This is a genomic window from Clostridium thermarum (genome assembly GCF_006351925.1).
In the GTDB taxonomy this organism is placed as follows: Bacteria; Bacillota; Clostridia; order Clostridiales; family Clostridiaceae; genus Clostridium_AU; species Clostridium_AU thermarum.
The window spans coordinates 3,025,686-3,256,371 of the sequence record NZ_CP040924.1 but is presented as its reverse complement, the minus strand read 5'-3'; the positions used below and the strand labels follow the sequence as shown (position 1 = coordinate 3,256,371).

General features: G+C 36.5%; 237 protein-coding genes, 6 tRNA genes, 5 pseudogenes, 2 riboswitches and 2 other annotated features (2 of these 252 only partly in view). Of the genes and pseudogenes, 211 read left to right on the top strand and 37 right to left on the bottom strand.

The annotated features are described in order from the left end of the window. Positions 1 to 875, top strand: the 3' portion of a protein-coding gene (locus tag FHY60_RS14875; RefSeq protein WP_139905771.1) for a glycerate kinase family protein. 259 nt of this gene lie to the left of the window's left edge; 875 of the gene's 1,134 nt are visible here — the last part of the coding sequence; the start codon falls outside the window, past its left edge; its stop codon occupies positions 873 to 875. A 78-nt stretch (positions 876 to 953) separates the two neighbouring features. Here FHY60_RS14875 and FHY60_RS14870 read toward each other — a convergent pair whose 3' ends face one another. Beyond that, positions 954 to 2,078: a radical SAM protein gene (locus FHY60_RS14870; protein WP_139905770.1), complete on the bottom strand. Its 1,125-nt coding sequence runs from the start codon at positions 2,076 to 2,078 to the stop codon at positions 954 to 956. Positions 2,079 to 2,344: 266 nt separating this feature from the next. Here FHY60_RS14870 and murC point away from each other — a divergent pair, with 266 nt between their 5' ends. From murC to trxB, 6 genes are all read left to right on the top strand, one after another. Next, positions 2,345 to 3,763 (top strand): UDP-N-acetylmuramate--L-alanine ligase, encoded by a 1,419-nt coding sequence (murC, locus tag FHY60_RS14865; protein WP_139905769.1) that lies wholly within the window; start codon positions 2,345 to 2,347, stop codon positions 3,761 to 3,763. A 332-nt stretch (positions 3,764 to 4,095) separates the two neighbouring features. Next, entirely contained in the window at positions 4,096 to 5,562 is a 1,467-nt protein-coding gene (locus FHY60_RS14860; protein WP_139905768.1) for a UDP-N-acetylmuramoyl-L-alanyl-D-glutamate--2,6-diaminopimelate ligase, read from the top strand. A 164-nt stretch (positions 5,563 to 5,726) separates the two neighbouring features. Next, positions 5,727 to 7,742, top strand: coding sequence for an amylo-alpha-1,6-glucosidase (locus FHY60_RS14855; protein WP_139905767.1), 2,016 nt, complete (start codon positions 5,727 to 5,729; stop codon positions 7,740 to 7,742). A 217-nt stretch (positions 7,743 to 7,959) separates the two neighbouring features. After that, complete coding sequence (locus tag FHY60_RS14850) at positions 7,960 to 8,835, top strand: radical SAM/SPASM domain-containing protein (RefSeq protein ID WP_139905766.1); 876 nt, start codon at positions 7,960 to 7,962, stop codon at positions 8,833 to 8,835. Positions 8,836 to 9,104: 269 nt separating this feature from the next. Continuing rightward, positions 9,105 to 9,335 (top strand): glutaredoxin family protein, encoded by a 231-nt coding sequence (locus FHY60_RS14845; protein ID WP_139905765.1) that lies wholly within the window; start codon positions 9,105 to 9,107, stop codon positions 9,333 to 9,335. A 140-nt stretch (positions 9,336 to 9,475) separates the two neighbouring features. Beyond that, complete coding sequence (gene trxB, locus FHY60_RS14840) at positions 9,476 to 10,414, top strand: thioredoxin-disulfide reductase (RefSeq protein ID WP_139905764.1); 939 nt, start codon at positions 9,476 to 9,478, stop codon at positions 10,412 to 10,414. A 90-nt stretch (positions 10,415 to 10,504) separates the two neighbouring features. On the opposite strand, the gene FHY60_RS14835 is transcribed toward trxB, so the two are convergent. Continuing rightward, a complete protein-coding gene (locus tag FHY60_RS14835; protein ID WP_139905763.1) occupies positions 10,505 to 11,326 on the bottom strand; it encodes a ZIP family metal transporter in 822 nt (273 codons plus the stop codon). A 149-nt stretch (positions 11,327 to 11,475) separates the two neighbouring features. Here FHY60_RS14835 and FHY60_RS14830 point away from each other — a divergent pair, with 149 nt between their 5' ends. The 6 genes from FHY60_RS14830 (at position 11,476) to FHY60_RS14805 (ending at position 17,803) form a co-directional block, all read left to right on the top strand. After that, on the top strand, positions 11,476 to 12,432 hold the full coding sequence (locus tag FHY60_RS14830) for a D-2-hydroxyacid dehydrogenase (RefSeq protein ID WP_139905762.1): 957 nt from the start codon (positions 11,476 to 11,478) through the stop codon (positions 12,430 to 12,432). Positions 12,433 to 12,669: 237 nt separating this feature from the next. Continuing rightward, positions 12,670 to 13,350: a hypothetical protein gene (locus FHY60_RS14825; protein WP_139905761.1), complete on the top strand. Its 681-nt coding sequence runs from the start codon at positions 12,670 to 12,672 to the stop codon at positions 13,348 to 13,350. Between the two features lie 144 nt (positions 13,351 to 13,494). Next, the gene (locus FHY60_RS14820) at positions 13,495 to 13,761 is read left to right on the top strand and encodes a metal-sensing transcriptional repressor (protein WP_139905760.1); all 267 of its coding nucleotides are present in this window, start codon (positions 13,495 to 13,497) and stop codon (positions 13,759 to 13,761) included. A 27-nt stretch (positions 13,762 to 13,788) separates the two neighbouring features. Next, on the top strand, positions 13,789 to 16,233 hold the full coding sequence (locus FHY60_RS14815; RefSeq protein ID WP_139905759.1) for a heavy metal translocating P-type ATPase: 2,445 nt from the start codon (positions 13,789 to 13,791) through the stop codon (positions 16,231 to 16,233). A gap of 19 nt (positions 16,234 to 16,252) precedes the next feature. Continuing rightward, positions 16,253 to 16,456: a heavy-metal-associated domain-containing protein gene (locus FHY60_RS14810; RefSeq protein ID WP_139905758.1), complete on the top strand. Its 204-nt coding sequence runs from the start codon at positions 16,253 to 16,255 to the stop codon at positions 16,454 to 16,456. A gap of 243 nt (positions 16,457 to 16,699) precedes the next feature. Continuing rightward, positions 16,700 to 17,803 carry a C40 family peptidase gene (locus FHY60_RS14805; protein ID WP_139905757.1) on the top strand — a complete coding sequence of 368 codons (1,104 nt, stop codon included), beginning with the start codon at positions 16,700 to 16,702 and terminating at the stop codon, positions 17,801 to 17,803. A 139-nt stretch (positions 17,804 to 17,942) separates the two neighbouring features. Here the strand turns inward: FHY60_RS14805 and FHY60_RS14800 are convergent, their stop codons facing one another. Continuing rightward, positions 17,943 to 19,964 carry a methyl-accepting chemotaxis protein gene (locus tag FHY60_RS14800; protein ID WP_163215756.1) on the bottom strand — a complete coding sequence of 674 codons (2,022 nt, stop codon included), beginning with the start codon at positions 19,962 to 19,964 and terminating at the stop codon, positions 17,943 to 17,945. 206 nt (positions 19,965 to 20,170) lie between these two features. On the opposite strand from FHY60_RS14800, the gene FHY60_RS14795 reads away from it, so the two are divergent. Then, positions 20,171 to 20,551, top strand: coding sequence for a YkvA family protein (locus FHY60_RS14795; RefSeq protein ID WP_139905755.1), 381 nt, complete (start codon positions 20,171 to 20,173; stop codon positions 20,549 to 20,551). Here FHY60_RS14795 and FHY60_RS14790 read toward each other — a convergent pair. Then, positions 20,546 to 20,971, bottom strand: a complete 426-nt coding sequence (locus tag FHY60_RS14790) for a DUF3842 family protein (protein ID WP_139905754.1) — start codon at positions 20,969 to 20,971, stop codon at positions 20,546 to 20,548. The genes FHY60_RS14795 and FHY60_RS14790 overlap by 6 nt on opposite strands. Before the next feature lie 185 nt (positions 20,972 to 21,156). Beyond that, a complete protein-coding gene (locus FHY60_RS14785) occupies positions 21,157 to 21,678 on the bottom strand; it encodes a tryptophan transporter (RefSeq protein ID WP_139905753.1) in 522 nt (173 codons plus the stop codon). A 145-nt stretch (positions 21,679 to 21,823) separates the two neighbouring features. Continuing rightward, positions 21,824 to 22,095: a binding site (T-box leader), on the bottom strand. 145 nt (positions 22,096 to 22,240) lie between these two features. Between FHY60_RS14785 and FHY60_RS14780 the strand changes: the two genes are divergently transcribed. The 11 genes from FHY60_RS14780 (at position 22,241) to FHY60_RS14730 (ending at position 31,847) form a co-directional block, all read left to right on the top strand. After that, on the top strand, positions 22,241 to 24,163 hold the full coding sequence (locus FHY60_RS14780; RefSeq protein ID WP_139905752.1) for a PrkA family serine protein kinase: 1,923 nt from the start codon (positions 22,241 to 22,243) through the stop codon (positions 24,161 to 24,163). Positions 24,164 to 24,167: 4 nt separating this feature from the next. Beyond that, positions 24,168 to 25,340: a sporulation protein YhbH gene (gene yhbH / locus FHY60_RS14775; protein WP_139905751.1), complete on the top strand. Its 1,173-nt coding sequence runs from the start codon at positions 24,168 to 24,170 to the stop codon at positions 25,338 to 25,340. Positions 25,341 to 25,346: 6 nt separating this feature from the next. After that, entirely contained in the window at positions 25,347 to 26,687 is a 1,341-nt protein-coding gene (locus FHY60_RS14770) for a SpoVR family protein (protein WP_139905750.1), read from the top strand. Between the two features lie 177 nt (positions 26,688 to 26,864). Beyond that, positions 26,865 to 27,305, top strand: coding sequence for an HIT family protein (locus FHY60_RS14765; RefSeq protein WP_139905749.1), 441 nt, complete (start codon positions 26,865 to 26,867; stop codon positions 27,303 to 27,305). Between the two features lie 97 nt (positions 27,306 to 27,402). Further along, entirely contained in the window at positions 27,403 to 28,389 is a 987-nt protein-coding gene (locus FHY60_RS14760) for a sugar phosphate isomerase/epimerase (protein ID WP_139905748.1), read from the top strand. Positions 28,390 to 28,402: 13 nt separating this feature from the next. Next, on the top strand, positions 28,403 to 29,098 hold the full coding sequence (locus FHY60_RS14755) for a DinB family protein (protein ID WP_139905747.1): 696 nt from the start codon (positions 28,403 to 28,405) through the stop codon (positions 29,096 to 29,098). 27 nt (positions 29,099 to 29,125) lie between these two features. Further along, complete coding sequence (locus FHY60_RS14750; RefSeq protein WP_139905746.1) at positions 29,126 to 29,314, top strand: DUF4177 domain-containing protein; 189 nt, start codon at positions 29,126 to 29,128, stop codon at positions 29,312 to 29,314. A gap of 69 nt (positions 29,315 to 29,383) precedes the next feature. After that, positions 29,384 to 29,995: a histidine phosphatase family protein gene (locus FHY60_RS14745; protein ID WP_139905745.1), complete on the top strand. Its 612-nt coding sequence runs from the start codon at positions 29,384 to 29,386 to the stop codon at positions 29,993 to 29,995. An 8-nt stretch (positions 29,996 to 30,003) separates the two neighbouring features. Next, entirely contained in the window at positions 30,004 to 30,624 is a 621-nt protein-coding gene (locus FHY60_RS14740) for a cyclase family protein (RefSeq protein ID WP_139905744.1), read from the top strand. A 73-nt stretch (positions 30,625 to 30,697) separates the two neighbouring features. Then, positions 30,698 to 30,967, top strand: a complete 270-nt coding sequence (locus FHY60_RS14735; RefSeq protein WP_139905743.1) for a CPCC family cysteine-rich protein — start codon at positions 30,698 to 30,700, stop codon at positions 30,965 to 30,967. A 175-nt stretch (positions 30,968 to 31,142) separates the two neighbouring features. Then, entirely contained in the window at positions 31,143 to 31,847 is a 705-nt protein-coding gene (locus FHY60_RS14730) for a Crp/Fnr family transcriptional regulator (RefSeq protein WP_243122161.1), read from the top strand. Positions 31,848 to 31,928: 81 nt separating this feature from the next. On the opposite strand, the gene FHY60_RS14725 is transcribed toward FHY60_RS14730, so the two are convergent. Continuing rightward, positions 31,929 to 33,146: an FprA family A-type flavoprotein gene (locus tag FHY60_RS14725; RefSeq protein WP_139905741.1), complete on the bottom strand. Its 1,218-nt coding sequence runs from the start codon at positions 33,144 to 33,146 to the stop codon at positions 31,929 to 31,931. Between the two features lie 202 nt (positions 33,147 to 33,348). Between FHY60_RS14725 and ric the strand changes: the two genes are divergently transcribed. Further along, positions 33,349 to 34,068: an iron-sulfur cluster repair di-iron protein gene (ric, locus tag FHY60_RS14720; protein WP_139905740.1), complete on the top strand. Its 720-nt coding sequence runs from the start codon at positions 33,349 to 33,351 to the stop codon at positions 34,066 to 34,068. A 36-nt stretch (positions 34,069 to 34,104) separates the two neighbouring features. On the opposite strand, the gene FHY60_RS14715 is transcribed toward ric, so the two are convergent. Beyond that, positions 34,105 to 34,575, bottom strand: coding sequence for a DUF3189 family protein (locus FHY60_RS14715; RefSeq protein ID WP_139905739.1), 471 nt, complete (start codon positions 34,573 to 34,575; stop codon positions 34,105 to 34,107). 150 nt (positions 34,576 to 34,725) lie between these two features. On the opposite strand from FHY60_RS14715, the gene FHY60_RS14710 reads away from it, so the two are divergent. Continuing rightward, positions 34,726 to 35,154, top strand: a complete 429-nt coding sequence (locus FHY60_RS14710; RefSeq protein ID WP_139905738.1) for a DUF2935 domain-containing protein — start codon at positions 34,726 to 34,728, stop codon at positions 35,152 to 35,154. A gap of 73 nt (positions 35,155 to 35,227) precedes the next feature. Here FHY60_RS14710 and FHY60_RS14705 read toward each other — a convergent pair whose 3' ends face one another. Both FHY60_RS14705 and FHY60_RS14700 read right to left on the bottom strand, forming a co-directional pair. After that, positions 35,228 to 35,740: a ferritin gene (locus FHY60_RS14705; RefSeq protein ID WP_139905737.1), complete on the bottom strand. Its 513-nt coding sequence runs from the start codon at positions 35,738 to 35,740 to the stop codon at positions 35,228 to 35,230. 101 nt (positions 35,741 to 35,841) lie between these two features. Next, entirely contained in the window at positions 35,842 to 36,717 is an 876-nt protein-coding gene (locus FHY60_RS14700; RefSeq protein ID WP_163215760.1) for a phosphatase PAP2 family protein, read from the bottom strand. A 155-nt stretch (positions 36,718 to 36,872) separates the two neighbouring features. On the opposite strand from FHY60_RS14700, the gene FHY60_RS14695 reads away from it, so the two are divergent. The 4 genes from FHY60_RS14695 to FHY60_RS14685 all read left to right on the top strand — a co-directional run bounded on the left by FHY60_RS14695 (position 36,873) and on the right by FHY60_RS14685 (position 39,656). Then, a complete protein-coding gene (locus FHY60_RS14695) occupies positions 36,873 to 37,418 on the top strand; it encodes a hypothetical protein (RefSeq protein ID WP_139905735.1) in 546 nt (181 codons plus the stop codon). A gap of 194 nt (positions 37,419 to 37,612) precedes the next feature. After that, on the top strand, positions 37,613 to 37,744 hold the full coding sequence (locus FHY60_RS18545) for a hypothetical protein (RefSeq protein ID WP_279230413.1): 132 nt from the start codon (positions 37,613 to 37,615) through the stop codon (positions 37,742 to 37,744). 52 nt (positions 37,745 to 37,796) lie between these two features. Beyond that, the gene (locus FHY60_RS14690) at positions 37,797 to 39,068 is read left to right on the top strand and encodes a sensor histidine kinase (RefSeq protein ID WP_139905734.1); all 1,272 of its coding nucleotides are present in this window, start codon (positions 37,797 to 37,799) and stop codon (positions 39,066 to 39,068) included. Between the two features lie 39 nt (positions 39,069 to 39,107). Further along, positions 39,108 to 39,656: an accessory gene regulator ArgB-like protein gene (locus FHY60_RS14685; RefSeq protein WP_163215762.1), complete on the top strand. Its 549-nt coding sequence runs from the start codon at positions 39,108 to 39,110 to the stop codon at positions 39,654 to 39,656. Positions 39,657 to 39,703: 47 nt separating this feature from the next. Here the strand turns inward: FHY60_RS14685 and FHY60_RS14680 are convergent, their stop codons facing one another. After that, positions 39,704 to 40,825, bottom strand: coding sequence for a hypothetical protein (locus FHY60_RS14680; RefSeq protein ID WP_139905732.1), 1,122 nt, complete (start codon positions 40,823 to 40,825; stop codon positions 39,704 to 39,706). Between the two features lie 120 nt (positions 40,826 to 40,945). Here FHY60_RS14680 and larC2 point away from each other — a divergent pair, with 120 nt between their 5' ends. The 5 genes from larC2 to FHY60_RS14655 all read left to right on the top strand — a co-directional run bounded on the left by larC2 (position 40,946) and on the right by FHY60_RS14655 (position 47,229). Beyond that, a complete protein-coding gene (gene larC2, locus FHY60_RS14675; protein WP_163215764.1) occupies positions 40,946 to 41,851 on the top strand; it encodes a nickel pincer cofactor biosynthesis protein LarC2 in 906 nt (301 codons plus the stop codon). A 117-nt stretch (positions 41,852 to 41,968) separates the two neighbouring features. Next, complete coding sequence (locus tag FHY60_RS14670) at positions 41,969 to 42,982, top strand: LacI family DNA-binding transcriptional regulator (RefSeq protein ID WP_139905730.1); 1,014 nt, start codon at positions 41,969 to 41,971, stop codon at positions 42,980 to 42,982. A gap of 63 nt (positions 42,983 to 43,045) precedes the next feature. Next, positions 43,046 to 44,593 carry a UDP-glucose--hexose-1-phosphate uridylyltransferase gene (gene galT, locus FHY60_RS14665; RefSeq protein ID WP_139905729.1) on the top strand — a complete coding sequence of 516 codons (1,548 nt, stop codon included), beginning with the start codon at positions 43,046 to 43,048 and terminating at the stop codon, positions 44,591 to 44,593. Positions 44,594 to 44,618: 25 nt separating this feature from the next. Then, a complete protein-coding gene (locus tag FHY60_RS14660; protein ID WP_139905728.1) occupies positions 44,619 to 45,779 on the top strand; it encodes a galactokinase in 1,161 nt (386 codons plus the stop codon). A 151-nt stretch (positions 45,780 to 45,930) separates the two neighbouring features. After that, positions 45,931 to 47,229 carry an ABC transporter substrate-binding protein gene (locus FHY60_RS14655; protein WP_163215765.1) on the top strand — a complete coding sequence of 433 codons (1,299 nt, stop codon included), beginning with the start codon at positions 45,931 to 45,933 and terminating at the stop codon, positions 47,227 to 47,229. Between the two features lie 61 nt (positions 47,230 to 47,290). Here the strand turns inward: FHY60_RS14655 and FHY60_RS14650 are convergent, their stop codons facing one another. Beyond that, positions 47,291 to 48,415, bottom strand: coding sequence for a glycosyltransferase family 4 protein (locus tag FHY60_RS14650; protein WP_139905726.1), 1,125 nt, complete (start codon positions 48,413 to 48,415; stop codon positions 47,291 to 47,293). 224 nt (positions 48,416 to 48,639) lie between these two features. On the opposite strand from FHY60_RS14650, the gene FHY60_RS14645 reads away from it, so the two are divergent. Genes FHY60_RS14645 through FHY60_RS14635 form a run of 3 tightly spaced genes read left to right on the top strand, consistent with a single transcriptional unit; the run spans position 48,640 to position 51,479 of the window. Further along, positions 48,640 to 49,671 (top strand): CotS family spore coat protein, encoded by a 1,032-nt coding sequence (locus tag FHY60_RS14645; RefSeq protein ID WP_139905725.1) that lies wholly within the window; start codon positions 48,640 to 48,642, stop codon positions 49,669 to 49,671. Beyond that, a complete protein-coding gene (locus FHY60_RS14640; RefSeq protein ID WP_139905724.1) occupies positions 49,664 to 50,425 on the top strand; it encodes a spore coat protein in 762 nt (253 codons plus the stop codon). Before FHY60_RS14645 ends, FHY60_RS14640 begins: the two co-directional genes overlap by 8 nt. Then, positions 50,406 to 51,479 carry a CotS family spore coat protein gene (locus FHY60_RS14635; RefSeq protein WP_139905723.1) on the top strand — a complete coding sequence of 358 codons (1,074 nt, stop codon included), beginning with the start codon at positions 50,406 to 50,408 and terminating at the stop codon, positions 51,477 to 51,479. The genes FHY60_RS14640 and FHY60_RS14635 overlap by 20 nt, the downstream gene beginning before the upstream one ends. 40 nt (positions 51,480 to 51,519) lie before the next feature. Here FHY60_RS14635 and pulA read toward each other — a convergent pair whose 3' ends face one another. Further along, positions 51,520 to 53,433, bottom strand: coding sequence for a type I pullulanase (pulA, locus tag FHY60_RS14630; protein WP_163215767.1), 1,914 nt, complete (start codon positions 53,431 to 53,433; stop codon positions 51,520 to 51,522). 272 nt (positions 53,434 to 53,705) lie between these two features. Here pulA and FHY60_RS14625 point away from each other — a divergent pair, with 272 nt between their 5' ends. Further along, on the top strand, positions 53,706 to 55,445 hold the full coding sequence (locus tag FHY60_RS14625) for an amidase domain-containing protein (RefSeq protein WP_139905721.1): 1,740 nt from the start codon (positions 53,706 to 53,708) through the stop codon (positions 55,443 to 55,445). Positions 55,446 to 55,457: 12 nt separating this feature from the next. On the opposite strand, the gene FHY60_RS14620 is transcribed toward FHY60_RS14625, so the two are convergent. The 3 genes from FHY60_RS14620 to FHY60_RS14610 all read right to left on the bottom strand — a co-directional run bounded on the left by FHY60_RS14620 (position 55,458) and on the right by FHY60_RS14610 (position 58,808). After that, a complete protein-coding gene (locus FHY60_RS14620) occupies positions 55,458 to 56,201 on the bottom strand; it encodes a TIGR03915 family putative DNA repair protein (protein WP_139905720.1) in 744 nt (247 codons plus the stop codon). 8 nt (positions 56,202 to 56,209) lie between these two features. Further along, the gene (locus FHY60_RS14615; protein WP_139905719.1) at positions 56,210 to 57,526 is read right to left on the bottom strand and encodes a putative DNA modification/repair radical SAM protein; all 1,317 of its coding nucleotides are present in this window, start codon (positions 57,524 to 57,526) and stop codon (positions 56,210 to 56,212) included. A gap of 154 nt (positions 57,527 to 57,680) precedes the next feature. After that, the gene (locus FHY60_RS14610; RefSeq protein ID WP_139905718.1) at positions 57,681 to 58,808 is read right to left on the bottom strand and encodes a glycosyltransferase family 4 protein; all 1,128 of its coding nucleotides are present in this window, start codon (positions 58,806 to 58,808) and stop codon (positions 57,681 to 57,683) included. 128 nt (positions 58,809 to 58,936) lie between these two features. Between FHY60_RS14610 and FHY60_RS14605 the strand changes: the two genes are divergently transcribed. The 12 genes from FHY60_RS14605 to spoIIR all read left to right on the top strand — a co-directional run bounded on the left by FHY60_RS14605 (position 58,937) and on the right by spoIIR (position 73,010). Next, complete coding sequence (locus tag FHY60_RS14605; protein WP_139905717.1) at positions 58,937 to 59,941, top strand: CotS family spore coat protein; 1,005 nt, start codon at positions 58,937 to 58,939, stop codon at positions 59,939 to 59,941. A gap of 206 nt (positions 59,942 to 60,147) precedes the next feature. Then, positions 60,148 to 61,023 carry a sporulation peptidase YabG gene (gene yabG, locus FHY60_RS14600; protein ID WP_139905716.1) on the top strand — a complete coding sequence of 292 codons (876 nt, stop codon included), beginning with the start codon at positions 60,148 to 60,150 and terminating at the stop codon, positions 61,021 to 61,023. 222 nt (positions 61,024 to 61,245) lie between these two features. Then, the gene (locus tag FHY60_RS14595) at positions 61,246 to 61,482 is read left to right on the top strand and encodes a Veg family protein (RefSeq protein WP_139905715.1); all 237 of its coding nucleotides are present in this window, start codon (positions 61,246 to 61,248) and stop codon (positions 61,480 to 61,482) included. A 524-nt stretch (positions 61,483 to 62,006) separates the two neighbouring features. After that, positions 62,007 to 63,563 (top strand): DUF3794 and LysM peptidoglycan-binding domain-containing protein, encoded by a 1,557-nt coding sequence (locus tag FHY60_RS14590; RefSeq protein ID WP_139905714.1) that lies wholly within the window; start codon positions 62,007 to 62,009, stop codon positions 63,561 to 63,563. Between the two features lie 178 nt (positions 63,564 to 63,741). Then, a complete protein-coding gene (locus FHY60_RS14585) occupies positions 63,742 to 64,551 on the top strand; it encodes a cyanophycinase (RefSeq protein ID WP_139905713.1) in 810 nt (269 codons plus the stop codon). A gap of 51 nt (positions 64,552 to 64,602) precedes the next feature. Continuing rightward, a complete protein-coding gene (gene cphA / locus FHY60_RS14580) occupies positions 64,603 to 67,227 on the top strand; it encodes a cyanophycin synthetase (protein ID WP_139905712.1) in 2,625 nt (874 codons plus the stop codon). A gap of 107 nt (positions 67,228 to 67,334) precedes the next feature. Further along, the gene (ispE, locus tag FHY60_RS14575; protein WP_139905711.1) at positions 67,335 to 68,177 is read left to right on the top strand and encodes a 4-(cytidine 5'-diphospho)-2-C-methyl-D-erythritol kinase; all 843 of its coding nucleotides are present in this window, start codon (positions 67,335 to 67,337) and stop codon (positions 68,175 to 68,177) included. Positions 68,178 to 68,307: 130 nt separating this feature from the next. Continuing rightward, the gene (locus FHY60_RS14570) at positions 68,308 to 68,493 is read left to right on the top strand and encodes a CLC_0170 family protein (protein ID WP_139905710.1); all 186 of its coding nucleotides are present in this window, start codon (positions 68,308 to 68,310) and stop codon (positions 68,491 to 68,493) included. Between the two features lie 22 nt (positions 68,494 to 68,515). Continuing rightward, positions 68,516 to 69,976 (top strand): spore germination protein, encoded by a 1,461-nt coding sequence (locus tag FHY60_RS14565; protein WP_139905709.1) that lies wholly within the window; start codon positions 68,516 to 68,518, stop codon positions 69,974 to 69,976. A gap of 24 nt (positions 69,977 to 70,000) precedes the next feature. Further along, positions 70,001 to 71,104, top strand: coding sequence for a GerAB/ArcD/ProY family transporter (locus FHY60_RS14560; RefSeq protein ID WP_163215769.1), 1,104 nt, complete (start codon positions 70,001 to 70,003; stop codon positions 71,102 to 71,104). Continuing rightward, positions 71,101 to 72,276, top strand: coding sequence for a Ger(x)C family spore germination protein (locus tag FHY60_RS14555; RefSeq protein ID WP_139905707.1), 1,176 nt, complete (start codon positions 71,101 to 71,103; stop codon positions 72,274 to 72,276). The genes FHY60_RS14560 and FHY60_RS14555 overlap by 4 nt, the downstream gene beginning before the upstream one ends. Before the next feature lie 74 nt (positions 72,277 to 72,350). Then, on the top strand, positions 72,351 to 73,010 hold the full coding sequence (spoIIR, locus tag FHY60_RS14550) for a stage II sporulation protein R (RefSeq protein ID WP_139905706.1): 660 nt from the start codon (positions 72,351 to 72,353) through the stop codon (positions 73,008 to 73,010). A 38-nt stretch (positions 73,011 to 73,048) separates the two neighbouring features. On the opposite strand, the gene FHY60_RS14545 is transcribed toward spoIIR, so the two are convergent. Next, positions 73,049 to 74,167: an MGDG synthase family glycosyltransferase gene (locus FHY60_RS14545; protein WP_139905705.1), complete on the bottom strand. Its 1,119-nt coding sequence runs from the start codon at positions 74,165 to 74,167 to the stop codon at positions 73,049 to 73,051. A gap of 189 nt (positions 74,168 to 74,356) precedes the next feature. Between FHY60_RS14545 and ypeB the strand changes: the two genes are divergently transcribed. The 6 genes from ypeB to rho all read left to right on the top strand — a co-directional run bounded on the left by ypeB (position 74,357) and on the right by rho (position 80,740). Then, positions 74,357 to 75,724: a germination protein YpeB gene (gene ypeB, locus FHY60_RS14540; RefSeq protein WP_139905704.1), complete on the top strand. Its 1,368-nt coding sequence runs from the start codon at positions 74,357 to 74,359 to the stop codon at positions 75,722 to 75,724. 153 nt (positions 75,725 to 75,877) lie between these two features. Further along, positions 75,878 to 76,291 (top strand): YwiB family protein, encoded by a 414-nt coding sequence (locus FHY60_RS14535; RefSeq protein ID WP_139905703.1) that lies wholly within the window; start codon positions 75,878 to 75,880, stop codon positions 76,289 to 76,291. Positions 76,292 to 76,373: 82 nt separating this feature from the next. Then, on the top strand, positions 76,374 to 76,679 hold the full coding sequence (locus FHY60_RS14530; protein WP_139905702.1) for a ribose-5-phosphate isomerase: 306 nt from the start codon (positions 76,374 to 76,376) through the stop codon (positions 76,677 to 76,679). 155 nt (positions 76,680 to 76,834) lie between these two features. Next, complete coding sequence (locus FHY60_RS14525; RefSeq protein WP_139905701.1) at positions 76,835 to 78,445, top strand: CTP synthase; 1,611 nt, start codon at positions 76,835 to 76,837, stop codon at positions 78,443 to 78,445. A 124-nt stretch (positions 78,446 to 78,569) separates the two neighbouring features. Then, positions 78,570 to 78,914, top strand: coding sequence for a hypothetical protein (locus tag FHY60_RS14520; protein ID WP_139905700.1), 345 nt, complete (start codon positions 78,570 to 78,572; stop codon positions 78,912 to 78,914). 365 nt (positions 78,915 to 79,279) lie between these two features. Further along, positions 79,280 to 80,740: a transcription termination factor Rho gene (gene rho / locus FHY60_RS14515; RefSeq protein WP_243122160.1), complete on the top strand. Its 1,461-nt coding sequence runs from the start codon at positions 79,280 to 79,282 to the stop codon at positions 80,738 to 80,740. Positions 80,741 to 80,805: 65 nt separating this feature from the next. Here the strand turns inward: rho and rpmE are convergent, their stop codons facing one another. Then, on the bottom strand, positions 80,806 to 81,021 hold the full coding sequence (gene rpmE, locus FHY60_RS14510) for a 50S ribosomal protein L31 (protein WP_139905698.1): 216 nt from the start codon (positions 81,019 to 81,021) through the stop codon (positions 80,806 to 80,808). A 330-nt stretch (positions 81,022 to 81,351) separates the two neighbouring features. Between rpmE and FHY60_RS18050 the strand changes: the two genes are divergently transcribed. From FHY60_RS18050 to mreB, 29 genes are all read left to right on the top strand, one after another. Further along, the gene (locus FHY60_RS18050; protein WP_163215770.1) at positions 81,352 to 81,522 is read left to right on the top strand and encodes a hypothetical protein; all 171 of its coding nucleotides are present in this window, start codon (positions 81,352 to 81,354) and stop codon (positions 81,520 to 81,522) included. A gap of 178 nt (positions 81,523 to 81,700) precedes the next feature. Further along, positions 81,701 to 82,642 carry a ComEC/Rec2 family competence protein gene (locus FHY60_RS14505; RefSeq protein ID WP_243122159.1) on the top strand — a complete coding sequence of 314 codons (942 nt, stop codon included), beginning with the start codon at positions 81,701 to 81,703 and terminating at the stop codon, positions 82,640 to 82,642. Between the two features lie 337 nt (positions 82,643 to 82,979). After that, positions 82,980 to 84,797 carry a peptide chain release factor N(5)-glutamine methyltransferase gene (gene prmC, locus FHY60_RS14500; protein WP_243122158.1) on the top strand — a complete coding sequence of 606 codons (1,818 nt, stop codon included), beginning with the start codon at positions 82,980 to 82,982 and terminating at the stop codon, positions 84,795 to 84,797. A 250-nt stretch (positions 84,798 to 85,047) separates the two neighbouring features. Further along, positions 85,048 to 86,127 carry a peptide chain release factor 1 gene (gene prfA / locus FHY60_RS14495; RefSeq protein ID WP_139905697.1) on the top strand — a complete coding sequence of 360 codons (1,080 nt, stop codon included), beginning with the start codon at positions 85,048 to 85,050 and terminating at the stop codon, positions 86,125 to 86,127. 25 nt (positions 86,128 to 86,152) lie between these two features. Next, positions 86,153 to 86,734 (top strand): hypothetical protein, encoded by a 582-nt coding sequence (locus FHY60_RS14490; protein WP_139905696.1) that lies wholly within the window; start codon positions 86,153 to 86,155, stop codon positions 86,732 to 86,734. Positions 86,735 to 86,841: 107 nt separating this feature from the next. Next, the gene (locus FHY60_RS14485) at positions 86,842 to 87,555 is read left to right on the top strand and encodes a ZIP family metal transporter (RefSeq protein WP_139906470.1); all 714 of its coding nucleotides are present in this window, start codon (positions 86,842 to 86,844) and stop codon (positions 87,553 to 87,555) included. A 36-nt stretch (positions 87,556 to 87,591) separates the two neighbouring features. Beyond that, a complete protein-coding gene (locus tag FHY60_RS14480; protein WP_139905695.1) occupies positions 87,592 to 88,641 on the top strand; it encodes an L-threonylcarbamoyladenylate synthase in 1,050 nt (349 codons plus the stop codon). A 12-nt stretch (positions 88,642 to 88,653) separates the two neighbouring features. Continuing rightward, a complete protein-coding gene (locus FHY60_RS14475) occupies positions 88,654 to 89,106 on the top strand; it encodes a low molecular weight protein arginine phosphatase (protein WP_139905694.1) in 453 nt (150 codons plus the stop codon). Positions 89,107 to 89,210: 104 nt separating this feature from the next. After that, positions 89,211 to 89,681 carry a ribose 5-phosphate isomerase B gene (rpiB, locus tag FHY60_RS14470; protein ID WP_139905693.1) on the top strand — a complete coding sequence of 157 codons (471 nt, stop codon included), beginning with the start codon at positions 89,211 to 89,213 and terminating at the stop codon, positions 89,679 to 89,681. After that, positions 89,678 to 90,307: a uracil phosphoribosyltransferase gene (gene upp, locus FHY60_RS14465; RefSeq protein WP_139905692.1), complete on the top strand. Its 630-nt coding sequence runs from the start codon at positions 89,678 to 89,680 to the stop codon at positions 90,305 to 90,307. Before rpiB ends, upp begins: the two co-directional genes overlap by 4 nt. Positions 90,308 to 90,477: 170 nt before the next feature. Then, a complete protein-coding gene (locus tag FHY60_RS14460; protein WP_139905691.1) occupies positions 90,478 to 90,966 on the top strand; it encodes a dCMP deaminase family protein in 489 nt (162 codons plus the stop codon). Positions 90,967 to 90,986: 20 nt separating this feature from the next. Continuing rightward, positions 90,987 to 92,015, top strand: coding sequence for an MraY family glycosyltransferase (locus FHY60_RS14455; RefSeq protein ID WP_139905690.1), 1,029 nt, complete (start codon positions 90,987 to 90,989; stop codon positions 92,013 to 92,015). A gap of 19 nt (positions 92,016 to 92,034) precedes the next feature. Beyond that, complete coding sequence (gene wecB / locus FHY60_RS14450; RefSeq protein WP_139905689.1) at positions 92,035 to 93,183, top strand: non-hydrolyzing UDP-N-acetylglucosamine 2-epimerase; 1,149 nt, start codon at positions 92,035 to 92,037, stop codon at positions 93,181 to 93,183. A gap of 110 nt (positions 93,184 to 93,293) precedes the next feature. Further along, on the top strand, positions 93,294 to 94,472 hold the full coding sequence (locus FHY60_RS14445; protein WP_139905688.1) for an acetyl-CoA C-acetyltransferase: 1,179 nt from the start codon (positions 93,294 to 93,296) through the stop codon (positions 94,470 to 94,472). A gap of 559 nt (positions 94,473 to 95,031) precedes the next feature. Then, a complete protein-coding gene (locus FHY60_RS14440) occupies positions 95,032 to 95,403 on the top strand; it encodes a hypothetical protein (protein ID WP_139905687.1) in 372 nt (123 codons plus the stop codon). A 4-nt stretch (positions 95,404 to 95,407) separates the two neighbouring features. Next, positions 95,408 to 96,091 (top strand): F0F1 ATP synthase subunit A, encoded by a 684-nt coding sequence (locus FHY60_RS14435; RefSeq protein WP_139905686.1) that lies wholly within the window; start codon positions 95,408 to 95,410, stop codon positions 96,089 to 96,091. Positions 96,092 to 96,110: 19 nt separating this feature from the next. After that, positions 96,111 to 96,335 (top strand): ATP synthase F0 subunit C, encoded by a 225-nt coding sequence (gene atpE / locus FHY60_RS14430; protein ID WP_139905685.1) that lies wholly within the window; start codon positions 96,111 to 96,113, stop codon positions 96,333 to 96,335. A 46-nt stretch (positions 96,336 to 96,381) separates the two neighbouring features. Beyond that, positions 96,382 to 96,867, top strand: a complete 486-nt coding sequence (locus tag FHY60_RS14425) for a F0F1 ATP synthase subunit B (protein ID WP_139905684.1) — start codon at positions 96,382 to 96,384, stop codon at positions 96,865 to 96,867. 2 nt (positions 96,868 to 96,869) lie between these two features. Next, positions 96,870 to 97,403, top strand: coding sequence for a F0F1 ATP synthase subunit delta (locus tag FHY60_RS14420; protein ID WP_139905683.1), 534 nt, complete (start codon positions 96,870 to 96,872; stop codon positions 97,401 to 97,403). Positions 97,404 to 97,419: 16 nt separating this feature from the next. Beyond that, entirely contained in the window at positions 97,420 to 98,934 is a 1,515-nt protein-coding gene (gene atpA / locus FHY60_RS14415; protein WP_139905682.1) for a F0F1 ATP synthase subunit alpha, read from the top strand. A gap of 34 nt (positions 98,935 to 98,968) precedes the next feature. Beyond that, positions 98,969 to 99,817 carry an ATP synthase F1 subunit gamma gene (gene atpG / locus FHY60_RS14410; RefSeq protein WP_139905681.1) on the top strand — a complete coding sequence of 283 codons (849 nt, stop codon included), beginning with the start codon at positions 98,969 to 98,971 and terminating at the stop codon, positions 99,815 to 99,817. 18 nt (positions 99,818 to 99,835) lie between these two features. Then, entirely contained in the window at positions 99,836 to 101,233 is a 1,398-nt protein-coding gene (gene atpD / locus FHY60_RS14405) for a F0F1 ATP synthase subunit beta (protein ID WP_139905680.1), read from the top strand. A 14-nt stretch (positions 101,234 to 101,247) separates the two neighbouring features. After that, positions 101,248 to 101,649: a F0F1 ATP synthase subunit epsilon gene (locus FHY60_RS14400; protein ID WP_139905679.1), complete on the top strand. Its 402-nt coding sequence runs from the start codon at positions 101,248 to 101,250 to the stop codon at positions 101,647 to 101,649. Positions 101,650 to 101,981: 332 nt separating this feature from the next. After that, entirely contained in the window at positions 101,982 to 102,677 is a 696-nt protein-coding gene (locus FHY60_RS14395) for a YwmB family TATA-box binding protein (protein WP_163215772.1), read from the top strand. A gap of 20 nt (positions 102,678 to 102,697) precedes the next feature. Beyond that, positions 102,698 to 103,957 carry a UDP-N-acetylglucosamine 1-carboxyvinyltransferase gene (gene murA, locus FHY60_RS14390; protein WP_139905677.1) on the top strand — a complete coding sequence of 420 codons (1,260 nt, stop codon included), beginning with the start codon at positions 102,698 to 102,700 and terminating at the stop codon, positions 103,955 to 103,957. A 138-nt stretch (positions 103,958 to 104,095) separates the two neighbouring features. Further along, positions 104,096 to 105,154 carry a stage II sporulation protein D gene (gene spoIID / locus FHY60_RS14385; protein ID WP_139905676.1) on the top strand — a complete coding sequence of 353 codons (1,059 nt, stop codon included), beginning with the start codon at positions 104,096 to 104,098 and terminating at the stop codon, positions 105,152 to 105,154. Between the two features lie 291 nt (positions 105,155 to 105,445). Next, complete coding sequence (locus FHY60_RS14380; protein WP_163215774.1) at positions 105,446 to 106,171, top strand: M23 family metallopeptidase; 726 nt, start codon at positions 105,446 to 105,448, stop codon at positions 106,169 to 106,171. A 184-nt stretch (positions 106,172 to 106,355) separates the two neighbouring features. After that, entirely contained in the window at positions 106,356 to 106,610 is a 255-nt protein-coding gene (spoIIID, locus tag FHY60_RS14375) for a sporulation transcriptional regulator SpoIIID (RefSeq protein WP_139905674.1), read from the top strand. Between the two features lie 89 nt (positions 106,611 to 106,699). Continuing rightward, complete coding sequence (gene mreB / locus FHY60_RS14370; RefSeq protein ID WP_139905673.1) at positions 106,700 to 107,716, top strand: rod shape-determining protein; 1,017 nt, start codon at positions 106,700 to 106,702, stop codon at positions 107,714 to 107,716. Positions 107,717 to 107,858: 142 nt separating this feature from the next. On the opposite strand, the gene yyaC is transcribed toward mreB, so the two are convergent. Then, entirely contained in the window at positions 107,859 to 108,401 is a 543-nt protein-coding gene (yyaC, locus tag FHY60_RS14365; RefSeq protein WP_139905672.1) for a spore protease YyaC, read from the bottom strand. Positions 108,402 to 108,510: 109 nt separating this feature from the next. On the opposite strand from yyaC, the gene FHY60_RS14360 reads away from it, so the two are divergent. From FHY60_RS14360 to FHY60_RS14290, 15 genes are all read left to right on the top strand, one after another. Continuing rightward, entirely contained in the window at positions 108,511 to 109,125 is a 615-nt protein-coding gene (locus FHY60_RS14360; protein WP_139905671.1) for a hypothetical protein, read from the top strand. Positions 109,126 to 109,277: 152 nt separating this feature from the next. Next, positions 109,278 to 109,353, top strand: a tRNA-Thr gene (locus tag FHY60_RS14355). A gap of 4 nt (positions 109,354 to 109,357) precedes the next feature. After that, positions 109,358 to 109,442 (top strand) — tRNA-Tyr (locus FHY60_RS14350). 12 nt (positions 109,443 to 109,454) lie between these two features. Then, positions 109,455 to 109,530 (top strand) — tRNA-Val (locus FHY60_RS14345). 11 nt (positions 109,531 to 109,541) lie between these two features. Beyond that, positions 109,542 to 109,617 (top strand) — tRNA-Thr (locus tag FHY60_RS14340). Between the two features lie 4 nt (positions 109,618 to 109,621). Continuing rightward, positions 109,622 to 109,706, top strand: a tRNA-Tyr gene (locus tag FHY60_RS14335). A gap of 210 nt (positions 109,707 to 109,916) precedes the next feature. Next, positions 109,917 to 110,018, top strand: a riboswitch (SAM riboswitch). Between the two features lie 110 nt (positions 110,019 to 110,128). Then, positions 110,129 to 111,304, top strand: a complete 1,176-nt coding sequence (gene metK, locus FHY60_RS14330) for a methionine adenosyltransferase (RefSeq protein ID WP_139905670.1) — start codon at positions 110,129 to 110,131, stop codon at positions 111,302 to 111,304. A 159-nt stretch (positions 111,305 to 111,463) separates the two neighbouring features. Beyond that, a complete protein-coding gene (recD2, locus tag FHY60_RS14325) occupies positions 111,464 to 113,689 on the top strand; it encodes an SF1B family DNA helicase RecD2 (RefSeq protein ID WP_139905669.1) in 2,226 nt (741 codons plus the stop codon). Between the two features lie 29 nt (positions 113,690 to 113,718). Next, positions 113,719 to 114,738, top strand: a complete 1,020-nt coding sequence (locus FHY60_RS14320) for a hypothetical protein (protein WP_139905668.1) — start codon at positions 113,719 to 113,721, stop codon at positions 114,736 to 114,738. Beyond that, complete coding sequence (locus FHY60_RS14315) at positions 114,711 to 115,385, top strand: ComF family protein (protein ID WP_139905667.1); 675 nt, start codon at positions 114,711 to 114,713, stop codon at positions 115,383 to 115,385. Before FHY60_RS14320 ends, FHY60_RS14315 begins: the two co-directional genes overlap by 28 nt. 638 nt (positions 115,386 to 116,023) lie before the next feature. Then, positions 116,024 to 116,557: a ribosome hibernation-promoting factor, HPF/YfiA family gene (gene hpf / locus FHY60_RS14310; RefSeq protein ID WP_139905666.1), complete on the top strand. Its 534-nt coding sequence runs from the start codon at positions 116,024 to 116,026 to the stop codon at positions 116,555 to 116,557. A 132-nt stretch (positions 116,558 to 116,689) separates the two neighbouring features. Further along, entirely contained in the window at positions 116,690 to 119,194 is a 2,505-nt protein-coding gene (secA, locus tag FHY60_RS14305; RefSeq protein ID WP_139905665.1) for a preprotein translocase subunit SecA, read from the top strand. A 16-nt stretch (positions 119,195 to 119,210) separates the two neighbouring features. Next, a protein-coding gene (prfB, locus tag FHY60_RS14300; protein WP_139905664.1) for a peptide chain release factor 2 occupies positions 119,211 to 120,333 on the top strand; the annotation gives its coding sequence in 2 pieces (ribosomal slippage) (positions 119,211 to 119,288 and positions 119,290 to 120,333; 1,122 coding nt in all). 384 nt (positions 120,334 to 120,717) lie between these two features. After that, positions 120,718 to 122,877 (top strand): Tex family protein, encoded by a 2,160-nt coding sequence (locus FHY60_RS14295; protein WP_139905663.1) that lies wholly within the window; start codon positions 120,718 to 120,720, stop codon positions 122,875 to 122,877. Between the two features lie 58 nt (positions 122,878 to 122,935). Continuing rightward, a riboswitch (FMN riboswitch) is annotated at positions 122,936 to 123,050 on the top strand. A 139-nt stretch (positions 123,051 to 123,189) separates the two neighbouring features. Beyond that, on the top strand, positions 123,190 to 123,783 hold the full coding sequence (locus tag FHY60_RS14290; protein WP_139905662.1) for an ECF transporter S component: 594 nt from the start codon (positions 123,190 to 123,192) through the stop codon (positions 123,781 to 123,783). A 41-nt stretch (positions 123,784 to 123,824) separates the two neighbouring features. Here FHY60_RS14290 and rimI read toward each other — a convergent pair whose 3' ends face one another. Genes rimI through tsaE form a run of 3 tightly spaced genes read right to left on the bottom strand, consistent with a single transcriptional unit; the run spans position 123,825 to position 125,438 of the window. Continuing rightward, positions 123,825 to 124,277, bottom strand: a complete 453-nt coding sequence (gene rimI / locus FHY60_RS14285) for a ribosomal protein S18-alanine N-acetyltransferase (RefSeq protein ID WP_139905661.1) — start codon at positions 124,275 to 124,277, stop codon at positions 123,825 to 123,827. Beyond that, positions 124,270 to 124,980 (bottom strand): tRNA (adenosine(37)-N6)-threonylcarbamoyltransferase complex dimerization subunit type 1 TsaB, encoded by a 711-nt coding sequence (gene tsaB, locus FHY60_RS14280; protein ID WP_139905660.1) that lies wholly within the window; start codon positions 124,978 to 124,980, stop codon positions 124,270 to 124,272. Before tsaB ends, rimI begins: the two co-directional genes overlap by 8 nt. Next, positions 124,977 to 125,438 (bottom strand): tRNA (adenosine(37)-N6)-threonylcarbamoyltransferase complex ATPase subunit type 1 TsaE, encoded by a 462-nt coding sequence (gene tsaE / locus FHY60_RS14275; protein WP_139905659.1) that lies wholly within the window; start codon positions 125,436 to 125,438, stop codon positions 124,977 to 124,979. Before tsaE ends, tsaB begins: the two co-directional genes overlap by 4 nt. A gap of 255 nt (positions 125,439 to 125,693) precedes the next feature. Here tsaE and FHY60_RS14270 point away from each other — a divergent pair, with 255 nt between their 5' ends. Both FHY60_RS14270 and FHY60_RS14265 read left to right on the top strand, forming a co-directional pair. Further along, positions 125,694 to 126,638: a metal ABC transporter substrate-binding protein gene (locus tag FHY60_RS14270; RefSeq protein ID WP_139905658.1), complete on the top strand. Its 945-nt coding sequence runs from the start codon at positions 125,694 to 125,696 to the stop codon at positions 126,636 to 126,638. Positions 126,639 to 126,739: 101 nt separating this feature from the next. Further along, positions 126,740 to 126,815 (top strand) — tRNA-Trp (locus FHY60_RS14265). Between the two features lie 116 nt (positions 126,816 to 126,931). Here the strand turns inward: FHY60_RS14265 and FHY60_RS14260 are convergent. The 3 genes from FHY60_RS14260 to FHY60_RS14255 all read right to left on the bottom strand — a co-directional run bounded on the left by FHY60_RS14260 (position 126,932) and on the right by FHY60_RS14255 (position 128,796). Continuing rightward, positions 126,932 to 128,056 carry a tyrosine-type recombinase/integrase gene (locus FHY60_RS14260; protein WP_139905657.1) on the bottom strand — a complete coding sequence of 375 codons (1,125 nt, stop codon included), beginning with the start codon at positions 128,054 to 128,056 and terminating at the stop codon, positions 126,932 to 126,934. Beyond that, positions 128,028 to 128,183, bottom strand: coding sequence for a hypothetical protein (locus tag FHY60_RS18045; RefSeq protein ID WP_163215776.1), 156 nt, complete (start codon positions 128,181 to 128,183; stop codon positions 128,028 to 128,030). The genes FHY60_RS14260 and FHY60_RS18045 overlap by 29 nt, the downstream gene beginning before the upstream one ends. A 241-nt stretch (positions 128,184 to 128,424) precedes the next feature. Continuing rightward, a complete protein-coding gene (locus FHY60_RS14255) occupies positions 128,425 to 128,796 on the bottom strand; it encodes a helix-turn-helix domain-containing protein (protein ID WP_139905656.1) in 372 nt (123 codons plus the stop codon). Positions 128,797 to 128,966: 170 nt separating this feature from the next. Here FHY60_RS14255 and FHY60_RS14250 point away from each other — a divergent pair, with 170 nt between their 5' ends. The 68 genes and pseudogenes from FHY60_RS14250 (at position 128,967) to FHY60_RS13965 (ending at position 167,595) form a co-directional block, all read left to right on the top strand. After that, positions 128,967 to 129,182, top strand: a complete 216-nt coding sequence (locus FHY60_RS14250; protein WP_139905655.1) for a helix-turn-helix transcriptional regulator — start codon at positions 128,967 to 128,969, stop codon at positions 129,180 to 129,182. A 27-nt stretch (positions 129,183 to 129,209) separates the two neighbouring features. Further along, complete coding sequence (locus FHY60_RS14245) at positions 129,210 to 129,410, top strand: helix-turn-helix domain-containing protein (protein WP_163215777.1); 201 nt, start codon at positions 129,210 to 129,212, stop codon at positions 129,408 to 129,410. 17 nt (positions 129,411 to 129,427) lie between these two features. Then, the gene (locus tag FHY60_RS14240) at positions 129,428 to 129,640 is read left to right on the top strand and encodes a helix-turn-helix domain-containing protein (RefSeq protein WP_139905653.1); all 213 of its coding nucleotides are present in this window, start codon (positions 129,428 to 129,430) and stop codon (positions 129,638 to 129,640) included. Next, positions 129,609 to 129,800: a hypothetical protein gene (locus FHY60_RS14235; RefSeq protein ID WP_139905652.1), complete on the top strand. Its 192-nt coding sequence runs from the start codon at positions 129,609 to 129,611 to the stop codon at positions 129,798 to 129,800. The genes FHY60_RS14240 and FHY60_RS14235 overlap by 32 nt, the downstream gene beginning before the upstream one ends. 148 nt (positions 129,801 to 129,948) lie before the next feature. Beyond that, complete coding sequence (locus FHY60_RS14230; protein WP_139905651.1) at positions 129,949 to 130,683, top strand: ORF6C domain-containing protein; 735 nt, start codon at positions 129,949 to 129,951, stop codon at positions 130,681 to 130,683. Positions 130,684 to 130,697: 14 nt separating this feature from the next. Beyond that, positions 130,698 to 130,823 (top strand): hypothetical protein, encoded by a 126-nt coding sequence (locus FHY60_RS18540; protein WP_279230412.1) that lies wholly within the window; start codon positions 130,698 to 130,700, stop codon positions 130,821 to 130,823. Between the two features lie 95 nt (positions 130,824 to 130,918). Continuing rightward, entirely contained in the window at positions 130,919 to 131,284 is a 366-nt protein-coding gene (locus FHY60_RS14225) for a hypothetical protein (protein ID WP_139905650.1), read from the top strand. A gap of 86 nt (positions 131,285 to 131,370) precedes the next feature. Continuing rightward, entirely contained in the window at positions 131,371 to 131,523 is a 153-nt protein-coding gene (locus FHY60_RS18040) for a DUF6906 family protein (protein ID WP_163215778.1), read from the top strand. Between the two features lie 30 nt (positions 131,524 to 131,553). After that, positions 131,554 to 131,652: an aspartyl-phosphate phosphatase Spo0E family protein gene (locus FHY60_RS18765; protein ID WP_139905649.1), complete on the top strand. Its 99-nt coding sequence runs from the start codon at positions 131,554 to 131,556 to the stop codon at positions 131,650 to 131,652. A gap of 105 nt (positions 131,653 to 131,757) precedes the next feature. Beyond that, a complete protein-coding gene (locus tag FHY60_RS14215; protein ID WP_139905648.1) occupies positions 131,758 to 131,940 on the top strand; it encodes a hypothetical protein in 183 nt (60 codons plus the stop codon). Positions 131,941 to 132,014: 74 nt separating this feature from the next. Beyond that, positions 132,015 to 132,293, top strand: coding sequence for a hypothetical protein (locus tag FHY60_RS14210; RefSeq protein WP_139905647.1), 279 nt, complete (start codon positions 132,015 to 132,017; stop codon positions 132,291 to 132,293). A gap of 2 nt (positions 132,294 to 132,295) precedes the next feature. Further along, the gene (locus FHY60_RS14205; RefSeq protein WP_139905646.1) at positions 132,296 to 133,207 is read left to right on the top strand and encodes a YqaJ viral recombinase family nuclease; all 912 of its coding nucleotides are present in this window, start codon (positions 132,296 to 132,298) and stop codon (positions 133,205 to 133,207) included. A 2-nt stretch (positions 133,208 to 133,209) separates the two neighbouring features. Next, positions 133,210 to 134,007 carry a recombinase RecT gene (locus FHY60_RS14200; RefSeq protein ID WP_139905645.1) on the top strand — a complete coding sequence of 266 codons (798 nt, stop codon included), beginning with the start codon at positions 133,210 to 133,212 and terminating at the stop codon, positions 134,005 to 134,007. 10 nt (positions 134,008 to 134,017) lie between these two features. Next, positions 134,018 to 134,755: a DnaD domain protein gene (locus FHY60_RS14195; protein WP_139905644.1), complete on the top strand. Its 738-nt coding sequence runs from the start codon at positions 134,018 to 134,020 to the stop codon at positions 134,753 to 134,755. 12 nt (positions 134,756 to 134,767) lie between these two features. Continuing rightward, on the top strand, positions 134,768 to 136,099 hold the full coding sequence (dnaB, locus tag FHY60_RS14190) for a replicative DNA helicase (protein ID WP_139905643.1): 1,332 nt from the start codon (positions 134,768 to 134,770) through the stop codon (positions 136,097 to 136,099). Position 136,100: 1 nt separating this feature from the next. Next, positions 136,101 to 136,265, top strand: a complete 165-nt coding sequence (locus tag FHY60_RS18035) for a hypothetical protein (RefSeq protein WP_180375418.1) — start codon at positions 136,101 to 136,103, stop codon at positions 136,263 to 136,265. Then, positions 136,252 to 136,680, top strand: a complete 429-nt coding sequence (locus FHY60_RS14185) for a DUF1064 domain-containing protein (RefSeq protein WP_139905642.1) — start codon at positions 136,252 to 136,254, stop codon at positions 136,678 to 136,680. The genes FHY60_RS18035 and FHY60_RS14185 overlap by 14 nt, the downstream gene beginning before the upstream one ends. Then, positions 136,674 to 137,054 (top strand): hypothetical protein, encoded by a 381-nt coding sequence (locus tag FHY60_RS14180; protein ID WP_139905641.1) that lies wholly within the window; start codon positions 136,674 to 136,676, stop codon positions 137,052 to 137,054. The genes FHY60_RS14185 and FHY60_RS14180 overlap by 7 nt, the downstream gene beginning before the upstream one ends. 12 nt (positions 137,055 to 137,066) lie before the next feature. After that, entirely contained in the window at positions 137,067 to 137,900 is an 834-nt protein-coding gene (locus tag FHY60_RS14175) for a hypothetical protein (protein WP_139905640.1), read from the top strand. An 82-nt stretch (positions 137,901 to 137,982) separates the two neighbouring features. Beyond that, the gene (locus FHY60_RS18030) at positions 137,983 to 138,156 is read left to right on the top strand and encodes a hypothetical protein (RefSeq protein ID WP_163215779.1); all 174 of its coding nucleotides are present in this window, start codon (positions 137,983 to 137,985) and stop codon (positions 138,154 to 138,156) included. 54 nt (positions 138,157 to 138,210) lie between these two features. Beyond that, the gene (locus FHY60_RS14170) at positions 138,211 to 138,390 is read left to right on the top strand and encodes a hypothetical protein (protein WP_139905639.1); all 180 of its coding nucleotides are present in this window, start codon (positions 138,211 to 138,213) and stop codon (positions 138,388 to 138,390) included. 12 nt (positions 138,391 to 138,402) lie between these two features. After that, positions 138,403 to 138,639: pseudogene (locus FHY60_RS14165) on the top strand (YopX family protein); the annotation flags it as partial. A gap of 2 nt (positions 138,640 to 138,641) precedes the next feature. After that, on the top strand, positions 138,642 to 138,905 hold the full coding sequence (locus FHY60_RS14160) for a hypothetical protein (protein WP_139905637.1): 264 nt from the start codon (positions 138,642 to 138,644) through the stop codon (positions 138,903 to 138,905). A gap of 177 nt (positions 138,906 to 139,082) precedes the next feature. Beyond that, positions 139,083 to 139,316 carry a hypothetical protein gene (locus FHY60_RS14155; RefSeq protein WP_139905636.1) on the top strand — a complete coding sequence of 78 codons (234 nt, stop codon included), beginning with the start codon at positions 139,083 to 139,085 and terminating at the stop codon, positions 139,314 to 139,316. 40 nt (positions 139,317 to 139,356) lie between these two features. Next, positions 139,357 to 139,644, top strand: coding sequence for a hypothetical protein (locus tag FHY60_RS14150; RefSeq protein ID WP_139905635.1), 288 nt, complete (start codon positions 139,357 to 139,359; stop codon positions 139,642 to 139,644). Beyond that, positions 139,641 to 139,970, top strand: coding sequence for a hypothetical protein (locus FHY60_RS14145; protein ID WP_139905634.1), 330 nt, complete (start codon positions 139,641 to 139,643; stop codon positions 139,968 to 139,970). Before FHY60_RS14150 ends, FHY60_RS14145 begins: the two co-directional genes overlap by 4 nt. Before the next feature lie 11 nt (positions 139,971 to 139,981). Continuing rightward, a complete protein-coding gene (locus FHY60_RS14140; protein ID WP_139905633.1) occupies positions 139,982 to 141,430 on the top strand; it encodes a DNA cytosine methyltransferase in 1,449 nt (482 codons plus the stop codon). A 17-nt stretch (positions 141,431 to 141,447) separates the two neighbouring features. Beyond that, a complete protein-coding gene (locus FHY60_RS14135) occupies positions 141,448 to 141,630 on the top strand; it encodes a hypothetical protein (RefSeq protein WP_139905632.1) in 183 nt (60 codons plus the stop codon). 37 nt (positions 141,631 to 141,667) lie between these two features. Then, positions 141,668 to 141,922: a hypothetical protein gene (locus FHY60_RS14130; protein WP_139905631.1), complete on the top strand. Its 255-nt coding sequence runs from the start codon at positions 141,668 to 141,670 to the stop codon at positions 141,920 to 141,922. A gap of 43 nt (positions 141,923 to 141,965) precedes the next feature. Then, positions 141,966 to 142,313, top strand: coding sequence for a hypothetical protein (locus tag FHY60_RS14125; protein ID WP_139905630.1), 348 nt, complete (start codon positions 141,966 to 141,968; stop codon positions 142,311 to 142,313). Positions 142,314 to 142,416: 103 nt separating this feature from the next. Next, positions 142,417 to 142,566 (top strand): hypothetical protein, encoded by a 150-nt coding sequence (locus FHY60_RS18025; RefSeq protein WP_163215780.1) that lies wholly within the window; start codon positions 142,417 to 142,419, stop codon positions 142,564 to 142,566. Beyond that, complete coding sequence (locus FHY60_RS14120) at positions 142,563 to 142,880, top strand: hypothetical protein (RefSeq protein ID WP_139905629.1); 318 nt, start codon at positions 142,563 to 142,565, stop codon at positions 142,878 to 142,880. The genes FHY60_RS18025 and FHY60_RS14120 overlap by 4 nt, the downstream gene beginning before the upstream one ends. After that, entirely contained in the window at positions 142,880 to 143,035 is a 156-nt protein-coding gene (locus FHY60_RS18020) for a hypothetical protein (protein WP_163215781.1), read from the top strand. The genes FHY60_RS14120 and FHY60_RS18020 overlap by 1 nt, the downstream gene beginning before the upstream one ends. A 1-nt stretch (position 143,036) precedes the next feature. Next, on the top strand, positions 143,037 to 143,546 hold the full coding sequence (locus FHY60_RS14115; protein WP_139905628.1) for a helix-turn-helix domain-containing protein: 510 nt from the start codon (positions 143,037 to 143,039) through the stop codon (positions 143,544 to 143,546). 38 nt (positions 143,547 to 143,584) lie between these two features. Beyond that, positions 143,585 to 143,707 carry a hypothetical protein gene (locus FHY60_RS18535; RefSeq protein ID WP_279230409.1) on the top strand — a complete coding sequence of 41 codons (123 nt, stop codon included), beginning with the start codon at positions 143,585 to 143,587 and terminating at the stop codon, positions 143,705 to 143,707. A 304-nt stretch (positions 143,708 to 144,011) separates the two neighbouring features. Further along, positions 144,012 to 144,338 carry a hypothetical protein gene (locus FHY60_RS14110; RefSeq protein ID WP_139905627.1) on the top strand — a complete coding sequence of 109 codons (327 nt, stop codon included), beginning with the start codon at positions 144,012 to 144,014 and terminating at the stop codon, positions 144,336 to 144,338. Between the two features lie 49 nt (positions 144,339 to 144,387). After that, positions 144,388 to 144,606, top strand: a complete 219-nt coding sequence (locus tag FHY60_RS14105; RefSeq protein ID WP_139905626.1) for an Rpo12/RPC10 RNA polymerase subunit family protein — start codon at positions 144,388 to 144,390, stop codon at positions 144,604 to 144,606. Between the two features lie 2 nt (positions 144,607 to 144,608). Continuing rightward, a complete protein-coding gene (locus tag FHY60_RS14100; RefSeq protein WP_139905625.1) occupies positions 144,609 to 144,962 on the top strand; it encodes an HNH endonuclease in 354 nt (117 codons plus the stop codon). A gap of 2 nt (positions 144,963 to 144,964) precedes the next feature. Further along, positions 144,965 to 145,237: a hypothetical protein gene (locus FHY60_RS14095; RefSeq protein WP_139905624.1), complete on the top strand. Its 273-nt coding sequence runs from the start codon at positions 144,965 to 144,967 to the stop codon at positions 145,235 to 145,237. A gap of 107 nt (positions 145,238 to 145,344) precedes the next feature. Beyond that, entirely contained in the window at positions 145,345 to 145,665 is a 321-nt protein-coding gene (locus FHY60_RS14090; RefSeq protein WP_139905623.1) for a P27 family phage terminase small subunit, read from the top strand. Next, entirely contained in the window at positions 145,646 to 147,316 is a 1,671-nt protein-coding gene (locus FHY60_RS14085; protein WP_139905622.1) for a terminase large subunit domain-containing protein, read from the top strand. Before FHY60_RS14090 ends, FHY60_RS14085 begins: the two co-directional genes overlap by 20 nt. Positions 147,317 to 147,330: 14 nt before the next feature. Beyond that, entirely contained in the window at positions 147,331 to 148,494 is a 1,164-nt protein-coding gene (locus FHY60_RS14080; RefSeq protein ID WP_243122157.1) for a phage portal protein, read from the top strand. Beyond that, positions 148,491 to 149,216, top strand: a complete 726-nt coding sequence (locus FHY60_RS14075) for a head maturation protease, ClpP-related (protein WP_139905621.1) — start codon at positions 148,491 to 148,493, stop codon at positions 149,214 to 149,216. The genes FHY60_RS14080 and FHY60_RS14075 overlap by 4 nt, the downstream gene beginning before the upstream one ends. 26 nt (positions 149,217 to 149,242) lie before the next feature. After that, on the top strand, positions 149,243 to 150,424 hold the full coding sequence (locus FHY60_RS14070) for a phage major capsid protein (protein ID WP_139905620.1): 1,182 nt from the start codon (positions 149,243 to 149,245) through the stop codon (positions 150,422 to 150,424). Positions 150,425 to 150,434: 10 nt separating this feature from the next. Then, a complete protein-coding gene (locus tag FHY60_RS18015; protein WP_163215754.1) occupies positions 150,435 to 150,599 on the top strand; it encodes a hypothetical protein in 165 nt (54 codons plus the stop codon). Between the two features lie 8 nt (positions 150,600 to 150,607). Then, positions 150,608 to 150,919 (top strand): hypothetical protein, encoded by a 312-nt coding sequence (locus tag FHY60_RS14065; RefSeq protein ID WP_139905619.1) that lies wholly within the window; start codon positions 150,608 to 150,610, stop codon positions 150,917 to 150,919. Beyond that, positions 150,888 to 151,244 (top strand): hypothetical protein, encoded by a 357-nt coding sequence (locus tag FHY60_RS14060; protein WP_139905618.1) that lies wholly within the window; start codon positions 150,888 to 150,890, stop codon positions 151,242 to 151,244. Before FHY60_RS14065 ends, FHY60_RS14060 begins: the two co-directional genes overlap by 32 nt. Continuing rightward, positions 151,231 to 151,557 carry a hypothetical protein gene (locus tag FHY60_RS14055; protein WP_139905617.1) on the top strand — a complete coding sequence of 109 codons (327 nt, stop codon included), beginning with the start codon at positions 151,231 to 151,233 and terminating at the stop codon, positions 151,555 to 151,557. Before FHY60_RS14060 ends, FHY60_RS14055 begins: the two co-directional genes overlap by 14 nt. Position 151,558: 1 nt before the next feature. Beyond that, complete coding sequence (locus FHY60_RS14050; protein WP_243122292.1) at positions 151,559 to 152,014, top strand: HK97-gp10 family putative phage morphogenesis protein; 456 nt, start codon at positions 151,559 to 151,561, stop codon at positions 152,012 to 152,014. A 12-nt stretch (positions 152,015 to 152,026) separates the two neighbouring features. Beyond that, positions 152,027 to 152,602 (top strand): major tail protein, encoded by a 576-nt coding sequence (locus tag FHY60_RS14045; protein WP_139905615.1) that lies wholly within the window; start codon positions 152,027 to 152,029, stop codon positions 152,600 to 152,602. Between the two features lie 33 nt (positions 152,603 to 152,635). Beyond that, entirely contained in the window at positions 152,636 to 153,049 is a 414-nt protein-coding gene (locus FHY60_RS14040) for a hypothetical protein (protein ID WP_180375417.1), read from the top strand. 177 nt (positions 153,050 to 153,226) lie between these two features. Beyond that, positions 153,227 to 154,909: a phage tail tape measure protein gene (locus FHY60_RS14035; RefSeq protein ID WP_139905613.1), complete on the top strand. Its 1,683-nt coding sequence runs from the start codon at positions 153,227 to 153,229 to the stop codon at positions 154,907 to 154,909. After that, positions 154,909 to 156,609, top strand: a complete 1,701-nt coding sequence (locus FHY60_RS14030; protein ID WP_139905612.1) for a glycoside hydrolase family 78 protein — start codon at positions 154,909 to 154,911, stop codon at positions 156,607 to 156,609. Before FHY60_RS14035 ends, FHY60_RS14030 begins: the two co-directional genes overlap by 1 nt. Then, positions 156,610 to 157,728 (top strand): hypothetical protein, encoded by a 1,119-nt coding sequence (locus FHY60_RS14025; RefSeq protein ID WP_139905611.1) that lies wholly within the window; start codon positions 156,610 to 156,612, stop codon positions 157,726 to 157,728. Continuing rightward, positions 157,725 to 158,288, top strand: coding sequence for a hypothetical protein (locus tag FHY60_RS14020; protein ID WP_139905610.1), 564 nt, complete (start codon positions 157,725 to 157,727; stop codon positions 158,286 to 158,288). Before FHY60_RS14025 ends, FHY60_RS14020 begins: the two co-directional genes overlap by 4 nt. A gap of 17 nt (positions 158,289 to 158,305) precedes the next feature. Then, the gene (locus FHY60_RS14015) at positions 158,306 to 160,591 is read left to right on the top strand and encodes a BppU family phage baseplate upper protein (RefSeq protein WP_163215789.1); all 2,286 of its coding nucleotides are present in this window, start codon (positions 158,306 to 158,308) and stop codon (positions 160,589 to 160,591) included. A gap of 64 nt (positions 160,592 to 160,655) precedes the next feature. Further along, positions 160,656 to 161,324 carry an acyltransferase gene (locus FHY60_RS14010; RefSeq protein ID WP_139905608.1) on the top strand — a complete coding sequence of 223 codons (669 nt, stop codon included), beginning with the start codon at positions 160,656 to 160,658 and terminating at the stop codon, positions 161,322 to 161,324. Between the two features lie 186 nt (positions 161,325 to 161,510). Further along, complete coding sequence (locus FHY60_RS14005) at positions 161,511 to 161,921, top strand: phage holin family protein (RefSeq protein ID WP_139905607.1); 411 nt, start codon at positions 161,511 to 161,513, stop codon at positions 161,919 to 161,921. 2 nt (positions 161,922 to 161,923) lie between these two features. Continuing rightward, positions 161,924 to 162,628 (top strand): peptidoglycan recognition protein family protein, encoded by a 705-nt coding sequence (locus FHY60_RS14000; RefSeq protein ID WP_139905606.1) that lies wholly within the window; start codon positions 161,924 to 161,926, stop codon positions 162,626 to 162,628. A gap of 107 nt (positions 162,629 to 162,735) precedes the next feature. Beyond that, positions 162,736 to 163,161, top strand: a complete 426-nt coding sequence (locus FHY60_RS13995) for an FxLYD domain-containing protein (RefSeq protein ID WP_139905605.1) — start codon at positions 162,736 to 162,738, stop codon at positions 163,159 to 163,161. A gap of 428 nt (positions 163,162 to 163,589) precedes the next feature. After that, entirely contained in the window at positions 163,590 to 164,447 is an 858-nt protein-coding gene (locus tag FHY60_RS13990) for a ParM/StbA family protein (protein WP_139905604.1), read from the top strand. Beyond that, entirely contained in the window at positions 164,438 to 164,611 is a 174-nt protein-coding gene (locus tag FHY60_RS18005; RefSeq protein ID WP_180375415.1) for a hypothetical protein, read from the top strand. Before FHY60_RS13990 ends, FHY60_RS18005 begins: the two co-directional genes overlap by 10 nt. 10 nt (positions 164,612 to 164,621) lie before the next feature. Then, positions 164,622 to 164,792 (top strand): hypothetical protein, encoded by a 171-nt coding sequence (locus FHY60_RS18000; protein WP_163215791.1) that lies wholly within the window; start codon positions 164,622 to 164,624, stop codon positions 164,790 to 164,792. Continuing rightward, positions 164,789 to 165,346, top strand: a complete 558-nt coding sequence (locus tag FHY60_RS13985) for an FtsK/SpoIIIE domain-containing protein (RefSeq protein WP_139905603.1) — start codon at positions 164,789 to 164,791, stop codon at positions 165,344 to 165,346. Before FHY60_RS18000 ends, FHY60_RS13985 begins: the two co-directional genes overlap by 4 nt. Further along, complete coding sequence (locus FHY60_RS13980) at positions 165,336 to 166,130, top strand: hypothetical protein (RefSeq protein WP_139905602.1); 795 nt, start codon at positions 165,336 to 165,338, stop codon at positions 166,128 to 166,130. Before FHY60_RS13985 ends, FHY60_RS13980 begins: the two co-directional genes overlap by 11 nt. Then, positions 166,114 to 166,701 carry a hypothetical protein gene (locus tag FHY60_RS13975; protein ID WP_139905601.1) on the top strand — a complete coding sequence of 196 codons (588 nt, stop codon included), beginning with the start codon at positions 166,114 to 166,116 and terminating at the stop codon, positions 166,699 to 166,701. Before FHY60_RS13980 ends, FHY60_RS13975 begins: the two co-directional genes overlap by 17 nt. A 301-nt stretch (positions 166,702 to 167,002) precedes the next feature. Continuing rightward, complete coding sequence (locus FHY60_RS13970) at positions 167,003 to 167,377, top strand: hypothetical protein (RefSeq protein ID WP_139905600.1); 375 nt, start codon at positions 167,003 to 167,005, stop codon at positions 167,375 to 167,377. A 20-nt stretch (positions 167,378 to 167,397) separates the two neighbouring features. Then, positions 167,398 to 167,595 carry a hypothetical protein gene (locus FHY60_RS13965; RefSeq protein ID WP_139905599.1) on the top strand — a complete coding sequence of 66 codons (198 nt, stop codon included), beginning with the start codon at positions 167,398 to 167,400 and terminating at the stop codon, positions 167,593 to 167,595. Positions 167,596 to 168,012: 417 nt separating this feature from the next. Here the strand turns inward: FHY60_RS13965 and FHY60_RS13960 are convergent, their stop codons facing one another. Both FHY60_RS13960 and FHY60_RS18140 read right to left on the bottom strand, forming a co-directional pair. Then, positions 168,013 to 168,741 (bottom strand): site-specific integrase, encoded by a 729-nt coding sequence (locus tag FHY60_RS13960; RefSeq protein WP_207671430.1) that lies wholly within the window; start codon positions 168,739 to 168,741, stop codon positions 168,013 to 168,015. Next, positions 168,731 to 169,033 (bottom strand): Arm DNA-binding domain-containing protein, encoded by a 303-nt coding sequence (locus FHY60_RS18140; protein WP_207671429.1) that lies wholly within the window; start codon positions 169,031 to 169,033, stop codon positions 168,731 to 168,733. The genes FHY60_RS13960 and FHY60_RS18140 overlap by 11 nt, the downstream gene beginning before the upstream one ends. Before the next feature lie 458 nt (positions 169,034 to 169,491). On the opposite strand from FHY60_RS18140, the pseudogene istA reads away from it, so the two are divergent. Continuing rightward, positions 169,492 to 171,021 (top strand): annotated as a pseudogene (gene istA / locus FHY60_RS13955) (IS21 family transposase). Further along, positions 171,018 to 171,755 (top strand): IS21-like element helper ATPase IstB, encoded by a 738-nt coding sequence (gene istB, locus FHY60_RS13950; RefSeq protein WP_139905598.1) that lies wholly within the window; start codon positions 171,018 to 171,020, stop codon positions 171,753 to 171,755. The pseudogene istA and the gene istB overlap by 4 nt, the downstream one beginning before the upstream one ends. Positions 171,756 to 171,939: 184 nt before the next feature. Here istB and FHY60_RS13945 read toward each other — a convergent pair whose 3' ends face one another. Genes FHY60_RS13945 through FHY60_RS13935 form a run of 3 tightly spaced genes read right to left on the bottom strand, consistent with a single transcriptional unit; the run spans position 171,940 to position 175,583 of the window. After that, positions 171,940 to 173,406, bottom strand: a complete 1,467-nt coding sequence (locus FHY60_RS13945) for a spore germination protein (RefSeq protein WP_139905597.1) — start codon at positions 173,404 to 173,406, stop codon at positions 171,940 to 171,942. 12 nt (positions 173,407 to 173,418) lie between these two features. Beyond that, positions 173,419 to 174,510, bottom strand: coding sequence for a Ger(x)C family spore germination protein (locus tag FHY60_RS13940; protein WP_163215793.1), 1,092 nt, complete (start codon positions 174,508 to 174,510; stop codon positions 173,419 to 173,421). Beyond that, the gene (locus FHY60_RS13935; RefSeq protein WP_139905595.1) at positions 174,507 to 175,583 is read right to left on the bottom strand and encodes a GerAB/ArcD/ProY family transporter; all 1,077 of its coding nucleotides are present in this window, start codon (positions 175,581 to 175,583) and stop codon (positions 174,507 to 174,509) included. The genes FHY60_RS13940 and FHY60_RS13935 overlap by 4 nt, the downstream gene beginning before the upstream one ends. A 303-nt stretch (positions 175,584 to 175,886) precedes the next feature. Between FHY60_RS13935 and chrA the strand changes: the two genes are divergently transcribed. Further along, complete coding sequence (gene chrA, locus FHY60_RS13930; RefSeq protein ID WP_139905594.1) at positions 175,887 to 177,086, top strand: chromate efflux transporter; 1,200 nt, start codon at positions 175,887 to 175,889, stop codon at positions 177,084 to 177,086. Between the two features lie 89 nt (positions 177,087 to 177,175). Here chrA and FHY60_RS13925 read toward each other — a convergent pair whose 3' ends face one another. Continuing rightward, entirely contained in the window at positions 177,176 to 177,484 is a 309-nt protein-coding gene (locus FHY60_RS13925) for a PadR family transcriptional regulator (protein ID WP_139905593.1), read from the bottom strand. A 472-nt stretch (positions 177,485 to 177,956) separates the two neighbouring features. Here FHY60_RS13925 and ilvE point away from each other — a divergent pair, with 472 nt between their 5' ends. The 11 genes from ilvE (at position 177,957) to FHY60_RS13870 (ending at position 186,775) form a co-directional block, all read left to right on the top strand. Next, a complete protein-coding gene (gene ilvE / locus FHY60_RS13920) occupies positions 177,957 to 178,775 on the top strand; it encodes a branched-chain-amino-acid transaminase (protein ID WP_207671428.1) in 819 nt (272 codons plus the stop codon). Positions 178,776 to 178,924: 149 nt separating this feature from the next. After that, positions 178,925 to 179,171: a binding site (T-box leader), on the top strand. Between the two features lie 213 nt (positions 179,172 to 179,384). Beyond that, a complete protein-coding gene (locus FHY60_RS13915; RefSeq protein ID WP_139905592.1) occupies positions 179,385 to 180,203 on the top strand; it encodes an amino acid ABC transporter substrate-binding protein in 819 nt (272 codons plus the stop codon). 12 nt (positions 180,204 to 180,215) lie between these two features. Then, positions 180,216 to 180,899 (top strand): amino acid ABC transporter permease, encoded by a 684-nt coding sequence (locus FHY60_RS13910; RefSeq protein ID WP_139905591.1) that lies wholly within the window; start codon positions 180,216 to 180,218, stop codon positions 180,897 to 180,899. Positions 180,900 to 180,915: 16 nt separating this feature from the next. Next, positions 180,916 to 181,656, top strand: coding sequence for an amino acid ABC transporter ATP-binding protein (locus FHY60_RS13905; RefSeq protein ID WP_139905590.1), 741 nt, complete (start codon positions 180,916 to 180,918; stop codon positions 181,654 to 181,656). Positions 181,657 to 181,808: 152 nt separating this feature from the next. Continuing rightward, entirely contained in the window at positions 181,809 to 183,026 is a 1,218-nt protein-coding gene (locus tag FHY60_RS13900) for a penicillin-binding transpeptidase domain-containing protein (RefSeq protein ID WP_180375414.1), read from the top strand. A gap of 37 nt (positions 183,027 to 183,063) precedes the next feature. Further along, the gene (locus FHY60_RS13895; RefSeq protein WP_180375413.1) at positions 183,064 to 183,861 is read left to right on the top strand and encodes a penicillin-binding transpeptidase domain-containing protein; all 798 of its coding nucleotides are present in this window, start codon (positions 183,064 to 183,066) and stop codon (positions 183,859 to 183,861) included. Positions 183,862 to 184,200: 339 nt separating this feature from the next. Next, positions 184,201 to 184,464, top strand: coding sequence for a hypothetical protein (locus tag FHY60_RS13890; protein WP_139905587.1), 264 nt, complete (start codon positions 184,201 to 184,203; stop codon positions 184,462 to 184,464). Between the two features lie 94 nt (positions 184,465 to 184,558). Further along, positions 184,559 to 185,710, top strand: coding sequence for a flagellin lysine-N-methylase (fliB, locus tag FHY60_RS13885; RefSeq protein WP_139905586.1), 1,152 nt, complete (start codon positions 184,559 to 184,561; stop codon positions 185,708 to 185,710). Positions 185,711 to 185,823: 113 nt separating this feature from the next. Next, positions 185,824 to 186,138 carry an ATP-binding cassette domain-containing protein gene (locus FHY60_RS13880; RefSeq protein WP_139905585.1) on the top strand — a complete coding sequence of 105 codons (315 nt, stop codon included), beginning with the start codon at positions 185,824 to 185,826 and terminating at the stop codon, positions 186,136 to 186,138. Next, complete coding sequence (locus tag FHY60_RS18760; RefSeq protein ID WP_139906468.1) at positions 186,132 to 186,236, top strand: VanW family protein; 105 nt, start codon at positions 186,132 to 186,134, stop codon at positions 186,234 to 186,236. Before FHY60_RS13880 ends, FHY60_RS18760 begins: the two co-directional genes overlap by 7 nt. 188 nt (positions 186,237 to 186,424) lie before the next feature. Next, on the top strand, positions 186,425 to 186,775 hold the full coding sequence (locus tag FHY60_RS13870) for a DUF2200 domain-containing protein (protein WP_139905584.1): 351 nt from the start codon (positions 186,425 to 186,427) through the stop codon (positions 186,773 to 186,775). A 228-nt stretch (positions 186,776 to 187,003) separates the two neighbouring features. On the opposite strand, the gene FHY60_RS13865 is transcribed toward FHY60_RS13870, so the two are convergent. Beyond that, complete coding sequence (locus tag FHY60_RS13865) at positions 187,004 to 189,310, bottom strand: immune inhibitor A domain-containing protein (RefSeq protein WP_139905583.1); 2,307 nt, start codon at positions 189,308 to 189,310, stop codon at positions 187,004 to 187,006. A 223-nt stretch (positions 189,311 to 189,533) separates the two neighbouring features. Here FHY60_RS13865 and FHY60_RS13860 point away from each other — a divergent pair, with 223 nt between their 5' ends. The 10 genes from FHY60_RS13860 (at position 189,534) to FHY60_RS13815 (ending at position 201,176) form a co-directional block, all read left to right on the top strand. Then, positions 189,534 to 190,865, top strand: a complete 1,332-nt coding sequence (locus FHY60_RS13860; protein WP_139905582.1) for a hemolysin family protein — start codon at positions 189,534 to 189,536, stop codon at positions 190,863 to 190,865. A gap of 143 nt (positions 190,866 to 191,008) precedes the next feature. Beyond that, on the top strand, positions 191,009 to 192,304 hold the full coding sequence (locus FHY60_RS13855) for an ABC transporter substrate-binding protein (RefSeq protein WP_139905581.1): 1,296 nt from the start codon (positions 191,009 to 191,011) through the stop codon (positions 192,302 to 192,304). Continuing rightward, on the top strand, positions 192,301 to 194,112 hold the full coding sequence (locus FHY60_RS13850; protein ID WP_139905580.1) for a sensor histidine kinase: 1,812 nt from the start codon (positions 192,301 to 192,303) through the stop codon (positions 194,110 to 194,112). The genes FHY60_RS13855 and FHY60_RS13850 overlap by 4 nt, the downstream gene beginning before the upstream one ends. After that, positions 194,105 to 195,418 (top strand): response regulator transcription factor, encoded by a 1,314-nt coding sequence (locus FHY60_RS13845; RefSeq protein WP_139905579.1) that lies wholly within the window; start codon positions 194,105 to 194,107, stop codon positions 195,416 to 195,418. The genes FHY60_RS13850 and FHY60_RS13845 overlap by 8 nt, the downstream gene beginning before the upstream one ends. A 141-nt stretch (positions 195,419 to 195,559) precedes the next feature. Then, positions 195,560 to 196,927 carry an ABC transporter substrate-binding protein gene (locus FHY60_RS13840; protein ID WP_139905578.1) on the top strand — a complete coding sequence of 456 codons (1,368 nt, stop codon included), beginning with the start codon at positions 195,560 to 195,562 and terminating at the stop codon, positions 196,925 to 196,927. A 197-nt stretch (positions 196,928 to 197,124) separates the two neighbouring features. Further along, on the top strand, positions 197,125 to 198,024 hold the full coding sequence (locus FHY60_RS13835; RefSeq protein ID WP_139905577.1) for a carbohydrate ABC transporter permease: 900 nt from the start codon (positions 197,125 to 197,127) through the stop codon (positions 198,022 to 198,024). 11 nt (positions 198,025 to 198,035) lie between these two features. Continuing rightward, complete coding sequence (locus tag FHY60_RS13830) at positions 198,036 to 198,899, top strand: carbohydrate ABC transporter permease (RefSeq protein WP_139905576.1); 864 nt, start codon at positions 198,036 to 198,038, stop codon at positions 198,897 to 198,899. A gap of 122 nt (positions 198,900 to 199,021) precedes the next feature. After that, a complete protein-coding gene (locus FHY60_RS13825) occupies positions 199,022 to 199,216 on the top strand; it encodes an alpha/beta-type small acid-soluble spore protein (RefSeq protein ID WP_139905575.1) in 195 nt (64 codons plus the stop codon). A gap of 261 nt (positions 199,217 to 199,477) precedes the next feature. Further along, on the top strand, positions 199,478 to 199,669 hold the full coding sequence (locus FHY60_RS13820) for a hypothetical protein (RefSeq protein ID WP_139905574.1): 192 nt from the start codon (positions 199,478 to 199,480) through the stop codon (positions 199,667 to 199,669). Positions 199,670 to 199,916: 247 nt separating this feature from the next. Next, the gene (locus FHY60_RS13815) at positions 199,917 to 201,176 is read left to right on the top strand and encodes an NAD(P)/FAD-dependent oxidoreductase (protein ID WP_139905573.1); all 1,260 of its coding nucleotides are present in this window, start codon (positions 199,917 to 199,919) and stop codon (positions 201,174 to 201,176) included. On the opposite strand, the gene metF is transcribed toward FHY60_RS13815, so the two are convergent. The 3 genes and pseudogenes from metF to FHY60_RS18755 form a co-directional block, all read right to left on the bottom strand. Then, entirely contained in the window at positions 201,173 to 202,075 is a 903-nt protein-coding gene (metF, locus tag FHY60_RS13810) for a methylenetetrahydrofolate reductase [NAD(P)H] (protein ID WP_139905572.1), read from the bottom strand. The genes FHY60_RS13815 and metF overlap by 4 nt on opposite strands. 95 nt (positions 202,076 to 202,170) lie before the next feature. Next, entirely contained in the window at positions 202,171 to 202,803 is a 633-nt protein-coding gene (locus FHY60_RS13805; RefSeq protein ID WP_139905571.1) for a RusA family crossover junction endodeoxyribonuclease, read from the bottom strand. Between the two features lie 379 nt (positions 202,804 to 203,182). After that, positions 203,183 to 204,366, bottom strand: a pseudogene (locus tag FHY60_RS18755) (transposase). A gap of 530 nt (positions 204,367 to 204,896) precedes the next feature. Between FHY60_RS18755 and FHY60_RS13795 the strand changes: the two are divergent. Next, complete coding sequence (locus FHY60_RS13795; RefSeq protein WP_139905570.1) at positions 204,897 to 206,525, top strand: ABC transporter substrate-binding protein; 1,629 nt, start codon at positions 204,897 to 204,899, stop codon at positions 206,523 to 206,525. 385 nt (positions 206,526 to 206,910) lie between these two features. On the opposite strand, the gene FHY60_RS13790 is transcribed toward FHY60_RS13795, so the two are convergent. Continuing rightward, complete coding sequence (locus FHY60_RS13790) at positions 206,911 to 208,272, bottom strand: DDE-type integrase/transposase/recombinase (protein WP_207671427.1); 1,362 nt, start codon at positions 208,270 to 208,272, stop codon at positions 206,911 to 206,913. 229 nt (positions 208,273 to 208,501) lie between these two features. On the opposite strand from FHY60_RS13790, the gene FHY60_RS13785 reads away from it, so the two are divergent. The 11 genes and pseudogenes from FHY60_RS13785 to tnpA form a co-directional block, all read left to right on the top strand. Further along, on the top strand, positions 208,502 to 214,135 hold the full coding sequence (locus FHY60_RS13785) for a cell wall-binding repeat-containing protein (protein WP_139905568.1): 5,634 nt from the start codon (positions 208,502 to 208,504) through the stop codon (positions 214,133 to 214,135). 108 nt (positions 214,136 to 214,243) lie between these two features. After that, on the top strand, positions 214,244 to 214,567 hold the full coding sequence (locus FHY60_RS13780; RefSeq protein ID WP_139905567.1) for a glycoside hydrolase family protein: 324 nt from the start codon (positions 214,244 to 214,246) through the stop codon (positions 214,565 to 214,567). A gap of 33 nt (positions 214,568 to 214,600) precedes the next feature. Next, positions 214,601 to 215,557 (top strand): glycoside hydrolase family protein, encoded by a 957-nt coding sequence (locus tag FHY60_RS13775; RefSeq protein WP_180375410.1) that lies wholly within the window; start codon positions 214,601 to 214,603, stop codon positions 215,555 to 215,557. Positions 215,558 to 215,678: 121 nt separating this feature from the next. Then, on the top strand, positions 215,679 to 216,680 hold the full coding sequence (locus FHY60_RS13770; protein ID WP_139905565.1) for a LacI family DNA-binding transcriptional regulator: 1,002 nt from the start codon (positions 215,679 to 215,681) through the stop codon (positions 216,678 to 216,680). Between the two features lie 66 nt (positions 216,681 to 216,746). Next, positions 216,747 to 217,706 (top strand): ABC transporter permease, encoded by a 960-nt coding sequence (locus FHY60_RS13765; protein WP_243122156.1) that lies wholly within the window; start codon positions 216,747 to 216,749, stop codon positions 217,704 to 217,706. Between the two features lie 14 nt (positions 217,707 to 217,720). Beyond that, the gene (locus FHY60_RS13760) at positions 217,721 to 218,614 is read left to right on the top strand and encodes a carbohydrate ABC transporter permease (RefSeq protein ID WP_243122155.1); all 894 of its coding nucleotides are present in this window, start codon (positions 217,721 to 217,723) and stop codon (positions 218,612 to 218,614) included. 26 nt (positions 218,615 to 218,640) lie between these two features. Continuing rightward, on the top strand, positions 218,641 to 220,260 hold the full coding sequence (locus tag FHY60_RS13755; protein WP_139905563.1) for an ABC transporter substrate-binding protein: 1,620 nt from the start codon (positions 218,641 to 218,643) through the stop codon (positions 220,258 to 220,260). A 73-nt stretch (positions 220,261 to 220,333) separates the two neighbouring features. Beyond that, positions 220,334 to 222,619: a GH32 C-terminal domain-containing protein gene (locus FHY60_RS13750; RefSeq protein ID WP_139905562.1), complete on the top strand. Its 2,286-nt coding sequence runs from the start codon at positions 220,334 to 220,336 to the stop codon at positions 222,617 to 222,619. A gap of 26 nt (positions 222,620 to 222,645) precedes the next feature. After that, positions 222,646 to 224,136 carry a glycoside hydrolase family 32 protein gene (locus FHY60_RS13745; RefSeq protein ID WP_139905561.1) on the top strand — a complete coding sequence of 497 codons (1,491 nt, stop codon included), beginning with the start codon at positions 222,646 to 222,648 and terminating at the stop codon, positions 224,134 to 224,136. 9 nt (positions 224,137 to 224,145) lie between these two features. Then, positions 224,146 to 225,108, top strand: a complete 963-nt coding sequence (locus FHY60_RS13740; protein WP_139905560.1) for an aminoimidazole riboside kinase — start codon at positions 224,146 to 224,148, stop codon at positions 225,106 to 225,108. A gap of 174 nt (positions 225,109 to 225,282) precedes the next feature. After that, a pseudogene (gene tnpA / locus FHY60_RS13735) lies at positions 225,283 to 225,495 on the top strand (IS200/IS605 family transposase); the annotation flags it as partial. Positions 225,496 to 225,650: 155 nt separating this feature from the next. Here the strand turns inward: tnpA and FHY60_RS13730 are convergent. Next, positions 225,651 to 226,247, bottom strand: a pseudogene (locus FHY60_RS13730) (HAD-IIB family hydrolase); the annotation flags it as partial. Between the two features lie 175 nt (positions 226,248 to 226,422). Here FHY60_RS13730 and tsaD point away from each other — a divergent pair. Further along, complete coding sequence (tsaD, locus tag FHY60_RS13725) at positions 226,423 to 227,445, top strand: tRNA (adenosine(37)-N6)-threonylcarbamoyltransferase complex transferase subunit TsaD (RefSeq protein WP_139905558.1); 1,023 nt, start codon at positions 226,423 to 226,425, stop codon at positions 227,443 to 227,445. 100 nt (positions 227,446 to 227,545) lie between these two features. On the opposite strand, the gene uvsE is transcribed toward tsaD, so the two are convergent. After that, entirely contained in the window at positions 227,546 to 228,505 is a 960-nt protein-coding gene (gene uvsE, locus FHY60_RS13720; protein WP_139905557.1) for a UV DNA damage repair endonuclease UvsE, read from the bottom strand. A gap of 150 nt (positions 228,506 to 228,655) precedes the next feature. On the opposite strand from uvsE, the gene FHY60_RS13715 reads away from it, so the two are divergent. Both FHY60_RS13715 and FHY60_RS13710 read left to right on the top strand, forming a co-directional pair. Beyond that, positions 228,656 to 229,684 carry an alpha/beta fold hydrolase gene (locus tag FHY60_RS13715; RefSeq protein WP_163216118.1) on the top strand — a complete coding sequence of 343 codons (1,029 nt, stop codon included), beginning with the start codon at positions 228,656 to 228,658 and terminating at the stop codon, positions 229,682 to 229,684. Then, positions 229,681 to 230,686: the 5' portion of a MutS-related protein gene (locus tag FHY60_RS13710; protein ID WP_139905555.1), read on the top strand. It continues 728 nt past the right edge of the window; the window shows 1,006 of its 1,734 coding nt (coding positions 1–1,006); its start codon is at positions 229,681 to 229,683; the stop codon falls past the right edge of the window. The genes FHY60_RS13715 and FHY60_RS13710 overlap by 4 nt, the downstream gene beginning before the upstream one ends.

The window sequence follows — 230,686 nt, the reverse complement described above, 5'->3', positions numbered from 1 at the left end:
TAATAGAAATGGCCAGTGCCAGTGGAATTCATCTTGTAAAAAAGGAAGACAGAAATCCGCTTTATACAACAACTTACGGTACAGGAGAACTTATAAAAGCTGCTTTAGATAAGGGCGTTAAAAGAATTTTTATCGGAATCGGTGGAAGTGCAACCAATGATGGAGGATCAGGAATGCTTCAGGCACTAGGTGGCAAGCTACTGGATAAAAATGGACAAGAACTTTCTTTTGGGGGTGGGGCCTTAGGAAAGCTTCATAGGATAGATTTAACCAATCTGGATTCAAGACTTAAAGAGGTTATCATAGAAGTAGCCTGTGATGTCACAAATCCATTGACAGGAATAACAGGAGCTTCACATGTATTTGGCCCACAAAAGGGAGCAACACCTGAAATTGTAGAAATATTAGACAGAAATTTAGTTCATTATGCAGACATCATAAGGCAGCAGCTTGATAAGGATGTTGAGAATATTCCAGGTGCCGGAGCTGCCGGCGGACTTGGAGGAGGCCTTATGGCATTCTTAAATGCAGAGCTTAAAAGAGGTGTTGATCTTGTAATAAAGTACACCGCACTGGAAGAAAAGCTACAAGGTGCAAGCTATGTGTTTACCGGAGAAGGAAGTATAGACGCCCAAACGGTATTTGGGAAAACTCCTTTTGGCGTGGCTAAGACAGCAAAGAAATTTGGAATTCCGGTTATAGCCTTTGCAGGAAGGATAGGCGATGGCGTGGAAGTACTCTATGAAAATGGCATAGACTCCATAATCGGCATAGTGCCCGGTGCGGTATCACTGGAAGAGGCACTGCAAAAGGGAGAGATAAATCTAGAAAGAGCAGCAGAGAATATTGCAAGAATATTAAAAAAAGCCCATTAAAAGATAAAAAAGATGCCATATGAACCTAGTAGGTCCTTAGGGGCATCTTTTATTTTTGAGAAAAAGAAAAGTAACTGTCTAGAAAATCAGCTCTCCTGCTTTATAGCCCGCAGGCAATTCTTCCTCGCTTAAAAATTTGAAGTTTTCATCCCTTAGTATTGGCAGAAATACTTCATAGGGAATTCTGGGAAATTCACAGGCATAGTTACTGGCTCCGAACCACTTACCCTCTTTGTTGCTCAAATTTAAACCTCTTGCAAACTTTGTGTGGTTTGAACAATCATGAACAGCTAAATCCCAATTTTCTTCTACGGCTATTTTCATGAACTTTAGGGATAATTCTCTGCTCCAAATAGGAGATATGTAGCCATGTCTTGAAATGTACATGTTTTCGCCATAGTAATTATGTATGTTATTCTCATTTAGGTGTAATTCTGCACAATTGATAAAGTCCAGCTTTGTATCTAGGATAGCTTGTTTTTTCTTAAAGAATGCCTCGAAAAACTCCGGAGTCATTGGGGTTTCAATACCCACTTTTTTTATGTATTTTTTAGCTATTACAATATTTTTGATGACCTTGTCAGAACAATTGGAGGCACCCAGGTTGAAACGTAGTTCGTCAAGACCCGCTTCACCTAGAGCTTTTAAGCTCTCTTCTGTGGCTAAAGTACCATTTGTATATAGATGCTGATGGATTCCTGCAGCACTAAACTTTTTTATAACCGGATAGTATTTTTCAATTTCCATGAAGGGCTCTAAGTAAACGTAGGAAACTCCGGTGGGTTTTTGCTGTATGGAAAGGAGTAAATCAATATCCTTCTCATAGAACTTGGTACCACCAATTTCCCATATACCTTCCCCAATGGGAGGTTGACTATCTAACTCTCCATAATTGTAGCAGAACTTACACTCTATATTGCATTTGTTTGTTTTTCTTATGGCACTCAAACCGGTACCAAAGAGACAAGAAGTGCAGCCCTTTGGAAATTTGCTTTCATTTCCTACAAAATAGGTTCTATTCTTTAAGGTCTTTAAACCATTAATTTCTGACATTAATCTATCATTTCTGTGATCTATGGCTGCCTCTATCTGGGCAAAGGTAGAGTAAATAATTTCTAGCTGCTTTGGCATTGGCTCCTCATCCTCCGGTAACATTGCAAAAAATTCAAACCATGCCAAGGCATCCTTCTTTGAGATTTTCATAAGTTGACCTCCTTGTAAAAAGACATGAAATAACTCATTTAATTATATAGCAAATCTGTTATTTTGTATGCAGTAAAAGAGCCTGATTTTCAAGATTCTTCACCAAATTTACCTTAAAACCACCAATATAAAAGATAAATATAAAAAAAGAGGGGAATTCTCAGCTTAAAAGTGTTAGGTGAAGTCTATATTGATAACAACTGAACCTGCAATATGATATAATTATATAAGATTACTTAGTTAACAAGTTCTGAAGGAGTAAAGATATGGATAGAAAGTTACATGTACATTTTATGGGGATAGGCGGAAGCGGCATGGCACCTATTGCAGTAATTGCAAAAAAGTCAGGCTTTCAGGTGTCAGGATGTGATTATAGTGAGTCCAGTTATTACAGTGATGCCTTAAAAGAGAGCGGCATTGATATAAAAATAGGCCACAGCTCAGACCATTTAGAGGGGGTAGACATACTGGCAGTTACTCCTGCGGTTTTTGACATTAATCCAAACCATCCTGAAATTATAGAAGGAAGAAATAAGAACATATTGATGACCTGGCAGGAATTTATGGGCAAATATCTTCAAAAGGACAAGTTTGTAGTTGCTGTAGCAGGTACTCACGGTAAGTCAACCACTACTGTTTTGACAGGTTTAGCCCTAGAAGCAGGAGGATTGAATCCAATAGTGGAAGCCGGAACCATATACAGGCCTTGGGGAGGCGGTTTTAGAATATCTGAATCTAAGTACTTTGTATGCGAGGCAGATGAGTTTAACTGCAATTTTTTAAACTATTCTCCATCCTTGATAATTATCAATAACATTGAGATGGATCATCCGGAATTTTTCAAGGACTTCAATGATTTTAAGGGAGCCTTTAAGAAATTTATCAGTAACATGAAGCATCCGGGCACTCTTATAGTAAATGAAGAAAGCCAGGGAATCAGAGAAGTACTGGCAGAAATGAAGGACTGGCTTCAAGAGAATAGGGTAAAGGTCATAGGATATTACTTAAAGGATAAATTTGATTTTCCCTTCAACGCTGAATATAGGGCTGAAATCAACAGTTTTACTGAAGATGGCGCATATTTTGAAGTTTCTGGCCCCAACCTTAAGGAAAGCTTTAAGCTTGGTCTGCTGGGAGCCCACAATGTTTCAAACTCTCTAGGTGTACTTTGCGCCGCTATTGAATTGGGAGTAAGCTTAGAAAATCTAAAAGAGGTTTTTCAACAGTATAAGGGCATAGGAAGAAGAACTGAACTGGTGGGTGAAGTAAATAACATAAAGGTCTTCGATGACTATGGCCACCATCCTACTGCAATAGCAGCAGTTTTAGACACCTTTAAAACTACTTACCCTGACAAAAAAATATATGCGGTAGTTGAACCACATCAAATATCAAGACTAAAGTTATTTCCAAAGGAATTTATTGGTGCACTGAATAAGGCTGATGAAGCCATAGTAACCAAGACTTACGTTGGCAGAGAAATCAATAAAAATCTGGAGCCGGTGGATATGAATTCACTTATCAGTAAAGTTGATGACGGGAAGGCTGCTTATATTGAAGACTTCAGTGAAGTTGCGGACACAATAACACTAAAAGCCAAAGAAGGGGATATTATTATTGTATTTGGTGCAGGCAATTCTCATAAACTCACCAAGTTAATAGTTGAACGTTTAAAAAACAGATAGGGATTGAATCGGTAAAGTACAAGACAAACGCGGAGGGATATCCTTCCGCGTATTTTATATATAGGCTCTTTTTCGGAGAGCAGCCATACATTTTTTTATAGGCCCTTATAAAATTTGAATAATCCTCCATCTAAATTACTAGTGATTTAATCTAAAATTGCACTGATTCTCTCATCAAAACTTACTCCAACTTCCACTTTTAGATTTTCATCGTTAATACAGTATCTGTTAAGATAAACCAATAACTGAATAAATAATACATAGATTTCAATATTATCATATAAATTAAGAATATAATAATATAAAAGAAGTTTTGAGGGAGGTTTATGCTTATGAGAATTTGCGACTTACTACAGAAGGTTAAATATGAGGTGCTGCAGGGAAATGCTGAAACCGAGGTAAGCGGTATCTGTTGGGATTCAAGAAGAATGAAACCAGGTTCAGTATTCATATGTGTTAAGGGAAGGAATGTGGACAGACACATTTTTGCAAAGCAGGCTGTAGAGGATGGGGCATCGACCTTGGTAGTTGATCATAAGCTGTTTAAAATTCCTAAGGAGATCACAGTTATAAAGGTGGCCGATACAAGGATAGCATTATCAGAAGCAGCAGCAGTATTCTACGGAGACCCCTTTAAGAAGCTTAAGTCCATAGGAGTGACGGGTACCAACGGCAAAACTTCTGTTACATGGTTTATAGAAAAGATACTTCAGTCTGCAGGCAAAACTCCGGGTGTAATAGGAACCATAGAAAACCGCATTGGAGAACATATCCTTGAAACTGTAAAAGTGAATCCCACCACTCCGGATCCCTTGGAGCTGCATGCTTCTTTTGCTGAAATGGCCGAAAAGGGAGCTTCTCATGTAGTTATGGAAGTGACCTCCTCTGCCTTGGCACAAAATAGAGTACATGGCTGTGATTTCGATATAGGGATATTCACAAACCTGACCCAGGACCATCTTGAAGAACACGGCACCATGGAAAATTATAAGCAGGAAAAACTAAAACTGTTTAAGATGTGTAAACTGGGTATAGTAAATGTGGATGATCCCGCTTCTGAGGATTTTATAAGGGAAGCTAAATGTCCTGTAATCACTTACGGAATAAAGAGAGAGGCTGACTTTATGGCAGAAGATATCAAGTGTTCAATGAAAGGCAGTGAGTTCATTCTTAAACATCATGATCAAAGGCATAGTATCTACTTTAAGCTGCCTGGAAAGTTTAATGTGTATAACTTACTGGCTGCTATAAGTGCTTGTTATCAATGTGGACTTACCATAGAGGAAATATTAAGAGGAATCAATAGCATTGAGGCTGTAAAAGGCAGGTTTCAGTTTGTTCCAAACACCGGAAACTTTTCTGTCATTGTTGACTATGCCCATAGCCCGGATGGTCTGGAGAATGTGCTTAATACGGTAAGAGAATTGACCTCCAGGAGAGTTATTCTTGTCTTTGGCTGTGGAGGCAACCGGGATAAGGGGAAGAGACCAATAATGGGAAAGATAGGGGGAAGCCTTTCTGATTATTGCATTATTACCTCAGACAATCCGAGGAAGGAAGAACCTATGGCTATCATAGAAGATATTGAAAAAGGCATGATAGATACCGGTTGTAAATATGAAAAAATAATAGACAGAAGGAAGGCAATATTAAGGGCTTTAAGCCTTGCCGAAGCCGGGGACACAGTTGTAGTAGCAGGCAAGGGCCATGAGGACTATCAGATTATAGGTGATATGTATATGGACTTTGATGATGTTGAAGTGGTAAAGGAGTTTTTTGAGGAGAACATTGATAACTGACAGTATTATTACCAATAAAATCCATCACGGAAGACACGGAATTACGCGGAGTTTCTTTCTCCGCAGTACATAAGTATTAAAATTTTCAACATTCTTTTTAAGCTGAAGCAAAATTTTATATGATATAATAATTACAACACTATGAGATTTAGGAGTGACTTTATATGGAGCTTACCTATAAGTTTGGAAGAGGAAATTGGAGAACCATTGAAGAGGGAAATGAGAGAGAATGGATGATTGGTAACGGCATAGGAGGATATTCAGGACATACCATAATTGGCGGAGGTTTTAGGTCCTTCCATGCCTATCTGATTGCCTCAATGAATCCTCCAGTTGAAAGATATTCAGTATTTACAAGGACACAGGAGCAGGTTATTGTGGAAGGCAGAGAGTATGACCTCACTTCTCAGCAGTATGTGAACTTTTCAAAGAACGGTCAAGAATATTTGCAGAGATTTATTTTTGATTCAGTTCCGCAGTACATATATCAGGTGGAGGATATTAATATAAAGAAGACCATAGCTATGGAGTATGGGCATAATACGGTGACAGTGTGCTATGAAATAAGTAACAGCAGCAGGCCTGCGGTTTTAAATATAGTGCCTCTGTTTAATTTTAGACCTATAGGAGCTGCTACAGAAAGAAACCAGCTTAGTTTTGAAATGGAGTTAAATAGAAATCTATTAAAGTTAATACCAAAAGCCCAAAAGGATATAAACATCAGCTTTTATTCATCAGAAGGGACCTATGTCAGCAGAACACTGAGGCCTAGAAGCATGGCTACTCCAAATTACTTAATAGAGGAAAATCACTATTATGAGTTTGATAACAGAAATGGTTCCCTGGGTTTAGATAATCATTACACCCCCTATGATATACAAATAGAGTTAAAGCCTTATGAACGTAAGAAGTTCTATATAAAATGTACAGTGGAAGAGCTGGACGATAAAGATGGTTTTACTATTGCAGAGGAATACAGAAACAGGGCAGAAACCTTGATGAGGCAGTCTGGGTTTAACAATAATTTAGCCCTAAATCTGGTTAAGGCAGCAGACCACTTTATTGTTGACCGCAATAGTACCGGTCTGAAAACTGTGTTGGCAGGTTTTCCATGGTTTACGGACTGGGGAAGAGATACTATGATTGCCTTTGAAGGGTTGACATTATGTACAAAGAGATTTGATGATGCCAGAGAAATTCTGGAGTCCTTTGTGAAATATATAAAGAATGGACTGGTTCCAAATGTATTTCCTGATAAGGGCTCTGAGCCAGGATATAATACGGTGGATGCTTCACTCTGGTATATACATGCGGTGTATCAATATCTGCAGTACACAGGAGGTAAGGAAGACTATCGTTTTGTTGAAGAAAAGCTCTACGATAAAATGGTGGAGATTATAAAAGCCTACTCCACTGGTACAGATTTTTCAATCCGTATGGATGAAGATGGCCTAATCCATGCGGGAAACGGCTTGGATCAAGTAACCTGGATGGATGTTAGAGTGGGAGACTTCGTTGTAACGCCAAGACACGGCAAGCCTGTTGAAATCAATGCTCTTTGGTATAATGCCTTGTGCATTATGAAGGAACTGGCAAAGCACTTTAATAAAGACTACAGCTTCTATAAAGAATTGGCTGTGAAAGTGAAAAAGTCCTTTAATGAAAAGTTCTGGAATGAAGAAGAAGGTTGTTTATTTGATGTAGTTGATGAGAATGATGCAAGAATCAGACCCAATCAGATTTGGGCTGTATCCTTACCATTTACAATGCTGGATAAGGAAAAAGAAAAGAAGATTGTGGAAAAGGTGTATCAGGAGCTCTACTCTACCTATGGTTTAAGGTCCTTAAGCGTTAAAGACCCCGGTTTTAAAAAGCAGTATATAGGCAAACTCTTTGACAGAGACTGTGCTTACCACATGGGAACAACCTGGGCCTATCCTATAGGCGCCTTTATCTCTGCTTATTGTAAGGTAAATGAATATTCTGCTGAGGCAATAGCAAAGGCCAAGGAGATGTGTGAAGTCTTTGAAGATCATATGGCCGATGGCTGTATTAACGGTATAGCGGAAATCTTTGACGGAGAATTTTCTGCCACCAGCAGGGGCTGCTTTACTCAGGCCTGGAGCGTGGCAGAGGTATTAAGGGCTTACACTGTAGATGTGCTGCCTTATTGTGAATAAGTAATAATGCTTATTGCTTGAAAAATGCGAAGAAAAATTTAAATAGTAGATTTAAGAAAAGTCCTTCAGTGCTCTCTGTGTCCTCCGAAAAATTCAGTATTTAAATATAATTTCCATGGTAAAACAAGGAGATTTATATAGGTGGCTATTTTACAAATATAACTGGTATAATGGTATAGAATGGCTTAAAAATTAACAGTGTGAGGAGTCCCAAAAGATGAAGAGATTTAAAAAAGTTTATATAGAGATAACTAATGTATGTAATCTTGCCTGTACCTTTTGTCCAAAGACGAAACGGAAACCGCAATTTATAAAAATAGAAGAGTTTGAGCATATATTGGACGAAGCAAAGCCTTTTACAGACCATGTATATCTGCACCTGAAAGGTGAGCCTATGCTGCACCCGAATTTGCCAGACCTCTTAGACCTATGCCAGGAAAGAAAGCTAAAGGTAAATATAACTACTAACGGTACCCTTATAGGAAAGATAAGGGAGAAAATAATCATGAAGCCTGCCATAAGACAGATAAATATATCTCTACACAGCTTTGATGCCAATGAAGGTACCAGGTCTATGGAAGAATATTTAAAGGATATCTTGGATTTCACTAAGGAAGCAGTGGAGAAAACTAATATAATCATCGCCCTTAGACTATGGAATCTGGACCAATCTAATATAACTAATGCAGAGAGACAGAAAAATAGAGAACTGCTGAGTATTATTGAAGAATATCTCCAACTTCCCTATAAAATTGAGGAGAAGATTACTGATAGCCGTGGCATCAAATTAGCAGATAGGGTATTTTTGAATCAGGACTATGAGTTTAAGTGGCCGGGTTTAGAGGAAGAAGATTACGGAAACGAGGGCACCTGCTATGGACTTAGGGATCAAATCGGAATATTGGTAGACGGTACTGTAGTTCCCTGCTGCCTGGACGGAGAAGGTGCTATTAACCTTGGAAACATACATAGACAGCCCTTTGACGAGATAATAAAGAGCCACAGGGCAAGGAAAATGCTGGAGGGGTTTGCTAAGAGGCAGTTATGCGAGGAATTGTGCCGCAGGTGTGGTTATCGAAAAAGGTTTAACTGATAGGGGATATTTATAAAAATATTAGGGAAACTATAATTGTCATAAGGTGAAATCGGATCAGCATCAATAAGGATTAATGAAGATATGTATTTTTATTCAGTTTTAATTGAAATAAAAAGAAGTTGAAATTCCTAAATTATGCAATTGACAAATACCCGTGGAGGGTATATAATATAATCAGGAAATGACAATAAAAATTATTGAATAATGTTTATCCTAATAAAAGCATAATAAATAATATATTTAGATAATAGAGGAGGTATTTAACAATGAGCGTTAAGGTTTATAGCACTACAACATGTCCATGGTGTGTAAAGGCAAAGGATTATTTAAAGTCAAAGGGTATAGCATACGAGGATATAAATGTTTCTCTGGACCCAGCAGCTGCTAAGGAAATGATTGAAAAGTCAGGTCAGAGAGGTGTTCCTGTATTAGATATTAACGGAAACATCGTTGTTGGATTTGACAGACCACAAATAGATAAATTACTTGGACTTTAAGGTCAAAATAAAGTTAGGAGGGTGCATAACCTTTCTAACTTTATTTTGAATATTCTTTATGATAAGATAAAGTTCTATGATCCCTTAGCAAAAAACAGCATAGGATAATATGTAAATTCAAAGTTAAGGAGAGAAGTAACATGGGCAAGGACATAAAGGAATTAGATTTGATGATAATTGGTGGAGGCCCGGCTGGTTTGACCGCTGCTATTTATGCTGCTAGAGCCAAGCTTAATATGATATTACTGGAAAATGAGATTTTAGGTGGTCAGGTTAGGTCTACCTACACCGTAGAAAACTATCCAGGCTTCAAAACTATAGAAGGTGGAGCTTTAGCAGACTTAATGACTGAACAGGCTAAGGAGCTAGGCGCAGTTATTGATGATTTTGATCAGGTTGTGAGTGTTAAGCTCAGCGATGATGAGAAGATAGTAGAAACTGAAAGCTATATATATAAGCCAAAAGCATTAATTATTGCTACCGGAGCTACTCCAAAGAAGCTTCCTATTCAAAATGAAGCAAAGTTCTCCGGTAAGGGAGTCCATTATTGTGCTGTTTGTGATGGTGCAATGTACGAAGGCAGTGTTTTAGGAGTTGTAGGTGGTGGAAATTCTGCCTTAGAGGAAGCCTTATTTTTAACCAGATTTGCATCAAAGGTCATAATGATCAGACGTTATGATTACTTTAAAGGTGAAAAAGCTACATTACATGAAGTGGAGAATAATCCTAAGATAGAGATAATGTACAATTGGGATCTTGTAAATGTAGAAGGCGAAGACTTTGTAAATAGAGCTATTGTTAAAAATACTAAGACCGGAGAAGAAAAAGAGATAGCAATGGATGGAGTATTCGGCTATATAGGCACAGAACCCAAAACTGCATTGTTTAAGGATTATATTACACTTATTAATGGTGGATACATTCCTACCGATGAAAATATGCAGACAAATATTAAAGGTGTTTATGCTGCAGGGGATGTAAGGAATAAGGTCTTCAGACAGATAACTACTGCAGTAGCAGATGGAACTATAGCAGCTTTAGCAGCTGAGAAGTATATAGTTGAAAAGAATAGAATATAAGAAGTAAGTCAAATGACAAATAATGATAGAGGCTGTTGCTCAATACAAGGATTGTGCAACAGCCTTCTTACTTTTTGATACAAGCTAAAATTATCCCAAGGTATTATCCAAAAACATCATAATAACAAAGCCTACTAAAAGGGCATAAGTAGCTAGCTTGGAATGTCCTTCATGATTTTGGGTTTCCGGAATTATTTCATGACTTATAACAAAAAGCATGGCTCCGGCTGCAAAGGCCATGGCAAAAGGCAGCAAGGGTTTGGAAATCTGGACAAGAACAACGCCGATGATACCGCCAATAGGTTCTACCAGGCCGGTAAAGAGAGTAACTAACCAAACTTTAGTTTTAGAATATTTTTCCCTTAGCAAGGGAAGGGCTACTGCTAATCCCTCCGGAAGGTTTTGCAGGCCGATACCTATGGCTATGCTAAGTCCATTGGCGATATCCCCGTCACCGAAACCTACTCCTACCGCCAAGCCCTCAGGAAAGTTATGAACGGTTATTGCTATAACAAAGAGCCAGGTTTTTCTAAGTCTAGGATTGATACTGATGCTTCTGAACATACCTCTGGCGGGCTCACCATCATCCACAGCATTAGTCAACAGGTTTGTATCAGGAAAAAATTTATCTATGACATCTAAAAATATACCTCCTATTAAGATTCCTATAAGAGCTATTGTTGAGCCTTTTATACCACCGCCACCCTTTTCTATGGCGGGAACAATCAAGCTAAAAGATGTGGCAGCCAGCATAACGCCTGCTGCAGCCCCCAGCAAAATATCTAATAACTTTTTTGATATGTTCTTTGTAAAGAATATAGTAATAGCACCAATACTAGTTGCCAAGCCAGCTCCTAGGCTTGCAAGAATTCCTAAAGTAATTGGGCCCATCTGCTGTATATTTTGAAGCATAAAAAAACCTCCTTACTATGTGGCTAATTACATAATATGAAGATATTCCTAGTTAGTTACTGTTTTGGCTTATTCCTATTTTGTAACTAAGCCAAATGGCGTATAATATATTCATAAAACTATAAAGGTAAGCAGAGAGGAGATTATAAATGAAAATAGTTATTTTAGACGGACACGGACTTAATCCTGGGGATTTATCTTGGGAAGGATTTAATAAGCTTGGAGAACTAAAAATATATGACAGAACACCAAATGATAAGATTATTGAGAGAATAGGAGATGCGGAATATATAATAACAAATAAAACCCCAATAACCGCTGAAACTATGGACAAAACAAAGGTAAAATATATAGGAGTATTGGCTACCGGCTATAATGTAATTGATATTGAGGCAGCAAAGGAAAGAGGCATAGTGGTTACTAATGTACCCGCCTATAGCACTGCTTCTGTGGCACAAATGGTATTCGGTCATATCCTTGAAATATGCCAGCAGGTCGGTCTGCATGACAGTGCAGTTAAAGCTGGGGAGTGGGAAAATAGCGCAGACTTTTGCTTCTGGAAAAAGCCTTTAATTGAGCTGGATGGAAAGGTAATGGGTATCATTGGCTATGGAAGAATTGGTCAGGCGGTAAGTAAAGTTGCTCAAGCCTTTGGTATGAAGGTTATAGCATACAGCCCAAGGAGAAAATCAGAACTAGAGGATAAAAACATGAGATATGTTGAACTAGAGGAACTGTTACAAGCTTCAGACATAATAAGCCTTCATTGCCCACTGTTTGAGAGTACAAAGAATATCATAAATAAAGAAACTATAGCAAAGATGAAAAAAAGTGCAATAATTATCAACACCTCTAGGGGACCGTTGATTAATGAGCAAGATTTAGCAGAAGCACTAAACAGTGGAAGAATTTATGCTGCTGGAGTAGATGTAGTGTCAGTGGAACCAATAAGAGCAGATAATCCCCTGCTTAAGGCCAAGAACATATATATAACACCACATATTGCATGGGCACCCAGGGAAGCCAGAGTGAGACTAATGAATATTGCCGTTGAAAATCTAAAGAATTTTTTGGAAGGTAAGCCTACAAACGTTGTAAGCAAATAGGTCAGATTTTACAATGAATAATGAGCGATGAGTAATTATGTAGGATTTTTCCCTGCTTTTTAATCCTTAAAATACCAGTACCGACTATGCATTTAAAGCTTGTCCTGAGCTTTTGGTTCTTTGACACTGAATTATTGATACAAGTTGCTAAGGATACAGATATTATTTTACATAAAATCTTCACAAATATATATTATTATTAACATAGGAATAATAATTAAGAAAAGGAGAATAATTATGTTAAAGAAATCAAAAGCAGCAGCAATTACTCTAGCTCTTGTAATAGGTGTGTCTTTTACAGGTTGCAGCAAAGGTTCCACAGGAAGTGAACTGGGTGATAAGGCATATAAAGCTTTCACAGCCGTTGTAAAGGAAAATAAAGATAAGATAGGCTATCATGATGCACTTTCACACTGGGGAATAAAGATGCCATCCGGAGAAAAGTTTGAATGGACTAAGGATACAGCAGCTAACGTAGCAGATTTGGCCATAGTAGCTTTGGCAGATCCTTTTATTAATGCAGGACTAGATGTAACAAAACTTGATAAAAATCAATGGTTATTTGAACCTGCCGCAAAGGAAGGCACAGAACAGCTGCCTAATAGGCTAATAAAGCCTTATAACGTAAGCGATAAGAGATTTCAGACAGAAGGCTATGAAGATGCGATGAAAAACATAATAAAAACTGATAATAATCTGATTACTTATAATCCAGATGCAAAAAAATACGTAATATCTTTGGGTCAGGGCTTTGAGGTTCAATGGACAGAGTCATTGGGAGCAAATGAATCAGATATGGTATTTGTTTTTGACGCAAAGCCATTGGTAGAAGCAGGTTTAGATGTTAATAAGCTATCCGGCAGTGGTTGGGAAGTTAAAGAAGACGGTAAGTTAGTGAAAGCATATAAATTGAAATAGAAGCATAGGGGCTCTTGCAGCCCCTGCATGAATAAAAGGTGCAGAGCATGAAAAAAATATTATATAGCATTGATTTTTAGTTATTTTTATTTTATAATAAAGACACCCCCCAGGGGAGGGGAGCAAAAGGAAAAGGTGATAATAATGGTTGAAGATAAGAAGAAAGCTCTGCAGGCTCTAAAGACTTCCAAGGGCCAAATAGAAGGTATTATAAAAATGGTAGAAGAGGGAAGATACTGTGTAGATATATCAAATCAAATAATTGCAGCACAGTCTCTTCTTAAAAAAGCAAATATGCTCATTTTAAAGCAGCACCTGAATCACTGTGTAAAAAATGCCTTTATGCATGATAATGGTGAGGAAAAGATGGAAGAGGTCATGGGCATCCTAGAGAAGCTTATTGACAAATAGACTATTAATTAAAAAGGAGGTATAAAGATGGCAGAAAAAACTCTTAAGATAGAGGGAATGACCTGTGCAGCTTGTGCAAAGGCTGTAGAACGGGCTTCCAGAAAATTAGAGGGGGTATCTGAAGCTAATGTGAATTTTGCCACGGAAAAGCTCAATATCAAATTTGATGAGACTAAGCTCTCAGTTGCCGACATTCAGGCGGTAATAGAAAAGGCCGGATATAAGGCACTGACTGAAAGCATAAGTAAAACATTAAAAGTAGAGGGAATGACCTGTGCAGCTTGTGTAAGAGCAGTTGAGAGAGCAGTTTCAAAACTGGAAGGAGTTGAGAGCGCCAGTGTAAACTTTGCTACAGAAAAGCTCTTGGTTTCCTATGATTCATCAAAAGTAAGACTTTCGGACATAAAGGGAGCAATCACAAAGGCGGGATATAAGGCCTTGGATGAAGAAGTTACAGTTGATGTGGACAAAGAGAAAAAGGAAGCCGAGATTAAAGCCTTATGGAGACGTTTCGTAATATCGGCAATATTTACGGTTCCTCTACTGGTTATATCCATGGGCCATATGGTAGGATATATGTTACCTGAACAGATAGATCCAATGACAGCGCCACTTAATTTTGCCTTGATTCAATTGCTATTGGTTACTCCCGTAATGATAGTTGGTCATATATTTTTCAGGATTGGGTTTAAAACACTTATTAAGAGAAACCCCAATATGGATTCCCTAATCGCCATAGGTACTTCAGCTGCCTTCCTTTACGGAGTATTTGCGGTGTTTCAAATTTACAGGGGAAATCATGATTATGCCTATAAGCTATATTTTGAGTCTGCTGCGGTTATATTGACACTTATAACTTTAGGTAAGTACCTTGAATCCGTTACTAAAGGTAAAACCTCAGAGGCTATAAAGAAGCTCATGGGGCTGGCTCCTAAAACTGCTGTAATTGTAAGAGATGGAAAAGAAGTTGAGATACCCATAGATGAGGTTGAAGTTGGTGACATAGTAGTAGTAAAACCCGGTGAAAAGCTGCCGGTAGACGGGGAAGTGGTAGAAGGAATGACTTCCATAGATGAGTCCATGCTTACCGGTGAAAGTATACCCGTTGAAAAGTTACCGGGAAGTAAGGTTATCGGTGCAAGTATAAACAAAAGCGGCTATATCAAATACAAGGCCACAAAGGTAGGTAAAGATACTGCACTTTCACAGATAATTAAGCTTGTTGAGGAAGCCCAAGGCTCCAAGGCGCCAATAGCAAAGATGGCAGATATTATATCCGGATATTTTGTTCCAATAGTAATAAGCATTGCTGTGGTATCAGCTCTAGCATGGTATATATTTGGTGGGGTGACGACAACTTTTGCATTGACTATATTTATTTCTGTTTTAGTTATTGCATGTCCTTGTGCTCTTGGACTAGCAACCCCTACAGCAATAATGGTTGGAACAGGCAAGGGAGCAGAGTACGGCGTACTTATAAAAAGCGGGGAAGCCTTAGAAACCGCCCATAAAATTCAAACTATAGTCTTTGATAAAACCGGTACTATAACAGAAGGAAAGCCAAAGGTTACTGATATAATAAATGTGTCCGGGGTTGATGATAGTTATCTTCTTCAATTGGCAGCCAGTGCTGAGAAGGGGTCTGAGCATCCTTTAGGAGAGGCTATTGTTAAGAAAGCTGAAGAAATTGGCCTGGATTTTAAAAAGGTGGATAACTTTAAGGCAATACCCGGCCATGGAATACAGGTAGATATGGATGAAATGAATATTTTACTTGGGAATAAGAAGCTTATGATAGAGCACAACATTGACCTAAGAGAATTAGAAGATACTTCTCATAAGCTTGCAGGTGAAGGAAAGACACCGATGTATGTGGCCATAGAAGGAAAGCTTGGGGGAATTATCGCTGTGGCAGACACAGTGAAAAGCAGCAGTAAGAAGGCCATTGAAAAGCTTCATTCAATGGGCATAGAGGTTGCTATGCTTACAGGAGACAATAAGAAGACTGCAGAGGCAATAGCAAAGCAGGTTGGTATAGATGTGGTACTGGCAGAAGTACTACCCCAGGATAAGGCCAGTGAGGTTAAGAAGCTTCAAGCTCAAGGCAAGAAAGTTGCCATGGTAGGAGACGGAATTAATGATGCTCCGGCCTTGGCCCAGGCAGATATAGGTATGGCCATTGGGTCCGGTACAGACGTAGCAATGGAATCGGCAGACATTGTTTTAATGAGAAGTGATCTTATGGATGTGCCTACAGCTATAAAACTCAGCAGAAAGACTATACTAAATATAAAGGAGAATTTGTTCTGGGCCTTTGGATATAATACCTTGGGAATTCCTGTGGCCATGGGTATCCTATACCTGCTAAATATAGGACCGCTGCTTAATCCAATAATCGCTGCGGCAGCCATGAGCTTTAGTTCAGTTTCTGTTTTATTAAATGCATTAAGATTAAAAGGCTTTAAGCCATGATGAAAGGAGATACAAATATATGAAAAAAGTATTAATAGAAGGTATGAGCTGTGGACATTGTGTTAGACACGTTAAGGAGGCTTTGGAGGAATTAAAGGGAGTATCAAAGGTAGAAGTAGACTTAGCTACTAAGACTGCAACCTTTGAAGGTGATGTTACAGATGCAGAAATAAAAGCTGCTATCGAAGATGCTGGCTACGATGTTGTAAAAATAGAAGGCTAGAAAAATAGTTGAAAAGTTATAATTCCAAGGGGCTGTTGCACATAACAAATATGGCAACAGCCCCTTAAAATTATGGCAGTCTCTCCACACCTTAAAAATTCAGGTCAATACGTAACATATAAAGAAGAGTACGTTAAAGACAAGAGATTAGTTACATAGTAATTTGTGGTAATTTGCTAATCTTCATGTTTTTTTCACATTTATATTGTATAATAAACAAGATGAGAAAAGGAGAGTGGAGATATGCTAAAGAAGAAAAATGTTATTACTGCCTTAGTAGTGACATTATTAATGAGCACAACGGTTTCTTATGCAGAACCCCTTACTGAGAAACTAAACAAAGAAAAACAGCAGCTGCAGCAGGATAAGAGGGCTTTACAAGAGGTAGAGGACAAGAGAGAGGAAATAGAAATAGAGCTGGAAAATCTGGACGTAAAGATTGAAGAGACCATGGCTCTGATAGAGGAGTATAAAGAAAGAGCTGTAAAGATCCAAGAAGAAAAAAAGGTTACAGAAAACAACATAGTTCAAGCAGAGCTAGAGGTTCAAAAAGAACAGGATATGCTTGATAAGAGACTTAGTGGAATTTATAAGAGTGGACAAGCTAGTTACTTATCAATAATTCTTAAGGCTGAAAGCTTTAGGGATTTAATATCAAGAGTAGAAGCAGTTAGAACCATTGCAGAATATGATCAAAAGATGATAGCAAAGGTTCAGGAAAAGAGGAATGCTCTTGAAGAACATAAAAAGGAGCTTGCTGCTCAGGAGAATGAAGTATTAACACTACAAAAGGAAAGTGAACGAAAGCTTCAGGAAATTAAAGAAACTATAGCTGTTCAGAAGAAGCTTGTGGAAGAGCTAAAGGAACAAGAGAGGATTTTTGCAGCCAGGGTAAGAGAGTCTCAAGCTCTAGTAGATGCCACGACAGAAAGGATTAATGCAATCAGGGAACAAGCTCCTAAGTATGTGCCTTCAAGAGGAGCTGCCAATTTAACGTCAAATAATGTACTAGCCTATGCATCAAATTTCCTGGGCACTCCTTATGTATGGGGAGGTACTACTCCAGATCCGGGTTTTGACTGCTCCGGATTTACAAGGTATGTCTATGCTCATTTTGGTGTATATTTAGGGAGAACTACAAAGGATCAGATAAAAAATGGTGTAGAAGTTTCAAAGGCTGACCTGAAGCCTGGGGATTTGGTGTTCTTTGGTAAAAATGGTGTACCAAATCATGTGGGAATTTATGTTGGAGACAATGCATACATACATGCACCTAGAACCGGAGATGTAGTTAAAATATCAGCAATGACAAGAAAAGACTTTATTACAGGAAGAAGAGTTATGTAATTAAGATTTTCCCAATGACAAGGGAAAACTTTATCACAATAAGAAGAGTTAGGTAGAACCTAGCTCTTTTTGTTTGCTATCATCGGCAATTGTCAACTGTCAATTAAGAAAGGTGTGCACCAGGGTACACACCTTCAAGTTAGATATGGAATTTCTCCACTATTTTGTTTAAGTTTTCAGATAAGGAATTAAGTCTTTCACAGGCAAGAACAACTTCCTGAATACCTGCAGATTGTTCCTCAGCCGAAGCACTGACTTCTTCGGTTGTTGCAGCATTTTCCTGGGCTACAGAAGCAACATTGGTTATACGGCTGAGAACTTCATCTTTCTTCTTAGAAATTTGGTTAAGCGCATCTGTAACTTGTCCTACGTTGTTCTCAAGCAGCAGTATGGATTTTTTTATGTTATCAAAGCCTCTGCTTGTACTTTCTACATTTTCACCGGTCTTTTGATTTAAGTCGAAGGTAAAATTGATCTGTTGCTGTAAGCTTTGAATACTGGAGCTTACATCTTTTATTACGTCCGATATTTCTTGAGCTGATTTTGCAGACTGCTCTGCTAATTTTCGGACTTCCTCAGCTACGACCACAAAGCCTCTGCCGGCTTCTCCGGCTCTTGCAGCTTCTATGCTTGCATTTAAGGCTAACAGATTTGTTTGTTCTGTTATTGATCTAATTGTATTTGTAATTATACCTATTTCTTCAGACTTTTTAACCAGATGCTCAGACATCTTAAGTACCAGCATGCTAGCTTCATTATTTTTATTAAAGGTTTCTTTTAATTGAGAAATAGAGTTCATGCCTTCAGACGTAGAATTTTTCACTTCACTGGTAGCTTTAGTCATTTCTATAGAAATTGAAATGGAGTTCTCCACGTCCTTTCCAAGAGCTTCTGAAAGTGATACTCCTTCATTTAAGGAATCAGCTTGTTCATTAGAACCTGTGGCAATTTGCTGAATAGCTCTAGCAACCTCTTCACTGACTGCGCTTGAATTCTTTGTTATGATAAATAAGGCATCAGAAGCTTCTTTCAGAGAGGAGGAAGTACCCTTTATATTATCCAGCATAATCACCATATCATCTATCATGGAATTTACGGAAGCTGTTATCATTGCTATTTCGGCATTATTTCTTTTATGTTCCCTAGCTTTTTCCGAGAAATCACCCTGTTTAACTTTATTCAGTACACCTACAAGCTCTTTTATTGGTGTGGTTAATTTTTTGCTAAATAGTGCTCCCATTAATACAACTAAGGTTAAGGAAAAAATAACCACTAAAATAGGTAGTGCTATTGCTCGTAAAACCTTGCCGAGAACTTCTTTGGCAGGAATAAGTCCGATTACCGATATCCCGGTTTTAGTGTCAAGGTTCTTGAAGCCCATAAATTCTTCATTATCTATATCTACAATAAACTCAGTAGCTGGATTTTCAATTATATTATTTAGCCAACTTAGTTCTGCTCTGGTCTTACCTAGAAGAGCTTCATCTTTATGAGCTATAATAGTACCACTGCGGTCGATGGCCATGGCGAAACCATCTTGTCCTAACTTAACGGAGGCCAAGGATTCAGTAAGTTTTTTTAGACCTACATCAATACCAGCTACACCTACAAGGTTTCCTTCATCGTCCTTAACGGTTTTTGAGAAAGTGATTACTAAATCTGCATAGTTCCCCCCATCAGCGTATGGCGGTGTAATATAAATTTCCCCATCTTTTTCTAATGCACCTTTATACCAATCTCTTGTGGTTGGGTCAAAACCCTGAGGAAGCGTTTGAGCAGGAGAGAGAATCATTTCTTTTTTAGTTGTACCAACATATGCATTCGTAATATTCTTGTGGATTGATATAAAATTGTCCAAGCTGCTTTTTAACCATTTCGCACTGTCCGAATTTTTAAAAAGATTAATAGCATTAGGGTCCTTTGATATAAAGTTTACCAAATCAGAGTTCGCAGAAGATAAGTTACTTACTGCATCATGTACCCTTGCGATATTGCCACTGATGATGTTTTTGAAGTCTGATTTGACATATTTGGTCAAAGACCAAAAGCTGGCGGTAATTATTAAAACGAAAGGCAGTAGTGCAGCGGTAGCTAATAGCTTAGTAAGCTCTTTTTTTAATGACGGTAATTTTTTTGTTTTTTCAGAAATGGATTGTTTCAATATCTTCACCTCGTTGCGGAATTTGACAAAAAATCCGTTATATATAAGATTATATGACGTATTATACTGAATTTCAATGTAATTTTTAAACATATTAAATATAATCATTATTAATATTGGAATTATATTGCATAAACTGTAAGTTGCTAAGTCTGTAACACTGGTTGTATAATATAGAAAGTACGAATATTATCGAGGGAACAAAAATGAGTAAGATAAAAATAAAGGTTAAACAATTGATTACAAGATCCAAAAAAGAGTTAGCTGCCTTGTACATAGCATATAAAAGAAAAGATGTGCCCTGGTATGCTAAAGTATTTTCTATTATGGTCATAGGATATGCACTTAGCCCAATTGATTTTATACCGGATTTTATACCGGTTTTAGGATATTTGGATGATTTGATATTGATTCCTTTAGGAATATACATTGCTGTAAGCTTAATTCCCAAAGATATTTTAGGGCAATGCAGACAAGAAGCAGAAAATGCCTCCCAGGGAGAAGGCAAGCAAAATTGGGTGGCGGCAGCAGTAATATTAATTATTTGGCTTATAATTATTGCGCTGATACTGATGAGGTTTTTATAGAATAAATTGCTCTAAGCGCTTTAGGTCACAAATTATTTCTTCAATCATATCCTTTATTTGAAGACTTATTGTTCCGGGTATATAAAATTCATGCATTCTTAGTGGGAGTATATACTTTTTGCAATCCAGATTGAAAATAGCTGATGACATTTCGGCAGTTATTTCACCATCCAATGCTCCGCTGCAGAGAATGCCTATAGGACCTATGAGGGCCTCTACTTTTTTACTGTTACAAAAGGAGCATATGGCCTTGGCTCCGGTGATGCCAACATTGGCGCCGGCTCGTACCATATTTGAGGTAGCTATGGTGTTTGTTCCAAGTGCAACGATATAAATATTATTATCAAATTCTTTTCGCAGCCTTTTTATTATGCTTTTACCCAAGCCGGCACCTTGTCCATCCATAATTGCTATCCTCATTTTTGCTTCCTCCCTGGTATAGTAAAATAGATATCTTCAATATTATATTGTCACATAATTTGAGGCTTGTAAAGATTAGAACAACAGGAAGAGGTTATTAAAGAAAAGACAATAGAAAAGGGCAGGTATACCAAATTATAATTGACATTTGAATATACACCGCCTTTATTATTGGAATAATTCGGTTATCTATTAAGGTTATAAGAAGTTCTTCTTGTGGTAGCGTGTAAAATATTATAAACAAGTATGCATAGTGCAGTGTTAACTGCTGCAGCAGGAAGTACTACAGCTAGGAAAAGACCGATAAAATTAGTGCCGGCGGGTAGGCCAACAAGCACAAGGGCGGAAGATAAAAATATTGTTCCGCTTATTAAGGTTCCCATTATGGCCAGTACAAACATTCTGACTTGATGATGAAATCTTTTCGTAGCCCTAATCAGGAGAAATACCAATTGAGCAGTAATTATTTTATCTATAACGTTAGGAGCCTGTCCACCAGGAAAGGTGGTTGTTAATGCTGTTAATATACCGGCAGCCGCACCAATAGCTATAGAACTTCTATAGTCGTCGCAAATTAAAATAGCAATAAACATCATTGAAAGCAGGGTATCAGGTTTCATAGCTCCCAAGGTTCCGGGTATCATATAGTGTAGAGCAAGCCCTATGGCCAATAATATTGATGATAGAGTTAATTTTCTTGTATTCATTAAAAATCTCTCCTTTACAATTCAAAATAATATTATTGATGATTGCTGAGTTTCGCCAGTGATATTCAAGCGTTCAGGTCATAGGGATCACCTCCTTATATTTTTTCTTATATATTCATTGAAAAATAAAACTCCGCCCTATACTATATAGGGCGGAGACAATTCCGCGGTGCCACCTAAATTATACCATTATTTTATAAGCATATATAAAACAAAAGTACATCTCTATTCGGATACAAACATATCCTATCCATAAGATAACGGTTGGCTTCCGGTAACCACTACTCTCCTTGTAAATAAGGATTTCGATTTACTTCTAGGAGGGCCATTCACCAAGAGCTATCGTATCGGGATTACACCATCCCCGACTCTCTGAAACTAAACTTCAAGGCTACTCTTCCTCTTCACAGAATATAGTTATTAATTTATATAAATTTTACTATGATAAAGCGGAAAAGTCAATAGAAAATTCTGATTATTTTTTATATATAAAATTAGTTGTCATGATGATAGCTAGTCTCAACATATATTTTTATAAGCAAACAATTATTGGAGGTTTGTCATGAGATTTAAAGATATTATCCAGAGTGACAGAGAGTCCAAAAATAAATTCAAATTTGAAGGCACTTTTCTGGATTACCTGGAAATTGTGAAGGAAAATCCTGGTATTGCAAAGCTGGCGCATAAAAGGATGTACGATATTATAATAGAAAAAGGTTTTGAAATATTAAAGCCGGAAGAAAATCAAAGGATAAGAAAGATATACGGAAATGAAGTTATAAAAAGATACGAGTTCTTTAAAAAGGATTTTTATGGCATTGATAAAGTCCTTATGAAAATAGTAAATTATTTTTACTCTGCATCCATGAAGGGGGAAGAAGCCAGGCAGGTATTGTACCTTGTTGGTCCTGTAGGGGCAGGAAAGTCTTCCCTGGTGGAAGCCCTAAAGAAAGCCTTGGAGTCAGCAGATCCTATTTATACTCTAAAAGGGTGCCCAATGCATGAAGAACCACTTCATCTAGTACCTAAGCACCTGAGACCAAAATTTCAGGACCTGCTTGGAGTTGAAATTGAGGGAGACTTGTGCCCGGTTTGTAAGTATAGGCTTTTGAATGATTACAAAGGCGAATATGAGAACTTCCCCGTAACCACCACGTCCTTTTCCATAAGGTCAAGAAAGGGAATAGGGGTTGTGCCTCCCGTAGACCCAAACAATCAAGACACTTCTATCCTTACCGGTTCTGTGGATATTTCAAAGATGGATATGTACTCCGAGGATGATCCAAGAGTATTTTCCCTGAATGGGGCCTTTAATGTTGGTAATAGAGGAATGGTAGAGTTTATTGAAGTGTTCAAAAATGATGTTGAATACCTTCATACCATTATTACAGCTACACAGGAAAAATCTATTCCTTCTCCAGGTAAGGGATCTATGATTTATTTCGATGGAATAATTATTGCCCACTCAAATGAAGCTGAGTGGAACAGATTTAAGTCGGATCATACAAATGAGGCAATTCTGGACAGAATAGTAAAAATCGAAGTTCCTTACTGCTTAGAGCAGACTGAAGAAGTAAAAATCTATGAAAAGATACTGAGAAAGAGCAATTTCAAGGCTCACATTGCCCCCCATACCATTGAGATGGCAGCCATGTTTGCCATACTTACCAGACTAAAGCCTTCCAACAAGGTGGATCCCATTACCAAGCTTAGGATTTACAATGGGGAGGAAATCGTGGAAAAGGGCACTACTAAACGAATTGATATTATGGAACTTCGTGAAGAAGCAGGTCTAAATGAGGGGATGGATGGAATCTCTACAAGATTTATTGTTAAGGCAATAGATAACGCAATATCAAACTCAGAGCATGATTGTATAAATCCTTTGAGCATCATGGAAAGCATGATAAAATCAGTGAAAGATCTGGATGCAGCAGATGATGTAAAGAAAAGATATATGGGCTTTATCCAGGATACCATTAGGAAGGAATATAATAAGATACTTGAAAAGGAAATCACCAAGGCCTTTATACACAGCTTCAGAGAACAGGCAGAGAGCTTGTTTGATAACTATATTGATAATGCCGAGGCATTTGTGAATAAGTCAAAATTAAAGGATAAATCTACAGGAGAGGAACTGCAGCCTGATGAACAATTTATGCGGTCTATTGAGGAGCAGATTGGGGTTTCGGAAAGCTCCTGCAAGGGCTTTAGGAGTGATGTAACCTCTTATATGTTCTATGTGGTAAGAAATGGTGGAAAGATCAATTATGAATCCTATGAACCACTAAAGGAAGCTATTGAAAAGAAGCTTACAAGTTCCGTAAAGGAGCTGTCCAGGATAGTAACTAAGTCCAGAGTAAGGGATAAGGAACAGGATGAAAAGTATAATTCCATGGTAGAGCAAATGAAGGCCGAAGGATATTGTGACCACTGCTGTGATATAATCTTAAAATACGCTGCTAACAACTTGTGGAAGGATTGATCCCATGGCAATATTTAAGGATCATGATTTAAATCCCATAGAGCATGACAGGGCAGTGGAGGATAAAAGGAGACACAGACAGCTGGTAGAAAAGTCTATCAAGGAGAATCTGGGGGACCTATTATCGGAGGAAAGTATAATAGGACAGAGTAAGGATAAAAAGATAAAGATTCCCATAAGGGGACTGAAGGAGTATCAATTTATATTTGGTAAAAATAACCCTGCTGTTGGCAGCGGAGATGGCACAGAGAAGAGAGGACAAATCATTGGCCAAGACAAGGTGGCAGGAAAAGTCCAGGGAAACAATGGTGCCGGAAATGAAGAGGGAGAGGATATATACGAAACAGAAATTACAATCGAGGATGTACTGAATTATCTTATTCAAGACTTGGACCTTCCGGATATGAAAAAGAAAAAGCAGTCTGAGGTTTTGGTGGAAGACGGTGTGAAGAAGGCTGGCTATCAAAGACACGGCATAAATCCAAGGTTAGCTAAAAAGCGCACCGTTATGGAGAAAATAAAACGGCAGCAGGGAAGAAAGAGAGCTTTAAGAGAAGCAGGACTCAGTGAAAAGCTTGAAAGATTTCCATTTAAGAATGAGGATTTAAGATATTACAGGATAAAAAAGACCGTTAAAAGAGAGAGTAATGCCGCAATATTTTGCATCATGGACGTATCGGGCTCTATGGATATTACAAAGAAGTATTTAGCACGGTCCTTCTTCTTCATACTTTCTCAATTCATTAAGGCTAAGTATACAAATGTGGAGATAGCCTTTATATCTCATACTACTACCGCAAAGGAAGTAAATGAGTATGAGTTCTTTCACAAGGCAGAATCCGGCGGAACCTATATCTCCAGTGGTCTCAACAAGACTCTGGAGATCATTGAAAAGAGGTATAACCCAGCCCATTGGAACCTTTATGCCTTCTATGTCAGTGATGGAGACAACTGGTCAGAGGACAATGTTAGAGCAGTAGAGGCTGCCAACAAGCTGGCGGAGGTATGCAATATGTTTGGATATGCAGAAATAATGAACGGTTTCTTTACCAGCTCTATTAAGGATAAGCTTGTTAAGGGAGTAAAGAAAAATAACTTTATTGCGGTGACCATTAAACAGAAAAAGGATTTATGGAATGCCTTAAAATATATGCTTAAAAAGCAGATTGCGGGGTGAGGCAGCTTGGATTATACAATAAAAGACCTTGAAAAGTGGAATGAGCTAGTTGAAGACATGGCTGATGCTATGGGACTTAGCTACTACCGCCAGGAATTTGAACTAATAGGCTATAAGGATATGTTGGCCTATGAGGCCTACTTAGGTATGCCCTCCAGGTATCCTCATTGGAGCTTTGGAAAGGCCTATGAAAAAAATAGAACAATGTACAGATACAATCTTACAGGCCTTCCTTATGAAATGGTAATAAATTCTGATCCTTGCTTAGCTTATCTAATGAAGGAGAATACTCTTCTGCTCCAAATTCTAACTATGGCCCACGTATATGGACATAATGACTTTTTCAAAAATAACCGCCTCTTTACTGAAGGTACCAAAGCTGATTATACTGTAGAAATGTTTAAGAGCCATGCAGACAGGGTGAGAGACTATATCAATGATCCAAGCATTGGCTATGAAAATGTGGAGAAAATACTTGATGCCGCCCATGCAATAAAGCTCCAAACCAGCAGAGTCATAGGTGAAAAAAGACTAAAGGATGAAGAAATTAGACAGAGAATGTTGGAAGCCTGCAAGAGAAAGAAAGATGAATTCAGCATTCTGAAGCCCTATGTAAAGGAAGGACTTCCGGATATAAATAAAATTCCCCTTGAACCGGAGGAAGACCTATTATATTTCATCAGTAAATATGGAGCACTGGAGGAGTGGGAAAGAAATCTGATACAGATAGTGAGAACAGAAACTGCCTACTTTATTCCTCAAATTGAAACTAAAATCATGAATGAAGGCTGGGCAAGCTTCTGGCACTATAATATCTTAAAGCAGTTAAAGCTCCCCGACAGCCTCTATCTTGAATTTATTAAAAGACATAATGATGTAATTGCTCCGGGACTTGGATGGCTGAATCCTTATTATGTAGGCTTTAAGATATTTGAGTATCTGTACAATACCTATGGCAGAGATAAAATCTTTGAAGTAAGAAAGCTGGAAAGAGATGCTTCCTTCCTAAGAAGATATCTCACAGAGGAATTGTGTGAAGAGTTGAATCTCTTCCAGTATGTAAAGGACGGCAGCAACTATGTAATACAGGAAGTATCCGACGAAACAGGCTGGACTTTTATAAGGAACATGCTGTGCAGTAATTGTGGAATGGGAGTGGTACCGGTGATAAGAGTAGTTGATGTATCAAAGGAGGATAAAACGCTGGTACTGGAACATGTCTACGATGGCAGAGAGTTGAGTATGGACTATGCAAAGGCTACGTTAAAGTATGTGGCCCAGCTTTGGGGCCATAATGTAAAGTTGAAAACAAAACAGTATGACAGTGAAGTAGTGCTAGTGAGTTAAGGACAGCAGAATATTAGGTATAAGTAGAATATAAAAAAAGAGATGTTACAATTGTAACATCTCTTTTTTATGAAGAATGTTCAGTTAAATATTTTGGAAGATAATCTATTAAAAAGTCTTTGTGTTATAATATTATACATTATTGGTTAATTTAGTTAGTTAGTTAGGGGGTAAGCTATGGAAAATTGTTTTATATGCAAAAAGCACAAGGGAGAAAATAATGCCAGTGACTTTAAAATATATGAAGATCAGGCGGTTGCAATATATCACTTAGATCCGGGGGAGGGAGAAGTCTATCTTGGCTATGTTTTTATAGAAGTGAAGAGACATATACCGGGCTTAGCTGATATGAATGACGAAGAATCCTGTGCTGTAGGCAGGATGATGAAGAGAACTAGCGCTGTATATATGAAAGAGTTTCCGGTAGAGCATGTTTATTCATTTGTAATAGGACATAATATACCTCATCTTCATTTTCATATTGTACCTAGGTATAAGGGGTCGCCAAGGGAATATTGGGGAGTAAAAGTAGATGAATGGCCGGAAGCGCCTAGGGGTAATAGGGAAGCGGTACTAAAATTCTGTTCAAAACTATCTGCGCTTATAAACGCGGAATAGAATATTTTTGGCATGGAGGGAAATGGATAAGAAAAGCCAGATGGGATCCATTTGCTGAGTTATATAAAGATAATAGAGAGGACAAGGTTAGGAGATAATGGATATTTTATCAATAATTATTGCTGTAATCATTGGCAGCTTTCTTTCAGCTTATCTTTGCAGCAAGACAAATATAATAAGTTCCCTAAAAAATAAATTGAATATTAACTCAAAGTATTTAAAGATAGTTAAATTAATTAAATTTATGATATTCGTTTTAGTTTTTGTTGGTATCGAGGCTTGTTTACTTGAAACTAATGAAGACATTGAAAGTCTTATAAAGGAATCAAAGAATAACAGTTTTAAAATAGGAGTACATTATCCACTTCGTAGTGGAATATCTGAATTAAGGGACCCTCAGTTTCTATCTTTGAATGAGGAAAAACGGCAGGGGGCTTTTAAACTAATAGAAGATGAATTAAAGTTTTTAACTAGAATAAAACCGGAATATGTGCTATTTCACTATCCCAAGCCTGTGATTTTAGATGAAGTGGTAGATTGGAGCAACTGGCGTTTTGCCGACAGCAGTGAATATATATTTGAAGCACAATATTCCTTTGAGTTCTTTAGGGAGAAAAGTGAAGAATTGTTTAAATGGCTTACACAGAAGAGCTTGGAGTATGACTTTGTACCGGTTTTGGAGCTGGATGCATTAAACAAGTACATCTATAAGAGCGATTTTCTTGAATATCTGTTTGATAAGTATCCCAAGGTAAAGTTGTGCCTGGATACCGGAAGATTGCACTTACAAGATCAGCTGGACAAAAACTTTAATGCTGTTGACATTATTGAGAGATTTGCTACCTATGCAGAAGTAATACATCTTTGGAATGTCAGGGTAAGAGATAATCTTGAGAAAAGCCATCATCCGGTACTACCTCATTTAAGAACTGAAGAGGGGTGGGCCCCCATTGAGCAATACTTAAAGATAATTAAGCGAAAAAATTCAAATTTCAAAGTAATGTTTGAACATCGGTCAGACTGGATAAGTGATGAAGAACTAAACCAATGCTACAGATGGGTGAAGGAACTGCTGACTCTATAAAGGAAGTGATTATATGGATAGTAAAAGAGCGTTATGGAACTCACAACAAAACCTATTAAAAAGTATATTAACTAAGCAGGACAAATTTGATGAGGCTATAGAATTATGTCTGCAGCAACATGCCCTGGTCCATGCTTCTGAAATGTCAAAAATAGAAGGGATGACCTTTGAGGATGAGCTATGGGATGGTCTGGAGGATTTTGCTTTCAGGACAATGCCCACAGCAAAGGATGAAACTATCGCCTGGAGTTTGTGGCACTTGACTCGAATAGAGGACATAACCATGAACATATTAGTAGCGGACGAAGAGCAAGTAATAAATAGCGGTGATTGGCTTGAAAGAATGAAGGTAACCGTATGTGATACCGGTAATTCAATGAGCGATGAAGAAATCATTGAATTAAGTAATAGGCTTGATATGAATGAATTGCGTAATTATAGGATAGCTGTCGGTAGGAAAACTAGAGAAATAATACAAAGGCTCAAGCCTTCAGATGTAAAAAGAAAAATGGAACCTGTTAGATTACAAAGAATTTTGGACGAGGGGGCAGTTCTGGAGGCAGAGGAATCCAGATGGCTTATAGATTTCTGGGGGAGAAAAAATGTTGCAGGAATATTATTAATGCCTGTAACAAGACATCATATCGTGCATTTAAATGAGGCTATGAGACTTAAGGGAAAATGTAGAAAGTTAATGGATAAGAAGTAAAGTTATAAAAGTCAGGAGGAAGTTTAAATGTTTGAATACAAATATGTGGAATGTACCTTAGGTGGTTTCTTCACCGAAGCCAACCATCATGAAATTATTCAGGAACATGCAAAGGAAGGATGGAGACTGGTACAAGTGCTGCCCTTATATTATAATGGTCATGGAAAGCCGACAGATTATGAGATTATCTTTGAAAAGGAGATAAAGGAGCAATAGAACATATTATTCATTATTATTTTGATAGGTGTGTTGTATATAACATAGGCTGATGGAAGGAGAAATAAGATGACAAGATTGTACTTAACCAGGCATGGCGAAACAGAATGGAATATTCAGGGCCGTATGCAGGGAAGCAAGGATTCGCCGCTTACGGAGCTTGGAATAAAGCAGGCAATGCAATTGGGCAAAAGGCTGAAGGATACTAAGATAGATGTGGTATATTCCAGTCCCAGCGGCAGGGCCTATAACACTGCAAAGCTGATACTTGGAGACAGAAAAGTAAATATTATTCCAATGGAAGAACTTATGGAGATGAACTTTGGTATATGGGAAGGCATGACCTTTGATGTAATAAGGAAAGAATATAAGGAACAGTATGATACCTTTTGGAATACCCCACATCTGTTGAAGGACTTCCCGGGTGAAAGCTTCGAGCAGCTGAAATTAAGAGGTGTTTCTGCAGTAAATAAAATTATTTCAGAAAATGAAGGTAAAGACATTTTAATAGTAGGACATGCACTTATAGTAAAAGCTATAATGAGTCATTTTGAAAATCTGCCTATAGAAAAACTTCTTGACAATAGATTTATTCAGCCCACCAGTTTAAGCGTAGTTGAGGTAGAGCAGGACAGGTACGAAATAGTAAAATATGCGGATACAGCTCATTATGATATATAGGTGAGACTATGAGAAAAATAATTGATTTATCTATGGAAATTACTGATGGTATGGCTGTATACCCAGGCGATGATGAAGTAAAGCTGATACAGACAAAATTCTATGACTGTGATGGCTACAGCAATCACAGACTAGAATGTGGAATGCATGTTGGAACTCATATGGATGCCCCTATGCATATGACGGACAGTAAAATAACTGTCAAAGACATAGGACTTGACAGGCTAATGGGCAGAGGCGTATTAATTGATGCTGTGGGTAAGCATACCGTTGATAAGGTTGAGGAATACGAAAATCTAATAGAGGAAGAAAGTATAGTATTAATCCATACTGCCTATGACAGATATTTTGGCACAGAAGAATATTTTAAAGAGCATCCGGTAATAAGTAAAGATTTAGCAGACCTATTTATAAGAAAAAAAGTAAAGGCAGTATGTTTAGATACACCCTCACCGGATAAATATCCCTTTGAAATTCACAAAATTTTTTTGGAAAACCGCATAAGTATAGTTGAAAACTGCATAAATCTAGACAAGTTAATTCAAGAAGAGAACTATGAGGTTTTTATAATTCCATTAAAGATGAATACAGATGGAGCAATGGTAAGAATATTTGCACGAATATCTTAAAAACATGAATTATAAATACTCCCAAATTTGACAATAATAAATACTAGTTATAATAATGGAGGGGATTATAAGTATGGAAAAATATGCTTGTCCCTGCTGCGGCTATAAAACATTAACGGAGGAGCCACCGGGAACCTTTGATATTTGCAGGGTATGTTTTTGGGAAGATGATGATACTCAGTACTATGACCCTGACTTTGCGGGAGGAGTTAATGGCATATCCCTTCGAGAGGCTCAAAAAAATTTTGAAAAAATAGGTGCCTGTAAGAAAGATTCATTAAAGTACGTGAGAAAGCCAAAAGAAAATGAGGCAAGAGATGAAGAATGGGCACCACTTGAATAACACAAAACCACTAAATACCGTTCCGTAATTTTTGGAACGGTATTTTTCTATGGTATTAAGAATGTTTATCGATTAAAATTAATATATAGCTTGGATTAATGTTTACAACTTATATAGTATGATAATAAAAATATTAATATAAACATTATTTTTATAAAGAGGAGCTGATATAACAGTGGCACATTGTGAGAAGGAATGCCTAAAGTGCACCGGTAAGTATTGTGTATCAAAGGTCTATATATTTTCAACTATCCAGCCTGAAAATTTCAAAAAGATATCAGAGATCATAGTAACAAGGAAATATAAAAAGGGACAGGTTATATTCTTTGAGGGTGACGTGGAAGATAAGCTCTATATAGTAAATAAAGGGAAGATAAAGATTTACAAGTATAATAAAGAGGGCAGGGAACAGATTCTCTACATATTGTCGGAAGGTGAATTTATTGGGGATATGAGCTTGCTAAAGAAGGGCAACTTTCAATTTAATGCAGAAGCCTTGGAGGATACCTATATTTGTACAATAGCAAAGGATGACTTTGATGCCATTGTTACCAAATACCCAGAAATCACATTGAAAATATTAGAGGTTCTGCATGACCGATTAATGAATCTGGAGAATCTTATTCAAAACCTAAGTACCAAGGATGTAGAAGTAAGAATCGCATCCATGCTTAAGGCTTTTGCCAAGGATTTTGGCATCAAGACAGGAGAGGGCATTGTCATAGAGCTCCCGCTGAATCGTGAGGAAATGGCCAACTATATTGGGGTAACCAGAGAAACCATAAGCAGAAAGCTTACAGTCCTTCAGGATGATGACATAATTGAACTCATTGGTAATAAGAAAATTCTTATTAAAGATGAAAGTTATTTGGAACTATAAATATGGTATGTGACATGTGACATGTGAGGTGGCAGGCACCTAAAAAAGGGTGCCACCCTCCTCACATGTCACATCTTTTTATTATAAAGCTTCTGCAGCAACTCTTCCTGCATTTATTGCAGCCTCAGCTCTTTCGTCATCCCCATAGAAGTTGATTCTAAGTGGTAACTGAACGTCATTTGCTCCAGTGGCCTTGATTAGAGTGGATGAATCCAGAACCTTGATGTTACTCTTCTTTAAGTAGTCATTTATTATTTCTATGGCTTCTCCGCTCCAGCCGTAAGAACCAAAGGCAAAACCGCATTTTCCGGATAGGTCTAACTTTATAATTTCCTTGATATAGTCTTCTATATTTCCAATCATATCTCCATAACGTGTGGAGCTTCCAATTATAATAACATCGCTAGCTGCTGCCATTTCATTCACAGTTTCGATGGAAGAACTCTTTACATTCAGGATGTGTGTTTCCATACCTGCTTCAGTGAGTCCTTCATATATATTATTTGCAATTTTACCGGTGTTGCCTGTCATTGTGCTGTATATGATTAGGGCTTTTTTATCAGATACGGATTTCTGGCTCATTTCATCGTAAAGTGCAATGTATTTTGCAGCATTATCTCTTAGCACATAACCGTGAGAAGGAGCAATCATATCTATTTCAACAGTCTTTAACTTTTCAAGCATTTCTCTTACATAAGGTCTGTGAGGTCTCATAATTAACTGATAGTAAACCTTGAAGTCCTCTGTGATATCTTCCTTTGCCAAATCGTTGAATAATTCATGGTTGGCAATATGAGTGCTAAAAAGATCGCAGGGATATAAAATCTTATCCTCTACGCAGTAGGTTATCATAGTTTCCTCAGTATGAAGATATGGAGTTTCAAAGAACTTCAATGTCTTACCACCGATGTCCAGCGTATCTCCATCCTTTACTATGAGATATTCTCTATTATGAAGCTTGAACATACCATTTAAGAGCTCTTTTGCTTTTTCAGTTGTAACAATTACAGCATTCTTTGCCTTATTCATAAGGGCAGGAAGTGCTCCGGCATGGTCAGGCTCAATGTGATTTATTACTACATACTTCAATGTGTTTAGGTCTATAATGTTAGAAAGTTTTTTAACAAATTCTCCACCAAATGCTATATCAACAGTATCTATTAATGTAGGCTTTTCTGTTTCTAATAAATAAGAATTATAAGTTGTCCCTTTTTCTAATATAAGTCTGTGGAAAGGAACCGGTCTGTCATCAACCTTACCAACCCAAAATGATTTTTCTGCAATTTGTATTTTATCCATAACCTTTATCTCTCCTTCATATTGGTTTCATATTTTATACGACTTTGTTTTTTTAGTGCCGCCTTATGAGTCTATTATAGGTGACACTCCATTTTTAAACTATGACCTGAATCAATTTTAAATTTGATTGTAATCACAGAATTCAAATAGGCAATTAGGGTATATTAATCTCAAGAAAAATGAAAAGCGGAGGACTGTTATTATGAATAGCATGTTTAGTTTGAATAGCAAAATTGGAGAAGTAGTAGTAAAGTTTCCTAGAGCAATAGAAACCTTTAAAAAAAATAAGATAGATTTTTGCTGTGGTGGAGACAGACCACTGGAACAAGCTGTTAAAGAACAGGGGCTAGACGGAGCAGAAATCGTAGCTGAAATAAATGAGGCTTATAATGCTTATGTAGTAGAAGCAGTAAAAGATAGAGAATGGGCCGTAGAACCATATACTTCATTAATAGACTATGTAGTAAATACACATCACGCCTATTTAAATGAAAACTTGCCAAAATTATCAGAGTTGACAACAAAAATCTTAAGAGCTCATGGTGAGCATCATCCTGAACTAAAAAAGGTTCATAAGCTTTTCCATAGCTTAAAGATGGAACTTGAACAGCACTTGATAAAAGAAGAAGAAGCAGTTTTTCCATTGGTGATACAGTATGATAAAAGCGGAAGTGTAGAAGTCTTAGAAAGAGCTGTAAAGCAGATAGAGGAATTAGAAGATGAACACGAGAGCGCAGGAACTACTCTGAAGGAACTAAGAGAAATAACAAATGGCTATACAATGCCTGAAGATGGTTGTGCAAGTTACGGTCTCACCTATAGACTTTTTGAAGAATTAGAGGATGATCTATTCAGACATATTCATCTTGAAAATAATATCATGTTCCCAAGATTGGAAGAAGAATTAAAAAAGCAAGCTTAATAAGTAAAAGAGCAGTGGCAGATCCGCTGCTCTTTTCTATTGCTTAAGATGAGCTTTCATATATTCCTTTGTCTTACGTACAATTTCTACAATATCCGGATAGGCCTTTAAGGTTCCCTTTGCAACGATGGGGCGCCCAAATGAGACAAGCTTAAAAACCCGGGAACTTATCCCCCCGATTCTCATAATGTTGTTTACCGATGGAGAGGTATTAGATAGAAACAGGCCTTCAAGACTTCCGGTGTTAGCAAGGTACATATCGCTAATTGCCGGTATTACTATCCTTTGGCTACGCCTTCTGGCCATAGTATAAACTTTTGCACCAAATTCATCCTCACCTATATATATCATTTTTCCCTTATCACCCTTTTTAAGTTTATCAAAGGTAGGCAAAGCTATTAGTTCTGCTTTGCTGGGGACTCTATCCATAGGAAGCCTGTTGATATGTATGTTAGCGGCAGTTGCAGAAGAATGGCAGCCACCTACATCATGGTATATTACTATCATCTTGATCACCTCTCAGGAACTATTGAATAACCTTAGTATTTCTATTAATAAAGTATATATACAAAAGTGGTTCCTGTGTTTATGTAAGTTGTGTCAAAGTAAGGGCCTGGGGAATATATGTATATTGTGTAATTTGTATGGAGGGTTAGTATGTATTGTTTTACCTATGCCAGCAGCTATGACTGCATCTTTAACGAGCTTCTTTTATGGAGTGAAATATCCAGTGAACATCCTGTATTTATAAAAACTGTGGCAGACTTATCAGGAATAAATTTACCGCAGGATATGGAAAATCGTCTTATGAATGTGAATCGAGACTTTTCAGAATTAAAGGAGAAGGTGCTGCAGACGAGAGAAGTGCTTACTTTTAATTGCTATTACAGAAATGATGTAGGCTCAGAGACAAAGAAGTTAATCATTGAGTTTATTATTCTGGATGAGAATTTTATAAGCCTTTTAGCTAAGGTAAAAACCGTTGTACCGGAAAAAAAGGTTTGGCAGATGCTGTTAGAACATATAACAGAGGAACAGATTTTTATGAAGAACATATTTGAGAACTTAAAACTACAGGTGTTCTAATTTAGAAGACCTGATAATATAAAGGGCTGACTTTTTAATTGACAATTATCAATTAAGAAGTCAGCCCTTAATTTTAAGCCTCTGTTGCCGGTGGAGTGAAAGTTCTGGCGGCCAATTCTTCATCAAGCATATATAAAGCTGCGGGACTATTATCTATTCTCTTAAGCTTTTTTATAAGATTATTGAAGGTATCTTCTTCCTCAACCTGTTCATCTATAAACCATTTTAAAAAGCTTATGGTTGCGTGCTCTTTTTCTTCCATAGCTATATCAGACAGGGCATATATTCTTCTTGTAACTTCCTGCTCATGTTTCAGACCTTCAGTGAATACTGACAAGATATCTTTATAATCATTCTGGGGTGCCGGTATTCCTTTTAAAGTAACTCTGCCGCCCATCTGGAAAATGAAATCATAGAACTTTGTTGCGTGAAATCTCTCCTCCTGGGCCTGAACTTTAAAGAAGTTAGCAAAGCCCTGTAAGTCTTCGTTCTCACAGTAAGCCGCCATTGCAAGATATATATACTCAGATTCCAGTTCAAAATTAATTTGTTCATTTAGTGAATTAAGAAGTCTTTCGCTTAACATTTTATCAACAACCTTTCATCATAACGTTATTCTTGTAAAAATATTATGTAACTTATGAATATATTTATCTGTATAAGTATTTGTAAAAAGCAATAATATTATTATGATCCAATATTACTTTTTGTCTTTTTCGAGACCTCTGACTCTGATAATCCTAACTTCACAAAGAGATAAGGAGCTCCAGCTATAATCCATACACCTAAAAGAAAATAGTCTGTGAAGGCTTCAAAATTATTATCAGGAAGCAAGTACTTTACAGAAAGCTTTAGCACAGCAAGTCCTAAAAAACCCACAATGATTTTAAGTGCCTGCTTTGAAATTGGTGATTTTGTTTTGAAGGCTATATACTTATTCTCCAAAACATAACCAATATATAGGCCTGTTACGGTAGCAACAGCCTTTACATAGTCTTTGCTTGGGAACAATATTAATCCTAACAGGGCAGGAACTACTAGAATTAACATATATCTATGATTATCTTTCTTATAGGTCAAATCCATGATCTTATCTGCAATAAATACGCAAATAATACCTAGTATTATGCCTGCAGCCACATCCTTTGGCCAATGTACACCGAGGTATAGCCTGGATAAGGCTACCAAAAAGATAACAATAGGACCTAAAATATATAACCAAGATTTTTTGCATACCTTCATCAAAGTAACCCAAAAGGTAGCTGTTCCTTGAGTATGACCACTGGGAAAGGAGTATCCGGTGGCGGTTTCCACCCTAAGTGAGAATATACCTTCTGTGCCTATAGGACGTGGTGCCCTTACAGTATCTTTAATAGCTCCGTTGATGACCATAGAGAAAATTTGTATAAAAGCAAATCTGACAGCAGTTCTTTTATTGAAGCACCAATACAGAATTACTATAGCTCCAACGTAAATAGTTTCTTCACCTAGCATAGTGATTGCCTGAAAGAGGTAGTCCATAAACGGATGGGAAAAGCTTTGTAAAAATTTTATTATTTCCAAAGGAATACTCCTCCTATTATTTATGTATGCTAATAAATCTATTAGAAATATTGTAACAGACATATAAATAAAATAAAAGATAATTATATACACAATACTCAAAAGGTTCACATATTATAAATTGAATTAACAATTAAATAACATTGGAGGTCAGAATGTATTACAACGATTGGGATGGCGGCATGCAGTATAACCCTATGACGCAGGGAGGGATGTGCCGCGCCATGCAAAAAGGTCAATGTCCGGCTATGCAAAATTACTATAATCCTGCAATGATGCAAAGTAATATGCCCGGGATGCCTGGATGTACTATGCCAATTATGCAGCATAATATGTTAAGCCACAGTACAGAAATGCAATCAGAGAGGCAGCTGGAGATGATGTATCCCCACAGCTATTATGTTATATACCCCCATGTGAGACAGCATTGTGACATGCTGGAGCAAAAACATGGAAGGATGTATTGTCCTACAAAGGAAGAGTTAAAAGATATTATTGAAGATATATGTGACAAGGTAGAGAAGGAATTGGAAGAAGATGATGATAATAATGACAAAGATGACTACAGGGATGATGAAAGAAGGCCCAGGAGAAGGTATACCAGAAGGAGATTACTTAATGATTTGATAGGAGTTATTCTGATAGAAGATTTGCTTGGAAGAAGACGTCCATATTATTACGGTCCAGGCTATTGGTATTAACAAGTAAACGGTGTGTTTATACACGCCGTTTTTATTTTTGGTAATATAATCATATTTTGTTAATACAATCATATTTAGTAAGAATATTAATATAATATAAATCATTAGTTAAACATGAAAAAATATATCGAATTTTCAGAAAAAGTGCTATAATAAAAGTGGACAAGCTATAAATTATATGGAGGTGTCTCTTTATGAAAAAAATCTGTAAACTATTAGGTAATGTCTTGCTTGGTATGGCAGCAATAATTATCACTGTTGGACCGGCATCTATCAGTAGTATGGCAGTTGAAGAAATGCCTCAGTCCATGAAAAACGAAAGATAAAATAGAGGCGGTGTACCGCCTCTATTTTGAGGAATTTAGGGGGATATTATTAATGTTGTTGAAAATTTGCGACCTATTAAACACCTTTTGTCAGGCCTTTATATTTACTTGGGTAACACAAAATATTGTAGATAAGGAAAAGAGAATTTCAAAAAAAAGCTTTGTTACCCTTATAGGTCTTATATGTGCTGAGGTTATAGCCTTTACCTACAGTAATTTCCATAGTCCTTTCGCAAACTTTTTAATGATTGTGCTAGTTTTTCTTCTTGTAGCAGTATTTTTTAGAAAGTCAATAATAGAAGCCTTAATAGGCGTTGGTATTTCCTATTTCATCATTGCTATGCTGGCATATTTTCTGGTTACCTTCTATCAAACTGTATTAATAGGTTTAAACTTACCAATTCGTGTAGATGTACAAATGTTGTTATTTATTTTTGTTCCTGCCTGGATTATCTATGGAGTTTTGTATAAGGTAAGAAGAAGCATCTTTGGTGTTGCTATATTTTTTAGAAACCTTAGGCACTCCCTATTTTTTGTATTAATAATAGATATTTCATTAGTTATTTTAGATACCTTTAGGATAGAATGGACCATCGAAAGCATGAACATCTTCTTTAAATTTTTTATATATTTATTAGCTTTTATCAGCTTTGTGTCTGTTACAGTATTTTTTGCTAAAATAAACAGCAAGTCAAAGGAAGTGGAAATGTTAAACAAAGCTCTTAATGAAAAGATTGTGGAGCTCAAAAAACTGAAACATGACTATGGTAGTGAGATAAGCACTTTATACGGCCTCTATCAATTAAAAAGGTATGACAGGATGGGTGAAATATTAAAGGATATAGTTGATAGATATCAAATGTTATCCTTTGCAATAAATGTAAGTCATAAGATTAATCCAATAGTTTTCTCCGTATTGCATCACGCTGTCTGTGCCGGTATTAATGTAATTACAATAGATGAAGCAAATTACGATAATCTTGCCATTACACATAATGAACTATTAAAACTTTTATCCAACATTGTGAATAATGCTGTTGACGTGCTTAAATCTTCAAAAAATCCTACAATCAGGTATAAAAGCTATAACAGCTTTAATGGTGTAACTATAGTGATTTCAAATAATGGACCAGAAATTCCTGCAGAGCTAAAGAATAAAATTTTTGAGCCAGGTTTCTCCACAAAGTCTAAAGAAGCAGGAGATAGGGGCTATGGCCTTAGTATTGTTAAGGATATTATGAATCGATGCGGTGGAAAAATCTATTTGAAAAGCAATAGCGAATATACTCAATTTAAGTTTGAGATTCCCAATACGAATCTATAGATAATCAAAGTATTAATGATATATTTGGGAGTGATAAAGATGAGAACTTTAATAAATAAATTTGCAACCCACCTTTCAGAAGTAAATCATTATACTAAGGATGAAGAGGAGCAAATAGCTTACTCATTAAGAATAGTGGTATTTGAGCTTATAAAAGTTCTTGGAGTAATTTTATTTTTTAGTGTTGCAGGCTATACCGCTGAAGTATTGATAGCAATACTGGTGATGACAAGTTCAAAGCCTTTCATTGGAGGCTATCATGAGGACAATCAAGTAAAATGCTTTGTGTCTACCTTGCTTATAATCGGCAGTATAATTTACTTGGGAAATAACATACATATGGATATAGTACCAAAGCTGATTTTAAATTTGGTAGCCCTATTTTGTATATGGAACCAGGCTCCGGTAGTTAACCCTAAAATGCCGATAAACAGAGAGGAGCTCCTAAAAAGAAACAGGGCTGTTGGAATGGCTGTCCTATTAGTATGTGCAGTAATTTCTCTAATCTTCTACAGATACACCAAGGTATCCAATACAATGGTATGGATTATAGTTTTTCAAGCTTTGTTGATGTTTAATAAACCTTAAAAAATAGAGTGGCATGCGCCACTCTATTTTAATATCCATGAATTATCTTATGGTGTTTCTATTAGATTATCCCAATTTTCAATAGTGTCTATAAGGTCTTCTAAAGTTGGACTCTGGGCATTTCTTACATAATAACCGGAGGTTCCATTGGCTGCGTATAATGCGCCTGAAAGATCAAGTCCTAGCAGGAAACCCAGGCAAAGGCCTGCATTAAAGTTATCACCGCCGCCGGTAGATAACTTTGGTTTTTTAACAAATAAACTTGGTACTTCTGCAAACTCATCCTTGCTCCAAGCCAGGGAATCTGTCAAAGTATGAATAACCAGATAATCAACATTTAAGTTATCATACATATATTGACCTAAATCTCTTAATTCAGGAATCTCTCTTTCAGGGAATAGGGCTTTATAAAGAAGTATGGCTTCATTTTCATTTAAACCGAATACAACGGAGCTGTAAGTATTAAATCCATTGATAAGCCCCACAGCTTCTTTAATATCACTTTGACTGCGTTCGGAAAAATCGGCCATATCGAAGAATACTATTCTTTCCTTATTGGCTTCTCTGTTTTTATAAATCTCATCAAGTATTCCTCTGAAAATTTCATTAAAGTTGATCATTCCGTTCCAATTAACTAATCCTATAAGGCTGCTGCTTGTAAAGAACTCTGTCAATTTCTCTATTCCTATAATAACCTTTAAGGTTTTCCAATTGATTTGATGAAGATAATCCCTCTGAGACAGCATTATCTTACCGTCGTTAAATTCCAGTGCTGTGGTGTAACCGGGATTTCCGATGCTGTAAAGAGTACAATTTGGAGATAATTCCTTGAATATAGGATCGATATCTGGATAGCCAAGGGCACCTACACAATTTACCTTTGCACCTAAGGAGCCCAGTGCATGAGCCATGATTGGAGCATTTCCACCAAGCTTGGTAAATCTCTCGCAGACCTCAATTCCGCAGCTCATACCACTTTTAGTTATGAGGTGTTTACCGAACTGTGCGATATCATTAAAGAAAGTATAACCATTTTCATCGTCCTTGCTATGTACAACTCGGACAATTTTATCGATAAAGGCATCTATTCCTATGGTAGTGTCCTTTACCTCCAGCATATTTTTCCGATCTCTCAACATTTCCGCTGTTCTTTTTCGGATTTCTTTCATTGTAAAATCTCCTTTCAACCATATGTTCCCTGTAAAATAATTGTATCAACAAATGTTGACCTTTACAAGAACATTACTGATATAATATAGATATATTCTATGACAAAGAGGTGCACATTTATGAAGAGAATTTATGTAAATTGGAGCGGTGGTGTAAGTACTACGGCACTTATGGCTGCACTGAAGGATTTGTGGAAAGATAATGAAGAGATTCTAAACAAATTCAAAAAGCTCAGCGATTCTAACAATAGCTTATATGATACTATAACACCGCTTCTTAGGGACTTAGGTTGTGAAAAGGTGATATCCTCAGCCATTGAAATAGATTCATATATAGATATGGAAGTAATGAGCATTCTTAAGAATTGCAGGATAAAACTTGTACAAAACAGAAAATGCAAGTATGACCACTCTGCAGCGGTTTTTGCTTCGAATACCCAGGGGGATTTTGATATGGAAGAAGGTAAGCTTCTGGCTGTAGGAGAAGGAAGGGCTGAAGGAGTGCAAGTAAAACTTATGCTGGTGGAGGTCGAATCAGACTTTGAAAAAGACCGTCAGTATATAATAGAGTGCAATATAGATGACATGAATTCTGAAGGCTATGACTACATATTTAATAAATTACTGGACAATGGAGCGCTGGATGTTTATATAACACCCATTATTATGAAAAAGGGAAGACCGGCGGTTAAGCTAAGTGTGTTGTGCACAGAGAAGAATAAGGAGGAGATTGAACACATTATATTCAATGAGACTTCCACCTTTGGAGTAAGGAGCTTTGCAGTAGAAAAGAAAATGCTGAAGAGAAGCTTTGGAAAAGTTACGGTTTATGATGAAGAAGTAAGAGTAAAATACGGATATTTGGACGATAAAGTGGTCAAGGCCAAGCCGGAGTATGAGGACTGCAAGGCTATAGCAAGCAAACTGGGTATGGGGATTAATAGGGTCTATATGGAGGCTGTAAGGAAGATTGAGATAGAAAATATAAAAAAAACGGAAATCATGGAGAACACAGAAGATACGTAAGGGATTTATTTTTTTATGAAGGGTACTTCCCATTACTAATTCTAAAAAGAAAACTTGAAAAATATATTCACATCTGTTATTATATATTTAAGGAAAAGGTTTTCTAGGAGTGATATTATGCCGGTTACTATAAACGAAGTGGCTAAGGAAGCGGGAGTGTCCATTACTACCGTGTCCAGAGTGGTTAATAACAATTACCCTGTGAAGAAAGAGACCCGGGAAAAGATAGAAAGGGCTATAGAAAAATTAAATTATAAACCCAATGCCGCGGCGCGAAGTCTCATCACTAAAAAGACTTCTATGATTGGTGTAATAGTTCCGGGAATAACCAATTTATTCTTCCCTACTATAGTTGAATCTATTGAAGAGCACATAAAGGAAATGGGCTATAGCATTGCACTTTCCAACACTGAAGGGGATGCGGTCCATGAAAGAGAAGTAGCAGAACGTATTGTATCCAGGCAGGTGGATGGAATAATCGTCATAGACCCAAGATTTGAAAACTTAAAAAATGGATTTTATGATGAAATAAATAAGAATGTGCCTGTAATCATAATCAATGGAGCCCCTACTGCTTCAAAATGTAATTTGGTGATATACGATGAAGAGGTTGGTACAAGAGATGCCTTTGAATATCTTATAGGATTGGGACATAAGAAAATTGCCTTTGTTAGAGGACGTAAGAGCTTTTCCTATGATATAAAAGAAAAAATATATAATGAAATATTACAGGAGAAGCATTTTCAATACAATAAAGTTATAGATGTGGGTAAGGGAAACAGCATAGAAGTTGTAGATAACACACAAAATAAGATAGAAGAAGTATTTACTAAGGAAGAAAGGCCAACAGCAGTGTTTGCCTGCAATGATCTGATGGCGGTGGGGGTATTAAATGCCTGCAGCAAGCTCAGCATAAAGGTGCCTGAAGAGCTTTCGGTAATTGGTTGTGACAATACTTTGATTGCCCATATAAGCAGCCCTAAGCTCACTTCTGTAGATCTGGACATGAAGGAGATCGGAAGAAGGGCAGCCCAGGAGCTGATTAGTACAATAGAAAAAAGTAATAGGTCTAAAAGTAAAATAATTATGGATACAAAACTTATAATCAGAGATAGTTGTGCAAAGCCGTAAAATACGTGTAGTTCACGTATTTTTAAAAGAAAAAATAGAAAAGGTTTTCTAGGGGGTATAAATATGAATTGTGCAAAAGAGATTGAAAGACTGCTAAATTTTGCAGTGAGAAATAATCTAATAGAGAAGTATGACATTGTTCAGACAAGAAACTCATTACTTGAACTCTTTAAACTTACAGAGCCATATACGGGGAAGGTAGAGGAGGAAATCGGTGATTCTCCTGCAGATATACTGGAAAACCTGCTGGACTATGCAGCTGAGATTGGGCTGCTGGAGGTAAATACCACTACCTACAGGGACCTATTAGATGCAAAAATTATGGGGATGCTAATGCCCCGTCAGTCTGAAGTTATCAGAAGATTTGAGACTACAGCAAGGGAAAAGGGGATAAAAAGTGCCACAGACGACTTCTATGTGCTTTCAAAAGCGTCAAACTACATTAGAATGGACAGAATTGAGAAAAACTTATATTGGCAGTCACCAACTGACTATGGCAACATTGAAATTACCATAAATCTATCTAAGCCCGAAAAAGATCCTAGGGATATAGCTGCTGCCAAAGCACTTCCGCAATCCAATTATCCCAAGTGCCTGCTGTGCATAGAAAATGTTGGCTTTGCGGGAAATGTAAATCATCCGGCAAGACAAAATCATAGGGTGATTCCGGTAACAGTAGCAGAGGAACAATGGTATTTACAATACTCGCCCTATGTGTACTATAATGAGCACTGCATATTGTTTAAAGGTGAGCATGAACCTATGCAAATAACAGATAAGACCTTTAGAAGACTATTAGATTTTATAGAACAATTTCCACATTACTTTATAGGTTCTAATGCAGACTTACCAATAGTGGGCGGATCCATACTAAGTCACGAGCACTTCCAGGGAGGAAGACATGTATTTCCTATGGAAACTGCTCCTGAGGAAGTGTGGTTTACTCACAGTAAGTATAAAGACGTTAAGGTTTCTATTGTTAAGTGGCCTATGTCAGTTGTAAGAGCAGCCTCTAAGGACAAAAACAGACTGGTTGAATTCAGCGTTGAGCTATTGGAGGCTTGGAAGCAGTATAGTGATGAGAGTGCTGATATACTTGCCTTCACCGAAAAAGAAGGTATAAAAATACCACACAACACCATTACACCAATAGTAAGAAAAAATAAGCTGGGTGAATATGAGATTGATTTGGTTCTAAGAAATAACAGAACCAGTGATGAGCATCCGGACGGTATATTCCATCCCCATGTAGACTTGCATCATATAAAAAAGGAAAATATAGGACTGATAGAGGTAATGGGTCTCGCAGTACTTCCGGCACGACTGGAAACAGAGCTGAAGAAAATTGAAAGTATTTTGCTTGGAAATGTAGGAATAGAGGAGATTGGTGAACAATCAGACCTTTATAAGCATAAGGGCTGGATTGAGGAGATGTTAGCGAAATACGGAATGATGACGGATGGAGAAAAGGCTAAAGAGCTATTGAAGCAGGAAGTGGGAGAGAAGTTCTTAAAGGTTCTTATGGATGCAGGAGTTTATAAGAGAAATAGTGAGGGCATGGTAGCCTTTAAAAGATTTATGGCTACAGCTGGTTTTATAGAGGTTAAATAGATGTTTTATAAGGAGGATTTATATTATGGAATTGATGGATTTAAAGAAGGAATTTGTAAAACTCTATGGTGAGGGTGAAATAAGGACCTTTCATTCACCGGGAAGAGTAAATTTGATTGGTGAGCACATAGATTATAACGGAGGCTATGTGTTCCCATGTGCCTTAGATTTTGGGACCTATGCCTGTGTAAGAGAGAGAAAGGATAGAAAAGTAAACTTAGCTTCAACGAATTTTGATTTAAAAGTTCAGGTGGATATAGATAACATTGAATATGTGGAAGAGGACGATTGGGCTAACTATCCCAAGGGTGTTATGAAGGTAATGGCTGATATGGGCTACAAGCTAGGGGGTATGGACGTTTTAATCAGTGGAGATATACCAAACGGTGCTGGCCTATCTTCCTCTGCATCCTTAGAGCTTCTAATCGGTGTAATAGTAAACAATCTATTTAATAATGGGACCATTGATCAAGTTGAGTTGGTGAAGATAGGCCAAAAGGCAGAAAATGCTTTTGTAGGCGTTAACTGTGGAATAATGGACCAGTTTGCAGTAGGAATGGGTAAAAAGGACAAAGCGATTCTGCTTAACTGTGGTACCTTGGACTACAGCTATGCCAATGTAGAACTTGGGGATTATACCCTGGTAATAATGAACACTAACAAGAGAAGAGCCTTAAATGAATCTAAATATAACGAGAGAAGAGCAGAATGTGATGAGGCTTTAGAAGTAATAAACAAAGTTAAAAAAGTAGGAGCGCTTTGTGATTTAACTCCGGAAGAGTTTGAAGCTGCAGCAGTAAAAATTGAAAAAGAAAATGTTAGACACAGAGCAATGCATGCAGTATATGAAAATCACAGAGTAAAGAAAGCTTTTCAGTGCTTAAATGAAGGAAAGCTTGAGGAGTTTGGACAGTTGCTTACACAGTCCCATAACTCTCTGAGAGACTTGTATGAAGTTACAGGAAAAGAGTTGGACACTTTGGTGGAAGAATCTTTGAAGGCTGAGGGATGTATTGGTGCCAGAATGACTGGAGCAGGTTTCGGAGGCTGTGCTATTGCCTTGGTTAAGAAAGATAATCTTGAGGACTTTAAGAATACGGTAAGAGAAGGCTACAAGAAAAAAATCGGTTATGAGCCATCATTCTATGGCAGCGGTATTGGGGAAGGAACTCGTGAATTAAGATAGAATTATGGGAAATAAATGTTAAATTCATACCTTTTGAGGTATAATGGTATTACTGTCGGGCTATCATTTAGCTAAAGCTTCTGATTGCAGCATATAAGTGGTTTCTGCAGTAATACTGAAGTACTGCAGGTTGTGGGAAGGAATGAATTTGATGTTAAACAAAAGTGTTATATACAGATGTGCAGTAACGGCACTTATTTTAATTTTTGGTACAGGATGCACAGGAAACGAAGTAATCGATGAAGTAATTGGAACGGAGAAAACCCTAAAAGGAGATATTAGTATTTGGAGCCGGGAAGAAACAAAGGGAACAATAGAAAACGCAGCTAGATTATTCGTAAAAGAAAATCCTGAGGTAAAAATAAGCGTTACTGCAGTTCCTAAAGAGGAACTTAAAAATAGACTGAAGACAAGTGTAGCTTCCAAGGAAGGTGTACCGGATATTGTGGAAGTAAGTACCTATGCTATACCTGTACTTATTCATGAGCTGCCTGATTTTTTTAGACCGGTGGACAAAGACATGGAAAAGATAAAGAGCATGGTACTGCCTTGGAAACTGAAAGAGGTTACAATTGGAGAGCAGCTTTATGGATTTCCCTGGGATGTAAACCCAAGGGTACTCCTCTATAATAGAGAACTGGCAGATAAGTATAATTTAGATCCCTTTCAAGCAAAGACTTGGAATGAATTTATTCAAATGGGCAGGAAGCTAAAGGAAAGGTCTCAGGGAACCGTCAAATTAATTGCCCTAAATGAGGCTGAGAACGGGAACTTGTACATTGGTATGCTAAGGCAGCTAAAAAAGCCCTTATACAGCCAAGATAAGGGATTAGTACTGCCCTTGGAAGAAAATAAATTAGCTTTGTCTACTATAAATGAGTTGGTAAACCAACAGCTTGTATATAATTTACAAAGTAGCGAGGACCCCGTAAAATTATTACAAAGTGAAAAAGCCTTATGTATCATAGCGGATAATAGGAGTATAAATAAGTTATATAACAGTGAGGAGTTTAATAATACACAATGGCAGGCAGAACTGTTCCCAGCTTTTGAGTTTGGGGGTAAGAGAAGTGCTGGTGGGGAAGGAACTGCCTTTATAATGACAAAACAGAATGAAGGAAACCAGGTAGCTTCAGAGTTTTTACGCTTTATGCTTACAGATAACGAAAGTAACATTTTTGCCCTGAAACAGGCAGGAATAATCCCAGCTGTAACAGAACTGTACAGCCTCCCTATGTTTAATGGCAGCATTGATAACTTTATGGGCCTAAAGCTGTGGCGGTTAATGGCAGAACAGGGCAGGGAAGAGGTAGAAATTGTCTATGACAAAGACTATCCTATCCTTGTAAGTGAACTTATTAACCTGGAGCAGGAGGCTATAGCCGGCGGCGACATAGAGGATTTAATAATCGGGATTGAAGCTGAGTACAAGGACAATTCTTTCGATTAAAATTAATAATCAAGAATTAAAAATGATGGAAGGAATTCAGCAGAGCTGAATTCCTATTAATTTATGTGGGCATTCCAATTATCTTCTTATAAACCTCCAGGGTCTCAGCGGCTGTTCTCTTCCAGGAGTATTGAGCAGCTCTGTTTAGTCCTGCTTGAGACAGATGTTCCTTAAGCTTTTCGTCACTCAAGGTGTTTACAAGGGCTTCCATAAGATTGGTTGTATCATAAGGGTCAATTAATATTCCCGCATCACCAACAACCTCAGGAATGGAGGATACGTTGGAGGTGATTACCGGAGTACCGCAGCTCATGGCTTCCAGTGGAGGTAGCCCAAATCCTTCATAATAGGAGGGGTAAACGAAAAGCTCCGCACCGTTATAGAGAATTGGAAGCATATCCTCCTCAACAAAGCCGGTGAATACAACTTGGGAATAAATCTGTAAGTTGCTGCAAAGCTCTTTTAAGGAATTACCCTCATCTCTTAAAGAACCGGTGATAACCAGCACGTAGTCCTTATTTAAATTTGGATAAACCTTAGAAAAAGCCATAATGAGGGAGCGGACGTTTTTTCGAGGAGAGAAACCCCCTATATAGAGAATATATGGCTTTTTAATATTCATCTTCTTCTCTATCATGTAACGACACCATTCTTTGTCTAAAGGCTTATATTTCATATCTGTGGCTAAGGGAGTTACAAAGACTTTGTCCTCTTCAATAGGGAAAAATTTAAGAATATCTCTTTTTGACCAATTAGATACTGTAATTATTGCATCTGTATTTTCAATAATATTGGGCACCTCTTTGAGAAATTTAAGCAGGTAACCTCTGCCAACAGTCTCCGGCATTATATATGGTATCAAATCATGTACAGTTATAACTTTTTTACAAGTAATATTTTCACTAAGTCCTATACCGTTCTGGGGAACATGATAAACATCTATCTTTTCTTTTGAGAGATTACTGGGAATATAGTTTTGCTGGAAAAAACGGTGATGTTTTTTAGAAGTCATAATTATTTTTGAATTTGGTGCATTCAAACGTTCATAGTCATCGCCGGACCAATAAATATGATAGTAATTTTCTTGATCTATATTTAAAAGCTGGCTAAGGATATTGTCTGTATAGGTGCCGATACCTGTGCCCTTATACCAATTGACACCTCTAGCATCAATGGCAACTCTCATATAACCCTCTCCCTATAAATGATGGTCAAAGCAGAATTATTAATCACTCATTATTAAATAATTGAATTAGTATCTTATATATTAATATTAGATTAAATTGAAAAATGTGCCATGAATTCTTTTAAAACTGTAAATTTATCGCATCATTATATGGAAGTAAAAGGCGCACTTATTGGCAAGTAAACATATAATAAAAAAGGAATAATATTTTGGAGGGCTAATCATTGGATACAGCCTTTGTGAAAAGGATAGTGGAAGAGAAATACGGTATCAGTGCAGTCACTGTGGAAAAGATAAAGAATGTCTACCAGATATGTGATGAGCAGGGTAAATATTGTCTTAAAGTGATAAAGTATGAGCTTCCTCATTTTTTGTTTATATTGGGTACAATAAATCACCTCATAGATAAGGGTTTTACTTCAGTGCTACAAATTATTAATACTTTAGATAGGAAGCAATATATTGCGTTAGATAACAAATACGCCTATCTCACACCTTGGGTAGAGGCTAGGGAAAGCAATTACGACAATCCTTTGGATATTGAGAAGGCTACATTAACACTGGCAAAGCTTCATATAAAGAGTACAGGCTTTGAACTACAGGATTTTATGAAACCAAGGATGGGATGGTTTAAGTGGTTTGACAACTTTAGAACGCGAAAAAATGAAATCCTGGATTTTAAAAGTAGGATAGACGCAAAGGAAGAGAAAACCGAGTTCGATAGCATATATATTGCTCATATGGAGGAGGAACTCAAAAGATGCGATGTGGCTATCAAGAATTTGGGGGAAAGTGAATATTATATTAAAATGACAAAAGAAATAAGGTCTAGAGGCTTTTGCCATCATGATTTTGCTCATCACAACGTACTGATAGGTATCGATGAAAGGGTAAATATAATTGATTTTGACTATGTGATTTTGGACACGCATCTACATGATCTTTCAAGCCTTCTGATAAGAAGGATGAAGAATGGTAAGTGGGATATAGAGAATGCAAGGTCTATATTAGAAGCCTATGACTCTCTCTATCCGGTAGAAGAAGATGACATTCCTATAATGGCTGCATTTATGGAATTCCCCCAAGATTACTGGCAGGTCGGCATACAGTATTATTGGGAAGAACAGCCTTGGGGGGAAGATTTCTTCCTAAAGAAACTTGGAAGAATACTTGATGATAATGAGGAAAAGCAGGAGTTTATTGATGAGTTTAGAACCTTCCGCTTTAAAAGAAAGGGGGGAGTCCTTATTGAGTAAAAAATACTATAGGGATCTAAAAGAATATCTTATAAGTTGCGGCATAAATATAGTAGAAAGCTTTCCTGAGGAGGAAAATTATAAAGAATTCTTATCCTTTGACACTATTCTTAATCAACTGGAAGCCATAGCAGAGTTTCACAAAAAGACCATGGGTATTTCCGGACTTAATGTAGGACTTTTAGAAAATAATATGGGAAAAAAGATAGAGCGGTTTAAGGTATATATCAAGAAGCTGAAAAGAGATATAAAAAGATATGAAAGTGAAAAAGCAAAGAATAGGTTTGAAGAATTAATTTTAGAGAAGGCACCAGAATATTTAGACAGAGCAGAAAAGTGTATAAGAATAATTTATGAAAATGGCTACTATAAATTAATTGAGAGAAGTATGAAGAGGAATGAAGTCTGTCTGGGAAACACTTATATAGATAATATACGAAAGAATGAAATGGTGAACATAAGAGACATAAGAAAGTGTTGCTACAACATGGTTGAATTTGATGCAATCCACTTTTTAGGTAAGTTGAAAAAGAAGGGTAACAAACTGGATTTTAAGGCGGCCATAAGTGAATTTTGCAGGCTGGAGGAGTTGCCTCTAAGCAGTGAAATCTTTATCAGAGCCGTACTTTCCTATCCAGTAGAGTTTATGAAGTATTGTGAGGGATACCGTTACGGTAAAAAAGAATGGAATGAAGATGAATATGCAAAGAAGCTGTTAGGAGTCATAGAAAAAGATGACGACAGTCTTCTTTAGCAGAAGGGTGGTGTTCAAAATAACTGATAATTTAAGGTACAGGGAAAAGAAGTTACTTTCCAGATATGATTTGTATGTGGATTTATTTAAAAGATTCGGACTAAAGGTCACAGATGTAGTTCCCTTGAGAAACGTATATCTGTTATTTACCGACAGCGGAAGAAAGATTTTAAAGAAAGTGGAATATTCCCAGGAAAATCTGCAGTTTATAAATGATGCCCTGGAGTATATTAGGTCCGGGTTTAATAGGATCATATCCTTCACAAAGACCCATGAAGGAGAGATCTATACTACCTGGAATGGAGAATTATATTGTGTGATGGATGCCGTAGAAGGTCGTGAGTGCGAGTTCAGTAACCCATTAGATGTAAGTACAGCAATAACAGGGGTAGCTGAACTTCATAAGGCCTCAGAAGGATATAGATGTAGCTATCCGGATAAAATACTGGTGGGCCGAGCTATTGACAGTTTTCAACGCTGCAGTGATGAATTGAGCTTTTTTAAAAGGCTGGCATTACTGCATGAATATAAGAGTGACTTTGACAAGTTATTCCTGGAATATGTAGATTATTATTTGAAGGAAGTGGATCGCAGTATGGAAATGCTGAAAAACTCTCCTTATCTGAAGATTTGCAGCGAAGAGGACAAGATTGCAATCTGCCACCATGACTTAGCTCATCACAATATATTAATCAAAGATGATAAGGCTTATTTTATTGACTTTGATTTTGCGGTAGTAGACTTAAAGGTCCATGATATATGTAATTTCATAAATAAAGCAGTTAAAAACTTTGCCTTTGAATTGGAAAGGGCTCAAAGCATTATTGAGGATTACTGTACCGTGAATAGTCTGGACAGAAGGGAATTGGAAGTCTTAAAGGCCTTATTGACTTTCCCTGAAGACTTCTACAGCATATCAAAGGATTACTATGCCAGAAGAAAGGAATGGGAAGAAGAAACCTTTTTAGATAGACTTATAAGAAAGGTAGAATATAAGGAGGATAGGGAGGAATTTTTAAGTAATTTCCTCACTACCGTATATCAAGAAAGCTGATTCAATGGACAATTGACAATGGACAATTGTCCATTGTCAATTATTTTATTCCGGCGTACATAACCACGGGGCTCAAAGGAGGAATTTCATACCTATTGCCACTTAGCTGATTCAACACATTAACACCAGCAGTTTTGCTATCAACAACGATATTCCACTCAGTGTCCTTTGGTAAATTTACAGTTTGGGGGATTGTATCAGCATTGAAGGCCACAAAAATGTCACTCCAACTATCTCCATTGGCATTACCGGTTATGGTATAGGCGATAAGGCTTTCCGGAGCAAGCTCTATAAACTTTAAACATTCCCTTATCATTGCTGCTGTGGGCATTTTGAAAGCAGGATGAGCTTTTCTGAGCTCTATCAAGCCTTTATAAAAATTTACCACATCAGTATTTTTAGCTTTTTGAGCCCAATTTAACATATTCACTTTATCAGGAGACTTAAAGGAGTTTTCATCTCCACCCTTAGTTCTCAGAAATTCTTGTCCTGCTTGTATGAAGGGAATGCCCTGGGAGGTAAAAATTATAGAAGCGGCCAGATAATCCATTTTTAATCTCACCTCTTTGCTGGCATCAGGGTTAGTTAACTGCAGCTTATCCCATAAGGTATGATTGTCATGGGCTTCAACATAGTTTGTAGATTGATAGGGTTCAACCTGGGGACCCCAGGTATTTATTGACTCATTATAGTAAGTTGCTCCTACAATACCCTTTAAAACCTCTGATTTACACTTATAATTGCCGTTCACCCAGCCAGCCTCAGCTTTTTCAAAAACACTTCCCTTTATGCCATCACGAATTGTATCGTTAAAGAACCCGATACCTTTTAGCACACCGGCATTTCGCTGTATTGCTTTTTCATCTTCAGCTAAAGTATTTCCCATATTCCAGCCTTCACCATGAATAAATATGTTCTGATCTATGGCATCAAGGGCAGCTCTCACTTCCTTCATGGTGGTAACATCAATAAGCCCCATCAAGTCAAACCTAAAGCCATCAAGATTATATTCCTTAGCCCAATAAACTACAGAATCAACGATAAACTTTCTCACCATTGCATTCTCTGAGGCTATTGCATTGCCGCATAGGGATTCATCAGCCCAATTCCCGGTTTTGTCTTTTCTGAAGTAATATCCCGGCACAATTTTATTGAAGTTAGATTCATCTGCTGTGAACATATGGTTATAAACCACATCCATAATCACACCTAGGCCCTCATCATGCATAGCCTGAATGGCCTGCTTCAGCTCTCTTATTCTTGCCTTGGGATCAGCTGCACTTGTGGAATAACTACCCTCAACGGCATTGTAGTTTAGTGGGTCGTAACCCCAGTTGAAACCAGCCATTGGGTCTGCTTCATCCACAGTGGCATAGTCATATATGGGAAGCAATTGAACATGAGTAACTCCAAGCTCCTTTATATAACTTAAACCTGTAGAAGTACCATTAGGGCCTTTTGTGTTTTTTTCAGCTAGACCAAGGAACTTGCCCACATTTTTGATTCCGCTTTCCTTGAAGGAGGATAAGTCCCTCACATGTAATTCATAGATTATTGTATCAAGAAGGCTCTTCTGTGTTGGCTTTTTATGGGGATTCCAGCCTACTGGATTGGTAGAACTCAAGTCAACAACCACGCCTTTTTGGCCATTAATTGTAACAGCCCTTACATAAGGGTCTACGGCCTCCGCCCAAGCTCCATGGTTTTTTACTTTATAGGTATAGATTAAACCATCTTGATCATCCAAAATATGAGCTGTCCATGTGCCTTTTTCTGATTTTATCATCTCAATTTCCATGGCAGGAGTTGTATCTTCCGCCCTTGCATAGGTCAATAACTTAACCTCAGAAGCCAGTGGAGCCCAAACCCTAAAGGTAGTCATCTCTTTGGAGTAAGTGTTACCAAGATCATTTCCAGAATAATAATACATTTTATTCAATATGCTGTTATCCAAACTAACATCATCCTTTAAATAATATTTCTGAAGTTTCATGTATGCAAGCGATTGCACACCGTGGTAGTTTTATTATACCATAAGTTATTTAATGTGTAAGTACAAATTATGGCGGAAGGTCAGCGGAGCTGAATTTCTACTGAATATTTTTAAATATAGTTGGAGCTAGAGTTAAGGGGAATTAGCCACTTTCCTCAGTGGTTAGGGATACCAGTTTTCTAATAATTTACTTTGAAATTCGGAACACTATTAAAATAGGAGAGTGATTGATTATGTTCAGAAAGCTAGTTATCATGCTTTTTATTACCTTGGGCATATTACTCTTGGATTCAACGGTGGTGAAATCCCAACGGTCAGATAATACGGATATCAGAAACTGCATTGATTCTTTTTTAAAAAGGCATTTTAAGGCCTATGAGACTTTGGATAATAGCAATAATGAAAATATGGCTCAGACCAATGATGAACTCTATATATTTCAGAAGGCTCACAGCCTTGAGCTTAAGTTCCTTAAGGAATTAGAGTTAGGTTATAGGGATCTAACCTATAATGTTGAGTATACAAACTTTGTGTTGGATAAGGATAAGGCTTTGGTAGAGACTTTAGTGGATATGAACTTCAGGTATAAGAGAACACCGGAGGTTCAGTCCGGCATTTATAATGTAAGGTATGAATTTAACATGACAAAGGATAAGGGGATTTGGATCATTGATTCTATCAAATCTGATTATGAAAAGTATCAAATTTTTCTGGCAGACGTCAATGAAAAGCAGCTTAAGGCCTATCAAATGGGTTTTAGAAGCGGACTAAGCAAGAGAAAGGCAACGGACATCGTGGCTAATGAATACATAGAGGAGATTTATAGAAACAAGGCAGAAAAGGCAGGGAGGTTTGAGCAGTTTTTTAAGAAAAAGGCAGATAGAGTTGAGGATGAGGGAGAAAAGGGGATAAAGGGTACAGGATACATAAATTTTGATAACTCAAAGTCTGCTTCCTATGAAGTTGGCAGGGGGGGGTATTATGCCCTAAAATTTGCTGAGGCCCCGCTGTCTGAGAGATTATTCTATACTGCCAAGTCTGATTGTACAAATTTTGTATCACAATGCATTTGGGCTGCTTACGGCGGATATGTTATAGGTGATGATATACAGGTTGTAAAAAATATTAGGAATAGATATAGGATGACTCCGCAATGGCATGGAAATTCAGGGGGTGGAACTCCACCCTGGGAAAACGTTGAAAGATTACATGCATATTTATCTGGTATAAAGGAACTTATGGGTGTAAAAGTCTATATAAATAATGCCAATAAGCCCGCAATCAGCTTGGAACCGTCAACTATAAACCCAGGTGATGCTCTGCAATTCAGAAGAGGAAAATCCGGGTCCTATACCCATTCTGCCTATGTAACTTCAAATATCGGTATCGGAGAATTCAACGGTATATTTGTTTGCCAGCATTCCACAGACTGGAAAAACAGAAACCTGGAAGACTTGATATTAAGCCCAGGCTGGGGAGGATACGATAAGTGCTATGTAAGGCACATGAGCTTTGAAGGCACTAAAAGGACCACTGTACAGGAAGAAGCGATAACTGAAGATAGCTTATCTATAAAATATAGCTTGGATATTACAGAAGATGAAATTAACGAAGGTAAGGAGTTAGTGAAGAGGTATTTTCAATCCATTAACAAAAAAGACTATGATGCCTATAGGAGTACCTTAGGAAGCTACAGAAAAATGAGAGACAATAATGATATTGACGAATTTGTTAATAACCGGTTTCAATTTCAGTTGAAAGAGATTAGATATCCAGGCAGTTTTCATGATATGGCAGTGCCACCTCACAGCTATGAGAAGGTCTTTAATAAAAAGCCTTATGTTTGGATGTACTTGTATGTACTGGTAGAGAAAAAAGATCCAACAGGAAATTCGGTAGTTGAAGAACTAGATTTCATACTAGTCAGAGAAGAGAAAGAAGGGCCTTGGCTTGTTCATGATGTCGGAGTCTGATTTAATTGACAATTATTTTACCTCCAGAAGGTGTTTCCAGTACCTCTGTGGCATCATTCGGCGGCGTAGTCTGGGATTCTCTCGTTCCATAATTGTCACCGTAGAGTAATAAGTTTTCCAAAGCTCTTCATAAATACCATCAGGTACAGAGAGGAGCTGTTGTGCCGCAGTGCTATCCATAGGAGCTAGGACCCAACTCTCTCTGTTATACATGACAGCTAGACCTCTTTTTACATCATGGATAATCCATTTTTGACTGGAGAAACGTTCAGTAAAATGAGGTGCAATGAGGGTCAGGATATTGTGGTCCGGTTCTATGGAGGAATAGTAAAGCTCCGGACCCACACATTTAAAACGCACAAAGCCGCAAAATCTATGGCTCTCCAGGTTTACCCTGTGACAGCACTTTGCTACCTCTAATACAAGTTCATTATGTAAATGTTTATGAATGTCCCTTCCAACCTTGAAGCCAAGCTTCACAAATTCTAAGATTAGCTTCTCCATGCCGGGCTCTTCTGAGAGAAAAACAGTGAAGATATCCTTTAGGGCAGTAGAACCAATCTTGTCCTTGATAGCATTAAAAACCTTTGAACTTTTTTTCTCAGAGGTTTCGATAAAAACTTCCTCCTGAAGCAGGTCGGGGAAGAAATCATCTTTTACTTTTATATCCTCTGCTTTTTTCTTTGAGTAGTAATAATCATATATACAAGTTAATAGGCCATCAAAGCTGCCGTCATAGGTATAAACTATACTCATTTTGCACCTCACAGTTCACCGTGAATTTTTGAAAACATCTCCTCCCTGTCCAGTACAGCCGGGAGATTGGGAAAAAAAGACAGCTGTTCAAATTCTTCAGCATCCTTTAGCTTTTTTACTTCGGGAGACTTATCCAGGAGCCTTCCTCGTATTAAATCATCGTTGAAACTTACGTCACCATAGTATTTACCATTACAGGTAATAAAGTATTGAGCCCTTTTCATAACTACGCCTATCTTTTTCATATCGTCGAAGGTTATTCTGTGAACTTTCCTTATGGCAAGGATTCTTTGAACTGATCGAATACCTATGCCGGGAACCCGCAGTAAAGTATTGGAAGGAGCGGTGTTGATTTCAACCGGGAATTTATCCATATTGTTCAGGGCCCAAGAGGTTTTGGGATCAAAATTGGGGTCAAGATTAGGAGTTTTCTCATTTAACAGATCAAAGGCTTTGAAGCCGTAAAATCTTAGAAGCCAGTCTGCCTGATATAGCCTATGCTCCCTCAGCAGTGGTGGATGCTTTATCACAGGCAGCTTAGGGCCCTGTGCAACAGGTACGTAGGCAGAATAATACACTCTCTTGAGAGAAAACTTGTTGTAAAGTCCCTCGGAAAGGCTGAGGATTTTTAAATCGCTGTCGCCGGTGGCACCGACAATAAGCTGAGTGCTCTGGCCGCCGGGAACAAAATGAGGAGCTGATTTAATCTGCTTCTTCATGTCCCTGTTGTAGAGGATCTCCTTATTTATCAAGTCCATAGGCCTTAGGATACTGTCTTTTGTCTTTTGGGGGGCCAGAAGCTTTAGGCCTGTACTAGAGGGAAGCTCAATATTAACACTCATTCTGTCGGCATAAAGGCCCGCATCCTTAATTAATTTTTCATCTGCCCCAGGTATGGCTTTTACATGTATATAACCATTGAATTTATGATTTAAACGAAGCTTACGGATGGTGGCTGTTAAGAGCTCCATAGTATAATTTGCATTTTTGAAAACCGCTGAGCTCAAGAAAAGGCCTTCTATGTAGTTTCGCCTGTAAAAGTTCATAGTGAGGTCAGCCACTTCATCAGGGGTAAAGGCTGCTCTTGGTACGTCGTTAGAAATCCTATTAACGCAGTAGGCGCAATCATATATGCAGTAATTGGTCAAAAGTATTTTAAGCAGTGATATGCAACGTCCATCGGCAGAAAAGCTATGGCATATGCCTGCTTCCGCTGTATTGCCTAAGCCTCCGGTGATATTTTTGCGGTTACTTCCGCTGGAGGAACAAGATACATCGTATTTTGCACTGTCAGATAAAATTTTTAGCTTTTCCTGGATATCCAATTTAAATCACCACCCTTTATTTTCATAGTATATCCATAATTATATCAAACATACATTCGATAGTAAATATTTTGATGACATAAAAGTAAAATCAGCCCACTAATAACATTTAGTTGGGCTGATTGCTTAAGCTGTAGAACATACACGACCACGGTTACCAATTATTAATTATTTTATTGTATGCTTTTAAAGTCTGCAGTGCAGTACTCTTCCAACTGAGTTCAGATGATCGTACGAACCCTTTGGTTATCAGACTGTCTTTTAGAGCACTATCCTCCAGTACCTTCCACATAGCTTCATGGAGATCATCTATATCAAGGGGATTTATAAGTATTGCTGAATCCCCAAGAACTTCCGGTATAGAGGTAGTATTTGAAGCTATAACAGGAACGCCGCAAGCCATAGCTTCAACCGGAGGCAATCCAAAGCCTTCATAAAAAGAGGGATAGACAAAAAGCTCCGCTGCACTGTAAAGATAGGGTAGGTGGTCCATGACTATGAACCCTGGATAAATTACTCTATCAACTAGGCCTAATTCCTCCGTCTTTTTCTTATATATTTCATAAGAGATACCCTTTTTACCAGCTATTACAAGCTTTAAGTCCTTCCTATACTTTTGAACGAGCTTGCTGAAGGCCTCCAAAAGACCAATTATATTCTTCCTGGGGCTAAAGCCGCCTATATAAAGGACAAAATCTCCTTCTATGCCATAAATATTTTTTATTAAAAGCTTGCTTATTTTTTTATCATTGGGTTTGTATATTTCTTCCGGAGCCAGATGAGTTACAAAAATCTTTTCTGCAGGATAGTTAAACTCTCTCATTATATCTTCTTTTGAAAAGTTGGATACGGTTATAATTCCGTCACACAGGGGCACTATTTGGGGAACTTGCTGCAGAAAGATCTTTAAGTAGCTTGGTCCTACGGTCTCCGGCATTTTATATGGAATTATATCGTGGAGGGTAATGACCATCTTGCATGGCTTATCCATTGGAAGACCTATCCCGTTCTGCGGAACGTGATATATTTCAACTTCATTGTCATGAAGAATATTTGGAATGTTAACCTCATCCCAAAAACTATCAGATCTATTTTCTGTAATATTTCTGATTTTGAAGTTTTGATTAAAAGGTATATCTGTACTGCAGTTTTCCGGCATAAATAATAAATAGCTGTTACTGTTATCCAGCTGATTTAAAGTGTTAATTATTTGATAGGTGTAGTTGCCAATGCCTGTTCCCCTGTACCATTTTGCAGCTCTTCCGTCAATTCCTATTTTCATGATGGATAGTCCTTTCGTAATAGTCCTATTTTATTATATTAATGGTGGGTAAAATGTGCGACAAAAACTACAAATTTGTTAATAAATCTATTGGGTAACTCATATAAATTATAAGGGAGGTGATAGAGATGATGAGAGAATTTGAGATTGAAAGGCAGTTTGACATTAAGATAGAAAGCATAAAGCCTAATAAGGGAGTGTACTATTTAAAAACTGATAAAGGTGTCAGATGCTTAAAGAAAATCAATTATGGAATTCAAAAGCTATTATTTGTATATGGTGCAAAGGAACACTTAATCAAGAACGGTTATGATAATGTAGACAGGTATTTTCTTAACACTGATGGTCAGCCCTATGCCCTAGTTAACGAAGATATTTATACTCTTTCTAGGTGGATAGATGGAAGGGAATGTGATTTTCAGAATAAAGAAGACCTGGTAGTGGCAGCCAAAAATCTGGCAAGGCTCCATCTGGCTTCAAGAGGATACGAACCTCCTGAAAATAGCAAATTGAAGACTGACTTAGGACGGTGGCCACATTTAATGGAAAAGAGAATCAAGTCCTTTGACAAAATGAGAGATATGGCCCGTAAAAGGAGTATGAAAACAGCCTTTGATCTTTCCTACATAAAAGAGATGCAGTTTTATAAGGATCTGGGAAAGAGGGCATTGGCCATATTACAGGACTCTAAATATATGGACCTTTGCAGCATTGCAGAGGAAGAAAAAAGCTTCTGTCATCATGATTATACTTATCACAATATAATCATTGATTCAAATAATATGGTACACACTATTGACTTTGACTATTGTAAGAGAGAGATCAGGATTTATGACGTGGCTAATTTCTTAATTAAAGTGTTGAAGAGAGTTCAATGGAATATAGAGTACTGCAAGCTTGCTCTTGAAGGTTATGATTCTGAAAGCCCAATCAGAGAAGAAGAGTATAGGGTGCTTTTTGCATTCTTAGTTTTCCCTCAAAGATTTTGGAGATTATCAAATCGCTATTTTTATAATGAAGTCAATTGGGGACAGAATACCTTTAACAAGAAAATGGACGAACTTATGGCAGAGCAGCAGGATTACTTGAGATTCATTGAGGACTTTAAAAAGGTATATGAGCAGAAGGAATAGGGTAAACAAAGAGCTGCCGGACAAAAAAAGAGGGACAGCTCTTTTCATATTTAAGCTTTCCTCAGCTTTGCTGAGAAAAGGTATCCGAAACTTGTCGCTAAAGAAGTTGCTCCATGCTTTCTTTCAATTAGGGATAATTTTATTAGTCACACAACAACCCTTAGTTCATATTATATAAAAAGAGAATTAGTTGTGGAGATGAGTCGATGCAGATAGGCGATACTGTTGTTAGGAAATCCTATGGTAAGGACATTACATTTAGAATAATTGATATCACTGAAAATGAGAAGGGCAAGCAATATGTTATTAAGGGCCTTAATTTAAGGCTTATAGCGGACTCGCCGGAAGATGACCTGGAACCGGTACGGGAGAGCTATAACAGTGAGAAGGATGAAATTTTTAATAAGCGGGTAAATAAGGCAATTAAGAAAATAATTGCAACCAGAGATGACGGCTATAGGGGAGAAGCGGTCAGGATGTCTAAGTCCAGTAAGATAACACAATCTAAGGAGCTTACATTTGGCAGGCCGGGAAGAATACTTCATGTGGATGGTGATGCTGAGTACCTAGATACTTGTCTTAAGGTATATAAACAGTTAAATATGGATGCGGTGGGAAGAGTAGTATTAGAAAAGGACCAGCCTGCACAGATTGTCAGCATGGTAAAGGAAGTTAAACCTGATATTGTGGTATTAACAGGACATGATGCTATTTTAAAAAAAATAGAGGATTATTCTTCCCTGGATAGTTATAAAAATTCCAAGTATTATGTAGAGGCAGTAAAGGCCCTAAGAGAATATGAATCCAGTTATGATGAATTAGTAATATTTGCAGGAGCATGTCAATCCTGTTACGAAAAGATTCTGGATTCCGGAGCCAACTTCGCCAGTTCTCCCAACAGGGTATTAATACATTGCCTGGATCCGGTTTTTGTGTGTGAAAAAATTGCTTATACCAACATAGAGAAGATTGTACAGATACAAGATGTATTGGAAAATACAATAACAGGTATAAAAGGAATTGGTGGTCTTCAAACAAGAGGAAAGTACAGAGAAGGATATCCAAAATCACCCTATGCTTAAAAGCCGGCGCTGCCGGCTTTTTGTATAACAGATTTAAAAGTGTATAAAAAATGAATAAAATATTAGCAAATGAGGTATAATATTTTTGTTTACACTGTTAAAACAATTTGTTCATACAAAATTAACATTGACAAAAACGTTTACAAAGTGATAAAATAATTTGTTTATTTGACATTTTGTTTATCATGGGGTATAATGTATTTGTGGAAAGAGGGTGTTTCTATGGAAAAAATTAATAAGATAGCTGCCATTAAAAAGGATATAGAAAACCATGTTGGCGAAAAAGTTACATTGAAAGCTAATGGTGGCAGAAGAAAAATCCTAATAAACAAAGGGATTATCGAAAAGACCTACCCAAGCATATTTGTAATAAGGCTTGACAACGACACCCACAGGGCAGTGACCTATAGTTATTCAGACGTTTTAACAAAAACAGTACAATTAGTTTATGCAGGTTAATACATAAGCATAGCATAATCCTCGGAGGAGTTTCCACGAGGATTAAATTCTTTACTGGAAGGCTTATAAAACATTTTAATAAAACAAAAAGAATGAGTGAAGCTTAATGCTCAGCTCATTCTTTTGTCTTATGAATAAAGTGTAAAATATAGAATCTTACGTAAATATTTTTGGAAAAAGTATAAAATGAATTAAGAGTATGAAAATATTAATTACAGAAAATAGATGCTTGGACATAAAAAAGAAAGATGGTGGGTATCCATCTTTCAACTATGGTATAAAAGGGTATTGAGAATTTATGAGAGGTTATATGGTCAATAACCATATATAATATTACGTCAAATATTGTCGTTTGTCAATATTTTGTTCAAAAAATTCTTGTGAAACCAGCTAGGTAACTTTTAATAATACTTGAACTAATTATATATTTTGTTACTATAAACAAAATTTTTCTTTTAATTGTTGTCATATTTTATTCAAGCCCTTTGTATACATTATTAGTAGGTATTATAGGGAGGGATAATATGGCTTCTGTTGAGCTGATAAAAGAAAATATAGAATATGAGCAGTTACTGGAGGAAAATTTTGCCGATACCGTAGTTAAGGGTGAATATTTAATACCGGACACTCACCCAGATGTGGTTGAAATACTTATGGTTGATGTAAAACCCTCAATAACTGCTAAAGAAACAATGCAGGATAAGGTCTATGTTGAAGGACAGGTTGTTTATAATGTAATTTATCTGGCTAAAGAAGAAGATGGTATGGGAGTTTATAATGTAACCTACAGTGATAAATTCTCCAATTATGTTGACATACCCGCTGCTGAACATAAAATGCTCTGTGATGCTGAGTGTTATGTTGAACATATGGATTCAAACCTTATAAATGAAAGAAAGGTTGGAATCAGTGGAATAATTAAGATTAAATCCGCAGTTTTTAAAAACTATAGCTTTGAAGTTGTGAAGTCTATAGCCAGAGAAGATGATCTGCAGACTCTTAAGTACCCAGCAGTTATAGATAAAATACTGGGAGATACTGATACTGACCTCGTAATAAAAACTCAGATAAGGGTACCTATGGACAAGCCGCAAATCGGCAAGGTGCTGAAGTGTGATGTAAATCTTCATAAAAAAGAAGTAAAATTAATGGATGGAAGAGCTCAAATTACAGCTTATGCTAACGTTAAGATGCTTTACAGGGGTAACGGAGAAAGAACCCTTGTATGCCTCGAGGATGATGTATACTTAAGCAAAGATGTTGAAATCGATGGTGTGGACGCTTCCATGAGCGCCTTTGGAGATTTTAGAGTAGAGAATATTGATTATGATATTAAAGAGGATGACTTAGGAGAGAGCAGAATAGTTGATATTGAAGCTATTATCAATGCTACTGTAAGGATTCAATACAAAGAACATATAGATATGATAGAGGACGCATATTCACCAAGGGTAGTAATGGATATGGTTAAAAAGAGCTATAATCTGAATGTTCTTCAAGGAACCAATCACAGTGAGACAATAGTTAAGGATAACATTGAACCAGATGTAAAGCCATGGGAAATAATAATGTCCCATGGAGAAGTCATGGTTACTGACAAAAAAATAGTTGAAAACAAGGTTGTTGTTGAAGGTATTGTTAAGTTTAATGTTCTTTTTGCTACAGAAGCAGAAGAAAGTAAGCTGAAGGTAATTTCTGAGGAACTTCCATTCAGCAGTTCCGTAGATGTTGAAGGTGCAAAAATAGACATGCAGGCTGTAGTAAAGGCAACTATAGAAAACATTGAAGCTTCTGTTGAAGCAAGTACAATCGCTGTAAAAGCTGTGGTAGGCGTTGATGTAAGAGTAAACTATGTTACAGAGAAGGATTTCCTTATAGATGTCCTTATGTCAGAGGAAAATGTCCCGAAGAAAAAAGCCAGTGTTACCATATATGTAGTGCAGCCTGGAGACACTCTGTGGAAAATAGCAAAGAGATATTATACAACAATAGATGAAATAGCAAGAATAAATAATATTGATAATGTTAATTCTATCAATGTAAATGATAAGTTAATTATACCTGGTAGGGCCATTATATAATGAGAAAAGGTGTCTCGAGATATTTTGAGGCACCTTTTATATTTTCTGAGATATAGGTAAAGAATAATTCGGTAAGTGCTTTGTACAAGGGCTGCATATAGTGGGGATGAACATAATATTGAATAAGAATATTATCAATGGATAAAATAAAAGATACCAATGTAAGGTGGTGTTGCTATTGAGTGAAAAAGTAAAGGGAACTTTGATAATTATTGGAGGGGCTGAAGACAAAAAAGGTGAAAAAGAAATATTAAAGAATGTATGCTCTAAGCTCAATAAGGAAGAAGATGAATTAGTTGTGGTAACCGTTGCTACAGAATCACCCATTGAGGTAGGAGCACAATATAGAAAAGTGTTTGAAAATCTTGGTGTAAAAAGGGTAAGTATATTAAATGTAGTAAGCAGAGAAGATGCCTTATCAAATGAAAATATACAAATGATAAATAAGGCGGCTTTAGTATTCTTTACTGGAGGTGATCAACTGAGGATAACCAGCATGTTAGGGGGAACGCCGCTGTATAATTCCCTCTTAAGAATGTATGAAGAGGGATGTGTATTTGTGGGCACCTCTGCCGGAGCTTCTGCCATGAGTGACAATATGGTGGTACAGGGACCGGATGAGGAGTCTCCGAGGAAATGTACCTTGAAGATGGCACCTGGGCTGGGTTTGATTAGAGGCGTAATAATTGATCAGCATTTTGCACAAAGAGGCAGAATTGGCAGGTTGCTTGTAGGTGTAGCAGAGAACCCTCAAAGCTTGGGAATAGGCATAGATGAGGACACTGCTATTGAAGTAAACAGTGACGGTATATTTAGGGTACTGGGCAATAGTGCTGTATATGTATTAGATGGCAGCACCATAGAGAGAAGCAATGTGTCAGAACAGTGTCCCAATGAAGTGCTGTCAATATTCAATGTTAGGATGCACGTATTAAAGTCCGGTGATAGATTTGATATAAATTTAAGAAAACCTTTTGCAGAAGAATAGACTAAATTATAAGTTTTTTGCTTGAAAAAGCAGGGAGGAAAATGAAAACAAATGAAACTTTTAAACATTAAAGTGTTCGAAGGAAGAAATATCTATTCTCATAGAAAGTGTATACGGTTGGACGTAGACATAGAAGGCTATTGTGAAACTCCTAGTAAAGATATAGAAGGATTTAATGAAAGATTGCTTCTGCTATTGCCGGATCTAAAGAATCACAGGTGTGGAATAGACGAGGAAAATGGATTTTATACTCGCCTGATAGAAGGAACTTATCTGGCTCACATATGTGAGCATATGATTATAGCCCTACAAAACCTGGTAGGCATTGATGTGTCTTTTGGTAAGGCCAGAGAAATCAGTGAAGATTTGTACTATATTATATTTCAATATGAGTATGAGAAAACAGCGCTAAAGTGCGTTAATCTTGCTATAGATATAATAAATATGCTAACAGGTAAGATTAATGACATAGATTTTGAAAAGAGAGTAGCTGAGATTAAAGATACTTTGAATGATGAATGTATCGGGCCAAGTACCGGTGCAATATGTGAAGAAGCTAAAAAACGAGGTTTGCCCATATTTAAGCTTGGTGATACTGGCCTCTATCAAATAGGAAGCGGTAAGTATGGTAAGCTTATTGAAGCAACTATATGCAGTGATACAAGTGTTGTAGGAGTAGATATATCCTGCGATAAATTAATGACAAAGGCTATATTGGAAAAGCATTGTCTGCCGGTTACGACAGGATATAAGATCAATAACACTGTAGATTTATTGTACTACGCAGATAAAATTGGATATCCTGTAGTTCTCAAGCCTCAATTTGGAAATCAGGGAAAGGGTGTCATTGTAAATATTAAATCCAGAACTGAACTGATTGAAGCCTACAATAAATTAATTGTGAGTTACAAGGACATAATGTTGGAAGGCTATGTTACGGGGAGAGACTATAGGGTTTGTGTTATCGACGGTAAAGTGGTTGCCGTGGCACTAAGGATACCTCCTTTTATAGTTGGAGACGGAAAAAATACTATACGTAAGCTCATTGAAAATGTAAATAAGGATCCAAGGAGAGGCAGTGGACATGAAAAGGCACTGACTCAGATCAAGATAGATGATACGTTGATTGCAAAACTGAAGGAAGAGGGATATAATCTGGAAACAGTATTACCCAGCGGATTAGTTGTATATCTGAGAGGTAATGCCAACTTATCCACCGGCGGAGTTTCAGTGGATTGTACAGATCAAATATGTAAAGAAAATATTGAAATTTGTGTGAGGGCCGCTTCTGCTTTGGGGCTTAATATATGTGGTGTTGATATTTGTGTCAAAGATATTGGTGTTCCCCTTAAAGGTCAGGGAGCTATAGTAGAGATAAATTCCGCTCCCGGCATAAGGATGCATCACTATCCCTTTGAAGGGAAGAGCAGAAATGTTGCTAAGGCAATAGTAGATATGATGTTTAGGGATAGCAGGGGATCTGTGCCAATAATTGCTGTCACCGGTACAAACGGAAAGACGACAACAACAAGATTAATCGCCCATGTATTATCTTCTGCCGGATACAATGTTGGAATGACAACAACCGGTGGTATATATATAAATAACCGTTGTATAGAGAAAGGTGATACTACGGGATATGAAAGTGCTATGGCAGTATTGCTTAATAAAGAAGTTGAAATAGCGGTGCTTGAGACCGCTAGAGGAGGAATCATAAGAAGGGGCTTGGCCTATGATTTGGCTGATGTTGGAGTGTTGACCAATATAACCGATGACCATCTGGGCTTAGACGGAATAAAGACAATAGAAGACCTGGCTAATGTTAAGTCTTTGGTAATTGAAGCGGTTAAAGATGATGGATATGCAGTAATAAACGGGGATGATAAGGTTTCTGCAGGTTTAATTAATAGAGTAAAAAGTAAGTTGATCATATTTTCAAAATACCATGATAACAAGATTATGAGAGAAAATATTGACCGCGGAGGTATTGGCATATATCTTAAAGAAGGCTGCATTTATATTCAGCAGGGTGAAGATTGTATAAAGCTTGTAAGCGTTAAGAGTATACCAATAACCTTAAGAGGAAAGGCGAAGTTTAACATCGAAAACAGTCTTGCTGCAGTAGCTGCCTTAGTGGGCGTAGGTACATCACCTAAGGTTATAAGCAAAGGGTTATGCAGCTTTTATTGTGATGAAGAAAGCAACCCCGGACGATTTAATATTTTTGATATCAATGGCATAAGTGTAATACTGGACTATGGTCACAATAAAGATGGGTACAGGGCTGTGGCAGAGGTGCTTAAGGATATGAAGCATAAGAGGTTAGTTGGAATAATTGGAGTTCCCGGCGATAGACTGGACAGTGATATATTGGAGATAGGAAGAATTGCAGGAGAGAGTTTCGATTATATCTATATTAAAGAAGATGATGATAAACGGGGTAGAGCTAAATGGGAAGTAGCAGAGCTGCTAAAGAGAGGAGTCTTAGAAGCTGACCGTATAGACGAAGATAATATAAAAGTATTAGAGAATGAAAGAGAAGCCTTGGTTATGGCATTAGATAATGCAAAATGCGGTGATATAATAATGGTTTTCCTTGAGAAGTATGAAGCTCTTTTGGAAATTGTAAAGGATAGGATAGATTTATCAGCCGACTCAGAAGCCGTTATGGCATAAGGCTTTTTCATATAAGAGCAGATTAAATACTTTACTTTTTATGCAATATTACTCATAATGTACTTGATAGGGACAGTATAAGTAATATTTGCATGGAGGAAAAAAGTATGTATATAAAAGCTTATGCTAAGATTAACATATCTTTAGATGTTATTGGCAAAAGGGAAGATGGATATCACCTTCTTGAAATGATAATGCAAAACGTAGAATTATATGATGAGATCACACTGGAGAAAAAGACTAAGGACATTGAAATAAGCTGTAATAAACCATATATTCCAACAGATGAAAGAAATTTAGCCTATAAGGCTGCTAAGTTATTTATGGATACTTACGATATAAACAGTGGGGTTTACATAAATATATATAAGAATATACCGGCAGCAGCAGGCTTGGCGGGCGGAAGTTCAAACGCAGCGGCGGTACTGAAGGGCATGAGAGACCTTTTTGAAGTTGCTGCTACCGATGAAGAATTAATGAGCTTAGGGCTTAAAATAGGCGCAGACGTTCCTTATTGTATTGTGGGAGGCACCGCTCTGTGTAAGGGAATTGGGGAGATAGTAGAACCCTTGAAGCCTTTCAAAAATCACATTGTGGTCTTGGTAAAACCTTCTTTTGGCGTGTCTACCAAGGAGGTATATATGGCCCTAAATATAAATAAAATTAATGTACATCCTCAAACTAGGGAAATTATTGCTTCCATGGAGGATGATGATCTAAATAAAACAGCTAACTTAATGAGGAATGTATTAGAAAATGTCACCTTGAGAAAGCATTATATACTGAGAGAGATAAAAAGAGAAATGGTTAGGTTTGGTGCTTTAAACTCAATGATGAGCGGTAGTGGGCCGACTATATTTGGTTTTTTCGACGATATATTAAAGGCACAGAAATGTTATGAGGCACTGAAAACTAAATATAATGAAGTTTTTTTAACAAGAACTATATAGACAGCACTGACAAGGATTGTAGTAATCTTTGTCAGTGCTGTTTTTCTTTAATTGGGTTACTGATAGATGCATATTTTACTAAGCTATAGATAAAAATAAAGTGCAGTAGGATGTAAGGAGGAAAGGTTTTATGCTTGGACTATTTAATGAATACTTTCTTGCTCTCGTTATATTAACCTCCTTAGTTGTTATATTTAAGGACGGAAGACAATTCAACAAGGAAGACAGAAAGGGTGAGGCAAGAAAGGCAAAGTTCTTAGGAAGTGTGCTTATTGTCCTTGCTTTACTTCTATATATAGCCGGCAAGTTAAGATAGTGGAGAGGAGGTATTTTGTTTTATGAAAGAAGTAATTAGAAGTGAAATATCATCCGATTTGGAAGAGAACTATACATATATACAGGAATTATTAGCTGATAATACGGATGCTATATTCAGACAGTTTAAGGTTGGGCAGTGGCAGGCTGCGGTAATTTATATTGAGGGCCTTGCAGATAAAGCTCTGCTTAATGATTATGTGATGGAATCACTGATGATATTTGGAGATAGGATAAAGAATGTAAAGGAAATAAAGGATAGGCTTGTTACCGTAACAGACATTAAGCCTCAAAAGAGATTGGATAAGGCTATAAATGCACTGTTAACAGGAGAAACCATCTTGATGATAGATGGTTTAGAGGAAGTATATATAATTGCAACAAGACTATGGCCTGCAAGAGGAGTGTCTGATCCATCCGGAGAGACAGTTATCAGAGGCTCAAGAGAAGGTCTGGTTGAAACCATGAGGTTTAACACTGCTCTCATAAGAAGGAGAATAAGAGACACCAGGCTGAAAGTAGAGAGTGTAAGTGTGGGAACCAGATCCAAGACAGATGTAGTAATAATGTATATTGACGATATTGTTAATAGGGATGTGTTAACTAAAGTAAAGGATAGGTTGGAAAAAATAAAAATTGATGCAATACTTGACAGCGGTTATATAGAGCAGTTAGTTGAAGACAATAAGTGGTCTATATTTCCTCAGATTCAAAGTACGGAAAGGCCGGATGTAGTTGCTGCAGCCCTTTATGAAGGAAGGGTTGCCATAATAGTAGATAATTCTCCTTTCACTCTTTTGGCGCCCACAACTTTGGTAAACCTATTTCAGTCTCCTGACGATTATTACCAGAGATGGATTTATTCTTCTATAATAAGGTTAATAAGACTGATTGCAATTTTTCTATCCTTGGTTTTACCGGCACTTTATGTGGCAGTGACTTCCTTTCATACCATAATCATTCCTAGAAGACTGGCCTATTCTATGGCTTCTACAAGAGAGGGTATACCATTTCCTGCTTATGTAGAGGCTATCATAATGGAAGTTAGTATGGCCTTGCTAATAGAAGCGGTAATACGGCTTCCAAAGGGTATTGGGACTACCATAGGTATAGTAGGAGGTTTAATTATTGGTCAGGCGGCTGTAACCGCTGGTATTGTAAGTCCTTTTATGATCATTATTGTATCAGTGACCACCATAACCACCTTTATGACCCCTAATTATGAAGCTGTGGCTTCTTTGAGGATAATCCGCTTTACTCTTATCATAGCGGCTTCAGTTATTGGTTTATATGGCATAACAATAATGTTAATAGTGTATTTGATTCATATCATAAGACTAGAAAGCTTTGGCATACCATATATGTCACCTATAGTTAATACAAGAAGTGGGGATTTAAAAGATACCTTTATTAGGTCTCCTTTACAGTACTTTAAAAAGAGGCCGGAATATATGAATCCCCAAGATAGGGTAAGGCAGAAATAAACATTTGATATGGAGGGAAGAGCAATGGAAAAGAATAATTTTATAACCTCCTATGGTTTTTTTTCTACTATAGTTGTTACAGTTGTTGGAATAGGTATATTTTCCTATCCCAGAGAAATGGCGACTTTGGTTGGCGGAGATGTGTGGATAGTTACTATAGCCTCAGGCCTAATAAATCTGTTACTGCTTAAGCTTGTTATTAAGGCTATTAAATTAAATGGATACAGAAGAATTACAGAAATCATAAGGCGGAACTTTGGCACCGTATTTGGCGCCATTGTGATGACTTTGATGATTTTGCCTAATATTGCTTCTTTTTCCTTGGGAATGAGGGCCTTTGTAGAAGTTGTTAAGATGTACCTCTTAGAGAAAACTCCTACAGAATTTCTTATTCTCGTTACAATCCTTGTGGGAATGTACTTAGTCAGGGGAGGTATACGCAGTAATGTTAAATTTAATGAGATAGCACTTTGGATAATGTTTTTGCCGATGCTGGCTATTATCCTTTTTGCCGCAGGGGAATCAAATTTTACTAATATACTGCCGGTTCTGAGGAATGAACCCGGCAACTATTTGAAAGCAATAATTGGAGCAATGTTTTCTTTTGGTGGACTGGAAATAACCTATCTCATTTCTCCGCTGTTAAAGAATAAAGAAAGGGCTTTTAAGACCCTTACTGTAAGTATGAGCTTCATTATTGCCTTCTATGTTATTTTGTCTGTGCTATGTATAGCTATGTTTACCACTGCTGAGATAAAAAATCTTTTGTGGCCTACCATTGCAATGGTTAGGACTATAGAGATACCGGGATCCTTTGTGGAGAGATGGGATGGGGTAGTTATGGCCTTGTGGGTCATGTTCTACTTCACAACCTTTGCAAATAACTTTACTTTCTCTTCATATTTGCTAAGTGATGCAGTTGCCTTGAAGGATATAAAACTTTCCTCTTTGGTAATTGCCCCGGTAATATACCTAGTAGCCATGATTCCTACAAATATATCTGAGTTATACATGGCAATCAGCTATATAACACCAGTTAACTTAGGAATCAACCTATTGATACTTCCTTTTATCTTAATTATTACTTCGCGAAGAAGTATTTTGGTGAAAAAGGAGGGAGTAGAATGAAGAAGCTATTGGTCTTATTCCTGGCCTGTAGTACCATGATTCTAGGCGGCTGCTGGGATAAGGTGGAGATAGATAGAAATGCTTTTGCATCAACCATAGGCATTGATGTAGGGAAAGACATAAAAAATAAAAAAGCCTTGGAGGGTGTAAAACCTGATGAGCCATTTGGAGAGAGAAAGCTGGAAAGATTAAATGTTACCTTTGCCTTTCCCGATATAAGTAAGTACAATTCTCAAAACCCTCAAATATCTTCAGATAAATATGTAAAAACCCCGGCATATTCCATGGAAGATGCCTTATCTAACGCTGTAATGAAAAGCAGCAGGGCTATAAACCTTGGCCATGCTGAGTTATTACTGCTTAGTCAAGAAATATTACAGTATCCTGATCAAGTTGAAGAAGTCGTTGACTTTTTGTCTAGAAGCCCCCATACCAATAGAACTATGTATGTAATGATGACTGAAGGAGATGTGGAAGAGTTTTTTGATTTTAAACTTGAGATGGAAAATACAATAGGAGCATATATAACGGGGCTAATGGAGAATAGTAAAAAGAATGCTGCTATTTTGCCTATAACCTTAAATGATTTTCTGATATTGTTAAGTGACAACGGAAATGCTATTATACCGGCACTGAGAATCGATAAGGAAAAAAACGAAATGTTAATTGACGGGATAGCAATAATCAAGGGGTATAAGGTGATAGGAGTTTTGTCTCTGCAGGATACCACGGTCATTGAAATGTTGAGGGGGCAGCTTACAAGTGGGAAAAAGGTAATATATAAGGATAGGGTTCCTGTAGATTTTGAGATAGACGGACTAAAGAGAAGACTAAAATTTAGCGAAAGTGATGGGAAGCTATTCTTTAATATAGATATAGATATAGAAGGCAAAATAAAACAGTACAAGGTGGATAAGGAAATTTTCAATGACACCACCTTGGATGAATTTCAAGAATATTTCAGCCGTTCTCTTAGTGAGGAAGGAGAAAAGGTAGCAAGGAGAATTCAAAGGGAATATGGAGTAGATATATTTGGATTAAGGGAGTATGTGATTAAGTTTATGCCGGATACCTGGAAAAAGATACAAGGTGACTGGGAAAAGAGTTTTAAAGATGCGGTTATTAATGTGAATGTAGATGTTGATATAAGAAGAATAGGTACAAGAAAATAAATAAAAAGCATGTTTAAAAAGTAAATAAATGGTAAATAATTACTGGTATAAGCAATGGGTGGGAGGAATTCTAAATGAAACGAATTATACTGGTAATTAGTATCTTAGTATTAACTGCATTAGCGGCAAATGAAATTGTGTATGACGTAGTTTTAGGCGGTAAAAAAATAGATAAGGAATTATTAAATTCTGTAAGCAGTAAACTTATAAGATTTCATGTTATAGCTAATAGCGATAGTGCTGAAGACCAAAGCCTGAAGCTAAAGGTTAGGGATGAGGTACTCAAGCTAATAGCCCCGGAATTCAATGAATGCACGTCTATAGAACAAGCGCGGCAGGTGCTAAAAAAGAATGATGCAAAAATAAAAGCCACTGCTGAAAGGATTATTAAAGAGAATGGTTATGAATATGAAGTTAATACAGCTTTATCTAAAGAAAACTTTCCTGTAAAGAGTTATGGTATTGTTACTCTGCCTCAGGGAAATTATGAAGCCTATAGGATCTTAATTGGGGAGGCCGGAGGGCAAAATTGGTGGTGCGTAATGTTTCCGCCTCTATGCTTCATAGATATTACAAAGGGAGAAGTGGCAGAAGAAAAAACAGCAGAAGAAATGAAGAAAGTATTAAGTGATGAGGAATTTGATTTTATTAATAACAAGAGTAATAATATAGAACTAAAATTTAAAATAGTTGAGATTTTTAATGCTATAAAAAGTTATATATTAAGTGAATGAATAATAACATAAAAGAAAGTTAGAGGGGTTAATTACCGCTAACTTTCTTTTATTAATGAATATAAAAGTTTTTTTATAGCATAGCCGCTGTTTGGTTTTGCAAACTTTGAACAATTATTTTTCATTTCCATCAGTCTGTCTGAAGAAGATAACAAGCTATCTATAATATTTCTGCAGTATTTCCCATCACCTAAATCTACGGCTAGGTGGTTTTTGATAAGAAATTCAGCGTTTTTCTCTTCTTGCCCGGGTATAGCGGAAAACAATGCCAAGGGAACACCGCAAATGAGGGCCTCTGTTATGGTTAATCCGCCGGGTTTTGTAATCAGCAAATCACAAGCCTGCATATATCTGTTTACCTCTGTAGTATAACCGATGATCCGGGTGTGTTTAATACAAGTATTCTTTTCATCCGATAGTCGAGAGAAAAGTTTGTGGTTACTTCCCGTAATAACAATAATCTGAAGGTCCGTCTCTGTCTGCTGCAGTTCTTCATACAGTGCGGTTATTTTTCCCATACCCAGGCTTCCGCCCATTAATAGCACCGTTGGCTTTTGCGGGTTTAGTCCAAGGGATTCTAAGGTTTCCTCGCGTGGGAAGACTTTGGTGAAGCCAGGTATAACTGGTATGCCTAGGGGATGGAGAATAGCCCTTTCAACACCTCTTCGCACCATCTCATCTACCATTTCTTCCGTCGATACTATATATGCATCGATGTTGGGATGAATCCAAAAACTGTGCGGCGCATAATCCGTAAGTATTGCAGCCACGGGAATATGTATTTTCCCCTTACCTTTCAAAATGGAAATCATTTCCGTTGAAAAAGGATGAGTGGTTACTATAACATCGGGAGCATAGTCTTCTATAAGGGGAATTAACTTATGAATAATTATTTCGTTAACTTTATTGCTAAAGTTAGCTATGCTTTCACCGTTCTCAGCAAGATCATAGAGCTTGCCGAAGAGAAAAGGTGAAAACTTAAGGCTTTTTAAATAGCCTCCGATAACAACTTTGTCTAGAATTGGATTAATATATTTAATTGTATCAACTAACATAACTTCATTTTCAGGATTATCTAATTTAACATACAGTTCAATGGCCTCTGCAGCTTTCACATGGCCTCCGCCTGCAGAAACTGAAAGTATTAGAGTACGCATCAATTTCACCCTTTTGCTATTTGGTCAAGTACTTGCTTGTTATATAATTTTTCCACTATTGTGGATTTTATAAATGATACCACTCTATTATACATAAAAAGAGTTGACTAATAAACATAAAAAAGAATAACACTGTAATTTAATAGGGATAATAGAAGTAGTTAAATAACCATGTAGGAGGTTCTATATATGGAAATGACAAAGAAAAGAATGATTTATACCTTGTTGGTTACGTTGATAGTAGTGTTTTCTACTACCTATGCCATACTGATGACCTTAGAGAGAACTGATTACAGAAATTATCTTCAAGGTGAATACAGTAAGAACTTATATGAATTAATAAATAATCTTGAAAATATAGAAGATAGTTTAGGAAAGTCTGCCATTACCAACAGCAAAGAGCAAAGTATGATGATATTTGAAGACATATACAGGCATGCAACTTCTGCTAATGACAGGTTAAACTCACTGCCAATACCCATAGAGGTGTCTCAAGAAACAACTAGGTTTTTATCCCAGGTTGGAGATTATGGCTATACTCTGGTTAAGGCCACTTCTGATGGCAGAGAACTTACTGATGAAGAATATGAAACTATCAGTAGGCTTGAAGACCAATCTTATAAGTTAAAAGCACAATTAAATAATATACTTGCTGAGATAAATCAAGGAGATGTAAAATGGGGAGAGATTAGGAAAAAGGTCACCGGGGTACTGGCAATTGGCGAAGAAAATGAAGTTTCGGAAAAGTTCAAGAATGTAAGGAAACAGGTACTGGATTATCCGGCACTTATATATGATGGTCCTTTTTCCGATAATGTTTTGGAAATTAAGCCCAAGGTAAACGAGCTAAAAGAGGTTTCCAAAGAAGAAGCAGAAAAAACTGTAAGGAAGCTTTTTGAAAAGGAAAAGATAGAAAGTATAAAACTGAGAGACAGAGAGGCCAATACCAGAATAAGTTCTTACAGCTTTGATGTTACCTTAAGCGGTAGAGAAAAAAATGAAAGCGTAGTAGTTGAGGTAAGTAAGCATGGTGGTAAAATAGTATATTTACTTGACAATAAGGGTTATGACAGGCCAACCATAGACGAAAAAAAGGCTACAGAAATTGCTAATAAGTACCTTGAAAGTATAGGTTATAAGGAACTGAAACCTTCCTACACCTTAACCTATGAAGACAACATGATAATTAATTATGTACGAATTATGAAAGATGTAACTATATATCCGGAACAGATAAAATTAAAGGTGTCTCTTGACGATGGTACTATTAAGGGAATTGAAGCTGAAAAGTTTCTTATATCTCATGATCCGGATAGAAAGCAGCCTGAGCCAAAGATATCTAAAGAAGAAGCCCAAAAGGCTGTAAGCAAGAGACTGCAGGTAAAAAGCATAAAACTGGCCATAATACCGACTGAGGATAATAAAGAAGTTTTGTGCTATGAGTTTGCAGGAACAAATAATGATGATGAATTCTTAGTTTATATAAATGCTGAAACCAGAAAGACCCAAAGAATATTAAAAGTTATCAATACTCCAAATGGCAAACTCACTTTATAATAAGGCTTCAGCTTGTTGCTTAAATTATAGGTATATTGCATAAAACTCTTGATAAAACAAGAGAAAATAATTAAACTTATTTAAAGAAGGGACTAAAATACAAGTTCCTTCTTTAAATTTTATCTTTATGTATTTGGAAAGAAAGGTGACATTATGGATAAACGAGCCTTAATATCTATTAGCAGTAGCCAAGGTGGAAAAAAGGATGAGGTTATAGAAGTAAAAACTCCGGGAAAGTACTATAAACAATCGGATTATTACTTAGCACAATACAATGAAACTGAAGTATCCGGAATGGAAGGAACCACAACATCCTTGCAAATACAACCCAATAAGGTTTTACTAATAAGAGAAGGTACTACAACTGCTAAAATGGAATTTGCGAAAGATAGCAAGTATACTACCCTGTATAATACTCCTTATGGTGCTTTGGAGTTGGTAATATCCACCAAAGAACTTAAGGTAAATGTGGACGATAAGGGTGGAGAGATTTTTATTAAGTATGATATGAGTATAGCGGGACAGATTCCCCAGAAAACTGAATTGAATATTTCTATAAAGGCTTAAGTATAAAGGCACTTCTATGATTAGAATAATGATATTAGGATAATAATTCTAATAGATTATTCAAAAATTAGGAGTGTTTTTTATGGATATAGGAAAATATAAGCAATCAAGGTACGATGCGATCATTGAAATAATATGTAACTATAAGGGGATAAGTAAAGAACAATTAAGCTATATATTAAGAGATAGGGAATGTAAATACCTGTTGTTTCTTTTACTGGAGAAGTATAAGTGTACAGACGTGGATTATATAAGAAAGGATTTAAGAATATCAACAAAAAAATCAATCCGAAATAATGTGAAAAAAGCGGAGGAAAAGTTCTTTATAAATAGAGAGTTTCGAGAAAAATATTTTGAGTTAGAAAAAATAGCCCAAAAAATACTATAAAAAATACTAGCATAAGATAAAATTATGTGATATTATGTAGTCTATGTTGAGACAATAAGAAGGGCATTATAAATTGAGAGGGTAATTTTTATTATATAATGATCCCCTACCATTGTCAACAGTTTTTTAAAATAATTTTATGTGGGAGGGATTACATGAACACTAAATATGTATTTGTTACCGGAGGAGTTGTTTCTTCGCTTGGAAAGGGCATTACTGCCGCATCACTAGGACGCTTGTTAAAAAACAGGGGGCTCAGAGTTTCTATACAGAAATTTGATCCTTATTTAAATGTAGACCCAGGTACTATGAGTCCTTATCAGCATGGAGAAGTTTTTGTCACCGACGACGGAGCAGAAACTGATTTGGACTTAGGACATTATGAAAGATTTATTGATGAGAGCTTAAGCCAAAATAATAATGTTACTACCGGAAGAGTATATTGGTCTGTGATTTCAAAGGAAAGACGCGGTGACTACTTGGGAGGAACTGTTCAGGTTATCCCGCATATAACCAATGAAATAAAAGAGAGAGTGTATAAAGTTGCAGAGGAAAGAGAAGTAGATGTAGTCATAACTGAAATTGGAGGTACTGTTGGTGATATTGAATCCCTACCTTTCCTGGAAGCAATTCGTCAAATAAAGTATGAAGTCGGCAGAGAAAATGTATGCTTCATACATGTAACCTTAGTTCCTTTTTTGGGGAAGGCCGGGGAACTAAAAACAAAGCCTACTCAGCATTCTGTAAAAGAACTGAGAAGTATTGGTATACAACCTGATATAATAGTGTGCAGATCGGAAAAAGAGCTTTCACAAGACCTGAAAAATAAAATCGGTCTTTTCTGTAACATAGACGGAAGAGCTGTAATCCAGAACTTAGATGCGGAAAACCTATACGAGGTACCATTGATGCTTCATAAAGAAGGACTTGATACCCTTGTATGTGAGAAGTTGAACCTTCAATGTTCAACTATAGATAATAATGAATGGATATATATGGTAAATAATCTGAAAAATCTCAAGAAGAGTGTGCGAATTGCTCTTGTGGGAAAATATGTGGAGCTTCATGATGCCTATATTTCAGTGGTAGAGGCGTTGAGTCACGGCGGTCTACATAATGATGCAAAGGTTGAAATAAATTGGGTTGACGCTAGTACTGTCAATGAGGGAAATGTAGAAAAACTGATTGGGGAAAGTGATGGTATCCTTGTACCTGGTGGTTTTGGAGACCGTGGTGTAGAAGGAAAAATAGAGGCTATAAAATATGCCAGAGAAAATAAGATACCTTTCTTTGGTATTTGCCTTGGTATGCAGTGTGCAGTTATAGAGTTTGGAAGAAATGTGTTAGGCTATAAAGATGCGAATACATCGGAAATAAATCCTGAAACTTACCATCCTGTAATTGATTTGATGCTGGATCAAAAGAATATAGACGAAAAGGGAGGTACCATGAGGCTAGGGGCATACCCCTGTAAATTGGGCCAGGGAACCTTCTCAAAAATAGCCTATGCAGAGGACATGATTTATGAAAGACATAGGCATAGATATGAATTTAACAACCAATTCAGAAGGGCTATGGAAGAGGCAGGACTTGTTATAGCAGGTACCAGCCCGGATGAAAGACTTGTTGAGATAGTTGAAGTGAAGGATCATCCATGGTTTGTTGGAGTACAATTCCACCCGGAATTAAAATCAAGACCCAATAGGCCCCATCCTTTATTTGTAGACTTTATCAAGGCCTCGCTGGAAAATAAGCATAAGCAATAAAAAAATCTCAAGGTTTCCTTGAGATTTTTTCGTTATTGTGTTTTAATTATTTAGTTGTGATTTTGAAGGAATTTTTACTTGTATATAGAATTATATATACTAGAAGATGGTAGGAGGTGATTTAGTGCTGTATAATACAGAACTTAAAATTGCTGTTAAGGATACAGAAAGCAGATATAACATGATTGATACTTCGATTTTTGAAATAGAGAGCACCAGCAAGCATCTACCTAACTTTCAGTCAAAAATAACAAAAGCTAAAGATGTTTATGTAAAGGTTAAGTGTCCCATTTGCGGAGAATATCATGAAGCTAAGTACAAGGTTTCTGACTTATTGAAGAAGCAATTAGTTATCGGCGGCTGTGAATTAACCGGTTCTCCCATATTTTTCGTTGGCAAGCCCATGAGAATCAATAAATATATAAATAAATACAATGAAGTAAATAGTAAACTTTATGCGATGCTTTAGAAAAAAATTCAATTATATGGATTAAATTAAAAATACTGTGTATAATATAAGAAGTATTATGTGTAGGGTTCATTTAAGCAAGCTTAACTTATTATAAATTAATGTTTGAAGTTAGAACCCTATACAATATTTTTAATTTACATTTCTAAGTTTCTATTTTCAAGATTAAAGATATTCTTATTATCATTAAAGATTTCTTTTAAATTCCCATTAGTACTGATATTGTAAAAGATTATATCGTGAATGTAAATTTGTAGAAAGGTGGGTGAAGTCTGGTTGGCATAAGGTTAATCTTTGAAGAGAAGATTATTCTTTTCTAAGTGTGCAAATCAGGTGTCGCATTGAATAACAGTAATTATGAGAGTATGACATTAATAGAATTAAAATCCCTTGCTAAGGAGTTAGGGATAAAGAATGTAACAAAATATAAAAAGAATGAGCTCATTGAAGAGATTAAAAAAGTATCCCCTGCGGCCATAGAAAAAGATGGAGTGGTACTAAGGGAGAGAATTGCACAAAAGACCGCTGTTCCTTCAGAGACCAGGGACAGTGTTGAAAGTATAGAAAGAGAAGGTAAAGACATATTGAACGAAAGCATAATAACCCCTGTATTAGAAAATAGGGCTAATGAAGTTAAGACTAATGGTGAAGAAAAGAAAGAAAAGTTAAGAGATATGATAAATGATTCAGACTCTGCAAAGGGAGTTCTTGAAATCAATGAAAATAATAACTTTGGTTTTTTAAGGGGAAGAAATTATCTTTCAACACCCGATGATGTCTATGTTTCACCATCTCAGATACGCAGATTTAATCTTAGAACTGGAGATGAGATTGAGGGTAAGGTAAGAACGCCAAAAGAAGGAGAGAAGTTTAAAGCTCTTTTATATGTGGAAAAGGTTAATGGTGAATCGCCGGAAAAAGCTGTAGGCAGAAAGCCTTTCGAAGGTTTGACACCCATATATCCGAACCGCAGACTTAAGCTGGAGACTGCCAGTCAATTGGATTTATCATCAAGACTAATGGATATTATATGTCCTATAGGTATGGGCCAAAGAGGACTTATTGTAGCTCCTCCGAAAGCCGGTAAAACTACTCTTTTGAAAAAGATTGCCCAGAATTTATCCAAGAATTATCCTGAAATAAAGCTAATTGTGCTTCTAATAGATGAAAGGCCGGAAGAAGTTACCGATATGCAGAGGTCAATCAACGGGGAGGTAATCTTCTCTACCTTTGATGAGGAACCGGAGCACCATACCAAGGTAGCTCAAATGGTTCTGGAAAGAGCAAAGAGAATGGTAGAGCAGGGGCAGAATGTTGTTATACTCTTGGATAGCATAACAAGATTGTCCAGAGCCTATAATTTGACCATTACTCCAACAGGAAGGACTCTGTCCGGAGGTTTGGACCCAGGAGCCCTAATTATGCCTAAGAAGTTCTTTGGAGCAGCTAGAAATATTGAGGAAGGCGGTAGCTTGACTATATTGGCTACAGCTCTAATAGAAACCGGCAGCAGAATGGACGACATGATATTTGAAGAGTTTAAGGGAACAGGTAACATGGAAGTTCATTTGGATAGAAAGCTGCAGGAAAGAAGAATATTCCCCGCTATCGATATATACAAGTCAGGTACAAGAAGAGACGATCTTCTGCACTCTAATGCAGAAAAAGATGTGGCATATGCAATCAGAAAGGTTCTTTACAAGGATGGCAATACCGATGACGTTACAGAGAAACTTATAAACTTATTGGCAAAAACAAAGACTAACGAAGAGTTTATGAACATGTTTGCCAAAGGAGACATTTTTTCAAAAGATAATAATAAGTAACGAAAAAAAGCAGGAAATAAACTTCCTGCTTTTTTATAGCTCTGATATCTAACACAAATTGATGGTTATTTTTCGTCGCCTTTGATATTGAATCTCTTGTTGAACTTCTCAACTCTTCCACCAATATCCATGATCTTTTGTTTTCCAGTGAAGAATGGGTGGCATTTAGAGCATATATCTACTTTTAGTTCCTTTTTAACAGAACCAGTTGTAAAAGTATTTCCACATGCACACTTAACCACAGCATCATGGTGGTATTCTGGATGTATGCCTTCTCTCATCTTTTTCACCTCTTTCGGATTGCATCACAACTTTTTAACCACTAAATTATAGCATAAGGATTGAAGTAGGTCAACTAATATTTTTGGAGGTGGCCTCCTTGTGATGTGACTTGTGAAGTGGCAGGCACCTCACAAGTCAAGTGGCAGGCACCTCACAAGTCACATGTCGCATTCTAGGTCAAGGGATGAGAGCAATAATTGTTATAATTACTTTTATATTTATACTCAAATTGCTGGACAATGTAAACTTGATGTTTGGGGAATAGCAGAAAACCAAATATTTAATAATGGATTATGAAGAAGATACTACGAATTTAAGGAGAATTTTAGATGAAAAAATATATAGTATTGCCAATTATAACAACTATAGTTTTAGCATTAAGCGGATGTATGAGAATTAGGGGAACTAATGAAACTTCAAGCAATAAGTCCATGATTTCTGATGAGTCACTTACCGCAGCAAAGAAAACTGACAAGAAAGCAGCTGTGCTCCGCCAGTGATATGGCTGAATATAGAGTATTTTTCCTTTTACCTCATATAAATGAATATGTTATGATTATGTAGTATGTCTCTTGTTAATTTTCACCATTTGTCTTTGAGAGTACTACATAATATGCTTTTAAGTATTGGTTGAATGGCTGATCCTTTTGTTATAATTAATTTTTAGGGGGAAAAATATTGAAGAAGAATAAGAATAACAAACTATTTAGTGCAATTATCACAGTTATCTTGGCAATAGGTGCTATCTATGCTGCCTTAAATGACATAGATTTGAATGTAAATAATATCGATGTAGAGCAAGAAGTTCAAAATGAAAGTAGTAACACCAGCCCGGTTAGCGGTGAATTAAAGGTAAGCTTCATTGATGTAGGTCAGGCTGATTCAATCTTGCTTCAGCAAGGCGATAAATTTATGCTGGTTGATGCCGGGAATAACGGAGATGCCGATGTAATTAAGGATTATCTCACAAGTCAGGGGGTTAAAGAACTTAAATACTTTGTAGGAACCCATAAGGATGAAGATCATATAGGATCTGCGGATACCATAATCAATTCTTTTAAAGTGGGAAAGGTTTATTTTCCAAAGCAGACAGCAACTACTAAGACCTATAAGGACTTTGTTACGTCGGTAAAGGATAAGGGGTTGAGCTTAACAGTACCCAAAGTAGGAGAGCAGTTTAACTTGGGGGAAGCGTCAGTTACGGTTTTGGCACCTAACAGCAGTGAATATGAGGATTCCAATGATTATTCAATAGTTTTGAAGATTACATTTGGTAGCACAAGTTTTCTCTTAGCCGGGGATGCAGAGAAGATCTCGGAAAATGAGATGGTAAGCTCAGGAAGAGATTTATCTGCAACAGTCCTTAAGGTTGGACACCATGGAAGCCAAACTTCAACCAGTCAGGACTTTCTGGATAAGGTGAATCCTACATATGCAGTAATATCAGCAGGTGGGGACAATAAATATGGTCACCCTGCCCAGGAGACCATGGATAAGCTTAAGGCTAAAGAAATTAAGGTCTTTAGGACAGACGAACAAAAGACCATAGTTGCTATATCAAATGGAGAAGAAATTAGTTTTAATGTTGAACCCGGAAGTTATAAAGGGGTAAGCAAGTAAAGCTGAAGTTTCAGATATACAGAAGTTAAGGAGAATGTATATGGGAAGAATCAATATGTGGAAAAGTTGGCTAGTAAAAATATGTACAGTTTTATTTTTATTTAGCATATTAGGATGTCAGGCAATTAATTTAACTGCTCCATCAGAATCACCTAAAACAAATACAGCTGTTTCAAATCAGGAATCACCTGTGAAGCTGTTGTCCTTTTGATTTTTGTTTAAAGGATAATAATTTTCTGTTATAATGAAAGATAATAAATATATGTTAGTGGTTACGAATTACAAGATAGAAGTTAGAGATTTATAGTTTCTTAGTATAAGAGAGGATGATTAATGTATGTCAAAGAAGACATCGGTAGGTGGTCAAGCTGTTATTGAGGGGGTAATGATGAGGGGACAAAAGGGGATTGCCACTGCTGTTAGGTTAGCGGATGGGAGTATTGAGGTTGATATAAAAAAGGTAACACCCTATACTAAAAGAAATAAAATATTATCCCTGCCTGTGATAAGAGGTGCAGTATCTTTAATAGAGTCTTTGATAGTGGGGATAAAAACCTTGAACTATTCCGCTTCTTTCTTTGAAGAGGAGGGAGAAGAGTCCAAATTTGATGCCTGGTTTAATAAAGTCTTTGGAGAAAAGAGTAATGATATCTTAATAGGTATTTCGCTGGTGATTTCCTTAAGTTTTTCTGTTTTGCTTTTCTTTGTACTTCCGACTTTTTTATCTAATTTATTGTATAAATTATACATGAATAGATTGACAGTAAATATAATTGAAGGTCTACTACGAGTAGCCATATTCTTAGGCTATATTTTTCTTGTAGGGAAGATAGACGATATCAATAGGGTATTTCAATATCACGGAGCAGAGCATAAAACAATTTTCTGCTATGAAAATGAAAGGGAGCTTACACCAGAAAATGCAGCAACTTTTGAAAGATTTCATCCCAGGTGCGGAACTAACTTCCTGTTCCTAGTAATGATAGTAAGCATAGCTCTGTTTTCTGTCGTTGAGTTTGATTCAATGTGGCAGAAAATATCCTATAGGGTACTGCTTCTCCCTTTGGTATCCGGTATTTCCTATGAGCTTATAAGATGGATGGGAAATAGTGAAGGGAGTTTTTCTAAAGTCATGGCCTATCCGGGCTTAAAACTTCAGGAGTTGACTACAAGAGAGCCGGATCTTTCCCAATTAGAAGTGGCCATCGTAGCATTAAAGGCCGCTGAAAATTTGGACTATTCCAGAGAAGTAAAACTGTCAAGGGGAGGGTCTACCATTGGAGACCTGTTAAATAGAGGCAATGAAATACTAAAAAATGAGAATATAGACAGCTACGTGCTGGATGCGCAGCTACTTTTAGCCAAGGTTTTGCAAAAAGACAAATTGTATATAATAACTCACAGAAACGAAGTTGTAGATAAGGATAAAGCAGATAAATTTCTTGGATATATACAATTGAGAAAGGAAAGAATGCCTGTAAAGTATATTTTAGAAGAATGTGAATTCATGGGCATAAACTTATACATTAAGCCTGGAGTCCTAATTCCCAGACCGGATACAGAAGTTCTTGTGGAGACTGTGCTGGAGGAGATAAAAAACAGAGAATACACTACAGTCTGTGATATCTGCAGTGGAAGTGGTGCCATAGGTATAGCCATTGCCTCAATGGTCAATAATGTAAAGGTAGAATGTGTTGATATATCTGATATTGCTAAAGAAGTGAACACAAAAAATATTGTTAACAATTCCCTGCAGGATAGAGTGAGGTTTACCAGCAGTGACCTCTTGGATAAGGCTATCAGTGAAGGAAATCAATACGATGTCATAGTATCCAATCCTCCTTATATAAGAGAAGCGGTCATAGAAGAGCTTATGGAGGATGTAAAGAAATACGAGCCTCATCTGGCCCTATCAGGTGGTGAAGATGGCCTGGTCTTTTACAGAAAAATCACCGAACAAGCTTTGAAATGCTTAAAGGATGGCGGCTTATTGGCCTATGAAATTGGTTATGACCAAAGGGAAGAGGTAGAAGCCATAATGAAGGAACAGGGCTTTGAGGATGTGAAGTGCATTAAAGACCTGGCAGGGAACGACAGGGTTGTTATCGGTTTTTTCAAGTGTAAAGATATTTTAAATGACGCTGAAGTTTTATAAAGAATTGCGAAGCAATAAATTTATAAATAAGACAAGAAGTAAGTTTAAGGAAGGTACTCCTCTTAAAAAATCCTTCAATATCCTCTGTTTTTTAAGTGCATAATTTATTTTGTTTGGTCTTTTTTACTATTACAAATGTAAATATGAGGAAAGTAAGAAATGCTGGTTGCTTCCCAATAAGGTCTTATGTTATAATAGCTAATTGGTATAGTTTTGAAAACTAAATTATAAATACGGAGTTGAGCGCTGCATGTTAGAAAGACTGCATTTTATAGAAAATAAATATGAAGAATTGTCCATAAAAATCAGTGACCCATCAGTTATGGCAGATCAAAAGGAATGGCAGAGACTTTGTAAGGAGCATGCTGATTTGGAAGCTGTGGTTACAAAGTACAGGGAATATAAGAAGGTACTTGAGGACATTGAAACTGCAAAAGAAATGTTGAATGAAGAAGAAGATAAAGATATGAGAGAAATGCTTCAAGAAGAGATTAGAAAACTTAACGAGAAAGAAGAAGCAGTGAAAAACGAACTTAAAATAATGTTGCTTCCTAAGGACCCTAATGACGATAAGAACGTATTTGTGGAAATCAGAGGAGGTACCGGTGGAGAAGAAGCTGCTCTCTTTGCTGCGGACTTGTTTAGAATGTATACAAAATATGCAGAAGCTAGACGCTGGAAAGTTGAAATAATGAGCAGCAATGAAACTGACATTGGTGGCTTTAAAGAAATTGTATTCATGATAAGAGGAGCAGGTGCTTACAGCAGGTTGAAATATGAAAGTGGAGTACACAGAGTCCAAAGAGTACCAGATACTGAAGCCAGCGGAAGAATACACACTTCTGCTTCAACAGTAGCAGTGCTTCCGGAAGTTGATGATGTAGACATTGAAATAAATCCAAATGATTTAAGAATAGACGTTTATAGATCTTCAGGTCATGGTGGACAGAGCGTTAATACTACAGACTCTGCCGTTAGAATAACACACCTGCCTACAGGCATGGTAGTTACCTGTCAGGATGAAAAGTCTCAGCTTAAGAATAAGGAAAAGGCTTTAAAAATTCTGAGGGCAAGACTCTACGAAAAAGCAGAGGCTGAGAGAGCTGCAAGTATAGCTGCTGACAGAAAGAGTCAGGTTGGTTCCGGAGACAGAAGTGAAAGAATAAGAACCTATAACTTTCCACAAGGAAGAGTAACAGATCATAGAATAGGTTTAACCTTGTATAAGCTTGATTCCTTTATGAATGGTGACATGGATGAAATAATAGACGCACTCATTGCAACGGATCAAGCTGAGAAAATGCAGAATATGGGTAATAGTGATATTTAATTTTTAATTATTTGAGGTGAATCCCATGGATATTAATAAAGCCATAAGAAAGCAAAATCGAGCTTATAAGAGATTTATGCTTGCTATGTGCTTTATTTTTTTTACATTGCCTGTCATATTGAACACTACCGGAATATATAACTTGTTTTTTCTGGTATATCTGATTATTATCGAAGCGCTGATAATTTTGGCCATGTTCATTCGAAAGGATTCAGAAAGCTTAAGCTATCAGTGTGCTAACGGTAAAATAAAAATTAGTGAAGGCTTGAAAAAGAAGAAGTATAATATAAACTGTGAAAAGGTTGTATTTGTCCATGCTGAAAAGAGCGAGGGAAAAGGTGGAATTGATATAATTTTACTGACTACCTCTAAATTCAGAAACAAGAACATTTTTCTTATAGATGAGGAATTTCTTAAAAAATATGCCTATGTTTCTCATGAATATAAGAAATTAAAGATGGCTTATCCGGAAGAACAATACTATTATATATTAATTCATAAAGGCGGATGGATTAAATATAAACTGATAATGGACATATTTAAAAACTGTGTTAGGGCAAAATATTCTGAAGAATCTATAGAAGCTATAAAGTTATGGAAGGATTAAAGTGATATAATAGATTCAACTGTGGTTATAATTGCCGGTTTCCGTAAATACAATGTTATGATGTTGGATTTCTTTACGGAAATGGAGTGATTATTTTGAGTAATGTGATGACGATTGTGTTGTTATCCGCCATAATTTCCTTAATTGGAACTATGATTGGGGCCTCTATAGGAGTATTTTTGAAGCGGCCTTCCAAAAGTCTGCTTGGTGGTCTGCTTGGTTTTGCCGGAGGTCTTATGCTGGCTATAGTGGTTTTTGACTTAATACCGGAGTCTATAGAAAGCTGGAGCTTTCCTGGTACCATAATTTTTGCCATAGTAGGTATACTAATAGTTATGACTATAGATAATTTAATGCCGGTTTCAAAAGATGAAATGAGTTCTCACTATAAAGTGGCATTTTTGACTGCTCTTGGCCTTATGCTACATAATTTCCCGGAGGGCATAATAATGGGATGCGGCTTCGTGGCCGGTAAAACCTTAGGCTTAAAGATGAGTATCATTATTGCAGTACATGATATACCAGAAGGTATGGCGGTTTCAGCACCACTTATGGTCTCAAAGGTTAAAGTTTCAAAGATACTGCTTTATGTGTTTATCACGGCACTGCCAACAGCCCTAGGTGCATGGATCGGTATTTTTGCGGGAAGCGTCTCACCCAATGTGCTAGGTGCTTGTCTCGCCAGCGCATCCGGAATTATGCTCTATGTGGTTTGCGGAGAAATGCTACCGGAGTCTAACAAGGTCTGGGATGGAATTACCAGCACCATGGGAGTGCTGCTTGGTGTCTTAATAGGCCTAGTAATGATTAACGTAATATAAATTGATTTAATTACAAAAGGAGGGGAAGAGGAACAAATGGAAACAAAGATTACTATTATGCATGAAGATGGATTGGATATGGACGCTCTTGAAGAAGCAGGATATATAATAAGAAAAGGCGGGCTCGTGGCCTTTCCCACAGAAACGGTTTACGGACTTGGGGCCAATGCCTTGGACGAGGCTGCAGTTAAGAAGATATTTGAAGCCAAAGGCAGACCGCAGGATAATCCATTGATTGTACATATTGCCCGTTTTGATTTAAGCGCTTATGCAAAAGAAGTTCCGCCTATTGCAGAAAAATTAGCAAAGACCTTTTGGCCTGGGCCACTGACCATTCTTTTAAAAAAGGCGGATATAATACCAAGTACTACCACTGCAGGGTTGGATAGTGTAGGGCTTAGAATGCCAAGCAATAAAATAGCTCGCACTCTTATTGAGAAGGCAGGACTGCCTATAGCAGCACCTTCAGCTAATATTTCCGGAAGGCCCAGCCCAACGGAGGTATCCAGATGTATAGAAGACCTAAGCGGAAAGGTTGATTACATAATCGGTGGAGATAAAAGTGAGGTTGGATTGGAATCAACAGTGGTAGATTGCACAGTAACACCCCCCTGTGTGCTAAGACCAGGTGGAATTACCCTGGAGATGCTTAGAGACATTGATCCTGATATTTATATAGATCCGGCCATTATGATGAAGAGTGACAACAATTTAAAACCCAAAGCTCCGGGGATGAAATATAGGCATTATGCCCCTAAAGCACCTGTTAAGATTATTAAGGGAGATTTACAAAAAACTATTGAAAAAATCAACGAAATAGTGCAAAATTATATAGATAGAAATATGAAGGTTGGAATAATGGCAACAGAGGAGACTAAGAAATACTATCCTCTTGGAGAAGTAGTTTCCTTAGGCAGCAGAGATAATCTTCAGTCTATTGCCCAAAATCTTTTTGAAACCTTAAGAACTTTAGATGACAAAGGCGTTGATGTTATTATATCTGAAGCTTTTGAAGAAAAGGGAATAGGAATAGCTGTAATGAATCGTCTCAATAAGGCCGCTTCATTTGATATTACTACACTTTGATTGGAGGTTAACATGAATATATTATTCGTATGTGCAGGGAATACCTGCAGAAGCTGCATGGCAGAAGCAATATTCAATCACATAAATAATATAGAAAATGTAAAAGCCTTTTCTGCAGGCATATCAGCAGTAAAAGGAAGCCAAACATCAAAAAATTCTGCGGCAGTTGTACAATTCAATACTGGCTTAGATATTTCAAAGAGAGAAGCTGTTCAGCTGACTCCGGAGATAATGGAGTCTTCAGATTTAGTACTCACTATGACCTATAGCATAAAAAACTATTTGGTGGGCTTATTTCCGCATTATGAAAATAAGATTTTTGCATTAAATGAGTATGTCGGCGTTGAGGGCGAAATTTCAGACCCTTACGGCGGCGATATATCTGTTTATAATGATACATATAAGGACATAAGGAAAAATTTAGAATCATTGATTTTGAAGCTAAAAGAAGATACCAGTATTTAGACAGTACTGCTATCTTCTTTTTTGCAATATAAAAATAGTTTCATCAATTAATAATTTTCTGAATAATATTGGTGAAACTAATATATGATATGGAGGTGTAGAGGATGAAAATTGCCATAGCATCTGATCATGGAGGCTTTAGATTAAAGGCATATATCATTGAGTATCTGAAGAAAAGTGGGATAGAGTATAAGGATTTTGGAGCCTATGATGAATCTTCCTGTGATTATCCAGACTATGCTGAGCCGGTTGCAAAGGCTGTTGTTGCAAAAGAGTATGATTTTGGCATACTTATATGTGGTACAGGTATAGGCATAGGTATAGCAGCTAATAAGATTCCAGGTGTAAGAGCGGCTTTATGCCATGATACTTTCAGTGCACATGCTACCAGAGAGCATAATGATGCCAATATATTGACAATGGGAGAAAGAATTGTTGGTCCAGGATTAGCAATTGACATAGTAGATACCTTCTTAAGGACCAAATTCGAGGGAGACAGACATAAAAGAAGAATCGACAAAATCACTGAGCTGGAAAAAAATATAGTAAATAATGAATGGGGGAAAACAAAATGAGTAAAGTAACACAAATAGCACATCCGCTAATACAACATAAGCTTGCAATTATAAGAGATAAGAACACGGGCTCCAAGGATTTCAGAGAACTTGTAGAAGAGGTAGCAATGCTTATGGCTTATGAAGTTACCAGAGACATACAAATGGAGGAAGTAGAAATAGAGACTCCTATCTGTGTAACAAAGTGTAAAATGCTGTCAGGAAAGAAGCTTGCCATAGTACCAATACTAAGAGCAGGACTTGGAATGGTTGATGGTATGCTTAGATTGGTTCCCGCTGCAAAAGTTGGACATATAGGCCTGTATAGAGATGAAGAAACTCTGCAGCCTGTAGAATACTTCTGCAAGCTTCCTCAGGATATTCAGGAGAGAGATGTGATAGTGGTAGATCCAATGCTGGCAACAGGCGGTTCTGCAATTGATGCTATAACTCTTCTTAAAAAGAGAGGTGCGGTAAATATAAGACTTGTATGCTTAATAGCTGCTCCAGAAGGTATCAAGGCAGTAACAGAAGCACATCCTGACGTAGATGTATATACTGCAGCCATTGATGAAAAGTTAAATGAAAAGGGATATATAGTGCCAGGCTTGGGAGATGCTGGTGACAGATTATTTGGCACGAAATAGCTTTAAATAGATAAAATAGGCATCCTAGAGTAAATTATGCGACTTTTTCCTATCTTTTGCGTAATTTATATTGACAGGGTGCTTTTTTTGCGTGATTAAATGCTAAACATGTTTAAATTTCATAGGGTATGCATTATAATAATAACAGACTATAGGATGGGGTGGAAACAATGGATAGACGAGATAAGAACAACTACTATTTAGATATTGCAGAAACTGTATTGGAAAGAGGTACTTGTTTAAGGAGAAACTATGGTTCAATCATTGTTAAAAATGATGAAATAATATCAACGGGTTATACGGGAGCTCCACGTGGAAGAAAGAACTGCAACGATATTGGCTATTGCAGGAGAGAACAGATGAATGTCCCCAGAGGAAAACAGTATGAGTTATGCAGGTCGGTGCACTCTGAGGCAAATGCCATAATTAGTGCTGCAAGAAGAGATATGATTGGTGCTACACTATATCTTGTTGGTAAGGATGCTAAAACCGGTGACTTGGTAGAACATGCAAACTCATGCACCATGTGTAAAAGGTTGATTATAAATTCTGGTATTGAGAAGATTATTATAAGAGATACAAAGGATAGTTATAGGGAAATACAAATAGAAGAATGGATAATTAATGATGATTCACTTGAGGGTGACGGAACATACTAAGTAGAAAGTGATAGGTAGAAATGGATAATTTATTTTTATTAAGCTTTATAGCGGCAATCACATCATTTTTTATAACACCTTTGATAAGAAAAGCTGCATACAGATATGGCGTACTAGATATACCCAGAGGTAAAAGGAAGATTCATAAAAAACCAATTCCTCTTTTAGGCGGTTTAGCAATATACATACCCTTTATTATATTGGTGGTTGCTAAGGCTGGAGTTATTAACAGAGCTGAATGGGGAATTATTCTAGGGGGACTAATAATTGTTATAGGAGGAGTATTGGATGATAAATGGGAGCTCAGGCCCTGTCAAAAGTTACTCTTCCAGCTTATGGCCTCCATGGTATTGATAATAATGGGGCTGAGAATAGAAATGATTACAAATCCATTTGGAAGTTTAGTACCCTATATAGATATTGGATTTCTCTCCATACCTTTTACAGTAATATGGGTCATAGGTATAACCAATGCCCTTAATTTAATAGATGGATTAGATGGTTTGGCGGCGGGAATTGCCCTTATATCAACCTTGACAATACTTTTAATTGCTATTATGAAGGAAAGAATAGGAGCGGCATATCTTACGGCTATTTTATCCGGAGCTATAGCCGGGTTTTTACCCTATAACTTTAACCCTGCCAGCATATTTTTGGGGGATACAGGAGCCCAGCTTTTAGGATTTTTGCTTGCTGCTATATCCATTGAAGGAGCAATAAAATCTGCTACAATTTTTTCAATTATTGTTCCCATATTTATTATTGGGATACCTATTTTTGACACCTTGTTTGCAATTGTAAGAAGAAAGATTAACGGCAAGCCTATAATGCAGGCAGACAGAGGCCATTTGCATCATAGGCTGTTGGATATGGGGCTTACTCAAAAGCAGGCTGTACTGGTAATGTATGTAATCAGTATAGTACTGAGCATGCTCGCTATTGTTTCTATACAAATCGATTCTTCTGTAGCCTATTATTTATTAACATTTATAATATTCATAATAATATTGGTATGCTGGAAGCTTGGTTTCTTTAAACATAGGGAATAGATTAAAGGAGATGTTCACAATGGAAAAAATAAAGGTTCTGACTATATTCGGAACAAGGCCCGAAGCTATAAAAATGGCTCCCCTGGTAAAGGAGTTAAATAGTCGTGAAGAGATTCAGTCAAGGGTTTGTGTGACCGCACAACATAGAGAAATGTTAGACCAGGTCCTAAATTTATTCAATATTGTCCCTGACTTCGATTTGAATATTATGCAGACAAGGCAGAGTCTTACTGGAATAACCTCCAGGGTTCTTGAAGGGCTGGAAGATGTATTCGACCTTGAAAAGCCTGATATGATACTAGTACACGGTGATACTACTACAACTTTTGCTGGCGCCTTGGCTGCCTACTACAAGCAAATAAAGGTTGGTCATGTAGAGGCGGGCCTTAGAACCTTTGATAAATATTTTCCCTTCCCTGAAGAGATGAATAGAAAGCTCTGCGGAGCTCTGGCGGACCTTCATTTTGCACCCACAAAGGGATCAAAAGCTAATCTTCTGAGAGAAGGGGTGAATGAAGATAGTATTTATATAACCGGGAACACTGTGATAGATGCCTTGGCCTACACTGTTGAGGAGAACTATACCTTTGAGAATGAGATATTAAACAAGATCGATTACTCAAAAAAGGTTATTATGGTTACCGCTCACCGAAGAGAAAATTGGGGAGAAGGAATTGAAAATATTTGCACAGCTATTAATAAAATCGTTGAAAAAAACAGCGAAGCAGAAGTGGTATATTTAGTACATTTGAATCCGGTGGTGAAGGATGTAGTTTATAGAGAGCTGGGTAATAAAGAAAGAATTCATCTGCTTCCGCCTTTGGATACAAAAGAAACCCATAATCTAATGAATAAATGCTATTTAGTTATGACGGATTCCGGTGGACTTCAGGAAGAAGCTCCTCACCTAGGAAGACCTGTACTGGTTTTGAGAGATGTTACAGAGAGACCGGAAGCGGTTGAAGCCGGCACCGTAAAATTGGTTGGTACACAAATTGATGAAATATATACTGCTGCAATGGAACTCATTAATAATAGGGGTACCTATGATGCCATGAGTAGAGCAGTAAATCCCTATGGTGATGGAAAAGCGTCAATTAGAATATGTGATGCAATACTAAAATACTTCAATAGAGGAAAGGGTAAAGTGGAGGTGTTTGATTACTAAAAGATTGTTTAATTTTTAACAAAATTATATTGCTTAACCGAATTTTTATGGATATAATTAATCTATAGAATATAAAAAGATTAATTATTACATAAAATAGGAGGTTCACTATGAGAGAAGTAGTTATAGTTAGTGCGGTTAGAACTGCGATAGGTTCCTTTGGTGGAAGCTTAAAGGATATACCCGCTGTGGACTTAGGTGCCTTAGTAATAAAGGAAGCAGTTAATAGAGCGGGTATAAAACCTGAAATGGTCAATGAAGTAATAATGGGTAATGTTCTACAAGCTGGACTTGGCCAGAATCCTGCTAGACAAGCTATGATAAAGGCAGGCCTTCCTGTTGAAGTATCTGCTATGACAATTAACAAAGTATGCGGCTCAGGACTAAGAGCAGTAAGTCTTGCAGCTCAGCTCATCAAAGCAGGAGATGCAGATATAGTAGTTGCCGGTGGTATGGAGAACATGTCCAGAGCTCCTTATGTATTGGATTCCGCAAGATGGGGACAAAGAATGGGCAATGGTGCTATGACTGACGTAATGATTAATGACGGACTTTGGGATGCTTTTAACAATTATCATATGGGAATAACTGCTGAAAATATAGCTGAGAAGTGGAACTTGACAAGAGAAGAACAGGATGCATTTGCTGCAGCATCTCAGGCAAAGGCTGAAAAAGCAATAGCTGAAGGAAAATTCAAAGATGAAATAGTTCCTGTTGTAATACCACAGAAAAAAGGAGATCCAATAGTATTTGATACAGATGAATATGTGAAGCCGGGAACAACTGCTGAAAAATTAGCTAAACTAAGACCTGCCTTTAAGAAGGATGGAACAGTTACAGCAGGAAATGCTTCCGGAATTAACGATGGGGCTGCTGCTGTTGTGGTAATGAGTGCAGAAAAAGCAGCGCAGTTAGGAATTAAGCCAATGGCTAAAATAGTATCCTACGGTTCAAGAGGCTTAGATCCTGCAATAATGGGTTATGGACCGGTTGCAGCTACCCAAGCAGCTTTAGCAGCAGCAAATCTTACTGTAGAAGACCTTGATTTAATAGAAGCAAACGAAGCTTTTGCAGCTCAAAGTTTAGCAGTTGCTAAGGACTTGAAATTCGACATGGATAAGGTTAACGTAAATGGTGGTGCTATTGCACTTGGACATCCAATTGGAGCTTCCGGTGCAAGAATTCTGGTAACACTCCTTCATGAAATGGAGAAGAGAGAGGCCAAGAAGGGTCTTGCTACTCTATGCATAGGTGGAGGCCTTGGAACTGCTCTGGTGGTGGAAAGATAAATAATATAAAGTTTATGAGACCTAAATTAAAAGAACTTTCAATTTAGGTCTTTTTTTATTGTCTGAAAGAAAAATACATAAAGAGTCAGAGATTAAAAAATTTAGCTTTTTAAAAGTTAACAGAATCAGCTTAAATATTTTCTATTAAAAATATTTACTAAAAAGGTGAATAAATTGATTTTAAATCATGCATTTTATGAATTGAAATATAGTTTGAAACAAGGTATATGAATTACGCATTCGTCAGTAGGTAATCGTTTTGATTTTAAATTTAAATTTACTAAAATTAATAAAAATATTTTTGAAAAGGGTATCATCAAAAAATGTTCTATAACAAAGATGATTCATAATATTCAATTAAATGACGCTTTGAAATTACAAAGTTACAAATTAGAGTATTCTGTACTTATTAAAGGATAGTGTAAGCAATCATGGCAAAGTTGCAGTAAAATATCTAAATTCATAGAAATATGAAGATATTAGCAGAAAATTAGGCTTTTTAACTTTGATTTTCTAGATATATAATCATATCATTGTAACAGCGGAGGTAATCAAAAACGTGGATAAGCTCAACAACACCCTCTACAAAGTCCTTAAGTGGGATTTAATTATTGGAAGTTTTACAGGTGTTATAATACAACTGCTTACCGGTAAATACCTTTATATTATATTTGCAGGAATTGTCACAGCTTTCGTCAATTTTACATTGAACAACATCCAAACTAATAAGTTAATAAAAGATTGCGGTAGAACATTTATATTATACATATTGGGGTTTTTGCTGCGATCAATATTAACTGCACTAATAGCTTTTAAGCTTTTTACTAATAATATATATAGTGGACTTTTGTTTCTGCTTGGTTACTGTCTGCATTTTGCCAGTTTATTTATAATTTCGGTAAAAGTTCTTTTTGCCAGGGAAGGGAAGTGATAAGTTGGAACACGAAAAATTGCCATTATTCATTTTTCATATATTCGGCATAGAAATTCCCATCAATACCAGCATAATAATCCAGTGGGCTATTATTTTAGTATTAGCCGTTCTTTCAATAATATTAACAAGAAATTTGAAAAGAATACCGGATAAAAAGCAAAGTGCTCTGGAGTGGTTTTATGAGGTAGTAGAAGGTCTTGTTAAAGAAAATATGGGAGAAGAAAATATTGGGTTTGTTCCGTTTATTGGAACTCTTATTTTGTACTTACTTTGTATGAATGTTATACCTGTTCTTGGAATACCGGCACCTACCGAAGAGTTAAGTGTTACCTTAGGTATGGGGGCTGCTATTTTCTTTGTAGTACAAGGATATGCAATATATAAAGTGGGATTAGGGCACTACTTTAAAGGATACCTAAATCCGATTCCTGTTATTCTACCTATGAACATAATAGAAAGACTGATACTTCCGGTGTCCCTAGGACTTAGACTTTTCGGTAATATAGCCGCAGGAGCGGTTATAATGGGCATAGCCTATGAAGGTTTAGGAGGAATAAATCCACTACTTAGTATAGGATTGCCGGTTCCTTTCCATTTCTATTTTGATTTGTTTGATGGATTTATACAAATGCTTATATTTATCATGTTAACAATGATTAATATAAAATTAGCTGTAGAACATTAATTTAAAGGAGGAAAAAATAATGGATAGAGCATTAATAGCAATAGCAGCAGCTTTAGCTGCATTAGGTTGTATAGGAGGTGCTTTTGGAACTGCCAAAGTAGCATCAAAGGCTGTTGAAGGAGTAGCAAGGCAGCCGGAAGCAAGCGGAAAGATAACAAGTATGCTGGTAGTAGGTGCTGCATTCTCAGAACTTACAGCTATACTTTGTTTCCTAGTAGCGGTTATATTATCAGGCAAGATCTGATTATTCTTATCCAAGTTATATTATTTAAAGAGGAGGCTTGGATAATATGGATTTGAATATTGAGATTCCGATTAGTGTTATAACTATAATCAACTTTTTCATTTTATATTTTGTTTTAAGGCGTTTTTTATTCAAGCCTATAAACGAGACTCTTTCTGCAAGAAGAACTGAGATTGAGACTAAACTCAAGTCTGCAGAAGAAAATAAGATAAAAGCAGAACAATATATGGTTGAATCAGAGAGCAATCTCAAGGATTCAAAAGTTAAAGGAAAAGCTTTAGTTGAGGAATATAAAAACAAAGCTGAGAAACTCTACTCAGAAATTGTAAGTAATGCTCAAGTTGAGGCTCAACGTATTGTTGAAAGGGCAGTACGAGAGACTGAGAGGGAAAAGGAAAAGGCGCAAGGGGAAATAAAAACTCAGGTTATAGAACTGGCTGTAATGTTATCAGAAAAAGCCCTTGAAGAGACTATCAGCGAAGTTACACACAAAAGACTGATAGATGAATTTATTGCTAAGGCAGGTAGCTGACTATGTATGAATATCTTGATAGGAGATATGCTCTTGCGCTTTATAGAGTTGGTTTAGAGCAAGGAAAGACTGAAAGCTACCTTGCTCAGTTAAGAGAATTGGTAGAACTGATATATGGCAATGAAGATATGATGAGGCTTTTAAAACATCCTGAGATAAGCAAATCAAAGAAGAAGGAGACAATTAAAAAATGTTTTAAAGGCAAAGTGGATGATGAAATTTTATCCTTTCTTCTAATTCTTCTTGATAAAGATAGAATTCTGTATCTTAGGGAAAAACTGAATGAGATGGAGAAAATCCATTTGGAGTACAATAATACTCTAATGGCATTGGTAAAGACAGTGATACCTTTAGATGAGATGCAAAGGAAAAAACTCCTCGAGGTATTAGAGGAGAAGTATAATAAGAAGGTTATTATAAAGGAAGATATAGATCCTTCTATTATTGGCGGTGTTTATGTAAGAATTGGCGATGATGTCATAGATGGAACTATAAAGTCAAAAATAGAAAAATTAAAGGAAGTAATGCTTAAATAGGAGCAGAGGTGATTTAATGATAATTAAACCGGAGGAGATTACCTCTATAATAAAAAATGAAATTGAGAAATATGAAAATAGGATTGAAACAGTGGATTCCGGTACTATTATACAGATAGGAGACGGTATTGCCAGAGTTTACGGCCTGGAGGACTGCATGGAAGGAGAGCTTCTGAAATTTCCTAACGGTGTATACGGGATGGCTCTAAACCTGGAGCAGGATAACGTTGGATGCGTCCTCTTAGGTCAAGAAGAAGGCATTAGAGAAGGCGATGTTGTAACTAGGATGAGAAAGGTAGTTGAGGTGCCTGTTGGAGAAGCCCTATTGGGTAGAGTGGTGAACTCACTTGGATTACCCATCGATGGTAAAGGACCTATCAATACCACTGCCACAAGACCTATTGAAACTGAGGCACCCGGCGTTATTGATAGACAATCTGTTAAGCAGCCGCTTCAAACAGGTATAAAAGCTATAGATTCAATGATTCCTATAGGAAAAGGTCAAAGAGAACTAATAATAGGTGACAGACAAACAGGTAAGACGGCTATAGTATTGGATACAATTCTTAATCAAAAGGGCAAGGGTATTATCTGTATTTATGTTGCCATAGGACAAAAACAATCTACAGTAGCTCACATTGTTAATACCTTAACAGAGATGGGAGCTATGGATTATACTATTGTAGTTTCAGCTACAGCATCAGAATCTGCACCTCTACAGTTCATCGCACCCTATGCCGGATGCAGCATGGGAGAATATTTTATGCACCAAGGTAAGGATGTTTTAATAGTTTATGATGACTTATCTAAGCATGCTGTTGCTTACAGAACCATGTCCTTACTTTTAAGAAGACCACCTGGAAGAGAAGCCTATCCGGGAGATGTATTCTATATACACTCCAGATTGCTTGAAAGAGCAGCGAAGCTTTCAGCTGAGCTTGGCGGTGGGTCATTAACTGCACTGCCTATAATTGAAACCTTAGCCGGTGACATAACGGCATATATACCAACAAACGTAATATCCATAACAGATGGACAGATCTTCCTGGAATCTGAACTGTTCTACGCTGGACAAAGACCGGCTGTAAATGCAGGTATTTCTGTATCCAGAGTTGGAGGCAGTGCTCAGATCCATGCCATGAGAAAGCTTTCCGGAACCTTAAGAATTGAGCTGGCTCAATACAGGGAACTAGCAGCCTTTGCTCAGTTTGGATCGGACTTGGATAAGGAAACCAGAAAGAGATTGGAAAAGGGTAAGCGGTTAGTAGAAGTTCTAAAACAGGACCAATATAAGCCTATGCCGGTAGAGAAACAGATATTAATTCTGTATGCCGCGATAAATAACTACCTAGCAGAAATTAAAGTCTCAAGTATCAGAGAGTTTGAAAAGCAATTTTTAGAGTATATGGATACTCATCACAGATCAGTTGCTTCAAGTATTGCAGAGACAGGAAAGCTTTCAGAAGAAGCTGAGGCTGAGTTAAAGCTGGCCATTGAAGAATTCAGGAAAATATTTTTGTCTCAGCAATAATAGATAGACCACTAATTTCTTCAGGAGGTGAAGTATGGCGGGTGCAGGGCTTATTGCTATTAAACGAAGAATGAAATCTGTTATAAACACGCGAAAAATAACAAAGGCTATGAGTCTTGTAGCTACTGCTAAACTAAGGAAGTCACGAACCTCCCTTACAAAGGCTCAGGCATATAACAGTAAATTTTTGAACATTTTTGATGAAATACTGAAAAATTCTCAAGGAAAGAGTATATATACTTCCGAGGAGCGTGGTAAGAAATTATATGCAGTTATCACATCTGAAAGCGGTCTCTGCGGCGGATACAATGTGGCAATTGTAAATAAGGCCGTTGAGCTCACTAGAAATGACAAGGATAATTCATTGATATTGGTTATAGGACAAAAGGGGAGAAGTCACTTTAAAAGGTTGAAATATGAAACTGCTGCAGAGTATGTAGAAGTACCGGATATTCCAACTATTAAAGAAGCAAATACTATTTCAGATCATATAATTGAACTTTATAAAAGAAGGGAAGTAACTGAAGTATATATTATATATACAAAGTTTATATCTTCCGTTAAAATGGAGCCGGAAATAGAAAAGTTACTGCCGATAAAGACTGAAGAGGATATTGCTTATACACAAGAAATGGTCTTTGAGCCTTCAGCAGAAGAATGCTTTGACTATCTGGTAGAGAAATATATCAGGCAGCAGATATACTTCTGTTTGACAAGTGCAAAATCCAGCGAACATGCTTCTAGAATGAATGCTATGGACGGAGCAACAAAAAATGCAAATGATATACTAAATAAATTGACATTAAAGTATAACAGAATCAGACAAAGTTCTATTACCCAGGAAATATCTGAAATTGTCGGTGGAGCCGAGGCTCAAAAGTAAAGATTAAGGAGGTTGAGTATGTCCTGTAATGTAGGAAAGATAGTACAGGTCATAGGACCGGTTATCGATATAAAATTTAGTTCGGATAGTCTTCCAAACATTTTGAATGCATTAAAAATAAATTTTGGAGGCAAATATTTGCTGGCAGAAGTTGAACAGCATATTGGAGATGACATTGTAAGAGCGATTGCTATGGAGCCTACAGAAGGTTTGAAGAGAGGGATGGATGTTATTGATACCGGTAAGCCTATTTCAATACCTGTAGGAGATGAGGTCTTGGGAAGGCTATTTAACGTATTAGGCAAGCCTATTGATAGAGGACCGGAAATAAGCGCTCATGCAACGTATCCAATACATCGTCCGGCACCAAGCTTTGAAGAACAATCCGTAGAACCGGAGATGTTTGAAACAGGTATAAAGGTTATTGATTTACTGGCTCCATATCAAAAGGGTGGAAAGATAGGACTCTTTGGCGGTGCCGGGGTAGGTAAGACAGTACTTATTCAAGAATTAATTAATAATATAGCTAAACAACACGGAGGTATTTCCGTATTTACGGGAGTTGGCGAAAGAACAAGAGAAGGAAATGACCTCTTCTATGAAATGAAGGAATCCGGTGTAGTTAACAAGACGGCCTTGGTATTCGGTCAAATGAATGAACCACCGGGCGCAAGAATGAGGGTTGCCCTAACCGGTTTGACTATGGCGGAATATTTCAGAGATAAGGGGCAGGATGTACTGCTATTTATCGATAATATTTTTAGATTTACTCAAGCTGGCTCAGAGGTTTCAGCATTATTAGGTAGAATTCCTAGTGCTGTTGGTTATCAGCCAACCTTGGCTACGGAAATGGGAGCGCTTCAGGAGAGAATTACTTCCACAAAACATGGATCTATTACCTCTGTTCAGGCTGTATATGTTCCGGCAGACGATTTAACAGATCCTGCACCGGCAACAACCTTTGCCCACCTGGATGCTACTACGGTACTATCAAGGTCTATAGTAGAGCTTGGAATATATCCTGCAGTAGATCCCTTGGAGTCTACTTCAAGAATTTTGGACCCGCGAGTTGTTGGGGAAGAACACTATGAGGTAGCTACAAAGGTAAAACACATTTTGGAAAGATATAAAGAACTGCAGGACATAATAGCCATATTAGGAATTGACGAATTATCTGATGAAGATAAGATATTAGTTGCAAGAGCAAGAAGAATACAAAGATTCTTATCTCAACCCTTTACTGTTGGAGAGCAGTTTACAGGCTTAAAGGGTAAGTATGTATCTGTAAAAGACACCGTAAGAGGTTTTAAAGAAATTTTAGAAGGACGTTGCGATGATATGCCGGAATCAGCTTTTCTCTTTGTAGGAACTATAGAGGAGGCAAGAGAAAAAGCAAAGGCAATGCTAGAGGATTAAAGGGGTGAGGAAATATGTCTCAAACGATTAAATTGACAATTCTCACACCGGAAAAGAAGTTTTATATAGGTCAGGTAAAAAGTATAAAGACCAGTAACTTAGAGGGCCCTTTTCAGATATTACCGAGACATATGGCCTTGACTACAATATTGGTACCAGCGGTGACAGAATTCATTGATGAAGAGGGAAAAACCTTCAAAGCCTTTACTTCCTCAGGAATAATGAGAATAAAAAACAATCAAGTAGAAATGCTTTGTGATGCTTGTGAATGGCCGGAGGATATAGATGAGAAGAGGGCCCAGGAAGCTTTGTCCCGTGCTGAAAAAAGGCTAAAGGACCACAATGAAGAAATAGACACTAAGAGGGCGGAGGTCGCTCTTGCACGTGCTTTGACCAGGTTAAAATTAACTAAATAATAGAAGAGGATGTTTATTGATAATTGACAATGGACAATTGACAATTAAGGAAGATATTTCCCAGCGAAGCTGAGAAATATCTTTAATTTATCTTTATTAGATTCAGCGTTGCTGAATCTTTTTTTGATTTGATCAATGTCCTTAGTGTCCTCCGTTTTTTCAGTGTTTAATTTCTTTTGTTTCGTCTTTTCAGCTTAATAGTAGGGTACCGCAAAAACACTTTTTCACACTTTTTAAGAAAGTTTATATATTAATAGTATATTAAAAGAATTTTCCTTGTATACGCCTCCTATTTTTTGGCAATAATCATAGAAAAGATAGGGGGTAATAACTTGAAAAAGCCATATAATGTATTCTTATTCTTTTATGTTTTGATATTGGTCGTTTATTTTACTGCAACCACTTCCTTTGCCAAGAACAATGCAGAAATTACGGAAGCAATTCTTCAGAAAACATCAGGAAAGGTTGTAGAACAAGGCTTAAAGTATGAACTGGATTTTGAAGGTAATGGTGAAGAGAAGGTTGTGAGCTTATTTAGTAACTTACCGTTGCATAGAGAGACTCTGGATGTAAAAGTAATAAAAGATGCCTTTCAATATTGCATTGAATTTAAAACAAAAAACTGTAGGGGCTATGTCCAGCATTTGAAGGGAACGGAGAGTAAAATTGTGGTAAACATAGTTGAAGAAGATAATTTTCATAACATAGACGTGCTTAAGACTAAGTTAGAAGACATAATGAAGGCAGAAGGCTTACAGTTTAAGTGCTTTAAATATGTAAAGGCAAAAACGGAAAAGAAGGACCTTAATGAGGCAAAAAAGATAGTGGAAAGTGCCCTAATAAAGGGCGGTGCTTCAAAAGCAAGCTGGATAGGCATAAACCAGGGTTATAGTGTAACTGCCTATACCGGAAAAGGTGAACAAATGAAAATGGGTAAGGAGTTAATTGATATAAATTGTGCGATTCGCAGCTATGATTCTGGAGTTTATGTAATAGTAGGTACACCAGTAATCAGCACATGTTATTAACAATTTTCGTGGAGGATAATATGGAAAAAATAATTGTAAAAGGTGGATGCAAGTTAAGTGGTGAAGTAAATATCAGTTCAGCTAAGAATTCTGTACTTCCGATTATTGCTGCAAGTATCCTTAGCGGTGATAAATGCTATATTAGGAATGCACCAATGCTGGAAGATGTGTTAGTTATTTGTGATGTATTGAGATCTTTAAATGCAGAGGTTAATATAAATCGAACAAATAACATAATAACAATAGACACTTCTAAGGCATGCACCGGGGAGCCAAACCCAGAGTTGGTAAGAAAAATGAGAGCATCTTTTCTAATCATGGGACCTATGATAGCCAGATTCGGCAAGTTTAGAATTTCACTTCCGGGAGGCTGCAATATTGGTACAAGGCCAATAGATCTACACCTGAAGGGACTTACTGCCTTGGGAGTCAAAATAAAGCTTGGTCATGGATATGTGGAAGCCAATACAAATAAGCTTATAGGAAATAAAATATATTTGGACTTTCCTTCAGTGGGAGCTACTGAGAATATAATGATGGCTGCTGCATTAGCCGAAGGAGAGACTACCATAGAAAATGCTGCAGCAGAACCAGAAATTGAAGACCTTGCCCACTTTTTAAATTCTATGGGAGCAAAAATAAAAGGTGCAGGAACAGACACAATAAAGATTAGTGGAGTAAAGGAGCTAAAAGGAGTTACCCATACTCCCATATATGACAGAATTGAGGCAGGAACCTTTATGGTGGCTGCAGCAATTACCAAAAGCAAAATAAAGATTAATGGTATTATGGAAGAACATATGAAGCCTGTTATAGCAAAGCTGACAGAGTGCGGGGTAGCAATGGAAATACAGGGAGAAAGCATTATCGTAGACGGTGACAGAGACCTAAGACCTGTAGATATCAAAACTATGCCATATCCTGGCTTTCCAACAGACATGCAGGCACAAATGATGGCACTGTTGAGTACGGTAAAGGGAACGAGCATTATTACTGAAACCATATTTGAAAACAGATATATGCATGTTGGCGAGCTCAAAAGAATGGGGGCAGAAATAAAAATAGAGGGCAGAAGTGCTGTAATCGAAGGTGTAGATCGGCTTTGCGGCGCAGAAGTAAAGGCAACAGACTTGAGAGCTGGGGCGGCATTAATTCTGGCAGCTCTGTCTGCTGAAGGCGTTACAGCTATAGGTGATATATATCACATAGATAGAGGTTATGTAGAAATTGAAAAGAAGATCCAAATGTTAGGGGCAGACATTCGAAGATTAAAAGAATAGGTTGTTTTGTAAAAGGACTTAAGCGATTATAAGTCCTTTTTTCTTTGCCCTGATGGGAAGGATATACTTTTATTCAGTCATAATTAACAGAAAAACTAAATACATTTATATAGAAAATCAAAACTTAAGGGGGTAAACATGAGAAGAATTATTTGGACCGTTAACGTGAATAAGAGCAAGTATATTATTATGGGCATAGCGGCATTAATACTTATTCTTCCTATAATTGCCCCTATATTCTATAAGTCTAATACTAAGTATAAGACTTATAAAAAGAATGAAGAGTACATATTAGATCCAAGTAATGTAAAAGCTAGAGACCTTGGCATTAAGTATGACAAAATAAAGGTGTATTTGACCGGAGCAAATAAAATAATGGAATTTGATGTAGAGGAGTATTTACCGGGAGTATTATCGGGAGAAATGCCTGCAAATTTTGAAATGGAGGCCTTAAAGGCTCAAGCGGTAGCTGCAAGGACCTATGCAATATCTAGGTTAAAGTCTTTAGGTGGAACCGGATGCAGCAATTATCAAGGTGCTGATCTTTGTGATACCGTACATTGTCAGGTATATATGGACAAGGATACCAGGATGAGTGGATGGGAAGAAGATAAAAGGGAAGAGCTTTGGAGCAAAATAGTAAGTGCAGTGAAGTCTACTGAGGGACAAGTCTTGACCTACAATGGACAACTGGTAATGAGACCACAGTACTTCGCGGCCAGCAGCGGAAAAACTGAAGATGCTCAAACAGTTTTTGGCTTTAGTGAACCCTATCTGAAAAGCGTAGAAAGTCCTGGAGAAGAAATTGCTAAAGAAAGTTTTAAGAAAAGCTATGAGTTTAAATATGAAAACCTTGCAAACAACATAAATAAAAATTTTCCCTCTGCAAAGGTTTCAGCAAAAAACTTACATAAACAGATTGAAATATTGGAAACCAGCGACGCGGGCACAGTAACAAAAATGAAAATCGGCAGTGAAACTATCACCGGATCACAGTTTAGATTTATGCTGGATTTGAATTCTGCTAATTTTACATTAAATTTTAAGCAGTATGTAGTTGAAATTCTATGCCGGGGAAATGGACATGGCGTCGGCATGAGCCAATGGGGAGCAAATGCCATGGCTAAAAAGGGCTATGACTATATTAGCATTTTAACTCATTACTATCAGGGAACGAAGGTTGAGAAAATACAATAACAATTAAGAATTCAAAATTAAGAGTTGGGGGAATTCAGCGAGGCTGAATTCCCTTTTATTAGTATAAAGTTTCCTTTTTGTAGATTAAATATAATTATGAGTTCAAATTATACATTCTGCAGAATCTTCCGTGAAAATCTAATATCTGACATTTGACAACTAAAATCAAACTTTTATTATGAAAAATCTACCATTAGATGTCAGTTTTAGTCAGAAAATAAGGAAAATTTTTCAATGGAAAAATGTATTATTTGCTGTACTCTGGACAGACTACAAAAAGGAGGTGTTCGTATGGACAAAAGATTATTTGACAAATCATCAAACTTCTTTAAGAAGGAGGGATTCTACGTAATATTGTTTGTGTGCCTCTGTATTGTAGCTACGGTTGCTGCTATTACTGCAAGAAATAGCAAGTCAGTTACTAAGCCGCCGGTAGTACAGGAGACTACAGAAACAAATCTGGCCGCAAATAATACTGATGGGCAGACTACTGAGATACCAAACGCTACTCAGGTGAAAAATGATACCAATATTTCTGTTCCTAAAAATGGCTCAGATTCTACAGCAGTATCACAAACTGTCGATTACACGTTTGTGAAACCTGTTGAAGGAACAAAGGCCACAACTTATAATACCGGTTTGGTAAAATGCGAAACCATAGGAACTTATAAGACAAATAACGGAATTGAAATTGTGGCAAAGGTTGATAGCCCTGTTTACTCAGTATTAGACGGTAAAGTGGAAGCCATTCACAATGATGGTACAGAGCTTGGTCAATATATTATTATTGATCACCAAAATGGCCTGAAGACTGTATATGCTAACTTAAAAGAGGACGTAAAAGTAAAAGTTGGCGATACTGTGAAGAAGAGCCAGGTTATTGGTGCCGTAGGAAAAACTAGAGGAAGTTACTCTAATGAATACTATGGCGACCATCTTCATTTTGAAGTAATGAAGGATAATCAATATGTTAATCCTGCAAAATATGTAACTTATAGTCCTTTAGAGAAAAATTAATTTTAGTTCCCTGCCGGATGTACTTGATAGATCTCAGGTATTATCCGGTAGGGTACTGATAGCTGTAAATATGCAAAGATATGGTACTTAAGGGAACAAAAAGTTGATAGTTGTTTGGATAAAGGTAATTTAAGAATAAATAAGCGCATATTTATAAATAATAGAGAGTTAAGGAGGCAGCACTTTGAAAGACTACATCGAAGAACGTGTTCTTGAAGTCGCTAATTATATCATAGATTCTAAGGCAACTATTAGAAAAACAGCAAAGGTTTTTGGCGTTAGTAAGAGCACTATACACAAAGACATGACAGAGAGGTTACCAAAGATTAATCCGGCTGTTGCTATGCAAGCAAAGCTTATTCTGGATTTAAATAAGGCAGAAAGACACATCAGAGGTGGAAAAGCCACGAAGATGAAATATAAAGCTATTGAAGGTTAACCACATTCCTAGTATAATGAAAATGAGAAATTTGTAATCTTATAGCAAAATAATTAATAATATGTAATATGTCAGGAGTGGGTTTAGGAATGTGGTTTTTTGGTATGGGCGCGGATATGGGGATAGATTTGGGCACCGCGACAGTTCTTGTGTATGTTAAAGGTAAGGGTGTTATTCTGGAAGAGCCATCAGTAGTAGCAATCGACAAAACAACCAATAAGGTTTTAGCTGTAGGACAAGATGCAAGACAGATGATCGGAAGAACACCTGGAAATATTGTTGCCATAAGACCATTAAGAGATGGTGTAATTTCAGATTATGATATTACAGAGAAAATGCTTAAATATTTTATCAAAAAAGCCTGTGGAAAGAGAAGAATTTCTGCTCCCCGAGTTATGGTGTGCGTTCCTTGTGAAGCAACAGAAGTTGAAAAGAGAGCAGTAAAAGATGCTGCTATTAATGCAGGAGCAAAAAAGGTTTTTTTGATGGAAGAACCCCTGGCAGCTGCAATTGGTGCAGGCCTAGATATAACTAAAGCAAGTGGAAACATGATTATAGATATTGGTGGAGGTACTACTGATATAGCAGTTATCTCACTTGACGGAATGGTTGTAAGATCTTCTATTAAGGTGGCAGGAGACAAGTTTGATGAGGCCATAATAAGATACATAAGAAAAAAGCACAAGTTAATGATAGGTGAGAGGACGGCAGAAGATATTAAAATTAATATTGGTACAGCCTATAAGAGAGATAAAGACACTTCAATGGAGATACGAGGAAGGGATTTGATTACAGGTTTACCAACTAACCTTACTGTTACTTCCGAAGAGATAAGAGAGGCTTTAAATGAGACTGTTACAGCAATTGTAGAATGCGCTCATTCAGTATTGGAAAAAACTCCACCGGAACTAGCTGCTGATATAATGGAAAAGGGAATTGTAATGACTGGGGGAGGAGCCTTATTGCACGGATTAGACAAAAGGATATCCGAAGCTACAAAGGTTCCGGTATTTATTGCAGAGAATTCTGTAGAATGCGTAGCAATAGGAACCGGTAAATCCCTTGATTATTTAGATGAATTGGATTCTAGTATTATTAGTATGTGATTAAATGGTGATATATTTTGATACCGTTTTTTTAGATTTGCGAATGTAATAAACCACATTCGCAAATCTTTTTTGTTGATATCTTTACATACTTGTGATAATCGAAGATCTTAATAATCTCATGATCAGTTATATATGAGTATTAAAAAATTCTCTTTTGCCTATTGAGAGATAGATATACAGCATGTAAAATTCCGTCAGCTATTACTCTGGACATTTCCATTATTAAGTTAAGCCGGATAGTTCTATTGGTAAAAAGTTCATTATTATCAGAAGAATCAACAATACCAATGATTGAACTTTCGCCAACATCTGGAAGTGATTTTCCTACACCTTTTCCTGGATGTATAGGATAATCTCTGCCCTGAATTTCACCAATACAATCGCCATCGCCTAAACAGGCATCTACGCCTATAATATTTGCTTTGGGGTGAAGATTTTTAATTTCAGCTAGTCTTTTGTCAAGATTCAAAGCGTGGATGGGTTCCGATATTGTACCATACACAGGCAGCGGCAGACATTTCTCCTTTAGAAATGTCCCAACCAATGGACCAAGACAATCACCGATACACCTATCGGTTCCAATACAAACAATTAAAGTATTTTCATCGATATAGTCTTTTATAAAGTAGGCTAACTCGTAATAAGCAAGTATATCTTTATAATGCACTTTGATTTTATTCAAGCACTCAACACCCCCTCGATAATATATATGAAAAAAACATTTAGAATATTAAGGTTAATTAGAATAAAAAATGGAAAAAATGAAAAAATGTTAGATAGGGGTGAGCAATATGAAGTATAAACTGCTATCATTTTTAGTTGTACTTACAACTACGGTGTCAGTTGCTGTAATGTTATTAAGCAGCAAGCTGCAGACAGATGTTGAGCCATATGAAGAAGTGAAATTAGTTCAAAAGAAAAACCAGGAAAAGCAAGCAGATGAACAGCAGGCTTTGAAAGCTCAAAGCAGGGATAGTTCAAAAGTTAATGATAAAAATACAGAGGAAGAAGATTCAAAAACTGAGCAGGAAGAAGAGGGAAGTATTCCTCAAGAGCACAGCTTTGTAGTTATAGATAACAGAAAGAATAAAGGGCAAAGCCAGACAAAGCAGGAGGAAGAGGAATATCCTGATAGTGCAGCTGTGTTTAAGGTAGAATCCTACACAATAGAAGATAGGCTTACTCTAGCTGAAAAGGCCAGATTGCTTACCGTAGCCTCAAAGATATCACCAGTGGACTATGCCAGAATAAGTAACTATTTATACGATGAGAATGCATCAAGAGGAATAATCAATACCTTTAGTCTTCTGAAGACTAGATTGAGCAGCAAGGACTATGAGAAAGTTAAGGATATAGCGGAAAAGTACATGTATGTAGATACCATAGAAGCATATATAGATAAATAAAGTAAAATGTGGCTTAAAATTAAGAAAATGGGCGTTAAATTAAGAAAAAGCAACTTAATCTTGATGTATGGTCTATATTTAGGTTTGAATTAATAAGGAGTTCTATGTATACTATTCCTTGTCGACAGCGATAAGTTGTTGAGAAGAAATATGCTGGCATAGCTCAATAGGCAGAGCAGCTGACTTGTAATCAGCAGGTTGTTGGTTCGATTCCGATTGCCAGCTCCATATTGGAGGAGTTCCCGAGCGGCCAAAGGGGGCAGACTGTAAATCTGTTGTCACTGACTTCAGTGGTTCGAATCCACTCTCCTCCACCAAATTTAAATCGTGGGCGCATAGCTCAGCTGGGAGAGCATCTGCCTTACAAGCAGAGGGTCACAGGTTCGATCCCTGTTGTGCCCACCACAATTTAATATGCTGGCATAGCTCAATAGGCAGAGCAGCTGACTTGTAATCAGCAGGTTGTTGGTTCGATTCCGATTGCCAGCTCCATTTTGGAGGAATTCCCGAGTGGCCAAAGGGGGCAGACTGTAAATCTGTTGTCACTGACTTCGATGGTTCGAATCCATCTTCCTCCACCACAAAAAGGATACCGTAAAGTATCCTTTTTTCATTGCGTAGAAAATTTGTGAGAACACACGTGAGGTAGCCTTTTATGAAAACCCTAAATTAAAAATACGAATTAGAATAATTGACATTAATTATTTATTATTAATTGCTGATGCCTGTTGACATGTGATTTTACTGATGCTACAATAAACTTTGCTTACTAATCATAGAATATGGATATACTCTTATCAAGAGAGGTGGAGGGAAAGGGCCCAATGAAACCCGGCAACCGGTGAAGTTTTTCACAAAGGTGCCAATTCCGGCAGTTTACTGCAAGATAAGAGAAGGTGGCACGTACCTCTTCTTATCGGAGAGGTTTTTTATTTTATATACATGAAAGGAGTGTAAGGTATAAACTGAATATTGTACTTATATTCAGGCTAGCCGAATTACAATGAAGAGATTATTTACATCTGAATCTGTTACTGAAGGACATCCAGATAAAATTTGTGACCAAATATCTGATGCTATACTAGATACTATTCTTGAACGGGACCCTAATGCCAGAGTTGCTTGTGAGACAGCAGTAACTACCGGTATGGTACTTGTTATGGGGGAAATATCTACTAATTGTTATGTAGACATTCCTAAGGTTGTTAGAAAGACCGTAGAGGAAATAGGCTATGTAAGAGCAAAATATGGCTTTGATTGTGATACTTGTGCGGTTTTAACTTCTATAGATGAGCAATCTCCGGATATCGCAATGGGTGTTAATGAGGCTTTGGAAGCCAAGAAAGGTGAAATGGATAAGGTTGAAGCTGTTGGAGCCGGTGACCAAGGTATGATGTTCGGTTTTGCAACAAATGAAACACCGGAATATATGCCCCTTCCTATAGCTACAGCCCATAAGCTTGCAAGAAGATTAGCTGAGGTAAGAAAAAATGGAACCTTAGCTTATTTAAGACCGGATGGAAAAACTCAAGTAACTATTGAATATGATGATAATAAGCCAGTAAGAATAGATACTATAGTAGTTTCTGCTCAACATGGACCGGAGGTTGATCAGTCTCAAATAGAAAAAGACATAATTGAGCATGTTATAAAACCAGTTGTGCCAGCAGAGTTATTGGATGAAAAAACAAGATACTTTATAAATCCTACAGGTAGATTTGTAGTTGGAGGTCCACAGGGAGACTCAGGCTTAACCGGAAGAAAGATAATAGTTGATACGTACGGCGGCTACGGAAGACATGGTGGTGGAGCTTTCTCAGGAAAGGATCCAACGAAAGTTGACCGTTCTGCTGCTTATGCTGCAAGATGGGTTGCTAAGAACCTTGTGGCCGCAGGTGTAGCTGATAAGTTAGAGATTGAAATAGCTTATGCAATAGGTGTTGCAAGACCGGTTTCAATTGAGGTTGACACTTTTGGAACAGGAAAACTTGGCGACGACAAGATAGTGGGAATTATAAATAAGGTATTTGATTTAAGACCTGGTGCCATAATCAGAGATCTTGAATTAAGAAGACCAATTTATAAGCAAACTGCCGCCTACGGACACTTTGGAAGATTAGATCTGGACCTGCCATGGGAAAGACTAGATAAGGTGGAAGAAATTAAAAAGTATTTATAAAAATATGTAAAAATGCAGTGACAATGTTTTCACTGCATTTTTTTCCTTTTTGTGTCAATAATTAAAGATATTGAGTTTGATTTGTTAATAGGTTATGCTTATTATATATTGATGTTCAGCATAAAAAAATGTATAGAAACTTGGTTTAGGAGAGATTATATGTCGGAAATACAGGGGACAGTTGATGAAATAGTATTTCAGAATAATGATAACGGATATGTAGTGGCCAAGGTGAAAAATGGTAATAAAAAGATAACCATTGTGGGCACTATACCATATATTACAGAAGGACAGGAATTAAAGCTTACCGGTCAATGGGTAATACATCCTCAGTTTGGTCAGCAGCTGATGGTGGAGAGCTGTGAAGAAATTATGCCGGCTACACTGCTTGGAATCGAGCGCTATTTGGCATCAGGGGTAATAACCGGTATAGGACCGGTAACTGCAAAGAAAATAGTAGATAAATTTGGTGATAAGACCTTCGATATATTGGAGAATGATATCTCCAGATTGGCAGAGATAGACGGAATCGGCGAAAAGAAGATTGGACTCATATATGAATCTTACTTTAAGCAAAGAGAAGTTAAAGGCATAATGGTCTTTCTTCAAGGTTATGGGGTGACACCCAACCAATGTATGAAGATATATAAAAGGTTTGGTGCAGACTCTATCTCAGTGGTTAAAGAAAACCCATATATACTGACAGAAGAAGTCTCCGGTATAGGTTTTAAGACAGCGGATAAAATAGCTCGGAGTCTTGGAGTAGAGGTAAATTCACCCTATAGAATTCAAAGTGGTATTAAATATTTAATCAATGAGTTCTGCACTCTGGGTAATACTTATATGCCCATGGAGAAGCTTCTGAAAGAAGGCGTAGACATACTTTGCGTATCTAAAGAGGATATTGAGAAGAATGTTATAGAAAGTACCTTGGAAGGTAAGATAAAAATAGAAACTATAGAAGGAGAGGATTGTGTCTTTACGCTTCCTTACTATTACTGTGAACTGGGAGTTACTAAAAAAATATTAACCATGGCTTTTGGTCAATATGAAGTGCTAAATGTAGATATTGATAGGGAAATAAAGGATTTCGAGAAAAAGTATAACATTGGTTTTGCCCCTTCTCAAATCGAAGCCATCAGGGGAATTGTGGACAATGGAGTTGAGATAATTACCGGTGGACCTGGTACCGGTAAAACCACAATAATAAACTGTATTATTGAGATTTTTGAAAAAGCCGGAATGAAGGTATTAATGGGGGCTCCCACCGGAAGAGCTGCCAAAAGAATGACGGAAGCTACGGGCAGGGAAGCAAAGACTATTCACAGACTATTGGAGCTTGGCTATAGCGAAGATGAAAACATGGATTTTTCAAAAGGTGAGAACAGTCCGTTAGAAGGAGATGTGCTCATTATTGATGAAGCTTCTATGGTTGACATTATGTTGATGAACAGTCTGCTAAAGGCAGTTTCTCTTGGGACAAGAATTATAATAGTTGGTGACGTAGATCAGTTGCCATCGGTAGGCCCGGGAAATGTTTTAAGGGACCTTATTGAAAGCGGATGTGCCAAGGTTGTTAAACTAAAGGACATTTTCAGGCAGTCCAAGGAGAGTATGATTGTTGTTAATGCTCACAGGATAAACAATGGGGAAATGCCTCTGCTAAATGAGAAAAACAAAGATTTTTACTTTATAAAGGAAGAGGAGCCTAATTACATCCTTACAACTTTAATAGATCTTATAAATACAAGATTGCCTAAATTTAATCCGTCTTGGAATAAGCTGCAGCATATACAAATATTGTCTCCCATGAGAAAAGGAACATTAGGAGTTCAAAATTTAAATACTGAGTTACAAAAGATCCTCAATCCTCCGGATCCCCAAAAAGCAGAGAAGAAATATAGGGATACGATTTTCAGAGTTGGGGATAAGGTAATGCAGACTAAGAATAATTACTCCTTGAAGTGGACTAGAATTGCCGGAGAAGGGGAAAATGAAGGTATTGGTGTTTTCAATGGAGATGTGGGCTTTATTCAACAAATAGATGAAGAGGAAAATGCACTGACAGTTGTTTTCGACGATGAAAGATTGGTTGTATATGATTTTGTATATTTGGATGAGTTGGACCTAGCTTATGCAATAACAATTCATAAAAGCCAAGGTAGTGAATTTCCTGTAGTAATCATGCCGTCCTTTATGGGACCCCCAATGCTCATGAATAAAAATCTGTTGTATACCGGTATAACAAGAGCAAAGAAGATGGTAGTGGTAGTAGGTTCCGTTAAGGCCCTGCACTTTATGATAAATAACAATAGAAGTTTTGAAAGATATTCATCCTTAAAATGGAGGATTCAGCATATTATAAACAGTGATGTTTTGAAGTAAAAGCAGTTTTAAAAAAGGGGAGGAAGTGAATGATTAAATCTCATTCTGATACTGCTGTAAAAGAGAGAGAGAGAATTGTTAAAGCTATTTTAAATTGGAGCAGAGAAAATGAAAAGGCACTAAATATCATAACGGTGCCCTATAGTAAATGCAATGTTTTTGAAGAGTTAATTTTTAAATATTTAAATGAAGGCAAAACCATCCTATATATTGTTAATGATGATATTGGTATAAATTATATTGTAGATATCTTAAAGAAAAGAAGTTTTACAGAATACTGCAGTAACATGGAAGGAATAAAGAGAGTGAGAGAAAATAAGCCGCTGGTAATTGCAGCCGTTGATGGTGCTCTCTCCCTTCAAAGCAGCTATGATCTGGTTATATATGATGACACAAGCAGTCTATCGAAGCTAAGCAGGCTTGAGATATTAGATTTACTTTCATACTTCTATAAAAGCAGCAGAATTATATGCAGATCCATCGAGAGCATATTTCAAAATGCCCCATGTATAGAGGTGCCTCCCTTGGAGGAAAGTATACCGCTTATTGAACCCAGAATTATTACTACTAGATTGGACTTAAGCAAGGAGATTCCCACGGTTATCTATGATTATCTGATGTGGTCTCTCAGCTGTCAAAGAAATGTAATAGTACTCACTGCTGATGAGGAGATGTCTGAGAGAGTATATCAATATCTTTTGAATATCAAGGATGAACTACTTACAAATATATTCCTTGCAAAGGATATAAAAAACAGGGAATTACAATACTTTCTCAATAAACGCAGGGGAATTATAGTTGTTCATAATCAAAATATAATAAAGCTAAAACTGAGTAATACGGATTTCATTGTATATCATGCAGAGAGTAGGGTATTTGAATATAAGAAGCTTGTATATATATGCAGCAAAGCTTCTAGTATATTACAAGGTAATTTGGGTGAAGTTATTTTGCTTTCCAATGATATTTCCAGGGATATGGAGATTTGTAGAGATATAATAAGGAGATTTAACAAGCACATATGGGATGTAGGTTTGGTAAAAGGGTAAAGTTCTATTTAGGATGTGTACTGGAGGTTATTTATGGCAGAGCAAATAACTGCATGCTCTGTGGTGACTTTGCAGAAGATATGTTGTGTAAAAGCTGTCAGAGCAAGATGAAGTATTCTCTTATAGAAGGTGAAGTTGAAAAAGAAGGAATAAGGTTTAAATACTATTCCTGTGCATACTATAATTCACTAGTAAAGGAAATGATAATACGACTAAAATACAAAAGCGATTTTGATTGTGGTGCTCTACTGACGCAGCTGATGGAAAGGCTCATAAGAGAAAAGGAGATATCATTTGACTATATTACTTATGTACCTTGCAGCGAAGAAACATTTAGAAAAAGAGGCTATAATCAAAGTGAGTTTTTGAGCAAAAAACTCAGCGAGCTAACGGGAAAGAAGGTTGTCCACTGTCTTAGAAAGAGCAAGTCTACAAAGGATCAAATTGGCTTGGATAGAGATGCTAGGTGGACCAACTTAGAAAATTCCTTTGCAGTAGAAAATTATAAGGCTATAAAAGATAAAAAAGTTTTGTTAATTGATGACGTTATCACCACTGGTGCCACTGCCTTTTACTGTGGAAAGGCTTTGCTGCTTTGCGGCTGCAGAGAAGTAAACATATTGACTGCAGCCAAAAGTGCGATATAATATAAATGTAAAAGTTAGGTTTGTGGTTGAAAGTCGATGCCAGTCGCAGGCGAAACGACCCACGTAAGTTAAACAAAGTTTTGATGAGCATGGTGCGGCTTAGAGGTAAGTCCTGCCGTCAGAAGACGAGAGGATTAGTAGTGAGAGGTTAAATCCGGGTAGCGAAAGTTCCAGCAGGCGAGTGTGGGGGCAAAGACCAGGTCAACTAACTTTAATAAAATAAGAACCAATAATCTTATAAGATTATTGGTTCTTATTTTATTAATTAGTAATTATCAATGAGTAATTAGTAATTAAGGATAATTTTTCTTAGCAAGCTTAGAAAAATATTTCGAATATATTTTTTAGAAATTCAGCGTTTGCTGAATTTCAACTATAATTACTCATTAATCATTCATGTGTTGTCCAAGCCGTATAATCGGCAGAAAGGTGGGAATAATATTAAAACAAAGAGAAAAAAATAGAAGTTTGTAAAAATATAAGATATATTAAGGAATATTGATTTAAGTTGAGTAAATATTCAGTAAATTTGCTATTCAACTGTTGAGTTTGTGTTAAAATCATATTAAAATAGAATTAACAGGAAACACAAAATAGACTAGAAAAATTACCTATTAGGTAAGAGAGGGGCTGGAATTATGAAGATTACAGTAAGTGCAAAAAATATGGAACTAACACAGGCGCTTAAGGCTACAGTGGAGAAGAAGTTACTTAAATTAGAAAAGTACTTTAATCCAAACATTGAAGCACAGGCTACATTAAGCGTACAGAAGAATAGACAAATCATAGAAGTTACAATCCCTTTTAATGGCGTTGTATTAAGAGGCGAAGAAGAAAATGAAGATATGTATGCTTCAATAGATTTAGTTATAGATAAGCTTGAAAGACAAATAAGAAAAGTTAAAACAAGACTTGCTAAAAGACAAACTGGCGATGCATTGAAATTTCAATACATACCAGACTTGCCAAAGGAAGATCCGGATAATGATGAGCATAGAGTAGTAAGAACAAAGAAATTTGCCATGAAGCCTATGTCCACTGAGGAAGCTGTACTACAAATGGAAATGTTGGGCCATAACTTCTTCGTTTATGAAAATGCAGACAGCGGAGACGTAAACGTAGTGTATAAGAGAAAGGACGGAAATTTTGGTTTAATAGAGCCGGAATACTAAGTAGAAGCGGTGATAAACTCCCCTGTAGGGGAGTTTTATTTTTATTAAAGTTGAAACTATAAATATATAAATGCTATAATATAAAGTAATGAATTTTTTTAAATAAGAAAAAGAATTGTGAGGATGAAAAATATGGGAATATTAGATAAGATATTTGGAACCTACAGTGAAAGGGAAGTTAAAAGAATTATCCCCATAGTAGATAAGATTGATGCCTTAAGCGATAGTATGGAAAAGCTCACTGATGAACAGTTAAGGGCAAAAACTGATGAATTTAAGAAAAGATTGAGTAATGGAGAAACCTTAGATGACATTTTACCGGAGGCCTTTGCGGCAGTTAGAGAAGCTTCTGTTAGAACACTGGGAATGAAGCATTATAGAGAACAGTTAATTGGTGGTATAGTTCTTCACCAGGGAAGAATAGCGGAAATGAAAACCGGTGAAGGTAAAACCTTGGTGGCAACTTTACCTGCATATTTGAATGCTCTTACCGGTGAAGGTGTACATATAGTAACTGTAAACGACTATCTGGCAAAAAGAGACAGAGACTGGATGAGTCAGGTTTACGAGTTCTTAGGTTTGACTGTTGGAGTTATCATTCACAGTTTGAATCATGAAGAGAGACAAAAGGCTTATGCCTGTGATATAACCTATGGAACAAATAATGAATTCGGCTTTGACTACCTAAGAGATAATATGGTTGTATACAAAGAGGAAAGAGTTCAAAGAAAGTTAAACTTTGCTATCGTGGACGAAGTTGACTCCATACTTATCGACGAAGCCAGAACTCCACTTATAATCTCCGGTGAAGGTGAGAAGTCCACTGATTTTTACAAGGTTGCTGACTTCTTTGTTAAGACCCTGAAAAAGGATATAGACTTTACTGTTGATGAAAAGGCCAATTCTGTAATATTGACAGATGCAGGTGTTGAGGCAGCAGAAAAATTCTTTAGAATAGAGAACTATGCAGATCCATCACATATGGAAATTCAGCATCATGTAGCTCAGGCTCTTAAGGCTAACTATATCATGAAGAAAGATAAGGACTACATGGTTAAAGATGGGGAAGTTATTATCGTTGATGAATTTACTGGAAGACTTATGGAAGGTAGAAGATACAGCGATGGTTTACATCAGGCCATAGAGGCAAAGGAAGGGGTAAATGTACAAAGAGAATCAAGAACTTTGGCTACTATTACCTTCCAGAATTACTTTAGAATGTTCAAAAAGCTTTCTGGTATGACAGGTACAGCACTGACAGAGGAGAACGAATTCAGAGAAATTTATGGATTGGACGTAATTGTTATTCCAACCCACAGGCCTGTAGCAAGAATCGACTATCCGGATGTTGTATATAAGACTGAAAAAGGTAAGTTCAATGCTATAGTAGAGGAGATTGTTGAAACTCACTCTACCGGACAGCCGGTATTGGTAGGTACCGTAAGTATTGAAAAATCAGAGATGCTTTCTGCACTCCTAAAGAGAAGAGGAATTCCTCATCAAGTACTTAACGCTAAATATCATGAAAAAGAGGCGGAGATTGTATCCTATGCAGGCGAAAAGGGCATGGTTACTATTGCTACTAACATGGCAGGCCGTGGTACTGATATTAAGCTTGGAGAGGGAGTTACTGAGCTTGGAGGGCTCAAGATTATAGGTACTGAAAGACATGAATCCAGACGTATAGATAACCAGCTTAGAGGACGTTCCGGCCGTCAAGGAGACCCGGGAAGTTCAAGATTCTATATTTCTCTTGAGGACGATCTGATGAGAATATTTGGATCTGAAAGACTGCAGACTATAGTTGGAAAGTTAGGACTTCAGGATGATGAAGCAATAGAAAGTAAGATGGTTACTTCTGCAATAGAAAATGCTCAGAAGAAAGTAGAAGGAAATAACTTTGACATAAGAAAGACCTTGCTTGGTTACGACGACGTAATGAATCAGCAGAGAGAGGTTATTTACAAGCAGAGAGCTATGGTGCTTGAAGGTAATGACCTTAAGGAGCAAATCCAGGATATGCTGCAGGAAGTAGTATATAATGCTGTAGACTCTCATCTTTCAGGTTTGGAAGAAGATGTTCAAGGTGATGTGGAGAAACTAATTCACTACCTAGAGGACATATGCATTCCACATGGTCTTCTAAAGGCGGAGGAATTAGCAAAAATGTCCAACGATGAAATTAAGGAAAAGGCTCTAAGTGTTGCCACAGACATATATAAGAAAAAGGAAGAAGAATTTGGCTCAGAGCAAATGAGAGAAATTGAAAGAGTAATTCTTCTTAGAGTGGTTGATACTAAGTGGATGGATCATATCGACAACATGGATCACCTAAAGCAAGGTATGGGCTTGAGAGCCTACAAGCAGCAGGATCCTGTTCAGGCTTACCAATTTGAAGGAAGCGAAATGTTTAATGAGATGATCTACAACATAAAGGTTGATACTGTAAAATATCTCTTCCGTGTAAAGATGGAAAGGGCACCTGAGAGAGAAAAAGTTGCCAAGGAAACAGGAACCAGTCATGATGACAGCTTAAAGAAGGAACCAGTTAAGAAGGATAAAAAGGCAGGAAGAAATGATCCTTGTCCATGTGGTAGTGGAAAGAAATATAAGAATTGCTGCGGAAGAATGGCATAAATAAGGAGTGAAGGATATGTTACTACAGCTGGAAGAGGCATTAAGTAATATGGCAGAGTTAAAGCAGACCCTAGAGGAAATGAGGGCTTCTCTTTGACATAGCCAGCCTTGAAAAGAGAATAGCGGAACTGGAGGCTTACATGCAGCAGCCGGGATTTTGGGATGATATTAATAAGGCCCAAGAGATAACTGTTGAAAGTAAGCAGCTAAAGGATAAGCTTGATAGGTTCAATGCAGTCTATCAGAGATTGGAAGATATACAGGTTCTTGCAGAACTTATTGAAGAATCCGGCGATGAGGACTCAGTAGCCGAGGTTTTACAGGAAAAAAAGCAGCTTGAAGAGGAAATTGAAAAGTTCCGGATAGAGATCCTTCTATCCGGAGAATATGACAGAAATAATGCTATCTTAACCCTGCATGCCGGTGCAGGCGGCACAGATGCACAGGACTGGACTGAGATGCTCTTGAGGATGTATACCAGATGGTGTGAAAAGAAGGGCTATGCTATAGAAACCCTTGACTACTTGCCCGGTGACGAGGCAGGTATAAAGGGAGTTACCCTAAGTATAAAAGGTGAATATGCTTACGGCTACCTAAAGGCGGAAAAAGGAATACACAGACTTGTAAGAATCTCTCCTTTCAATGCCAACGGCAAAAGGCAGACCTCCTTTGCCTCTGTTGAAGTGTTGCCGGAGCTGACCCAAAGTCAGGATATAAATATAAGACCGGAAGACCTAAAGGTAGATACCTACAGGTCCGGCGGAGCAGGTGGACAGCACGTTAATAAGACTGAGTCTGCCATAAGAATTACCCACTTGCCTACAGGCATAGTGGTTCAATGTCAAAATGAAAGAAGCCAGCACGCCAACAGAGAGAGTGCCATGAGAATGTTGAAGGCTAAGCTTATAGAACTTATGGTAAGGGCCCACAAGGAAAAAATAGAAGATCTCTCCGGAGACTTAAAGGATATAGGTTGGGGAAGTCAAATCCGATCCTATGTATTCCAGCCCTATACCATGGTTAAGGACCATAGAACCAATGCAGAGAATGGCAATGTAGCGGCGGTTATGGACGGCGATATAGATTTGTTTATCAACGAATATCTAAAGCAGAGCAGTAATGGAACTTTAGATCTGTAAATTGTGAACAAAAAAATTTAATTACTGAAGACACTGAATCCACAGAGGACGCGGAGGGATTTTTTCTTATAGAGATTAACTTTATTTTAGCTACAACTAAATTTAAGCTTGTTCAAAACTTAATGAACTTTTTAGGTTTTGAACAAGCTTTTTTATAATAAATTATCCTTATTCAGGTATTCTTTTATGCTTGCCTGATTATGCCTAAAACTTAACATATCCTCCTCTTAAAAAAGTATTTTACTTATATAAATATGTGAGGGTTTAGTTGGTTATTATAATTCTGAACAATAATGTTGAAAAACCTTCTTATAGTATTCTATAATAAGAAGGAATTGCTTTTACAAGCTGTTATAATACAAATGCTTTAAAATGGAGGTAGCAATGAAGAGTATTCAGGATAGACTGGCTCAGGAACTTAATATAAGCCTGAAACAGGTTGAAAGTGTTATTGAACTTTTAGATGAAGGGAATACGGTGCCTTTTATCGCCCGTTACAGAAAGGAAAGAACCGGCGGACTTGATGATGAGATACTTAGAAAGTTCTTTGAAAGACTTATATATTTAAGGAGCTTGGAAGAGAGAAAAGCAGACGTAGTAAGACTGATAGATGAGCAGGGTAAACTTACAGAAGAGATAAAGTTAAGCATAGAAAAGGCAGATACCTTGACAGAAGTTGAGGATATATACAGGCCTTATAAGCCTAAGAAAAGAACAAGGGCTACCATTGCTGAAGAAAAAGGCTTAAGACCCTTGGCAGAGACAATATATTCCGGTGAATTCAAAGGAAACATACTGGAATATGCTTCAGGATTTATAAATGAAGAAAAGGCTGTTACAAATGTAGAGGAAACTCTGCAAGGGGCTATGGATATCATCAGTGAAATGATTTCCGATGAAGCAGATTTCAGAAAGTGGATCAGAAGTGCAGTACACAGAGAAGGACTTATAGAAACCACAGGTTCTTCAGAAGAGCCCACACCCTATGAGATGTATTACAACTATAGTGAAGCTGTCAGAAATATACCACCTCATAGAATATTGGCCATAAACAGAGGAGAAAAGGAAAAGGTTCTAAATGTAAAAATTACTATAGATGAAAATAAGCTTATCCAGTATCTGAGGTCTCAATGCTTAAAAGGAAACAGTATCACAGATTCATACATAGAAGAGAGCATTAAGGACTCACTGAAGAGGCTTATATATCCATCCATTGAAAGAGAGATAAGGTCTGATTTAACAGAAAAGGGTGAGAATGGCGCCATTGAAGTATTCAAGGCAAATCTCAAGGCCTTGCTTATGCAGCCGCCAATAAAGGGAAAAGTGGTAATGGGTTATGACCCAGGCTTTAGAACCGGCTGTAAGATTGCTATATTGGATGATACCGGTAAGTTCCTGGATAATGCAGCCGTTTATCCTACAGAACCTAGAAAGGATGTGGAAGGGGCAATTAAAACTCTGAAGAGTTTGGTCTATAAATATAATGTTGATGTAATATCCTTAGGAAACGGTACTGCCAGCAGAGAATCTGAAGAAGTGCTGGCAAGGCTTATAAAAGAAGTTAAAGAAGAAACGGGAAAAGAACTTTACTATGTAGTGGTTTCAGAGGCCGGTGCTTCCGTATACTCAGCTTCGGAACTTGCAGCTAAGGAATATCCGGATTTAGACGTAACGGTAAGAGGGGCCATATCCATAGGCAGAAGACTTCAAGATCCACTGGCTGAGCTTGTAAAAATAGATCCAAAGTCCATAGGTGTAGGTCAATATCAGCATGATGTCACACCAAAGAAGCTGGATGAATCCCTAAAGGGAGTAGTAGAAGACTGTGTTAATAATGTGGGAGTAGACCTAAATGTAGCTACACCATCGCTGTTATCCTATATATCCGGTATTAATGCTTCCATAGCTCAGAACATTGTAGCCTACAGAGAAGAAAACGGTAAGTTCAAGAGCAGAAAAGAACTGTTGAAGGTTAAGAGACTGGGACAAAAGGCCTATGAGCAATGCGCCGGCTTCTTAAGGGTTATGGAAAGCTCTGAGCCGTTGGATAATACCGCTGTACACCCAGAATCCTATGAGGCTGCAAGAAAGCTTATAGAACTTCTTGGTTACAGTAATGATGATTTGAAAAAGGGCTTAGCAGATATAGACGAAAGAGTCAAGGAAAAAGGACTTACAACCATAGCTGAAACAATAGGTGTGGGTGTAATGACCTTGCAGGATATAATAAAAGAACTTAAAAAACCGGGCAGGGACCCAAGAGAAGAGCTTCCAAAGCCAATATTTAAAACCGGTATATTAGACATAAACCAGCTGAAGCCAGGTATGATACTTACCGGTACTGTAAGAAATGTATCCGACTTTGGAGCCTTTGTAGATATCGGAGTACACCAGGATGGACTTGTACATAAGAGTCAAATGGCAGACAGATATGTAAAGCACCCCTTGGATATAGTTAAGGTTGGAGATATTGTGGAAGTAAGAGTGCTTGAAGTTGATGAAAAGAGAAAGAGAATTTCACTATCCATGAAAAAGGAGAAATAAATTTTAGAGAAATATTGAAAATTTTTTGACAATGTTATATAATATGTTTGTAAATAAAAAGTACTTTCAGGGCAGGGTGTAAATCCCGACCGGCGGTATAGCCCGCGAGCCGTAAGGCAAGATTCGGTTAGATTCCGAAGCCGACAGTAAAGTCTGGATGGAAGAAGGTATGAGTTGTGATGGATTTTTTGCCCTGACTTTTTGTCGGGGCTTTTTATTTTATATCTGAGTATAAACTGGCGCCACCTCAGATATACTGAATTAAATCCATCCTATCTACCTCCTGAAGTAATTAATGAGGAGGAGTTAAAAATGAGTAATGTATCAACAAAAACCAGTTATTTAGTAAAACTATCTTTATTGGCAGCTATTTCTGTAGTATTAATGTACTTAGAATTTCCGCTGCTTCCGGCATTTCCTTGGTTAAAAATTGACGGAAGTGATTTACCGGCCCTCATTGGTTCTTTTGCCTTTGGACCTATCACTGGAGTAGCCATAGAAGCATTAAAAAATGTGTTAATAATTCTGATAAAGGGAACAGAAACAGCAGGTATAGGTCAATTAGCTAACTTTATCATCGGAGCCACTTTTGTCGGTACTGCCGGTATGATTTACAAATATAAAAAGACAAGAACCAACGCCATAATTTCCATGGCCGTAGCTACAGTGGTTATGTCTATAATAGGAATATTTGCGAATATTTTTATCCTGATACCATTGTACATGCCTGGCATGAGCAGCGCTGATTTAATGAACTATGTTACTAAGGGCATAGTGCCCTTCAATCTGATAAAAGGTTTAGGGGTATCTATAATAACTTTACTTGTTTATAAGAGAATTTCTGTAATTATAAATAGAGAAGGCTTCCAATACGAAGGAGAAAAAATATCAAAAAAGACAGCATAATAACAAGGTTCAGAGTCAACAGACTCTGAACCTTTAATGCTTTATAGCTGAAAATCTCTTTTCCACATTATAAGTGCATCTTCTTTATTATCTTCATAATAGGACTTGCGGATGCCCTCTTCCACAAAACCAAATTTTTTATAAAGATTAATTGCCTTGAAGTTTGATACCCTAACCTCTAAGGTGGCAGCGGTTACCCCTTCTATTTTGCATATGTTCATCAAGGCGTCTACAAGCATACTGCCAATGCCAAAACCGCGGAATTCAGGATGTACTGCGATATTTGTTATATGGGCTTCATCAATGATAATCCACATTCCTCCAAAACCTACTACAATACCATCCTTTACCGCCACTACATAACGGGCGTACCTATTAGAGAGCTCTTGCTCAAAGGATTCCTTACTCCAGGTGATAGGAAAACTCAGCATGCTTACATTCAAAACACCTTCAATATATTTATCCTCTATAGGTATTATTTCAACATTACTCATTACTATTCAACCCCATCTTCATATCATACTCTCTTTCTGCTTGAGATTTTCTTAGATATATGGGAGTACTTTGATTCAAATCTTCTGCAATTCCCTGCTTGAGCAGCCCTAAACCTAATTGGCCAAGGGAAGAAGCTCTGGCCAAGTTCAGGTGACAGGGAGCAAAATAACTGCCACTAATGTTAGACTTGAGTATGTCTCTAAATTTACCGGTACCGTCACCAATAAAGTGCACAGCTTTTTCATCCTTAAGCCTATTGATCAGTTCATCAATTGAAATTACCATGTAATCAGAGATTCTTTTTAGGTCTTCACCTTCAAAGGTATAAAGTGCAGTATACACATTGTTTCTTAGGGCGTCTAATATGGGGCATATTATGCCGCTGCTGTAGGCTAGATTATAAGCTAAAGCATCTAAGGTTGAAACAGAAATAAAAGGTTTCTCAGCGCCAAAACTCAAACCCTTTATTGTGGACATACCAATTCGGAGTCCTGTAAAAGAACCGGGGCCTTTTGAGGATACAAAACCGTCAATATCACTGATGTCTAAATGGATAGAGGAAAGAAGGTTATCTATCATAGGCATAAGAATAACGGAATGTTGTTTTTCAAAATTAAAGGTTATTTCACCCAATAATTTATTGTCCTCAATGACAGCACAGCTTGCTGCTTCTGTGGCAGTATCAATTGAAAGTACTCTCATAGCTCTAACTCCTTTACATAATCATATCTTTCACCTGTGTAATTTATTACAATTTTTCTGAAGTTTTCTCCTCTTTCCGGAAGCTTGGTAATAGTAACCTCCAGGGATCCTTCCGGTATAAGTACATCTATGTAGGCTGCCCATTCTATGACACTTACTGCATCGCTGAATATGTACTCATCAAAGCCTATAGCTTCTATTTCATCTGGATCATTAACCCTATAGACATCAAAATGATTGAGTTTTAATCTACCCGTATCATACTCATTGACAATAGTAAAGGTAGGACTTGTAATATCATCATCTACTCCAAGACCGAGGGCGATACCCTTGGTAAAATGGGTCTTTCCCGCACCTAAGTCGCCGTTAAGGCAAATAATATCGCCGGCCTTTGCCCTCTGGCCTATCTGCCTACCTAGGGATATAGTATCTTCTAAGCTATTTATTATAAATTCCATGGCAGAATTCACCTCTTCAACTAACGTTCTAAGTTTATATTATATACACTTGAGTATAATGCTATTCTATATCAAAATTATGAAAAAGAAAAGCAATTTAGGGTATAATGAGGTAATAGAAAGAAAATACTAAACAAAATATTCGTCCTGACGTGTTTTAATTTTAATTGTTTCTCAATTTTCTGTAAGTTTGCAGTTATTAGGGTTTTGTTCTATAATTGGTAGGTAAGAATTGCTCATTGAGGGGTGAGTGTATTGAGAAGAGTCATAAATTTGGCTGTAGCTTTCAGTTTTCTGTTAAGTGGATGTAATAAGATGGAAAATACACCGATGAAGCCGGAAACTATGGAGACACCGGAAACGCCGGTGGTAGTTGAGCAGAAAATTGAAGTTGAGGAGTTTTTGAGGATAGTTACTTCTGATAAGCTTCTTTATCATATGGTAAAGGATATTGTGAAGGATAAGCATAACGTGGACTATATGATGGATACAGAAGAGGAACAGAGAAGCTTTGTATTTACAAAGGATTCTTTAGAGAATATTGCCACTAAGGATATCTTCATATATTTCGGAACAGGTTTTGAACCTTGGGTTGATAAGTTTGTAGAACAGATAAATAAGGATAGGGTAACAATTATTAACAGTACCAGAGGTGTGCGACTGCTTACTCTTGATAAACCTAAGTCCCATGGTGATATTAAGCTAACAAACAACCCATACTTCTGGTTCGATATAGATGATTATAAGATAGTATTATCTAATATAAAGACTGCAATACAAGAAAAGGATCCTAAGAGAAGAGAAGTATATGAAGAAAACTTTAAAGAGGCCATTAAGCATTTGGATGAAATAGATAGTAAGTTTTTGGAGGATATAAAGGACTATAAAGAATATACTTACATAGCATTAAATGATAATTTGGATTACCTTTTTGGTCATATAGATATAAAGCCATTTAAGCTTTCCAAGGAAGAAGATGTCCAAAACCTGCAAGAAGAGTTTAAAAACAAGGCTGATACTCAAGATAAGTATGTTTTATTGTATGATGATGAAGCAGAATTGGCAAGTTACGAGGGGTTAATTAATAATGAAAGTATTAAGAGAATAAAGATGAATAAATACAGTAAAGATAAGAGCATTATTGAGATGATAGAGGAAAATTATAGTTATTTGAGGGAACAGCTAATAATGCCGGAGTGATTACCCAGTATATGACATAAACTTAGTTATAAATATAAAAAAAGTTGTCTAAAAAATGTTGCTTTTTTTTCAATAATAATATATAATAAATTTTGTCACGAAGGGGTATAGCTCAATTGGTAGAGTAGCGGTCTCCAAAACCGTTGGTTGCGGGTTCGATTCCTGCTGCCCCTGCCAGTGAAACCTTGTAGAATCAATGTCTACAAGGTTTTTTATTTTTTCGTAAGTAATTATAGTTTGTCCTTTGGGCGTGAATTGGGCGTAATAGCATTTTGGCCGAAAAAAAGCACCCACTATTGGGCGCTAGAAAATAATCCGTTTAATTTTTCTGCTGCTGCTTTCTGCATACTAGGTAATACGTGTGAGTATATATCTAAAGTTATATTTACGCTGCTATGGCCTAATCTCTCACTTACAACTTTTGCAGGCACATTATGAAGTAATAATAAAGTGGCATGAGTGTGCCTTAAATCATGGAATCTTATCATTGGCACATCATACTTTTTTAGTATCTTTGGAAATTTCTTTGCTATGTACTGAGGATCATACAACCTGCCATCATCTTCCCAGGCACAAACATATCCTTCATCTTTATATTTTTGATTATTTTCTTTTATCCTGTCCTGCCTTTTCTTATGCAATACCAATAAATCTTTTAAGTCATCAGGGATAGGAATTCTTCTTACTGAAGATTTTGTTTTTGGTTTTTTTGTAATTAACTCACCATTTATATTTTTCACAGAGCTCCTTACATAGATTTCACCTTTTTTAAGATCTACGTTTTCCCATTTCAAAGCACATATTTCACCTTGCCTCATTCCGGTACCTAATGCAAGGGCAATTTGAATATATATATTTTCTCCCCTAGATTCATGCAAAAACTTTTTTACTGTAAATTCATCCCAGACATTTACTTCAATTTCTTCTGGAGATGGAGCTTTTACAAATTGGCAAGGATTATTATTTATTAACCGCCAAGCTACTGCTTGCTTCAGAGCTAGATTTAAACACCGATGAATCTTTAAGATTGTTGAGTTGCTTAGCTCAGTTTCACCCATTAACGTACTATAAAATTTTTGTATGGTCATTGGTGTTAATTTAAGTATCTCAATTTTGCCAAGATGTTTGTTTATTGTATTGCAGAACTCACTATATCGTTTATGAGTACTTGGTGAAATATTTGTTTTATGCGTTTCCAGCCATTCTTTTAAATACTCTTCTATGGTTGTTTTTTTATCTTCAATATACTTACCACTATCAATTTCAACTAATTTTTCCCTTAGTGCCTTTTTGGCTTCACTTTCTTTCTTAAAACCACTCTTTGAAATACTTTTTCTACCGTAGATTTCTATTTCTGCTGAAGTAAACTCTATTTTGTATCTCCAGCCCTTACCATGTTTTTGAACGTAACCTGTCATTTTTTATATTTTCCTCCTCGTGAATCTTTTGTTCATTATTATTACCTGAAATGCGAATTTTTAATTCATCACTTTGAGTAAAGAAAAAAGTTACGCCATCAATTTCAATAAATGTAATACCCTCCATAATTTCATCCCCTTAAAGCTAGTTACGAACTTTTGTTCCCCTAGTGTTAATTATATACTATTAACACCATAAAATTCAAGTGAGTTAATATATATTTCGTTAATGTATATATTTTTACCTTTAAATGTCGATATGTCGACATATTAACAAAGTGTTAATAAAAAATGAGTGCAAAAAGACAATAAATATTTGTCTTATTTACACTCATAGTTATCTTGAAGTCATTTAAACCATTTACCTATTATTTTTTAGGCTTTGATAATTTCTCTAAAATACTGTTAGCAATGTCGTCAGATTGCTCTTTAAGTAATTCAACTAGTTTCTCTTTAGTTAATCCACCTGGATAACTATTTTTATCATAACCAACTCTAACTTTATGTTCATTTATAGAGAATTCGGCTATGCCTTCTTGTGGATGATTTGTCCTGCCTAATATGTAATCAACAGTGCAACCGTAAAAGTCTGCTAAAAATTCTAATGCACTTAGTTTTGGTTCGATTTCTTCAGACTCGTATTTTTGATATGTTCTTAAGCCAATATTTAGTTTGTCTGCTACTTCTTTTTGAGTCAAGTCATTATCTTCTCTTAGATCCTTTAATCTTTTTCCAAACATATAAACAAAAACCTCCCCAAGTACACTACTTGCGACATTATAATTTATATTATAATATGTAAAACCATACGAATTATAAATACACGAATAAAAAATTCATAAAAACGAAAAAATGATATTGACATACGAATTAAAATGACGTAATATTTTATTTAGAAGGAGGTGATAATATGACAAGACAAAAGAAAAATAGCAACTTTAAAATATTTAGAGTAACTAAAGGTTTAACACAAAAAGATTTGGCTATGCTTGTAGGTGTAACAGATAGAAGTATACAACTATATGAGAGCGGAAAAAGATTTCCTACAGTTGACGTGGCGAAAAAAATCGCAGATGAGTTAGGCAAACCAATAGAGGAAATTTTTTTTACCAGCAATACGAATTAAAAGTTCGTAATGAGGAAGGTGTCCACAATGCTTAAGGTTTTAGAGCTAAGGAAGTTAAGGGGATGGACACAACAAAAATTGTCTGAAGAAACCGGAGTATCTAGAAATTATATTTCTGAAATAGAAAGAAATAGTCATTCGGTAACTGTAGATATTCTGTGCAGACTTTGTAAGGGGTTTGGCGTAACACCAAATGATTTGATAGAAGAAAAGTATTGGAGAAAGTAAAACACGGAGGATGGGGTATGTATACAGTAGCAGAGGTTGCGGAATATTTAAAAGTTAGTAGTGCAACAATTTATAGATTATTTGAAAGTAAGAAACTAAATGGAAGAAAGGTTGGCGGACAGATTAGATTTACTAAAACTGATCTTGCAGCCTACTTGGGGATAGGAATAGATGAAGTAATTGTTCTAGGAGGTAATTATGCTAAGTCCAGAGGCTTGCAAGAGGCTTAATGAGGTCATAGTTGAGCATACAAGACTTGCGAAAGAGTTTATAAGTTTCCCGGTAGCCAGTACCGTGGTAGAGGCTTCGGCCATAAGAAAGAAAAAGAATGAAATAAAACAGCGGATAGAGGAACTAAGAAAAGAGAGAAAGGCAATTTTGGGACAATAGGCGGAAACGCCTATTATAAAAAATCAAAAACCGGAAAAAGGTAAACACTTCTCTATTATATTCTATTCGAACTTTTCTAATAATATTCACGTCTAGAAAAATTCTTTAGTGCCGCAATGGCAATGATTTTTGAGAGGAGGAAATAAAATTGAGTAATTTAGTAACAATTAACAATCAAGATTTACAGATTAAAGAGTTTAACGGACAGCGAGTAGTAACTTTTAAGGACATTGATTCTCTTCATGAGAGACCAGAGGGAACAGCTAATAAAAGGTTTTTAGACAACCAAAAGCATTTTGAAAAAGGCATAGACTATTTTGAATTTACAGGTGAGGACTTAAAAGAAATTAAACGGCTTCCGAATTTCGGAATTGGTTTAAATGCTAGCAAAGCAATCTTAATTACAGAAAGCGGCTATCTGATGTTAGTAAAATCCTTCACAGATGATCTTGCCTGGGAAGTTCAAAGACAATTAGTTAATACATATTTCAGAGCTAAGGAGGTAAATCCGTTCAAGGGATTATCTAAGGAATTACAAGCTATCTTCTTAATTGATAGAAGGACACAAGAAATTGAAGAAAGAGTAGACAAGCTGGAAAACAAAATGACTATTGATTATTCGCAGCAGGAAGAGATAAGAACTAAGGCTACACAAAGAGTTATACAGGTACTGGGCGGTAAAGATGTACCTGCTTATAAGGAATTGAATAAAAAAGCGTTTTCAGCATTATGGAGAGATTACAAAAGAGCTTTAGATGTTAATTCTTATAGAAATACAGCAGTTAAAGATTTCGATAAAGCCCTTAACTATGTAGTTACTTGGAAGCCTACTAGGGAATTAGAGTTAATGATTGCTGGGGCAAACAGCCAAATGAGGATATAAAGGAGGAGAAGCGTATGAATAAAAATGAAGTTAAAAAACTATTCTGGAAGTTTGTAGATGGGATTGAGTTTTGTTGTGACACAATAACGAAAAATAGTGCTGGTGTGGTTGTTGAAAAAGGAATGGAAAAACGATGTTAAGGCAGGAAATCAGACACTTATAACCCCAAGAGGAAGAGAAACATTTAGGTTATTACTTATAAAAGATGGATTAATTAAGGAGGAAATGTAAAAAAATGTGGTGTACTTATACAAAAACTTTCGTGTTTAGAGATTGTTTTGATGATTGCATAGTTGACGGGAATGTTGATGCCATAAATAAGTTATTAAGTCTGAAACAAGAGGATAGATCTTGCGGTGCTTTTATAACAACCGATGTTTTATCAGTAAGTTTGATATCTGACAGCTTTGGGGCTTATAAAAGTGAAGATGATGGAACTTGGAATCTATCTTTTTATAAAGATGATGTTCAAATTGCAACGGTTTCGCTCTGGCACTATAAAGAAGTTCATCTTTGTTTTGAAATTGAAGAAGATGTCAGAACTGATGAATTTAAGATACACTACTGCAACATAAAAGCTTTTAAAGATTATCAATTATAATTTTTTAAACCGTAAAAAACCCAAACACTTCCACATTATTATATTATGCTAAAGTTTTTAGAATTATAACCAGGGAGGTAAAAATTTTGAAACACGGTAGAAGGCTTACTATGGAAGAGAAAAAGTTTCTTGCTAAACAGGGATATGAGGCTAAGAACTTCCTAAGGATAAAGAAAACTGCTGAATACTATGAGTTTCTAGAGGTATATTCCGGAAAGATATTAACGGTAAGGAGGTAGCCACATTGGAAGCACTCAGAACAGAGTTATATGAAGCAATTCAAAACGGTGCAATCCGATCCGGAGATTGTTAGAAAAAGCCAAGAACTGGACCAACTAATTGTCCAAGCTATGAGAGGTGGTGAATAGGGTGTTAATAAGGGATCAGTTGATATTTTGGGGGTGTTTAGGGTTTATTGCTCTAATAGGGGCAATAGATGAATTTATAGTGCAAAAGAGAAAGAAGGTGAGAAAATGAAAGACTTACCGGACAGCATGTATGACTACCGGCATGAGCATGAGAAAGCAGAAGTAGTAGACGTTTGCATGATATGTAACAGATACATATTAGATGGCGAAAGCTATTACGATTTTGCCGGTGATGTAGTATGTGAGGATTGCTTAAATGACTATGTTAAAGATCATAAAACAAGATAAAAAAAGAGCTGCCGAAGCAGCCAAAACAAAAAATACGCTAAGTTAATTCTAATTCAGATTGGAGGAAATGTAAAGTGGATGGAGATTTAAAACTTGCAGAGTTAAAAGGATATGTTACTGCAAAAGTGGATGAATACAGCAAAATAGTAACAAGAACAAATAATCATTGGGTATCAGTTGTAAAAGTAGCAGATGATTTTAGCGACTTGTTAGAAATGATTATAGATATGCTAGGTCAGAAGGATCTAGAAGAACAAACAGAGACCGCTGATTTTAACATTGACTTTACAAGATTTACAGAAACACTTAAAAACTTGAACAGTAGATTACAAGGTAGATCGGAGGAAATGTAAATATGGATAAGCTTGAATGGCTTAAAGAAAGGCAGCGAGGTATTGGTGGAAGTGACGTAGGAGCTATCTTAGGAGTAAACAAGTGGAAAACACCATTTGAAGTATATCTTGAAAAAACAGAAGAAATAACAGAAGTTAAAGAAACATCTGAAGCTGCATACTGGGGAACGGAACTTGAAGAATTAGTTGCTAAGGAATTTACTAAGAGGACCGGTAAGAAGGTTAGAAGGGATAATAAGCATTTAATACATTCTGAACATCCATTTATGGTAGCAAATATTGACCGTAGAGTTGTAGGAGAAAACAGTATATTGGAATGTAAAACTGCTAACAGCTTTAGTGCTAAAGAGTGGGAAGGTGACGAAGTACCAGCTAGTTACATACTTCAATGTCAGCATTATATGGCTGTTATCGGTGCAGAGAAATGCTATATAGCTTGTCTTATTGGTGGACAAAGGTTCATCTATAAAGAAATTCCTAGGGACAATGAGTTAATTGAAATGATAATAGCGGCCGAGAAGGAGTTTTGGGAGGAACATGTCATGAAAAGAATTCCTCCGGCCTTGGATGGATCCAGCGCAGCTGAAAAGTATCTCAAAGAAAAATACTCTAATCCGGTACAATTTTCAGAGATAAATCTCAAGTCAGAGTATAAAGAAATGATAGATGAATATTTACAGCTTAAAGAAAACATGAAAACTCTTGAAACTAGATTGAAAGAGATAGAGAACAACATTAAGAATGAGATTGCAGATAATGAGAAAGGGTATGTAGGCAACTATGAGGTCAACTGGGTACCTGTAACATCTTCAAGAGTGGACAGTAAACTCTTAAAAAATAAATATCCAGACATATATAAAGAAGTTTGCAAAGAATCATCATATAGAAAATTTGGAATAAAGGAGTGTAATTAATAATGGCAACTGTAAATGAATTAAAAAATGAAATAACAACTAAGAAGGAAACAGGAGTAGGGAGTGCAGGGAATACGATAAAGAGCTTACTAAACAGTCCTGCTATTAAGAAAAGATTCGAGGAAGTATTAAATAAAAAAGCACCGCAATACATGAGCAGCATAGTTAATCTAGTTAACGGTGATACAAACTTAAAGAAATGCGACCAAATGAGTGTAATTGCAAGCTGTATGGTCGCAGCAACTCTTGACCTCCCAGTGGACAAAAATTTAGGCTATGCCTGGGTAGTACCTTATGGTAATAGAGCACAATTTCAACTTGGTTATAAAGGCTATGTACAGCTAGCACTTAGAACAGGACAGTACAAGTCTATAAATGTTATCGAAGTCCATGAAGGTGAGCTTATTGAGTGGAATCCACTTACAGAGGAATTAAAGATAGATTTTAGTCAAAAGAAATCAGATGCAATTATCGGCTATGCTGGATATTTTGAATTGCTGAATGGCTTTAAGAAATCAACTTACTGGACCAAGGAACAAATTATAAAGCATAAAAACAAATTCAGTAAATCAGATTTTGGTTGGGAAAATGACTTTGACGCTATGGCTAAAAAGACAGTTCTTAGAAACATGCTATCTAAATGGGGAATATTAAGCATTGAAATGCAAAATGCTTATACAGCGGACCAAGCTACAATAAAACCGGAAGCAGTAGAAACAGGGGACATAAAAGGCAATGTTGACTATGTAGAAGCAGATTTTGAAAACTATGAGGGAACACCGTTTCAAGATGAACAGTAGGTGAATCTAAATGGCAGGAGAAGCAACAAACAAAGGCTGGATAAGCCTTTACAGGAGCATACAAGACCACTGGCTGTGGCAGGAGAAACCATACGATAAAGCACATGCTTGGCTGGATCTTCTCCTGTCGGCCAATCATAAGGAAGCTAAGATCTTAATGGATAACACGCTGATAAAACTAGAAAAAGGGAGCTTCTTTACATCAGAATTAAAGCTTGCCGATAGGTGGGGATGGTCCAAGAAAAAGGTTCGAAATTTCCTCGAATTACTTTCAAATGACAACATGATTGTAAAGGAAAGTACCAAAAAAGGAACCAAGATAACCATAGTAAATTACGAGGTTTATCAGCAACGTGGGAACCATGAAGGAACCATAACGGAACCATTAAGGAACCATGAAGGAACCATAACGGAACCATTAAGGAACACAAACAATAATGATAATAATGATAATAAAGAAGAAGATAGTATTCTTCTTCCGGAGACTTATGAACTTAATAGTTATTTTGAAACTATAACAAAAAGGATGGGAGTAATATCAAGTCAGTTACCGGAACTTAATGAGCTGGTAAAAATGTATCCTTACGATTGGATTAAAGAAGCTATGGGAATAGCAGTGGAGAAAAACGCCAGGACAGTACGGTATATATCAAAGATATTGCAGAACTGGACCGTAGAAGGAAAGACAGAAAAGAAGAAGCAAGAGGAACCACCAAATGGCTGGGGACATCTTAAAAAGTTCACATAAGGCGGTGATACAGTGATTAATCAGCCACTACCAAATGATATTGAAGCAGAAAGAGCCTTATTATCAAGCATATTTCAAAAGAATGATGTTTTAGTTGATATAGTTTCAATTCTTAAAGCCTCAGACTTCTACAATACAGCACACCAAATAATTTTTGAGAAACTTGTAGAGCTATATATAAAGAACATCCCTATTGATTTAATAACATTCACAAATAATTTAGAGAAAGAGAAACTACAGAGCATTGGAGGGATAACCTATCTATCACAAGTTATAGATTCAACTGCTACCACAGCACATTACAAAAACCATGCAAAGATAATAAAAAATCTGAGTGACAAAAGGCAAATTATAAAAGGCTGCCGGGAAGCTTTAGAAATAGCTCTTAAAAAAGAAAGTGATCCGAAGAAAATTATAGACAAGCTAGAAACAGAGTTTATAGGATTGAATGATCTTGAAGAAGAGAAAACAGTAAATGCTACCGAGTTAATGGAATACACCTTAAATCATATCGAAAAAAGCTATCAGAGAGGTGGAAAGGCTCCAGGTATACCTACAGGGTATGCATTGCTAGATAGAGCCCTTGGCGGCCTTGTAAAGGGGGATTTATATATTGTTGCTGCTAGGCCATCTATGGGTAAGACAGCATTAACAATGAACATTATAAGTCATATCCCGAAGCAAAATAATGTAATGTTGTTTGAAATGGAAATGAGTAAAGAAAAGATGGGAATTAGACTACTAGCTCCAAGAACATTACTACAAGCACAAGCCTTATCCAGGGGAGAGCTAAAAGATTCAGAGTTTGATATTCTAACACGAAAAGCAGCGGAGATAGCTGGTAAAAACAACATATTTCTTAACTGTAAGGCTGGTTTAAATTTAGCAGAGATAAGAGCAGAAGCTAAGAAAATAAAGCTTAAGCATGGATTAGATGTACTTTTTATTGACCATATAGGAAAGATAAGGCCAGACAACCCCAAGGCCCCTAGAAATGACCAAGTAGGACAAATAAGCGAAGGACTAAAGAATTTAGCAAAGGATCTTGACGTGTGTGTAGTAGCTTTATCACAGCTTAATCGAGCAGTAGAAGCAAGAGCGGACAAGCACCCTCAGCTATCAGATTTAAGGGATAGCGGAAATATTGAACAAGATGCAGATATAGTAATGTTTCTTTACAGGGATGATTACTACGCAGAGAGAGAGAATCGTGAGAGTAGAAAGCCTGGGATATTAGAGATAGCGCTAGGAAAGCAAAGGGATGGAGAAGTAGGGATTATAGAGCTATCTTACAACACTAAGTATCAAATAATAACGGAAATACCGCCCAAAGGAGGTAGATAGTTTGGATAGATGGGGGATATATGAACTGCTAAAAAGTAATAAACAAGTGGATATTAAAGAAATAGAACGGATACCGGCGGAGGAAGTCAAAGAAGGACTTATAGAGTATTTACTAATGAGAAATAACAGCTTATGCGGAAAGGGGAGAGAGTATGCCAGAAAGTAAAAGGAGTAAGTATGGATCTAAAAAAGTAACAGTTGATGGCTATACCTTTGATAGCAAAGATGAAGCAGCCTATTATAAATATCTTTTGAGATTAAAAGCACAAGGTAAGATATTAAACTTTGAACTACAACCAGTATATGAGCTAATACCAAAGTTTAAGAAACATGGAAAGTCATATAGAAGGACAACCTATACACCGGATTTCTTAATATACCACCTAGATGGATCGGAGGAACTCATAGATGTTAAAGGCTTTAGTACACAGCAAGGAGAGCTCAGGAAAAAGCTATTTGATTTTATATATCCAGATGTAAAGCTTACGTGGATAGCAAGGAATCTAAAGTATGGTAATGAGGACGGTTGGATTGAATACGAAGAATTACAGAAAAAGAGAAGGGAGAATAAGAAATGTTAAGTGAAGATTTAAGAGAAGAGCTGGAAGATCTATGTGAGGAGAATGATTTAACCATAGATTTTAACTTTGATCACCCTATAAGAGTGACAATAAGAAAGAGTATGCAGGTGAACTTGTTGGAGCCTATTCCAGAGGCTGCCTACTTACAGTTTAAGTTTGGCATCGATAAGATAGATTTTGACTTCGTTGGAGACTTTAGGATTGATGAGAAGTTGTTCAGTAAGTTTTCAAGCAAGATAAAGAAACTGCATTACATTTATCTTCAGGAGCAGTATGCACAAAAGGGTAATAGATATAAGAATGGTGTAAAAGTTATATGGACAACCTCCAGTGGTGATAAGGTAGCAATAGTAAAAGGTTGGTATGAGGGATAGGAAGGTGGGCCTATGAATAGACAAGAGAGAAGACAGAGGGAAAGAGAGATAGCAAAGCATAGCCAAACAATAAATTCTCTTAATTCTAGGCAAATAGCTTTAGTAGATGCAATGGTCAATGAGAGAGTGGCCTTTGAGAAAAGTAAAATTAACAAGGATGTTATCCTATACTGCAGCTATGCGCTAACTAAAAATTACATTGAAGAAGCTGTTATCATCGATGCAATCGAAGATGTAGCAGCACTAATAAAAGAAGATAACCCAAATAAAGTAGAAAAGGAGTTTGTTGAAATGTTAAAAAATAGAGAACAAGTAATGAAATATTTTGAGGAGAATAAAGGCAAGAGCAGAAAAGAATTAATAAAAGAAGCTTCGTACAAGTTTCCGATGTTGGCAAAGAACTCTATAGCTAAATACTGTGACGAGTTTAGAAAAGCAAATCTATCGGCCGAAGCTGAGGAAGAAGAGGATCCAGATGTGATAGAGGCTATGGAAAAGATAGCAGATATTATAGGCGATGATCCGGTCGAAGAGAAAAAAGTAGCTGAGGAAATCATAAAAGAGGCCGACAAAGTTACTACTGAAGCAGAGAGTGCAATTGTAGAAGTTAAGCAGGAAGAAGTTAAATGCCAGGATGGAGTTTGTACTATACCGGAGCCTAAGGAAGTAGTTAAGAAAAAGCTAAAGGTTAAGACAATGACCATAGAGGGTGAGAATGGCCTATATGTAGTTGATAGCCAAGGAGTTACGTTAAAGAAGGATGGCGGAACCCTTTCATTTGATAGTCTGCAGCAATTTGAGGAGTTTATAGAAGAGTTCAGAGAAGTATTCACAATGGTTTGCTAGTTGGAAAAAAAGCAGGCGGTGGACAGGCTCATCGCCTGTGGGACACATTCGATTTTTATTGCAAATTAAGGGAGGGGTAAAAATGTTTAAAGTTTTTTACAGCGTGGGAAAAGGTAACTATTGCTTTAATATCTGGGGGACAACAGAGGATGCAAAAAGAGTTAAAGACTCTTTGGAATCCAAAACCTATATCACAGGTGTTTCAGTTTATGAAAGCCATGATTTAGGGAATAGAAAACTTACTAGAGTATGTTAAAGGTAGATTCGGCTATCTTTAACATACCTGTAGAGAACATGAGGAGGGATAGAAATGAGAGATTTAAAATTTAAAGCTTGGGATAAAGAGAAAAATAAGTTCGTAGATGCCAAATGGAGAATGAAAATTGGCCTTGATGGTTCAGTAACATGGTTAGTAGACCGCTATGACGGGAATTTTAAACTTATAGAAAGAGAGGAAATTGACGGAAACGATAGATTTGAACTGATTTAATACACTGGATGCCACGACAAAAACGGTGTGGAGATTTATGAGGGGGATATTTTAAGAGATACTGATAGTGAAATATATTATGTTGATTTTATTAGAGGATGTTTCTACCTAAAAACAAAGTATATAAGTTTTCCTCATCTAGGATGGACAGAATGGTTACCTATGTGCGAAATAGATAGATTAGCAAATCCTGTAGATTTTGAAGTAATCGGCAATATCTATGAAAATCCGAAACTGTTGGAGGGGTAAGGATGAAGAAAATTAATGTATATTATGTCAATGAAGGACTAGACGGCGTAGTTGTTGCTAAAAGCTTAAAACAAGCTATAAAAAAATTAGCTCCATACTATGCAAGTAAAACACATAAAGTAAAGCAAGTAGCTGCAGATATGGTTAAAGAAATAAAGAAGGATTGGAAAGATAGTAATAGTCAAACTTGGAGTTGTGAAGAATCCAAAGTAAGCAAGAAAGGTAAACACAGAAGGTCTAAGCTATTAGGTTGGTATGAGTGGTAGTAGGAGGGGTAAGGATGGATGGCTATAACCTAATTTGATCTAATTCAAGGTTTAAGTATTACACCAAAGACGGAAAACTCTTCAGGAAAAGCAAAAATAAGATGCTTGGGCTTGGATATATAGAAGATAATATGGGACTTTATAAAAGACTCTGTGAATTAATATAGGAGGGTAAAGATGGCAAGTATTTGTAAAGGATGTACTTTTAATAACAATGGCTGGTGTAGAGCAAGGAAAACCAACCAAGGATTAAAAGACTTAATATCGTGTGAATACAAGAAAACTGATAATATGGTTGCTTTAGAATCATACCTGCAGCAGAAGTTATTTGAGTTAGAATTTGATAACACTGCTTATAATAGAGGATTAGTTAAAGGGCTAGAAATAGCAGTACAGATTATGAAAAAATGATTCGCAAACGCTAATTATTGCGAAGGAAAGGAAGGGTTAAATGTTAAAAGTAACAGGTCATTCAGATGATTTAATTGTTATAGAGGGTGAAATAAGAGAAGAGTTCGGAAGATATAATTCGGAGGAAGATTACCTTGCATTTTCAGATGGTACAGTATTGAGAGCGTACTATGACGAAGATGGCCTTTGGAGATTCATTGTAGTATTTAAAGGCTCTCTGTTCAAAGAAAAAATTGAGGGTAATGTTCAAGAAGATATTAATGATTTGGTAACATTCCATGCAGGCATAGTATGGTGCGTGTGTGGTAAGGATTTAGCAAAGAAATGAAGTATAAATTAACTTACATTGATAGAACTACTAATACTGAAATTATAGAAAAATTTGAAGCCGATTCAAGCAAGTCAGCAATAAAAAAAGCTGAGAAAATCTTAGCAAATAAAAAGTATACTGAACCGGAGCTGGTGGAGGACTTAAATTATAACACAAATGTTATTAAAAAATATGAAGGGTGTAAGTACTGCTGCTGTGCTGATTGCGTTAATAGTTGCCAACAATGTAATACTTGTACCGGAAATGATACTGCTATAGGTGGATGTGGAGAATATAATAACGTCTTGAAAGAAACTCTACAAGAGCAGATAAGTTTGTTTTAAGTAGGTGAGTTATGAAACAGCTAAAGATATTTGATGAGATTATAGTGGACAACTTCGCCGGTGGTGGCGGAGCTTCCACTGGAATAGAGCTTGCAATAGGACATAGCGTTGATATAGCAATTAACCATGATCCTGCTGCCATTGCAATACACAAGGCAAATCATCCAGAAACAGAACATTACTGTGAAAGTGTGTGGGATGTAGACCCACGTAAGGCAGTTAGGGGGAGACCAGTAGGGTTAGCTTGGTTTTCACCGGATTGTAAGCACTTTTCTAAAGCCAAAGGCGGGACACCGGTAAATAAAAATATCCGAGGACTTGCGTGGGTAGCGGTCAGATGGGCAGCTACAGTAAGACCAAGAGTAATTATTCTTGAAAATGTGGAAGAGTTTAAGACCTGGGGACCGTTGATAAAAGACGAGAACGGAAACTACTACCCGGACCCTAGTAAGGCAGGGTATACATTTGAGCATTTCGTAAAAAGCCTTAGAAAGCTAGGATATACGGTAGAATGGAAAGAATTAAGGGCATGTGATTATGGCGCCCCAACTATAAGAAAAAGATTATTCCTAATAGCAAGATGTGATGGTAAGCCTATAGTATGGCCAGAACCAACACACGGAGATCCGAACAGTGAAGAAGTGAAAAGTGGCAAGCTAAAGCCTTGGAAAACTGCTGCGGAAATTATAGACTGGTCAATTCCATGTCCAAGCATATTTGATAGAGAAAAGCCTTTGGCAGAAAGCACACTTAGAAGAATAGCAAGGGGAATACAGAAGTTTGTTATAGATAATCCAAGGCCGTTCTTAGTGCAAGTTAATCATAGCGGTAATGAATGGCACTATTGTAGAGAGTTAGATAAGCCATTTCCTACAGTAACTGCAAAGCATGGATTTGGATTGGTTTCACCAGTACTTATACAGATGGGGTACGGAGACCAGGAAGGGAAAAGAGTTTTAGATCTAAATAAGCCTTTAGGAACAATAACTGCTGGTGGCAATAAATTCGGACTAGTAACTGCATTTATATCTCAGCAATTTAAAAATTCAATAGGCCAAAGTTTATTGAAACCATTATGGACCACAACAGCAGTAAATAAGGCAAATTTGGTTACTGCTTTTCTCTTAAAGTATTATGGCGCTGATATAGGCCAAGATATTAATTCACCACTCCATACAGTGACTACAAAGGACCGCTTTGGTTTAGTAACAGTTGAGGGGCAAGACTACCAGATAGTAGATATAGGCATGAGGATGCTGCAACCACATGAATTATTTAAGGCCCAAGGCTTCCCGGAGAATTACATAATAGACCATGATTACACCGGTAAAGCTTATCCTAAAACTGCACAAGTAGCTAGATGCGGTAATGCGGTACCGCCGCCTTTTGCTGAAGCACTGGTGAGAGCAAATCTTCCGGAGCTGTGCGAGGGTAATGGTAAGTTTAGAAATGTTGGATAATGAAAGGAGTTAATTATATGTTTAACTGTGAAAAATGCGGTAATAGAGTTATTTGTAAAGGTAAAGAACAGGCGGAACAACTAAAAATTGAAGCAGAAGAACTGAGAAGTAAATATAAAGATTTCTATGGCTATATTAATATAAACTGCGATTACTATAAAAGTGAACAGTACTCTATTTGCAGACCGAAAGTGGAATAAGCTACAATCTGAAATTATTGTGAAAGAGGGTGAAAGTATGAAATATAAGCTGGAAGATTATAGTATTAGTGAAACTGGATATTATGGTCTTGGAGATGAAGATATTACAGGATATAAAGAAAAGTTAGTAAAATGCCGTAAATCACATAAATGTGCGAGTTGTGAAAAGGAAATTGGCTTAGGCGGATACGCAGTGAGAGAAACAGGGTTTATAGATGGTCAACCAGTATCAGCATATACATGTATAGACTGTTTGGATAAATGGCTTGATTCCTTAAATGAAGAAGAATGACGCAATGCAAAACTAGGACGAATGAAGAAAAGGAAGTGAGAATATGTCTCCAAGCGAGATAATGGGAAAAATACAAGCCTGTCAGCAAGCTCTTACAGCCGGTAATGCAAATTTGAAAACGTACGGACTGAGAAAGGCAAAGGCGGAGCATGATTATAAAGTTGCATTAAGAAAAGAAATATTAAGACTTAAAGTAGTAGATAAACAACCAGCGACGCTAATAAATGACCTTGCCCGGGGGAACGAGGAAATTGCAAAACTAAGACTAGAAAGAGATATTGCGGAGACTGACTATAACGTATGCTTGGAAGCAATGAGAAATCTAAGACTAGAGTTGGAGGCTTATAGAAGTTTTCTAACCTGGGAAAGGGTAGAACTTAAAAATACTTAGTTTATTTGCCCACCGAAAATTAAAAATATTAAAAAATAAAGGGAGGTGCACCCCCATGCACACCTATAGTACATCGGTGGGCTTTTTTAAAGGATGATGCTTGATGAAAATTATAATAATGACCTATACCGATAAAAACGCATGGTACAAGAATAAGGTTGGAAAGGTTTATACTGCAACTAAGACAGGTACCGGTTATAAGACTAAAGATGGGGAAATTTATGAGAAAGATGCGGAGGTAATTGAAAAGTGATAGATGAGATAAAAGTTCTAGTGGAAAAGGCTGTTGCTGAGGAATGCGTAAGGGCAATGAAAGCTAAAGGAATGTTTGTAGACGGGCATCAGGCCCATGGTGCAATACTTGAGGAACTCGAGGAGGCAATAGAAGATTTTCAGAGGGTGATTGATAAGTTTAAAATCTTCTGGGGAAGAGTGAGAAAGGATGCTGATGCAATGGATCCTGTTCAGCTTATGAAGCTATATGCAATAAATGCTTCCAGTGAGTTGGTCCAAGTGGCTGCTATGTGTAAGAAGTACGAAGAGAGCTTTAAGGAGGCTGAGGGATAATGGGAATAACAATAGGAATGGGATTACTTTTAGCTATTCTAGTTGTGGCCATGAAACCAAAGAAAAATAAAACTAATATGAATGAACTTTGTGATATACAGTGTCATGAGTGTGACGAGTGGGACTGGTGTCCGTTTAGCGACAGGAGGGAATGAAATGAAGGAGAAGATAAACATTGATGAGACTATAAAGAAAGCAACCAAAGAAGCCATCAAGGAATTTGACAAGGAGAAAAGAGAGGAGCAAAAGAAGAAAGTGTTTCATAATACTAGGTTACTGCTTAAACATTATAATGATTTAAAGAGCCATGTTCAAAATGCCATTGATGATGTTAATAAGTTAGAAGAAGGTTTAGAAGAGCTTGGAGATTTAAGCAGCGATGAGCTCTACATACTATCAATCAAACGAAGCAAAGCTAAAACCCTTATTATGATAGCTCATGTTGATATGGCCATGGCGTTATTACAGCAGAAGCAGACTAGATTATGCTCTTTGGAAAAGTATCAGGCACTAGAGTATTTTTACTTAGATGAATTGACCTATGAGCAAATAGCTGAAAGGCTTAATTGTAATGAAAGGACCACCAGGCGCTGGATCAACGAAATGTTAAACGAGCTTGGAGTATTGCTCTTTGGTATAGATGGGCTCAAGATGGATGCAGTATGAAAATTGGTGGGAAAAGTAAGGTGAGGTAGGAGATTTTTATGAGATGTGATGAATGTTTGCATTTTGAATGTGATTCAAATGAGATGTACTGCGGTCTTAAAGATAAAGAGATAATCAATATTTTTGAGCCTTGCGAAGATGGTTACGAAGAAGCAGATTAGCTCATAATTCAATACTAAGTGTCTAAAGAATGTCAAAATGATGTCCTAGAATTGCCCATATATAAGTAGTAAAATGATAGTATGAAAAACTATAGCAGGGACTACAGACTGCTATGGAGTAAATTTAATAATCGCGACATAGAAACATCTCGGAATATTATCGCCGGGATGTTTTTATATAGTATCCCCCTTTTTAGATAGGCAGTCAGCAATTTGTTGGCTGCTTCTTTTATATAAAAGTTCGACAAAAGAAGGAAACCTCCTTTTAACATAGAAGTTAGTATGTGGAAGGGAGGTGGAAAGAGTGAGAGAATGGGCAAAAGAAGTAAGAAATATAGTAGATAATCAAAATAACAGAAGTAGAGAGATTGATAACACATTATTTAAATTAACGCAGGAGCTAAGCAACTCACCGTTTAGTCTATCAGCTAAAAGGACACAAATAGGTGAGTGGCCACTAGCATGGGAAGTTGAAATAGCAAAGAAAAAGTTTATAATCAGAGAAGCAGAAATAGCGGAAAAACAGAAGATATATAATCATGATGATTGGGGTCAACCGATTGACATTATAGGAAAACGTGATTTAGTAGAAGTATTACAAGAAATAATAGTTGAAAATATGGAAAAGTAAGAGCCTAATGTAAAGGCTCTTATTATTTTATAAAAAATGAGGTGAGAACATGCTAAGTATCTATACAACATACAAGTGTAGAACATGCCAAAAGGAATTTATATTGCTTACTGAGGATGTAGACAGTATGCCAAAGGATAGATATTTGGCATGTCCTTACTGCAATAGTAAAAGGTTGAGCAAAGGAAAGGGTACTGACAATTTAAATGAGTGCATGAAAGAAAGGGTATATAAGAGAGTTAACGGAGCATTGAAGCAGGTGAGATAGATATGAATGTATCTAATCAAGACGAGGTTGGAAAGTGGGTAAGCAAGTTAATAGCTGAGGACAGGCTAGAGGAATTTTATAACTCTAAGTACTGGAGAAGATTAAGGAAAGAAGTACTAGAAGAATATAAGCATGAGTGCCAAGATTGTAAGGCTAAAGGATATTACACTGAAGCTAATCATGTGCATCATATTCAGTACGTAAGAAAGCATCCAAGGTTAGCATTAAGCAAGACTTATATATTCCAGGGGAAAGAGTATATCAATCTTGTTCCACTGTGTCATGATTGCCATGAAGCTAGGCATGGTTATAGGCAGAAAGAGAAGAAGGAACCTTTAACGGAAGAGAGGTGGTAAACATGGAGAAATACTTAATATCAGCAATAGACCGCAAATGGGCATTTGGTATTGCTAGAGACAAAAGGCTTAAAGCTAATCAGTGGGTGCACGTTCCTTATGATGAAGCAGGGAGAAAACGAGTATTGGCTGGAAGAAGAGTAAGTTCTAATGAATTACTTATTGGTCACTTCACAAACAAAGAGAAGGAATATCTTGTAAGACCTAAACATGATGGAATGAATACGAATGGATTTATCTTTGATGAGATGCATGAGTATTGGAAGTATATATAGTTACCCCCGGTCGAAATAAAACGCATTTTAATTTTGACCCTTGTAACTCGGCTGGGGGGTAGACAAAAGAGATTTTTTCAATTTCTCACGTGAGGGGGGTGGTAATATTGGCAAAGAAAGCAACAAAAACAGAGATAAAACAAGATCTACTAGACCAGCTTGACCGCAATGGAACCACGGGGAAGTATTACATAGACTTAGTGGATGATTACATGGAACTTTATGATACTAAAAAGAAGTTAATTCAAGATATAAAAGAGCGTGGAGTAACTTGCAAATACCAAAATGGTGAAAATCAATGGGGATACAAAAAGAATGACAGTGTAGATCAGCTGCTAAAAGTAAATCTACAAATGCTTAAGCTATTAGATGCACTTGGAATAAAGCCATCCCAGGATGGTGATGTAGATGACGACGAGGAAATGTAGGATAAAAAACTATCATCCATATATTGACCAGTATATTGATGATTGCCGGACCGGTAAAAACATAGTCAGCGAGGATATTTTACTGGCATGTGATTATGTTGAAGAAAAATTAAATAATAAAGATGTTTTTATTGATACCGAAAAAATAGATAAAGCAGTAGAACTAATTGAAAAGTATTTTGAAATCAAGCTCCTAGATTGGGAGCTTTTTATTATTGCATTAATTCACTGCTATTATAAATCGAACGATACAGTAGTATTTGATACTATTTTTATATTAATGGGTAGAGGTAACGGTAAAAACGGATTTATTTCGCCAATTGCTTGGTATCTAACTACACATTATCACGGTGTAAAAGCTTATAACGTTGATATTATAGCAAACAGTCAGGATCAAGCAGAAACATCTTTCTTTGACATTTATGAGGTGCTTGAAAGGTTTTGGAGTAAGCTAAAGAAGTTTTTCTATAAAACTAAAGAAGTTATAACTAATCTAAAAACTAAGTCTTATATAAAATACAACACCTCAAATGCAAAAACAAAAGATGGTAAAAGAAGCGCTTGCCTTATATTCGACGAAATACACGGTTATGAGAGCTATGACAATATAAAAGTATTTACCTCAGGCTTTGGAAAGAAAAAACATTCCAGAGCCTTTTATATTACTACAAACGGTAATGTTCGTGAGGGTGTACTTGATGATATGTTAGCTATAGCGAAAGATGTGCTGAATGGAACCATTAAAAATTTAGGGTGGCTGCCACTCTTATATCACATAGACAGCGAAGAAGAAGCATTAAACCCGGAAATGTGGCACAAGGCAAATCCTTCTCTTAAGTATTTCCCGGAACTGCAAAAGGAAATGGAAAAGGAATTTATACAAATGAAGTACCAACCGGCACTTGAAGAAGAATTTTATACTAAGCGATTAAATTGGCCAAAAGGAAATAGAGAACTGCAAGTTACAGAATGGGCTAATATAATAGCGACAAATAAACCATTGCCAGAATTAACTGGATGGAGTTGTACAGTTGGTATTGATTATGCTTCTATGCGAGACTGGGCAGCAGTTAATTTTCACTTTAGAAAAGGTGATATAAGATATGATTTCGGTAGATATTGGGTATGCACTAAAAACCCCGACTTGTTTAGAATAAAAGCTCCTTGGAGAGAATGGGATACCTGTATTGCAGTTGATGATGTAGAAATCCATGCTGAAATGTTAACGGAATATATATTTGAAATGGGCCAAAAGTACAATATTAAAAAGCTAGGTATAGATAACTATCGATACCAATTAATGAAAAAAGCATTAGAGGATATAGGATTTGATCCAAAAGAAAGAAAGAATGTGTATTTAGTTAGGCCATCTGATATTATGAAAATCCAACCTGTAATTGATAGCTGTTTTAATAAGCAGCTTTTTGTTTGGGGTGATAACCCGGCTCTAAGATGGGCAACTAACAATACAAAATTAATTCTATCTGGGAAAAAGCAAGGCACAGATACAGGAAACTACTATTACGGAAAGATAGAAAGTAAAAGCAGGAAAACAGACCCATTTATGGCCTTGGTACATTCAATGGTAGTTGAGGATGAACTTGGATCTGGAGAATGTACTTATTATGATTTACCAGTGATTACATTATAGGGGGAGGTGATGACTTGGGGTTAATTAGTTGGTTGGCAAAAAAATTAGGTGGTTCAGTTCCGCTAAGTGGGTCACAAATTGATGAAGCAATAGAACAGTATTTTAACGAGGTCCATATTCGTGAAGTAGCCTTTTGGAGTACAGTAAACCTTATTGCTAATGCAATTAGTAAATGTGAGTTTAAAACTTATGTAGATGGCAAGGAAAGAAAGGGGGATGAATACTACTTATGGAATGTCGAACCTAATAAAAATCAAAATTCAAGTAGCTTCATTCATAAATGGATAAGTAAACTTTATGCAGAAAATGAATGCCTTATTATTGAAAGTAACGGTCAATTACTTGTAGCTGATAGTTACGAAAAAACACCGTATGCAGTATACGAGGATGTATTTTCACAAGTTACTGTAAAAGATTTTACTTTTAACAGGACATTTAAGCAGTCTGAAGTTTTGTATTTTGAGTTATATCAAAAGGATATGCGTAAAGTTACTAATGCTTTATATGAAAGCTATCTAAAATTAATTTCCTATGCAATGAAAGCTTTTCAGAAATCTAGAGGCACTAAAGGAATTTTTACTTACGATACAATACCAGTTTCAGGAACAGAAGAAAGAAAAGTTTTTGATTCCTTGATAAATGAAAAATTTAAACATTTTATGGAATCTGGAGATTCTATTATTCCTTTAGGAAAAGGACAAAGCTTTACAGATATAGGTTCAAAAACATATGCAAACGAAAGCACCAGAGACATAAGAGCAATGATTGATGATATATCAGACTTCACAGCCAAAGCCTTTGGAGTTCCTCCAGCATTATTAAGGGGTGATGTTCAGGGAGTATCTGATGTAGTGGACCAGTTATTGACGTTCTGTATAGATCCTTTATGTGATATGCTTCAGGAAGAAATTAATCGCAAAAGAATAGGAAAAGCTAATTTCTTAAAAGGTACAAAAATTATTATAGATACTAAAGCCATTAAGCACATTGATTTATTAGATGTGTCAACATCCATAGACAAGCTTATTTCAAGTGGATGCTTCACTATAAACGACATTCGCAAAATAGTCGGCGAAGAGCCAGTTGACGAGGAATGGGCAAATCAATTCTTTATGACAAAAAACTATGCATCAGTGGAAGATTTGCTAAAAGGATTGGAAGGAGGTGAGAAGAGTTGAAAAAGTATTATTCATTAATTAAAGAAAATAATGAGGCCGATATCAATATTTACGGTGATATAACTTCGTGGGAATGGCAAGATAGTGACGTTTCAAGCTATACATTATCAAAAGAGATTGAAGGGCTAGATGTTGATACAATAAATGTTTATATCAACTCTTATGGTGGTGAGGTAGCTGAGGGATTAGCTATCTATAACGCATTAAAAAGACATAAGGCAAAAATTAAAACGTTCTGTGATGGATTTGCTGCTTCCATTGCGAGCGTTATTTTTATGGCTGGAGACGAAAGGATAATGTCAAATGCATCATTGCTATTTATCCATAATGCTTGGACATACGCCGCAGGAAATGCAAATGAGTTAAGAAAGACTGCTGACGATTTAGAAACAATGACACAAGCTTCAATCAATACTTATATGCAGCATGTAAATATATCAGAGGAAGAACTTAAAGAAATGCTAGACAATGAAACATGGATTTCTCCACAAGATGCACTTAGTATGGGATTTGCTACTGCAATTGTTAATGACAATACTAGCAAAAATCCAAATCAGAGCATTAAGGGAAGAGTAATGCAGCAACTAATAAAACCACAACAAGAGACTAAAGAACATAAGGTGTTAAAAACTACAGATGAACCAGTTCAGGAACCAACACCAGAACCACAACCACAACAAAATAATTTGAAAAATTTCTTGCAGGCTATTAAGACCTGCTAATTTTATTTTGAAAGGATGATAATTATATGAGAAACTTAGATTTACAACAAAAAGAAAGAGCAGAAATATTACAAAGAATGAGCCAAGCTATCACAGAAAATAATAGTGAAGCATATGTACAGGCATTTAATGACCTTGCTGCATCAATTCAAGAAGCAGTGAGGGCCGAATATGAACAAGCAATACAGAGCAATGATGCTAGTATACTTGCACAAAGAGGAGTAAGGCAATTAACTAGCGAAGAAAATCAGTATTACCAAGCTGTGATTGAAGCAATGAGATCAAATAATCCAAAACAGGCATTAACAGAAGTGAATAAGATTCTTCCAAAGACAACTATTGATGCTGTATTCGAGGATTTAACAGCAAATCATCCATTGTTAGATGCAATCAATTTCCAAAACACTGGCGCATTAGTTGAAATGATAGTTTCAACTTCTTCTGGTGTAGCTGGTTGGGGAGATTTAACAGCAACAATAAGTAATGAATTAGCTGGTTCATTTGCAGTTATTGAATTAGGTCAAAAGAAACTTTCAGCATTTATTCCAGTGGCTAAAGCAATGCTTGACCTTGGTCCTGCATGGTTAGATAGATATGTAAGAACATTATTGGTTGAAGCTTTAGCAACTGAGCTTGAAGCTGCTATCGTTGATGGAGATGGTAATGGAAAGCCTTTAGGAATGACTAGAAAGTTATCTGGAGCTGTTGATGGCGTATATCCAAGAAAGACAGACACAGCTATTACAGACCTTTCACCAACAACTTTTGGTACAATACTAAATACTGTTTCACAGGGTCCAAATTCAAAGAGAAGAACAGTGCCGGAGTTATTAATGGTTGTAAATCCAACTGATTACTATACAAAGGTATTCCCAGCAACTACTCCAAGGACAACAGATGGTGGATACACAACAGGGGTATTCCCTTATCCAACTAAGGTAGTTGTTTCTCCGGCAGTACCTTCCGGAAAGGCTGTATTCGGCTTAGCTAAGAGATACTTCTTCGGTTTAGGAACTTCAAAAGGTGGAAAGCTAGAATACTCAGATGAATACAAGTTCCTTGAAGATCAGAGAGTATATCTAATCAAGCTGTATGGTAACGGTAGAGCATTGGATGAAAACGCCTTTGTTTATGTAGATATAAGCGGTCTAGTTCCGGTTGTTCAAAAAGTTGAAGTTACTAACATAGATGACTTCCCAACTGCATAGGAGGTAGTTTATGAGGGTTAAAGTTCTAAGGACATTCCGAGATAAAGAAACTAAAACCCTCCACAGAAAAGGCAAAGAGATTGAAATAACTAAAAAGCGGTTCGAGGAAGTAAACTCGACCGCTTTTGGTGTTTTGGTGGAGGAAATAAAAGAAAAGAAAGCTGCTAAAAAGTAGGTGATGATATGGCATTACCAGAAGGACTATTGGAAGATGTAAAAAACTACTTAGATATTACATGGAATGATGAAGCCACAGAGAAGAAACTAACCGGCATTATAGAACGTGGTATGAAGTATATAAATAGCGTTGCTGGTGAAGAGTTAGATTATTCTAAAGAGGAAAAACCTAAAGAATTGCTCTTAGACTATTGCCGATATGTACGTTCTAATGCACTAGAACAATTTCAATCTAACTATTTACATGAGTTGCTATCTCTGCAAATTAAACAGGAGGTGGCAAGGTATGAAGCCGAAAACACTAACACAGACGTTTAATGACGGTATTGTTAGCATTTATAGTGTTGGAAACATATCTGAACCCGGTAATATGCCTAAGGATGGACTAACCCTAAAGGTTGGTACTTTACACTATGAAGAGCGAACCGTAGGCATGGGGAGGTATTGGACAGCAGCACAGGCACAAGTAAGAATAGAGCAAATACTGAGAGTGCCTAGAATAAATTCTGTATCCACTCAAGATATAGCTATTGTAAATGGTCAGCAGTACAAAATAGTGCAGATTCAATATCCACCGGGGATAGAACCGGCATGTATGGATTTATCCTTGGAGAGATTGGAGGAATCTTATGAGATTGGTTGATTTAAGAGATTTACTTTTAACTATAGGTCCGCCGGTATTTCACTATTTTGCTGATAAGCAGAAAGGTAATTATATAGTGTGGGCGGAGGATGGCGAGGGCGATTCACTTGATGCTGATGATAAGAAAGAAATTCAATCACTACAAGGGACAATAGACTATTTCACTAAAACAGAACATGATCCTGTATTTGAATTGATACAACAGAAACTTGATTCTGCTGATATATCATGGAGCTTAAATTCTGTTCAATACGAAGAAGATACCAGCTATATTCACTATGAATGGCTGTGGGAGGTTGATGGTATTGGCTAAGATGGTTGTTAATGGCCTTGAAGAATACACCGCTAAGCTTTCTAAACTTGGAAAGGATGCGGAGAAAATAGCAAAAAAAGTTGTCCGTGCCGGAGCAAACCCAGTAGCAGACCAAATAAAAAAGAATTTAATGGATAACTTAAATGATCCTGCGTATGTCGGTAAGGGTAATGGTGGACCATATAAAAAATATAAATTTACCGGGGATTTGCTCAAGGCTTTTGGTATAACCCCACCGGGTGTAGACAGGAATGGAAACACAAATGTCCATATAGGCTTTGATGGTTACGATAGAAATGGTGTGCCGAACCAATTAAAGGCGAGAGCTATGGAATCTGGCACAAGCTGGTTACGTAAAAGACCATTTATAAGGCCGGCAGTAAATAAGACTAAAAATAAAGCTATTGAACAAATGGGAAAAAAGTTAGATGAAGAAATTAAAGCATATGATTTCTAAAGGAGGGATAACATGGCCGTTATAGGATTAAAATACCCCGTATACGCACCATTAACGGAAAATGAAAACGGAACATTTGAATATGGTACCGGAAAGGTTGCAGCAAAGGCTATAAAAGTCGACATGAGCCTTGATATATCAGAATCTAAGTTATATGCTGATGATAACGAAGATGAATCGGTAAAAGAATTTAGAGGCGGGAAAATGACATTCACAGCCAATGATTTAGAAACAGAAGTAAAAAAAGATTGGCTAGCAAACACAACAGAAACAGTAACAGTAGGAAATGAAAGCGTTGAAGTATTAGTAAGCAAGGATACAGACACACCTGGATACTTCGGATTCGGATTTATTGTCTCAAAAATAGTAAAAAATGTTAGAAAATATAGAGCTGTAATCTATACTAAAGTGAAATTTAGTGAGCCTAATGAATCAACCGAGACAAAAGGGCAGCAAGTAAACTTTCAAACACCTACTATCGAGGGAAGTTTATCACGTAGAATGGATGGTCAGTGGAAGAGAGAAGTAACAGTTGATAGCTTAGCGCTAGCTAAAGCATGGTTAGCAAAAGAATTAAATCTTTCTTAGGAGGTGAGGGCGGTTTAATACCGCCTTTTGTTTATGAGCTTTAAAAATATGGGAGTACCAATAACACTTGATACTGAGCGTAATTTAATATTTAACTTGAATGTGCTTGAAAAATGTGTAGAGAAATTTGGTAGTATAGATGAAATGTTGAATAAACCGCTTAATGAACTAGCGACTGCAAAGTGGCTTGCGGTTGAAATGTTAAATGAGGATGCTGAAATATGGAATGAAGAGCATCCGAATGATAAAAAGCCACTCATAGATGAAAAGAAACTTGGTCGGTACTTAATTGGAATACAAGCTATTAGAGAGCTTAGTACTAAGGTGCAAGAAGCAATGTTAAAAGGTTTGCCGGAGGAGCAAGTACAGGAGATTGAAGAAGTAGGAAAAAACTTGATAGCTGCGCAGAGTTTGAAGAACAAGGAACTGAGAAGAAAATCGAAATAAACTTTGCGCAGCTTATTTTTATAGGGAAAACTTTGCTAGGGTATAGTGAAAAAGAAGTATGGAGAATGACTTTAAGAAAGCTTATTCTTTTATTTAATGAGTTTAAATACTTCTACGGATTAGAAAAACGTTACAAAAGTATTGATGATTTCATCCCCGGAGAGGATGTGATATAACATGGCAAGTAAAATAGGGGCGCAAATTGCTCTTGAAGGCGAACGAGAGTTTAAAAAGGCTATTTCTGAAATAAACACCGGGTTAAAGGTTACGGCCTCAGAGCTTACACTTGTAACTGCACGCTTTAGCGACAACTCTAAGTCTGTTGAGGGCCTTACAGCAAAAAATACCGTGCTACAGAAACAACTATATGAACAGGCACAAAAGGTTGGAATGTTAAGAGCAGCTTTAGATAACGCTGCGGAAAGCTACGGAGAAGCAGATGCAAGGACTTTAAAATGGCAAGTTAGTCTTAACAATGCCGAAGCTGAGCTTATTAAAATGCAAAAAGAACTAGATAAGAGTGAGCAAGAACTTAAAAAGTTCAGTGAAGCACAAGAGGAAAGCGCAGAAAAAGGAAGAAGTCTTGGTGATGTATTAAATAGCTTAATATCAGCATTAGGCGTAAATTTGCCGGATAGCGCACAAAATGCTATAAGTGCTTTAGATGGGCAAAAGGTATCAACATTAGCTTTAATAGGAGCGACAGCTGGATTAGTAACAGGCTTGTCAAAGGCAACGATAGAAACAGCAAAACATGCAAAAGAAATTCAGAATGTATCACAGACATCCGGCATGTCTATTGAATCATATCAAGAGTGGGATTATGTGTTAAGTAACTTTGGCCATAGTATGGAACAAGCAAGTGGAGATTTAGCAAATTTTGCAGAAAAGATTATGGATGCAGCTAACGGAACTGGCGAAGGTGCAGAAATGTTCGGTAAATTAGGTATAAAAGTAACTGAGAATAACGGAAAATTAAAAACTCAAGAAAAACTGTTTGATGAAGTTATAACTAAACTTCAAAGCATGAAAAATGAAACTGAAAGAAACGCTATAGCAAGTGCTCTATTATCAACAACTGGTGAAAAACTAATACCGATTTTGAACATGACAGGGCAAGAGGTAGATGCATTGAAGCAAAAGGCGCATGATATGGGTTATGTAATGGATAGTGAGGTCGTTAAATCGTTCTCAAAATTGGATGATTCGTTGAAAATCTTTGATAAACAAAAAGAAGCTTTTAAAAATAGTGTAGCCGAAGTAATGTTACCGGTATTAACCGGACTATTTGAAATGCTTAATAAAATAGACCCTAAGATACTGGCAACAGTAGCCATAATCGGAAGTGTAGCGGTTGTAGCTGTAACAGTAGCAAAAGCGATAGGTGATGTTACAAATACGTTCTCGGCCATGAATCCGGCTACATTAAAAACCACAGCTATAATCGTGGGTGTAACTACTGCTTTGATTGCCCTTGCTGCTATAATAGCGGTAATAGTCGGAAAAGGTGACGAACTTAATAATACCATGGCTAATATAGGGACTAGCGTGGGAAACATGACTAGCACTGTTAATAATGCCGGTAGCAAGATAGGGAGAAATGCTACAGGAACAAGTAACTGGCGAGGTGGTTGGACATGGGTCGGAGAAGAAGGACCTGAGCTTATAGAAGCTCCTGCAGGTGCAAAGATATACAGCAATAAGAGGTCTATGCAGATGTTAGCCGGGGCAGAACAAGAAAGTGGCGGAGATACGTTCATATTTAATGTAAAAATGGAAGAGATCAGTGAAGTATCAAAGCTGTTAAATGTTATTAAGCAAGTTAAGCAAACAAGAAGAGCAGGGGTGGTGAAACCATAATGGCACAGTATACAGTAGAAGTTCCAATAACTGAATCTACTTTTGTGGATAGAAATAACCCTAATACAAATTATGGTAATTTAAGTTACTTAAATCTTTATAAAGATCGCTATTATGCATTAATAAAATTTGAATTACCTGTGCCAGTACGCAAAAGAATTGTAAGCGCAAAATTAATGATGTATGTAGTAAACGGCGGTGGTTATAAATTATCTTCTTGGGCAGGTGACCATCGTGGAGAATGGTCGGAGAACACGGTAACATTTAACCAAATAAATACAGATGGTTCATTTAGTGGCTTGACACACACTTTGATTAATGATGAATATAACGAATTTGCACACGTTAATCCGAGCGGTAATAATATTTTAAAAGTTCAACCACCTACTGGCTATGGTTATGAGGATGCAGAAATAGAAATAGTACAAGTTCATTCAACACGAGGTGAAAATGCACCTTACATTATACTAATTTACGAAGATGTACCCCCGAGTAAGCCGACTCTAATAGATCCAATAGGTGTATACCGTGATAATCAATCTTCACTGAGATTTAGTTGGAAATATAATAGTAGCGTTGGAGGAGTTCAAAAGGCTTTCGACTTTGAATGGAGTACCGACGGTGCTACATGGAATACTGTAAGTGAGACAACATCTAATAATTATTATGATATGCCGGATAACACTCTTCCAGGCGGCAATATCTACTGGCGTGTAAGGTGCTACAATGAATATGATGAAGTTAGTGCGTATAGTGATACGTCAGCTTTTTATTGTATAGGAGCTTCTCCGGTACCAGTTATAGAAACTATATCTCCCAATACCTCAAGGCCAGTTATTAGCTGGGCATCATCACAGCAGCAGATATATCAAATACAGATATTAAATGGCGAGAATGTTATATATGATTCAGGGAATATCCCGGGCATTTTAGAAAGGTCTCACAAGATAAAAGCATTTCTTGAAGATGGAACATACACAGCAAAAGTTAGAGTAAAAAATGAATACGACATATGGTCAGCTTGGGGAGAAAGGCAATTCGAAGTATCTACGACAAAGCCTAATAAGCCATCCTTTGCAGTCTACAATAGAGACTATGGTTTACAACTGCATATCTCACCGGTGGCAAGTATAGCATATTATTTAATTTACCGCTCTGAATATAGCAAAGAAGAGTATATATGTATAGGTAAAACAGATAATGTAATCTTTGATGATAATACCGTTGCAAATAATCAGGATTACAAATATTTTGTGCGAGCTGTAACCACTGATGAAGCTTATCAAGATAGTAACGTAAAAGTAGGTACAGCATATTTTAAGCATTCCTTAATTGCACCTATAACTGATTTGAATAACATATTCGTAATGAAACATGGATTCAACAGAAAACCAGCTAGGAGCCTATCAAGAATACAAAAGGGTGAAGTTAGTTATTTCAACGGAAGAAAGCATGGTGTAGCTGAATTTTCTGAGCATATCGAGAGTGGCATTGCTCTTGAATTTGCATTTAAAACTTATAATGAAGTAGAGCAATTTTTAGAGATTTATGATCTTGCTGAAACTGTGCTATATAGAGACAGTAAAGGTAGAAAAATATACGGTACTTTGAATGGTTTATCCGAGAGAGAAGAGCAATCAGTGTATATCATTAGTTTTACAATATCAGAAACAGATTACACGGAGGAGGTTGATATTTAAATGCTTAGCCTTGCCGTAAACGGATATAGTGAAGAAGCTATTAGAAATCAACTCCATGCACGTACTGGTATAAGGGAAGTAAAATTTAGATATGATTTATTGAATAAACATGATGTTAAGATAGGAGAACTTACATCTAAACAGGGGAGCAATATTAATTTTAATAGCCTTGCGGAAATAAAAAGAACTGCAAACTTTTCTTTCAAAGAAAATGAGTTGAACGACGTAGACTGGCTTAATGATAGAATTAGGCCAGTCTTTTTACTTAAAATGCCGGGCGGAGGATATGCTGAGTGGCCCTTAGGTGTATTTCTAATTTCCTCGCCTGTACGCCGAGAGTTCAATAAGGGAATTTATAGGGATATTGAAGCATATGATTCTAGCTTGGTTTTATTAGAGGATAAATTTGATAATCGCTATAGAATAACTGCCGGGACAAAGTACACAAAAGCTATTACTGATATTCTGAACGGTGCCGGTATATGGAAAGTAAATATAACAAACCATACTGGGGCTATATCTGTTGATAAGGAATTCGAAATAGGCACAAGTAAGCTTGAAGCTATTAATTCGCTACTTACAGAGATAAATTATACTTCCATATGGGTGAATGAAAATAATTATTTTATAGCAAAGCCTTATGTGCTGCCATCTGATAGAGAAGTTGATTACACTTACAGAAATAATGAGTTGAGTATTATTCATGATGGAGCAAGCGAGGAATTAGACCTTTTCAATGTGCCTAACAAGTGGGTTAGGTACCTAAGCAATCCCGAAAAAGAAACCATTAGAAGCGTATACGTCAATGATTTGCCGACTTCTAAGACAAGCACGATAAACAGAGGGCGTATAATAGTAGATTGCGATAAGGTCGACGATATACTTGACCAAGCTACATTAGATGAATATGTGAAAAGGCTAGCTTATGAAAGCAGCAATGTCTACGGTAAATTTATCTTCGAGACTGCATTAATGCCACATCACAGTTACATGGATATGCTGTTTATAGAACATACAGGACTAGGTGTATCTTCTAAGTATACAGAAACATCTTGGAGCATGAATTTGGTTGCCGGCGGAAGAATGATCCATAACACAAGGAGAGTGATACAAATATGAGTGATATATTAAGTGCTGAAGAATTTATTGAGAATACCGGGACAGCTGATACAAATGATAATTTTAGAATGGCCGTGGTTGTCGCTCTATTCCCTAATAATACTGCAAAAATAACCTTTGATGGTGAGAGCGCCGCAAGTGAAAAACAATACTCTTATATAGCATCTTATGTCCCACAGATAGGTGATAGAGTTTTATTGGCAGCAGTGTCCGGCACCTATATAATTCTGGGAAAAGTTAATTATAATGTTTCGCCGGAAAGTGGTGAGGATAACAATACGTTTATTGACATTACTGTAACCAATAATGCAAAAGTTAAAACCTTAAATGCAACCGGAGCGGTAGATTTTGATAGTACGCTGAATGTCGATGGAAAAGTAACATTTAGAAATGACCTTGAACACAAGGGAACAAGGATAGGCTTTTTTAATACTTCACCTATCACAAAGCAAACAGCATATATGCCAAACAGCCAAGCTGACCTAGCAGCGGTTAGAACAAGATTACAAGAGCTTATAACTAAGTTAAGCAATTACGGGCTATTTACTGCAAGTTACTAAAGCAGGAGGTGACAAATTTGGAAAGTAGATATTATATAGGCTATGACATTAAAAAGAATGCTGCTACAAATATTAAATTTAAGCAAGGCAATATAGATACTGCAGTATTGGAGGTTTCTATATTTGACAATGGATTAGTAACTGACATTACCGGAGAGGATATAGAATTTAGGTTTTTGAAACCTGATGGTACAGTAGTTTTCCAGGACAGCACTTCCGGAGTAAACATCATTGATGCTCAAAACGGAAAAGTAGAGTGTGTATTAAGGTCTGAAACATTAGCGGCACCCGGGAACGTAAAGTGCGAGGTTCATAGAAGCAAGGATGGTAAAATACTCAATATGCCGACCTTTGTGTTTCAAGTTGAGGGCAGTATCGGCGAGGGCAAAATAAGCGAGAACTATATCGGAAAGATAGAAAATTATATTGCTCAATATGAAGTATTAAACGCTACCGTACAGCAATATGATGAGCGTATGAACAATTTAGATTCGCAATTGGCGGATATTGTGCAAGTAAATGTTAAGGGATTGGGTAAAGCTTTCGGTGATGGAAGAGATGATTACAGCATACTTCAAAGTTTAATAAATGCGAATCCTAATAAAACACTATATTTTCCCCCAGGAACTTTTGGCATAAGTTCACCGCTCATAATTGATAACAATGTAAATCTACTGCTTCATGAAAAAGCTACAATAAAAGCCCTTGCCAACATGGATTACATGGTAAAATGGGGGAAAGCAAATACTTATCCAACTGGTCATTCAATAATAGGTGGAGTATTTGATGGAGATGGTAAAGCAAAAAGACTAGTAGAAGTAAGTTGGTTTAGACACTTCACTATAGAAAAAACCGTCTTTAAAAATGGTATAAATAGGGGATTGATTTTAAGGTCAGACCCATCAGATAATACTTCCGTCGAAGCAATCTTAAACAATGTTTACTTTGAGAATACAATCGACACCAATTTGGCTGATAATATCGCATTAGTAGTAAATACTACAGATTCGCACATAGAAAATGTGTGGATGGTAAACTGGACAGTCGGAGTTCAAACTAACAGAGGAGGAAATAGGTTTAGTAGAGTTCATCCTTGGATAGTGCAACCTGATAGACTTAATGCAGGTAGTATATCATTTGATATTAAAGCCGCAGGGAATATCTTTGAATCATGCTTAGCAGATAGCACTCAGATAGGCTTTAATGTAGAAAAGGACGTAAGGTTAATAAGTTGTGGTTATTTCTCAAATCCTAATTTTGCACCTGATAATATGCAAGTCATACAATATCATACCACAAACAATCCTTTTGTATATGCTCAAAATTGTCAGTTTGAAAATCAAGCAATCACAAAGCCATGTATACTTATTAACAAAGAAGCTTTCAATAACAAGGTAACTTTTAAAGACTGTAGGTATATAAATATTCAGGGCAAGCCAAGAGAAAAGGACTTGGATTATTATATCACCAAGCCACACGAATCATCAAATAGCAATGTTAATTACAATTTTGCCACCATAAAGATACCAAAGGAAAATAGAATTGGTTCTCTAACTCTTCAAATGAACATCGCAAACAAAAATGACAGTTATTCAACTAAAATTAAATCATGCGATTTAGAAGTTAAACTACAGGGATTTAAAGATACTGCATTAGCTAAAAATTTTAATAATTACAATGTCAATGTGTTCTGTAGTAATATTAAGTATTGGGATAGGCTTGCTGTCGTTGGGAAAGAGGATGCAGACTTCCTTTATATTGATTTATATTATAAATATTATACGTCAGAGTGGGATTATCTCATTGTAAAGGTGACAGATATTATAGGAAATATAAAGACATATGGAAATTCATATCCGCTTGATTGGTATGGTACAGAGCATGTTGTTGGTAATATATTAACTATTAATGATAATTTAGACTGTGTGGGTAGTATAACAGGATATACAAAGACCTTTACTGTTGATTATTCAGCGAATATGTTGTCTGAGCAATTAGTGTTCCAAAACACTTATACAAAAGAAAGTGGTAGCGGAAATTCAGACTATGTTTACTATCAAAACGGCATGGTTTGGGGAAATGTTACGGTTGTTCCCGGAGCAAGTTCTAACAATGCAATTGTATTCACCTTAAGTCAAGTATTCAGACCGTTAAATAAGGTTAATTTGTGTGTTATGGGATATAAAACGGATAATACCAAATATGTAACTAACGGTGAAATTAGAACAAATGGAGAAGTAGTGATTTGGGGTGCGCAAGCAAGCACAAGTTATCTAGTAATTGATTTCATGTATTTGAAGTAACATAATGGAAATCTTCACTAAATTGTGGTATATTAGTATATAAAATGTTAGTGGAGGTTTCTATATGATTTTTTATAAGTTATTATGGTTTCTATTTGGATTGCCAAAAACTATTTATTTTAATTTTAAATATTTTAAATTTAAAGATGCAATAAAGTTTCCTTTTTTAATATCTTCAAAAGTATGGTTGGCAGAAACAAAAGGGAAAATTACAATAAATGCACCTATTAAATTTGGTATGGTTAAAATTGGGTTTGGTAGTGTTGGAACAAAGGATATTATTCACTCTCAATGTATATGGCGAGATTGCAAAGGCGAGATAGTGATAAATGGCAACGCATCTTTAGGATATGGTACAAAAATAACTCATTATGGTGGAGCATTAATTATAGGTAATAATTTTGTAGTTACAGGTCATTCCGAGATAATATGTTCTAAAAAAGTTGAGTTTGGAGATGATTGCCTGTTGTCATGGGAAGTCTTAATAATGGATACTGATTTTCACAAAATTAAGAATGCGGATGGAACTATAAATAATCACAGTAAACCAATAAAAATCGGCAATCATGTTTGGATTGGGTGTAGATGTACAATATTAAAAGGTACTGAAATAGGCACTGATTCTGTTGTAGCGTCAAATAGTTGTGTACACAGTAAAATTAATCTCAACAATGCACTAATAGGAGGCAATCCAATACGAGTTATACGTGAAAACATATCTTGGGAAGTTTAAAAAGGAATGTTTTTATTGACTAGCAGTCTTATAGGTTATTTATCCACAAAACTATTAAAATAATATTAATATCGTTGGATTTATCAATGTCGCAATAGGAAACTATTGCGTAACAACTTAATCAAAAATTATAGAGCTTTGGAATGGATCCAAGGCTCTTTCTATATTAAGAAAGAAGGTGTAAAAATGAAAGATAAAATTTTAGGATTATTTACCGGAACTATTGGAGGAATGCTATCATGGTTGTTTGGAACATGGGATTTACCGATAAAGATATTAATAACATGCATGGGAACTGATTACATAATGGGTATCTTATGCGGTTACAAAAACAAGAACGTTAGCAGCTCTATAGGATTTGCAGGATTAAAGAAAAAGTTCAGTATTTTATTAATACTGATTTTAGCTGTATTGCTTGATAGACTAATGAATCAAGGTTGGATATTTAGGACCGTAGTATGTTATTTCTATGTAGCAATGGAAGGCATAAGCATTATAGAAAACGCTGCTGTGCTTGGGGTTCCAGTACCGGAAAAGTTAAAAGACGCTCTTATCCAATTAAAAGACGGTAAGAAAGTGGTAAAAAAGGAGGAGTAAACTTGAACATAACAACTAAGCACATGACAAATAACGACTGCTATAAGGCTGGCAAGAAGATAACTGTCAAAGGTATTATGGTTCATTCTACTGCTACACCTGGAATAATGGCGGCCGATTGGTTTAGTAGGTGGAACAAACCAGGGACTAGCGCCTGTGTTCATGCTTTCCTTGACGATAAGGTAGTTATGCAGTATCTTCCCTGGGATCATAGAGGATGGCACGCAGGGGGAGCGGCCAACAATACTCATGTTAGTTTCGAGATATGTGAGCCTAAAGACTTGAATGACAAGGAATATTTTAATAAGGCTTATAACAATGCTGTGGATCTGTGCGTATACCTGTGCAAGATGTTTAAACTCACAGAAAAGGATATTTTGGACCATAGCGAGGGATTTAAGAGGGGTATAGCTACAAACCATGGTGATGTAATGCACTGGTTCCCTAAGCATGGGAAGAACATGAATACATTCCGGGAAGATGTTAGAAAAAGATTGGAGGAAAAGGAATTGAAAAAAATAGTTACTTATTTCGGTGATGCAGATCTATTTGCTGCAGTACTAGTTTCACAGAAAAATCAGTGCCCACTTATGAAAAAGTCTGACTTTGACGCTAGTGGTTTAAAGGCGGACCAGGTAATTGAAATAGGCGGCAAGCCAGGAACAACAAGATATGATAGCTTTAGAGATGCTGCCAAATTAGTATAACCCCGGGGAATTCCCGGGGCTTTTTTTATTTTTTGATATTATAGAAGGAAAATGGTATATTTTGTGGAACTTTATGTATATATAATTATTTTTAGGGGGTAATTGAATTGGAGAAAAGGCAGAAGGTAAAAGCTAACGGTAAAGTGCTTGCTTGGTACTTTGGGATTTTATCAGTTATTATTTTATTATTAGTATATGTCGCTTTAAGTGATAACAAAAATACTAGTGGTTCATTTAATGGGAACACTACAGTATCAGGTCAAAATAGCAAATCTAACTTTGAATTACTAGGGGCTAACTTTAAAAAGGATGGAAGTATAAGGTACGTAGTTGGTAGAATAAAGAATACATCCGGAAAGGACCTAAGCTATGCACGAGTAGACATAAATCTTTATGACAGAAACGGTAATCAAATTGACAGTACATTCGATAATGTCAAGAATCTTGCTAATAATGCGGTATGGAGTTTTAAGGCTCTTGTTCTTGACGATAAAGCATATAGGTATGAAATAGTCGAAGTAACAGGATATTAAATTTATTGGAGATTTATATTAATTTAATTACAATTGCAATCACTGTAGTTACTGCAGCTAATTTTACGGTTAAGCCTATATTAACATTACTTTTCTTTTTCACAAAATATCACCTCAGTTAAATTTTTGCCAAAAGAAGGGAATTTATACACTTTGAAGAATAAGATATATTGAGGTGGTTACATGGGTAAGAAAATAAATTTAAGTTTTAAAGATAATGAACTAGAGAATAAGCTCTATGAATGGTTGTTGAAACAAAGTGAGTTAATTGGGCCGAGTACTTATATAAAACAATTAATACTCGAAGACATGCAAAGAAAGTCTACTGAAAAAAAGTAGGCTTTATTTTTTTATTTAAAAGTATGCACATATTTGCGCAAACGTGCATATAAATATATCAAGAGAGTCAAAGAGGAGGAAAAGTAATCATGATTTTAGGTGTAGACAAGGGAAATATTAAATTAAAGACATCAACCTTGTATACTATTGATTCAAAAGTGTCAAAAATGGCCAGCATCATGGGAAGTGGAATTGAATTTGTTATGGACGGAGTTAAGTACTATATTGGTACCGGGGATTATGAAACAGAACTAAATAAAGCAAGACAAGAGAATTTTATCCCTTTATTATTCCATGCTATTGCTATGAGCACTCATGATGTAGAAAATCAAGTGGTATGTGGTTTGCCAATGAACCAGTACAAAGAATTTAAGGACGAACTAAAGGAACGGATTCTGAGTAACCGCATTAAAGATATAGAGATGAATGGTAGAAACAGGAGAATTATTATTTCAGATGTAGAAATAATCCCGGAAGGAGCTGCAGTAGATATCGAGGGGATTAGTATAGACATTGGGGGAAGGACCACTGATTGCTGTTTAAAACGGTATGAGAACGGAAGAATGAGGATATTAAATCCTTTATCCTATGCTAAAGGCACTTTAAATTTATACTCTGAAGCTGCAAAGTTAATAAACAGTAAATTTGCACTTGACCTATCTGCATCAGACATGGAGAAAATATTTAAAAAAGGATTGAAGATTAATGGAGTTTTGCAGGATATAGGTTTTGTACTAGATGTGTTTAGAAGCTTTGTAGATAGCTTAGTTAATGACTTAAGGGTCGAATATAGCTTAAAAACCGAAGATGTACATGTGCTTGGGGGCGGTGGACAGTTACTTTTTAAAGCAATAAAAAACAGGATACCCCAGGCAGAGCTTGTTGAAAATAGTCTATTTAGAAATGCGATAGAGTTTGAAAGGTATGGTGAGCAGTTATGGCAATGAAAATATCTGTAAGTTTCAAAGAAACAAAAGAGGAAAGAGAATTATTTGAATATGCTAACAAGCAGTTATCATCCAGTATTTATATTAAGCAACTAATAAAAGAAGATATGAAAAATAAAAAGAAAATTAATAGTAGTAAAAAAGGAATTGAGTTTGATTTTTAGGAGGCAAGTTATGTTTTGGTTAGATAAAGCGGTATTCAGTTTTATAAAAGGCATGTGCGTTAAAGTAGGGGCTATATTTTATCTGGGACCTTTTGAAGGAGCAGTTATCCTGATAGGTCTAGGATTTTATGCATATGCTTTTTCTAAAGGTTCTGAAAAGAAAGGAGTTGCTAAGAAATGATCATAGAGTTTGCTACTGCTGCAGCTCTTGTATACGGATATAACTACTTGAAAGATAGTGAAACTCGAAAGATTAAAAAGAAATGGGAAGAGACATTACAGGCCTGCAAGGCAGATGGTATTAAAAATAAGAATGATGAAACTTTCAAAATAACCGGTATTTTTAAGAGAAAGTATGGGTATTGGTGTAACGTTACTATTCCACGTGGATGCTCTACAAGTGCTTTAATAAAGGCTAAAGATATATTGCAAGATAACCTAAACTGCCTAATAGAGTTTGAAAAGGAAAGATTTAAGGACTATATTTCAGTAAAAATTATAAATAAACTTTTACAGTTTGAATATGCACCTGTAAAGACAAAATCAAATGAATTGTTTTTAGGCTATAAGTTGGACTGTTCTCAATACATTATTGACCTAAATAAAGACCCTCATGTTTTAATAGCTGGTAAGACTGGCACCGGGAAGAGTTTTCTATTCGCTACAATACTAACAAATTTAATTTACCATAACAAAAAAGAGATAGATATACTTACTGCAAAAAATGAAGGGTGAAATTGATATTTTCAAGAATTGCCCATCTGTAAAATTCACATCAGATAATCCTTCTGAAATTCTTGTAATTCTAAAAAAACTCACTGATATTATACACAAAAGGTCAAAGCAGTTTGCTGCATGTGGAATTAAAAATATTAACCAATGGAATAAAAATTTCCCTAACAAAAAAATGAAACGAATTATTATTGGAGCCGAGGAAATAAGCTTTTTTATGGAACCAGGCAGCAAAGATGAAGCAAATCCGTTCTTTCATTATTTCAACGATATTGTAAAAGCTGGTCGTTCTGCTGGTGTCCACTTCATAGGTTTAATACAAAGGACCACTGCTGCCAATCTTGGAGGTAATGGAGAATTAAAAAGCCAACTTACTGTAATTACTGCAAAACAAAGAAGCGAATTAGATAGCAGAAATGCCATAGACATTAATGATGCTGCATATCTTGAAAGTCAAGAATTTATCTGCAGTTGTAATGATGGTTATGTTACTTTTAAAGCTCCTACGATTGATGAAGATTTCATGATTCTTAATAAATACGTTCCTGAAATAAAGGTTCCTGAGGTAGAAGTAAAAGAGAAACCACAGGTTGGAAAAAAGTCTCGCATTCTCTCAATAGAAGAAACAGCTAAATTAAGAGAAAATTATGTCTGTATGCCACTTCAGGAGTATCAAAACTTAGAAGAAAACAAGGTTGCTTCACTCCAACAAAATAATATTCTTCCGGTTGGTACTAGGAGGCCGGGAGCTGTAAAGGTAGGTGTAAACAATGGTGCAGATAGATAAAGACATTCTTATACACATAGAAAAACATAAAGTTATTACCATTAAGCAGTGCCAACGGATATTCTACAATACTGAAAACGGATATAACTATGCTCAAAGGAAGCTAAGAGATCTAGAACTTCGTGGACTTTTAAAAAGCTATCAAAATAGTGTTACAAAGGAGAAAGTGTACTATGTACAGGATAAAATTTCTGCCCATGATATCTATATATTAGATTTTTATAGTAAGCTCTTTGAAAGTGGCTGTAAGAATATAGAAATAAAAAAAGAGCCGAGATACCTCAAGGGCATGCTACGGCCAGACGGATTTTTTAAGTTTGAGTTTGATGGATATTTATATTTTATTCTATTGGAAGTGGATTTAACACACTTTACTGGAATGAGTAAATTTCAGCTATATGAAAAGCTTTATCGTGACGGAGATTTGCGAAAAGAATGCTGTGGAACATTTCCGCAAATCGTTGTAATGGGCACCGGTTTAACAAAATACGAAAGCAATAACTTCGAGGTTACGTATGTTCCATTTGACCTGTCCCAATCTTTCAACCGTGTTCTTGGACTTATTGCATAGTTAATTATTTATTACTAATTCCGCACCGCTCTACATTACTTATCGAGGCAAGGTAATTATGGAAAACAGCCATTTCTAAGTATTAATTTTGTGTATTAAGTTTAACATCCCACAGAGTAAAACATAACCTTATACACAGCCTTTTCCACAATAAAATTAACTCTGTGGGTGCAGTACATATCTTTTTATATATACAAAACCAAAGCAAAGAATCACCTTTAGGATGAAAAGATATGCAATACTTTTAAGATTTTGCTCAAGCCGTAGGCGCGAGCTTTGCAAAACGAAAGGAGGGAAAAGTATGCTAACTTATTTAATCAAAACACTAATGCATAAGTATATTCCAAAGGAAAATCATTATGCTGAGGACATTATTAAAGGTGGAAAGGAGAGTATCGCTGCTACACTGTGTCTTACTCAAGATGAAATTTATAACTCTATGTACCACGAAGCAAAGGACCTGTTTCATGATTCTATTAAAGCCGGCCAGCTTAATAGAGAACAGATCCTTTACATCAAATACTCCTTGAGGGAGTTTTTAAAAGATTACCGTGAGTACTATAATGCCAAATATAAGAATGATGCTCACGAAATTTATTCATTACTCAAAAGTCCATTCCTGAGTAATGAACATTATACCACTATTATAACCATGATGAATAAATTTATTCACTGACATGGAAAGGATGATAAACAATGCAAGCAAAAGTAATAAAATTCCCAAGAAAGAAAATAACTTTATCAAAAAAAATAGAAGTGCTACAGGGAAAGACTTATGCAACCGTCCAAAGCGCTAAGTCCATTGCAGCACATCACAATATATCTTTATGGTATATTGCTAGTAAGCTATATCCGATAATATTTTTAGCATTTTTCTTATCAGCTTACTATTAATATTTTAACCAGGTATAAGCAATTTATACCTGGTATTTTTTTATTTAGTGGGTGTAAAAATGGGTGTGAAATTTTGAAAAATCATGATAAAGCATGATAAATCATGAGAGAAAAAGATGCATAAGCAGTAGCTGAAACCCTTAGAATTTATATATTTTGATAGAACTTGTACAATAATGATTAAAGCGCACTAAGAACTCCAAAACCGTTGGTTACGGGTTCAAGTCCTGTTGCCCCTGCCACAACGCAAAGTTAGATGTTTCAATGATTTGAAACATCTTTTTTATTTGCAGTGGATTGTCCTAAAATGGCACTTTGCCAATCATATGCCAATCAGCAAAAAATAATTAAACTGGCAGAGGTATCTGACCCCTACCAGCCTATGAAATGTTTTTATATGAATTTACTAAAAAGTTGTTATAAATCGCTTGAAAAAGTCAATTTGCTTTTTTCTTGTAAAGAAGATTGCTTTTTATTATTTAATACTAAAGATAACTTATCTACTGCTTCCTGCTGCATATCCGGTAATACATGTGAATACAAATCTAGAGTTATTGTTATAGAGCTGTGGCCTAGTCTTTCACTTACAACTTTGGGGTGCACTCCAGCCAGAAGCAATAATGTAGCGTGAGTATGTCTCAACCCGTGAAAGGTAAGCTCCGGAAAACCATACTTTTTAACAAGTTTTACAAATCTGCTGCATACATAATGGGGATCTATAACTCTTCCATCTGGCCAAGCACATACATATTCGTCATCTTTATAATCCTTTCCTAAAACAATCTTATTTAATCTATGGATATTTTTTTGATGTCTTAATTCCTTCACAGTTTCATCCATTAACTTAATATTTCTCTTAGATCTCTTAGTTTTAGGTGCTTTCAATTCAATTTCATTTTCGCTATCTCTTTTCAAAGTATGTTTTACATATAGATTTTTTCTCTCCAAGTCAATTGAATCCCATTTTAATGCACATACCTCGCCCTCACGCATTCCTGTCTGTAAAGCTATAAGAACCGGTAAATAAATAGATTCGTTTTTTATTGCTTCTAAAAAAGCAGAGGAAGTTTCAGCGTCCCAAACTTTTATTTCATAATCTTTAGGTTGTGGCGGTTTTACATTATCGGTTGGATTATTATGCAGCATTTGCATTAATGGTGTTGCAAAATTCCTTATATCTTTTTAGTGTGGATGGAGCAACATTAACAGAAGGGTAGGCATCAAACCAGTATTCAAGGTATTCTTTTAATGTCATTTCCTCTGTTTCAAAATACTGATCCTTTGATACTTTAAGTTCAAGTTCCATCATGGCAGTTTTGGCTGACTCTTTGGACTTAAATCCTCCTTTTGATTTTTGCTTTAAATTACCTGTGATTGGATCACGTCCTAAGCAAACTACATACTCCCAACCTTTTCCGCGTTTTCTTAAGTGTCCCACAAAAATTCCTCCTTTTATTTTGCAAAAAATAAAAACCTAATGCATAAAAATGCCTAGGTTTCGTGGAATTGAAACTTAAGTGGGTTTCTTGTGATAAATATATCAGAACTATTTTATATTTTCAAGAAAGTAGTATGGTGTTTTATAAACATTGGTTTAGTGAAGGAATAGTGTTGATATTGTAAGAATACTAAAAGAATTCTGAGTTGACCATCTTTGGTTCGTTGTATATGAAAATTATTCACTATTTATTTCTTAATGCAGATATAAATATATTATTTACCACTCCATTAATATTTACCTCAAACTCATAAACAGGTTGATAAATGTTTAGTGTAAAATATAAATACAAAGAGTTGCAGAAATAAAATACAAATAAAAAAATGGAAAAAAGTCATTGCCAACATCCTCAAAATAAACTACCCTTTAGTTGACGAGGCTAAAGGGGGTAGAAAGGAATGTTAACAATGACTCAAGTTAAGAATATCAAAAAGCTGTACTATAGTAAAGGGAAAAAAGTAAACGAAATTGTTAAAATTACTGGGCATAATTATAGAACAGTAATAAAATATCTTGAAAAAGCTGATTTTAATCAAAGTTTAGGTAAACAAGAAGGAGATAAAAGAGGAGGGCCTAAAAAGATTGAACCCGTAATACCAATAATTAATAGGTGGTTAGAGGAAGATAAGACGGCTCCAGTTAAACAAAGACATACTGCTAAGAGAATTTATACAAGATTAAAATAAGAATATAAAGAACTTCTTAATGTAAGTTATAGAACAATAGCAGATTATGTTGCAAAGAGGAAGAAAGAAATTTACAAAGATGAAGAAGGATATATTCCCCTTGAACATCCTATGGGTGAAGCACAAGTTGATTTTGGGCAGGCTGTGTTCTATGAAAAAGGAAAACAAATTGAAGGACATTATTTAAATATGACTTTTCCATACAGCAATGGCGGTTATACTCAGATTTTTAAGGGAGAAAATCAAGAATGTCTTTTAGAAGGAATGAAAAAGATTTTTGAATACATAGGCCATGTTCCATACAAAATATGGTTTGATAATCTTTCGGCTGCAGTAATATTAGGTAAAAATAGAGAGAGAAACTTAGTTGAACAATTTGAGAGATTTGCTCTGCATTATGGATTTGAAGCTAATTTTTGCAATCCCAATAGCGGACACGAAAAGGGGAATGTTGAAAATAAAGTAGGATACCATAGAAGAAATTTGTTTGTTCCTATTCCACATTTTGAAAATATTGATGAATACAATAAGGAATTACTTAAGCTTTCGGACATTGATATGGAAAGAGGACACTATAAAAAAGGAGAAATGATTTTAAAGCTACTTGAAGAAGAAAAAGAATTTATGTTTAAGCTACCTGAAAAGGAATTTGAGGTAGGCAGAATAAAAACTGCAATAACAGACAAGTATGGGAAGGCAGAGTTTGAAACTAATCTTTATTCAACATCGCCAGTTTATTCAGGTGAAGAAGTAATTGTAAAAGCGACAGCTGACAAAGTGATAATAATGAATAAGGAATTTAAAACAATAGTAACTCATGAAAGAATTTATGATAAGTATAAAGAGTCGATGAAGTGGTATCCTTACCTTGAAGCTCTATCAAGAAGGCCTAAAGCAATAAAATATACAAAATTTTTTAACGAGTTACCTAATATTTGGAAGGACTATATAGATAGCCAAGATTATGAAGGTAAAAAACGAAGTATTAAAGCACTTATGAAAATGATAGAAGGAGATGAATAATTAGGAATAAAAAATGCAACAAAGGCTATAGAAGAAACATTAAATAATGGGGTTAAAGACATAGACAGTATTATTGCAACTTACTATCGAATTAAGAATGCGGGAAATGTTGCAATAAATGAAATAAATCTTAATGACAATATCCCAGACATTAAAGAATATCGATCAGACATCGACATATATGATAGCCTGTACAAAAGGCAGGTGTCTGCAATATGAACGAAGAAATAGTAAATAACATAAGAAATTACTGCAAAGAGCTTAAACTTGGGACAAATATTGTTAGAAGTATAGGAACTATACAAGCTGACAGTCATGAAGAATTTCTTGCTAAAGTGCTTGAAATAGAAATAAAGCATAGAGAAGCTACAAGAAAAAATAGATACCTTAAACAGGCAGGATTCGATGTCATTAAGACCTTTGAAAACTACAAATTTGAGCATATTGAAATACCGATTAGTCTAACAATAGATGCACTTAAAAGTGCAGAATTTGTGAATAAGAAAGAGAATTTAATACTATATGGACCAGTAGGCACAGGTAAGACACATCTTGCAGTAGCGGTTGGAGTAGCTGCTTGCATGAACAATATGAAGGTTAAGTTCTTTAGAACAGCTGCACTTGTTAACGAACTAATAGATGCAAAAAATAATGGGACATTGAAAAAATTATTAAAACAGATAGACCAGGTAGACCTATTGATATGCGATGAATGGGGATACATTCCAATTGACATTGAAGGGGCTAAACTATTATACCAGGTTATAGCAGGATGCTATGAGAAGAAGAGCATAATATTAACTACAAACCTTGAATTCAGTAAATGGAACAGCATCTTTTTCGATGAAAAGCTAACAAACGCAATACTTGATAGGATGGTCCATCACAGTCATTTACTAATATTTGACGGCCCCAGCTGGAGGCTCCAGAATTCATTAATGAAATACAATTAATTTACAATTATGGTAATGCGGATGTTGCAAAGATTTTTTTCAAAAGTTTGTATTTAATTATTGCATAACACACAGTTGGTCGGAAAGCTACAATCACAAAAGATTGTAGCTTTTTAAATTGCTTTGAAAACCACTAGCTATGCCAGTGGTTTTCAAAGCAATGTAAAAGTAAAAAACAAAATTATTATTTTTTTGTCTTTTTACTTGGATGTAAACTTTTGGGATTTGAAAGCACTTTTTTTAACGGGCCTCTAATTATTGTATCAGCTAAATCGGAAAATCGCATTGGAATAAAGGGAGAAAAGTATTGAACCCCAAAGTTATCCATTTTGACAAGGATAACAAGAAATAAATACAATCCGGATAACAGGCCGAAAAAACCAAATGTTTGTGCAAGAATTAATAAAGGGAATCGAATAAACCTTATTGTTAATGTCATTTGATAATTTGGAATTATAAAAGTTGAAATAACAGTTATAGCAACAATAAAAAGAGTTATGTCACTTACAAGACTTGCCTTAGTAGCAGACTGTCCTATAACTATACCGCCCACAATAGCTAGAGTAGTTCCTATTGGGTTAGGCAGCCTTAGTCCGCCTTCACGTAAAATTTCAACAGCTAAATCCATTGCAAAAATTTCAAGGAAAGGAGGCAAGGGGATATTTTGTCTTGAGGAAATAACTACTGAAATCAATTTATATGGAAAAAGCTCAGGATTATGTATAAGCAGGGTTAAGTAAATGGGTTCTAAAATAATAACAGTTATTATGGAAATAAGCCTAAGTAACCTTGAAAAGCTGGAGATAATTGAATTATCAGTATAATCTTCACTACCTTGAAAAAACTCTATAAAAGTTGCTGGAATAATTAATGCACTGGAGGTTTCGGCAATAAATATAGCGGCTTTGCCCTGAACTAAATCAGACATAGTTTTGTCTGGTAGTTCAGTAGTTTTAGCCATTGGGAATATATCACAGGGTTTATCATCGAATAATTGTTCTAACATTCCAGATGAAGATAATATTGGGGTTGAAATAGTTGATAATTTAGATTTTATGTTGCTTAAAACTAAAGGATCAATTATGCCATCTATATATGTTAATGCAACCTCAGTATTTGTTTTGTCACCCATAGTATATTTTTCAATCTTAAAATTAGGATTTTTAAGCTTTCTTTGAAGCATTGTTAAATTAAGATCAATATTTTCTACAAAGCTTTCTCTTGAACCGAAAATACTCTTTTCAGTAGTTGACTCAGTGATGTTTCTATATTTAGCACTTGTAACATTGCAAATAATTGCTTTATCCACATTATCCAATAATATAGCACATTTACCATTCATAATTTCAGAACAAATATTCTTCATAGAAGTGCTAACAGTAACTTCAGATGAATATATTTTCTTTTCAATTAATTCCTCTACAAGAGTGTTATTATTACTCGATAAATAGATATTAGTATTTAACAAAGGTTTTAATACTATTTCCTGTACATCGTTTTTATCAGCAATACCAGAAATATACAAAATATTACAGCCTATATTTTCAGGTATAATAAGTCTTCTGTTTATAAAATTAGCATTGGATGGAAGTTTAGATGAGATATTTTTAATATTATTATAAATATTAGTATTAAGTATATCAGCATTCATATCCAATCACTCCTATTGTATCAGTCTTCCTATATCTTTAACTGTCATATTTACATTTACATTTATTTTAGCACTATTAAATTTATTCTTAACAAAGGTTTCCTTATCTTTACCTAATTTGGCTAATGCATATTTTTCAATATCAAAAACATCTATATTAAAGTCACCTTGGTATTTTTTTATGATATCTTTTAATTTTGCTTCTAATTCTTCTGAATACAAAGTTTGAATATTATCTATAGTTTTTTTATCTAATTTTTTAAATATATTTTCATCCAGCTCTTTTAATGTTGCTTTCATATTAATTTTAATGTCATAAGTAATTTTACCATCATCAATATAAGCTGTTACCTTTCTTTTGCTTTTGCATAGTATATCAGTTGAACCCAATGGTGTATTTGATTTAAAAGTTAAATATCCAACTGAATTATAGTTCCTTAAAATATTTATATATTTCACATCATCTGCAGGAATTATTAAAACCATTTTATTATTTTCGAATACTGCTATGCTGGTTAATCTTACAGTATCTTTATATTTTTCTATATAGGGAACCATTATTCTTCTTCCTGCCTGAAATTTCATATTAAAGAGATCTTTAATATTTACATCCCACTGAGTAAAATTAGTCTCGAAGGAAGTATCTATTAAATCTTCTATCTCTTCGGATACAGTAGAGGCTTCATTAGGTTCCATGTCTAATATATCTTTAGCTTTTCCCTTACATACTGCTATAGCAGTATTTAAATTTCTGTCTTGGTCTCTTAAAAAAACATCAATTATATCTTGAATGCCTAATTTTGCCCTATCTTCACCTATTAGAAGAAGTCTTGCTGTTCCAGTAATAAGGGATTTTTTTGTTCCAAGAAGTCTCTTGTTGTATATATCGAATATTGACCTGCCCTCCTCTGTTATAGCTGATTTAGAAATTTTATTTTGGTCTTTAAATACGAGAAACTCATAAGTAATAGAAAAAGTAGCGTTGTCCACAACATCATTGCCAATTCCAGATAGAACAGAAGTTGTATCTATAGGAGCTTTTTTGTAGCACCCTGTCAGTAACATAGTATATAAAATAACTGTTAAAAGTTTTAAAAATTTCATTTTACCACACCTCTTCTCATAAAGCTGAAAAACAAGGAAATGGTTAACCATAGCAATGAAAATATTACAAAGTAAGGTAATATTTTATCTATAGCTTCAGATCTGTTATATTCAGGAATAAAAAAACATGAAATAGCAGCAGTTACTGTACAGCCTAGGATACAGCATTTGTTATAAGAGATATTTAAAACCTTTGTCATAGTATAAGAAGCTCCAAAAGCCATTGAAGATATAGTTTGAAAAATTTTATTTCCCCATAAAAATAAAAAAAGCGGTTCAAAATCTGATATAACAGGGAATTCAGCTGATGATACAAGATATAAAAATGGATATTGGAGTTTTGAAGTTAGTTTAAAGCCGCAATAATTTATTACAAGAAGTACTACAACAGTGTATATAAAAATAGTCATTGAACTGCCTGCAGAAGAAAATAGTTTAATTTTTTTCTTATCGCTGATAAAAGGTATAATTAATAAGGAAATTTCGACACCAGAGTAAGAAAATAAGGCGGTTGGCATAGCAGCAAATATGGATTTATAATCGCTTATGATCGGTAATAAATTCACCCTATTTCCTTTGTTAATAAAGTAAAAAGGTATAAGTATAATAAAAAGTGTTAGCGGAAATAGAAACTCAGAAATTCTTCCCAAGTTAGTGGAACCTTCATTTATGGTTAAATAAACAAGAAAAACAGTAATAATAATTATTAAATAAGGAGATAGAAATTTTGTTGTAGAGAAAACTAAAATATTTATGAAACCAGAAAGTGTAAAAATTGCAATCAATGAAAAGTAAGTAAAAAATATAAAAATAAACAGAATGGATAATATCTTACCGTATAACTGGGTATTTAACTCAACAAAATTAATATAATTCATATTTTTATAAATTGTACATGCTGCCAATGTAACATATAAAGGGTAAATTCCGCATAATAATACTGAAATCCAGCCAGACTGTTTAGCTATATTACTTACAGCGTAGGGTAAAGAAATCAGCCCCACTCCAATCATTGAACCTTGAATTATATACATGTATTGAAAACGGGTAATTTTATTAGAGTATTCTTTCATATAATCACCTTTTAGTTTTGAAAAAAGTTAAAATATAATTTAGATTAATTATATATTGTTACTTTATTCCTGAAATTATACAAATGGATATGCGAGAGAATATAAAGTTATATTTGGTATATTGATACTATTCATGTATTCCTTGAAGTTAAGTATTGCTTTTATTTATAATCTATAATATAATACTGATATAGTAATGCGATAACGGTATCCGTTATCAGGTTATCTTGAAGGCTTGTTGTAAAGCAGATCAGATAAAAAGTTGAATCATTATAATACATTCTAAGAAAGGAGGATTTAGGTTTGAAAAAAGTAAATAAACTAGAAAATCAAAATAGAGTAAACTGGCTGACCTTTTTAAAAGACGTTTTAATCTGTTCCTTGGGAGCTTATGGAGGGCCTGAGGCACATTACGGTGTTTTTACTGACCAAATGGTGGTAAAGAAAAAGTATTTAACGGAAGAAGAACTAATTGAACTTATTGCTTTGTGTGGCATTTTACCAGGTCCAAGTAGTACACAAACTTTAGTTGCCATTGGTTACAAAATGGGAGGACCGATACTTGCATTTCTTACAATGCTTGTATGGGCTTTACCGGTACTTACATTAATGACTTTACTTTCGTTTTTATATCAATTTCTGGAGGGAATGAATCTATCTTTTGATGGACTCCGTTATATAGGGCCTATGGCAGTTGGCTTTATTATTGTAGCGGCATATACAATTGGCCGTAAGGTAGTAAAAGACAAGATAACAGTAGCATTATTGATATTTGGAGCCATAACTACCTACTTTATTCGTGAACCCTGGATTTTCCCCTTGGTTCTTATAATTGGTGGAATAGTGAGTATCATCACTTCAAAAGAAGAGGAGCTTTGGAATCCTGTAAAATTGAATCCGCCATGGAGGTATCTAATAGCTTTTGCAGTATTTGCTATAGGTGGTATGGCACTTGCATCTATTAGCGGCAATAAAATTATTCATCTATTTGAAAGTTTTTACCGATATGGTTACTTGGTTATAGGCGGAGGTCAGGTAGTTGTACCGCTTATGTATAGTGAGTTAGTAGAAGTGAATCAGTTTATGACAAATCAGGAGTTTTTGACTGGTTATGGGCTGGTACAAGGATTGCCGGGACCGATGTTCAGTTTTAGCGCCTACGCAGGTGGGATGGCATCCAGAGGCGGCAATGTGCTCCATCAGATTATGGGAGCTGTTGCAGGGGGCATAGGAATCTTTTTACCGGGGATTCTATTAATTTACTTTGTATACCCTGTATGGGAAAACCTAAAGAAGATTAGAGGTATAAAGGTTTCTTTGAAAGGTATTACTGCCGCTGCAGGTGGTCTAATTATCACAGCCGCAGTAATTCTGATGCAAAAGAGCGGATTTGCAATTGATAATTTTATAGTCATAATTATCACCACAGCACTGCTATTTACAAAAAAGGTTCCGGCTCCATTAATTGTAGTGCTGGTTCTTATTGCAGGATTTATTATATAAAACACAAGAAGCGTAAATTATTTCTATATTAAAGCACCCAGAGAATCCTCTTAGGGTGCTTTGTGTTGCAGGCTTAAATAAGTGAAGGATTACTCATTAATCTCATCAAATAATTCCTTGGCTTTTGCTCTGGCTTCTTTCAGGATCTCTTCCCCGAGCTCAGTAATTGAATAATATTTTCTTATTTTTCCCTCTACATTCTTTTCGTCTACTTTAAGGACACCACTGTTCTCTAAATTGTGAAGTATAGGATATAGGGTACCGGCACTAATTTCATATCCATGCTCTTTAAGTTCATCTATCATCCAAACGCCATAAAAAGGTTTCTTCTTAGCGTGATGTAGTATGTGAATATGAATAAATCCTAAAAATAGTTTACGCAATATTTGTTCTTGCATTTGCATACCTCCTGTGCTATTCTTAGTATAATAGTTATATCGAAACACGATATGAGAATCACACATATATCTGCAGTTAATGATATTATTTTATCAATGGGAAGATACTATGGTCAAGGAGTTTTAGTCTAAGGAAGGGACACGGATGTGAAAAGAAATATAGAGTGTAATATATTACCAGACATGTTACAGGTAACGTTTTAATATTTAGAATTATTGCAGCTAAGTTACGAGTATTACAAAGAAATAGAGATTTTGATGAGGAAATTCAAAGAAGATTATATGATAAAATAAATAATGAACTTACTGAAGAGCAGAGTAAGGATATATACTATAATCATGGAAAGAGGAAAATAACTGGCGTACTATGAGCGCCAGTTTTTTTATAATATTGACAAAGAATTTGGATGGATGGGAAATTTGTAAATCATGATGAAGCAAAAATTCATGTTTTATCAACATGTTGTTCATTATGGAAGTAGTTTCTTTGAGGGGATTAGGGCGTATAAAATTTACAAAAGAGGAGATAAAGCAAGCAGTTATTGATACGATAAAAGAAAATCAATTTCAGGAGGCTTATATAAGACCGGTTGTTTTTAGAGGATATAATGTACTCGGTGTAGATCCTACTAAGTGCCCAGTTAATGTAGTGATTGCAGCATGGGAATGGTCACCATTGTTAGGGGATTCAGCAGTTATAAATGGAATCAATGCAAAGATTTCAAGTTGGTCTGGATTGGCACCAAATACAATGCCTGCATTGTCAAAGGCTGGTGGAAACTATTTATCCTCACAACTTATTAGGATGGAAGCATTGGCGAATGGATATGATGAAGGGCTGGCCCTAAATTCACAAGGTTTATTAAGTGAAGGAAGTGGAGAAAATATTTTTTTGATAAAGGATAAAGTAATATATACTCCATCCATAGCTTCATCTGCACTATCAGGGATTACAAGAGACACTGTGATAAAAATATGTAAGTTAAAAGGTTACGAAATTGTCGAGAATAGTATTCCTAGAGAATTATTATATATAGCTGATGAGGTTTTCATTGTGGGAACTGCGGCAGAGATAACACCTTTAAAGACTATAGACAAGATTAGTATTGGTGATGGAAACTTTAGAATTACAAGAGAAATACAAAGTATGTACACAAAGAGACTATCCGGTAAAAGAAATATTTTATGGGATACCATAAGTGTGCCCAGAAAATTTGGATGCAGAAAAACTGCAGTGGACAAGTCTCAGCCTGATGAAAAGCGGGAAGTAGCAGGGAATGAGTTGGTATAAATAGGAAATACAGCTGAAGCAAAAGATGTTTGGAACTTTTTTGAAGAAGTTGATGAAGGGGAAAATAATTAGTACCGGCAGTAAATATATTATTAAAATAATGTTGACAAAACCGCTAGGATAACTTATATTATTATTGTGATTATAATAAAAATGCTGTGATAAGAAATAGTAGCATAGGCTAAACTGACAGAGAGAAGTTCTATTAGCTGAAAGGGACTTTGAGTGTAAACTATGTGAATGCGTCTTTGAGCACTGCTTCGAAAATTAAGTAGACGGCAGCGTGTACGCACGTTAAAGCGTTAGGGTATGGATGTACCTGAATCAATGAGATAACATGACACTTTAGTCTTGTTAATTAGAGTGGAACCGCGGAATATAACTTCTGCCTCTAAATTTTAGAGGTAGGAGTTTTTTGATTTTGGTGCAATTGCCCATTTTTATCCTATGACATAAATCAAAAACATTGTATAAAAAAGTTAGGGGGAGGCGGTAATGAAAAACAGTGCAATGTGAAGGTTATGATTATAAAAATTACTTAAAAGTGAAGAAAATATCAAAAATGTATTTGAACAGAATAGTAATAAATAATAAAAAGGAGAGATTAGAATGAAAAAAAGAAATATATTCATAAGTGCTGTATTAGCTATAACTTTAGTGGCAGGTTTTGCTGGCTGTGCCTCAAAAAATAATCAATTAAATAATGAAAGTACGCAGACTGCAACTAACTTGTTAGAAACCATAAAAAGCCAAGGAAAAATCCTAATAGGAACAGAAGGAACCTATGCGCCATTTACCTTTCATGATAATGATGGCAAGCTGACCGGCTTCGACGTAGAAATAGCGGAGGAAGTTGCAAAGCGCCTTGGGGTTAAAGCTGAGTTTGTTGAAACAAAGTGGGATGGAATGTTTGCCGGTCTTGATGCAAAGAGATTTGATATGATTGTAAATCAAGTTGGAATAAGGCCTGACAGACAAGAAAAGTATGACTTTTCAAACCCATATATCACTTCAAGAGCAGTACTTGTAGTTGTCAAGGATAACATTGATATTACAAAGTTTGAAGATTTAAAAGGCAAAAAGGCTGCACAATCATTGACAAGTAACTATGCTGATATTGCTAAAGAAAATGGGGCGGAAATAGTAGCAGCAGAAGGCTTTAATCAAGCAATAGATCTACTGCTGGCCGGAAGAGCAGATGCCACTATAAATGACAGTTTATCTTACTACGATTTACTAAAGCAAAAACCCGATGTGGGGGTTAAAATAGCTGCAGAGCGGAGTGATGCTAGCTCAAGTGGAATAATGTTCAGAAAAGGCAACAAAGAATTAGTGGATGCGGTTAACAAGGCTCTGGATGACATGAAGGCAGACGGAACTTATGAAACTATTTCAAAGAAGTGGTTTGGTGTTGATGTTTCAAAATAGTGTGGTGATAATATGAACTTGAATGAACGAATTTTAAGACTTGTACAAATAGCTTTAGACTCCTTTTGGCCCATGCTAAAGGCCGGTATAGCTTTTACTGTGCCGGTAGCCTTGATTGCATTTACCCTTGGCCTGATTGTAGGCCTATTAACAGCTCTTGCAAGGCTATCAAAGGTCAAGCCTTTGATAGGCCTTGCAAAGTTCTATGTTTGGATAATCAGAGGGACTCCGCTGTTAGTACAGCTGTTTATTATTTTCTATGGTTTGGCAAAGGTTAATATAATATTGGATCCTCTGCCGGCAGCAATAATAGGCTTTACAATAAATGTAGGTGCCTACAGCTCTGAGGTCATAAGGGCTGCTATCTTGTCCATACCTAAAGGTCAGTGGGAGGCAGCAGCTTCAATAGGTATGACCCGTACTCAGGCACTTAAGAGAATTATACTGCCTCAAGCAGCCAGGGTATCCATACCACCACTTTTCAACTCTTTCATAAGTCTAATAAAGGATACTTCTTTGGCAGCTTCCATAACATTGACAGAAATGTTCCAGGTAGCCCAAAGGGTGACGGCTGCTACCTATGAACCGCTTTTGCTTTATGTTGAAGTGGCATTTATTTATTTAATCTTCTGTACGGTGTTAAGCGCTGTTCAAGGAAGAGTGGAAAAGAAGCTTGACAGGTTTGTAGCAAAGTAAGAAGAGGGGTGAGTAAATGATATCAGTAAAGGGCTTATATAAAAGTTTTGGAGATAATGCTATCCTAAAAAACATTGACTTAGAAGTATCCAAGGGTGAGACTACTGTGATAATTGGTCCTTCAGGTTCAGGTAAGACAACTCTTTTAAGATGTTTAAACCTGCTTGAAACTCCAGATAGAGGAACTATTAAAATAGGAGAAAATGAATTAAACTTCGATGGAAAATCAAAATTAAAGCAAAGTGCTATTCTTGCCTTAAGAAAGAACACCGGTATGGTGTTTCAAGGCTTTCATCTTTTTCCTCATAAGACTGCTTTAGAAAATATCATGGAAGGGCAGGTTACTGTTTTAAAAAGGTCAAAACAAGAGGCCTACGATAGGGCAGTAGTGCTGCTTGAAAAGGTTGGCTTGGCCAATAAAAAGGACAGTTATCCCCATGAGCTGTCAGGAGGTCAGCAGCAAAGAGTTGCTATTGCCAGGGCTATGGCAATGGAACCGGAAGTGCTGCTTTTTGACGAACCTACCTCTGCCTTAGATCCGGAACTGGCAGCTGAGGTTATAAAGGTAATGAAGGACCTTTCCAAAGAGGGTATGACTATGGTAGTAGTTACTCATAAGATGAGCTTTGCAAGAGAAGCAGCCCATAAGGTGATCTTTATGGATCAAGGAGTAATTGTTGAAGCCGATACTCCTGAGCAGGTATTTGACAATACAAGTAATGAGCGCCTAAAACAGTTTTTAAGTATTATTGATTAGGGGCTTTGCTTAATCTTCATTTTATTTTCATGATAATATGATAAAATAAAATGAAGTATATCAAAGGAAGGACGACGGATGTGAAATAAAATATAAAGTGGAATAGATTACTGGCTATGTTGCTGGTAATGTTATTAATTACTATGTTAACCTTGTTTAAAATTTTAGACAACAATGAAGAGAAGCAAGAAGATGATTTTCCGGTAGTAATCGATGAAGGTAAGTTTAGCTTTAAATTCCAGTCAGAATCGGAAGCCACCCGAAGATGGATGGAATTGAGATTTAAAAAAGACAGAGGTTTTGATGAACAAGTTCAAAAAAAGTTATACGGCAAAATAGAGGAAGAACTTACTGAAGATCAGAGAAAGGAGATAGATGAAGAACTACTAAAGATTACTGCCGAGGAAGTATTTAATAAGCTGCTTAAGGATTACAAGATTGAAGGGGAGAAGGTTTCTGATCTAAATCTTGAAACTAAGAGAAAGCTGATGATAGTGAAGGATAAAATAAAGATGCAGAGCTTTTCGGAATATAAGCCGGTGGAGATTGCAAATGACTTAAAGGAAGAGACAGCCTTTAGTATTCTTCAACAGTTAAATGATCTTCCGGGTATTGATATTACCTTACAGCCCGTAAGAACCTACTCATTTGGGGAGCTGGCTTCAGGAGTATTGGGATATATCTCTAAAATACCTTCCTGGCAGCAGGAAAAGTATGAACTCAAAGGCTATGATGTCTCTACGGACTATATTGGAATGTCAGGTATTGAGGCGGCCTATGAGGACAGATTAAAGGGGTCAAAAGGTAGTATAATTGCTAAGGTCAATAACCTTGGCAGGGTAACAGAAGAATTGGGAGAAAAGGAACCCTACCCGGGCCAAAATATTCAACTTACTATTGATAAAGATGTCCAAAGTGCGGCAGAGAAGGACTTGGATGAAACTATGGAAAAGTTGCAGGCTATGGGCAAGGTAAATGACGTTAACATGAGAAATGCAACAGGAGGTGCAGCGGTGGCTATAGATGTTAACACCGGAGCTATTATAGCCTTGGCCAGCAGACCTGGCTTTAATCCTAACTATTTTGTGAGTGATGGCGGGTTAAGCACAGAACAATATAATAGATATTTTAGCTTGGACTTAGAAAATATGGCAAAGGCAATGGGATATACAAAGGAGCAAATAGAAAAGCTATTTCCCATAGACAAGAATATAGAAAATAATACCACCATTAGGATGGACATGTATGACATTTTGCCTAAACCAATGTATAACTATGCTACTATGGCTGCAATACCTCCCAGATCTACCTTTAAGCCTATAACAACTATTTCAGACCCAGTACCTATGGACCACTATGGAGATGCTTAAAGCAGGAAAAGATTCAAGAGGATACAGTTTTCCACCTTTGGATTTATATGATAACAAAGATGACAGTGATGAACTGGCAGAGACGAAAAAAGATATAAAAACTCAAATAAAGGAAGCTATAAAAACAGGGAATACATCAGTTGATGAGTATACAAGACTTCTGAATAAATTGATAGAACTAGATCCCAAGTATGGCAATATAAGCTTTTCAACCAAAGATATTAGTTCAGCAGTTCAAGCCATTATCGGAGTGACTGTATATGATGCCTACAGCCAGCTTAAGATAGGTGCAAACACCTATAATGCATCTATTGGACAAGGTATTAGCAGTTTTACTCCAATACAGATGGCAAATGCTATAGCAACTATAGTTAACGGAGGAAAAAGGTATAAGCTGCACTTGGTAGACAAGATATTAAGTCCTGAAGGAGAGGTAATTGAAGAAAAGTCACCGGTAATTTTGGAAAAGGTAAATCTGAAGCAAGAAACAGTTGATGCTGTTAAAGAAGGAATGTACCTTGTTGACCATGGAAAAAAAGGAACCGCCGCCAGTACCTTTAAGAACTTTCCAATCACTACCGGCGGAAAAACCGGATCAGCAACCTTCAGTAATACTCAAGAAGAGATTGGGAGAACCTCTTATGGCTGGTATGTAGGCTTTGCGCCTTATGATAATCCGCAAATAGCCGTTGCGGTAGTAATTTTTGACGGAGGCCATGGTGCCTATGTAGCTCCAATAGCCAAAGCCATATATGAGGAATTTTTCAAGGAAGAGCTCTCCAAACTCAACTATACTAAACAGGAAATAACCATACAGGCCGGTACCAGTGATTAAATATTATCATGGAAAGATGAAGATAGCTGTCGCACAATGAGCGGCGGCTCTTTTTTTATTCAAATATGAGCATGTTGTACATAATAGTAAAATTACGAAGCAATAAATTTAAGCACGGAATCCACGGAGAACACGAGGTAAATCCGTGGATTCTGTGTGTTTCACCGTGAATTTTTCTTCTATATTTGGAGTATAATATTATTGACAATCGAACTTGTATTCGATAATATTAGAAAAAAAGAAACTTTTACAATACATAAAAAACTTCATAAAGCATTCTTGAAGATTGACTGAGGGACTTTTGAGCTTAAATTTTATATTTCTTTGGGAGGGAAGAGTATGCGGACAGTGGCAAAACCAATCGACGTGGTAGCTTGGTTTACCAAGGAAGGAGAACCTAGGCCGGTAAGGTTTAGGGTAACAAATGAGGAAGAAAGCGAGACAGTTATAAAAGTAGATAAAATATTGTACAGGGAGATAGAAAAGCTTGCAGGTAATCCTATGCTTGTCTTTAGGTGTCAAGGGGAGGTAAATGGAGTGGAGAAAGTTTACGAGCTAAAGTATGAATTATTAACCTGCAGGTGGATGTTGTTCAAAATATAAGGTCCTATTACATGCTTTCGGTCACTTGATAATATAAGCAGTAGGTATTAAAATTAAGGAATGACTTTAAAAATACAAACAGGATGAGGTAAAAATGAAGATCAGGGTACCGGATTATTTTAAAGAATTTAAATGTATAGGCTCACAGTGCGAAGATACCTGTTGTGCTGGCTGGGAGATTGTAATTGATGATAAGACATATAAAAAATATAAAAGAGTAGATGGAGAGTTTGGGAAAAGACTACGAGATAAGATAATCCGTAAGGATGGAGAAAATATATTTGCCCTAAAAGGTAGGAATTGTGAATTTTTAAATGAAAGAAAGTTGTGTGATATATATACTGAGCTTGGACCGGATAGCCTTTGCTATACTTGCAGGCAGTATCCAAGATACACAGAAGAGTTTGGCAGTTTAAGAGAAATGGGACTATCACTGTCCTGCCCGGAAGCAGCAAGAATAATATTGAGGGACAGTAGAAAGGCTCAGTTTGAAGTAAGTGAAAGTCAAGAAGAGATCACTTCATATAATGATATAAACGCCATGCTCTTTATAAATCTTATGCAAAGCAGAAAAATAGCTTTCGATATCCTTCAAAAAAGTGATATTGTTCTTGAAGTCAGAGCTGCTCTAGTGCTCCAATTTATTATTGAAGTTCAGGCAGTAATAGACCAAAATAATGTGCAGGGAATAAAAGCTGTTAATGAAAGATATTTAAACAATGACTTTAAAAGAGAAATCATTAATGGCTTTGATAAGTATAAGGGGAGAGAAAGAACAAAATATAATAAAATACATGAAATTATTAAAATATTCAAAGGACTAAAGCATATAACTCCTAATGATCCATTAGGCTTGGATAGGGTATTAAGTTATTTTGATAAAGGTGATATAGGGACTTATTTAGATGCACATAGGCAATTTGATCAATATTATAAAGATAATGCTTATAAGTTTGAAAATCTGTTGGTTTACTTTATTTACAGGTACTTTATGAAGGCCGTTTTTGACTACGATGTATCTGCAAAAACGAAAACAGCGGTTGTGAGTTACCTAGTTATCAAAGAATTATTTATAATTAGGTGGATAGAATGTGGAAAACTTACAGATGAAGACGCTGTGGATATAATGCACATGTATTCCAAAGACGTTGAGCATTTAGAGGAAAATATAGAGAAGCTGGCAGAACTCTTTGAAACTAATACGGTGTTTAACCTGGAGGGATTTTTGAGTATATTGATGAACTAATATTGAATCATACTTCCATAGATGTTTTAACACTACTCACATTAGCTTCGGATAATTTGAAGGAGTTGTTTTAGAAGTCAGGAGTTTCTGTTGATATTCCGAAAGGAACTGTAATGGTGGATGGTGTTAATATTAGAAAACTGAACGCCACAGAGGCTGAAATTTTCAGAAGAAGAAAAGTGGGTTTGATTTATCAGTTTTACAATTTGATTCCTAACTTGACAGTTAGGAAGAATATGCTTATGTCTATGTTGCTCGATAAAAGAAAGCCTGACAAGGAGGATTCTGATACTATTGTAAGCACCTTAGGAATAGGGGATAAACTGGAATCACTACCACACCAGCTATCTGGGAGACAACAGCAGAGAGTTGCCATTGCACGAGCTTTGATTTACTTTTCTTGGCTTTTCAATAAGCAAATATTATAGTAAATGATAATTATGTAAAAGGAGTTGGTGGTGGAGTTTGCCAGTTAAGCACAACTCTATTCAATGCAGTTGAAAAAGCTGATCTTAAAATAATATAATTTATAGCATATATGCCGTAAAGAGGTGTGAATAGCAGCATACAATGAATTATTATGCTGGTTGTACCTATGATCATAGGAACAGATATATTGTTGTTTATTCAATGTTTCTTTTTACTAGGTAATAGAGTTTTGATTGAGGCAGGGGAAGAATAAATTAAAAAAGATCATACATGGGAGGATGTATTATGGCCAAACGAAGTATCAATAAAATGAGTGTAGCGAGTGTTTATCCCTTTTACATTGCTAAGGCAGAGAAAAAAGGGCGTACAAAGGCGGAAGTTGATGAAATAATACGCTGGTTGACAGGATATATCCAGGAAGAGTTAGAATCCCAACTGGAAAAACAGACAGACTTCGAAACCTTTTTTGCAGACGCTCCTCAATTGAATCCTTCACGGGCTTTGATCAAAGGTATAATCTGTGGTGTCCGAGTGGAAGATATCGAAGACCCAACTATGAGAGAAGCTCGCTATCTTGATAAGCTCATTGATGAGTTAGCAAAAGGGAAAGCCATGGATAAAATTTTACGGAAATAATAAGCGAGCATAAACTTCCAGTTTATACTATGGACTGTGGGAACGTGGTAATAACTGGAAGTTATTATTTACTAAGGAGAGAAAAATATTATAGGTTAGGTGAAACATTATGGTAAGAAGAAGTAAACAGGTTATAGTTATGAGAAAAGACTTGCAGATGACTATAGGGGAATATAATAAAAAGCAGCAAATATAACCTGCTGCTTTTTATTATTTGATCAAATTATGCTATTTCTTTATCATTATGTCTGCACTGCTGTTGTCTTTTGCCTGGTTAGTAATTTGAATTTTTATACCGTACCTTGGAAGCTTTACACCAACTGTAGGAAGTTCGGGATTTGAGTAATCATCACTGTCATCGAAGCTGCCTTCTGTGAATCTATAGTTATCTGAGATTGACCTTCCATATAGGGAAGTTAAGTCTACCGTAAAGGCTGACTCTTTATCTTTGCTAAAGGCAGCGTCCCGCATTTGATACTTATTACTGCCCAATATAGGAGTTTGAGTTTTATCCGCAAACTTCCACCACAAGTTATTTTGATCTGCATCTACTATGCTGAGGAAGCCTTCTCCCGGGTGAACTCCTGTCCAGTTATCTGTGAAGTAGGTATCAACATACCAAACTAACATACCGGGATCATATGGAATACTCTGACCTAAGGTACTTACGTTGGCAAGTCCCTTATCTACACCATGGTGGTTTCTCCACTCAACCAGGTAATAATGTGGAGCATAAACCGTTCCTGTGCTCTTCTCAAAGCCAGCCGGAGTGAACTTTGAAGTTCCTTCAGCATCATCTGACAGAATAGTAGTATTATTAGCAATAACCTTAATATCATCAACATAGAAACCAGCTCCAAAGACATAGGTATCAGTCTGGTATTCAAACTTTAAGTCTATTTTCTTGCCGGTAAAAGCCCTTAAATCAAATATACCATCTACCCAGCCACCTGAAACACCGGTTATGCCATGGGCTACTATAACTTCTCTGTCAGGATTGCCATCAGTGGTTGTTATATTTCCTTCAATGGATGTCCATTCTTTTGCACCTTGTTCCCGTACCTGAATAGAAGCATAGTCCCAGCCTTCTTCTATGTCATACCAAGTCTTAAAACGAAGCTCTGCAGTGGTTTTTCCGCTTAAATCAACAGTTGCAGTCATACTATTCAATATTGGTGATCCATCAGTGCTGTTTCCACCCCAGTAAGCATACTTGCCGCTGGTTGGAACAGTTATTAAATGGGCCTTATCCGGAAGATTAATTCTAACAACCTGTCCTTCTTCGTCAGCCTGTCTAAGAATTATTCTGGCACCGGCCTTTGACAGTGTGGCATAGTCTATAGTAACAGCCTTTTGCCAGTTACCCCCGTAAGTTCTTTGAAAGAATTCCCTGGCATAGGGGCTAAAACCTGTTGGTTCCGTTCCACCAATCTTTCCTGCCCAACTTCCTGAGGACATTATTGACCAATTGGAAATAGGCTCACTTGAAGCAGAAGTATAACCTGTATCATATTCATCTGGTAAGCCCAAGTTATGTCCAAACTCATGGGCAAATACTCCTGCAGCCCCATCTTCTGGCTCAATTGTGTAGTCGTAGGCGTAGTAATCGGTTCCCGGAATCTTATATAAGCCTCCTAAGTTCCATCTGTGTGACCAGATAGCATCACTGCCTAGGCCGCCACCGCCGGCTTCTTCTCCAACACCGGCATGTATAACCATAAGGTAATCAATGATTCCATCTGGTTCATTGTAATTTCCATCACTATCTAAATCATATATATCTTCTCTGTCAAAGTCTGCAAAGTTTATATTGGGATCCTGTGCAGCCAGAGTTAAAGCATGGGCAACTGCATTTCTGGGCCTTATGTCATTTGAATTACCATATGGAGCACCATACCATGCTGCAGTTTGTGGTAATGTGTACCAACCTGCTACCTTACCCTCTATTATTAAGCTACCGCCGGATTGCTCTAGATAATACTGTTTCATTGAAACAAAATTCTCGCTGTCAGGTCCGGAATACCCCTTATTACCAAACAGCATATCTTCGAAATGGCTATGGCTGTAGTCTGCATAATACATATCAGTTTCCCCTGGCTTAATGCTGTTATGCTTATAATCCTGAAAGTCTACCAGCAGTGCAAGAATATTGACAGTTTTAGTGTTGTTATCAGGTATACTCTGCCCAAACTTTGACTTTTGCACCTTCTGGTTATGCTTAGCCTTTAATTCCCTTTCCGCTTTGCTGACAGGCAATTTCTTATTTGCCTTAGATGTCTTTTGCATGTACTCTAAATATGCCTTTTGAGACTCTGCATAAGTTGCATTTTTAGCTAGCTTACCTTCTCTTTTTAGCATCTCAATGATTTTTTCTTCGTTTGCAACGGATAAATCTGTTGGCCCACCTAATTTGAAGACAGCATCTTCAAATGAAGCTTGTCCATTCAGACTTTTACCTTCTGCCACAGTGCTGCCCCCAACGCCAGCTAGTAGGAATGTGGCTGTTAATACCGATAATAGTTTTTTTGATAACATAGTTTTCCCCCTTTTGAATACAGATTACCCTAGCGATACCAATATATAAATCAATTATATGAAAGGAACTTATGTAATATTCTGGTAAAAGTAAAAAGGTAGCAGTTAAAAACATTATTTGGTTGAATACTATAAAGCCCCTATAACATTCATGAATTCAACTGTGTATATAATAGAGGCTCTGAAAGATAATAATATTTATAAGGCTTTTGGAGGGATGCAGATGAATACTGAAGCTGGCAGCAATACCACTGTACAGATTTTACTAATCATTATATTGACAGCACTAAATGCTTTTTTTGCCTCTGCTGAGATGGCAATAGTTTCGTTAAATAAAAATAAAATAAGGATGCTATCGGAAGAGGGAAATAAGAAAGCCATGCTTTTGGAAAAACTGATGGAAGAACCAAGCAAGTTTTTGGCTACTATTCAAGTAGGTATAACCCTAGCAGGATTTTTTGCCAGTGCTTCCGCCGCTACAGGCCTTTCCGGAAAACTAGCCATATTTTTAAGCAGAATAGGTATTCCATATGGCCAACAGCTTGCCTTATTTTTTATTACTATTTTATTGTCATATTTTACCCTTGTCTTTGGTGAACTCTATCCTAAGAGGGTAGCACTTCAAATGTCAGAAAAGATAGCAATGTTTAGTGTTAAACCTATAGTTCTGATTTCGAAGATGGCAATGCCTTTTATCAGGCTCCTTTCTGGATCTACTAACCTGCTAACCAGAATTTCAGGGATAAAAACGGATAGACTGGATGAGCAGGTATCTGTGGAAGAGATCAGGTCTCTTATAGAGGTTGGCCAGGAGCATGGGGTAATAAATGAAACAGAGAGGGAAATGATTGAAAGCATATTTGAATTTGACGATAAGGTAGCAGAAGAGGTTATGACCCCGAGGACAGATGTATTTGCCATAGACATAAATTTGCCGCCCAAACAAATTTTACAGCAAGTGATTCAGGAAAATTACTCAAGAGTACCGGTTTATGAGGAAGAAATAGATAATATTATCGGAATTTTATATATGAAGGATTTTGTAATTGAAGCCTGCAATAAGGATTTGACAAGAGAGGAAATTAAAAGAATACTAAGACCAGCGTATTTTGTGCCTGCAACAAAGAATATTGATGAACTATTTAAAGAATTGCAGGCATCAAAAAACCATATGGCCATACTTATAAATGAATACGGAGGATTTGAAGGTATAGTCAGCATAGAAGATTTAATAGAAGAAGTCATGGGTAAAATCCAGGATGAATACGACGATGTGGAGCCCGATATCATAAAAGTTGACAAGGATACATACATTGCAGATGGTCTAGTAACCATAGATGAAGTAAATGATTATCTGCATACAAATCTTGAATCGGAACATTCAGATACCATCAGTGGCTTTGTAATAGATCTTCTGGGAAACATACCCAAGGATGGGGACCGGTCACAGTTGGAGTATGGCAATTTAATTTTTAAAATAGAAGAGGTTAAGGAAAAGAGGATAGAAAAGGTTAAGATTATTGTGAATAGAGAAGCGGAGAAAAATCCACCATAATTACTCATCAATCATTACTAATTACTCATTATAAAAAGAAAAAAATTGCGTTGTGACGCAATTTTTTTCTTTTTATTGGTTATTTATTAATTAACCTATGAATGATAAAATGAGAATATGATTAAATTTTTGGAGGAATACCGGTGGATAAGAAGATTATTATAAAAAGAATACTAATTGTCGTCTTTTTTGTTCTGCTGACAATGGTTACAATATCTGAACTCAATAAAGGTAGTGTAGACTTCAACTCCAATTTATCCAAGAATAAAGTAGTAGAGATAACCTTCTCCAGCAGTTGGGGAGGAGCTGATATAAGATCACAGGCCTTGGAGAAGGTCTTAGAAGAATTTGAGAAAGAAAATCCAGATATAAAAGTTAAAAATAGGTCTAGAGGAAACGATGATTTTTTATACACCTTAAAGACAGATTTTGCCCAGGGGAATGAACCTGATGTATTTGGATTATGGCCAGGCTCTGATGAAAGAAAACTGATAAGTTCAGGTAAGGTTGCAAATTTGAGTCCAATATTGGATGAGGACATGCAGTGGAAGCACAGCTTTAAAACAGAAGCTTGGGACTATGTTACTTTTGGAGATAAAATTTATGCCTTGCCTTTAGAAATTATTTATGAAGGCTTGTTTATAAATAAAAGCCTTTTCCACAGGTACAATATAAAAGTTCCAGAGAACTATGAGGAATTAAAAAACTCTGTGAAAGAATTTAGAAAGCATAATATTATACCTATAGCCTTCAACTGTACTCCGGAAGGAACCTACCTATATCAAAACATTGTAATGAAATTAGGGGGAAAAGAGGATGTAGAAAATCCCTATGCTTCAGGGAAGATTTCGGAGAACTATATTAAGGGTATGAATTACATGAAAGAACTGTACGAAATGAAAGCGTTTCCTGAAGATGTTTTCATAATTGATGATAAAGCCAGAAATAATCTCTTCCTGGAAAAGAAGGCCGCAATGATTGTACAAGGTTCTTGGTTTATAGGGGACGGTGCAGTGAGCAGTCTGGATAAGGACATACAGCTAATTCCCTTCCCTGTCTTTGAAGAGGGAGCAGCGGATAAGAGTGCCATCGTATATGGGGTTGGAAACGGAAACTTCCATATGAGTTCAAGAGCTTTTTATTCTCAAGAAAAAAGAGAAGCAGCTATCAAGCTCCTAAAATATCTAACTACAGAAGAGGTTGCAAAAGTTTTAATTAACAGCACCGGAAGTATGGCGAATCTCAGGATAACTGATGATAGTGAGGAAGTGGGACTGATTCTAACAGGAAGAAATATGGTGAAAAGTTCCCTGGAATTGGTGGGGCCGCCGGATAGTTTTATAGAGAGGACAAATTGGGAGAACATATTAGTGAAAAAATTTCCGGAGATGCTTGAAGGGAATGTCTCACCGGAGCAGATATTTGAGGAAATGGAATGATAAAAATTATGAGGGAAAGACTGAAGAAAATATATAAGGGACTTCTGCAATACTATAAAGACATATCCATTAAAAATAAGCTTAAAGTACTGTTTTATATTCAAATAATAATACCAATAATATTTATAGGTTATATGGCATACAATAAGACTTCCCAATCAATTAACAATAAGTCCTTTGCATATTCACAGGATATTTTAAGGATGATTGAACTGAGAGTGGAAGACATGAATAGGGATATAGATGCCTTAACCCTGCAGCTCCTGTACGACAACAGAGTATATAGTTTTTTACAGGCTAACGAAACCAATAATGCTAACAAGTATACAGAAGCCAACTATGTACGTAATCTTTTAAGAGATGCTATTTTTTCGAGAACTTCCATCGAGGGGATTTGTATTGTCACTAATGATAAGGATTTTATTTATTTTGATTCTGACAGAGGGAAAAAAAGCATAAAAGAGAGAATTCCCTATGATGATATTTATAGTCAAGCCTTATCTAACAACGGTAATACTATTTGGATGTTTAATAAGTCTGAAGAAAAAGGCATGGACTTATATGCAGCAAGAGTAGTTTACGACAAGGACACCTTTAATCCTCTCGGCCTAATGGCACTGCTTATAAATAAGAACTTCATAGAGTCTCTCTATAAAGATTTATCCCAGGGATCAGCCCAGAATATATCCATTTTATCAAATACTAACGAGGAAATAATAGTAGGTGACGGGAATAGTGGTTATTCCTCTGCATTGGAAAATATAAAGTTTAACTCTTCAAAGGGATATTATCTGGATAATGATAATAAAGTATTAATCTCTTACCTTACAATGGTGAAGCCAAATTGGAGGATAGTATATCATATTCCCTTTGATGAGTTGTATGAAGAAATAAATTCCCTAAAAACTCAAATTTTCTTAATTGTCATATGGTCTATTGTGGTACTGTCACTATTAAGTACCCTCACAGCTAAGGATATCATCAAACCAATGAATGAATTGGTGGGAGCAATGAAGGAAATTGAAAGCAGTGATATTTATAGGGAGGTTAATATTGACCGTACGGATGAGATAGGATATCTAAGCAAGTCATTTAATAAGATGTCCTCAAAGATACACTATCTTCTGAATATAATTTATAAGGAGAAACTTACCAGAAAGGAAGCTGAACTAAAGGCTTTACAAGCACAGATAAATCCACATTTTCTTTTTAATACTCTGGAGAATATCAACTGGATGGCTCACCTTAACGGAGTACCTGAGATCAGCAGTACTGTAACCGCCCTTTCTAAGTTGATTGAAGCCAATATGGGTAAGGGGGATAAGCTTATTTCCATTGCTGATGAAATTGATTATATAGACAACTACATTGCTATATTAAAGAACAGGTTTGGAGACAGACTTGTCATGGAGAAAAATATCAGCAGCGAAACGTTAGTGGTTATGATTCCAAGACTTTTGATTCAGCCGGTGGTGGAAAATGCAGTTCAGCATGGCTTAGAGAATGTGGTGAGACAGGGAATAATAGTGCTGAACTCCTACAAAAAAGAGGAAGACTTGATAATAGAAGTTATTGATAACGGAATAGGTATGAAGGAAACGGAGCTTATAAAACTCAAAGAAATGATTTCCGGTGAAGAGGGGAATGAAAGCAGCAGTATAGGTTTGAGCAATGTAAGCAAAAGGATAAAGCTGTTTTATGGTGAGGACTATGGTGTTGAAGTAGAAAGTCAGTATGATAAATTTACTAAAGTAACCTTGAGACTACCTTTTAAAAGCCTAAGAAAGGATGGGGAATATTATGTTTAGAGTGCTACTGGTTGATGATGAGGCAGTAATTAGGAAGGGCATTAAAAATATTATTAATTGGGAAAGCTTGGGGTGTACAGTAATTGACGAGGCTTCTGACGGAATAAGCGGTATGGAGAAAATCAGGACTTTAAAGCCGGATATAATAGTGACAGACATAAAGATGCCTGGCATTGATGGTCTGGACATGGTAAAAGAAACAAAGGAGTTAATACCACACACCAAAATTGTAATATTGACAGGTTATAGGGACTTTGAGTATTTGCAAAGAGCAATAAAGCTTGGAGCTTCTGAATATATATTAAAGCCCTCAAAGATAGAGGATATTACTGCGGTTATAAAGAGAGTGGTTAAGGAACTTGAGGAATGGAAAAAATCTCAAAATGAAATAGAAGAGCTGAAAAAGAGCTTACAGGAAAAGATTCCTGTTATCAAACAAAAATTGCTCTATGACTTGCTTTTCAATGTAAATATAAAACATAGAAACATAAGTGGAGAAATGGACTTGTGCAGTTTAAAGGTAGAAAAATTCGTCCTTGTGGTCATTGAACTAGGCGGCATTGAAGAAAGCAATGTTTACGAATATGATGTAATGTATCAGCAGGGAGTAATCAATTCCTTCCTGGATGTGTATTCCGACCACTTTACAACAGAATTCTTTGTGCTCTCAGAACGCAGGATTGTATTCATTGTTCAACCTACTGTGGACATGGAGGATATTTCTAAGTGCGCCAGAGATAGAATGGGTGTTTTAAAAGATGTTATACAAAGCTGCTTTAAGTTATCCATCTACTCCGTAGTGACTGAGGCTGGAGAAGGATATCAGGCTCTCCACGAAAAAATGAAGAAAGCCATAAAGCAGTTAAATAAGGAGAGCAATATTTTACATAACCACATCATTAGTTTTGACAACCTAAAGGAGTTAAATAAAGACAATGAAGCCTTAATAAAAAGCCGTATCTCTGAGAAAAATATAGAAGAAGATTCAATGAAATTAATCCTCAGAAAGGCAGTGGAATATATCAAAAATAACTACCGCGAAAGTATTACTTTGAACGATGTAGCGGAGTATACTTATGTAAGTACCTTCTATTTGAGTAGGTTGTTTACCAGGGAGCTTGGGAAGGGTTTTGTGGACTATCTTAACGAAGTAAGGATAGAAAAAGCCAAGGAATACTTGAGGCAAGATAATTATAAGGCCTATGAGGTAGCAGAAATGGTTGGCATAAAAGATGCCCACTATTTTTCAAAGCTGTTTAAAAAATATGCAGGTATGACCCCATCGGAATATAAAGATAAGTTTTAAAGAAATAAGTGCAAATTCTTACAACAAGAATTTGCACTTTTATTTTGGACAAGATTGTAAAGGTTTTAGCAAGTTTGTCCATTTAGTGAAGAAAACAATTTCAGTATTATTAAGGTGAAGAAAACACGAAGGGGGATTAGAATGAAAGGTAAAACCATTAAAAAATTAATCTGTACTGTAATTGCAACAGCAGTTATAGCTTCAATGGCTGCTGGCTGTGGTAAAAAGACAGAGGATTCTCCAAAACCTTCTGACACTACCACACCTGGAACTAGTGGCACTACCACTACTGAAAAGAAACCGGAAGACTTCAAAGGAGAAATAACTTTCTGGCATTTCAACAAGGATGAAGGTCCGGTAATGGCAGAAATGTTCATGAAGAAGTATCCAAATGTTAAGGTTAATGTTCAGATCATATCTGACCAAGACCAAGGTTATCAAAACAAGCTTACAGCAGCAATCAACAGCGGCTCAGGTATGCCAGACGTATACTGCGGAGAATCAGCCTTTGTTAAGAGATTTGTTAACATGGAAGGCGGCTTCCTAGACCTTTCACAGGCACCATACAACGCTGAAGAAATAGCTAAAAACATGGTTCCATACACAGTAGATATCGGTAGAGATCCAGAGGGCAAGATAAGAGCATTAACTTATCAGGCTACACCGGGAGCTATAGGTTATAAGAGAGAATTGGCTAAACAGTATTTTGGAACAGATGATCCAGATAAGATTTCTGAAATGATGTCCACTCCTGAAAAAATGTTGGACATGGCTAGACAGCTTAAGGAAAAGAGCGGTGGAAAGGTTACTTTCTTTGCTGCAAGACAAGAACTTGAAAGACTATATATAGGAGCAAGAGCAACTGGTTGGGTTAAGGACGGCAAGCTTGTTATCGATCCTATGATGGACGAGTATGTTGATGCTGCTAAGATATACAGAGATGAAAAATTAGAAGCTGGACTTGAGCAATGGTCTCAAGCATGGTCCGCAAGTATTGCTGCGAATGATGTATTTGCATACGCTATTCCAACTTGGGGTATTCCATGGATAATCGGCTCAAATGACGAAGCAAGAAAAGACAAGGGTGAATGGGCTCTAGCTAAGTCTCCGATACCATATTTTTGGGGCGGTACTTGGCTTGGAATATACAGCGAAAGTGAAAACAAAGAGTTAGCATGGGAATTTGTAAAGTTCATAACAACTGACAAAGATGCAATGAAAGAATGGCAGAGCAAGATCGGCGACTTCATGAATCACAAGGACATAATTGCTGAAGAAGCTGCCGGAAGCAACTTGAACGCAACTTTAAACCAGAATGTATATAAGTTCTTCCAACCAGCTCTTGAAGGAATTAACGGAAATACCTTCACAGAATATGATGACAGAATTCAAGCTGCTTGGGATGACAATATGGCTAGTTATCTTGCAAACAAAATTAGTAAGGAAGAGTTCTATAAGAAGTTTAAAGAAAAGGTTAAGTCTGACTTCCCAGACTTAATAGTAGAGTAACCAGGGACATATTAGTAAATTAAAAGGGCATTTGAAAGAAAGTGCACAGCACTTTCTTTCAAATAAGAATTAAGAATTAAAAATGATGGATAGAGAAGCGGAGGAAAATCATCCATCATTCTTAATTCTTAAATTTTAATCATTAATTATAAAAAGGCTCTTTATGTAGATACTGTATGTCCAAGAAAGGAGAATATATGAAGCTATCAAGTAAAGTTAATAAAAATAGATATGCCTATGCCTTTATCGCACCATATTTCATAGCATTTTTTACCTTTGGCGTGTATCCAATATTCTATTCCATATACCTTAGTTTCACTAAGTGGGGTGGAACCAAAGCCAGCCCTAAATTCATTGGACTCACCAATTATGAAAGACTGATTCAGGATACAACCTTCTACAACAGTATAAAGAATACACTTATTATGTGGACTGCCAACATTATTCCTCAGATCTTATTTGCATTATTCTTGGCTGTAGCATTAAGCAGTTGTAGAATAAAGGGCAAAGAATTTTTCAGAGCCATTTTTTATCTTCCAAACTTGGTTACCATGGCTTCTGTAGGTATACTATTTAGATTTTTATTGGATTGGCAGACCGGTGCCTTAAACAGTATTTTAATGAGTCTTAATATTATCAAAGCCCCAGTAAACTGGCTGCAGGAGATTTCCGCCACCAGAGGAACGGTAGCTTTCATAAATTGGTGGATGTGGTTTGGTAATACTATGATACTGCTTATGGCTGGTATAAAAACCATAAGTGATGATATCTATGAGGCAGCTATCGTAGATGGTGCCGGCAAGTGGCAGACCTTCAAGAGTATAACCTTGCCGCTTTTACAGCCAACAATGCTTTATGTAGTAGTTACTTCCTTAATCGGAGGCTTGACAATGTTTGACGTACCCGCAGTGTTAACAAATGGAGATGGTTCACCGCAAGGCTCTATATTAACAATGGTTATGTACCTATATAATACAGCCTTCAAAAATTATAACTTTGGATATGCAGGTGCCATTGGAGTTGGCTTATTCATTTTAATACTGATGGCAGTAATTTTCGCTTTCAAGCTTATCAACAGAAAACCGGTCTATGAATAGGGGTGATAAATATGGTATTAAGAGAAAGTCAAATAAGAAGAACAAAGTCAATAAAGAATATAAGTTTTACAAAGACACTTTTATATATATTTCTGATAGTATTGGCAGTTATATGTTTTACTCCGTTTTACATTATGATAATTAACAGTACCCACAGCAATGCTGATTTGGCTTCAAAGATGTCATTATTACCCGGAACATCCTTTTTTGAGAATTATAAGAGGCTTCAGGATAGAGTAAACATATGGACCGGTTTCAGGAACAGTATAATAATTTCCACAAGCACTACTGCTTTGGCAGCTTATTTTGGAGCACTGACTGCATATGGTTTCTCAAAATACAGGTTTAGAGGACAGAAGCTACTATTTGCCTTGGTTCTGGTAGCACTTATGATGCCGGCGCAGCTTGGACTTCTTGGTTTCTTTAAAGTTATAAAAGTGCTGGGATTGCCTAATACCAGGCTTGCGTTGATTCTTCCCGCCATAGCCACACCAAATATAGTGTTCTTTATAAAGTCCTATATGGACTCCGCAGTGCCGGATTCACTGATAGAAGCGGCGAGGATTGACGGATGTGGCGAGTTCAAAACCTTTAATAGAATTATACTTCCTATCGTTACTCCTTCTATAGCCACAATGTCCATATTTACTTTCATAGGAAGCTGGAACAGCTACCTGATGCCGCTTATAGTATTGAATGACGAATCAAAATATACCGTACCTTTGATGACAGCCTTGGCAAAGGGTGTTTATCAGACTGACTTTGGTGCAATATATGTGTGTGTAGCCATATCAATGGTGCCAATTATGATTGTTTTCTGCTTCTGTTCTAAGTACATTATCGGAGGCTTGACAATGGGATCCGTTAAGGGATAGGAAAATTTAAATTATAATTTGGAACTAGTTGGAATGAGACCCAATAGATAATCAGTTTATTTATCATCTGAGAGGGAATACTTAAATTACAAATAAATATGTAAAAGAGGGAGATGATAAGTATGGCATCAAAGGGATCAAGAAAATTAGTTCCTGAAGCAAAACACGGACTATATAAGTTTAGAACAGAAGTTGCCAAGGAAATGGGAGTTCCATTTTCTGATTATAACGGTCACTTAAGTGCCAGGGAATGTGGTGCCGTTGGTGGAGAAATGGTAAAAAGAATGGTTGCTGATTACGAGAAAAATTTAAAATAAATAATAAATATGCATTATTATTTACAAAAAGTTAAAAGTTGATATATAGCTAGTTAATAATTAAGTATTAGAATAATAGGGAGCAATAAGTTTTTTATGTTTTTCATAATATCCCCTTTATTTTGGAGCAACTGATCTTTCAGTTGCCTTTTGTTTTTTGTGTGGTTTATTTTATAGGATCTGGAGGGTAATTCTATTTATCATGAATGATAAGTGAGGATTGTGGAATAATAAATTAAAACAAAAACAGAGGTGAGATACATGGAGGATATTAATGAAATTCCTATTCATCATAGTGTTGAGGACATAGACAAAAAATATAAAGACAAATCCCTGTACAGAAATACTTTCTATAATTATGATGACCACAGTGACACTTTTACGGCTTTGAATAATCATCATATGAGTATACCTTTTCCATATACAGACAGGGAATATAGGAACAGCCTTTAGTCTTTTCTAGTCATGGTTTACCATGACTAGATGTTTTAAAGAACAGTTGATGGTCAAGCTTAAGAACCAGTATCAACTGTTTCTTAAAACAAAAGTCTATATGGGTAGTACCATATAAGTAAGGGATGTAGAGGCATTTGTAAAGGGAGAGAAAGAGTAGTACAAGATATCATAAAAATTCTTGATTAATCTTGGGAATTTATTTAATATATAATTGGTTGAGTAAGTTTTGAAGGAGTCACAATAGATGTATGATTTAATAGTTATTGGAGGCGGTCCTGCAGGTCTGGCAGCAGCTTTAGCTGCAAAGGAAGAGGGAATTGACAATCTTCTGATCCTAGACAGAGATGATACTCTGGGAGGGACCTTGAATCAGTGTATACATAACGGCTTCGGAATGGAATATTTTAAAGAAGACATGACCGGACCGGAGTATGTACAGAGATTTATTGATAAAATAAAGCAGTTGAATATAGAATATATGTTGAGTACAACGGTTATCGAGCTTAAAAACAGTAAAGACCTAATTGCCGTTAACAGTACTAAGGGGATTTTAGAGCTCAAGGCTAAGGCTATTATTTTAGCAACTGGCAGCAGAGAGATGCCCAGGAGTACAATTAATATTATAGGTGGCCATAGTGCAGGTATATTTACTGCAGGATCCGTTCAAAAATTTATAAATTTGGATGGATATATGCCGGGGAAAGAGGTTGTTATTTTTGGTTCCGTTGATACAGGATTAATTGTAGCAAGAAGACTTATAATGGAAGGGGCAAAAGTCAAAGCTGTAATAGAACCCATGCCCTACTGCAGAGGCAGAAGGTTAAATGTGAGCATGTGTTTAGAAAGCTTTGAGGTACCGCTGCTTCTGAAACATACAATAACCGGTACAATAGGATATGACAGAGTAGGGGCAGTAAATGTGGCTCCCCTGGATGATGAAAACAAGGTACTGCATGACCAAGAATTTCAGATAGCTTGTGACACCCTGGTTTTAGCGGTAGAAGCTTATCCTGAGAGTGATTTGCTAAAGCAGGCAGGAGTTAACCTGTCACCGGCTACCCTAGGTCCTGAGATTGATGAAAATATGCATACCAGTGTTGAGGGGATATTTGCCTGCGGTAACGCAGTACACTATCATGAGGTAGTAGATAAAGTTACGCAAGAAAGCTATAAAGCCGGTAAAAAAGCGGCAGATTATATCAGAGGTTTTTTACACAAAGGACACATGATACCTATTGTTTTTGAAGAAGGTATAAAGTATGCAATACCATCAGCTCTAAACCGAGGAAATGCAGAGAATTCTGTGGAATTATCACTGAGGTTGGACAATTTATACAAAGACTCCAAAATACTTGTGTACTTTGACGACAAACTGGAATTAACTTTAAATAAGGAACTTATGACACCGGGAGATTTGGAAAGAGTAAAGCTCTCTTCAGAAGTCCTGGAAAGGCATCACAACTGCAAAAGTATTACCGTAAAAATAGAAAAAAATTGCGACTAATTCGCAATTTTTTCTTTTTCCTCAAGGGTATATCTTATAGAGGTAATATTATTCATGATCCTTCTGCAGGTTTCCGGCCTATTCATGGTATAGAGATGAATACCGTCTATGCCCCAGGACAAGAGATCAATTATTTGCTCTGTGGCATAAGCTATCCCCGCTTCTTTAAGGGCTTCCGGATTGTACTCATACTTATCCATGATTCGTTTAAACTTCTCAGGCAGAGAGGCGTTGCTTAGGGACACCATTCTCTCAATCTGCTTCTTGTTTGTTACCGGCATAATTCCGGCAGTGACAGGGACATTGATTCCTACCTTCAGGGCTTTATCCATAAAGCTATAAAACTTATTGTTATCAAAAAACAGTTGAGTTACCAGAAAGTCAGCTCCGCAGTGGACCTTAAGCTTTAAATTCTGAATATCCTTATCAAAGTCTGTGCATTCAGGGTGCATTTCCGGATAGCAGGCACCACCGGCACAAAGATCTTTTCTTTTCTTGATTGAGGTAATAATATCACTGGCATGAGAAAAAGGACTGTTATCCAAAACGGATTTATCCATTTCCTGTGGTAAATCACCTCTTAAGGCCATTATGTTATGGACGTTATTCTTTATTAAATCCTCCAGTATGTTTGTAAGCCCTTGTTCTTCCAAGCCAATACAAGTCAGGTGAGCCAGAGCTTCTATATTGTATTTGTTCTTTACAATAGAAGCGATTTCCACAGTCTTATCCCTGGTGCTGCCCCCGGCACCATAGGTTACACTGATAAAATCCGGCTTCAAATCCTTAAGTGCTTCAATAGTACTATATATTGTTCCTATATCATCCTCTTTTTTCGGCGGAAATATCTCAAAGGATATCACCGGTTTCTTCATCTTGAAGATATCTTTTATTAACATTATAAAGCCCCCTTTATATAATAAAAAAGCCACTTTAAGAAAAAGTAGCTTTTAATCAACTATTTTTCTTATCTCTCAGAAAATAAATATAACTATCAAAATAGATTCTTTAAACAGGCCTTGCAAATCTTCATCTTACCGCCATTGGCGCTGACAGAGGATTCCGCTGAAATTTCTCTTCCACATATATCGCAAATCATAGCCGATGAATTATTGGAAACAGGGTTAGGCTTTTTTACCTTTGCAGAACCTGCTGCCCCTTTTTTGTTAGCAGGTGGCTCATAGTTTATAGGCTCATCCGGAACTTCCTTTCTGTAAATCTCGTATTTCATGCTGTAGGTGCTTTCACCGAAAAGCTCCAACTCAAATCTAGGGTCCTTTGAATCGTAGTATTCCTCTATTATTAAACGCCTTATCTGAGCATCATTTATTATTAAGCCGCTCTTTTCTATACCATCTAATATACTTTTAGTGATATTATTGGTATCCGGGTGCCTCTTAGCACTTTTATAATATACCTTTAACACGGCAATCAGGGCTTCTGACAGAACGGTGTTAGGATTTTGAAGTCTGGCATTAAAGGCTATTTCCTCCTCATAATGGGCATATCTATCGTGGTACTTTCCTGAGTTATAGGGAAGTATAGCTCGGCCTTGGACGTTGAAAAGCTTGAAGTTAGATTTTGAAATAGGTGATCCTTTGACCACAACCTTTGCATAATTTTCCATGCTGTACCCCCTGTTTATGTCTTATATATCTATAGTTTACAACATAAGTTTGATGGAGTAAATGGAGAGAGTTTAACAATTATTATGATGTATTGGTAGTATTTTTGTAAATTAATTGGTGAATTGAAAAGTTAACTTCCACTTTGTAGAATTAACTTCCACCGTAAAATCGACACTAGATAAAATTTTTGGTTAGAAGAGTAAATTTTTGCTTATTTTAGACCAAAATGATGTATAATTTAAGTAGCTCAAGCAGATTTCAGCTGGTTTTGAGATTAGCAAACAAAGGGTGAATATTTTCCGTTTTTTTGCAAAGGTAAATTCCACCCATTGGAAAAGTTTTCGCTTAAGTACCAGCGGTAATCCCTGCTTGAGTAGGTTAGTATTTTAATAAACTCGGATTCATGATAATCTCATTTGGTTTGATGAGTTCTGAATCCAACTTTGCGAGCGTTTTAGCGCCGTAAAGGAAGCTGAATACCGAGTATGGAGACTGGTCATTCAGCTTTTTTCTTGAATAAGAATTAATGTGACTCATCATCAATGAGATATCCTTCTGTTGAAATGAGTTGAAGCTCTGGCCTTTAGGAACAATTCTGCGGATCAATTCATGGTTGTTTTCTGCAGCACCTTTCTGGTATGGTGCTGAAGGGTCGCAGTAGAAGATGCGTGTTATGCGGTTTCCCTGCCTATCAAAGTCGATGGCCTTTGGATTTGTAAACTCACTGCCGTTGTCAGTTAGAATGACAGGAAATAGTTTTAGAAAAGTGTCAGGCCCCAGTTCCAAATAAAGATTTTCGAAAATATCTATGACGGAACGTGAAGTGTTTGCATCTCTTATAAAAGCAAGCATAAACTGAGAATCGACGAAATGGATGGTGAGCAACACCTTACCACCTAATGACTTTTAAGCTTTTTTCTTGGACGATAAACAACTTTTCTTGGAAGGTCAATATTTTTTGTAGAGAAAAGATTGTAATCAATATAGTTGTAGATTGATTTTTCACTATGCATGATAAGGTCTCTGTTATTAACGCAGATATGGTGTATAGATTGACCTCTTTGAATGAGTGGGGTTATGATTTTATCAAGACGTTCAATCTCGTCCTCAGAAATAGTTATGCCGCTTCGTGACTCAGAACGACGAAGTACATATTCATCATGGGCATAGGAAGCATTAGAGATCGCTTTCTCCAGAGTACATTTTGTAAGGCTAGCACATCCATTGCACACATAAGGTGGCTTAGAGAGTAAGTGACAAGTATATGCTTTGTAATCAGAACAGAATTTTGAGCAATCTGAACAAAAGCGACAGCGTCGAATTCTACAATGAGGTTTCTCGCATATATATGTATGGCTGCAAGTTAAACGATGAATACAGTTGTTAAAAGGTCTACCGTAAGAACCTGTTCTCTTGAACATGATATAATTTTTAACCTCTTTGGAAATGGTTGTACAATCTCCATCAAGCTCTCGGGCTATTGCTTTGAAAGAAAGGGAGGCTTTAAGTATTATTTCAATAGAGACTCTTTCCTCTAATGTAAAGTGTTTGAATTTAGCCATAATGAAAAACTCCTTCCTTGCCAAGCAAGGATTACTGTAATGACGCATATATCAATATAATAATATTTTGTACTACTAAATTCCACTCTCTATACTCTTTCATATTTGTAGAATTAAAATCCACTCTTACCACCTAGAGAGGTGGAATTTACTTTTGCAATTAAAGTGTAAATTAATTAGAATAAAAAAATACAATATTTATGTTGACAAGCTAATTAAAAGTTAATATAATATTGTTAAACGATTACGTAAACGTTTGATTGATTTTTGTTAGTATTGCGGTTTTTAGGTAAAAAATGGTTATATAAAAGAAAAAATAATTTTATGCGATAATTTCAATGACGAATATCATCTCTAAAGTGGCTATTTAACTATATTGGTTTTAAATACTACATATAATATAGAAAGTATAGGGAGGGTATTTGAACCTTGTGCATAGGGTAATAGTATCTTACTTGGTTAATCGATTACGTAATTTAAATATGCTACTTTATATTATTAAAATAAAACATAAATAAGGGGGAGTCAAAATGAAAAAAAGAAGATTATCACTAATGCTAGCCTTGCTAGTAGCATCCTGCTTGTTTGCAGCGGGATGTAAGAAGGATCCTGCAACTACACCTGAGACTAAGGGTACTGAGTTAACAACATCAAATTTTAATGAAGAAGGCTTACCCATAGTCAATGAAAAAGTAACGCTGAAGATAGTATCGCCAAAGGCGCCTCTAGCTCCAAACTATAATGAAATGACATTGTTCAAGAACTTGGAAGAAACCACAAACGTTCATATTGAGTGGAATAACATACCTGAAGCTGATTATCAAGAAAAGAAGAACCTCCTATTGGCCAGCGGTGACCTTCCGGATGCTTTCTATAATGCAGGCTTTTCAGACTTTGACTTAACAAAATACAGCGAAGATGGAACGATAATACCACTAGATGATTTAATAGATAAATACATGCCAAATGTTAAGAAGCTTCTTGAAAATAACCCGGACATAAAAGATTTCATAACTTCACCAGACGGAAAGATATACTCCCTTCCACATGGTGAAGAAATGGGAAGTGGACAAGAGTGGATAGCGGCAAACCCATACTTCTTTTTCATAAATAAAAATTGGTTAGACAAACTAGGTATGGAAGTACCAACAACTTTAGATGAGTTACATGATGTGCTAGTAGCCTTTAGAGATAAGGACCCAAATGGAAACGGCAAGAAAGATGAAAATCCAATGAGCTTCATACACATGTGGTGGTGTGCTGATATAGGAAACTTCTTTGGTTCCTTTGGACTTGGAGATCCTAATGATCACTTAGCTGTAATAGACGGAAAAATAGTTTATACAGCAGCACAGGAACAGTACAAAGAAGCAATAGCATATTTCCATAAATGGGTAGAAGAAGGCCTAATAGACAAAGAATCCTTTACACAAACCAGTGATCCAAATGCATTGTTTGCAAAGGGTAAGACACCGGAAGTGACATTAGGTTCATTTATTTGGTGGGAAGAAACAGAAATAGTAGGGCCGGATAGAGAAAAGGACTATGTACTAGTAGGACCATTAAAGGGACCTAATGGAGAACAAAAGATAGCAAGAATGAATGGATCACCGTTCTCAAGAGGAAGCTTTGTAATTACAAAGGACAATAAGTACCCAGAAGTAACAGCAAGATGGATAGATCAGCATTACGAGCCAAAGATGACTGCACAAATGCACTGGGGACCAATAGGAGAAGTATATGAAGAGAAAGATGGAAAACTAGTGAATCTGCCATTACCGGAAGGAGTAGCAATGGGAGAATTCAGACAGAAGGTAGCACCAAACGGAGTTGGTGTAGTAACAGCGGAAGACTTTGAAACAATAGTAGATATGGAAGAAAGAGCGAAGGTAAGAATAGAGAGAGTAAAGACCTTTATACCATACATGGAAAAGGAAAACATTCCTGCATTATTCTTTACACCTGAAGAAGTAGAAAAGAAGAATCTAATAGAATCAGATCTTAAAGATTACGTAAACAAGAAGAGAGCACAGTGGTTGATGAGTGGTGGAATAGAGAAGGAATGGGATAGCTACATCAATGACCTAAAGAAAATAGGTTATGAAGAATATGTAAAGATCATTCAAACAGCCTACGACAGACAAGTTAGCGGAAAGTAGTTAAACATAAGTTAAGGGAATATTACCACTGGTATATTCCCTTAACACACTTATGGGAACTTACTATTACATTAAGATGAATCTATGTGATGAACAGTTTTATTAGAACCATAACAGTAACTAATTTACTTGCTTAATGAACTATGTACATATTGGAGAAAAAGGTAGTGTCAAAAATTTATGAAAACCAAGATTAGTTTAACTATAAGCGAGCGACAGATTAGCAGTTGCCCTTTACAAACTACCAACAAATGTTATCCAGTAGATAAGTTGAGGGCAATAAAAGTATTTTGAAGCAGCACAAAAAGCCCTCAATAAACCACATTTTAACATTTGATTGGTGTCGTTTATAAAGGGTTCGCATCCGCCAACTGCTTTCGAAACTTTAACTTACCATAGAACTAGTATAGTTCTGACCTAGTTCTATCAGCTTTGCCCAACGGGACGGCATATGTGGTAGTTTACTGAGTTCATCGATGACTACCGGTACATTGCCCTCAAGAGAACTATGGGGTCTTAAGAAGTTAAAATAAGCCACAAACAGTGTCACAAAAGCTACAGAGCCATCTTCAGAACTAAAGCCACAGGTGGGCTTATAGTTCCCTTTAAAAGTTCGGTTGAGACGCTCAATAATCTGCTTTAATGGACGGAATTCCTTTGAAATAGGGTCGTCATTAGTCAGACCTATAACCTGTGTTACATCAAAATGAATACCTTGACTAGCAAAGAAATGCTGCGCCAGCAGATAGATTGGGTTTCCATCTGTAACTAAGTTAAGATTTGTTGGTATGCTCTTAAGTTTGATAAGAACGTCATCAATAGCTTTTATCGCTGTCAAAGTATCTCTGTTTGGAAAAACTCGGTAAGATAATATTATTTTCTTTACCGCATCAAAGAAAAAGAAAATATAGTGCCATTTGCCTTTAACTCTGATGTAGGTTTCATCTCCACAGAAGCTGTCTGAAAGCTCGTAGGGATAGTTATCTACCAAAGGTTTAACGGCTAAGGATACCCAATCGCAGTAGTTTAATACTGTCTGATGAGATATATCTAGTCCATGGATATCTTTCATCAAAGCTGCAGTTTTCCTGGCCGATAGGCCATAGTTAACATGGTAAGTCAGTATTAGACCTAAAGTGTGAGGAGTAACTCTAAGTCGGGATAGATTTACTCTAAATTCCTTCTTGCTCTCTTTGCTTAAGGGCTTAAAGTCAAACTTAAAGGCTCTATATATGTACCTTAGCTTGAATTTCTCAGCATTGCTCTTATACTCTTGTTTCTCTTGTTTACTCATAGAAGATAACTTATCCTGATAGTAAGAGCAGTGGTTATTCTTGCACTTATATATATCAAAGCCATTTCTTTCTTTGATTTTTTCAAGGGTTTTTCCACAGTGCGGGCATTTTAGTATGACACTTTTAAGCTGTTTATTGGGTGTAAAGGGATTCTTGCATATCTTGCATTGATATTGACCCTTACCACCATTATTGTCATATATGTAATTGTGCGGAGCACCACATACTACGCACACTATATCCTTTGACACAGGAACTTTGCCCTTTCTTGGTTTTACCGGTGATAGTTCCTTTCCGTGATTAGTTTTATATTCTTCAAGAAGCTGTTTATAATCAAGCTTCTCTGGAGTTTCAAATATAGGAGGTTTGTCCACTACAAGCTTACGATATTCCTTTCTAACCGGTTCATCGTACCTGTAGCTGAACTTCTTAACAAACAATATGTTTACCAATAAAATCAATAAGTTGTGCAGATACACTATATACTGCACCAAAAATTTATTAACCATGATGATACCTTGTACCTTTCTTAGGTTACTTTTCTTTGTTTTCGCAACTCAAAGATACCTAATCTTTAGGGGGGATGCAAGTTATCTATATAAATTATTGAAAATCAAAGGGTTTAGTCAAAAGTTACGCAGTAACTTTTGACAATACCGAATAAAAAATAGGAGGGACAATATGAAAGTAAAAGCAAAGAAAAGATTTATTGCATCGCTTGTTCTTAGTGCCTTTGTGTTGGGGGTAGGTGTTCCGCCAATGACTAAGATCACTGCAGCAGAAACTGGGCAGCTGAATGTTGAGGATGATGACATTAATGTAAATAGTAATTCTGTCACATTTCCGAGGACAATAGAGAATCCAGGCTTTGAAAGCGGAAATATCGATGGATGGACTGTTATAGAAGGCGATGCATTTGGTCCTGACAGCGTATGTGGCGACACTATATGGTGGAATGAAAGAATTCCATATAATCAAGAAGGCTTATACCACCTAAACGGTTGGAAGTATGCCGAAGCCAATAAAGGAAGATTACGTTCCTCAACCTTTCAGTTAGGCGGAACCGGCTGGATAACCTTCAAATTGGGTGGTGGTAAGAATAATGATTTATGTAATATCCAAGTATTTGATGCTGATACCAATGAGCTTATAGCCAAATACGGAAATAGAAAATTTGCAGATATCAATTTCCCACATATTGAACTAGGGATGAATCTTGCTAACATGGTACAATACAGAGCAGATTTATCAGCACATATCGGAAAAAATATGTATATAGAAATCGTGGATAATGCAGAAAACGATTGGGGAGTAATGTTTGCAGATGATTTCAACGTATATCACGAAACAGAACCAAGAACCGGTGCAATTGCCTTTGACATCAGTAAACCCATTACAAATGAGATAGAGAATCCAAATTTTGAAACAGGAGATTTAAGCGGATGGGATGTAAAGGGTAATGCTTTTGGCGTTTCAGATGAAGCTACCTATTGGGAAACCCGTCTCTTTAATCAAGAGGGAAGGTACCATATGTGGGGCTTTGTAAACGCTGGCGATGATGGACAAGGTGAGATGAATTCAAGCTTATTTAAGCTTGCTGGAAATGGAACTATTAACTTCCTTGTAGGTGGAGGAAATGATATTAACAACCTGTATGTAACTCTTGTCAGAGCTGACGACGATACTGAACTGCCAGGCTGCAAGACTACAGGACCAGAGGATGAGGGCTACATGAGAGTTACTTGGGATGCCTCAGCCTATATTGGAGAAATAGTTTATATCAAAATTGCAGACAAGCGTAGCGGTGGATTTGGTCATATAAATGTTGACGACTTCCATGTATTTAATGAAGATTCTGCACTGCCTGATTATATTGAAAATGCTGATTTTGAGACTGGAGATTTAACCGGATGGACAGCTACCGGGGAGGCATTTGTAAATGCAGTTACTTCTGAATCAGAAATTGAAGGAGTAAATGTAGGCAAGGAGGGTCAATATCATCTATGGCCTTCTGACAACACTATGGTTGGAGAATTGAAATCCTCAGAATTCTATTTAGCAGGAAGCGGAAAAATAAAAATGTTATTAGCCAGAAATAGCGATAGTGATAACCTTTATGTTGCTCTAGTAAAAGCTCTAGATAACACAGAACTATTGAAGCTATCAAATTCAACTGATTCCGTTGAATATAAAGAAGTTATCATGGATGCTTCACAGTATATAGGAACAAAGGTATATTTGAAAATTGTAGATAAATCTACTAATGGATTCATAAGTGCAGACGATATAAGAGCTAAAAATTTTGGTGCAACAGCTCAATGGAGCTTTGATGAGGGAAGTGGAAAAGTAGCTAAGGATACTGCTTCAAATACTGAAGATCAAATTGAATATGTGTTTAATGATGCAAAATATAAGCCAACTTCAGATCCAAAATGGAAAGAGGGAATAAAGAATAGTGCACTTCTCTTTGACGGTTATTCTACATGGATAATTAGAGAAGCTTCTAAGTTCACTAAACCGTCAAATGCTATAACTATTGAAGGCTGGGTAGCTCCAAGAACCTACGAATGGGGAGACCTGGGTCAAATGTCCATTATAGTAAATCAGCATAATAAAGGAAAAGGTGAAGGTTTTGCATTAGGAATAGGAAGACATGGTACTTGGTCTTTTCAGTTAGGAATAGATAAATCTTGGTTTGAGCTATGGGCAGATGAAGACAAGACAATAGAATTAAATAAGTGGTCATATATTACAGCTACTTATAATAGAGATACTCAAATCATGAAACTCTATCTAAATGGAGAGGTAGCTGGAGAAAGAAAGATACCATTAAAGGGCTATATAACACCATCGACAGAGCAATTAATAATTGGTAGACATAATCAAGCAGCAGTAATTAACGGAACCTTCTTTGCCAATATGTTTGACGGACTGATGGATGAAGTGAAAATTAGCTATGAACCAACTTCTGATCAAGAAGTTGCAGCTAAATACAGTGCTTATATGACTGAATTAAATAACAAACTTCCTGAACCACAGATGGAGCTTGAGAGAAGTGATTATGATGGAGATATGTACAGACCACAATATCACTTTATGCCACCAGGAAATTGGATGAATGAGCCCCATGGACCAATATATTATAATGGTAAATACCATATCTTCTATCAAGCAAATCCAAGAGGACCTTACTGGCATTATATCAACTGGGGACATGCTGTTAGTGATGATATGGTACATTGGGAAGAACAGCCAATAGCAATTATGCCACAGGCCGGTTCAGTAGCACCGGATGGAGTATGGTCAGGAAGTTCCACCTATGATAAGGATGGAAAGCCAGTACTGTTCTTTACTGCCGGTGATGACAGTAAGAGACCAAATCAAAGCACAGGAATTGCAATTGCCGATGATTACACAGATCCAAACTTAAAGAGCTGGACAATGTATCCTGAATTAGTTACAGTTCAAACAGAAAACTTACCGGGACAAAACCCAGGAGAAGTTGCTAATTTTGGAGATTTCCGTGATCCATTTGTATTTAAAGATGGAGACACTTGGTATCAGCTTGTTGGATCAGGTGTTCAGAAGGATGGAGTAAACATCAGCGGTACTGCATTAGTTTATAAGTCAAAGGATTTAATTAATTGGGAGTACATGGGCCCACTGTTTCAGATAGACCGCAGCAAGTATGTACAAACAGGAACTGTATGGGAACTTCCGGTCCTATTGCCTTTAAATGATGCTGAAGGTAATTTTAGCGGAAAGCACATATTCCTAATAAATCCAGCAAATTTTGAAACCACCGTTGAATCATTGAAATACAATGTGAAAAATGTATTTTACTGGATTGGAACTTGGAATAAGGAAACAGGAAGATTTATTGCAGACCATGAAGAACCAAGGCTCTTCGACTATGGCGAGCACTTCACCGGTCCAAGCGGTATGGTAGATGACAAGGGCAGAACAATAGTATTCAGTATCGCACAGGATACTAGGTCTGAGCAAGAGCATTTTGATGCTGGTTGGGCACATAATGCTGGTTTACCATTAGAATTGACCTATGAAGATGACACCCTTAAAATTAAACCAATTGTAGAAGAACTTAGCTCTTTAAGAGGAAATAAGCTGGTTGATTTTACAAATAAGAGTATGGCAGAAGCTAATGCATTGTTAAAGGACGTTAAGGGCGATATGCTTGAAATATACGTTGAATTGGAAGCAAAAGATGCTGATAAGTATGGTATTAAAGTAAGAAGAAGCCCTGACGGACAAGAAGAAACTCTATTATTCTATGATGCAAAGGCTAAAACTTATAACGTAGACAGAAATAAGACTACTTTAAGTCCAGATGCAAGAAAAGGCGTCAATGGCGGAAGTCTTGACCTAAACGGCGATACATTAAAGCTTCATATCTATCTTGACAGGTCAATGATTGAGGCTTATGCAAATGACCTAAAGAGCATTACCACAAGAGCTTATCCTACAAGATATGATGCCCTAGGCCTTCAAATTTGGGGAAATGGTGATGTAACGGTTAAGTCTATGCAAGTATGGGAAATAGGTTCTGCTTATGGTGAGGTTGTACCAGTAGCTACTAAGTCGCAGGATACTAAGGTAAAATGGGGCAACATAACCAATGCGGGCTTCGAAACCGGTGACTTAACAGGTTGGACTGTAGAAGGAAATGCTTTTGCTGACGAGATGGTAACAGATGCTGAAGATTGGGGATGGGGTGGACCATTCAATCAAGCAATAGGCTATGGACAAGCGACACGTCATCACTTATGGGCCTTTATTGCTCCTGAAAATGGCGGATTAGGTGATGCCGCAACGGGATCTATTAAATCCGATAACTTTATCCTCGGCGGAGATGGAAAAATAAGCTTCTTAGTTGGTGGAGGAAATAACATAGATAATTTATATGTAGCTCTTGTAAGAGCTTCAGATGACACTATATTAATGAAAGCTACTGGAAAAAATACAGAACAGTACTCAAGGGTAACTTGGGATGCATCAGCATATATGGGAGAAGAACTATATATCAAGGTTGTTGACAATTTCACCGGTGGATTTGGCCACATAAATGTGGATGATTTCCATGTACCTGTGGATGCAAAAGTCATAACAGATATTCCTACTATTAATGCTGAAGTTACTGTGGGGGGAAGCTATTCCTTACCGGAAAAGGTTACAGCTATAATGAGTGATGGCACCAAGGAGCAGGTACCTGTACAATGGATTTTAAAGTCAGTGGATACTTCAAAGGCAGGAGAGTTCCTATATAATGGTACTGTTGAAGGATATCAGGGAGAAGTTAGTCTTTATGTTACGGTAAAAGATGAAAGTGTAAATCCCGGAGAAACAGAAGCGCCTGAGACCCCTGAAGTACCTGAAACCTCTGAAGGACCTGAGCCTCCTGAAGTGCCTGAAACCGCACCAACTACATTGAGATTTGGAGGAGCAAACAGGTATGAGACTTATGTTAAGGTTTCACAAGCGGGATGGACTACCTCTGACAATGTTGTACTTGCAAGAGGCGATGATTTTGCTGATGCATTAACTGCAGCACCTTTTGCAGCACAGTTAAATGCACCAATGCTTCTTACTGTAAGCAGGGAACTTGATGACAGTGTAAAAGCAGAATTACAGAGACTCAAAGCTAAGAAGGTATACGTAATTGGCGGTACTGGAGCTATTTCTTCAGCAGTAGTAAATACTATTGAAGCTATAGGAATAAAGGTAGAAAGAATCGGTGGTAGCGATAGATATGCTACAGCTTTAGCAATAGCTGAAAAGATGAATAACAAGAAGCAGGTATTTTTAGCTACAGGATTAAACTTTGCCGATGCGCTTTCAATTTCTTCTTATGCAGCAGCAAAGGGCAGACCAATACTTCTTACTAGAAAGAACCAAATGACTGCAGAGGTTGCTAAATTTATAAAGGACAACAACAGCAAGGTTTATGTGATTGGGGGCACTGGAGTAATATCCGAAGCAGCAGTTAAAGGTATCACTGGAGTAGAGAGAATAGAGGGAGCAGATAGATATTCAACAAACTTAGCTATACTAAAGAGGTTTGCAGCAGACTTTGACTTCTCTAATGTTTATCTTGCAACAGGAACTAACTATCCTGATGCAATCTGCGGATCAGCCTTAGCTGGTAAAGATAGTGCACCAATAATACTTTTAAACAACAGCAATACAATTGATCAGGAAGCTTATATTAAGTCTATACTTGATAAGGTTATTAAGGTGAAAGTTATTGGAGGAGAAGGTGTAGTTTCCTCAAGTACTGTAAATTATATCATAAAATAAAGTTTGATAAAAACTAAAGAACAAAAGCCTGTCTAGTTAGCAAAAATCATTTGACAGGTTTTTGTTTTTATGATGGTGATTTTATTATTAATAAAGAGGCGATTATTGATGTCTAACATTTTTTATAGACCAAAGGATGCCTATGTAGGTGACTTTATACCTTATTATGAGAAAGGAGAGTTTAAGCTATTTTATCTGCATGGTTGGAGAGAAAACTATGATCCTTCTAAGGATATAGGGTGGTTTCTTATTACAACGAGAGACTTTATTAACTTTGAAGAATATGGAAGTTGTAAGATTAAAGGAGGTACTGGCAGCATTATCAAAGCTGAAGGAATATGTCACATGTTTTATTGTATTTTTCCTGACAATAAACAACTGGTTTGTCATGCCACTAGTACAGACTTAATTAATTGGACAATGATTCCTTAGGATACCTTTGGTCCGGATGATGAAATATATGAATTGTCAGATTGGAGAGATCCTCACGTGTTCTGGAATGAGGAAACTAAAGAGTACTGGATGCTTTTAGCGGCCAGAGTCAAGTCAGCTTCTAATAGAGATGGCTGTGTAGCTCTTTGTACTTCAAATGATTTGAAAAAATGGAATATAAGCGAGCCTTTATATTCACCTAAGATACATGTTAGTGCTCATGAGTGCCCTGATATCTTTAAATTAGGAGACTGGTGGTATTTAGTATACTCTTCCTACACTGATAGATTTGGAACCTTTTATAGAATGAGTAAATCACTATCTGAACCGTGGATAAGTCCTGAAGTAGACATCTTTGACGGTAGGGCCTTTTATGCGGATAAAAGTGGTTTTGACGGAGAAAACTATTATTTGTTTGGGTGGAATCCTACTAAGACAGAAGACTTATTCAACTGGAACCCACAAGGCTATGATGGATTTGATTATAACACCTGGGATTGGGGAGGTAACCTAATTGTGCATCAGCTTATACAAAGGAGCGACGGTAGCTTGACTGTGAAATGCCCGGCTTCTATAGAGAATAAATTTCAAAAACTTGTGATTCAAAGCTTTGTGCCTGTATTGGGAAAATGGAATATTGATAATAATAACTTGAGTGTACGTTCTGTAGATGGATTTTCATGCTCTCTTGCTGGAAATATACCGGATGTATGTATGATAGAAGGAAGATTGCTATTTGGTCCTGGCACAAAGTCTTTGGGCATAGTTTTACAGGCTGATGAGGTTGTGGACAAAGGATATTATATAAAATTTGAGCCTGCCAGAGATAGGGTCACCTTCAGTTCTCATATTATGCAGAGCGAAGAAGGTGGAAAGACCTTCCCCTATGAAGTGGAACTAGAGAGGTCAATTAAATTGATGCCAGGTAAAAACTATAAAATAAAAGTTTTTATAGATGGTAATATTAACATTAAAAAGTGTATGATTTAGTAAGGAGTTTTTTTAGAAAGATTATTTTAAGTTTGCGTATTGACAAGGATTTCAGGAACATGTACAATTAAGTTAATCGATTGCGCAACGCTTCGTTGAAACTCAGTTAGGGGGTGAAAGAATGACAGCAAGCATGAAAGATGTTGCAGAGAGGGCAGAAGTATCAACGGCTACGGTATCCCATGTTATAAATAACACCAGATACGTGTCAGAAGAAATTAGACAGCGTGTACTTCAAGCCATGAAGGAGCTTAATTATAGGCCTAATTCTATTGCTAGAAGTTTAAGAAGTCAAAAATCAAATACTATAGCCTTAATTGTACCTATCTTAGTAGAGGATACTTCCAGTTTCTTTTTTATGTCTGTGGCGCAAGGTATAGAAAATACCCTTAAAAAGCATGGGTATAACCTGATTCTAAGTAATTCTAACGAGAATCTTGAGACTGAGAAGGAGCAAATAAGAACCTTAAATTCTCAGCTTATTGACGGTTTAATAATAGCACCAACTGCAGAAGAGCATAGCTATTTAAATGAAGTACTAAATGGTGCTTATCCGGTAGTATTTATCGATAGAAGACCTAGAGGTATAGAGGGAGACTGTGTACTATCTGATGGTTATAGAGGAACATATGATGCAATTACAAAGCTTATAGACAAAGGACATAAGAAAATAGGATTTATCACAGGACCACTGGGTATAACTACTAGTGATGAAAGATTTGAAGGCTATAAAAGAGCTATTATAGATAATGGACTTCAGATGGAATTTTCCTTAATAAAGGAAACTGAAGCAACTTATAAGAATGGCTACGAGCTAGCAAAGAAGCTAGTTACAGAAGAAAAGGTTACAGCTATATTTGCTGCAAACAATGTTATGACCATAGGAACCTTGAAGCTTTTACAAGATATGGATATCAAAATTCCTGAGCAGGTCAGTGTTATCGGATTTGATGATTATGATTGGACGAGAATAACAACGCCACCACTGTCTGTTGTGAAGCAGTTTCCATTTGATCTTGGAACCAAGGCAGCAGAAGTGTTACTTAGCAGAATAAGTAATCGAGATAATCAATATAAAGAGTATAGATTGCCAACAGAATTAGTTCTTAGAAAGTCTTTCTAAGAACTAAGTTTAAAAATTTCAATTAATCGATTAACTACCACGCAATAAAGATAGGGGGATAAAGAAGTGAATAATTTGACCATCGAACAGATGGAAGGAAAAGTTAAGACAAAGAAGAAAAAACTAAGTGCTTTTCAAAAGATGAAGAGGAGTTATCAGCTGTACTTATTAATATTACCGACGTTTATCTACTTCATAATATTTAAGTACGTTCCCATGTATGGAGTCCTAATGGCCTTTAAGGATTTCGTTCCTTCTAAAGGTATCATGGGAAGCCCATGGGTGGGACTAAAACATTTTGAACGTTTCTTCAATTCCTTCCAATTTGAAGCACTTATCAAAAATACTGTTGGGTTAAGCGTATATCAATTGATAATTACTTTTCCAATACCGATTATTATAGCTCTTATGCTAAATCAGCTGGCTAAGGAAAAAGTAAAGAAGTTCATACAAACTACAATATATGCACCTTATTTTATCTCTACAGTAGTACTTGTAGGTATGATGCAAATATTTCTGTCTCCATCTAGTGGATTTATAAATAACATTATTCAAGCTTTTGGTGGAGAACCAATTTATTTCTTTGCTTCTCCGAAGTGGTTCCGGCCATTATATATATTATCCAGTGTATGGCAGGGAACCGGTTGGGCAACAGTAATTTATATTGCTGCATTATCCGGAGTAGACCCACAGCTTCATGAAGCTGCCATTGTTGATGGTGCAAGTAAGTTTAAACGTATTTTAACTGTAGATGTACCAGCAATAATGCCGGTTATTGTAATACAGTTGATATTATCACTAGGAAATGTGATGAATGTAGGATTTGAAAAGGCATATTTGATGCAGACGGATTTGAACCTTGATACTTCAGAAATAATTGGCACCTATATATATAAAGTCGGCCTTCAGCAATCTCAGTACTCATTCTCTACAGCAGTTAACCTGTTTCTGGCAGTAATAAATGTTATATTACTTGTATCAGTTAATAAAATAGTTAAAAAGTTCAGCGAATCAAGTCTATGGTAAAGGAGTTGAAAGGGTTGTTTAATGCGAAAAGAAGAACAAGGGAAGATGTTATATTCGATATAATAAACTATTCCGTACTTGGAGTTGCCTGCGTGGTAGTATTATATCCCATCTATTTTATGGTTATAGCGTCCTTTAGCGATCCAAATCTGGTAGCTACAGGAAATGTATGGGCTTTCCCAAAAGGACTTACCATCGAAGGTTATAAGAGAATATTTAATGATGGCTCTATTTGGAGAGGCTATGGAAATTCAATAATTTATGCAGGGTTAGGTGCATTGGTAAGTGTTGTTATGACTATCACTGGCGCATATCCCTTATCCAGAAAAGACTTCTATGGAAGAAATTTCTTTATGATTGTATTCCTATTTACAATGTTCTTTGGTGGAGGACTTATACCAACTTATTTACTGGTAAAAAATTTAGGTATGACAAATAAACTATGGTCCATGATAATACCTGGCGCAGTGTCTGTATGGAATGTAATAATAGCCAGAACCTTTTTTCAATCAACCATACCGGACGAGTTAAGAGAAGCAGCGGCAATTGACGGATGCTCAGATATTGGTTTCTTTCTCAAAATAGTAATACCACTTTCAAAACCAATAATTGCAGTATTGGCCCTTTATACTATAGTTGGACAATGGAATGGATACTTCGATGCCTTGATCTATTTGGGCGATGAAAAAAAATATCCACTTCAGCTTATACTTAGAAATATATTAATACAAGCTGAACCTGAGAAAGGAATGTTGGTGGATGTAGAAACACTTATGGCAAAGCAAAGGGCTAAAGAGTTATTAAAATATGGGGTGATAATGGTTTCATCCTTACCACTTCTAATAATATATCCTTTTATACAGAAGTACTTTGTAAAAGGAGTTATGATTGGGTCTATTAAAGGTTAAAAATAAAAAAACAAAGGAGAAGAAAAATGAAAAAAAGAAGATTATCACTAATGTTGGCACTACTGATTACATCCAGTTTATTTGCAGCAGGTTGCAAAAAGAATACTACAGACACAACAGAAAATAACACTATTACAAATAACCTTAATGAAACAGGCCTACCGATAGTTAATGAAAAAATAACGCTGAAGATAGTATCGCCAAAGGCGCCTCTAGCTCCAAACTATAATGAAATGACATTGTTCAAGAACTTGGAAGAAACCACAAACGTTCATATTGAGTGGAATAACATACCTGAAGCTGATTATCAAGAAAAGAAGAACCTCCTATTGGCCAGCGGTGACCTTCCGGATGCTTTCTATAATGCAGGCTTTTCAGACTTTGACTTAACAAAATACAGCGAAGATGGAACGATAATACCACTAGATGATTTAATAGATAAATACATGCCAAATGTTAAGAAGCTTCTTGAAAATAACCCGGACATAAAAGATTTCATAACTTCACCAGACGGAAAGATATACTCCCTTCCACATGGTGAAGAAATGGGAAGTGGACAAGAGTGGATAGCGGCAAACCCATACTTCTTTTTCATAAATAAAAATTGGTTAGACAAACTAGGTATGGAAGTACCAACAACTTTAGATGAGTTACATGATGTGCTAGTAGCCTTTAGAGATAAGGACCCAAATGGAAACGGCAAGAAAGATGAAAATCCAATGAGCTTCATACACATGTGGTGGTGTGCTGATATAGGAAACTTCTTTGGTTCCTTTGGACTTGGAGATCCTAATGATCACTTAGCTGTAATAGACGGAAAAATAGTTTATACAGCAGCACAGGAACAGTACAAAGAAGCAATAGCATATTTCCATAAATGGGTAGAAGAAAGCCTAATAGACAAAGAATCCTTTACACAAACCAGTGATCCAAATGCATTGTTTGCAAAGGGTAAGACACCGGAAGTGACATTAGGTTCATTTATTTGGTGGGAAGAAACAGAAATAGTAGGGCCGGATAGAGAAAAGGACTATGTACTAGTAGGACCATTAAAGGGACCTAATGGAGAACAAAAGATAGCAAGAATGAATGGATCACCGTTCTCAAGAGGAAGCTTTGTAATTACAAAGGACAATAAGTACCCAGAAGTAACAGCAAGATGGATAGATCAGCATTACGAGCCAAAGATGACTGCACAAATGCACTGGGGACCAATAGGAGAAGTATATGAAGAGAAAGATGGAAAACTAGTGAATCTGCCATTACCGGAAGGAGTAGCAATGGGAGAATTCAGACAGAAGGTAGCACCAAACGGAGTTGGTGTAGTAACAGCGGAAGACTTTGAAACAATAGTAGATATGGAAGAAAGAGCGAAGGTAAGAATAGAGAGAGTAAAGACCTTTATACCATACATGGAAAAGGAAAACATTCCTGCATTATTCTTTACACCTGAAGAAGTAGAAAAGAAGAATCTAATAGAATCAGATCTTAAAGATTACGTAAACAAGAAGAGAGCACAGTGGTTGATGAGTGGTGGAATAGAGAAGGAATGGGATAGCTACATCAATGACCTAAAGAAAATAGGTTATGAAGAATATGTAAAGATCATTCAAACAGCTTACGATAGACAAGTTAGTAACAAGTAATCAATGTAATAGTGAGGGATAAGGCTAATAGTTGAATCCCTCACTAAAAAATATTGTAACGGTGGTGGATGTAATGATAAGTGCGTTGAGTAATTTAATAAAGGACTTAGTAGCTTACTGGAATTTTGATGAGGTAAAGGGCAAAATAGTTCATAATGTTATTTCCAATAAAAGTAGTTTAATAAATTATGTTTTTAATAATGCAAAGTTTAAATCATCCTCAGATCCTGTATGGCATAAAGGTATAAGAGGGAGTGCATTATTGTTTGATGGATGTTCTACATGGATAGAAGAGGATATAAATATCATTAGTGAAACAAACAATAAGATGTCCATACAAGCATGGGTAGCACCAAGATGCCACGAATATAGCCAGAATGGTGGCATAACTGCAATTATCAATCAACATAATGAAGAGAATACAGAGGGATTTATTTTAGGCCTAAATCACTTTGGAGTCCTCCAATTTAAAGTTGCAAGCAATGGTAGCTGGTATGGATTGAGGATAGAAGATAAACCGCTGCCTTTAAATAAATGGTCATATATAGCAGCTGTGTATGACGGAATTAATGGATTTATAGAATTATATATTAACGGAGAGAAGGTAGGGTATAAAGACTTACCTAAGAATTCACTTATAACTCCTACAAGTGAGAGATTAATTATTGGTAAAACTAATAACTCTCCAAAAATAAATGATATTTATGAAGTGAGCTGTTATTGCGGTTTACTGGATGAATTAAAAATATATAAATCAGCATTATCTAAAGAAGAGATTGAAATTTTATATAAAGGCTATTTAAGTGAATTTGGAGGGGAACTACCGCAACCTGATTTATTAATTGACAGGAACATATTTAAAGATGACAGATATAGACCAGTTTATCATTTTATCTCTCCAGGTTATTGGATGAATGAGCCTCATGGCCCTTTGTATTTTGAAGGTAAGTATCACTTGTTCTTTCAACACAATCCCCATGGACCGCTGTGGAGACAAATACATTGGGGGCATATGGTAAGTGATGATATGGTCCATTGGAAGGATGTTCCTTGTGCATTAACACCGGGAAAGGACGAAATTGATGCTAAAGGAGATTGGTCAGGCTGCACTATAGTCCATAATGGTGTTCCTACAATTATATATACAGCAGGAGATGGGCCAATATACAGTCAGTGCATTGCTTTGGCAACCAGTACTTTTAAAGAAGATGGAGATGTAGAATTAAAAAACTGGAAAAAATATCATAAACCAATTATTCTACAAGATAAACATATAGAGACGGAAGCTGGTGAAGTACACTTTGGGCAATTTAGAGACCCCTTCGTATGGCAGGAAGAAGGTGTCTACTACGCACTTATCGGTTCCGGAATAAAAAAGAATGACGAAAGCGTGGGTGGAACGGCACTTTTATATACCTCCAAAGATCTGTTTAATTGGGAATATAGAAAACCTTTGCATATAGGAGATTATAAGAGGCATCCGAAGACCGGTGAAGTTTGGGAGTTGCCTGTATTCTTACCTATAGGCAAGGATTCCAATGGAGTCGATAAGTATGTCCTTTTAATAAATCCTTGGTTCTTTAAACCAAGTCCTCATAATGTTAAATATGTTTGGTACTGGACAGGGACCTGGGATAAGAACAATTACAACTTTGTCTTAGACAGTGATGAGCCACAGCTTTTAGATGTTGGTGAACATTTTACAGGTCCAAGCGGAATGGTGGATCCAAAGGGAAGAACCATAATTTTTAGTATTGCCCAGGGAAAAAGACCTGCCATGGATGAAAATCTTTCTGGATGGGCCCATAATGGAGGATTACCAATAAGTGTGTTCCTAAGGGAAGATGGAAGAGTTGGAATAGAGCCTATCTCCGAACTTAAAACCTTAAGACAAGAAGAATATGTTAATTTGAAAGATATAACCTTACAAGAGGCAAATGAAGCTATTAAATTTATCAAAGATGATTGTATAGAGATTGAACTACAGATTAGTAGGGGACAGGCCGATGAAGTGGGAATAAGCTTAAGAAAAACGGCAGACGGTGAAGAAGAGACTTTATTATATTATAAATATGATACAAAAGAAATCCTGATTAATAGAAATAAGTCTACTCTTAATCCTGAATATGAAAAGGGCATACAGGGAGGAATTGTAGATATTGGTGAAGAGTTACTTAAGCTTCATATATTCTTGGACAAATCCATGATTGAGGTATATGTGAATAATCTGAAAGGACTAACCTCAAGAGTCTACCCTACGAGACGTGATGCACTAGGTTTATCTCTATGGACAGATAATAATTTTGGTAACTCATTAGTTAAAAGTTTGAGAATATGGAAACTAAAATCGGCATATTAAATATTTAACTTAGAGGGTGAATTGTAATGAGTAAACTTAGTAAAAGTCGTGTATATGTTGAGAAAAATAAAGATAAAGTAAATTCTGAATTCCGTTTAGGTTATCACGCCATGGCAGAGGTTGGCTGGATAAACGACCCTAATGGTTTTTGCTGGTATAATAGAGAATATCATCTGTTTTTTCAATACCATCCATACAGCAGTGAATGGGGACCAATGCATTGGGGCCATGTAAAGAGCAAGGATTTAATTAAATGGGAGCATCTGCCTGTAGCTTTAGCTCCTGATATGTATTATGATGCACAAGGATGTTTTTCTGGAAGTGCTATTGAGATAGATGGTAAACTATATTTAATGTATACCGGAAATTTAAATGGAGATCCTGAATATCCCGAAAGTAATCGTCAGGTACAGAATATTGCCATGTCTGAGGATGGAATTGAGTTTAAAAAGCTAAAGAATAATCCGGTTTTGGATACAAAAGATTTACCTGACCATGCACTTCCACAAGATTTTAGGGACCCTAAGATATTTAAACAAGGAGATACTTTTTATTCGATTATAGGGTCCAGACATCTGGACACTAGCGGACAGTTGCTGCTGTATAAGTCAAAAACACTGGAGAGTTGGGAGTACTTGGGAGTGCTTTTTCATAGTCAAAATAAATTTGGAAAAATGCTGGAGTGCCCTGACTTCTTCAAACTGCAAGATAAGGATGTAATAATCATGTCACCACAGTACTTGGAAAGAGACGGTGACAGATATAGTAATCTTCACTCTTGCGTATATATGTTGGGAAAAATGGATTTGGAAAATTGTAAGTATGATTATGAAATCATAGATCAATTAGACTTTGGATTTGATTTTTATGCACCACAAACTCTAGCTGATGACAAGGGAAGACGTATATTGATAGCCTGGATGCAAATGTGGGAAAGAAGTATGCCTACCAATGATAAGAGTCACGGCTGGGCAGGAGCTATGACATTGCCTAGAGAGTTAAAAATTATTGATGGAAAACTATATCAACTTCCTATTGAAGAAGTTAAGAACTACAGAGTAAATCCAGTTAGCTATCAAAATGTTAAAGTAAATGGTGATTTAAGCTTGAAAGGAGTAGAAGGACAATCTGTTGAGTTGGAGCTTGATATAGATGCTCTAAATGCAAATACCTTTGGGCTTAAGGTATTAATGGGTGAAGACCAGCAAACTGTCATCTACTATGACCGTACAGAAGGCAAAGTTATTTTAGACCGTTCTAAGAATGGTGAAGACATTACAGGAAGGGAATCTTTAGAATTTAACAAGGACATAAGGAAAGTACCGGTAGCACTGATGGACAATAAATTAAAACTAAGAATATTTATTGATAGATCTTCAGTGGAAGTATTTATACAAGAGGGTGAAAGAGTAATGACTGCCACCGTTTATCCAAAGGCTTACTCAAAGGCTATTGAGTTTTTCTCGGATGACAATATTTCCGTATGTAATCTTAATAAATGGGAAATCAAACCATAGGAGGTAATTATGTCAAGGGTATTCACAATAGGAGAAGCACTGATAGATTTTATACCAGAGCAAAAAGGGATTGCTTTAAAAGATGTCCTATCCTTTGAAAAAGCACCCGGCGGAGCACCGGCCAATGTTGCCGCTACAGTAGCAAGGCTTGGAGGAAATAGCTGTTTTATCGGAAAATTAGGTGAAGATGCATTTGGAGACTTTCTTGTTGAAACCCTTCAAGAAGTTGGTGTGGGAACAGCATATGTGCAGAGAACCGATCAGGCAAACACAGCACTTGCCTTTGTATCCTTAAAGGAGGACGGAGAAAGAGACTTTTCCTTCTATAGGAATCCAAGTGCAGACATGTTGCTGGATGAAAGTGAAATCAATCCCAAATGGTTTACAACAGGAGATATTCTTCATTTTTGCTCCGTAAGTCTTGTGGATGCACCGGTAAGAAAAGCACACGTAAAAGCTATCGAGGCGGTAAAAGAAAAGGGAGGCTTAATTTGTTTTGACCCCAATATAAGACTTCCACTATGGAAAGATTATTTGGAATATAAAAAAATCATTAAGACCTTTATAAAATATGCAGACATATTAAAAATAAGTGAAGATGAACTCCAATTCATAACTGATATAAATGAAGAAAAAGGAGCAATTCAATGGATTCTATCCTGCTTTGATATAAAGCTTTTGTTGATAACCAGAGGTGGAAAAGGAGTTACAGCTTACTACAAAGACCAAGAAATATCAGTGAAAGGTTTCAAAGTTATGGTTACAGATACCACCGGTGCCGGGGATTCCTTTATGGGATCATTTCTATATCAATTGATAGATAGAAGTATAGATTTGGAAGGTATATCATCACAGGTTATGGAGGAAGTTCTGACCTTTTCCAATGCAGTAGCAGCATTGACCACAACTAAGAAAGGTGCTATCAGTGCCTTACCAGTCATGGAAGAAGTAAATAAATTACTAGGTAAATAGAAACAATAAACAAGCATACTTGAGATGCTTGTTTATTGTTTTAAGAAAACCCTACGTTAGATGTGGGGTTCGGTAAATCTTAAGCGGTGAGACATGACATAAAAACTCCTTTTGATGTAGAATAAACTTGCGGTCTGGCAACTGCAAGCAAACATCAAAAGGAGGTCGTTAAAAGTGAACGACATACATAGTTTATCACATACGAAATGGAATTGTAAGTATCATGTAGTATTTGCGCCGAATTATGGAAGGATGGTATTTTATGGATAGGAAAAATTAGAGATTGGAGCGATACTAAGAGAGCTCTGTAAGTGGAAAGGAGTAAATATAATAGAAGCTCAAGTATGTCCAGATCATATACATATGCTACTTGAGATACCTCCTAAGGGGTAAAAGGTATCAAAATAACCCGTTGACGGGTAGCTGGTAACAGGGATTCGCATGTGCCAGATCGTTTATACGCCATTTAGGCGTGGCTAGTAGTAAAGGGCTACGCCCGTTAAGGCAAAACCACCGGCTATGCCGGTGGATATTTATTATCTTCAACTAAGTACATGCACTTTTATAGCCTCAGCTACACCATCTTCATCGTTAGTTAAAGTTATATAAACAGCATACCTCTTAACTTCCTCCGGTGCATTTTCCATAGCAACTCCAAGGCGCGCATATTCAATCATATTAATATCGTTATAGTTGTCCCCCATAGCAATAACTTCTGAACTGCTTAGATTAAACTTCTTGCATAAAAGCTCAATGACAGAGGTTTTCGAAGCAGTAGCCGGCATTATTTCCAAATAGGTTGGCTTAGAAGGATAAATGTTTAGCTTGTTACACAAATAATCCTTAAGGGGATTATTCAAAAGTTTGATACTGGCGGGTTCTGCCATGCATAAAATTTTGTTAGGGCCTGACTTATCTTTAGCCCAAAGATCAAGTAAGTCGTCAAAGTTAATAATAGTAGGTTCAATATTAGTTATTTCATTTTCTTGTTTTGCCCATTGATCCATGTCTGCTATATACCATTGATCTTCTTTGTACAGGCTTACATGAACACCGGCAGCCCTTGCTAAGCGGTATACCTGTCTAACTTCTTCTTCAGGAATAGTTATATCCAATAAGGGTGTTCCTTTGTCCAATACGTAAGCTCCGCTGTATCAAATTATTGGCTGTTCAATATTGAGTTCTTCAAGTAAAAATAAGATTCCCTTCCTATTCACCCTATATCTTAATTATACATCTTTTGTTGTATATAATTTTGAATTTGTTATAATATTAAAGTATATATTTATTTTGTCAAAAGAAGAGGTAATGCTTATGCCAAAGGATGTTAAAATACTTGCAATAGAGAGCAGCTGCGATGAAACTGCAGCGGCGGTAGTAGTAAACGGTAGAGAGGTGCTTTCAAATATTATAGCATCTCAAATTGATATACATAAAAAGTTCGGTGGAGTTGTACCGGAGGTGGCTTCCAGAAAACATGTGGAGGTTATCAATGCAGTGGTGCAGGAAGCATTGGAGGAAGCAAAGCTTGAAATTGGAGATATTGACGCTGTAGCCGTAACCTATGGACCGGGACTGGTTGGTGCTTTACTGGTAGGGCTTCAGTATGCGAAGGGACTTGCGTACTCCCTAAAGAAACCCTTGATTGGGGTCAATCATATAGAAGGCCATATCAGCGCAAATTTTATACAGCATAAGGATTTGGAACCGCCCTTTGTCTGTCTTGTAGTGTCCGGTGGACATACATTTATTGTACACATGAAGGGCTACGGAGAATTTGAAGTAATAGGAAAGACAAGGGATGACGCAGCAGGTGAGGCCTATGACAAGGTAGCCAGGGCCTTAGGATTGGGATACCCTGGTGGTCCAGTCATCGATAAGTTGGCTAAAGAAGGCAATGAAAATGCTATAAAGTTTCCACGATCAAATTTCCATGAGGAAACCTTGGACTTTTCCTTCAGCGGGCTCAAATCTGCAGTACTTAATTACTTGAATAAGATGGAGATGACTGGACAAGAAATAAATAAAGCAGACGTTGCGGCATCCTTCCAAAAGGCAGTGGTGGATGTGCTTACAGATAATGTTATCAAGACCTGCAGGATGAGAAAGGTAGATAAGATTGCCATTGCCGGTGGTGTTGCCTCCAATTCTGCACTAAGAAACAGCCTGGCTGCAGCCGGTGCTCAATACGGTATTGAAGTGTTGTTTCCGGCACCGATACTTTGCACCGATAATGCAGCAATGATAGGAAGTGCAGCTTATTTTGAGTATTTGAGAGGAGTCAGATCTTCGCTTAACCTGAACGCCATGCCAAATTTAAAGCTTGGGGAGAGATAAAATCATTACACCAATATAGATAAATGTTTTAAGAAACAGTTGATGGTCAAGCTTTTATGCCATCAACTGTTTCTTAAAACAAAGCATTATATTAGAGCCACTAGACCTCAAAGGTGGAGTTATCAATAAACTTCCACTCTTTTTTTATTGCTCTAAGATCCTCCATTAATTTAAACAAAGAAAGATCTTTCTTTTTAGCCTCCAGCATTATATCAATATCTTTACCATAGGGTTTACATATATCTATAAAGCGGATAAAGTCTTCAGCTACAATGAAATCAGAGTGCTTTCTATCCAGCGGCGATTCTTTGGGACTGGAGAAATGAAATTTTGGAGGCAGTTTTTCAGTGTCCCAGGTTGACAGAGTATCTCCTATAAACTCTTCAATGGATTCACCATTGTTGTTGCAGTTATGATGATGTATATCAAAAACCATAGGCACCCCTAGAGTTTTACACAGTTCAAGAGTCTCTAAAGCTGTAAAGGTTTTGTCATCATTCTCAAGTATCAGCCGCCTAGCAATTTCCTGAGGCATAGCCCTAAAATTTTCTATAAACCTTTTTAAGGCCACTTCTTTACCGCCTTCACTGCTGCCTACATGGAGCACCATCTTGCCTAAAGGGTAATCCAAATCCTCAAAGAGATGAACATGAAACCAGAGATTTCTGATAGTGCTTTTTACCACAGCAGGTTTAACACTGTTTATAACATTAAATTCATTGGGATGGGTATCAACTCTTAAATTATTAGTTCGGATAAAGGCTCCCAGCCTTTCAAAATCTTTCTTGAAGATCCTTCTGTAATCCCAGTCAGTAACATCAGGATGAGTGGCCAAAGGCACCAAGGAGGAGGTTATTCTATAAAAATGAATGTTGTTTTCCACATTATATTGGAGGATTTTATACAGGTCATCCAAATTTGTTAAGGTCACAGCCTTTATCTTTTCTAACTTCTTTTCATCTGAAGCCAATTTCTGATACAGCGTATAGGTTACATTACTTGAGGAAGTAACCTTGGGAAGCTTTAGAGCTATGGCAACATAGCCTAGTCTTACTCTCATAAAAGCACCTCAATTCTATTAAATTTATAATCATAGTTTATTATCTGCAGAATTCTATATTTTTACGGTGTTTAGAAGAATATAATTATGATATTATATTAGATGGGTAAAAGTATATTTGATTGTTATGCTTTCATGGGAGGGTTTAAGATGAAATTAGTATTTTCAACTAATATTTTTCATAGATATACAGAACAGAAAAAGCATTTTGGGCTAAAGATATTGGAAACTTCAATTTTCTTTATAATATTCTTATTTTTTTGTGGGGTGTTGTACCAATTTATAGCAACAGAATTGGACAAGAATCGTTTTAAAATGAAGGGAAAATTGTATTCTGTCGGTAGTTATAGATTGATGGCAAATACCAGCGGGTCCGGAAAATATTCCATAGTTTTTGAAAGTGACATAGGAACACCTATACAGCAGTGGAATAATGTTAAGGAAGAACTATCCAAAGACTATAGGGTATTCAGCTACGAAAGAAACGGTTACGGTTGGAGTGATTCCTCCGGGGAAGAAATGGACATACCTGGAGCTGTTAAGGATTTAAGAACAGCTTTAACCCGTGCTGGTGTCTCATCACCATATATTTTAGTTGGACATGGGTATGGAGGCTTAATAATCACTGAATTTGCTAGAAAATATCCACAGGAAGTAGCGGGTATTGTACTTGTGGATAGTTTAATGGAAGAAGATATAAAGTCAGAAGAATTTCAAAAGGGGATTTTAAAGGAGATATCTAAAATAGGAATATCCAGATTTTTTTCCTATGCAGGAGGCATAAGACTGGCTCATGAAATAAATTTATTAAAGGATAATGAGGAGTTTTTAAAAAATCTTACGGATACTGAAAAAGACCTATTCCACAGTCAAAAGGTTACCTCAAAATATTATGCTGCATATTATAAGGAACTAAAAGAGCTAAGTGGTTATGATTACAACATACAAACGGAGGGCATTTTGAAGGATAAGTTTGTGGAGATACTTACTCCGGCCCATAAATTTGCTGATGATGAGAAAGATAAGGCATATATTGAACAGCAAAAGAGCTTGGAGAGACTATCCTCAAAAGCAGAACAAACACTGGTAGAACGATGCGGAAGTTATATTCATATAGATAGACCTGATGCAATTGTAAATGCAGTGAATAGAATTGTTAAAAAGGTAGGTAAACTATGATGAAAATTGAAAAAAATTACGATTTACTCATGAAGTTATTTCTAGCGGCGGCCGGTGTTGCTGCTTATTTTTCGTATACTTTAGGGAAAAATACGGATAATAGGTACTACTTTGGTTTTATCATTGTGCTAATATTTATAATTATTAGCTACTTTTTTAAGGGCAAAAGAGATAGAGAAATAATGCTCCAGTATATAATGGAAAATTGGGGAAAGCCTCATAATAAAAAGAGAAATCTGGATATTGCAAGGAGATATTTTGATAGATTATCAGAGAATTGCACTGGGAAATATATAGATGACCAAACCTGGGAAGATTTAAACATGAACGATATCTACATAATGTTAGACAGAAACCTTACTACCGCTGGTGAACAGGTGTTGTATGACATACTGAGAAATCCTCTTTATGAAGAAGCGCCATTATTGAAAAGAAATAGCCTTATTAAGCTTTTACAAGAAGATAGGGAACTTAGGGAGAAGCTACAGGTAATATTGCACAAGGCAGGTAGACTAAAAGATAATGATCTTTTAGCTATATTATGGGGAGAGATGGATGTCAAGACTTACATGAGAGTAGTTACAAACTTGGCTGCTGTTATGCCCATGGTATTACCGATATTATTGTATTTTATATCTCCCTATGCTGCAATAATATCCTTTATTTTATGCTTTGGGATAAATGTATATATACATATGAATCACGGAGTGAAAAATGATGTAAGCATAAACTCTATTAGGTATCTTTCAGATTTAGTAAGGGCTGCTGGAGCAGCAAGCAAGCTTGAAAATGAAACATTAGGTACATATACCGGAGAATTGAAGCAAATATTCAGCAAGGTGGCTTCTATAGCAAAGAAAAGCACTAATATTGGTATTACAGAAGGATTGGATGTATTAATGGATTATTTCAAGATAATTTATCTTATAGAAGAGCGAAGCTATTATAGGGTAATTGATGACATAATAAAAAATAGAGAAGCATTGCAGAAAATGTACAGGC

What these genes read in the sequence shown, in the direction of transcription:
- FHY60_RS14175 (WP_139905640.1), top strand. Translation starts at nt 137,067, where the DNA reads ATGAATAGACAAGAGAGAAGACAGAGGGAAAGAGAGATAGCAAAGCAT.
- FHY60_RS14130 (WP_139905631.1), top strand. Translation starts at nt 141,668, where the DNA reads ATGAAATATAAGCTGGAAGATTATAGTATTAGTGAAACTGGATATTAT.
- uvsE (WP_139905557.1), bottom strand. Translation starts at nt 228,505, where the DNA reads ATGAGAGTAAGACTAGGCTATGTTGCCATAGCTCTAAAGCTTCCCAAG.
- FHY60_RS18015 (WP_163215754.1), top strand. Translation starts at nt 150,435, where the DNA reads ATGAGGGTTAAAGTTCTAAGGACATTCCGAGATAAAGAAACTAAAACC.
- FHY60_RS14205 (WP_139905646.1), top strand. Translation starts at nt 132,296, where the DNA reads ATGGATAAGCTTGAATGGCTTAAAGAAAGGCAGCGAGGTATTGGTGGA.
- FHY60_RS14025 (WP_139905611.1), top strand. Translation starts at nt 156,610, where the DNA reads ATGCTTAGCCTTGCCGTAAACGGATATAGTGAAGAAGCTATTAGAAAT.
- FHY60_RS13835 (WP_139905577.1), top strand. Translation starts at nt 197,125, where the DNA reads ATGAAGCTATCAAGTAAAGTTAATAAAAATAGATATGCCTATGCCTTT.
- FHY60_RS14765 (WP_139905749.1), top strand. Translation starts at nt 26,865, where the DNA reads ATGGAAAATTGTTTTATATGCAAAAAGCACAAGGGAGAAAATAATGCC.
- FHY60_RS14590 (WP_139905714.1), top strand. Translation starts at nt 62,007, where the DNA reads ATGGCTTCTGTTGAGCTGATAAAAGAAAATATAGAATATGAGCAGTTA.
- FHY60_RS18000 (WP_163215791.1), top strand. Translation starts at nt 164,622, where the DNA reads ATGTTTTGGTTAGATAAAGCGGTATTCAGTTTTATAAAAGGCATGTGC.
- murA (WP_139905677.1), top strand. Translation starts at nt 102,698, where the DNA reads ATGGAAAAAATAATTGTAAAAGGTGGATGCAAGTTAAGTGGTGAAGTA.
- FHY60_RS14010 (WP_139905608.1), top strand. Translation starts at nt 160,656, where the DNA reads ATGATTTTTTATAAGTTATTATGGTTTCTATTTGGATTGCCAAAAACT.
- FHY60_RS14380 (WP_163215774.1), top strand. Translation starts at nt 105,446, where the DNA reads ATGGACAAAAGATTATTTGACAAATCATCAAACTTCTTTAAGAAGGAG.
- yabG (WP_139905716.1), top strand. Translation starts at nt 60,148, where the DNA reads ATGCAGATAGGCGATACTGTTGTTAGGAAATCCTATGGTAAGGACATT.
- FHY60_RS13935 (WP_139905595.1), bottom strand. Translation starts at nt 175,583, where the DNA reads ATGAAAGAATACTCTAATAAAATTACCCGTTTTCAATACATGTATATA.
- FHY60_RS13890 (WP_139905587.1), top strand. Translation starts at nt 184,201, where the DNA reads ATGCGGACAGTGGCAAAACCAATCGACGTGGTAGCTTGGTTTACCAAG.
- FHY60_RS14115 (WP_139905628.1), top strand. Translation starts at nt 143,037, where the DNA reads ATGAAGGAGAAGATAAACATTGATGAGACTATAAAGAAAGCAACCAAA.
- FHY60_RS14055 (WP_139905617.1), top strand. Translation starts at nt 151,231, where the DNA reads ATGAGATTGGTTGATTTAAGAGATTTACTTTTAACTATAGGTCCGCCG.
- FHY60_RS14850 (WP_139905766.1), top strand. Translation starts at nt 7,960, where the DNA reads ATGAAGAGATTTAAAAAAGTTTATATAGAGATAACTAATGTATGTAAT.
- FHY60_RS14045 (WP_139905615.1), top strand. Translation starts at nt 152,027, where the DNA reads ATGGCCGTTATAGGATTAAAATACCCCGTATACGCACCATTAACGGAA.
- ric (WP_139905740.1), top strand. Translation starts at nt 33,349, where the DNA reads ATGAATAGCATGTTTAGTTTGAATAGCAAAATTGGAGAAGTAGTAGTA.
- FHY60_RS13940 (WP_163215793.1), bottom strand. Translation starts at nt 174,510, where the DNA reads ATGAAATTTTTAAAACTTTTAACAGTTATTTTATATACTATGTTACTG.
- FHY60_RS14785 (WP_139905753.1), bottom strand. Translation starts at nt 21,678, where the DNA reads ATGAATACAAGAAAATTAACTCTATCATCAATATTATTGGCCATAGGG.
- FHY60_RS14225 (WP_139905650.1), top strand. Translation starts at nt 130,919, where the DNA reads ATGTGGTGTACTTATACAAAAACTTTCGTGTTTAGAGATTGTTTTGAT.
- murC (WP_139905769.1), top strand. Translation starts at nt 2,345, where the DNA reads ATGGATAGAAAGTTACATGTACATTTTATGGGGATAGGCGGAAGCGGC.
- FHY60_RS14805 (WP_139905757.1), top strand. Translation starts at nt 16,700, where the DNA reads ATGCTAAAGAAGAAAAATGTTATTACTGCCTTAGTAGTGACATTATTA.
- istB (WP_139905598.1), top strand. Translation starts at nt 171,018, where the DNA reads ATGAACGAAGAAATAGTAAATAACATAAGAAATTACTGCAAAGAGCTT.
- trxB (WP_139905764.1), top strand. Translation starts at nt 9,476, where the DNA reads ATGGGCAAGGACATAAAGGAATTAGATTTGATGATAATTGGTGGAGGC.
- FHY60_RS14315 (WP_139905667.1), top strand. Translation starts at nt 114,711, where the DNA reads ATGGGATGTAGGTTTGGTAAAAGGGTAAAGTTCTATTTAGGATGTGTA.
- FHY60_RS13915 (WP_139905592.1), top strand. Translation starts at nt 179,385, where the DNA reads ATGAAAAAAAGAAATATATTCATAAGTGCTGTATTAGCTATAACTTTA.
- FHY60_RS13750 (WP_139905562.1), top strand. Translation starts at nt 220,334, where the DNA reads ATGATAAGTGCGTTGAGTAATTTAATAAAGGACTTAGTAGCTTACTGG.
- FHY60_RS14760 (WP_139905748.1), top strand. Translation starts at nt 27,403, where the DNA reads ATGGATATTTTATCAATAATTATTGCTGTAATCATTGGCAGCTTTCTT.
- rpiB (WP_139905693.1), top strand. Translation starts at nt 89,211, where the DNA reads ATGAAAATTGCCATAGCATCTGATCATGGAGGCTTTAGATTAAAGGCA.
- FHY60_RS13975 (WP_139905601.1), top strand. Translation starts at nt 166,114, where the DNA reads ATGGTGCAGATAGATAAAGACATTCTTATACACATAGAAAAACATAAA.
- FHY60_RS13865 (WP_139905583.1), bottom strand. Translation starts at nt 189,310, where the DNA reads ATGTTATCAAAAAAACTATTATCGGTATTAACAGCCACATTCCTACTA.
- FHY60_RS14360 (WP_139905671.1), top strand. Translation starts at nt 108,511, where the DNA reads ATGAAGTATAAACTGCTATCATTTTTAGTTGTACTTACAACTACGGTG.
- FHY60_RS14845 (WP_139905765.1), top strand. Translation starts at nt 9,105, where the DNA reads ATGAGCGTTAAGGTTTATAGCACTACAACATGTCCATGGTGTGTAAAG.
- FHY60_RS13850 (WP_139905580.1), top strand. Translation starts at nt 192,301, where the DNA reads ATGATAAAAATTATGAGGGAAAGACTGAAGAAAATATATAAGGGACTT.
- FHY60_RS14830 (WP_139905762.1), top strand. Translation starts at nt 11,476, where the DNA reads ATGAAAATAGTTATTTTAGACGGACACGGACTTAATCCTGGGGATTTA.
- FHY60_RS14490 (WP_139905696.1), top strand. Translation starts at nt 86,153, where the DNA reads ATGGATATTAATAAAGCCATAAGAAAGCAAAATCGAGCTTATAAGAGA.
- FHY60_RS13795 (WP_139905570.1), top strand. Translation starts at nt 204,897, where the DNA reads ATGAAAAAAAGAAGATTATCACTAATGCTAGCCTTGCTAGTAGCATCC.
- FHY60_RS13925 (WP_139905593.1), bottom strand. Translation starts at nt 177,484, where the DNA reads ATGCAAGAACAAATATTGCGTAAACTATTTTTAGGATTTATTCATATT.
- FHY60_RS18535 (WP_279230409.1), top strand. Translation starts at nt 143,585, where the DNA reads ATGAGATGTGATGAATGTTTGCATTTTGAATGTGATTCAAATGAGATG.
- FHY60_RS18025 (WP_163215780.1), top strand. Translation starts at nt 142,417, where the DNA reads ATGAAAATTATAATAATGACCTATACCGATAAAAACGCATGGTACAAG.
- tsaD (WP_139905558.1), top strand. Translation starts at nt 226,423, where the DNA reads ATGCCAAAGGATGTTAAAATACTTGCAATAGAGAGCAGCTGCGATGAA.
- FHY60_RS14820 (WP_139905760.1), top strand. Translation starts at nt 13,495, where the DNA reads ATGGTTGAAGATAAGAAGAAAGCTCTGCAGGCTCTAAAGACTTCCAAG.
- FHY60_RS13815 (WP_139905573.1), top strand. Translation starts at nt 199,917, where the DNA reads ATGTATGATTTAATAGTTATTGGAGGCGGTCCTGCAGGTCTGGCAGCA.
- FHY60_RS14795 (WP_139905755.1), top strand. Translation starts at nt 20,171, where the DNA reads ATGAGTAAGATAAAAATAAAGGTTAAACAATTGATTACAAGATCCAAA.
- FHY60_RS18540 (WP_279230412.1), top strand. Translation starts at nt 130,698, where the DNA reads ATGAATAAAAATGAAGTTAAAAAACTATTCTGGAAGTTTGTAGATGGG.
- FHY60_RS14140 (WP_139905633.1), top strand. Translation starts at nt 139,982, where the DNA reads ATGAAACAGCTAAAGATATTTGATGAGATTATAGTGGACAACTTCGCC.
- FHY60_RS14095 (WP_139905624.1), top strand. Translation starts at nt 144,965, where the DNA reads ATGGAGAAATACTTAATATCAGCAATAGACCGCAAATGGGCATTTGGT.
- atpG (WP_139905681.1), top strand. Translation starts at nt 98,969, where the DNA reads ATGGCGGGTGCAGGGCTTATTGCTATTAAACGAAGAATGAAATCTGTT.
- FHY60_RS14650 (WP_139905726.1), bottom strand. Translation starts at nt 48,415, where the DNA reads ATGAGAGTTGCCATTGATGCTAGAGGTGTCAATTGGTATAAGGGCACA.
- FHY60_RS14250 (WP_139905655.1), top strand. Translation starts at nt 128,967, where the DNA reads ATGACAAGACAAAAGAAAAATAGCAACTTTAAAATATTTAGAGTAACT.
- FHY60_RS18045 (WP_163215776.1), bottom strand. Translation starts at nt 128,183, where the DNA reads ATGGAGGGTATTACATTTATTGAAATTGATGGCGTAACTTTTTTCTTT.
- FHY60_RS18005 (WP_180375415.1), top strand. Translation starts at nt 164,438, where the DNA reads ATGGCAATGAAAATATCTGTAAGTTTCAAAGAAACAAAAGAGGAAAGA.
- FHY60_RS14595 (WP_139905715.1), top strand. Translation starts at nt 61,246, where the DNA reads ATGGAAAAAATTAATAAGATAGCTGCCATTAAAAAGGATATAGAAAAC.
- FHY60_RS14475 (WP_139905694.1), top strand. Translation starts at nt 88,654, where the DNA reads ATGAATATATTATTCGTATGTGCAGGGAATACCTGCAGAAGCTGCATG.
- FHY60_RS14690 (WP_139905734.1), top strand. Translation starts at nt 37,797, where the DNA reads ATGTTGTTGAAAATTTGCGACCTATTAAACACCTTTTGTCAGGCCTTT.
- FHY60_RS13960 (WP_207671430.1), bottom strand. Translation starts at nt 168,741, where the DNA reads ATGCTGCATAATAATCCAACCGATAATGTAAAACCGCCACAACCTAAA.
- FHY60_RS14070 (WP_139905620.1), top strand. Translation starts at nt 149,243, where the DNA reads ATGAGAAACTTAGATTTACAACAAAAAGAAAGAGCAGAAATATTACAA.
- FHY60_RS14605 (WP_139905717.1), top strand. Translation starts at nt 58,937, where the DNA reads ATGATGAGAGAATTTGAGATTGAAAGGCAGTTTGACATTAAGATAGAA.
- FHY60_RS14425 (WP_139905684.1), top strand. Translation starts at nt 96,382, where the DNA reads ATGGATTTGAATATTGAGATTCCGATTAGTGTTATAACTATAATCAAC.
- FHY60_RS14740 (WP_139905744.1), top strand. Translation starts at nt 30,004, where the DNA reads ATGAGAAAAATAATTGATTTATCTATGGAAATTACTGATGGTATGGCT.
- FHY60_RS14455 (WP_139905690.1), top strand. Translation starts at nt 90,987, where the DNA reads ATGGATAATTTATTTTTATTAAGCTTTATAGCGGCAATCACATCATTT.
- FHY60_RS13755 (WP_139905563.1), top strand. Translation starts at nt 218,641, where the DNA reads ATGAAAAAAAGAAGATTATCACTAATGTTGGCACTACTGATTACATCC.
- FHY60_RS13880 (WP_139905585.1), top strand. Translation starts at nt 185,824, where the DNA reads ATGGTGGATGGTGTTAATATTAGAAAACTGAACGCCACAGAGGCTGAA.
- FHY60_RS14790 (WP_139905754.1), bottom strand. Translation starts at nt 20,971, where the DNA reads ATGAGGATAGCAATTATGGATGGACAAGGTGCCGGCTTGGGTAAAAGC.
- FHY60_RS13980 (WP_139905602.1), top strand. Translation starts at nt 165,336, where the DNA reads ATGAAGGGTGAAATTGATATTTTCAAGAATTGCCCATCTGTAAAATTC.
- FHY60_RS14535 (WP_139905703.1), top strand. Translation starts at nt 75,878, where the DNA reads ATGGATAAACGAGCCTTAATATCTATTAGCAGTAGCCAAGGTGGAAAA.
- upp (WP_139905692.1), top strand. Translation starts at nt 89,678, where the DNA reads ATGAGTAAAGTAACACAAATAGCACATCCGCTAATACAACATAAGCTT.
- FHY60_RS14135 (WP_139905632.1), top strand. Translation starts at nt 141,448, where the DNA reads ATGTTTAACTGTGAAAAATGCGGTAATAGAGTTATTTGTAAAGGTAAA.
- ilvE (WP_207671428.1), top strand. Translation starts at nt 177,957, where the DNA reads ATGGAAGTAGTTTCTTTGAGGGGATTAGGGCGTATAAAATTTACAAAA.
- FHY60_RS14030 (WP_139905612.1), top strand. Translation starts at nt 154,909, where the DNA reads ATGGCACAGTATACAGTAGAAGTTCCAATAACTGAATCTACTTTTGTG.
- FHY60_RS14725 (WP_139905741.1), bottom strand. Translation starts at nt 33,146, where the DNA reads ATGGATAAAATACAAATTGCAGAAAAATCATTTTGGGTTGGTAAGGTT.
- FHY60_RS18020 (WP_163215781.1), top strand. Translation starts at nt 142,880, where the DNA reads ATGGGAATAACAATAGGAATGGGATTACTTTTAGCTATTCTAGTTGTG.
- FHY60_RS13910 (WP_139905591.1), top strand. Translation starts at nt 180,216, where the DNA reads ATGAACTTGAATGAACGAATTTTAAGACTTGTACAAATAGCTTTAGAC.
- metK (WP_139905670.1), top strand. Translation starts at nt 110,129, where the DNA reads ATGAAGAGATTATTTACATCTGAATCTGTTACTGAAGGACATCCAGAT.
- FHY60_RS13845 (WP_139905579.1), top strand. Translation starts at nt 194,105, where the DNA reads ATGTTTAGAGTGCTACTGGTTGATGATGAGGCAGTAATTAGGAAGGGC.
- FHY60_RS14485 (WP_139906470.1), top strand. Translation starts at nt 86,842, where the DNA reads ATGACGATTGTGTTGTTATCCGCCATAATTTCCTTAATTGGAACTATG.
- FHY60_RS14460 (WP_139905691.1), top strand. Translation starts at nt 90,478, where the DNA reads ATGGATAGACGAGATAAGAACAACTACTATTTAGATATTGCAGAAACT.
- tsaB (WP_139905660.1), bottom strand. Translation starts at nt 124,980, where the DNA reads ATGAGAGTACTTTCAATTGATACTGCCACAGAAGCAGCAAGCTGTGCT.
- FHY60_RS13945 (WP_139905597.1), bottom strand. Translation starts at nt 173,406, where the DNA reads ATGAATGCTGATATACTTAATACTAATATTTATAATAATATTAAAAAT.
- FHY60_RS14710 (WP_139905738.1), top strand. Translation starts at nt 34,726, where the DNA reads ATGTATTGTTTTACCTATGCCAGCAGCTATGACTGCATCTTTAACGAG.
- FHY60_RS13740 (WP_139905560.1), top strand. Translation starts at nt 224,146, where the DNA reads ATGTCAAGGGTATTCACAATAGGAGAAGCACTGATAGATTTTATACCA.
- FHY60_RS14530 (WP_139905702.1), top strand. Translation starts at nt 76,374, where the DNA reads ATGGATATAGGAAAATATAAGCAATCAAGGTACGATGCGATCATTGAA.
- FHY60_RS14040 (WP_180375417.1), top strand. Translation starts at nt 152,636, where the DNA reads ATGAGCTTTAAAAATATGGGAGTACCAATAACACTTGATACTGAGCGT.
- FHY60_RS13780 (WP_139905567.1), top strand. Translation starts at nt 214,244, where the DNA reads ATGTCTAACATTTTTTATAGACCAAAGGATGCCTATGTAGGTGACTTT.
- spoIID (WP_139905676.1), top strand. Translation starts at nt 104,096, where the DNA reads ATGAGAAGAATTATTTGGACCGTTAACGTGAATAAGAGCAAGTATATT.
- FHY60_RS14570 (WP_139905710.1), top strand. Translation starts at nt 68,308, where the DNA reads ATGCTTGGACTATTTAATGAATACTTTCTTGCTCTCGTTATATTAACC.
- FHY60_RS14715 (WP_139905739.1), bottom strand. Translation starts at nt 34,575, where the DNA reads ATGATAGTAATATACCATGATGTAGGTGGCTGCCATTCTTCTGCAACT.
- FHY60_RS13860 (WP_139905582.1), top strand. Translation starts at nt 189,534, where the DNA reads ATGAATACTGAAGCTGGCAGCAATACCACTGTACAGATTTTACTAATC.
- FHY60_RS14525 (WP_139905701.1), top strand. Translation starts at nt 76,835, where the DNA reads ATGAACACTAAATATGTATTTGTTACCGGAGGAGTTGTTTCTTCGCTT.
- FHY60_RS13905 (WP_139905590.1), top strand. Translation starts at nt 180,916, where the DNA reads ATGATATCAGTAAAGGGCTTATATAAAAGTTTTGGAGATAATGCTATC.
- prmC (WP_243122158.1), top strand. Translation starts at nt 82,980, where the DNA reads ATGTCAAAGAAGACATCGGTAGGTGGTCAAGCTGTTATTGAGGGGGTA.
- FHY60_RS14870 (WP_139905770.1), bottom strand. Translation starts at nt 2,078, where the DNA reads ATGAAAATCTCAAAGAAGGATGCCTTGGCATGGTTTGAATTTTTTGCA.
- atpE (WP_139905685.1), top strand. Translation starts at nt 96,111, where the DNA reads ATGGATAGAGCATTAATAGCAATAGCAGCAGCTTTAGCTGCATTAGGT.
- wecB (WP_139905689.1), top strand. Translation starts at nt 92,035, where the DNA reads ATGGAAAAAATAAAGGTTCTGACTATATTCGGAACAAGGCCCGAAGCT.
- FHY60_RS14670 (WP_139905730.1), top strand. Translation starts at nt 41,969, where the DNA reads ATGCCGGTTACTATAAACGAAGTGGCTAAGGAAGCGGGAGTGTCCATT.
- FHY60_RS14255 (WP_139905656.1), bottom strand. Translation starts at nt 128,796, where the DNA reads ATGTTTGGAAAAAGATTAAAGGATCTAAGAGAAGATAATGACTTGACT.
- FHY60_RS14065 (WP_139905619.1), top strand. Translation starts at nt 150,608, where the DNA reads ATGGCATTACCAGAAGGACTATTGGAAGATGTAAAAAACTACTTAGAT.
- FHY60_RS14145 (WP_139905634.1), top strand. Translation starts at nt 139,641, where the DNA reads ATGAAGTATAAATTAACTTACATTGATAGAACTACTAATACTGAAATT.
- FHY60_RS14860 (WP_139905768.1), top strand. Translation starts at nt 4,096, where the DNA reads ATGAGAATTTGCGACTTACTACAGAAGGTTAAATATGAGGTGCTGCAG.
- FHY60_RS13830 (WP_139905576.1), top strand. Translation starts at nt 198,036, where the DNA reads ATGGTATTAAGAGAAAGTCAAATAAGAAGAACAAAGTCAATAAAGAAT.
- FHY60_RS14635 (WP_139905723.1), top strand. Translation starts at nt 50,406, where the DNA reads ATGACGACAGTCTTCTTTAGCAGAAGGGTGGTGTTCAAAATAACTGAT.
- FHY60_RS14420 (WP_139905683.1), top strand. Translation starts at nt 96,870, where the DNA reads ATGTATGAATATCTTGATAGGAGATATGCTCTTGCGCTTTATAGAGTT.
- FHY60_RS13745 (WP_139905561.1), top strand. Translation starts at nt 222,646, where the DNA reads ATGAGTAAACTTAGTAAAAGTCGTGTATATGTTGAGAAAAATAAAGAT.
- FHY60_RS14180 (WP_139905641.1), top strand. Translation starts at nt 136,674, where the DNA reads ATGTTAAGTGAAGATTTAAGAGAAGAGCTGGAAGATCTATGTGAGGAG.
- cphA (WP_139905712.1), top strand. Translation starts at nt 64,603, where the DNA reads ATGAAACTTTTAAACATTAAAGTGTTCGAAGGAAGAAATATCTATTCT.
- FHY60_RS14680 (WP_139905732.1), bottom strand. Translation starts at nt 40,825, where the DNA reads ATGAAAGAAATCCGAAAAAGAACAGCGGAAATGTTGAGAGATCGGAAA.
- ypeB (WP_139905704.1), top strand. Translation starts at nt 74,357, where the DNA reads ATGGAAATGACAAAGAAAAGAATGATTTATACCTTGTTGGTTACGTTG.
- FHY60_RS14020 (WP_139905610.1), top strand. Translation starts at nt 157,725, where the DNA reads ATGAGTGATATATTAAGTGCTGAAGAATTTATTGAGAATACCGGGACA.
- atpD (WP_139905680.1), top strand. Translation starts at nt 99,836, where the DNA reads ATGTCCTGTAATGTAGGAAAGATAGTACAGGTCATAGGACCGGTTATC.
- FHY60_RS14810 (WP_139905758.1), top strand. Translation starts at nt 16,253, where the DNA reads ATGAAAAAAGTATTAATAGAAGGTATGAGCTGTGGACATTGTGTTAGA.
- FHY60_RS14755 (WP_139905747.1), top strand. Translation starts at nt 28,403, where the DNA reads ATGGATAGTAAAAGAGCGTTATGGAACTCACAACAAAACCTATTAAAA.
- rimI (WP_139905661.1), bottom strand. Translation starts at nt 124,277, where the DNA reads ATGAGTAATGTTGAAATAATACCTATAGAGGATAAATATATTGAAGGT.
- FHY60_RS14825 (WP_139905761.1), top strand. Translation starts at nt 12,670, where the DNA reads ATGTTAAAGAAATCAAAAGCAGCAGCAATTACTCTAGCTCTTGTAATA.
- FHY60_RS14215 (WP_139905648.1), top strand. Translation starts at nt 131,758, where the DNA reads ATGAAAGACTTACCGGACAGCATGTATGACTACCGGCATGAGCATGAG.
- FHY60_RS14035 (WP_139905613.1), top strand. Translation starts at nt 153,227, where the DNA reads ATGGCAAGTAAAATAGGGGCGCAAATTGCTCTTGAAGGCGAACGAGAG.
- FHY60_RS14160 (WP_139905637.1), top strand. Translation starts at nt 138,642, where the DNA reads ATGAAGAAAATTAATGTATATTATGTCAATGAAGGACTAGACGGCGTA.
- FHY60_RS18545 (WP_279230413.1), top strand. Translation starts at nt 37,613, where the DNA reads ATGAAAAAAATCTGTAAACTATTAGGTAATGTCTTGCTTGGTATGGCA.
- FHY60_RS14780 (WP_139905752.1), top strand. Translation starts at nt 22,241, where the DNA reads ATGAGATTTAAAGATATTATCCAGAGTGACAGAGAGTCCAAAAATAAA.
- FHY60_RS18050 (WP_163215770.1), top strand. Translation starts at nt 81,352, where the DNA reads ATGAAAAAATATATAGTATTGCCAATTATAACAACTATAGTTTTAGCA.
- mreB (WP_139905673.1), top strand. Translation starts at nt 106,700, where the DNA reads ATGTGGTTTTTTGGTATGGGCGCGGATATGGGGATAGATTTGGGCACC.
- ispE (WP_139905711.1), top strand. Translation starts at nt 67,335, where the DNA reads ATGTATATAAAAGCTTATGCTAAGATTAACATATCTTTAGATGTTATT.
- recD2 (WP_139905669.1), top strand. Translation starts at nt 111,464, where the DNA reads ATGTCGGAAATACAGGGGACAGTTGATGAAATAGTATTTCAGAATAAT.
- FHY60_RS14185 (WP_139905642.1), top strand. Translation starts at nt 136,252, where the DNA reads ATGCCAGAAAGTAAAAGGAGTAAGTATGGATCTAAAAAAGTAACAGTT.
- FHY60_RS14125 (WP_139905630.1), top strand. Translation starts at nt 141,966, where the DNA reads ATGTCTCCAAGCGAGATAATGGGAAAAATACAAGCCTGTCAGCAAGCT.
- FHY60_RS14240 (WP_139905653.1), top strand. Translation starts at nt 129,428, where the DNA reads ATGTATACAGTAGCAGAGGTTGCGGAATATTTAAAAGTTAGTAGTGCA.
- FHY60_RS14200 (WP_139905645.1), top strand. Translation starts at nt 133,210, where the DNA reads ATGGCAACTGTAAATGAATTAAAAAATGAAATAACAACTAAGAAGGAA.
- yhbH (WP_139905751.1), top strand. Translation starts at nt 24,168, where the DNA reads ATGGCAATATTTAAGGATCATGATTTAAATCCCATAGAGCATGACAGG.
- FHY60_RS14565 (WP_139905709.1), top strand. Translation starts at nt 68,516, where the DNA reads ATGAAAGAAGTAATTAGAAGTGAAATATCATCCGATTTGGAAGAGAAC.
- FHY60_RS14295 (WP_139905663.1), top strand. Translation starts at nt 120,718, where the DNA reads ATGAAGAGTATTCAGGATAGACTGGCTCAGGAACTTAATATAAGCCTG.
- FHY60_RS13990 (WP_139905604.1), top strand. Translation starts at nt 163,590, where the DNA reads ATGATTTTAGGTGTAGACAAGGGAAATATTAAATTAAAGACATCAACC.
- FHY60_RS13870 (WP_139905584.1), top strand. Translation starts at nt 186,425, where the DNA reads ATGGCCAAACGAAGTATCAATAAAATGAGTGTAGCGAGTGTTTATCCC.
- FHY60_RS13840 (WP_139905578.1), top strand. Translation starts at nt 195,560, where the DNA reads ATGAAAGGTAAAACCATTAAAAAATTAATCTGTACTGTAATTGCAACA.
- FHY60_RS14400 (WP_139905679.1), top strand. Translation starts at nt 101,248, where the DNA reads ATGTCTCAAACGATTAAATTGACAATTCTCACACCGGAAAAGAAGTTT.
- FHY60_RS14195 (WP_139905644.1), top strand. Translation starts at nt 134,018, where the DNA reads ATGGCAGGAGAAGCAACAAACAAAGGCTGGATAAGCCTTTACAGGAGC.
- galT (WP_139905729.1), top strand. Translation starts at nt 43,046, where the DNA reads ATGAATTGTGCAAAAGAGATTGAAAGACTGCTAAATTTTGCAGTGAGA.
- FHY60_RS14560 (WP_163215769.1), top strand. Translation starts at nt 70,001, where the DNA reads ATGGAAAAGAATAATTTTATAACCTCCTATGGTTTTTTTTCTACTATA.
- FHY60_RS14290 (WP_139905662.1), top strand. Translation starts at nt 123,190, where the DNA reads ATGAGTAATGTATCAACAAAAACCAGTTATTTAGTAAAACTATCTTTA.
- FHY60_RS13970 (WP_139905600.1), top strand. Translation starts at nt 167,003, where the DNA reads ATGCTAACTTATTTAATCAAAACACTAATGCATAAGTATATTCCAAAG.
- FHY60_RS14060 (WP_139905618.1), top strand. Translation starts at nt 150,888, where the DNA reads ATGAAGCCGAAAACACTAACACAGACGTTTAATGACGGTATTGTTAGC.
- FHY60_RS14100 (WP_139905625.1), top strand. Translation starts at nt 144,609, where the DNA reads ATGAATGTATCTAATCAAGACGAGGTTGGAAAGTGGGTAAGCAAGTTA.
- hpf (WP_139905666.1), top strand. Translation starts at nt 116,024, where the DNA reads ATGAAGATTACAGTAAGTGCAAAAAATATGGAACTAACACAGGCGCTT.
- FHY60_RS13825 (WP_139905575.1), top strand. Translation starts at nt 199,022, where the DNA reads ATGGCATCAAAGGGATCAAGAAAATTAGTTCCTGAAGCAAAACACGGA.
- tsaE (WP_139905659.1), bottom strand. Translation starts at nt 125,438, where the DNA reads ATGGAATTTATAATAAATAGCTTAGAAGATACTATATCCCTAGGTAGG.
- FHY60_RS14445 (WP_139905688.1), top strand. Translation starts at nt 93,294, where the DNA reads ATGAGAGAAGTAGTTATAGTTAGTGCGGTTAGAACTGCGATAGGTTCC.
- FHY60_RS14150 (WP_139905635.1), top strand. Translation starts at nt 139,357, where the DNA reads ATGTTAAAAGTAACAGGTCATTCAGATGATTTAATTGTTATAGAGGGT.
- secA (WP_139905665.1), top strand. Translation starts at nt 116,690, where the DNA reads ATGGGAATATTAGATAAGATATTTGGAACCTACAGTGAAAGGGAAGTT.
- FHY60_RS14155 (WP_139905636.1), top strand. Translation starts at nt 139,083, where the DNA reads ATGGCAAGTATTTGTAAAGGATGTACTTTTAATAACAATGGCTGGTGT.
- FHY60_RS14620 (WP_139905720.1), bottom strand. Translation starts at nt 56,201, where the DNA reads ATGAGTATAGTTTATACCTATGACGGCAGCTTTGATGGCCTATTAACT.
- FHY60_RS14625 (WP_139905721.1), top strand. Translation starts at nt 53,706, where the DNA reads ATGTTCAGAAAGCTAGTTATCATGCTTTTTATTACCTTGGGCATATTA.
- FHY60_RS13770 (WP_139905565.1), top strand. Translation starts at nt 215,679, where the DNA reads ATGACAGCAAGCATGAAAGATGTTGCAGAGAGGGCAGAAGTATCAACG.
- spoIIR (WP_139905706.1), top strand. Translation starts at nt 72,351, where the DNA reads ATGAAACGAATTATACTGGTAATTAGTATCTTAGTATTAACTGCATTA.
- FHY60_RS13965 (WP_139905599.1), top strand. Translation starts at nt 167,398, where the DNA reads ATGCAAGCAAAAGTAATAAAATTCCCAAGAAAGAAAATAACTTTATCA.
- FHY60_RS14835 (WP_139905763.1), bottom strand. Translation starts at nt 11,326, where the DNA reads ATGCTTCAAAATATACAGCAGATGGGCCCAATTACTTTAGGAATTCTT.
- FHY60_RS14105 (WP_139905626.1), top strand. Translation starts at nt 144,388, where the DNA reads ATGCTAAGTATCTATACAACATACAAGTGTAGAACATGCCAAAAGGAA.
- FHY60_RS14855 (WP_139905767.1), top strand. Translation starts at nt 5,727, where the DNA reads ATGGAGCTTACCTATAAGTTTGGAAGAGGAAATTGGAGAACCATTGAA.
- FHY60_RS14245 (WP_163215777.1), top strand. Translation starts at nt 129,210, where the DNA reads ATGCTTAAGGTTTTAGAGCTAAGGAAGTTAAGGGGATGGACACAACAA.
- FHY60_RS13820 (WP_139905574.1), top strand. Translation starts at nt 199,478, where the DNA reads ATGGAGGATATTAATGAAATTCCTATTCATCATAGTGTTGAGGACATA.
- FHY60_RS14735 (WP_139905743.1), top strand. Translation starts at nt 30,698, where the DNA reads ATGGAAAAATATGCTTGTCCCTGCTGCGGCTATAAAACATTAACGGAG.
- FHY60_RS14005 (WP_139905607.1), top strand. Translation starts at nt 161,511, where the DNA reads ATGAAAGATAAAATTTTAGGATTATTTACCGGAACTATTGGAGGAATG.
- rho (WP_243122160.1), top strand. Translation starts at nt 79,280, where the DNA reads ATGACATTAATAGAATTAAAATCCCTTGCTAAGGAGTTAGGGATAAAG.
- FHY60_RS14610 (WP_139905718.1), bottom strand. Translation starts at nt 58,808, where the DNA reads ATGAAAATAGGAATTGACGGAAGAGCTGCAAAATGGTACAGGGGAACA.
- FHY60_RS14745 (WP_139905745.1), top strand. Translation starts at nt 29,384, where the DNA reads ATGACAAGATTGTACTTAACCAGGCATGGCGAAACAGAATGGAATATT.
- FHY60_RS14705 (WP_139905737.1), bottom strand. Translation starts at nt 35,740, where the DNA reads ATGTTAAGCGAAAGACTTCTTAATTCACTAAATGAACAAATTAATTTT.
- FHY60_RS14555 (WP_139905707.1), top strand. Translation starts at nt 71,101, where the DNA reads ATGAAGAAGCTATTGGTCTTATTCCTGGCCTGTAGTACCATGATTCTA.
- FHY60_RS14260 (WP_139905657.1), bottom strand. Translation starts at nt 128,056, where the DNA reads ATGACAGGTTACGTTCAAAAACATGGTAAGGGCTGGAGATACAAAATA.
- FHY60_RS14320 (WP_139905668.1), top strand. Translation starts at nt 113,719, where the DNA reads ATGATTAAATCTCATTCTGATACTGCTGTAAAAGAGAGAGAGAGAATT.
- FHY60_RS14750 (WP_139905746.1), top strand. Translation starts at nt 29,126, where the DNA reads ATGTTTGAATACAAATATGTGGAATGTACCTTAGGTGGTTTCTTCACC.
- FHY60_RS14050 (WP_243122292.1), top strand. Translation starts at nt 151,559, where the DNA reads ATGGTTGTTAATGGCCTTGAAGAATACACCGCTAAGCTTTCTAAACTT.
- FHY60_RS14695 (WP_139905735.1), top strand. Translation starts at nt 36,873, where the DNA reads ATGTATTACAACGATTGGGATGGCGGCATGCAGTATAACCCTATGACG.
- FHY60_RS14815 (WP_139905759.1), top strand. Translation starts at nt 13,789, where the DNA reads ATGGCAGAAAAAACTCTTAAGATAGAGGGAATGACCTGTGCAGCTTGT.
- atpA (WP_139905682.1), top strand. Translation starts at nt 97,420, where the DNA reads ATGATAATTAAACCGGAGGAGATTACCTCTATAATAAAAAATGAAATT.
- FHY60_RS13785 (WP_139905568.1), top strand. Translation starts at nt 208,502, where the DNA reads ATGAAAGTAAAAGCAAAGAAAAGATTTATTGCATCGCTTGTTCTTAGT.
- metF (WP_139905572.1), bottom strand. Translation starts at nt 202,075, where the DNA reads ATGTTAATAAAAGATATCTTCAAGATGAAGAAACCGGTGATATCCTTT.
- FHY60_RS14170 (WP_139905639.1), top strand. Translation starts at nt 138,211, where the DNA reads ATGAGAGATTTAAAATTTAAAGCTTGGGATAAAGAGAAAAATAAGTTC.
- fliB (WP_139905586.1), top strand. Translation starts at nt 184,559, where the DNA reads ATGAAGATCAGGGTACCGGATTATTTTAAAGAATTTAAATGTATAGGC.
- larC2 (WP_163215764.1), top strand. Translation starts at nt 40,946, where the DNA reads ATGAAGAGAATTTATGTAAATTGGAGCGGTGGTGTAAGTACTACGGCA.
- FHY60_RS18765 (WP_139905649.1), top strand. Translation starts at nt 131,554, where the DNA reads ATGAAGCAATTCAAAACGGTGCAATCCGATCCGGAGATTGTTAGAAAA.
- FHY60_RS14685 (WP_163215762.1), top strand. Translation starts at nt 39,108, where the DNA reads ATGAGAACTTTAATAAATAAATTTGCAACCCACCTTTCAGAAGTAAAT.
- FHY60_RS14660 (WP_139905728.1), top strand. Translation starts at nt 44,619, where the DNA reads ATGGAATTGATGGATTTAAAGAAGGAATTTGTAAAACTCTATGGTGAG.
- FHY60_RS14235 (WP_139905652.1), top strand. Translation starts at nt 129,609, where the DNA reads ATGCTAAGTCCAGAGGCTTGCAAGAGGCTTAATGAGGTCATAGTTGAG.
- FHY60_RS13715 (WP_163216118.1), top strand. Translation starts at nt 228,656, where the DNA reads ATGAAATTAGTATTTTCAACTAATATTTTTCATAGATATACAGAACAG.
- FHY60_RS14085 (WP_139905622.1), top strand. Translation starts at nt 145,646, where the DNA reads ATGACGACGAGGAAATGTAGGATAAAAAACTATCATCCATATATTGAC.
- rpmE (WP_139905698.1), bottom strand. Translation starts at nt 81,021, where the DNA reads ATGAGAGAAGGCATACATCCAGAATACCACCATGATGCTGTGGTTAAG.
- FHY60_RS13805 (WP_139905571.1), bottom strand. Translation starts at nt 202,803, where the DNA reads ATGGAAAATTATGCAAAGGTTGTGGTCAAAGGATCACCTATTTCAAAA.
- FHY60_RS18030 (WP_163215779.1), top strand. Translation starts at nt 137,983, where the DNA reads ATGTTTAAAGTTTTTTACAGCGTGGGAAAAGGTAACTATTGCTTTAAT.
- FHY60_RS14655 (WP_163215765.1), top strand. Translation starts at nt 45,931, where the DNA reads ATGTTAAACAAAAGTGTTATATACAGATGTGCAGTAACGGCACTTATT.
- FHY60_RS14480 (WP_139905695.1), top strand. Translation starts at nt 87,592, where the DNA reads ATGGAAACAAAGATTACTATTATGCATGAAGATGGATTGGATATGGAC.
- prfA (WP_139905697.1), top strand. Translation starts at nt 85,048, where the DNA reads ATGTTAGAAAGACTGCATTTTATAGAAAATAAATATGAAGAATTGTCC.
- FHY60_RS14545 (WP_139905705.1), bottom strand. Translation starts at nt 74,167, where the DNA reads ATGCGTACTCTAATACTTTCAGTTTCTGCAGGCGGAGGCCATGTGAAA.
- FHY60_RS13985 (WP_139905603.1), top strand. Translation starts at nt 164,789, where the DNA reads ATGATCATAGAGTTTGCTACTGCTGCAGCTCTTGTATACGGATATAAC.